This is a genomic window from Pseudomonas sp. Irchel s3h14 (genome assembly GCF_900187425.1).
Taxonomy (GTDB): Bacteria; Pseudomonadota; Gammaproteobacteria; order Pseudomonadales; family Pseudomonadaceae; genus Aquipseudomonas.
The window spans coordinates 114,492-345,177 of the sequence record NZ_FYDJ01000004.1 but is presented as its reverse complement, the minus strand read 5'-3'; the positions used below and the strand labels follow the sequence as shown (position 1 = coordinate 345,177).

The following is a 230,686-nucleotide window of genomic DNA, read 5'->3' as shown; positions in this document are numbered from 1 at the left end:
TAAGTTCCTCAATAACTTCGTAGGCGCGATCATTCCAGCGACCGGTGACGATGATCTCGGGTACATGCTCGCGAGGCAACCGGCGTATCACATCGTAGATCACCGGATCCGGCTCAGAGCCGGATCGATACAAGGTCAATACCGCTTGTTGCGCGGTTTCGTTGTGCTCGACGAGGTAGCGCTCACGAACGCCGTCGGTGTTGCTGATTTCTCGAACAAAGCGCCAGCCATCGATCAGGGTTTCCGTGACTGCTTCTGATTCGCCGCTGTCTGGCACGGAAGCGGAAGGTACCGATTGCGCGAGCTCGCCGCCACATTCGTGGCACATCAGGTCGCCTAGGTCCATCGGGTGACCATTTTCACAAAGCAAGGCCGTTGCGTTGTCCGGTGCTGGGCTCACTCTAGCGATGGTCTCCTGAGTCGTAATGGCCTGGGGGCGCCATCCTTCAGGGTGGATGGGTTCTCCAGCGAGATCCCAGCCACAGGCCATCTCGAAGATGGATCCCTCGCAGAACATCTCCTGAAGCGAGCGCTCGGTGTTGCAATTGGGGCAGAAACGAATCATGGGGTACTCCATTCAGCGGCGTCGCGATGCGTGAGCGCTGATCTGTAATTGATGGCCCTGGTCCTGCAGCAGGTCGCGCAAACGCAGCAAATCACCGCGCCGAGGAATACCGGCCATCCACACGCTGCCCGTCTCGTCGAACATTAGGTCGAGTGCCTTGTCGGTGGTCATCAGTAGGCGTTCAAAGTCGCCCAAGCGCGCCCGACCCAAGGGGGTAAGCAGGTTAAGGCGTTGGTTGTCACTTCCGCGCAGAGCCATAGTTTGGCTGAGGGCTTCGTCGTAGGGGTCGCTGATCAACGCATCGATCAGGCCGTTGGCCTGGCGCAGTTGGTCGTCGAGTTGTTCCAGGGAATAACCGCTGTAAACGAGAATATCGACCTGACTAAGACGACGCAGGCCTTGGAGCAGGCGGATCAAGGCATCAAACTGATCGAACGGTTCGCCGCCTGAAATCGTGATGCCGTCTGCAACGTCCAGCCAGGGCGTAATCTGATCCAGCAGTTGTGCCGTCGACAGTCGACGCTGCCCTGGCCCCCATGTATCGGCAGAAATACAGCCAGGACAGCGGATGCTGCAGCCTTGAAACCAGATGCCCAGGCGTCGGCCGGGGCCTAGGGTAGTGACCGGGAAATGCACGCGCGACAGGCTCAAGTCCATGCTCAATGACGTTCCATCATCAGTCCACTACTAGTCAACTCGGTGATCGTGAAATGTTCACCTGGCTGCGCATCCTGGTCGAACAACGCTCGCGACAATGGGTTGAGCAGGCGTGCTTCCAACTGGTTGCGGATACCCCGTCCACCGTTGGATAGGTCCTGCAAGCAAAGGCTGTGCAGGGTTTGGCGTGCCTCGGCTGTCAATTCGATAAACAGCTCCTGCCCCTGGAGGTCGCTAAAGGTAGCGTTGACCATCTGCTCGAAGATTTGTACGGCGACATCCTCGCGGATAAAGTCGAAGACGATGATGTTCTCGCCAATACGATTGAGAATTTCCGGTCGGTTAAGCACCAGCTTGAAATGCCGGTCGATCTCGCTATGCACCTTGCTCTGAACCTGCTCGAAGGCCTCGCCAGGCAGCACGTTAGCCACTCGTTCGCCGTTGTCGCCTTGACGGTAGATGCCCAGGTTGGAGGTGAACACAATCAGTGCTTCAGAGAAGTACACCCGATCTCCGCGGCCGGAGGTGAGTACACCGTCATCAAGGATCTGCAGGAATTTGTCGAGGATACGGGGGTGGGCTTTTTCAATTTCATCGAATAGCACCACGCTGAACGGTTTCTCCCTAATCGCATTGGTCAACTCGCCGCCGACGTCATAGCCAACGTAGCCGGGCGGTGCGCCGATCAAGCGCTGATCGGCATGTTCAGCACTAAATTCTGACATGTCGAAGCGTATATAGGCGCTTTCGTCGCCAAACAGCAGACTGGTGATGGTCTTGGCCAATTCAGTTTTGCCCACCCCGGTCGGGCCGGCGAGGAAGGCCACGCCCCTGGGCCGATTGCCCTTGCGGCTGGCGCCGACACCGGTCATCGCGCGCTTGACGATGTCGAGCATGTGAGTCACGGCATGCTCTTGGCCTTTGACCCGCTGGTGAACGATGGCGTCTGCCTGGCGAATTCGCTGACGATCGATTTTTAGCCAAGGGTCTTCGGTAACACCGATCTTATAGCGGCGCACGGCATCGGCGATCTTTTCCATAGGTACACTCTCTACCCGCGCCAACTGCGCGATGGCGCTGAGATCGAGCAACAACAGCCCCTCAGTGTTTTGTACAAACGCTTCAACAGCCTGGGTAGTGGTTTCTTCGCTGACGCCCTGACTACCTGTGAGCGCTTTGAGCAGAGCGGGCGCGAGTGCTCGGCGGACAACTTGATCAGGTTTGGACACCGGGATATGGCGAAGGCGTGGGTTGTCGACCAAAAACCAATCAGGTAGATCACCTTCCTTTTCCACTAGCCAGATCAGAGAGTTAAAGAACGGTTTACGCAACTCAGTCGCAGGACGGCTACGGGCTTGATGGGATTGCACCAGAGCTTGGGTGAACAGTTGGTGTTCAGCGGCGTTGAGTGAATCGTTGCGCATTACTAGGCGCGAAGCGAAGTCAACCAACAGCGCGACGGGCTCGCCGGTTCGGCCCACCAGGCGCGGTAAGGTGGCGCTTAACAGATCGATGCCTGCTGGCGCGACCCCGTCAATTAGGGTCAAACCAAGTTCCTGCATGAATGTCTGGCCAGTTGCAGGATCAGTACCGGGCTTACCAATGGACCGGAAACCGGATACCGGGTCCCAGACAAGCACGTGGGCATAGCCTGCATCGAGCAGGGCATTACAAAGGGTCTGATTGAAGCTCTGCGCGGTTACTGTCCCAGGTGTCACTTCGCTTGCTTGCAGATCGCGAATGTTGCCTGACAGTACGAATTGGCTCTTCAGCGGCAGGAAGCGCAACAGGTCGCGCAGCCAACGTGGGCTTTCAAATATCTTAGTCCCTGACATATTTCAGCTCGTAACGTTCGGCGGATACACGCAGGGTATTGCTCACTGCAGGTATTTTCCAGCCCAACTCAACCAAAGCTTTGGGAAATGATAGGGGTTCAACCAGATTGGTCGCCGTGTTCGTCCTCGGAGAATCGACGCTGGATAGAGGGGGCGATCAATATTCTTGCTTGAGCAAGATGGATTTTCGAAGGCGATCCCAAGTCAAAAAACCGCAATGGGAAGCGGGCTTGGGTTCTTACCGGTTTTCGACAAATCGAGGCAGTTCTGACGAGTAGAGCAAAGTTCAGGACGAGGACGACGTATTGTGCTTCGGTTTCAGGACTATCGCGCCATCTACCATCTCGATAGTCAACTCGTCCCCAAGGCCCAAACCTAATCTCGCAAGCAATTCTGGTGGCAGATCAACGATGACGTCGCCAGTTCCATCCGCGGTTGCCTGGCATTTGACTGTCCAGCGTTCGTTTTCGCTCATGATCGTTTGACTCTCATTCCATCGTACGGGACGTTTCATTATGCTCATGCTGAGCTCTACTCGGACGGATATTACCGGCCGGTCATGGACGGTCGCTGCCTGTCGCGAAAGGTGCACGGCAAATGCCGAACAAGAGGGTGCTCTATGTTTGCTGAAATTCTGCGTGAGAATGCCTATGGTGCCTACCGGGTACGGTTGGAAGCACTTCTCCAAATCCCCACGGACGCTTCAGATCGGGACATCCACGAACTGATCGAAGCTGGTTTCTCGGCTGGTAATGTCAAAGCCCTTTGCGACTTTGGCAGAATGAGTCCGCTAGAGCGCGACCAGATAATTTCGCCCAAAGCTCTCAAAACCAGGCTGGCGCGCGGCCAGCGATTGACGGTGGACGAGAGCGATCGCCTGTTTCGTGTTGCACACATCATCGCCATGGCCCAGACGCTCTTCGGGGACGACGAAAAGGCCAAGCACTGGCTCTCCAAGTCCAAGGATTGCTTTTCGGGTAAAAGCCCAATTGCGATGCTTTCAACCATCCAGGGCACCCGCCGGGTTGAGGAGATGCTGATTCAGTTAGCAGAAGGGTTGGCATTCTGATTCTATGGCGCATTAGCACTTTGCAGATATGACAGGCCGCGGGGAGAGGCTGGTCAACGGCAGGTGACATATCGCCGGAAAACCAGTCGCCTACCTGGCCGGCACGCCATCGGGGCCATGCTGGAGATTCTCGTATACCTTGAGATTGACTAGTGGGCTTCCCCGGAAACCTCAAGTTGCTCAAGGTCGATATACCTAACTCAGTACGAGACGCCAGACAACGCTCCGCAATAATTCGACATCACCGGCTCCGAGCTAAGAGTTTTGGTCCGTATTGATCTCACGCCGAATACGTTCAAACAGCGAGTCTAAATCTGTATCCGGATCGAGGAGCAAAAAACTCTCAAGGAGGAGGGTAAGCGGGTGCACCCCCATTCTGTCGGCAAGCTCCGATGCCTTTTCCAAGGTAACGTTCTTAAGGCCGCGCTCAAGCGTACTGAGATATGTCCTGCTACTGACGATTCCAAAATCTTCTTGGGTCAAGCCCCGGCGAAGCCGTGTGTTACGTAACGCAATGGCGAACGCTTCCTTCAGTTCCATTTTGCTTAATCCACAAAATGAACGATGAAGCCTTTTTGAACTCTATAGAGCTACAATCTATAGTGTTCATTTTGAGAGAGATTTATGCCCGCACTTCAGATTAGCGCCCGTCAGTTATCTGCGACGAGTAATGAGCACAGTCCTTCAACCATGCTTATGGTCGCGGTGGCGAACGTTGCTCAGCCGGAGCAGGGCATAGAGATAATCAAACGCTTCTCCGGCCAACAACTGATCGACCTGTTCAACGAAATGGATCGGCCTGATTCAGATAAGGCCATCGTTGGTGTCCTGCTGGCAATACCTCCAAAACTTAACGGCTCTTCGCGATGGATCGCTGAGAATGTCTTTGATTTTGGCCGAGTCGAGCTAAGGTTAGCGGATGACGCTTGCTTAGATACATACGCCTACCGGCTTGCTTCAAAAGCTGTATTCAGAGACAACGACAAGGTCGACCCAGCAGATATCCTGGGTTGGAGATCACTCTATAAAACGTCCAATGCGGATGGTGACGTTGATCCAGAGCTTGTCGCCCATCAAACCTGGTTGTCTATCGTCATCACTCGAATGGTCAACGCTGTAAATCTACCTGATGAGGAGGATGCCCCTGAGTAGTTGTCGGCTCTCCATTGGTACCGTAGCTCAATACCAAAGGAGACCTTTTTGCAGATCAAACCGGGGAGGAGGGTACGGATACTTCTGGCTTTCAAACTTATCGACCTCCGCGCTAATCATCGCTGCCAGCGATAGGCCACGACGAGCGCGACGACGAAGCCCCCTTACCCAACAGTGTTCACGAGAGACGGCCATGAAAGGAAGACGTAAAGTCAAAACGTCTAAGTGGTTTTTAAAGGCTCAATTTGAGGCCGAAGCTCAGCGCATGATGGCAAATAGATCTAATGAAGCTGCACGTAGATTTCTTGATGCGGCCTCGCAATTCGGAATAGAACATGAACCTACTGGGCGCCTTGCGGGTGGCTAGCATAACCCTAATCCTCAAGGTGACCGCGGCTCCACACGCCTATTTTCGACGCATTACATGTGGTCAGATAATGCCCCCTGGATGCATAGACAAATCTGAATTGCCTAGCTGACAGCCTAACCCTCATCAAGCGTCCCAGTATTTCTTCCGATATTGAGAGCCCCATGCACAAATCAGATCTTCCAATGCTACTCACTCAGACTATCGAGGTCGTTATCCGCGCGGGACAGCTACTTATTGAGGAATGGGCGAGGGTAAATGGACCACGAGGGAAGGGCGATAAGGCCATAGTAGACATAGAAATCGAACGCGTTCTACGCCAGCAACTTCTAGGACTTTTTTCTTGTGACTTCTGGGGCGAGGAAGCCGGACATAGCCTCACCGGACATTCCTGGTGTTGGGTCGTCGATCCTAACGACGGTACGAGTGATTTTCTCAAAGGTCTCAAAGGGTCTGCCATTTCTGTCGGTCTTCTGCATAAGCAAATTCCGGTATTGGGGGTGGTCTACGCACCAGTCACTGTTGAGGGCTCGCCTGATTGCATCGCCTGGTCCGAGGGACTACCCGATTTGTTACGCAACGGACAGCCAGTAACAAGTAAGCTTTCGGGACTGGCGTTGTCGAGCAGCTCCTACGTGATGGTGAGTGCCGCCGCGATCTTGAAGCCAGAGATCAATTGTGAGCTGTGCACCCCCAGCAGTTTTGTTGCGATGCCCTCAATTGCCTATAGGCTTGCAAAAGTCGCCGCAGGAGATGGAGTCTGCGGAGTTTCTCTGTACGCGGTTTCCGCACATGACGTCGTTGCAGGACACGCATTATTGCGAGGTGCAGGTGGCATTTTGCTCGATGAAAATGGCGAGTCAATTTTCTATGTAACTGAAGCAAGCATGCAGACGGTCTCAAAACGCTGCTTCGGGGGATCAGAAATCGCGTGTCGAACATTGTTGGCTCGAGATTGGAATCGTATTTTCACAGTGGTTGGGAGCCAAGCTTAAACCGCAATAATTAACTTCGGCGTTTATAATCAAGTCATAGCGATATTGGCGCCTGAAGTGTTAGGCACTTCGCCCGCTGCACACCAGCAACGCTTTGTGCAGCAGAAGCGTTGAAAGGTAACTAGGAAGCATCCCATGACAATTGATCCCGATAAAGATGTCAAAGCTACCGCGATCGAGGCATTCAGGCGGGTCGAGAGGGCAGCTCCTGCGGGTAAACCACTGAAGGAAGATGGAATGGAGGCGTGTCCTCGTCCAGGGGTGGCGGCTGCAGGAAGCGATGAGAAGCGTCGGACTATCGAAGAAAGAGAAAAGGAGATGGTTGCCCTTGCCAAAGCTCATATTCTGACGTGCGGTGACTTCCTTCTAGTTCAGGACTTGGCTAACCATCTGGGTATTCACGTTGAGCTCCTAAGCCCCGCGCTCAAGGAGTGGGAAGCGGACCATCGAATTTTCTCGATCGAACACGATGGCTGCAGGTCTTTTCCAGTTTACGCGTTCCCATCGCAAGGCGGCGCCAGCCCGATCCCCGGCCTTAGAGATGTATTGTCTGTTCTCTGTCCCATGAAAGATGGTTGGGGAGTTTCATTCTGGTTTATCTCAGCCAACGGATGGCTTGGAGGCAAGCGCCCACAGGACCTCCTTTCCACCGAGCCAAACCGCGTGGTTGCAGCTGCACATGAAGAAGCTAGTGGTGTCATGCATGGCTAGGCCCGTGAGGGCCTTGCCATAGGAAGTCACGAAGTCCGGTGGTATCCAGTTGCCGGAATCGCAGGAACTAAATTTCTTTGACGGTAAATTCTTCGCCGTTTCTAAATCCGTCACGGGTCCAAGGAACTACGGAAGTAAATTTCCGAAACGCGGAACAAATTCCCCGTTTCGCATGATTAGTTCCTCAGATTTCGAAGAATTACTTCGGGGTACTGTAGGCGAAGCTCGCTGAGAAAGTTCCACTCAGACACATCATTTAACATAATATACATTACACGTAACAAGGTGTTTCGAGATTAGCCCGGTTGCACGCAGATTTTGAAACGATCAAATCGACTCAACCACTCATTCTCCCATCAGCTTCTCAAACAGCTCCGTGTGTTCGGGAAATTGCTCGGTAAGCTGCTGCTGATTACCCAACTCCATATCTGCAAAATCAAACCCTGGTGTAACCGCTTCGCTGATCAGGCCGTATCCCGCCAGTCCATTTGTAAGCTGCGAAGCTTTCCAGATGCCACCCGGTACATGCAGCTGCAAACATTGTCCGGCGATTATATCGCTGCCCATCACAACCGTTTTTAATGTGCCGTCCGGAAAAATCAGGTTGTACTGAATCGCATCTCCCACATGGTAGTAATGCACGATGTCCGATTGGTTCAGATGAAAATGACCTATCGGCGAATCCTTGGTCAGCAAGTAGTAAATGGATGTCATCAGGTAGCGCCGGCCCCCAGCGGTCTCAACCATCGCGTGGTGATCGGTTTGAAAGGTCCTGCGGTAGAAACCGCCTTCCATGTGGGGTTCCAGGTTCAGTGCTGCGATCACAGCCTCAGTGCTGGGAATGTGTTTATCAAAGGTGCTGGTAGTCATGTCGATTGAGCCCTCCAGCTTTTGAAATAGCGCGCAATTAATACGCTCTATCTATTATAGATGTGTATGTGATTAATATTAACTATGCTAAATAGCTCTTTAGTAGAGCTAGCCATTAGAGCTTGAACGCACGAGTACTCACTACCCTCGCCCACTATTGTTGTTCACGCCGCACTTGTGTTTGCGACACGAGCGGTGCGTATAAACAAGGCACGCACTTTCTCCCAGAAATTCCCCCCCAATACGAAAAAGCTACCGATCAGCATGACGTCACCCAGCGCTTGAACCTGCCAGAGATTGGGTCTGAGCCCCGGCCAAATGCTGTCGACGTAGGGTTCAAGAAAGGAGGAAATCAGCGGCACAAAGAACATAACGATGCCAATTCTGTGACGCCATGGGCCCACTTCGACTTCCGTGCTGGGTGCAAGTGAGGACACATAACCGAACAGGCTGCGCTTTAACTGTTGGAATCCGGATTTGCCCATGATGGCAATGGCGAGAATCAGCAGGATTTTGTTGCTGATGAACAGCACACCAGTCAGTGCAGCGATTTTTGAACCCGCCACATCGGCTGCCGCGGCGAGAGGCACTAACAGCCAGGAGCCCAGCATCAAGCAGATAATGACTATGCCCAACTTAAAGCGCCAGCCAGCTGAATGGGCTTCAACGACACCCGGGGTGTTATTCATAATCGTCGTACCTTTCTAACGGATCACAGTAGATTTGATGGCGCTTAAAAAGCGTAGCAGCCGTGTGCCCATTTGGACGGCTATGCTCCAGTGATCTTTGTTGGTCGGGAAATGCGTAATGCATCCAGGTACAACCCTGCTGAATTGGCCAGGCCGGCTCGTGCTGCTTGGCGTACTAGGCCTCAATGGCTGCGTACGACTTGGGCCGGACTTCCAGCCGCCCGGCGAAGAATGGATCAAACACTGGACCACCCCTGCCCTCGAGCAATCCAGCCAGCGCAGCCTGACCCCGGACATTCGTCAGTGGTGGCAAGTCTTCGCCGATCCGGTCCTCAATCATTTGATTGCCGAGTCGGATGCACGCAACTCCAGCCTCAAAATCGCCGGCCTGCGCGTCATGGAAGCCCGAGCCCAACTCGGCATTGCTCAAAGCGGCCTTTACCCGCAATTGCAGCAAGCCAGTGTCGACAGTCTTTACTTTAACCGCAGGCAATCCGGCGGGACCAACCCGCAGGACAGCCATTTCTGGCAACACAGCGCGGGGTTCGATGTGGGTTGGGAGCTGGACTTCTGGGGCCGATTCAGTCGCGCCATCGAGTCGTCCGACGCCAGCTACTTCGCCGCCCAGGCCAACTATGAAGACGTGCTCGTACTGCTGCGCGCACAAGTGGCCGATACCTATTTCTCACTGCGCACCACCGAAGCCCGTTTACGCGTCGCCCAGGAAAACGCCAAACAGCAAAAGCGCAACTTCGAGATCACCGAAAAACTCTTCAATAGCGGCCAAACCGCCGAGCTAGACCTGCAACAAGCCAGGACCCAGTACCTGGGCACGTTGAGCACCATCCCCAATTTCGAAGACCAGTTGCAACGGACCCGCAATGCGCTGGCGGTATTGATTGGTCAGCCGCCTGGCGCACTGCCGCAACTGGTCGAGAACGTGGGATTGATCCCGCTGGTCGACCGTGCCGTGTTGCAAGATGTACCGGCCAACCTGCTGCTACGTCGGCCCGATGTGCGCGCCGCCGAGCTTAATGTCGCCGCCCAGTCAGCGCTGATCGGTGTGGCCGAGAGCGATTTCTATCCGTCGCTGACCTTGCTCGGCAGCATCGTCTGGTCAACCGACACGCTCAGTGGCACGCCTCGGAATCTGGATTTGATCGGCGGCCCCAGTCTGCGCTGGAATCTGTTCGATCACGGCCAGATCAGCAACAACGTGCGCGTGCAGGATGCGCGGTTGCAGCAGCTGATCGAGGCTTACCGCGACAAGGTTCGCCAGGCGGCACGCGAGGCGGACGATGCGGCCTATGGCCTGATCAAATCCCTGGAGCGCGAAGGCATCCTGCGTGAGGCCGAAGTGGCGGCCAAGCGCTCGCTGGTGCTGGCTAGCACGCAATATCGCGAAGGTTATTCGGACTTCCAGCGGGTGCTGGATGCGCAACGTGCCCTGCTCGAACAACAGGACAATTATCTGGTCGCCCGCAGCAATGCCGTGAGTAATCTCATTGCCTTGTACAAAGCCGTGGGCGGTGGCTGGTACAGCGCCCAGCCGAAAGTTGATCCAGCCACCCGCCAGCAAATGGAAAAACGCACCGACTGGGGCGATCTGCTGGAAGAGCCCGCCACTGCACAGCCTGCCATTCCAATGTCTTACAAGGTAAAAGATCAATGAGCGAAGCCGCCAAGCCCACGCCCGAGACACCTGTCACCCAGGCGCCAGAACCGGCTGCCGACCCGGTAAAAAAAGGCATCAAGTGGGTACTGTTACTGATCCTCCTGAGCCTGACCTGGTACCTGTTGGCGGATCGTTTCACACCCTATACGCAACAAGCCCGGGTGGGTGCCTTTGTGATTCCGGTCGCCTCGGAAGTGGCAGGCCGCGTGGTCCGGGTGAACGTGCGCAACAACCAGGACATCAAGGCCGGCGAGATTCTTTTCGAGGTGGACCCTCAGCCGTACCAGATTGCCGTCGACCGTGCGCGCGCCGACCTTGAATCGACCCGCAGACAGATCGGTGCGAGCACCGCCGGCATTGCCTCGGCGCAAGCCAATCTGCGAGCCGCCCAGGCCAATGAGCTCAAGGCGCGCCAGGACAATCAGCGCCTTGAAGGTTTATATCGCGAAGACCCCGGGACCATTTCCGTGCGACTGCTCGAAGTGTCTCGCGCCAACCGCGAACAGGCGGTCAGCCAGGTCGCCGCTGCCCGCGCCGAAGTACAGCGCGCGCGTGAGCAGGAAGGTGGCAGCGAAGAAGACAACGCCTTGCTGCGCAGTGCCGCCACGGCGTTGTCCAAAGCCGAACTGGATCTGTCCAACACGCAGATTCGCGCTCGCTCGGCCGGACTGATTACGGATTTGCGTACTGACGCTGGGCAATTCGCCGCGGCCGGTAGCCCGGTCATGACCCTGATCGCCATTCATGATGTATGGATCAGTGCGGACATGACCGAGAACAACCTCGGTCTGGTGAAACTCGACACGCCGGTTTCGATTGTTCTGGATGCTCTGCCGGGCGAGGTCTTCGAGGGGCGCGTGCGCAGTGTCGGTTACGGCGTCAGCGTGGGGCAAACAGCCCCGCCCGGAACCTTGCCCAGCGTGCAGAACAGCCGCGACTGGTTGCGTCCGGCCCAGCGCTTCCCGGTGATCATCGAGTTTTCCCAAGACTCAATGGACAAACTGCGTGACGGTCGCGCCATCCGTGCCGGTGGGCAGGCCGAAGTCATGGCCTTCCCCACCGAAGGTAATCCGCTGAACCCACTCGGCCACGTGTTTGTGGGGTTCATGAGCTGGCTGAGCTATGCCTATTAAAGGTATGTCGACTCGGCGCACGCCGCGGGATCAACGCGCACTGCGCCTGGCCACCGGTACAGCGTTGAGCCTCGCCGCCAGTTTCGGCCTCGGCTTGCCGATTCCTTTTATGGCGCCGGTGCTTTGCCTGCTGTTGCTGGCCTCGGTCAATCGCCCGCTGCCGTTCAAGGCCGGACTGGTTCTCGCACTGGCCGCCATGTTGACCACCGGCATCGGCCTGCTATTGATCCCGGTCCTGCGTTATTACCCCGTCAGCGGCGTGCTATTGATCAGCGTCGGTCTGTTCCTGGCCTTCCGCTATGGCCTGCGCGGCGGCAACACCTTGATCATGACCTTTCTGGTGATTGGCCTGACCATGATTTCCTCGGCCGGTATCGCCGAATTCGATCTGGCGGCGATGGTCATCGGCGCACTGGTCAAGGGTTTGCTGCTTGCCGTTGTCGTCGTGGCGTTCAGTCATGGGTTATTCCCGGATCCACCCAATGCCCCTTCCCCGCCGACTGCCCCACCCCTGCCGGCAGAAGAAGTCAGTCGGATTGCGCTGCGTGCCACCCTGATCGTTTTACCGGCATTCCTGCTGGCGCTGATCGACCCGGCCGGTTATCTGCCGATCATCCTGAAGGCCGTCGGCCTGGGTCAGCAAAGCTCCACGACAAACGCCCGCATCGCCGGTCGCGAACTGCTCGGCTCGACGTTACTCGCGGGCCTGTTGGCGATCCTGTTCTGGAGCGCCCTCAGCCTGTTTGTGCATCTGTGGATGTTCTTTCTGTGGATGCTGCTGTTCGGCCTGGTTCTGGCGCGCAAGCTGTATGCCCTGAGCCCGACGCGGTTTACCCCGGGGTTCTGGCTCAATACCCTGATCACGCTGATCATCCTGTTGGGTCAGTCGGTACAGGACAGCGCAGCAGGCAAGGACGTTTACACAGCGTTCGCCATCCGCATGGGCTTGTTCATCCTCGTGACGCTGTATGCCTGCCTGATGGTTCATCTGCTCGATCAACGGCAGGAAAGTGCTCAAGGATTAACCTGATACCCCTTACCCTGCAGGCAACTGGTATAGGCGGTAGAACTGGTCGCAGCACTGGTTTTATCTTGCGCCCGGCGTTCCTGACGCTGACGCGAGCCTCCGACGACCGCTCCTGCCACGGCGGTTTCTTTGGCGCGATCCTGGCGATAGTCCTGCTTGCGGTCATCATCGACCTGATCATAAAACTCGTCATGCTGACGTCCCCGCACCTGCGCCCCCGCAGCTCCTGCGGCAGCGCCCGCCGCGGCGCCCTTCAGCCTACCGCCGCTAGGAGGCGGTGCAGCCGAGGCGCTCTGACTGGCCGCGATGTTTTGGCAATCGGTCATGTCCGTTTGGGTTTGTTGAGAACTCTGCCCTTTCATCGGCACGACCGTTTCGGCCCATCCCTGGGTCCAGGAAACCGACAGTGCGATGCACAGGCTAATGGATGACAACCTTTTCATGATGACCTCCGACAGGGCCCGGCACTCTGCAAGCACACTGGGTCGGTAGACAGACCGCTCAATACGTCACACCTCGTGATCCTGAGCGCGGTACAGCATAAAAGATTGTAGATCACCCTTCTCAACCGCCCCCTTCCCTATTCGTGGTCAGCGTGCATAACTATTTTTCGCGCCTGCACACGCCATGACCTAACCTGAATGGCTAAAGCCGCTGGAGGCATGCCTATGCGTCCTGCATTGAAATTACTCATATTCGTTGTGTTCGCGCTGATGGGGGCGAACATCGGCGAGCTGTCGGCGGATGAACTACCCAACACTTCAAGCAACGGTGAGGCCAGCGCTACCGCTACGGTGTCAAAAAGCGATCTGGAAGCACTGCAACTAAGGCTGGACACCCTTAAGCAGAAGGTCTCACTGACCAGTAACTACACCCAGTTGGTGGGCTTTCAGGACAACGTTCAGTTGCTCTTCAGTGATGCGGACAAGTTGGCGGCCGCGTTACTTCCCGAGCAGGCGCAATTGCAAGCGCAACTCAGTGTGCTCGGGACGGCATCCGACACCAGCCTTGCCGCGGAAAAGTCCGATCTCGTGAAACAGAGGTCTTACCTCACTGCACAAAAAGACAAGGTGGATAGCGATCTCAAGATACTGCAGGCCATCAAAGAAGGCGCTACTAACCTCATCACTCAGATTGCCAGTATGCGGCGCACCCAACTGGAAACAGAACTGGCCCAGCGCACCGCCAGCTTCCTCAACCCCCGGTTCTGGTTACCGCTGTTTTCTCCACTGGAGGAGGATAAAAACCGTCTGAGGTTTTTGATCGACCAGTGCAACAGTGTCATTCAGTCCGTCTGGCAACCCGGCCGGCGTGCCGCGACCGTCACGTTGTTATTGCTGGCCCTGGCGTTCTGGACGCCGGGGCGAAGACTGGCTGAACGTGGTTTGACATGGGTCTGCATCCATCGAGTACCGGAAGGTCGCCTGCGCAGAAGTTCATTGGCGATAGCGACGGTAGTTGCCACGATGTTGAGCGCAGGTTGCGCAATACAGCTCATCTCCGCGGCGGCTACCCGGCTTGAACCATTGCCGCAGCCACTGCAAGGTTACTTCGACGATGTCGAGAAAATCGCTTACGCCTGCGCCCTGATTATCGGTTTGAGTCGGGCCCTGCTGTCTAAACGCAATCCCTCATGGCGGTTGCCTGGCATCGCCGATGAAGTAGCACTTGCAATAAGCCCTTTTCCGGCGCTGCTGGCCGGATCAATGCTGATACTCATCTCGCTGGTACAAGTCACCAATGCGACGGGTATGAGTACGCAGGTGGTTCTGTTCAGCCGGGGCGTCGTGTCATTAGTCGTCATCATGATTATCGGTGCGCTATTGCTACGCGTCAGTAGAACCCGCCGAGCGATGGTCATTGCCGGGGAACACCCTGAGTCAGGTACTACGCTGGCGGGGCTGATTTATACCGGCGTCAGCATCGCCGTGTTGATCTCGATTTTTGGCCTGCTGATCGGTTACATCTCCCTGGCCCGGTTCATCACTTACGAAATTGTCTGGCTCTATATCGTTATTGCCAGCTTCTATTTGCTGACGCAGTTGTTCAGGGACTTGTGTGATTACCTGTTTTCGCCAAAGCACCCCAGCGGCAAAACGATGAAACAGCTGCTGGGTATCGGCGATGTACGGCTTGAACAAATCGAGGTTGTTGTGTCGGGTATTGGCCGAGCGGCCTTACTCCTGATTGCCGCGATTACAACGATTGTGGGGGGGATTGGAGCGACCTTTGGCCAACTGACTGACAGGGTTTCAGCGATCCTCGGCGGCGATGGCCTGCGCAAGCTGAATATTATTCCGGGCAATCTGTTGAATGCGGTCCTCGCGCTGTTGATCGGTATTTACCTGATTCGATCGCTACGCAGATGGCTGGATAACGAGTTCCTGCCAAAAACCGATATGGACCCTGGCATGGGTGCGTCGCTGAGCACCCTGTTCAGTAATATCGGCTACGCACTGGTCATTCTGCTGGCGTTGTCTTCATTGGGCGTCCAATGGACGAATCTGGCCTGGATCGTCAGTGCGTTGTCGGTGGGGATCGGCTTCGGCTTGCAGGAGATCGTCAAGAACTTCGTATCCGGGTTGATCCTGCTCACCGAGCGTCCGGTCAAGGTCGGCGACCTGATCAGCATCAGCGGGGTCGAAGGTGATATCCGACGAATCAATGTCAGGGCCACCGAGATACAGCTCAGTGACCGCTCGATCGTGATCGTGCCCAACTCCCAGCTTATTTCCCAGAACCTGCGCAATGTGACCATGGGCGGCAGCGCCCAAGGGGTGGCTACCCTCGAGCTGGTGTTCCCTCTGGATATCGACCCCGAACAAGTCAAAACCCTGCTGTACACCACCTATTGCGAACATGAAACCATCCTAGACAAACCCTCCCCCGTTGTTCGATTCAGCAATCTGAGCCCTGAAGGCATCACATTGACCATCACCGGCTATGTCAGCAGCCCAAGGATTGTCAGCACGACCAAGAGCGATCTGCTCTTTGAGATCCTGAAGCGACTGAGTGCGGCCGGCATCGAATTGGCCAAGCCGGTCCCTCCCGCGTAATGCCCATCAATAGCCTGCCTGGCGCCTGAACATGCTCGTGATCACACGGGATCGCGGTGAATTTTTGCGCCACCGAATGATATGTTTATTTTCATTGCGTTGCATTATGAAATAAAACATGTCATTTATAGCCACACAAAATCATCAGGACTGATCCACCGTGCCAGATCGGATGGCCTGTACCACCCCAACGCCCCTCCAAGGAGTCAACAATATGAACAAGACAGAACTTCTAGGTGCTCTGGCACTGTGCGCCGCAAGCTTGCTGGCACACGCCGACGAAGACAGCCTGCGTATCGGTATCGAAGCCGCCTACCCACCCTTCTCTTTCAAGACGCCAGAGGGCAACGTCAGTGGTTTCGACTACGACATCGGCAACGCCCTGTGCGAAGAAATGAAGGTCAAATGCGAGTGGGTCATCCAGGAATTCGACGGCATGATCCCATCGCTGAAAGTGCGAAAGATCGATGCCGTTCTTTCGTCGATGTCGATCACTGAAGACCGTATGAAGTCGGTCGACTTCAGCAAAAAGTACTACCACACGCCCGGCAAGTTCGTGATGAAGGCCGGCAATGTGATCAACGACCCGCTGGTTGATCTCAAGGGCAAGAAGGTCGGGGTGCAACGCTCTTCGACCTACGACCGTTTTGCTACCGAGCAGCTTGAAAAAGCCGGGGTCGAAGTGGTGCGCTACGGCTCACAAAATGAAGCCTTCCTCGATCTGGCGTCGGGTCGACTGGACGCGACGCTCGCCGACATCGTCAACACCGACGAGAGCTTCATCAAAACACCGGCAGGCAAAGGCTTCGCGCTGGTGGGGCCGGACATCAGCGACCCGAAATATTTCGGCCGAGGCGCCGGGATCGCGGTGCGTAAAGGTGACAGCGTGAACGTTGCACGGCTGAGTGCAGCGATTGACGCCCTGCGCGCCAATGGCAAGTACCAGCAAGTGATGGCCAAGTACTTCGCGTTCGATATCTACGGCGAATAAACCTTACCTGAAACCCTGTGGCGCCGGCCTCTTGCGGGCGCTTTGGGCTCGTCTCGCGCGCCTTTTGGCGCTCGTTTGAGGAACTTCATCATGCTTCACGGCTACGGATCGAGCATTCTCGATGGCGCCTGGCTGACCATTAACCTGGCCCTGACCTCCATGAGCATGGCGATTGCTTTGGGTCTGATCGGCGCGGCCTTTCGGTTATCGCCGCTCAAATGGCTGGCAATGCTGGGCGAAGGGTACACCACCCTGATTCGCGGTATTCCTGACCTGGTGTTGATCCTGCTGATTTTCTACGGCGGCCAGGATCTGGTGAACCGCATCGCCCTGGCGCTCGGTTACACCCGCTACATCGACATCAATCCCTTTATCGCCGGCGTCTGCACCATGGGCTTCATTTTTGGTGCCTATCTCTCGGAAACTTTTCGCGGCGCCTTTATGGCCATCCCCAAAGGTCAGGGTGAGGCCGGCGTGGCTTATGGCATGAGTGGCAGCCAAGTGTTCTGGCGGATTCTGGTGCCGCAGATGATTCGTTTCGCCATCCCGGGGTTCACCAACAACTGGTTGGTGCTGACCAAATCCACCGCGCTGATCTCGGTGATCGGCTTGCAGGACATGATGTTCAAAGCCAAGAACGCAGCGGACGCCACCCATGAGCCGTTTACGTTTTTCCTCGCGGTGGCGGCGCTGTATCTGATGCTAACCAGCGTGTCATTGCTGGTGCTGCGCTATCTGGAAAAACACTACTCGGTCGGCATCAAAGCCGCCGAATTGTGATTGGGAGCAACCCATGATTCTCGACTACCACCTGATCTGGGAAAACCTGCCGCTGTATTTCAATGGCGCCTTGTTGACCCTCAAAGTCCTGCTGATTTCCCTGGCCTTCGGCCTGGTGCTGGCGATTCCGTTGGCTCTGATGCGGGTGTCCCGATCGCCCCTGATCAACTTCCCTGCGTGGCTCTACACCTACGTGATTCGCGGCACGCCGATGCTGGTGCAATTGTTCCTGATCTATTACGGCCTGGCGCAGTTCGCAGCGGTACGTGAAAGCGTGCTCTGGCCGTACCTGTCCAGTGCAACCTTTTGTGCCTGCCTGGCCTTTGCGATCAATACCAGTGCCTATAGCGCGGAACTGCTGGCCGGGAGTTTGAAGGCCACGGCACACGGCGAGATTGAAGCCGCCAAGGCCATGGGCATGTCGCGCTTTACCCTGTACCGCCGCATTCTGCTGCCGTCGGCCTTGCGCCGGGCGCTGCCGCAGTACAGCAACGAAGTACTGATGATGCTGCAAACCACCAGCCTGGCATCGATTGTCACCCTGGTGGATATAACCGGGGCCGCGCGTACGGTCAGTGCACGGTTCTATCTGCCGTTCGAGGCGTTCATCACTGCCGGCCTCATCTACCTGGCCCTGACCTTCATCCTGGTTCGTCTGTTCAAGCTGGCCGAGCGTCGCTGGCTGGCGTACTTGGCACCGCGCAAGCACTAAGGAGCTGTTATGGAGCACATTGAATACCTGTTGCCGTGGAGTGCTTCGGGCACTGAACGGCGCCTGTCGCTGTTTCGCTTTGGCAGCGGACCGCGTAAGGCTTACCTCCAGGCGTCCTTGCACGCTGATGAGCTGCCGGGGATGCGCGTGGCGGTTGAACTCAAACGACGTCTGCGGGTGCTGGAAGAACAAGGTCGCCTGACCGGAGTGATCGAATTAGTGCCGATGGCCAATCCGATTGGCATCGCCCAGATGTTCCAGGCCACCCATCAGGGGCGCTTTGAGTTCTCCAGCGGGAAGAATTTCAATCGGGATTTCCCGGAGCTGACCGAAGCCGTAGCGGCGCTGGTGAAAGACCACCTCGGCGACAATGCCGACGTCAACACCCCACTGATCCGCCAAGCCATGAAGGAAGTCCTCGCCGGCATGCCGCCAGCGACCTCGGAACTCGATGGCCTGCGCCGCCTGTTGCTGCAACATGCCTGTGACGCCGATGTGGTACTGGACCTGCACTGCGATTTCGAGTCGATCATGCTGCTTTACGCCATGCCGCAAAACTGGCCGCGATTGCGTTCGTTGGCCACTCGACTCGGTGCCGGCGCCGCGCTGCTGGCCGAGGGTGCGGGCGGCAGTGCCTTCGATGAAGCCTGTGCGATCCCTTGGTTGCGGTTGGCCGAGCTCTTTCCTGAAGCCGATATTCCGCTGGCCTGTGTGGCCACCACCATCGAGTTGCGCGGCATGGCCGACACCGAACGCGAGCAATGTGTCGATAGCGCCGAGGCCATTCTTGGCTATCTCGCCGAACAAGGCCTGATCAGCGGTGACTGGCCAGCAGCGCCAACGACCTGTTGTGAAGCGACGCCATTCGCCGGTGCGCAGTACGCCTATGCGCCGCATCCGGGGGTGGTGAGTTTTCTGCAACCGCTGGGTGCCCGGGTCAGGGTGGGCGATCCGCTGTTCGAAGTGCTGGATCCGCTGACCGATCGCCACAGTATCGTGCGCGCCAGCACCGACGGCATCCTCTATGCCCGAGAACGCCTGCGCTTTGCCCAGCCCGGTTTGTGGCTGGCCAAAGTCGCCGGCACCCGCCTTATCCGTCAGGGTCGCTTGCTCAGCGACTGATTCCAGAGAATAAAACCATGTACAAACTTGAAGTTCAGGATCTGCACAAAAGCTACGGCGCCCACCACGTGCTCAAGGGTGTGTCCCTGGAGGCGAAGGCCGGCGATGTGATCAGTCTCATCGGCTCCAGCGGCTCGGGCAAAAGCACTTTCCTGCGCTGCATCAACCTGCTGGAGCAGCCCAACGCCGGCAACATCGTGCTCAACGGCGAACAATTGAAACTGGTGACCAACAAACTCGGTGGGCTCAAGGCGGCCGAACCCAAGCAGTTACAACGCATGCGTTCGCGGCTGTCGATGGTGTTCCAACATTTCAACCTGTGGTCGCACATGAGCGCCCTTGAAAACGTCATGGAAGCCCCGGTGCATGTGCTTGGCATGGGCAAGAAAGAAGCCCGGGAAAAGGCCGAGCACTATCTGAACAAAGTCGGCGTGGCGCACCGGATGGACGCCTGGCCGGCCCATATGTCCGGCGGCGAGCAGCAGCGTGTGGCGATTGCCCGGGCGCTGGCCATGGAGCCGGAAGTGATGCTGTTCGATGAGCCGACCTCGGCACTCGACCCCGAACTGGTCGGCGAAGTGCTGAAAGTCATGCAGGACCTCGCCCTCGAAGGCCGCACCATGGTGGTCGTGACCCACGAAATGGGTTTTGCCCGCGAGGTTTCCAATCAACTGGTGTTCCTGCACAAGGGTCAGGTCGAAGAACGTGGCGACCCGCGCGAAGTGCTGGTCAACCCGCAGTCCGAACGCCTCCAGCAGTTCCTTGCTGGCAGCTTGAAATAGCCCGCCCGGCCTAGCGCATACTTTGTAGCAGCTGGCGAAGCCTGCGTTCGGCTGCGCAGCAGTCGTGAAATCAGGCAATGTGGTTCTTCAGGACTACCTCGCGGTCAGGTTTTACGACTGCTACGCAGCCGAACGCAGGCTTCGCCAGCTGCTACTGACTGCGTTACGGCTTAACTGACTGGCATTCCGCCCTTTGGCCAAGCGCGGCACACCAAGGTGTCGGCTTCGGATACACTCCCGCAAGCTTTATCAACCCTCAGGAAATGTTGAGCCGGATATGCCGACCCCATCGAAAAACACCACGGTCTATGCCGCACCGGTTATGCGCAAACTGGCGGAGATCGTTGGCGATTTGCAGCCGTCACTGCGCAAGGTGGCGGACTTTATCCTGCGTCACCCACTGAGGGCTGCGACGCTGACCATCGAGGAGATGGCCCACGAAACGTCCACCTCACCAGCTGCGGTCAACCGTTTGGCCAAGGCCTTGAACCTGGGTGGCTACACCGGCATGAAAGCCGAGCTGGTCGCGACGTTGCAGCAGATGGTGTCGCCGGTCGACAAATTGCGCAACGAACTGGCGCATCGTCCTGGCGGCGCGTTTGGCCTGCATGAGCAAATCCAGAGCGCCAGCAGCAACCTCGCCACGGCGGCGACCAACAACCATGCAGACACCTTTGAAGCGTTCGTGACCTGCCTGACCCAGGCTCGCAAAATCTACATCCTGGGCTTTGGCAACAGCGTCTATTTCGCCGGCCTCGCCGCCTCGACCCTGATGCCTTTCTGCGCGGATGCCACCGCCATCAGCATGGAAGGCGGCAACGAAAACGCCGCTTACCGTCTGGCCGCGATTACCGATCAGGATGTGTTGTTGGCGATCTCCCTGCCGCGCTATTCCCTCGACACCCTGCAACTCGCCCGTTTCGCCAATGAACGTGGCGCCACAGTGCTGGCAATCACCGATTCACCCGCCTCGCCGCTCACCAGCATTGCCGAACACGTGCTGTTTGCTCCCGCCGACCATCCGGTATTGACCAGTTCCAACATCGCGGTGCTCGCCTTGATCGAAGGCTTGGTGGCGGGCGTGATGGCGCGCAACAAGGAAGCCGTCAAGCTGGCGACCGAGCTGACCGAAAGCGTGATGGCTTACCTGCACATGCCGGGCAACAGCAAATCGGCGAAAGCCACAAAGCCGCGCTGACGTGTCCGGGCTTACCCGCGACCTGGTGCGCCACAGGGTTTGCGGGCGAGCGTCTGACTGGGAAGTTCGTTGAACAACGCCCGATAACTGCTGGAAAAACGCCCCAAATGCCAGAACGACCAGTGCATCGCCACTTCGGCAACGGTGGTGTCTATCGCTGTGCGGCTGAGCAATTCGCGGCGTGCGCTGTTGAGTCGGCGCAAGCGTAGCCAATGGGTCGGGGTCATCCCGGTATACGCCTTGAACGCATGCTGCAACTGTCGCAGTGAAACCCCGGCGACCTGCGAAAGCTCCAGCAGATTCAGGGTGTCTTCCGGGGCATCAGCCGCCCACTCACCAATGCGCTTCATCACTGCACGCTCTTCGGCGCGGCGCTGTAACCCTCCGCGATCAAGGCAAACACACGCGTTGTCGAGGATGTACAGGCAGTCTTCCAGCAACTGCTGGGTCAACGCCTCCTTGCTCGGCGGATCGAGCGTCTGCGCCAGTCGGGTCAATGTCCCGCTGAGCCAGCGACTGAACAACGCATTCTGCCCCGAGTTCAGTGGCGCCATGAACAGGCCTTCGAGCCTGGCCACGTTCAAACCGTGACGCTGCACGAACTCCGGACCGAACACCACGGCGATTTCCTGGTAGTTCTCCGGGGTGATCCAGATGTTGCGGCTTTCGCCATTCAACACGTACAGCGCGTTGTCGATGCGATCGAAACAGAACGCCAGCGAACCTTCGGGCGCGCTGAAATTCTGCTCGACCCGCGTGTTCATCTGTTCCTCGTAAATCTCCACGCCTTGCAGGTCCAGGTAACGCACGCGCCCGGCGAAATGCCCCGGTGACATTTGCTGGTAATGCTGCACCCAACCCGGTGTGGCGCGGATTTGCTCGGCTACATCGGCGGTGTTGAACGCTTGGACTTGCAGGGGGTTGCACGTTGTCATGGGTGACCTTACGCACTCGTTTGGTGCGTTTTGGTGCTGCTGAAAGTGGATAGATGGAACGTCAAGGCTCGCCCAAGATAGTCGTCAACGCGCCACAGGGGAAGTGTGTGGTGGATGAAACCAGCCTCCCCGGCGTTAATAAAACCAATAACGAGGTCTTTATGAATGTCCCTTTCGATCAGCTGCTCACGTGGCTGAAAGATCACAAGATTACCGAAGTCGAGTGTGTGGTCAGCGACTTGACCGGCATCGCACGCGGCAAAATTGCACCCACCAACAAGTTCCTGCATGAGCGAGGCATGCGCCTGCCGGAAAGTGTGCTTTTGCAAACGGTAACCGGGGACTTTGTCGACGACGACATCTACTACGACCTGCTCGACCCGGCCGACATCGACATGGTGTGCAAGCCTGTATCCGACGCGGTGTACGTGATCCCATGGGCCATCGAGCCCACCGCCATCGTGATTCACGACACCTTCGACAAGTTTGGCAACCCGATCGAGCTGTCACCGCGCAACGTGCTGAAAAAAGTCCTGCAGCTGTACACCGACAAAGGCTGGCGGCCGATTGTCGCGCCGGAAATGGAGTTCTACCTGACCCAGCGCTGCGAAGACCCGGACTTGCCGCTCAAGGCACCGCTGGGGCGTTCGGGCCGTGCGGAAAGTGGTCGTCAGTCGTTTTCCATCGATGCCGCCAACGAATTCGATCCGCTGTTTGAAGACGTGTACGACTGGTGTGAACTTCAGGGCCTGGACCTCGATACCTTGATCCACGAAGACGGCCCGGCGCAGATGGAAATCAACTTCCGTCATGGCGACGCACTGGATCTGGCCGACCAGATCACCGTGTTCAAGCGCACCCTGCGCGAAGCGGCGCTCAAGCACAACGTCACCGCGACCTTCATGGCCAAACCGATTGGCGATGAGCCCGGCAGCGCCATGCATATCCACCAGAGCGTCGTGGACATCGCCACCGGCCAGCCAATCTTTGCCAATGCCGACGGGCAGATGAGCGAGCTGTTCCTGCACCACATCGGCGGCCTGCAAAAGTACATCCCCAAAGTGCTGCCGATGTTTGCGCCGAACGTCAATTCGTTCCGCCGCTTCCTGCCGGACACTTCGGCGCCGGTGAACGTCGAATGGGGCGAAGAAAACCGTACCGTTGGCCTGCGTGTGCCGACTTCAACGCCGGACGCGATGCGCGTGGAAAACCGTTTGCCGGGGGCCGACGCCAACCCTTATCTGGCGATTGCAGCGAGCCTGTTGTGCGGGTATCTGGGAATGGTCGAGCGCGTCGAACCGAGCGCTGCAGTCCAGGGTCGTGCCTATGAGCGCCGCAATCTGCGCCTGCCGATCACCATCGAAGACGCTCTGACGCAGATGGAAGAATGCGAAACCATCGGGCGTTATCTGGGGAGCAAATTCGTCCGCGGTTATGTGGCGGTCAAACGCGCCGAACACGAGAACTTCAAGCGCGTGATCAGCTCGTGGGAGCGAGAGTTCCTGCTGCTCAGCGTCTAGCAAACAAGCTCTCACATGAGACCGCATTCCCCCTGTGGGAGCGGGCTTGCTCGCGAATAGGCCAGCACATCCAACATCACCGCTGACTGACAGACCGCTTTCGCGAGCAAGCCCGCTCCCACAGGGGAATGCTAACGCCTGATAAATCCAAAAATTAGAAGAGGTGTCGTATGCGTCTATTGAAATCCATGGTTCCGGTCGCGCTGGCGTTATTGTTCAGCGCCGTTGTGCAGGCTAAGCCAACGGTCAGCGTCTACAACTGGACCGATTACATCGGCGAGACCACCCTCGTCGACTTCCAGGCGAAAAGCGGGATCAAGGTGATCTACGACGTATTCGATTCCAACGAAACCCTGGAAGGCAAGTTGCTCGCTGGCCGCACCGGGTATGACGTGGTGGTGCCGTCCAACCACTTCCTCGCTCGCCAGGTGAAGGCCGGCGCGTTCCTGAAGCTCGATCGTTCGCAGCTGCCCAACTTCAAGAACCTCGACCCGAAACTGTTGGCGCTGCTGGAGAAAAACGATCCGGGCAACGAACACTCGGTCCCGTACCTGTGGGGCACCAACGGCATCGGCTACAACGTCGACAAGGTCAAGCAAGTGCTGGGCATTGACCGCATTGATTCCTGGGCCGTGTTTTTCGAACCGGAGAACCTGAAGAAACTCAGCCAGTGCGGCGTGTCGATGATGGATTCGGCCGATGAAGTGTTCCCGGCCGTTCTCAATTACATGGGCATGGACCCGCGCAGCGAAAAACCTGAAGACTTCAAAAAAGCTGAAGCGAAGCTGTTGACCATCCGCCCTTACATCACCTACTTCCACTCCTCGAAATACGTTTCAGATTTGGCCAACGGCGACATCTGCGTGGCTTTCGGTTACTCGGGTGACGTGTTCCAGGCTGCGAACCGGGCCAAGGAAGCCAAGAACGGCGTGAACATCGCCTACGCGATTCCCAAGGAAGGCAGTAACTTGTGGTTCGACCTGTTGGCGATTCCCGCAGACGCCAGCAACCAGAAAGAGGCGCATGCTTTCATCAATTACCTGCTCGATCCGCAAGTGATTGCCAAAGTCAGTGCGTCGGTCGGTTACGCCAACCCTAACCCGGCGTCCAAGCAAGACATGGACCCTGAGCTGGTCAACAACCCTGAGGTTTACCCACCCCAGGCAGTCCTCGACAAACTCTACATTTCCACCACCCCGCCCCAGGCGATCATGCGTTTGATGACCCGTTCCTGGAGCAAAGTGAAGTCCAATCAATGAATCAGTACAGCAACGAACATGCTCGCTCCTATTACGCGGCGTCAGCCAATGGAATGGCGCCCTACCCCACACTGGCCGAGGACCTTGAAGCCGATGTCTGTGTGATCGGCGGTGGCTTTACCGGCGTTAACACGGCGATCGAACTGGCGCAGCGCGGGCTCTCGGTGATTCTGCTGGAGGGCCGGCGAATCGGCTGGGGCGCCAGCGGACGTAACGGCGGGCAGCTGATCCGTGGCATCGGCCATGACGTCAGCGGCTTTGCCCGTCATGTCGGTGAAGAAGGCGTGCGTTACCTTGAGCGTGCGGGCGTCGAATCGGTTGCGCTTGTGGGCAACCGCATTCGTGAGCACGGGATTGATTGCGACCTGCGCTGGGGGTTCTGTGAACTGGCCAATACCAAAGCGCAGTTCGTGGCGTTCAAGGCTGAGCAACAAGACCTTGCCGAATCGGGTTACGCCCACGAAACCCGACTCGTCGGGCCGGAGCAGATCCGTCAGCAGGTGGTGAACTCAGGCGTGTATGCCGGTGGTCTCGTCGATATGGGCTCGGGTCACTTGCACCCGCTCAATCTGGTCCTTGGCGAAGCGCTATTGGCGCAATCCTTAGGGGTGAAGATCTTCGAGCAGAGCCCGGTGCTGGAGTTGATCCATGGCAACACGGTGCAGGTTCGCTGTGCCGGCGGCACGGTGCGCGCCGGCAGTCTGGTGCTGGCGTGCAACGCTCACCTGGAAGAGCTCGAACCGAAACTCAGCGGCAAGGTTCTCCCGGCGGGCAGCTACATCATCGCTACCGAGCCGTTGACGCCCGAACAGGCAGCGCAATTGATCCCGCATAACCTGGCGCTCTGCGATCAGAAAGTCGGTCTGGATTACTACCGGCTCTCGGCGGACCGACGCTTGCTGTTCGGCGGCGCCTGCCATTACTCCGGGCGCGATCCGGCGGACATCGAAGCTTACATGCGCCCGCACATGCTCAAGGTCTTCCCGCAACTGGCCAACGTGCGCATCGACTATCAATGGGGCGGCAAGATTGGCATCAGCGCCAATCGCTTCCCGCAGGTCGGGCGCTTGAGCCAGCACCCTAACGTGTTTTACGCCCAGGGTTACTCCGGTCATGGCCTGAACGTGACCCACTGGTGCGCAAAGCTGTTGGGCGAAGCGATCCACGTCGGACACAGTCAGGGCTTTGACGTGTTCAGCGCCGTGCCGCACATGACCTTTCCCGGCGGGCCGATGCTGCGCTCTCCGCTGCTGGCGCTCGGCATGTTCTGGTATCGCCTGCGCGAACTGCTTGGCTGACGATTACAACCACCCCTCCTCTCATGATCGTTCCCACGCTCCCACGCAGAGCGTGGGAATGATCAGACTTATCCTATTGAATAACCTTTTAATTTGCTCAATTGCGAGGTCCTTCTATATTGAGGGAGTGCTCTGACTTCCCTGCGTCCTGGCGAGTGCAGCCTATGGCTACGACTGACCCACTGATCATCTGCGAGCACTGCGACTGCGTGTATCAAAAAGTCACGCTCGCCAAACATCAAAAAACCCTGTGTACGCGCTGCGGCGGCGTGCTTCAGCGCTATAACGGCCTGACGGTGGAACAACGTCTGGCATTGACCTTCACCGCGTTGATGCTGTGGATTTTCGCCAACTTCTACCCCGTCATGAGCATCAGCCTCAAAGGCCTTAAAAACAGCGCAACACTCTGGGATTCGGTGCTGGCCTTGAGTCTGGGGCCGATCACTTTCATCGCCATGGTGGCGGCGATCGCGATGATCATCGCGCCGATTTTCCAGCTGTTGCTGCTTATCTGGGTCCTGAGCTTCGCCCTCGCCTCCCGTCGCTCGCCCGGTTTCAGGTTCTGCATGCGCTGGCTGGAGACCCTCAGGCCCTGGAGCATGCTGGAGGTCTGTCTGCTGGGGGCGATGGTCGCGGTCATCAAACTCGCCGGATTGCTGGATGTGCTGCCCGGCATCGGCCTGTTTGCCCTGGCCATTCTCAGTCTGATGATGATCCGCATCGCAGGACGCGACATCCGTGATCTATGGGACATCTTATGAACAGGCCCCCGGTGGCGAGTGAACTCAACCTGTGCTTGTGCCATAGCTGTGGCCTGGCCTGTGACATGACCGATGAACCTCACGAATGCACACGGTGCGGCGCGCCGCTGCATCGGCGCAAAACCAACTCACTGGCCCGGACCTGGGCCTACATGTTCACTGCCCTGGCGTTTTACGTCCCGGCTAATCTGCTGCCAGTGATGAACACCAAGATGGTCGGCAACGGCGCCGATAGCACGATCATGGGCGGTGTACTGGAGTTCTGGCAGCACGGCGCCTGGGACATTGCCCTGATTATTTTCATCGCCAGCATCGCGGTGCCGGGCATCAAGTTCGTCGCCCTGACGCTGTTACTGGTGACCGTTCAGCGCGACAGCCAATGGGCGAGTAAGCAGCGGTCAACGCTGTACCGTTTCGTCGAGCTAATCGGTTACTGGTCGATGCTTGATGTGATAGTGGTCGCCCTGGTGGCCTCACTGGTGAAGTTTCAAGCCCTGGCCGATATCGAACCGCGCCCGGGCATTCTGTTTTTTGGCCTGGTGGTGGTCTTCACCATGCTGTCGGCGATGAGTTTCGACCCACGCCTGATCTGGGATAAAGAAGAGCGGGACAACCCAAACGAGGAGGTCATGGATGAAGTCGCAAGCCACTGATGGGCCGCAAGCCCCTGGGCAGGCCCCTGTCAAGACCCGCCGCTTCAGCGTTTCGCTGGTATGGATCGTACCGATCGTCGCGGTGCTGGTGGGGCTTTCCCTGGTTGTGCACACCATAATGCAGGAAGGTCCGACCATTACCGTTACGTTCAAAACCGGTAGCGGCCTGACGGCCAACAAGACCGAGGTCAAATACCGCAACGTGGTGATCGGCCATGTCTCGGACGTTGAGCTGAGCAACGATCAGAAGAGCGTCAACGCCACCATCAAACTGTCCAAGCAGGCGGAAACTTTCACCCGCGAAGACTCGCAATTCTGGGTCGTGCGTCCGCGTATTGGCGCCGGCGGGGTGTCGGGTATCGATACCCTGCTGTCCGGGGATTACATTGGCGCCGACATCGGCCAGGCCAACGCTCGTGCAAAAAACTTTATCGGCCTGGAAAACCCGCCTCCGATTACCTATGGCGAGCCGGGCAAGCGCTTCACCCTGCACACTCAGGATCTCGGTTCGCTGGACATTGGCTCTCCGGTTTACTACCGCAAGATTCCGGTGGGGCAAGTGGTGGCTTATGCCCTGAACGCCGACGGCAAAGGGGTCAACATCGAAGTGTTCATCCACGCGCCCAACGATGCCTACGTCACTGAAAACACCCGGTTCTGGAACGCCAGCGGGATCGACGTGAATGTCGGCGCCAACGGCTTCTCGGTGAAAACCGAATCGCTGTCATCGATCCTGGTGGGCGGCATCGCCTTCCGCGCTCCGGAATACAGCCCTAACGATCAACCGGCCGCCGAGGACAAAGCCTACGACCTGTTCGAAGACCAGCTAACCGCCCTCGCCCCGCCCAGTGGCAAGGGGCAATTCTTGAGTTTGCGTTTCGATCAGGCCTTGCGCGGGCTCAGGGTTGGCGCACCGGTGGAATTCCTTGGCATCGAGTTCGGCAGAGTTGTGTCGATCAATCTCGATTTCGACGCGAAAAAGCGCAGTTTTCCGGTCAACGTCGGCATCGTGATCTACCCGCAACGCCTCGGCCAGGCACACATCAAAATGCTCGAGGTCTTGAAGCATGACCCCAACGACGAAGCCGCTGGTGTACGCCTGATCGGCAGCTTCATCGACAACGGTCTGCGGGCCCAGGCCCGGAGCGGCAATCTGTTGACCGGTCAGCTCTACATTGCGCTCGACTTCTACCCCAAAGCGGAGAAAGTCGTGTTCGATCCGACCGCCCGTCCAGTCTCTGTCCCGACCGTTCCTGGCAGCCTCGAACAATTGCAGGAAAAACTCGAGGGCATGGTCAACAAGATCAACCAGCTGCCAATCGAGCGCATCGCCAGCAACCTGGACAGCAACCTCGTCGAACTGCGTAAAGGACTGACGCAATTCAACGCCAAGACCCTGCCCGGCGTGCAGACCACCCTGGCGGATGTCAGCAAGACGCTGCAATCGGCCAGTTCGACCTTGGCCGAAGACTCGCCGCAACGCGAACAATTAGGTCAGACCCTCGACGAACTCGGGCGCATGTCGCGCTCCTTGCGTGAACTCTCGGATTACCTGGGACGGCATCCGGAATCGCTGATTCGCGGTCGCCCCGACAATGCCGCGCCGATGGACCTGCAGGGGCCGCCGCGCAAATGACCACAGGAGCATCACTCATGGTTTATCCGCTGAAAATCAGCTTGGTCACTGCATTGTTGCTACTCGCCGCTTGCCGCGGTGATCCGATTCAATTCCACACCCTGACCCCGGCGCAACCGAGCGGCATTTCAAGGACCAGTGCTGCGGATATCCAGATCGAGGGGCTCAGCGTCCCTCCTCAGGTCGACCGCCCGCAAATCGTGATTCGCCAGGGCAACAGCGGCCTGGCGATCCTCGAAACCGAGTGGTGGGGCGCGAGCCTGTCGGATGAATTGCGCAGTGCCCTGGTCGATCAACTGGTCAACAGCAATCCCCAGCGCAAAATGTCGGTGCGGCTGGACGTGCAGCGCTTCGACTCGATCCCCGGCCAATACGCGCTGATTGACGTCAAATGGCGCCTGCGCAATCTCGGTGAAAGCGAGAACGCGCTGATCACTTGCCGCAGCACGTTGCAGACACCTTCAGGGCCGTCCATCGAAGAACTGGTGATCGCTCAACAGAACAACGTCAAGCGTCTTGCCGCGCTGATTAACCAGGCCGCGAGCGGAATACAAAAAGGGTGTCCATCGGCTTAATTAAGCCATAACGCGATCCGTAGCAGCTGGCGAAGCCTGCGTTCGGCTGCGAAGCAGTCGTCAAACCTGAGCTCGCGGTTTAACTGAATGACCGCAGTGTCTGATTTCACGACTGCTTCGCAGCCGAACGCAGGCTTCGCCAGCTGCTACAAGTGATGCATTACTTCTGAAATTTTGACGCTTTTTTCTCATTTGGCACTTTACATTTGCCGCGCCTTAAACATGCAAATGATTCGTATTGATCTACACTGATCGACGACCCTTCCCCGTCGATTCTGCCGAGCCTGCGCGCACGATTATTAAAAAAACAGGAGCTGCCAACGCATGAGTCCCAACATCCCTTCTTTCCTGAAAACAGCACTGCTGGCCACCGCTTTGCTGAGTGCCGGTCACGTGTATGCAGATGCCGATGGCATCGTGGTCTACAACGCCCAGCACGAAAGCCTGACCAAATCCTGGATCGAGGGCTTCACCAAGGAAACCGGCATCAAGGTCACCGTGCGCAATGGCGACGACACCGAGATGGGCAATCAGATCGTGCAGGAAGGCGCCGCCTCCCCGGCCGATGTGTTCCTGACCGAAAACTCCCCGGCCATGGTGCTGGTCGACAACGCGGGGCTTTTTGCGCCGGTAGCGCCGGCCACCCTGGAACAGGTCGGCAATGCTTACCGGCCGGCCCATGGCAAATGGGTGGGGATCGCCGCGCGCTCCACGGTGTTTGTCTATAACCCGAGCAAACTGCCCGAAGCCGAGCTGCCCAAGTCGCTGATGGACCTCGCCGGCCCGAACTGGAAAGGTCGCTGGGGCGCTTCACCGGCCGGTGCCGACTTCCAGGCCATCGTCGCCGCCGTGCTGGAACTCAAGGGTGAAGCTGCCACCCTGGAGTGGCTGAAAGGGATGAAAACCAACTTTACCGCGTACCGGGGCAACAGCGCCGTACTCAAAGCGGTCAACGCCGGGCAGCTCGACAGCGGCGTGATCTACCACTATTACAGCTTCGGCGACCAGGCCAAGACCGGCGAAAACAGCAAGAACACCGCCCTGCACTACTTCAAGCACAAGGATCCGGGCGCGTTTGTCAGTGTCTCCGGTGGCGGCGTTCTGGCGTCCAGCAAACACAAGGAACAAGCCCAGGCGTTCCTCAAATGGATTACCGGCAAAGATGGCCAGGCCATCCTGAAAACCGGCAAATCGTTCGAATACGCCGTGGGCAAGAACGCTGAATCCAACCCAAAACTGGTGCCTTTGCAGCAACTCGACGCGCCGACAGTCGATGCTTCAAAACTCGACAGTAAAAAAGCCGTGGAGCTGATGACTCAGGCGGGACTGCTCTAATTGATGCCTGAAACCTTGCCAGCGGGTGTCGCGGAGGCGATACCCGCGAACTTGCGACGACGATCCCGCGGCCTCTTCGCGGGGCGTGGTGGCGCGTGGGTGATTGGCTTGTCGGTGCTGGTTTCGCTGCTGTCGCTTGTGCCGATTGCCTTCGTCATCGGCGTATCGTTTCAGACAGGCTGGGCGACCCTTGTGCCGCTGGTATTCCGGCCACGGGTCGCTGAATTATTGATCAACACCGTTTTACTGGTGGTGATCACGATTCCGTTGTGCGTTACGTTAGGCCTGACTCTGGCCTGGCTGACAGAGCGCACCAACCTGCCGGGGCGGCGCTGGTGGTCGCTGTTGGCGACCGCGCCGCTGGCGGTGCCGGCGTTCGTGCACAGTTATGCGTGGGTCAGTCTGGTCCCGCCCATTCACGGGCTGTTTGCCGGGGTTCTGGTCTCGGTCATCGCCTACTTTCCGTTCCTCTACCTGCCGATTGCAGCGACCCTGCGCAGGCTCGATCCGGCGATCGAAGACGTTGCCGAATCGCTGGGACTCAAGCCTTGGGCGATATTTTTCCGCGTGGTCCTGCCGCAACTGCGCCTGGCCATCTGCGGCGGCGCGTTGCTGGTGGGCCTGCACTTGCTGGCCGAATATGGCCTGTACGCGATGATCCGCTTCGACACCTTCACCACGGCCATCTTCGATCAGTTCAAATCCACCTTCAACGGCCCCGCCGCCCACATGCTGGCCAGCGTGCTCGCCCTGTGTTGCCTGGTGATGCTGACCGCAGAATCGGCCGCTCGCGGTACGGCGCGTTACGCCCGTGTCGGGCCGGGAAGCGCTCGCGAACAGCGGGTGGTGCGCCTGAAACCCGCAACCACCCTCCTCGCGTTGACCGTACAGATCGCGACCTGCGCGCTGGCGCTAGGCGTGCCACTGGTGACTTTAGGTAACTGGCTGATCGCCGGCGGTACGCAAGTCTGGCAGATGGACGAACTTCTGCCGGCGCTGGAACAAACGCTGCTGCTCGGCGTTGCGGGTGCCGCCCTCACCACCTGCGCCGCCATCCCTATTGCCTGGCTGTCGATTCGCTCTCCGGGCCGGTTGCAACGTGTACTGGAAAGCTGCAACTACATCACCAGTTCGTTGCCCGGGATCGTCGTGGCCCTGGCATTGGTGACCGTCACTATCCATTTCGCCCGGCCGATTTACCAGACGACCATCACGGTGCTGCTGGCGTACCTGCTGATGTTTTTGCCCCGCGCCCTGGTGAGTTTGCGCGCCGGGATCGCCCAGGCACCGGTGGAGCTGGAAAACATGGCCCGCAGCCTCGGCCGCTCGCCCGCCCGGGCATTGTGGCTGATCACCCTGCGTCTGGCCGCGCCCGGCGCTGCCGCTGGCGCCGCGCTGGTGTTTCTGGCGATCACCAATGAGTTGACCGCCACCCTGCTGCTCGCCCCCAACGGCACACGCACCCTGGCCACCGGATTCTGGGCCATGACCAGCGAAATCGACTACGCCGCCGCTGCGCCCTATGCCTTGCTGATGATTTTGCTGTCGCTTCCCTTGACCGGACTTCTTTATCACCAATCCAAACGAACGGCTGGCCGATGAACGCTCTTGAACTTCATTCCATTTCCAAGTCCTACGGCTCCCATCAAGCGCTGGAGAGCATCAACCTGTCGGTGCCAACGGGCAGCCGAACGGTCATCGTCGGCCCGTCCGGTTCTGGAAAAACCACGCTGCTGCGGATGATCGCCGGCTTCGAATTCCCGGACACGGGCCGTCTATCACTCAATGGTCAAACGCTCGTCGACAACACCCACGAAGTCCCGGCGCATCAGCGTTTGATTGGTTATGTTCCCCAGGACGGCGCCCTGTTCCCGCACATGACCGTGGCCGCCAACATCGGTTTCGGGCTTTCGATCAAGGGCGGTGCAAAACAGGAGCGCGTCGCAGAGTTGATGGACAGCGTGGCGCTGGATGCAAACATGGCCAACCGTTGGCCCCATGAACTCTCCGGCGGCCAGCAACAGCGCGTGGCGCTGGCGCGGGCGTTGGCGCAACAGCCGCGCTTGATGTTGCTGGACGAGCCGTTTTCGGCCCTCGACACCGGACTTCGAGGCGCCATGCGCAAAATGGTCGCACGGCTGCTGACCGACGCCGGCGTGACCACCATTCTGGTCACCCATGACCAGAGCGAAGCCTTGTCGTTTGCCGATCAGCTGGCGGTGATGCGCGATGGTCGGCTGGTGCAGTCAGGCCATCCGCTGGATCTTTACCGCTACCCCGAGGATGAACAAACCGCGCTGTTTCTGGGGGATGCCGTGGTCTTGCCCGCCAGAATCGAAGCCGGCTGGGCCCATTGCGAACTCGGTCGGATACCGGTGAACAACCACCGGAACAACAAATCGGCGCAGATCATGCTGCGTCCCGAACAACTGCAACTCGTCAGCATCCAGCCCAGCCCGACCAAGGCTGCCGGGTGTCGCGCCGTCGTGACCGAGCGGGATTTCAGCGGCAATACCTGCACGTTGACGGTGGAATTGGAGTCGTTGGTTGCCGGGCAACAGCCTGGTCGATCATTAATGGTGCGCAGTTCGGGCCTGTATGCGCCGCCCGCCGGCAGTGCGGTTCACGTCTCGACGATCGGCCATGCCCACGTACTGAGCGAATCTTGAACCCCATCGATCAAAGATCGAACCGGTCCACGGCCCGACGCCGTTCGTTGTCATCGCGCACATCGTAGTTGGCCGTGGTCTGGATGTTGCTGTGATGGGCGAGTTTCTGGGCGATCGACAAGTCATATTCCTCAATCACTCGGGTAATGAACGAACGTCGAAAATCATGCGGCATGATTTTCACCCCGACCTGCGCGCCCCGCTGTCGGGCGATGTAATAAATCGCATGTTTGGTGATGCGCTCGCGGGTGATGTGACTGCCGCGGCGGATGCGATTGAACAGGAACGAGTCGTCCACTTCACCTTCCTTCAGTAGCGAGCGCCGCAGTTCCAGCCAGTCATTGAGTTTGGCGAACGCCCAGGCCGGTGCGTACTTGATCAATTGCTTGTTGCCCTTGGCGGTCACACGAAGGCTGCGCTCGGCGAAATCGACCTGGTTCAGGTCCAGGTTCACCGATTCCGATTTGCGCATGCCCGAGCCATACAAAATTCCGATGATCGCCGCATCCCTCAACCCTTGTGGCCGTGGATCGGCAGCACAGACCGCCATCAATTCCTGGATCAGCGTGCGCCTGAGGTTGCGCCCCTGGGACAATCGCGTGCCGGCAATCCCTTTCACCGAACGCATTTTCAGCAAGTGTTCCTGACTGATCAGGCTCATGCGCCACGCTTCGTTCATTACCCCGCGCACTGCGTTGACGTACAGCGAAGAGGTGTTCGGCGCGTAGCCGTCGGTGCGCAAGGTGGCCACCAGCGCGATGACATCTTCCGGTTGCAGGTTGTGCCAGGGAATCTCCTCGACGTTCATGTCTTCGAAGCCCAACCGGTCAGCGGCGTCCTGCAACACGTAACGCATGGTCAGTTGGCTGGAGGGTGCCAGACGCGCCAGGTACAGGGTCAGCGGGTTGGTCTTTGAAGGGATTGAGTCGGTAGCGGGTAAGTCAATCAAACGAAACGGCCTTAATGTGGAAACAGTTCATTAAACAACTAAGGATTGAAACATCCTTCATATAAAGCGGGACACTTCTGTAGGACTTTCTACTAAAAAACTCGATGAACGGCAGAAGTCTGAACAGTGGCTGTATGACTTTCAGATAAACGATTCGCCGACCGGGTTTTCATGTTCCTTTGACAAAATCAGGCATAACCTTCAATCAATCCGGTGAGCCTCGATGGGCTCCCAACCTGCCGGCCACGGCTGTAAAAGTCAAACACAGCGTGTGCCTGGCAGTTAGCTAAATCATTGAAATCACGTTTCTTTCGGCATTTACGCTGAAGGACGGCTTACGCCCCGAGGTTCTCCATGAGTCAGGCTTTTCTCCCATTCTCCCGCCCCAGTATCGGCGATGAAGAAATGGCCGCCGTAGAGCAAGTATTGCGTTCCGGCTGGATCACTACCGGGCCGAAAAATCAGGAACTGGAAGAGCAATTCGCCAACTACGTGGGATGTCGCCATGCCGTGGCACTGTCCTCGGCCACCGGCGGTATGCACATCACGTTACTGGCATTGGGCATTGGTCCTGGCGACGAAGTCATAACGCCGTCCCAGACCTGGGTGTCCACTGCCAACATGATCTGCCTGCTGGGCGCGACACCGGTGTTCGTCGACGTTGATCGCGACACGTTGATGAGTGACCTGACCAGCATCGAAGCCGCGATCACGCCGCGCACCCGAGCCATTATTCCGGTGCATTACGCCGGTGCCGCGTTCGATCTCGATCCGCTTTATGCGTTGGCCGACAAATACGGCATCCCCGTCATCGAAGATGCCGCTCACGCCGCAGGCACCTTCTACAAAGGTCGGCATGTCGGCGCGAAAGGCACGGCGATCTTCTCCTTCCACGCGATCAAGAACATGACCTGCGCCGAGGGCGCCATGTTCGTCAGTGACGATGAAGTCCTGGCCAATCGTGTGCGCCTGCTCAAGTTTCACGGCCTTGGCGTCGACGCCTACGACCGCATGACCCACGGGCGCAAACCTCAGGCTCAGGTGATCGAGCCGGGCTTCAAATACAACCTGGCGGACATCAATGCCGCCATCGCCCTGGTGCAGCTGGAGCGCCTGGACCAGATCAATGCCAAGCGTACCGAACTGGCCCGCGCCTACCTGCAGCGCCTCGAAGGATCAAAGGTGCAGCCGTTGGCGATTCCGGCGTACCCACAGCGGCACGCTTGGCACCTGTTCATCCTGCGTATCGACACCGAGCGCTGCGGGTTGGACCGTGAAGCGTTCATGAAGGCCCTGCAAACGCAGAACATCGGCACCGGCATTCACTTCATCGCCACCCACCTGCACACCTACTACCGCCAGCGTTTTCCCAACATTTACCTGCCCAACACCGAATGGAACTCGGCACGGTTGTGCTCGATTCCGTTGTTTCCCGACATGACCCTCGATGACGTCGATCGTGTGGTCGGTGCCATTGAAAACGTTATGGACTCAAGCCTGTGAAACCTTACCCGATCCGCTGCGTGTCGATCGTCATCCCGGTCTACAACGAGCAAGACAGCCTGCCGGAATTGCTCCGGCGCACCGAAGCCGCGTGTCAGCAATTGCACCATGACTACGAGATTGTGTTGGTCGATGACGGTAGCCGCGATGACTCGGCGCAGATCCTCGAAGCCGCCGCCAATCGCGAGTGCAGCCCGGTGGTGGCGGTCATTCTCAACCGCAACTATGGCCAGCACGCGGCAATCATGGCTGGTTTTGAGCAGTGCAAAGGTGATGTGGTTATTACCCTCGACGCCGACCTGCAAAACCCACCCGAAGAGATTCCGCGATTAGTGGCTCAGGCCGAGTTGGGATATGACGTGGTCGCCACCGTGCGCAACAACCGTCAGGACTCGGCGCTGCGCCGCTGGCCCTCGAAGCTGATCAATCTGGCGGTGCAGCGCTCCACTGGCGTCGCCATGAGCGACTACGGCTGCATGCTCCGTGCTTACCGGCGAACCATCGTCGACGCCATGCTCGCCTGCCGCGAGCGCAGCACCTTCATCCCGATCCTCGCCAACAGCTTCGCCCGGCACACCACGGAAATTGTAGTGATGCATGCCGAGCGTGAACACGGGGAGTCCAGGTACAGCCCCATGCGCCTGGTCAACCTGATGTTCGACCTGATCACCTGCATGACCACCACGCCCCTGCGTTTGCTGAGCATTGTCGGTTTCGGCATGGCGGCGCTCGGCTTGATGTTTGCCACGGCGTTGATCGTGTTGCGCCTGGTTTTCGGCGCTGGATGGGCGGGCGACGGGACATTCGTGCTGTTCGCTGTGCTGTTCGTTTTCACCGGTGGCCAATTCATCGGCATGGGCCTGTTGGGCGAGTACCTGGGTCGCATGTACAGCGACGTGCGCGCCCGCCCCCGGTTCTTTATCGAAAAGGTCCTGCGTAGCCAGCCTGCTACCCCTGCTCCCGTGGTCACGGTTGACGGCCTCACTTCCACTTCTTCCGATCAGGTTCTCTCATGAGCGCAAACGCTGTTGTCTTCGCCTATCACGATATCGGCTGTGCCGGCATCGAAACCCTGCTCAACTCGGGCTTTGAAATTGCCGCCGTGTTTACCCACGCCGATGATCCGAAGGAAAACGCGTTTTACGGCTCGGTTGCGCAACTGTGTGCACGCAAGGGCATCCCGGTGCACGCCCCGGACGATGCCAACCACCCGCTGTGGATCGAGCGCATCAGCAAGCTCAACCCGGATTACCTGTTCTCGTTCTACTACCGTCACCTGCTGAGCGAACCGCTGTTGGCCACCGCCAGCAAAGGCGCCTTCAACCTGCACGGTTCGTTGTTGCCGCGTTACCGTGGACGCGCGCCAGCCAACTGGGTACTGATCAACGGTGAAACCGAAACCGGCGTGACCCTGCACCGCATGGTCAAACGGGCCGATGCCGGCGCAATCCTCGCCCAGAAAACGGTTGCGATTGAGCGCAGCGACACGGCGTTGAGCCTGCACGGTAAATTGCGCGTGGCCGCCACCGACCTGCTGCGCGACACGCTACCGGCGTTGCTTCAGGGCAAAATCAGCGAAACCCCACAGGACGAATCCCAAGCCACGGTGTTTGGCCGTCGAACCCCGGCCGACGGAAAACTGCTCTGGAACAAACCGGCGGAAGAACTGTTCAATCTGGTTCGCGCAGTGACTCAGCCTTATCCAGGTGCTTTCTGCGCCGTGGGCGAGCACAAGCTGATTGTCTGGAGCGCAGAAGTCGCCAAAGGCAACGACGGTCAAGCGCCTGGTCGCGTCATCAGCGTCGACCCACTGCGTATTGCCTGCGGCGAAGATTCCCTGGTGATCACCGCCGGCCAGCGCAACGACAACGGCCTGTACCTCAGTGGCCCGCAACTGGCTAGCGAACTGGGACTGGTGGACGGTTCCGTACTGCGTGGCGCCGAGTCCGGTCGCGCACCGCGTCGCACTCGCGTGCTGATCCTCGGCGTCAACGGCTTCATCGGCAATCACCTGTCCGAGCGCCTGCTGCGCGACGACAAGTACGAAGTGTATGGCCTGGACATCGGCTCGGATGCCATCGAGCGTCTGCGCAGTCACCCGAACTTCCACTTCGTCGAAGGCGACATCAGCATCCACTCCGAGTGGATCGAATACCACATCAAGAAGTGCGACGTGATCCTGCCACTGGTGGCGATCGCCACGCCGATCGAATACACCCGCAACCCGCTGCGGGTGTTCGAGCTGGACTTTGAAGAGAACCTGAAACTGGTTCGCTACTGCGTCAAATACAACAAACGCGTGATCTTCCCGTCGACTTCCGAAGTGTATGGCATGTGCCAGGACCAGAACTTCGACGAAGACACCTCCAACCTCATCGTCGGGCCGATCAACAAGCAGCGCTGGATCTACTCGACTTCCAAGCAACTGCTCGACCGGGTGATCTGGGCCTACGGCCAGAAAGGCCTGAACTTCACGCTGTTCCGTCCCTTCAACTGGATGGGCCCTCGCCTCGACCGCCTGGACTCGGCGCGTATCGGCAGTTCCCGCGCGATCACTCAGCTGATCCTCAACCTGGTGGAAGGCACACCGATTCGCCTGTTCGATGGCGGTGAGCAAAAACGCTGCTTCACCGACATTGCCGACGGCGTGGAAGCTTTGGCGCGGATAATCGACAACGACAACGATGCCTGCAACGGCCAGATCATCAACATCGGCAATCCGGACAACGAAGCCAGCATCCGCCAGTTGGGTGAAGAGCTGTTGCGTCAGTTCGAAGCGCACCCGTTGCGCGACAACTTCCCGCCGTTCGCCGGGTTCCGCGATGTCGAAAGCAAAGCGTTCTACGGCACCGGTTATCAGGACGTGTCGCACCGCAAACCGAGCATCGCCAACGCCAAGCGCCTGCTGGACTGGACGCCGACCGTGCAGATGAGTGAAACCATCGGCAATACTCTGGATTTCTTCCTGCGCGAGGCCATGCTCGAAATCGCGGAGCACTCTACAGAAGAAGCATGCTAATGCAGGCGGGCCTGCGGATTGATGTCGACACTTACCGAGGCACCCGCGAGGGGGTGCCGCGACTGCTGGAAATGCTTGAAGAAGCACAGGTCAAGGCGACGTTTTTCTTCAGTGTCGGGCCGGACAACATGGGGCGTCACTTATGGCGTCTGATCCGCCCGCAATTTCTCTGGAAAATGCTCCGCTCCAACGCGTCCGGCCTGTACGGCTGGGACATCTTGCTGGCCGGCACCGCGTGGCCCGGCAAACCGATCGGCCGTGATCTTGGGCATTTGATGCGTCAAACCGTGGCAGCCGGGCATGAAGTCGGCCTGCACGCCTGGGATCATCACGGCTGGCAGGCCAATGCCGGGCGCTGGAGCGACAAGCAGCTGATCGAGCACCTTCGTCGGGGCGTCGACACCCTCGCCGACATCCTCGGGCAAAACGTCGAATGCTCGGCGTCCGCCGGGTGGCGGGCAGACGAGCGTGTGATCGAGGCCAAGCAGGCATTCAGCTTTCGCTACAACAGCGATTGCCGGGGCCAGAGCCTGTTCCGACCGCGATTGGCCGATGGTGGCTTGGGAGCGCCGCAGATTCCGGTGGACCTGCCGACGTTCGATGAGGTGGTCGGTCCCAGCGTGGCGGCCAAGGACTTCAACGCCTTCATTCTTGAGCGCTTCAGCCCCGAAAAACTCAACGTCTACACGATCCACGCCGAAGTAGAAGGGATTCTGATGGCCAACGATTTCCGCAAACTGCTGGCCGATGCGCACCAGCGAGGCATCCATTTTCAACCCTTGGGCGATCTGCTGCCCGAAGCCCCCGACACCTTGCCGGTTGGCCGAGTGCTACGCGGCGCGCTTGAAGGGCGCGAAGGCTGGTTGGGAGTGCAAGGCGTATGAGCAAGCGCTGGGCATTGCCGTTGTTGCTGGCCATCTTCGCTCTGGCGTACCTGCTGCCACTGGGCAGCCATGGCTTATGGATTCCAGACGAAACCCGTTACGCCCAGATCAGCCAGGACATGCTCCTGAGCGGTAACTGGGTGTCGCCGCATTTCATGAGCCTGCGCTATTTCGAAAAACCGGTGGCCGGTTACTGGATGATCGCCATTGGCCAGGCGCTGTTTGGTGACAACCTGTTCGGTGTCCGTATCGCGTCGGCCATGAGCACCGGGCTTAGCGTGTTGCTGTGCTACCTGATTGCCCGCAGGCTCTGGAACGAGCCGCGCAAAAGCTTCGCCTGCGCGCTGCTCTACATGAGTTTCACGATCGTTGCCGGCCAGGCCGGTTACGCCAACCTCGATCCGCAATTCACCTTCTGGGTCAATCTGAGTCTGATTGCCTTGTGGTTTGCCCTGGACAGCGTCAGCCGTGGCCAGCGCCTGATCGGTTGGGCGGTGTTGGGCCTGGCCTGCGGCATGGGGTTCATGACCAAGGGTTTTCTTGCCTGGCTGCTGCCGGTGCTGATCGCCCTGCCCTGGATGATCTGGCAAAAACGCTGGCGTGAACTGCTGATCTACGGTCCGTTGGCGATTGTCGTGGCCATCGCCGTCAGCATGCCGTGGGCCTTGGCCGTGCACGCGCAGGAGCCCGATTACTGGCGGTTCTTCTTCTGGCACGAACACATTCGCCGCTTCGCCGGCGACGATGCCCAGCATGACGCGCCGTGGTGGTTCTATTTGCCGTTGCTGGTGGCGTTCAGTCTGCCGTGGGCGGCATTGCTGCCGTCGGCGCTGAAGCAAGCGTGGGACACACGACGCCAGGCCAACATCGCTTTTCTGCTGCTGTGGCTGCTGATGCCGCTGATTTTTTTCAGCCTGAGCAACGGCAAGCTGCCGACCTACATCCTGCCGTGCCTGTTGCCGTTGGCGTTGCTGCTGGGGCACGCACTGGCAGACCGTTTGAAGCTGGAGCAAGGCCGGGTACTGGGCCTCAATGGTCTGCTGAACCTGATGCTGGGCCTGACAACCCTGCTGGCCCTGGTCTACCTGCAACTGAAAAAACCGCTCTACAACCATGAACTGCACAACCTGGTGCTGGTGTTCATCGGCCTGACCGGCTGGATCATGGCCAACCTGCTGCAAGCCTTCAGACCCTTGCAATGCTGGGCGGCGCCGGCCTTCGGCAGTCTGCTGCTGATCGCCCTGTTGCCGGCCGGGCTGCCCGATTCGGTGGTCGCCAACAAGATGCCCGACCAATTCATCCTCGAGCATGCCCAGGAACTCGGCCAGACCGACCAGTTGCTGAGCAACGACCTGGGTGCTGCCGGGGCGTTGGCCTGGCGTCTGAAACGCCCGGACGTGGCGTTGTACAACACGATAGGCGAATTGAAATATGGCCTCGCCTATCCTGACGGCGCACAGCAGCAAGTCGACCCGAACCAGGTTCAAGCGTGGATGCGCAACGCCCGCCAGAGCGGCTCGGTCGGCGTGGTCATGCGCGTCAAAGGTGACGACGAATTGCGCGAAATCGAACGGCTGCCCAAGGATGGCAAGCGCTATGAACAAGGCAACATTGTGATTCTGATCTTTCCTCAGGAGGCGTCATGAGCCTGTTACTGCTCTTGGCCGCCTGCCTGCTGACCTGCCTGGGCCAGATCGCCCAGAAGTACGCCGTGGAAAGCTGGCGCGACAAGGCGTCGGACTGGACCGAGAAACTGCGCTCGCCGTGGCTGTGGCTGGCGCTCGCCGCGTTGGGATCGGGCTTGCTGGTGTGGTTGTTGGTGTTGCAGCGCCTCGAGGTCGGCATCGCCTACCCGATGCTGAGCCTCAATTTCGTGCTGATCACCCTGGTCGCCCGCTTCGTTTTCCACGAAACCATCGACCGTCGCCACTGGTTGGGTGTGGCGCTGGTGATCGGTGGCGTGGTGCTGTTGGGGCAACACACATGAACCTGCGTCGCGGAATCATCTTCGCGCTGGGCAGCGTGCTGCTGGTCAGTGCCGCGCAACTGGGCATGCGCTGGAGCATGAGTCGCCTGCCATCGCCCGAACACTGGCTCACCACCAGCATCGATCTGTCCGCTGTCGCCGTGGTGCTGGTCGCCATTCTCGCTTACGCCCTGTCGATGCTCTGCTGGCTCGCCGCCCTGCGGGATTTACCGCTGGGCCGGGCCTATTCGCTGCTGAGTATCAGCTATGCGCTGGTGTACCTGCTGGCCGCCAGCCTGCCGCTGTTCAACGAAGCGTTCAGCCTTTCAAAAAGTCTCGGGGTGGCCCTGGTCATCCTCGGCGTCATCACCATCAACTCTCGCCCTGCTCTCGCGTCCGAACTCAGGAGTGCCTCATGAAAATCAGTGTATTTGGTAGCGGTTACGTTGGCCTGGTGCAAGCGGCTGTCCTGGCTGAAGTCGGCCACGACGTGGTCTGCATGGACATTGACGAGAAGAAAGTCGAACTGCTGCAACAAGGCCACGTGAGTATTTTCGAACCTGGGCTGGCCAGCCTGGTGCGCGAAAGCCTGGAGGCCAATCGTCTACAATTCACCACTGACGAGAAGTTTGCGGTACAGCATGGTCAGGTGTTGTTTATCGCCGTCGGTACGCCATCCCGGGACGATGGTTCGGCGGATCTGCGGTATGTGTTGTCGGTGGGCGAAGCCGTGGCGCGTCACCGTGAACAACCGGTGATTCTGGTGGAGAAATCCACGGTACCGGTGGGCACGGGTGACACCTTGCGCGCGCATATCGACAAGTGCCTGATCAAGGTCGGCCGCTTGCTGAAATTCGATATCGTCTCCAACCCGGAGTTTTTGAAAGAAGGCTCTGCCGTGGCCGATTGCCGGCGCCCGGACCGGATCGTCATCGGCTGCGAACGCGATGAGGTGCGTGACGTGATGCGCGACCTCTACGCGCCCTTCAACCGCAATCATGACCGGATCATGTTCATGGACCTGCGCAGCGCCGAGCTGACCAAGTACGCCGCCAATTGCATGCTGGCGACCAAGATCAGCTTCATCAACCAGATCGCCGAACTGGCCGAACACCTGGGCGCCGACATCGAATCGGTGCGCCTGGGCATCGGCGCCGATTCGCGCATTGGCTACCACTTCATCTACCCCGGCTGCGGTTATGGCGGCTCGTGCTTTCCCAAGGACATGCGCGCGCTGATCCACAGCGCCGAAGAGGCGCATTGCTCCAGCGATCTGCTGCAAGCGGTGGAAGCGATCAACCAGCGTCAGAAGCACAAGCTGTTCGAGCGCATCAACGCGTTCTACAAGGGCGATTTGCGCGGCAAGACCTTTGCCGTGTGGGGGCTGGCGTTCAAACCGAACACCGACGACATGCGCGATGCTCCGAGCCGGGTGCTGCTGGAATCGCTGTGGGCTGCCGGGGCCAATGTCCGCGCGTTCGACCCGGAAGCCATGCAAGAAACCCAGCAGCTGTATCCCGATGAATCGAGGTTGATGCTGATGGGCACACCGGAGTCGGTATTGTCCGGCGCTGACGCGTTGATCATCTGCACCGAATGGCAGCAGTTCAAAGCCCCGGATTTCAGCCTGATCCAGCAGCGGCTCAACGCACCGGTGATCTTTGACGGACGTAACCTGTACGACGCTGACCGCCTGGCCCGCGCTGGCTTCATGTACTTCCCGATGGGTCGTGGTGAATCGCGCAACTTGCCGATTCCGCATCAGCAGTGGCCCGCTGCTTCGGTCGTCGCTTGAGTGCGATGTCACCCGCAATCCTCCGCCAGTCCCTGGGGGTGGCGCAAGGTCGGGTATTCGAGTGGTTGCGGGGGTTGATGCAAGGGGTGTGGTTGTTGATCACGGTTCTATTGGTCGTTGGATTGATGGTGGCTCACCGACGTTTTTCCGAGCAAATGCCGGCGCTGACTGCAATTCTGATTATTCTTGGCGTGCTGCAAGTCATTGCGCTGGCGGTGCTTTTTCGGCCCGGCTGGCGGGTTCAGACACTGCCTTTTGCGCGGTCCTGGCGTTGTGGTCAGTCTACATTCTGGTATTCGAACCGGTCGAACGCCGACTCTACGACACCCAAACCTTCAGCCGCGCGGCATTCTCGCTTGTCCAGAAAGACCCGGCGCCTCTGGTGCTGCATGCCATGGGTAAAGACGCCAAGGCGATCAAGTTCATGGTCAACATCGAGCAGGACTTGCAGCCGGTTTTCACCGAATCGGCCCAAGAATTGGAAAACCTTCAGGGGCCGCATTGGCTGATGATGGATGAAAGCGACTACCGCGCCCTGCAGGGCACGCCGTTGGGTGCATTGCCGCCCATTTTGAGCGGTCGTTTCGACAAAAACGATTACATCCTGCTGCACCTAAATCCCCTGTAGCAGCTGCCGAGCCTGCGAGGCTGCGTTCGGCGACGCAGTCGTCGCAAGACCTGCGCATGAGGTCTTCCTGAAACACCGCGTTGCCTGGGTTCACGACGACTGCGTCGTCGAACGCAGCCTCGCAAGCTCGACAGCTGCTACAGTCGCCCGCATGAATTTCATTATTCGCCGTGCCCGACTTTCCGACGCCTCCGACCTCCCCGCCATCGAGCGTTCGGCGGCTGAACTGTTTCGCTGCGACCCTTCGCTGGCCTGGCTTGCCGATGCGCAGGTGACCGATGCCGAACAACATCGCCGGGCAATCGAGACGGATGAGGTTTGGGTCGCGCAATCCCCTGATGGCGTACTTATGGGGTTTCTCAGCGCTGTTGAAGTCGACAACGAACTGCATATTCAGGAACTGTCCGTCAGACAACACTTTCAGGGCCGGGGCGCGGGTCGCAAGTTACTGTTAACCGCGGTTGAACATGCCCGGGATCGAGAACTCTACGGTCTGACGCTGACCACGTTCCGCGACTTGCCGTGGAATGAACCGTTTTATCAGGGCATGGGCTTTGAAACATTGAGCCCTGCACAATTGGGCCCGCGATTAGCGACTGTATTAAACGACGAAGTCGCCCACGGCTTATCCGGTGAACGGCGGTGTGCGATGCGTTTGCGCCTTAGAGCGGCGCCTTCAAATCAACCCCCAACGCCCGGGCAAACGCCTTGACCAACGGACTGCGCACGGTGTTGTGACGAAGGATCAGATTGAACGGCGTGACGATGTTGATGAGGTCCGGACGCACCGCCCGGAACTGCCCCTGCGCCACCAGCGACGCGGCGTAATGCTGGGGAAGAAAACCCACGAAACGCCCGGTCTTGATCAACAATGCCACCGCTTCGACCTGGCTGGCCGAGGCGGAAAAGCTGTCGTAGTGAGCAAAATTCAGTTTGTCCCGATGGATCGCATAGCGGTGGTTGATGCACTCGTAATCCTTGAGCACATGACTGCCGATTTCTTCGTCCGGCACCGTAAATAACGGATGACCGACCGCGCAATAAACTTCGGAACGTTCTTCATAAAGCGCGTAGTAATCAAACTCTTCGCGCTTCTGATACACCGGCACGATCCCCGCCACTAACCGTCCCTCTACCACGCCTCTTTCCACTTCATCCAGCTGAGAGGCTTGAAGTTGGAACCTGACTTTAGGCGATGTCTCATTAATTATTCTAAGCGCAGCAACTAACGGCGAATTAACATCGGAAATCGTATTATCAATAACCCCCACACCAAGGTCACCGATCAGTTCGTTTTGCGCTGAACTAAGCCGATCACGAAAGTTGTCGACCGAGGCAAATAAATCAATGGACGCCTGATACACCAGACGGCCTTCTTCGGTCAGGTGAAACCCCTCGCGGCCGCGGGTGCACAGGCGCATGCCGATGCGGATCTCCAGGTCGGAGATCTGTTTGCTGATGGCTGCCAGTCCCACATTCAGCTCGTTCTGGGCGGCACTGAAGCCGCCGGCCTCGACCACGGCCTTGAACACTTTGAGCAGTTTGAAGTCCAGACCGCTGAGGGTCAGCGGTGCCCGATGGCCCGTTTTCAACGGCGGGTTTCCGGAATTGGAAAGTGGGGTTTCCATAATGCCTATTTACCTCTGGCGCCCTATTCAACAACCTGTGTCCAACAACAAAAATAGTGCTGGTAAATAATAATGACCACAGAAAACCAGGCTTGGCAACCGCTAATAAATCCCGCACATCAGTGCCAACTCACTGATTTCGAACTATTAAAAGCTGACACTTCGATCAGCTCTCGCAACGATGCAACTGCGCTTTTCCCCTGCCCTTGAATAATGTTTAGGCCAAACCATGCCCAATTGATTTGTGGCGAGTGTTTCAGGCCCGGCACACTGATTTCAGTTCGCTTTACCGACGAGGAAAACAACAATGTCTCAAACCACCGACCGTCTCTGGGGTACTCGCTTCAAAAGCGGCCCGTCCGAAGCCCTGGCGGCCTTGTCCCGTTGCCCCGAACGCTACTTTCGCCTCACCCCGTATGACCTCGCCGGTTCCAAGGCGCATGCCCGTGAATTGCAGCGCGCCGGGCTGCTGAGCGAACAAGAAACCCAAACCATGCTCGACGCCCTCGAGCGTATCGGCGATGACTTTCGCGCCGGCAGCATCGCACCGACCCTGGACGACGAAGACGTCCACACCTTTATCGAACGCCTGCTGACCGAACGCCTCGGCGCCCTCGGCGGCAAGCTGCGCGCCGGCCGTTCACGCAACGACCAGACCGCCAACGACCTGCGCCTGTTCCTGCGTGATCACGTCCGCACCCTGGCCGTTGAAGTGCTGGCCCTGCAACAAGCGCTGGTGGATCAGGCCGAGCAACACATCGAAAGCATCTGCCCAGGGTTCACTCACTTGCAGCAGGCCCAGCCGATCGTCTTCGCTCACCACTTGCTGGCTCACGCCCAGTCGATGCTGCGTGACGTGCAACGCCTGGTGGACTGGGACGTGCGCACTTCGTTGTCGCCACTGGGTGCTGCGGCCATGGCCGGTTCCGCCATCGCTCGCCTGCCGCAGCAGTCGGCCAAGGAAATGGGTTACAGCGGCGTGTGTGAAAACTCCATCGACGCCGTGGCCAGTCGCGATCACGTTGCCGAGTTCCTGTTCATTGCCAGCATGCTCGGGATCAACATTTCCCGCCTCGCCGAGGAGTTCTGCCTGTGGTCGTCGCGGCAATTTCGCTGGGTCGCACTGGACGATGCCTACGCCACCGGCAGCTCAATCATGCCGCAGAAGAAAAACCCGGACATTGCTGAACTGGCACGCGGCAAGGCGGGTCGCCTGATCGGCAACCTGACCGGCCTGCTCTCCACCCTCAAATCCCTGCCGCTGTCGTACAACCGCGACTTGAGCGAAGACAAAAACGGCGTGCTCGACAGTGTCGACACCCTGTTGCTGGTGCTGCCAGCCATGGCCGGGATGGTCGCGACCATGAAGGTCAACGTCGAAGAGCTGCGTCGTCAGGCGCCACTGGGTTTCACCCTCGCCACCGAAGTCGCCGACTGGCTGGCCATGCGCGGCGTGCCGTTCAAGGAAGCCCACGAAATCACCGGTGCGCTGGTCCAGGCCTGCGAGAAACACGACATCGAATTGTGGGAAGCCTCGCCAGCGTTGTTGGCCGAGATTGACCCGCGCCTGACTGCTGAAGTGCGCGAGAGCCTGACCCTCGAAGCCGCCATCGCCGCCCGCAGTGGCTGGGGCGGCACCGCGCCGCAACAGGTGCGCGAGCAGATCGGCCGCTTGAAAACCGCCCTCGCCGCGCAGCAGCAATGGACCGAGAACTATCAAGGTTTCCGCCTCTGATAGACAACGCAAAACCTGTAGGAGCCGAGCTTGCTCGCGATGGCGGTGTGTCAGGAGACACAGATGCCAGCTGACCCGCCGCCATCGCGAGCAAGCTCAGCTCCTACAAGGATTGTGGTTGGCCTGAATTACCAAGTGTACGGAGAAACAACATGAGCCAGACTCAGGCAGAACGACTCCAGTCGGAGCGCAAACTGGCGGAAAACCAGTTCGATATCACCCAGTACCACCATGTGCCACGGCGCTACTACGGGCGGATTTTCTTCGCAACCGTCATCGTCATTGCGATTCTCGGGCTGGTGCGGGCCTTCGCCGAAGGCAAGATCGAGTGGTCCTACATCGGCCAGTTCCTCACGTCCCAGGCGATCATGTGGGGCTTGCTCAACACCATCGTCATGGCGGTGCTGGCGATGGCGCTGGGCATTGTCTTCGGGGTGATCACCGCGATCATGCGCATGTCGGCCAACCCGATCCTGCGCTACGTGGCGGTGACCTACACCTGGCTATTTCGCGGTACGCCACTGATTCTGCAACTGCTGTTGTGGTTCAACCTGGCGCTGATTTTCCCCACCATCGGCATCCCCGGCCTGTTCGAAATGGACACCGTGAGCCTGATGACGCCGTTCGTGGCCGCCCTGCTCGGTTTGAGCATCAACCAGGGCGCCTACACCGCCGAAGTGGTGCGTGCCGGCCTGCTGTCGGTGGACACCGGCCAGTACGAAGCCGCCAAATCGATCGGCATGCCGCGCCTGCAAGCGCTGCGCCGGATCATCCTGCCGCAAGCCATGCGGGTCATCATTCCGCCGGTCGGTAACGAGTTCATCGGCATGGTGAAAATGACCTCGCTGGCGAGCGTTATCCAGTACTCGGAACTGCTCTACAACGCCCAGAACATCTACTACGCCAACGCCCGGGTCATGGAGCTGCTGATCGTCGCCGGTATCTGGTACCTGGCCACCGTCACCGTCCTGTCCTTCGGTCAAAGTCGTCTGGAGCGTCGTTTCGCTCGCGGCGCCGGCAAGCGTTCTTGAGGAGTTCAACATGAGAAGCATCGTCAAGGCCGTGAGCCTGAACAAGTACTACGACCATTTCCACGCCCTCAAGGACGTCAACATCGAAGTCGAGCAAGGCGAAGTGCTGTGCATCATCGGCCCGTCCGGCTCCGGCAAAAGCACCTTGCTGCGGTGCATCAATCAGCTGGAAAAAATCGACAAGGGCGGCCTGTGGGTCGACGGCGAACTGGTGGGTTACCGGATCGTCGGCAACAAACTGCACGAACTCAACGAGTCGCAGATCGCCCGTCAACGCCTGTCCACCGGCATGGTGTTCCAGCGTTTCAACCTGTTCCCGCACATGACTGTGCTGCAAAACATCATCGAAGGGCCGTGCCAAGTGCTCAAGCGTTCGCCCAAAGAGGCGCACGAAGAAGCCGTGGAACTGCTCGCTCGCGTCGGCCTGGCCGACAAGCGCAACAGCTACCCGATCGAACTCTCGGGTGGTCAGCAACAACGCGTCGCCATTGCCCGTGCACTGGCCATGCGGCCCAAGCTGATGCTGTTCGATGAACCCACTTCGGCACTCGACCCGGAACTGGTCGGTGAGGTGCTGTCGGTGATGCGCGACCTCGCGCAGACCGGCATGACCATGATCGTCGTCACCCATGAACTGGGCTTCGCTCGCGAAGTCTCCAACCGCATGGTGTTCATGGACGAAGGACAGATCGTGGAGGCTGGAAGCCCCGAAGAAATACTAATAAGTCCGCAAAACCCGCGCACCCAAAGCTTCATTTCTGCCGTTCGAACCTAAGGGCCGTGCTTGGAAAACAAGAGCCGCCTCACAACACTCATAAGAGAACGACCATGAAGAACATAGTTATCCCAGCAGTACTCGCAGGCGTTATGGCATCCGGTTTCACCTGGGCCGCCGAACTACCGGCCAGCATCAAGGAAAAAGGCGAGGTCGTGGTAGCGATCATGCCGAACTACCCGCCGATGGACTTCAAGGACCCGGCCACCAACACCCTCACCGGTCTCGACGTTGACCTCGGCAACGCCCTGGCCGAACGTCTGGGCGTGAAGATCAAATGGCAGGAAACCGGCTTCGAGCAAATGATCAATGCGCTGACCACCGACCGCGTGGACATGGTGATGTCGGGCATGACCGACACCGCCGAACGTCAGGCCAGCGTGACCTTCGTTGACTACTTCACCAGCGGTCCGCAGTTCTACACCTTGCAGAAGAACAAGGATTTCAACGAGATCATCGACCTGTGCGGCAAGAAAGTCGGCACCAGCCGCCGCACCACCTTCCCGGCGGAAATCGCCGAGTGGAGCAAGGCCAATTGCGAAGCTGCCGGCAAGCCTGCGATCAACGTGATCGGCACCGAAGGCTCGGCCGATGCCCGCGCGCAACTGCGTCAGAGCCGTATCGACGCGGCCATGCAGGGCAGCGAGACCTTGTCCTACCTGAAGACTCAGGAAAAGGACATGTACAAAACCGTGGGCCTGCCAATCTCCGAGCAGTTCACCGGACTGGGCGTGAGCAAGAAAAAGCCTGAGCTGAGTGAGGCGGTGAAGGTCGCGTTGCAGAGCATGGTGGATGACGGCAGCTACCAGGCGATCCTGAAGAAGTGGGATCTGGAGTTGGGTGCGATCAAGACTGTGACCATTAACGCCGGCAAGTAATGCTTGTCCTGTAGGAGCAAGGCTTGCCCGCGATGGCGTCCTTGAGTGCGCCATCGCGGGCAAGCCATGCTCCTACAGGATTGGTTGCGTCAACACTATTTAAGTACGGAGCGCCACAATGCTCGGCTCACCCCAACCCACCTGGCCCAACCAGCACAAAGCCTGCCTCGCCCTGGCCTTCGACCTCGACGGCCCGACCGGCGATGCCATGCTCAACGGCTCGATCTGGCGCAAACCCGAGTACTTCGGTTTCGGTGGTTACGGTCCTTACCGCGCCCTGCCACGAATCCTCGATGTGCTCGACGAGTACCAAATCCCGACGACGTTCTTCGTCCCGGCCTGGGTCGTGGAGAACTGGCCGAAACAGTGCCAGGCGATTGTCGAGCGCGGGCATGAAGTGGCCTACCACGGCTACAAACACGAATCCTTTTACGCCCTGACGCTGGAACAGCAAAAGGACGTGATGAAGAAATCCCGCGAGGTGTTCTGGAAGCACTTGAGCATCCGCGCCGAAGGTTTCCGCACCCCGTCCGGCGACTGGCGCGCCGAAACCCCGGCGATGTTGGTGAACGCTGGTGTGACCTATTCCAGCAGCATGCGCGGCGATGACCGGCCGTACCTGGTGAAAGTGCCGGGCCACGACACACCGCTGGTGGAAATCCCCGGTCGTTGGGAAATGGACGACTACGCCTCCCTCGCCTACACCCGCGCGCCGGACTTTCCTTCCGGGCTCGACCGCACCGCCAGCTACGCGCTGACCCTCGATAACTGGTGCCGCGAGTACGACGGCGCCATGAACGAAGGGTTGTGCCTGACCACCCTGTTCCACCCCAAGATCACCGGCAAACCGGGACGCATCCTGCTGCTGGAAAAACTCTTCGAACACATGCGCCAGCGCGATGACGTGTGGTTCGCCACGTGCCGCGATGTCGCCCAGTGGTGGCTGAAGGAGCATCACCATGGCTGAGTCCACTGTCTGGCCCAAAGGCTACCGCTGTGCCGTGGTGTTGACCGTCGATTACAACGACATCCACGGCATTCTGACTCAAGCGCCTGAAGTCGCCGGGCGCGACAAGACGCTGTCGGTCTGGCGCTATGGCACCCAACGCGGTGTCGACCGTTTGCTCGGTTTATTCGAAGCACTGGGGGTTTCCAGCAGCTGGTTTGTTCCCGGTATCGTCGCCGAGGAAAACCCCGGGCACATTCGGGCAATCCAGGCTGGCGGGCATGAGATTGCCTGCGCCGGTTATCGCCATCAGAACTACGACACCCTGAGTCTCACCGAGCAAAGCGCCGAGATTGCCAAAGGCTGCGAGGCGTTGACCGCGCTGACGGGCCAGCGTCCGACGGGGTTTCGCATCCCGGCCGGCAACGGTGCGCCGGGTTTCATCGAGGCGTTGAAGGATCACGGCATTTGCTGGTCATCGTCGTGGCGCGGTGATGATTTACCGTTTGCTCACCCGACCGCGCCCGACGTCATCGAACTGCCGTTGCACTACGAACTGGAAGACGAACCCTACTTCGCCTTCAACCTCAGCCCGGCGGTGCCGCCGGCGCAATCGCGGATCGCTTCTTACAGCCACACCCTGGGCAACCTGCAAATGGACTTCGCCGGGTTTCACCGGTTCGGCTTGTGTTACGTGCTGCGGCTGCATCCGGAGATCATTGCTACGCCTGGGCGGATTGGCGTATTGCGCGAGTTGCTGGAGGGGATTCAACAGCACGATGACGTGTGGATCGCCACGGGTGCCGACGTCGCGCAATGGTGGGCTGAATCGGCTCGGACCGTGACCGAGGACCATCCGGCGGCCGTGTATGAGCGGCATTATCGGGATTACATCGTATGAGTGAGCGGATGCAGCGATTGGCGCAGTTTTGCGTCGACACCCGATTCGAAGACTTGCCGCCAGCGCTGGTGGCACAAGCCAAGCGGCACATACTCGACACCTTCGGCGCGACGTTGGCCGGGGCTGGCAGCGATGTCGCGAAACAGGCACGCCAGGTGTTCGACGGTGAAGTCGGAAGCACGCTGATCTGGGGCACCGATCAGCGCACCGGCGCGGCTCAGGCCGCGATGCTCAATGGTGTCGCCGCCCATGCCCTGGAACTGGACGACACCGGTGGCTGCGACCATTCCGGCGCGGTGGTGCTGCCGGCGGTCATGGCGGCGGTGTCGATGTCTGGAAAACCGGTGAATGGCCGGGAGTTGATCACGGCAGTGGTGATCGGCTACGAAATCGGCCGCCGGGTGCTCGAAGCCTGCGGCAGTTATTCGGCCCACAACGGCGCCGGCTGGCACTCCACCGCCACCTGCGGCGTGTTCGGCGCGGCGGCGGCCAGTGCGCGAATTCTCGGACTGGATACCGCGCAAACCGTTTCGGCGCTGGGCATTGCCGGCAGTTTCAGTGGGGGGTTGTGGGCATTCATCCACGACGGTTCGCAAAGTAAAAAACTTCACAGTGGTCGTGCCGCCGAGGGTGGATTGCTGGCGGCGCGATTTGCCCAACGAGGCATCACCGGGCCGACGAAGTTGTTCGATGATGTCTGGGGCGGGTTTCTCAAGACCCTGGCCGGTGAGACTGCACAACCTGAGGCGCTGGATGCCGATCTGGGCGTCGTATGGAAACTCGCTCGCTGTTCGATCAAACCTTATGCCGCGTGCCGAGGAACCCATTCGGCCATCGATGCGCTGGGACTGTTGCTGGATCAACTGCAGGTCAGCGCGGATCAGGTCGAGGATGTTCAAGTGTCGTTGTGCGGGTTTCTGCAGGACATGTGCGGCGGGCGCGACGTCGGCACACTGGCGGCTGCGCAGATGAGCCTGCCGTATGCCCTCGCGGCCCGGCTGGTGCAGGGTCATTGCCGGTTGGAGGCTTATGACGATGAACAACGGAGCGATCCGCGGATTGCTCACTGGATGTCGCGCATCCGTCTTGAAGTGGACCCGCAACTGTCAGAGGATGGCGAGCCCGTCGTCAGGGTGCGGACCGTGGACGGTCGGCAGGCGAGCCTGTGTGTCGACCCGCCGCTGGGTGCGCCGGGCAATCCGTTGAGTGATGCGGCGCTGGAGGAGAAGTTTTTCAGTCTGGCGGTGCGGGTGATGCCGCGGGGGCAGGCGGCAGAACTGCTTGAGCAGTTGTGGCGGGTTGAAGAGCTGGAATCTGTCGAGGCACTGATCGTTCCCACGCTCCGCGTGGGAATGCAGCCCGGGACGCTCCGCGTCCCAGAAGCGGACGCAGAGTGTCCATTGAGGCATTCCCACGCAGACGGTTCGACGCCTCGACGTGGGAACGATCAGTCAGAGTTCATTAAATAAGGATATTTGCACCACCGTGGCCACTTACTCACTCGTTATCCGCCGTTTGATGATCGTTTCGCTGACCATCGTCGTCAGCCGCGCCATCACCAGCCCGCTGCTGACGTTGTTCCTGAGCAACAAACTCGGCCTCAACCAACAGGACGTCGGCTTGCTGCTGGGCATCGCGGTGTTCATCGCCACCCTGCTCGCGCTCTACGGCGGTTACATCATCGACCGCCTCGAGAAGCGCCGGCTGCTGATCCTCGCGATGCTCTCCAGCGCCATCGGCTTCGTGCTGCTGACCTTCGCCGACAACCTCTACCTGACCACCGCCACCCTGGTGATCACCGAAACCGCCTCGGCGCTGTTCCTGATCGGCTCGAAGGCGATCCTCAGCGAAAACCTGCCCATCGGCCAGCGCGCCAAGGCGTTTTCCCTGCGCTACACCTTGACCAACATCGGCTACGCCACCGGCCCGATGCTCGGCGTGGTGATTGCCGGCGTGTACCCGATTGCACCGTTCCTGATCGCCGGCGGCATCGCGTTCTTCAGTATTTTCCTGATGATCGGGATACCGAAGGACTCGGCCCAGGCACCCACGATTGGCCAGCCCGCGAGTTTTCTCAAGACGCTGGTCACCCTGAAGAACGACCGCACGCTGATCATGTTCACCTGCGGCTGCCTGCTCAGTACCGTGGTCCACGGCCGTTTCACCCTGTACCTGTCGCAATACCTGCTGGTGACCCACGACTCCAAACGGGCACTGGAAACCATGGCCGCCCTGCTCGCCTGCAATGCGATCAGCGTGATCCTGCTGCAATACCAGATCGGCCGTTTCCTCAAACGCGAGCAATTGCGTTACTGGATCGCGGGCGGTACCAGTCTGTTCATCGTCGGGTTGATCGGTTTCAGCCTGGCCGACAGCCTTGTGAGCTGGTGCGTGGCAATGTTCATCTTCACCCTCGGTGAAATGATCATTTACCCCGCCGAATTCCTCTTCGTCGACACCCTGGCGCCGGAAGAGCTGCGCGGCAGCTATTACGGCGCGCAAAACCTCGCGGCCCTCGGCGGAGCCCTGAGCCCGGTGATCTGCGGATACCTGCTGATTCACACCCCCGCGCCAACGATGTTTTATGCCCTGAGCGCGCTGACTGCCATGGGCGGATTCCTGTGTTTCATGAGCGGTCGTCGGATGGCCTTACAGCAAAATTAATGCACTAAAACTGCATTAATATGAATTTGTCAGCATCAGGAATGAACGGCACACTGTGCCCGTTCCTCCCCCAATAGTTGGAACAACTTCAAGGGCTTTCTGGGTATCCCAGCTAAGCCTTTTTTTTGCCTCGAATTTTTTACGGATCGTCTGCCTCATGTTTGCTCGCTGGTTTCCCGCCGCCATCAACACCCGCCCCTCCGAATGGAGCCGCGCCGCGATCGGCATGTCCCTGGGCACGATGTTCAGTGTCTGGCTGTGCAGCCAGGTATTCGGCATGCAAGTGGCGCAGCACCTGATCGGTCCGCTGGGTGCATCGGCCGTGTTGCTGTTCGCAGTGTCCTCCGGCGCCCTTGCCCAGCCCTGGTCGATTCTTGGCGGCTACCTCAGCGCCGGGGTGGTTTCGCTGCTGGTCGCTCACGTGCTTGGACGAACCCTCGGCAGCGCTTGCCTGGCGGCCGGCATGGCGCTGATTCTGATGTGCTGGCTGCGTTGCCTGCATCCACCGGCCGGGGCCTTGGCGCTGCTGTTGGTATTGGCAGACCCTGCGACCATTGCCCTGGACTGGAAAGCCCTCGGCCCGGTGATGCTCAGCGGATCGGCCATGCTGCTCTGCGCCCTGGCCTACAACAACCTGACGCGCATTCGTTACCCAAAACGCGCCAGCGAAACGGTGTCCAGGGTGCCGGCCGATCGCCCGCCCACCGACAGCCAGGCGATCACCGCTCAGGACCTGAAACTGGCCCTGGCGGATATGGAGGCGTTCTTCGACGTCACCCCCGAAGACCTTGAACAGTTGATCCATGCGAGCGAGCTGCATGCCAAACGGCGCAGCATTGGTGAAGTCCTCAGCAGCAGAACCTGACAGCGCCCACGATCCTTGTAGCAGCTGCCGAGCCTGCGAGGTTGCGTTCGGTGCGGGCCGCGTTCGGACGGAGCCGTCGTAAACCCTGCATGCACGGTCTACCTGATACACCGCACCGCCTGATTTCACGACGGCTCCGTCCGAACGCGGCCCGCACCGAACGCAGCCTCGCAGGCTCGGCAGCTGCTACGGATCTCGTTATGGCAAAGGATTGATCAGGCCGCTGACAATTGCCGGGCTGGCACGGCCAGACTCACCGCACGCACCGATAATCCGGCACTCAACCCCAAACTCTTCGCAGTCTGCGCATCGACAATCAACGTACCGGCAGCCACCCGCGCCGGTGCCGCGGTAATCCGGCATTCGGCAAACTGGCGGTTATGAATCAGGTAAGTCGCCGCCTGCTCACCCGGTGTGCCGATGCTCAGTTGCAGCACCTGACTGTCACGCACCGCGCGGATGTCGCCGGTGGCGCATTCGATCAGCGGGCCGCCGTCGAAGATGTCGATGTAGTCGCGGTGTTCGAACCCTTCAGCCTTGAGCATCCCCAGCGCTGGTTCGGTGTTGGGGTGGACGCGACCGATGACCGTTCGCGCCGCTTCCGGCAACAGGCAGGTCGGCAGCGGAAACTTGGGCATCAATTCGGCGATGAACGTCTTGTTACCCAGCCCGGTCAGGTAGTCGGCATCGGCAAAATCCATCTTGAAGAAGTGCCGCCCCAGACCTTCCCAGAACGGTGAAACGCCCTCTGCGTCCGAGTAGCCGCGCATCTCGGCGATGACCTTCTCCCCGAAATGCTGACGAAATTCCGCCAGAAACAGGAACCGTGCCTTGGACAGCAAGCGCCCGTTCAGACCGCTGCGGTGATCGGCATGCAGGAACAGCGAACACAGTTCCGAATGGCCGGTCATGTCGTTACCGAGGAACAATGTCGGCAGCTGCTGATTGATCCCGAGGTTTTTCGAGGCCGCGACAAACAGGCCCAGTCGATAGTTGTACCAGGGCTCGCGCAGGCCAACGGCACCGGCCAGTGCGCAAATGCCGATGGCTTCATGCTGGTCATTCTCGAGCACAAACAGGTAATCGGCATCGGCGCGCTCGGCCTCGCCAGAGAAGGTTTTCGCCGCCCATTCCAGACGCTGACGCAGACGCCCCGCGTCGGCCGGCAAGGTGGTCAAACCGGTTCCGGCGCTATGGGCCAGGGCTAACAGTGCCGGCAGGTCTGCCGGTGTGGCTGGACGAACGATCATTGCAGTTGCTCCCGGGTAACCCGATGTTTGGGCAGAAAGACCTCGGCCAACATGCAGCGCGCGCTGCCGCCGCCGATGCGCTCGATGGTGTCGATATTGACGGGGAGTGGCGTGGTGTGGGCTTCGATCAAGCGACGCTGCGCCGCATCCAGCGATTGCCAGGCCGTGCGCGACATCACCAGCAAAGGTTCGCCCGCAGCGTTGTGGACCTCCAGCATGTTGCCGGCGAAGGATTCCAGCTGCTCCCAGCTCAGGGCGATGACCTTTTTGCCGCTGTCTTCCAGTCGCGAACGCAGGGCCAGGCGTTCGGCCGGTTGCGTGACCGACGCCAGGCAAGCCACGGCCAGGTGCGTGCCGACACTCATCATCACGTTGGTGTGGTAAATCGCGACGCCCTGGCGGTCCACTGCATTGAACGCGCACAGCTCGTAACCCAAATGACTGACCACCTGATCCAGGGCACGGGCATGGGTGCGGGTGGAATAACCGGCGTAGCAAATCCGTTGCTGACGATCCAGCACCATGCTGCCGGTGCCTTCGAGGAACACTTCCTGCTGTTCGAGGCTGGAAAGATCCAGCAACTGCTCGACCCGGTACTCGTCCCGCAACCAGTCGAGCACACCTTTGTCCCGCTCCAGACGCCGGTTGTGGCCCTGCATCGGGTACAGCACCAATGTGCCGTCGGGATGGCTGCTCCACCAATTGTTAGGGAAGATCGAATCCGGGGTATGCGGCGCTTCGCGGTCGTTGTGCACCATGACTTCGACCCCATGGCTGCGTAGCGCGGCAACGTAGCCATCGAACTCTTGCAGGGCCTTTTGCTGAACGTCTTCGCTGACGTCGGCCGGCTGCTGGAAACGGTTGTTCGCCGCCGTGTCCTGATTGAAGGAGAAACGTGTCGGGCGAATCATCAAAACGGTATTGGTGGTTTGCATGGGCACAGATTCAATGAGGGTTAAGAGGTACTCATTGTCTGTTTCGGCGCCGGGAAAACCCGGTTGATAAGGGGGGTGGTTGTGATGGAAACGGCTGAAGATTCTGAATCGCTCAGCCGATTCGGCGAACACCACAAATCCAATGTGGGAGCGGGCTTGCTCGCGAAGGCGTCGTGTCAGTCAACATTGATGCTGGATGACACACCGCTTTCGCGAGCAAGCCCGCTCCCACAGGTTGTACAGCGTTCGAAGCCTATTCCATCGTGGTCTTGACCATCGCCAATTCCGGATGGCTGACCAACTTGTCGATGTGCAAATCCGGATCATCGAACCAGACTTCGGTCAGCACCCGATAATGCTCCATGTCCCGGCAACGCATGCGCAAGCTGTAGTCGAACGCACCGCTGATCAACTGACATTCCAGCACCTGCGGGCAGGCGCGGACCTTGGCTTCGAACGCCTTTTGCGCCGCCCGCCCACTCTGGTTCGACAACGCAACCAGCACCAGCAACGACAAGCCTGGCGTCAGTTTCTTTTCATCGAGAATCGCGCCATACCCACGAATGACCCCGAGCTGTTCGAGTTTGCGCACCCGTTCCAGGCACGGCCTGGGCGTGAGGTGCACACGCTCGGAAAGCTTTTGATAAGTGATGCGCCCTTCGTGGCGCAGCACTTCGATGATTGCCTGATCGATACGATCAAGCACGATCGACAGATCGCGGATATCCGCCATGTACGTCTTGCCTCACTTCAAACGACCCGATAGAAATTGCTGCAAACGTTCACTTTTTGGCTGGTCGAGGATCGTAGCGTCACCCTGCTCCTCGACCTTGCCCTGATGCAAGAACAACACCTGGCTGGAAACCTGCCGGGCAAACCCCATTTCGTGGGTCACCATCAACATGGTACGGCCTTCTTCGGCCAGTGCCTGAATTACCTTCAATACCTCACCCACCAATTCCGGATCGAGTGCCGAAGTCGGCTCGTCGAACAACAGAATCTCCGGCTCTACTGCCAGGGCACGCGCGATTGCCACCCGTTGTTGCTGCCCTCCGGACAGAAACGCCGGGTATTGATCGGCCACTCGTTGCGGCAGACCGACCTTGTCCAGATAGGCCCGCGCACTTTCTTCGGCGGCCTTGCGGCTGATCCCCAGTACCCGACACGGCGCGAGCACGATGTTCTCCAGCACCGTCAGATGGCTCCACAAATTGAAATGCTGGAACACCATCGCCAGGCGCGTGCGCAAACGCTGCAATTGCGCCGGATGAGCGACGCGCATGCCACCGGCACCTGGGCGCGTGATGACGCGCTCGCCGTCCAGTTCAATGGCGCCTTCGTCCGCGCGCTCCAGAAAATTGATGCAGCGCAGCATCGTGCTTTTACCCGAACCGCTGGCGCCGATCATGCTGACCACATCGCCTGCCCGTGCATTCAACGAGACGCCCTTGAGCACTTCGTTGTCACCAAAACGTTTATACAGATTTTCAACCGTGAGTTTGTACATGTCAGCACTCCTGGAGCGGCGCGCCTGGCGGCACCGCTCTGGATAGAAAATGGGATTCAGTGAGTCGGACCGAGAAAACTCAGCCAGCGCTTCTCCGCCAACCGGAAGGCGCCGACCAGGCCGAACGACAGCGCGAGGTACAGCAGGCCGGCAATGCCGAAAGCCTGGAAAGTCATGAAGGTCGCGGCATTGGCGTCCCGAGCGACTTTGAGGATGTCCGGAATGGTGGCGGTGAACGCCACTGAAGTCGCGTGCAACATCAGGATCACTTCGTTGCTGTAATACGGCAGTGCCCGGCGCAATGCCGAAGGCAGAATCAGCCGCAGGTACAGGCGCCAACCACTCAAGCCATACGCATGGGCGGCCTCTATTTCACCGTAGGGAATGCTGCGAATCGCCCCGGCGAAGATTTCCACGGTGTAGGCGCAAGTGTTGAGCGTGAACGCGAGCAAGGTGCAATTCATCGCATCGCGGAAAAATGCTTCAAGCAGCGGTTGCGAGCGCACCACGGCGATGCCGTAGATCCCGCTGTAGCAAATCAGCAACTGGATATACAGCGGCGTACCGCGAAACACATAGGTGAACAGCTGAACCGGCCAACGCAGCAGGCCCCAGCGCGAGGTGCGCATGATCGCCAACGGCAACGACAGGAAGAACCCCATCACAATGCTCGCCACCAGCAGCCACAAGGTCATCGCCAACCCGGTGAGGCTGTAGCCATCGCTGAACAGAAAGGGTTTCCAGTATTCGGCAATCAACTCGATCATCGTGCCATCCCCCGCACACCCTGGTTATAGCGCCGTTCCAGCACGCGCAAAACGTAGTTGGAAGCGCTGGTGATCAGCAAATAAAGCGCCGCTGCCAGCAGCAGGAAATCGAGCATGTTGAAGGTGCTTTTGCCGGCTTCCTGCGCAACCTTGACCAGGTCCGACAAACCGATAATCGACACCAGCGCCGTGGCCTTGAGCAGTACCAACCAGTTATTGCCCAGGCTCGGCAAGGCGAAACGCATCATTTGCGGGAACACCACAAAGCGAAATCGCTGCCAGCGGTTCAGACCAAAGCACGCGGCGGCTTCCTGTTGGCCGCGCGGCACACTCAGAATCGCCCCGCGAAAGGTCTCGGTGAAATACGCGCCGTAGATAAAACCGAGGGTGATGACGCCGGCCACGAACGGGTCGATTTCCATGTAGGGCCAGTCCATGGCCTCGGTCAGGCTGCTCAGCCAGCCTTGCAGGCTGTAGAAAATCAGCAGCATCAGCACCAGGTCCGGCACACCGCGAATCAGCGTCGTGTAGAAGGTCGCCGGCAGGTTCAACAGCTTCAGCGGCGACAGTTTCGCCGCCGCGCCGAGCAGGCCCAGCGCCATGCTCACCAGCAGCGAGAGCGCTGACAATTTCAGCGTGACCCAGGTGCCGTGCAGCAACAAAGGGCCATAGCCTTGCAGGGCCGAGAGATCGACCCCGATCAGATTCAGGAAGGAGTTCACGTCAGTCACCTGTCTTGAGGCGCCCGCGCGCAAGCGCTGCGCCTGTTACCAGGACGCAGCCTTCGGGGCGCGAGGATCAGTAGTTGTAGAGGTCCAGATCGCCGAAGTGTTTCTGCTGGATCTGCGCGTAGATACCCTTGTCATGCAGGGCCTTGATGGCGGCATTGAGCATGCCTTTGAGTTCTTCGTTGTCCTTGCGCACGCCGATGGCGATGTCGGATGGGACCAACGGGTCGCTGATGCCTTCACTGTTCTTGAAATCAGCGCCTTGAGGTGAAGTCAAAAAGCTCATTTGCGCCTGCATCTTGTCCTGGATCGAGGCGTCGAGACGGCCAAATACCAGGTCGGCGTAGACCTGATCCTGATTCTGATAGGCCCGCAGTTTCACGCCGCCGGGTGCCAGTTTGGCCTTGGCGTAGGTTTCCTGAATCGTGCCCTGCATGTAACCGATGGTCTTGCCCTGCAGCGACTCGGCGGTGGGCAACAGCCCGGAATCCTTGCGAGTGACGATGGCGGTCGGCCCGGCATACAGGCGATCGGTGAAGTCGATCTGTTTTTTGCGCGCATCGGTCACCGTCATCGACGATTCGATGGCATCGAACTTGCCCGCCTTGAGCGCCGGAATCAGCCCGTCGAAGTCATTGCTGACCCACACGCATTTCAACTTCAATTCGGCGCAGATCGCGTTGCCCAAATCCACGCCAAAGCCCTGCACGCCGCCGTCGGCGGTGGTGGACTCAAAAGGCGGGTAGCTCGGGTTGACGCCGAATCGCAGCTCTTTCCATTCCTTGGCACTGGCGCCGGTGGTGCAGCACAGCAACGCGATTGCCGGCAAAGTCAGCCATTTGATGTTGATCATCTTCTTGAGTCCCGGATTATTTGGATTTATCGCGGTCTGGCGCCTGCGCCTAACCACACTTTTTGACAGGGGCAGAGAGTCGATGCGGTATTTACCGCAGCCGTATTTGTTGTTGTTTTCGACCGGCCCGAGCCAGTCGTCGGAGTGCAGTCCGTTCCAGGCGCATCGTCGCAAGCGCTTGAAATGGACCGTCAGAATGCCAATTACCAGGCCGATGCAGGTGTCGAAAGTCCCCGTCCAGACAGCTCAACTGCGCTGAACGAGGGGCTTTCACAGCCGATTCTGTCGTCGGCTATCCGCTGGAGCTGCTTTAAGGCAAAAACGCAAACAAACCCTGCACATATGCCGGTTGTACATCACAAATTTGCACTGATACGATCCAGCATCGCTCGCGCGCGAGCTTCTCTATAAAGAACAATAAAAGCAGGGAGTTAGTGATGACTGCTCAGGTTTCTTCTCCGGGGACTTCGTCCATGGATGCCACGCAAAACGAAGTGCTGGCCGAGGTTCGCAATCACATCGGTCACCTGACCCTCAATCGCCCCGCCGGCCTTAACGCCATCACCCTGGACATGGTGCGCAACCTGCAGCGTCAGCTCGACGCCTGGGCACTGGACCCGCATGTACACGCAGTGGTGTTGCGCGGTGCTGGCGAGAAGGCGTTCTGTGCCGGCGGCGATATTCGCTCGCTGTATGACAGCTTCAAAAACGGCGACACGCTTCACGAAGATTTCTTCGTCGAGGAATACGCCCTCGACCTCGCGATTCACCACTACCGCAAACCGGTGCTCGCCTTGATGGACGGCTTTGTCCTGGGCGGCGGTATGGGCCTGGTTCAAGGCGCCGACCTGCGGGTGGTCACCGAGAAAAGCCGTCTGGCGATGCCGGAAGTGGCGATCGGTTATTTCCCGGATGTCGGTGGCAGCCATTTCCTGCCGCGCGTTCCCGGTGAACTGGGGATTTACCTCGGTGTCAGCGGCGTGCAGATCCGTGCAGCCGATGCGCTCTATTGCGGCCTGGCCGACTGGTACCTGGAAAGCGACAGGCTGGGCACCCTGGACGAGCAACTCGATCAACTCGAATGGCACGAAACACCGTTGAAGGACCTTCAAGGTCTGCTGACGAAACTCGCCGTGCAACAGCTGCCCGACGCGCCATTGAGCGCGTTGCGCCCGGCCATCGATCACTTCTTCGCCCTGCCCGATGTGCCGAGTATTGTTGAGCAACTGCGTGAAGTAACGGTCGCCGACAGCCACGAGTGGGCCACGACCACCGCCGACCTGCTGGAAAGCCGTTCACCGCTGGCCATGGGTGTGACCCTGGAAATGCTTCGTCGTGGTCGGCACTTGAGTCTGGAAGACTGCTTCGCCCTTGAGCTGCACCTGGACCGGCAATGGTTCGAGCGTGGCGACCTGATCGAAGGCGTGCGCGCCTTGCTGATCGACAAAGACAAGAAACCGCGCTGGAACCCGCCGACCTTGCAGGCGCTGGACGCCGAGCACGTCGCGAGTTTCTTCACGGGTTTTGACCAAAGCGGGAGCTGAGCCATGCACGATATCGAATTGAGCGAAGAGCAAGTCATGATCCGCGACATGGCCCGGGACTTTGCCCGCGGCGAAATCGCGCCCCACGCACAAGCCTGGGAAAAGGCCGGCTGGATCGATGACGGTCTGGTGGCGAAGATGGGCGAACTGGGTCTGCTGGGCATGGTGGTGCCCGAGGAATGGGGCGGCACCTATGTCGACTACGTCGCCTACGCCTTGGCCGTGGAAGAAATTTCGGCCGGCGACGGCGCCACTGGCGCGCTAATGAGCATTCACAACTCCGTAGGTTGCGGTCCGGTCCTCAACTACGGAACTGAAGAACAGAAACAGACCTGGCTGCCGGATCTCGCCAGCGGTCAGGCCATCGGCTGCTTCTGCCTGACCGAACCCCAGGCCGGTTCCGAAGCCCACAACCTGCGCACCCGCGCCGAACTGCGCGACGGCCAGTGGGTGATCAACGGCGCCAAGCAATTCGTCAGCAACGGCAAACGGGCGAAACTGGCCATTGTGTTCGCGGTGACCGATCCGGACTTGGGCAAGCGCGGCATCTCGGCGTTCCTGGTGCCGACCGATACCGCGGGTTTCATCGTTGATCGCTCCGAACACAAGATGGGTATTCGCGCGTCCGATACCTGCGCGGTGACCCTGAGCAACTGCACGATTCCCGAGGCCAACCTGTTGGGTGAACGCGGCAAAGGACTGGCGATTGCCCTGTCGAACCTCGAAGGCGGCCGCATCGGCATCGCCGCGCAGGCGCTGGGCATTGCCCGCGCGGCGTTTGAAGCGGCGCTGGCCTACTCGCGGGATCGGGTGCAGTTCAACAAGCCGATCATCGAGCACCAGAGCATCGCCAACATGCTGGCCGACATGCACACCCGGTTGAATGCTGCACGACTGTTGATCCTGCATGCCGCGCGGTTGCGCAGTGCCGGCAAGCCGTGTCTGTCGGAGGCTTCACAGGCGAAGCTGTTTGCATCCGAGATGGCCGAGAAAGTGTGTTCATCGGCGATGCAGATTCATGGCGGGTATGGGTATCTGGAGGATTACCCGGTGGAGCGTTACTACCGGGATGCGCGGATTACGCAGATTTATGAAGGGTCGAGCGAGATACAGCGGATGGTGATTGCCCGGGAGCTGAAGCACTACCTGGTCTAGAGAGTCGCCGCAGACATGATCGTTCCCACGCAGAGCGTGGGAACGATCAGTGTGTGGGGGGTTACTTACCGACGAACTCCGCTTCACGCTTGGCAATAAACGCCGCCATCCCTTCCTTCTGATCCTGCGTCGCAAACGCCGCATGGAACACCCGACGCTCAAAGCGCACACCTTCCGACAGGCTCACTTCAAACGCGCGATTGACGCTTTCCTTGATCATCATTGCAATAGGCAACGACTTCTTGGCAATCAGCGCCGCGACTTTCAACGCTTCTTCCAGCAACTCATCGGCCGGAACAATCCGCGCCACAATCCCGCAACGCTCCGCTTCCACCGCATCGATCAAACGGCCGCTGAGGCACATCTCCATGGCCTTGGCCTTGCCCACGGCGCGGGTCAGGCGCTGAGTGCCGCCCATGCCCGGCAGTACGCCGAGGTTGATTTCCGGCTGACCGAACTTGGCATTGTCGCCGGCCAGGATGAAGTCGCACATCAGCGCCAGCTCACAACCACCGCCCAAGGCGAAACCGTTGACGGCGGCAATGATCGGCTTGCGGCGGTTAGCCACGCGATCGCTGTCGCTGAACAGGTCGTCAAGGTAGATCTGCGGATAGGTCAGCTCGGCCATTTCCTTGATGTCGGCGCCGGCCGCGAAGGCTTTTTTCGAGCCCGTCAGCACGATGCAACCGATGTTCGAATCGGCTTCCAGGCCATCGAGGGCGTGGTTCAGCTCGCTGACAATTTGCGCGTTCAACGCATTCAGCGCTTGCGGACGGTTCAGGGTAATCAGGCCAACGCGACCATGGGTTTCCAACAAAATCGTTTCGTAGTTCACAAGTAGCTTCCTTCTCAAAGATTGCGCGAAATAACCATGCGCTGAATATCGCTGGTGCCTTCGTAGATCTGGCAGACCCGCACGTCGCGGTAGATCCGCTCCAGCGGAAAATCGTTCAAGTAACCGTAACCGCCGAGGGTTTGCAAGGCTGCGGAGCACACCTTCTCAGCCATTTCAGAGGCGAACAGCTTGGCCATGGACGCTTCGACCAAGGCTGGTTTACCGCTGTCACGCAGCGCCGCCGCGTAATGCACCATCTGCCGGGCGACGGCGATTTGGGTTGCCATATCCGCCAAACGGAACGCTACCGCTTGATGCTCGATGATCGGTTTGCCAAAGCTTTCTCGCTCGCGGGCATAGTCGCGGGCTGCTTCGAACGCAGCGCGGGCCATGCCCACCGATTGCGAAGCGATGCCGACACGGCCGCCTTCGAGGTTGGCCAGGGCGATTCGGTAGCCTTCGCCCTCCTCGCCCAAGCGGTTGGCGACTGGCACCTTCACGTCTTCGAACAGGATCTGGCAGGTGTCGGACGCGTGCTGGCCGAGCTTGTCTTCGACCCGTGCAACTTTGTAGCCTGGCGAATCGGTCGGCACGATCAGCGCCGTGATGCCACGCTTGCCGGCACTTGGGTCGGTCACGGCGAACACGATCACCACCCCGGCGTTCTGCCCGGATGTGATGAACTGTTTGCAGCCGTTCAACACGTAGTGATCGCCTTCCAGACGGGCACGGGTTTTCAGGCCGCTGGCGTCGGAGCCGGCCTGCGGTTCGGTGAGGGCAAAAGCCCCCAGCATCGAGCCGCTGGCCAACGGTTTGAGGAAGCGTTCTTTCTGGTCATCGTTGCCGTACTTGAGGATCGGTACGCAACCCACCGAGTTGTGCACGCTCATGATGGTCGAGCAGGCGCCGTCGCCGGCCGCGATTTCTTCCAGGGCCATGGCGTAGGCCAGGTAACCGGTGTCGCAACCGCCCCACTCTTCCGGCACCAACATGCCGAAGAAGCCCAGCTCCGCCATCTCGCCGATGGCCTCCCTGGGGAAGCGATGCTCGCGGTCCCACTCGGCGGCGAACGGTTTCAGCCGTTCCTGGGCAAACTGCCGGGCCGCTTCGCTGATCTGAAGTTGTTCGTCATTGGGAATCATGCCAAATCCTTAAAAATTGAGCCTTTCGCACAAAATGCCTGGTTGAAATGCTGGACCTGTGGGAGCGGGCTTGCTCGCGAAAGCGGTGTGTCATTCAACCTTGATGTCGACTGACACGGCCTCTTCGCGAGCAAGCCCGCTCCCACAGGGATTTGCGTCAGCCCTTAATACAGGCATTCAACGGCCATGGCCGTAGCTTCGCCGCCGCCGATGCAGATCGCTGCAACGCCGCGTTTCAGGCCTTTCTGGCGCAGGGCCGAAAGCAAGGTCACGAGGATCCGCGCGCCAGACGCACCGATCGGGTGGCCGAGGGCGCAAGCGCCGCCGTGAACGTTGATCTTCTCGTGGGGGATTTCCAGCTTGGTCATCGTCACCAGACTGACCACGGCGAAGGCTTCGTTGACTTCGACCAGATCGACTTCGTCCAGAGACCAGCCGGTTTTCTTCATCAGCTTCTCGATCGCGCCCACCGGTGCCACCGGGAACAGGCCCGGGGTGTCGGCAAACGCGGCGTGGCCGTGAATCACTGCCAGCGGTTTCAGGCCGCGCTTTTCAGCTTCGGAACGGCGCATCAACACCAGTGCCGCGGCGCCATCGGAGATCGAGCTGGAGTTCGCCGCCGTCACCGTGCCGCCTTCGCGGAACGCCGGTTTCAAGGAGGCGATCTTGTCCAGTTTGGCTTTCGGTGGCTGTTCGTCGTTGCTGATCAGCACCTGTTCTTTACCGACGGTCACGGTGAGCGGCACGATCTCGTCTTTGAAGCTGCCGTCCTTGATCGCCTGCTGCGCGCGGGTGGTCGAGGCGATGGCAAAGGCGTCCTGAGCTTCACGGGTGAAACCGTTGGTTTCGGCACAATCCTCGGCGTAGGTGCCCATCAAGCGGCCCTTGTCGTAGGCGTCTTCCAGGCCGTCGAGGAACATATGGTCGAGTACGCGACCGTGACCCATGCGGTAACCGCTGCGGGCGCGGTCCTGCAGATACGGCGCGTTGGACATGCTTTCCATGCCGCCGGCGACAACCACATCGGCACTGCCGGCCACCAGCATGTCGTGGGCCAGAATGGCCGCTTCCATGCCCGAACCGCACATTTTGTTCAGGGTGGTGCAGCGGGTCGATTTATCCAGCCCGGCGCCCAATGCGGCTTGGCGCGCCGGCGCCTGGCCGAGGCCGGCGGACAGGACGCAACCGAACAGCACTTCTTCAACCGAGTCTGGCGCCACACCGGCGCGTTCGACGGCGGCGCGAATCGCCGCAGCACCGAGTTGCGGCGCGGTCAGGCTTTTCAATTCGCCCTGGAAACCGCCCATCGGGGTGCGGACGGCGCTAACGATAACAATGGGATCGTTGGAAATTGTCATGACAAATCCTCCTTACTTGGCGGCCATGCGCAAGGCGCCGTCGAGACGGATCACCTCGCCATTGAGCATGCTGTTTTCAATGATATGCCTGACCAGCCCGGCATACTCGCCTGGTTTGCCAAGACGCGGCGGAAACGGCACGCCAGCCGCCAGGGAGGCGCGGACTTCCGGGGTCATGCCGGCCATCATCGGGGTTTCGAAAATGCCCGGGGCGATGGTCATCACGCGGATGCCGAAGCGCGCCAGTTCACGGGCGGCGGGCAAGGTCAGGCTGACGATCGCGCCTTTGGAGGCGGCATACGCGGCCTGGCCGATCTGGCCGTCATAGGCTGCAGCCGAGGCGGTGTTGATGATCACGCCGCGTTCGCCGTCAGCATCCGCTTCGGTTTCGGCAATCGCCGCAGCGGCCAGGCGCAGCATGTTGAAACTGCCGATCAGGTTGACGTTGATCACCTGGCTGAAATTGGCCAACACGTGGGGCCCGTTCTTGCCGAGGATCTTCTCACCGCGCACGATGCCGGCGCAGTTGACCAGACCATTCAGGCCGCCGAAGGCTTTGACCGTCGCCTGCACAGCGGCTTCCGCCGCGGCTTCGTTGCTGATATCCGCCACCACGCTTTGCGCGCCGAGACGTTCAGCCTGGGCCGCAACGGCTTCGGCGTTCATGTCCACCAGCATGACTTTGGCGCCCGCCGCGACCAGCATTTCAGCCGTGGCCGCACCGAGGCCGGATGCACCGCCGGTGACGAGAAAAACCTTGTTTTCGATCTGCATCATTGTTTCCTTGGATTCAAGCTGAAGCGTTCTTCGCGGCGGCCTCTTGAGCCTTGGCGATTTCCTGGTTGCGCAAGATAAAGCGCTGCAATTTGCCGCTAGGGGTTTTCGGCAATTCGCTGACAAATTCGATTTCACGGGGGTACGAGTGCGCGGCCAGTCGTTTGCGCACGTGTTGGCGCAGTTCTTCGGCCAGTTCCGGCGCAGCGCGGTATTGCGCGCTGAGCACGACAAAGGCTTTGACCAGTTCGGTGCGCTCCGGATCGGGCTTGCCGACCACTGCCGCTTCGACCACTGCAGGGTGTTCGATCAACGCACTTTCCACATCGAACGGACCGACCCGGTAGCCGGAGGTGGTGATCACGTCGTCGCTGCGACCGACGAAGCTGATGCTGCCGTCCGGGTTCCACTCGACGGTGTCGCCGCTCAGGTAATAGTTGCCGACGAAGGCCTTGGTCGGTGCGCCTTCGTAACCGGCGAACCAGCACATCGGCGACTGGGTGCGATCGATGGCCAGAATGCCCGGCTGACCGACGCCGAGTTCTTTGTACTCGTCATCCAGCACCACGATGCGGTGGCCCGGCGAGGCGAAACCGGCGGCGCCCATGTGGATCGGATGCTCGAGGCCATGGTGATTGCACAGCACCATGCCGAGTTCGGTCTGGCCATAATGGTCGTGAATGACCACGCCGAGGTTGTCGGCGAACCAGCGAATCACTTCCGGGTTCAGCGGCTCGCCGGCACTGCTGACGATGCGCAGCTTGCCCTTGATCGAGCGGGCGAACTCGTCGCCACCCGCGATCAACAGGCGATAGGCCGTCGGCGAACCGGTGAGGTTGGTGATCCCGTATTTGTTGATCACCCGGCAGGTGCTTTCGAGGCTGAACGGGCCATCGTAAAAGGTGATCGGATGCCCCATGGCCATGGGACCTGTGACACCGAAATAGATGCCATAGGCCCAGCCCGGATCGGCGACGTTCCAGAAGGCGTCTTCGGGGCGCAAGTCCACGGCGTCACGGGTGTAGCTCTGGAAGGCGACGATGGCCTTGAGCGGAACGGAGAGCGCTTTCGACGGACCGGTGGTGCCCGACGTGAACATCAGCAGGAACGGGTCTTCGCCCGTCAGCAGGACCGGTTCGCACTCAGGAGAATAATTGGCCAGCTCGGCCCAGAAGCTGTAATCGCCGCGGACGATGCCTTGGCCTTTGGGACCGGCGACGGTGACGATGGTCGGGCAGTCGGCGACTTCAGAGAGTTTGGAGCGATTGCCCGCGTCGGTGACTACTACTTTGGCACCAGAGGAGCTGAGGCGGTGTTCGATGGCTTTCGGGCCGAATGCCGTGAACAGCGGCTGGTAGACCGCGCCGATGCGCCAGGTGGCGAAGACAGTGATCAGCAATTCAATGTTACGTGGCAGGAGACCGGCAACCTTGTCGCCTTTTTTCACGCCTTGGGCCAGCAGGAAATTGGCGAACCGCGCGGCTTTGTCCTGCAAGTCGCTGAAGGTGTAGGTCGCGCTGGCGCCATCGCGGCCTTCCCAGAACAGCGCGATGCGCCCCGGCAAGGCATGCCGGTCGCAACACTCGACACAGGCATTGAGGGCAGTCAAATCGCCCGCGAGTGCGGCGTCGACGGTGTGCTGATAATTGAACTGTGATGTAGCAGACAAGTAATCGCGCATTGCCAGAATCCCTTTGTATTTTTATTAGGCTGGGGGAACCTCGATTAACAGGGAAATACTCGCTCTGCGCGGGGCGCGGGACAATGGTCAAAGCTATCAAGTTGCGTGACTGGTTTGGCCAAGGTGGCAAAAGATCGTTCCCACGCTCCGCGTGGGAATGCAGCCCGGGACGCTCTGCGTCCCATCAAAAGCCGAACGCGGAGCGTCCGTTGAGGCATTCCCACGCAGAGCGTGGGAACGATCGGTGTCTAGCTCGCCTCGTTAAGGATCAGGCTGCGGTAATGCCCGGGATTTGACCCCGACCACTTGCGAAACGCCTTGTAGAACGAACTGGTATCGGCAAACCCCAGCCGCGTGGCGATCTCTGCGAAGCTGATGGCAGGCTCGGCCAGCCAGACAATCGCCAGCTCCTTGCGCACGCTGTCCTTGAGCCCTTGGTAAGTCTGGCCCTCTTCGGCCAAGCGTCGACGCAGGGTGGAAGCCGACATGCACAGCTGTTGCGCCAGAGGTTCGGTTTCCGGCCAGTGTTCGGCGGGCAGTTGCCGCAAATCGTGCTTGATCCGGCTGGCCAGGCTCTCGGGATCACGGTACTTGACCAGAATATTGGCCGGCGCATGGGCCAGGAAACGCTTGAGCTCTTCCGGGCTGCGCTTGATTGGCAAGTCCAGGCACTCGGCGGAGAAAATCATCCGCGTGCGCGGCCGGTCGAAACGCAGGTTCTCGGAGAACATCACCTGGTAGTCATCGCAGAAGTCCGGTGCCGGACAGCGCAATTCGATGGCCAGGATCGGAATCCGCCGCCCCGCCAGCCAGCAGGCGACACCGTGAACGATCATCCAATAGGTGAAATAGGTAAAGGCGCGGCGCGGGTCCTGGTCGTCTTCGAGCAAGACGATTTCCGCCAGGCTTTGCTGATGAACCAACTGCGCGGGCAGGTGTTCGAGCATCAACGACAAAAAGCTCAAACCCGAAGTCAGGCCGGCGGCCAGGCTCGGCTGCACCATGGAGCAGCGACAGAGAAACTCCAGGCTGCCGGACTTGAGTTTGCGCGGGTCCATGCCAAAAAATTCATCGTCCCGGCGCCGGGCCAACAAGCGCCACAGCCTTGCGTAAGCGGTGGCCGGCACGCGGGCAGTGGTGGTTTCCAGCAGCGCCGGATCAATGCCGACCTTGTTCAACACCTCATCGGTGGTCGCTCCGGGGGCGCAACTTTGCAGCAGTGCTTCACGCACCAGTTGAATGGAGATGGTGTCTTTTTCCGACATTGACCGAGGCAAGCCTTGTTCTTGTTTGAGTGGTGGGCATATTAGCTGAAACGGCGCTCGTTCCCATGCTCTGCGTGGGAATGCCTCAATGGACGCTCTGCGTCCGCTCTTGGGACGCGGAGCGTCCCGGACTGCATTCCCACGCGGAGCGTGGGAACGATCAACGGAAGAGATCTTGTTCAGGTTAGGTTCAGGTAAATGTCAATGATTGCCATTTGGGAATGAGTGTCATTATGTTACAAATTAGCACCCTATCTAATGACGCCCCGGTGCTGAATGCTCGTTCCTTTTCTGATCATGTTGCGCGAAGGCATTGAAGCCGCGCTGATCGTTGGCATCATCGCCAGCTACCTCAAGCAGACCGGCCGCGGCCAGTGGATGCCAGCGGTGTGGATTGGCGTTTTCCTCGCCGCGGCCCTGGCTCTGCTGGTGGGCGGAGGCCTGGAACTGGTCAGTGCCGAGTTCCCGCAAAAGCAACAGGAACTGTTTGAAGGAGTGGTCGGCCTGGTCGCCGTGGGCATTCTCAGTTCCATGGTGTTCTGGATGCGCAAAGTCGCGCGTTCTATCAAACATTCGCTGCACGCTTCACTCGATCAGGCGCTGACCGGTTCCAGACACCAGGTCACGGCGCTGATCGCCATGGTGTTTTTCGCCGTGGCGCGGGAAGGTCTGGAAACGGTGTTCTTCCTGCTCGCGGTGTTCCAGCAGAGCGAAGGCCCGGCAGCACCGATTGGCGCCCTGCTCGGCCTGATCCTGGCGATCATCGTCGGTTTCCTGATCTACACCGGCAGCATGCGCCTGAACCTCGGCGCGTTCTTCCGCTGGACCGGGTTGTTCATTCTGGTGGTCGCCGCCGGGATCCTCGCCAACTCGGTGCAAGCGCTGCATGAAGCCGGGGTTTGGAATCACCTGCAAACCGTGCTCTTCGACTTCAGCGCAACGCTGCCGATGGATGGCCCGCTAGGCGCGGTGCTGGCCGGCATGTTCGGTTACCAGGACGCGCCGACCGTCAGCACCCTCGGGGCGTATCTGATTTATCTGATGGTGGCGCTGGTTATGTTTTTTTACCCGGCTCCCGCTCCCGCTCCGGCACCCGCCAAGCAATCTTCCGTTTCCAGCCAGTAAGGGCACCCATGCCAAATCAAGCCTCTCCTCAGGCCTCCCCTCCCCGTGCCTTGCGCTGGGCGGTGGCCGGTTCGGTGATCGTGATGATCGCCGCCGGTGGCCTGTTCTACTACGCCTCGAAAATGGCCGCCGCCAAGCGTCAGGCCAACCATGACGAAGTGCTGGTGACTATCCACCCGCACAGCTGCGAGCCGAATGCACTGAGCGTCCCCGCCGGTCGCGCCAGTTTCCGCATCGTCAATCGCTCGGACCGAGCCGTTGAATGGGAAATTCTCGACGGTGTGCTGGTGGTCGAAGAGCGGGAAAACATCGCCCCCGGCCTGAGTCAGGTGATCAATGCCAACCTGTTGCCCGGTGACTATGCGATCACGTGCGGCCTGCTGAGCAATCCGCGCGGCACCTTACACGTCAGCCCGACGGCCGCTTCAGACGCGGCGGCCAAGGCAAAACCTTCGATGGTGGCCTTTGTTGGCCCACTGTCGGAATTCCGCGTTTATCTGAGCACTCAGAGCAGCGCGCTGATCAAAGCCGTCACCGCCCTTGAACACGCCATCGAAGCCGACGACCTCAGCAAGGCGCAAGCCTTGTATGTGCCGGCCCGTGCCGCGTATCAACGGATCGCCCCGGCCGCACAACGTCTGGCCGAGCTGGACAACACGATCAACGCCCGCGCCGATTACTTCGAGAAACGCGAGCAGGATCCGGGCTTCACCGGTTTCCACCGGATCGAATACGCACTGTTCCAGCAACGCACGCTCGACGGCCTGATGCCTGTCGCCCAGCGTCTGATCGCCGACGTCACCACGCTCAAACAACAACTGCTGGCCCAGTCGCTGCCGCCTGAGCAACTGGTGAGCCTTTTGGTGCGCAATCTCAACAGCTTGGCCGACGTCCGCGCCAGCAGCGGTGAAGAAGAACGCTACAGCCACACCGACCTGAACGGTTTTGCCGCCAACATCTTTGCTGCCCGCAAAGTCGTCGACCTGTTGCGTCCGTTACTGAGCAAATCCGCCGCCGAACTGCTGCCGAAGATCGACAGCGCAGTCACTGCCCTCGACGCCGAGCTCAATGGTTTCAAGATCAAGGAAGGCTATGCGAGCTACGACAGCGTCAGTGCCGAGCAGCGCAAACAGATCGCCGACAAGGCCAAGGTTCTGGCCGATGCACTCGATGGAATCGATCCCGCCCTTGGCCTTTCCGGCCTGTAAACAGAAGAACAAACCGATGAACGATTCAGAGCAATTCAACCTCCAGCGTCGCCGGGTATTGATGGGCATGGGCGCCGCCGGAGTGGCATTGGCCGGCACCGCGCTCAGTTGCCCGGCCCTAGCCGCCAGCCCGGCGCAAGTGACCGAAGCGCCGAGCAGTGACAAGACCGAAGACCGCCACGCCTTCCACGGCAAACACCAGACCGGCATCGTCACCCCGCGCCCGGCCTGCGGCATGCTGGTGTCGTTTGATGTCTTGGCCAGCGACCGCGAAGACCTGGAGCGTTTGTTTCGCACCCTCAACGAGCGCATCGCCTTCCTGATGAAGGGCGGTGCGGTCACGCAGGTCGATCCAAAACTGCCGCCGGTGGATTCGGGGATTCTCGGCCCGGTGGTGACGCCGGACAACCTGACCATCACCGTGTCGGTGGGCGAGTCACTGTTCGATGAACGCTTCGGCCTGGCCGCCGCCAAACCCAAGCGTCTGATCCGCATGGTCGGTTTTCCCAACGATGCGCTGGAAGCCGATTGCTGCCACGGCGACCTCAGCTTGCAGTTCTGCTCCAACACCACCGACACCAACATCCACGCCCTGCGCGACATCGTGAAAAACCTGCCGGACTTGCTCCTGGTGAGCTGGAAACAGGAAGGCAGCGTACCGCCCCAGGCCCCGGTCAAACCCGGCGTACCAGCGCAAAGTGCACGCAACTTTCTCGGTTTTCGTGACGGCTCAGCCAACCCGAATTCCAACGATGCCAAGGTCATGGACAGCATCGTCTGGGTCCAGTCCGGCGGTGACGAACCGGCCTGGGCGGCCAATGGCAGTTATCAAGCGGTGCGGATCATCCGCAACTTCGTCGAGCGCTGGGACCGCACGCCGCTGCAAGAACAGGAAAGCATTCTTGGCCGGGTCAAGAGCACCGGCGCGCCGATGGGCGGCGAACATGAAACCCAAGTCCCGGACTATGCCAAGGACCCGGAAGGCAAGCTGACCAAGCTCGATGCGCACATCCGCCTGGCCAACCCTCGCACCGCCGCGACCCAGGCCAACCTGATCCTGCGCCGGCCGTTCAACTACTCCAACGGCGTGAACAAGAACGGTCAGCTGGACATGGGTCTGCTGTTCATCTGCTATCAGGCGGATCTACAAAAAGGCTTCATCACCGTGCAAACCCGACTCAACGGCGAGCCGCTCGAGGAATACCTCAAACCGGTCGGCGGCGGGTATTTCTTCACCCTGCCCGGCGTGACGGGCGACAAGGATTTCATCGGTCGTTCGCTGCTTGACGCCACGCAACCAGCTCCTCAACCAAAAGCCACCGCATAACCCACTCCCCACCACGGAACCGCCCATGAAAAAGTCGCCCCTCGCGTTACTGCTGACCCTTGGCTTGCTCAACACCCCGCTTTCGGCTTTCGCGGCGACGGCACCGCTGGAGTTGGTGGGGCCGATTTCGGACTACAAGATTTATGTGACGGAACAGCTCGATGAGCTGGCCAGCCACACCCAACAGTTCACCGATGCCGTGAAAAAAGGTGACCTGGCCACCGCCAAAAAGCTCTACGCCCCGACCCGCGTCTACTACGAGTCGATCGAGCCGATTGCCGAATTGTTCAGTGACCTGGACGCGTCCATCGACTCCCGTGTCGATGACCACGAAAAAGGCGTGGGCGCCTCCGACTTCACCGGTTTCCACCGCATCGAATACTCGCTGTTTTCGGAAAACAGCACCCAGGGTCTTGGCGAACTGGCCGATGGCTTGAACAAAGACGTGAAAGACCTGCAAGCCCGCGTCGCCGGCCTGACCTTCCCGCCGGAAAAAGTGGTGGGCGGTGCTGCGGCGCTGCTTGAAGAAGTCGCTGCGACCAAGATCTCCGGTGAAGAAGATCGTTATAGCCACACCGACCTTTATGACTTCCAGGGCAACATCGACGGCGCGAAGAAAATCGTCGATTTGTTCCGTCCGCAGATCGAAAAGCAGGACGCGGCTTTCATTGCCAAAGTCGACAAGAACTTCGCGACGGTGAACAAGACGCTGGCCAAGTACAAAACCCAAGACGGTGGTTTCGAGACGTATGACAAGGTGAAGGAAAACGACCGCAAGGCGCTGGTCGGGCCGGTGAATACACTGGCAGAGGATTTGTCGACGTTGCGTGGGAAGTTGGGGTTGAACTGAGATTTGTAGTGTTTGAACGGGCCCTTTCGCGAGCAAGCCTCGCTCCCACATTGGATTTGTGAACGACACAAAACTAATGTGGGAGCGGGCTTGCTCGCGAAGGCGTTTTGAAGGGCAGCACATTTGCCCCGCCGTGCTACAGAATCCGGTACAACAACCGCTCGATCCGCACACGACTCACGCGCTTGAGAAACTTGGCCACCCCCGCCGGGTATTCCAGCAGCGTTTCCAGTTCCTGATAACGCTCGATCCGGCGGGTGTTCTCGAAAATCTCCGCCAGCTCTTTACGACGCGGCTCCAGCAGTTCGCCTTTCGGATCATCAATCAGCAAGGCGTTTTCCAGGTCGAGTCGGAACGCTCGCGGGTTGAGGTTGTTGCCGGTCAGCAAGGTGTAGCGCTGATCGATCCACATGCCCTTGAGGTGGTAGGTGTTGTCGCCGTCACGCCACAGATGCAGGTTCAGCTGGCCGCTGTCGACGCTGCGATGATGACGCTTGGCGAAACGCCGCAGGCTGATCTCGTAAAGGTACGGCAGTGCCGAAATCACCTTGAACGGTTCGCTCGGCGGGATGTAGAAGTCGTTGGCCGTCTTGTCGCCGACGATGATGTCGATCTTCACGCCCCGCGCCAGTGCCCGGTTGATTTCACGGGTCACGGGCAGCGGCAGGTTGAAGTACGGCGTGCAGATGGTCAGTTGATGCTGAGCGCTGGCGATCAATTCGCAAATCACTCGACTCAACGGGTTGTTCTTGCCGACACCGAGCAACGGGCTGACCGACAAACCACCCTTTTCCGTGGTGCCTGTGGTGGTGTCGTACGCCGCGTGCTTGAGGCGGCTGCGCAGGTCGCCAATGTCGTTGCGCAGGCTGCGGGTGGTCGGCAGGTTCGGCAAATCGAGACGATGCACGGCTTTGGAGGCGATCAGACCGTGCTGAATCAGGTGCTGCATCGAATCGGCCAGGGCGCTGTTCTGCAGCACGTGATAACGGTCGTAGCGGTATTTATCGAACTTGTGCAGATAGACGTTGTTCAGACTCGCGCCGCTGTAGATCACACTGTCATCGATCACGAAGCCTTTCAAATGCAGCACACCGAACAGCTCTCGGGTCTGCACGGGGACGCCATACACCGGCACAACGCTTTCATGAGTGCGGGTGGTTTCCTGATACCAGGCCGAGTTGCCCGGCTGCTTGCCGGCGCCGATCAAGCCACGCTGGGCGCGCAGCCAGTCAACCACCACCACCACGTCCAGTTCCGGACGCGCCAGTTTGGCCGCGTGCAAGGCATCGAGAATTTCCTGGCCGGCTTCATCCTGTTGCAGATAGAGCGCGACGATATAGATGCGTCGGGTGGCGCTGGCGATCTTTTCCAGCAGGCACCGACGAAACTCGGCAGCGCCAGAAAGAATGGTGACGGCATCGGCGGTCAGCGGAAAACTGCGCAGTTTGGGCAGCAGAGAGCGTTTGAAAAGCGACGGCATAGGGCTCGCAAAAAGGTCGAATCCGAAGAACCCGAGAGCTTACACCATGGATCCGCTTGGGTCTTGTTAGTGTCTGTAAAGGCCCCTTCGCGAGCAAGCCCGCTCCCACAAGGGAACGCATTTCAAATGTGGGAGCGGGCTTGCTCGCGAAGGCGATTTTTCAGACGACAAAAATATCCTCTTGACCAAGGAGAACGATCGTTCTACTGTTCGCCACATGAACAAAATAACCAGCAACGACACACGCGACATCATTCTGGATGTCACCGAAAAGTTGATCTACAAAAGTGGCATCGCGGCCACCGGGATGGATCTTCTGGTGAAAACCGCCGGCGTCTCCAGAAAGAGTATTTACCGCTACTTCGCCAACAAGGAGGAGCTCACCGTCGCGGCCCTGCAACGCCGTGATGTGCGCTGGATGCATTGGTACAGAAGCGAAGTCGACCAGGCTGAAACACCGGCCGACCGGCTACTCAACCTGTTTACCGTGCTCAAGGCCTGGTTCGCCTCCGAAGGCTTCCGTGGCTGCGCATTCATCAATACCAGCGGCGAAACCGGCGACCCGCAAGACCCGGTTCGCCTGGTCGCCAAAGACCACAAACAGAAGCTGCTCGACTACGTGTGCGAGCTCTGCACCGAACATGGCGCCACAGACCCGGAGACGCTGGCCAAACAGCTGCTGATCCTGATCGACGGTGCCATTACCGTGGCGCTTGTCATGGGTGATCACAATGCCGCCGATAATGCGCAATGCATGGCGCGAAAGTTATTGGACCTGTAACACTTAAACCAAGCCCGACAACTTGCTAGAACTTTACTTTGATAGGGAGACTATTAATGTCTAATGCCGAAGTTCGTCCGCCATTGCCGCCATTCACCCGTGAATCGGCCATCGAAAAAATACGCCTGGCCGAAGACGGCTGGAACTCCCGCGACGCGGAACGCGTGTCGCTGGCCTACACCCTGGACACCAAATGGCGTAACCGCGCCGAGTTTGCCTACAACCGCGAAGAAGCCAAAGGTTTCTTGACGCGCAAATGGGCCAAGGAACTGGATTACCGACTGATCAAAGAACTTTGGGCCTTTACCGGCAACCGCATCGCCGTGCGTTATGCCTACGAATGGCACGACGACTCGGGCAACTGGTTCCGTTCCTACGGCAACGAAAACTGGGAGTTCGACGAGAACGGTTTGATGGCCAATCGGTTTGCCTGCATCAACGACATGCCGATCAAGGAAAGCGACCGCAAGTTCCACTGGCCGCTGGGCCGTCGTCCTGACGACCATCCAGGTCTGTCCGACCTGAGCCTGTAACTTCACCAAGATCCAATGTGGGAGCGGGCTTGCTCGCGAAGGCGGTGTGTCAGTCGACATCAATAGTGAATGTCAGTCCGTCTTCGCGAGCAAGCCCGCTCCCACAGGAGTTGTGGTGTTCAGGCTACCGCGGCCTGCTGCTTGGACGCTGCTTTTGCTTCTAGCTCACGCACCAACGGCAATACCCGCTTGCCGAAATACTCCACTTCTTCCTGAAAGTGCAGAAACCCCGCCAACACCAGATCCACGCCCACCGCTTTCAGCGCGACGATCCGCTCGGCAATCTGCTGCGGCGTACCGATCAGGTTGGTCTTGAAACCGTCGTTGTACTGCACCAGATCCTCGAAGGTCGACTTGGCCCAGTTGCCCTCGCCCTCAGGTGACGCCCTGCCCGCCTGCTTCGCGGCATCGCCAAACGCATTCACCGCCTCCGGGTCAGCCTGGTCGATGATCTGAGCCAGCACGGCTCGCGCTTCTTCTTCGGTGTCGCGGGCAATGACAAACGCGTTCACGCCGACTTTCACCGAATGATTGTTGGCCGCCGCCTTGGTGCGAATATCATCGACCTGGGCCTTGATGCCTTCCGGGGTGTTGCCGTTGGTGAAGTACCAGTCCGACACCCGCGCTGCCATGTCCCGAGCCGCGCGGGAACTGCCACCCTGGAAGATTTCCGGCTGACCCAGCGGTTTGGGTTTGAGGCTGTAGTTGTCGAAGCGATAGAAGTCTCCGCGAAAGGTAAAGTTGTCCTGGCTCCAGATACCCTTCAGCGAGCGAATGAACTCTTCGGAGCGGCGATAACGCTCGTCGTGTTCCAGCCAGTGTTCGCCAATCGCCTGGAACTCCCCCTTGAACCAGCCACTGACAATGTTCACCGCCACCCGGCCGTTAGTCAGCTGGTCGATGGTTGCCAATTGCTTGGCCGCCAACGCCGGTTGCCAAGGGCCAGGCAGGATCGCGGCGATCACTTTCAGTTGGGTGGTGGCTGCCAGCAGCGCGTGGCTGAAGGCGACGGATTCATGCTGGTACTCGGCACCGTAACCGGCGGTGAAGCGGATCTGGGTCAGGGCGTATTCAAACCCCGCCTCTTCGGCCAGTTGCGCCAGTTTGCGGTTGTAGTCGATGCCCCAGTGGGTGCGTTGCTCGATCTTGCTGACCACCAGCCCGCCGCTGACGTTCGGCACCCAGTAGGCAAATTTGACGGCTTGCTGACTCATTGGCATGTCCTCGGGACTTTAGGGAAGTCCTTGGGTCAGAGCAGCAACCGTGCCAGCGCTGAAACATGGCTTGTGGCGCGACTGTCATGAGCCGAGCGAGATCCTTGTGGGAGCGGGCTTGCTCGCGAAAGCGGTGTGTCAGCTAACGAAGATGTTGAATGGCACACCGCTTTCGCGAGCAAGCCCGCTCCCACAGGGATGTGGGTGTGTCTGAGGCAATTTGCTGCTGCGCTGTTGACAGGGCAACAGTTGCAGACGAAGTAAGCCCAGACCAGCCCGCAATAACTGGCATCTGGGTTTCGGCATGGACCATGCAATTGCCCCTGGCAGACGCAACACTTTCTACTGCCGATCCAAGGAGCCGTCCCATGACCGAACACCAGGTAATCAATCCGCTGTCCACTGGCACTGACTATGAAGCGCTGGCCGCAAGATTCCGGCCAATTTTCCAACGCATCGCCGCCGGTGCCGTTGAGCGCGAACAGTCCCGCAGCCTTCCATACGAACCGATTCAGTGGCTAAAGGATGCCGGTTTCGGCGCCGTACGGATTCCGGTTGAATACGGCGGTGGCGGCGCCTCCCTGCCACAACTGTTTGAGCTGCTGATCGAATTGGCCGAAGCCGATTCCAACGTGCCTCAGGCCTTGCGTGGGCACTTCGCCTTTGCCGAGGATCGCTTGAACTCGGCGCCCGGGCCGGCTCGGGATCTGTGGTTCAAGCGCTTCGTCGAGGGTGACATCGCCGGCAATGCCTGGACCGAAATCGGCAGCGTGGCGATTGGCGACGTCATCACCAAAGTCTCGCCTCATGGCGATCAGTGGAGGCTCAACGGCGAGAAGTTCTACAGCACCGGCAGCCTGTTTTCCGACTGGATCGATGTGTATGCGCAACGCAGCGATACCGGTGGCGACGTGATTGCCGCCGTCCGAACCCGCCAACCCGGCATCGTGCAGAGCGACGACTGGGACGGTTTCGGCCAGCGCACCACAGGCAGTGGCACCTCACGGTTTATCGATGCCGACGTGGAGGCCGAGAACATCATCGACTTCGCCACCCGCTTCAAATACCAGACTGCGTTTTATCAGCTGGTGTTGCTGGCGACCCTGGCGGGGATTGGTCGTGCGGCGTTGCGCGATGTGGCTCACCAAGTACGTGAACGAAAACGCATCTACAGCCATGGCAATGCGCAGCACGTCAGCCAGGATTCGCAAGTGCAGCAAGTGGTCGGTGAGATTGCGGCACTGGTGTATGCGGCCGAGGCCAGCGCCTTGAAGGCTGCGCAACCGGCGCAGCGGGCTTATCTGGCACGGTTTTCGGGAGATGAAGTACTTGAACGGGAGGCGAATGTCGCGGCGGAAATCGAATCGGCCAAGGCTCAGGTGGTGGTGTCGGAGCTGATACAGCGAGCGACCACAGAGCTGTTCAATGCACTGGGGGCTTCGGATACTCGGGTGGGTAAATCGCTGGACCGGCACTGGCGCAATGCGCGGACGGTGTCGTCGCACAATCCGGTGATCTACAAGGCACGAATTGTCGGGGACTGGGCGATCAACGGGACCGAGCCGCCGTTTGTGTGGCAGATCGGGAATGGGCCACAGCAAAAATAACCACCAGCGCGCTGATCGTTCCCACGCTCTGCGTGGGAATGCCGCCATGGACGCTCTGCGTCCGCCGTTAACGCTGGGACGCGGAGCGTCCCGGGATGCATTCCCACGCAGAGCGTGGGAACGATCAGCACGGTCGCCGCAGAAGTTGGATATAGGTAAGATATCGGCCCTTCCCCGCAGCCCTGTCCTGCACCCCGCCGAATAAGCCGATTCCATGCCTTTCGAACTCAGTGTTGACCTCACCACCCTGGCCATTCTGGCCCTCGTCGCTTTCATTGCCGGTTTCATCGACGCCATTGCCGGCGGCGGTGGTTTGTTAACCACCCCGGCGCTGCTGACCGCAGGCCTGCCGCCGCATTTGGTGCTGGGCACCAACAAACTCAGTTCGACGTTCGGCTCGGCCACCGCCAGTTTCACCTTCTACCGACGCAAGCTGTTCCATCCAAGGCAGTGGATGCACGCCATTGTCGGCACGCTGGTGGGCGCGTTGACCGGTGCTGTGGTCGCTCACTACCTGCCCGCGGAATGGCTGAACAAGATGCTCCCGGTGATCGTTTTCGCCTGCGGCGTCTATCTATTGTTTGGCGGCACGCCGAAAGCGCCGCTGGACAGCGACGCACCGATCAAGAAAAAGTGGCAATCGACCCAAGGCTTCAGCCTCGGTTTCTACGACGGTGTTGCCGGCCCCGGAACCGGTGCGTTCTGGACCGTCAGCACGATGCTGATGTACCCCATCGATCTGGTGAAGGCCAGCGGCGTGGCGCGCAGCATGAACTTCGTCAGCAACATTGCGGCACTGTCGGTGTTCGTGTTTTCCGGGCAGGTGGACTGGATCATCGGCCTGAGCATGGGCCTGTCGGTGATGGTCGGGGCGTTCTTCGGGGCTCGCACCGCCATCAGCGGCGGTGCGAAGTTCATCCGCCCGGTGTTCATCACCGTGGTGCTGGGCTTGACCGCGCGGTTAGCCTGGCAACACTGGTTCAGCGTGGCCTAAGCGCCGCGCTACATAGACGTCGATCAGGTAACGGGCAATCGAGCGTGACGCCGGCAACGGCGGCAGCTCATGAACGTTGAACCACTGGGCGTCTTCGATCTCGTCTTCCTGACACACGATCTCGCCGCCGGCGTATTCGGCATGGAAACCCAGCATCATCGAATGCGGGAACGGCCAGCACTGGCTGCCCATGTACTGGATGTTCTTGACCTCGATCTGCACTTCTTCGCGGACTTCGCGAATCAGGCAGTCTTCGGCCGATTCGCCCGGTTCGGCAAACCCCGCCAACGTGCTGTAGACCCCGGTGACAAAGCGCGGCGAACGCGCCAGCAGGACTTCATCGCCCCGGGTCACCAGCACGATCATGCTCGGCGAAATGCGCGGGTAGCTGCGTATATCACACGGTTCGCAATACATCGCCCGTTCCCGAGTCACCTGGATCATCGCCTGTCCGCAGTTACCGCAAAAGCGGTGTTCGCGGGCCCAGGTACCGATTTGCGCGGCATAACCGAGCACCTTGTAAACCGTATGGTCGCCTTCGAGCATGAACGCCCGCAGGCCTTTCCAGTTGCAGCCCGGCACGTCGCTGTGACTGCGCAGCTCCAGTAAATAAACCGGTTCGCCGTCCAGGTGACCGATGCCATGTTCGGCAAGGATCGACAGGTCCTGGCGCTTGAGCCATTCACGGGGGAACAGCGCGCCATTGTCATCGAACAGAAAGCCTTCGGGGCTGCGCGCTACGGCCCAGCCGCCGGGTTGGTCGGTGTCCAGTACTGCAGTGGTCCAGCGTGAAGTCATTTTTAATCAGTCCAGAAATTCGGGTTTCTGTTTGCTCATATGGGCGGCCATGGCCACGCGCAGATCGGTGGATTGCAGCATGGCGGCGTTCCAGGTGGCGACGTATTCGAGGCCGTCGTCGATGCGATGGTCGCGCATGTAGCTGATCATCTCTTTGGTGCCGGTGATCGCAATCGGCGACTTGCTGGCGATCTCGCGGGCAATGCCCATGACACCGTCGAGCAGGCTGGCGGTGTCGCTGTAAACACGATTGACCAGGCCCATGCCACGCGCTTCTTCGGCACCGAACGTGCGACCAGTGTAAGCCAGTTCACGCAGCATGCCGTCACCAATGATCCGCGGCAAGCGTTGCAAAGTGCCAACGTCGGCCGCCATGCCGATGTCGATTTCCTTGATCGAGAATTGTGCGTCTTCGGCGGCGTAACGCATGTCGCAGGCGGCAATAAGATCGATGGCGCCACCGAGACAATAACCCTGAACCGCCGCCAGTACCGGCTTGCGGCAATTGTCGACGGCATTGAAAGACGCTTGCAGGGTGAGGATCTTGCGGCGCAGCAGGCGCGCGTTGCGCCCCACGTCCTTGCCCAGTTCATTGGCCACGCCAGCCAGCATCATCAGGTCGATGCCAGAAGAAAAATGCTTGCCCGCACCACTGAGCACCACCACCCGGACTTCGTCGGTGTCGTCGACCCACTGGAAAATTTCGATGATCTCGCTCCAGAACGCGGCATTCATCGAATTGATCTTTTCCGGCCGGTTGATCTGCACATGGGCGATTTTATCGGCCAGTTCGACGGTGAACGCAGTGTACTGAGACATGGCAGTGATCCTTTTACCGGGCAGAAAATGAGGCCCGGACTATAACAAGGCATCAAGGCGGACCGTAAGGCAGCGGTTCGGCCAAAGACGGGACTTAGCCTGCGCACCACAACGGTGCGCGAGCATTGCCGCGCATCGCACATTCATGTGACATCTCGACTTTTTTTTGAGGCAAAAAGGTAAAAAAACATGCCCTTCGTCGGTGCGTTTCTCCCTCCAAGCGGTACGTCCGTACCTCTTTAAACCGATTGTCGAACAATTTTGCCATCTGGTCTCACACGCTCTAAGTTCTGGCCTAGACTCAGTTCCGCGGGGCGAAACCGGTCGGTCATAAAGCGGAAAGAAAGTCGAAACTTTTGCCGGTCGTGACGGGTCAGCTTAAAAGGAGGTGCGTTGCGACTGGTGCAATCCTTGCAACGATCTCTACAGCCATTCTGCTTCATCGTATTGGCAGCGCTTGCTCACCGATGCGCAGCGCGTTTGCGCCCGGCCACAGGAATTGGCCACGAAACACCGTTTGTGCCAGACCTAAGAATTAGATCAACAACACGGGAGATTCATATGATCAGTGCGGCTTTAGATATTCAGGGAGAACGTGCTCATCAGCAGGTCGGCGAAACGAGCGCCGTGAGCGCCCCAAGCCACCAATCGATCAGCGTCCCCGGCACCAAGACGCTGGCACCGGTGGCCAGTCAGAATCCCAACAAGAAGAAAGTCCTGTTCGTCACCTCGGAGATTGCCGATCTGGTGAAAACCGGTGGTCTGGGCGACGTTTCCGCAGCGCTGCCGCGAGCCATGGCTCACTTGCACGATGTGCGCGTGTTGATCCCCGGTTACCCGCAAGTGCTGCACAGCGAAAACCCGATTCATATCATTGGTGAGCTCGGTGGTCACGCCGCGTTGCCCCCCTGCAAGATCGGGCGCATGGACATGCCCGACGGTCTGGTCATTTACGTGTTGATCTGCCCCGAGCTCTACGAGCGCGAGGGTTCGCCTTACGGTGCCAACAACGGCCGCGACTGGCCGGACAACCACATTCGTTTCGCCCGTCTGGGCCTGGCCGCCGCCGATATCGCCGCCAACCTCGCACAAATCCACTGGTGCCCGGACCTGGTGCACGCCCATGACTGGCCTGCCGGTCTGGCGCCTGCTTATATGCACTGGCGTGGACAGCGCACCCCGACGCTGTTCACCATTCATAACCTCGCCTACCAGGGCGTGACCAGTCTTGGGTCGTGCCCAGAACTGGGTATTCCCATGCATGCCTTGCAACAGGAAGGCATGGAGTTCTACGGCAAGATGTCGTTCCTCAAGGCCGGCATGGCTTATTCGAGCCACATCACCACCGTCAGCGCCACCTATGCCCAGGAAATCACCACCCCGGCCTTCGGCTGCGGTCTCGACGGTTTTCTTGCCGCCAAGACCCAGCAAGGTCTGCTCAGTGGTATTCCCAACGGCATCGATGAAAGCTGGGACGCGGCCACCGACCCGCACCTGTTCCGCCCCTTCAAAATTGGCGATTGGGAAGGCAAAGCGGTAAACGCCGCCCACGTGCGCAAGCTGTTTGGCCTGGACGATAGCGAAGGTCCGCTGTTCGCCGTGGTTTCGCGACTGGTCTATCAGAAAGGCCTGGACCTGACCGAAGCCGTCTCCGAGTACATAGTCAAATCTGGCGGGCAAATCGCGATCATCGGTCGTGGCGAGCCGGAAGAAGAACAAGCCATGCGTGAACTGGCCCTGCGCTTTCCAGGCCAGATCGGCGTGCGCATCGGTTTCAACGAGACCGACGCCCGTCGCATGTTCGCCGGCAGCGATTTCCTGCTGATGCCTTCGCGTTACGAGCCTTGCGGCCTGAGCCAGATGTACGCCCAGCGCTTCGGTTCGTTGCCGGTGGCACGCAACACCGGTGGTTTGGCCGATACCATTGAAAACGGCGTGACCGGTTTCCTGTTCGACGAATCCACGGCCGAGAGTTATGAGGAGGCCCTGAGCCGGGCCTTCAAGGTTTTTGCCTTCCCCGACCTGCTCCATGCCATGCGCTGCCGGGCCATGGCCGCGCCTTTCAACTGGTGCAAGGCGGTCGAACCGTACGCCGAACTCTACGAAAAACTGGTGACCAAAGCGCTGGGTAAATCGGGCAAACATTAAGAGGTTTTCATAGATGCCGTTACGGACCCTTGAGACCTGGCCCCACGGCGCAATCATGCTGGACGCAGAGCACACGCGTTTTGCCTTGTGGGCGCCAGATGCGTTTTACGTCAGTGTCGAACTGGAAGATGGACAGTCCTTGCCACTCCTGCCCCAGGCAGATGGCTGGTTCGTGATCAACACCCGCTGCCCCGCCGGCACGCGTTACCGCTACAACATCGACGGCGAGCTGGAGGTGCCCGACCCGGCCTCCCGCGCGCAGGCCGGTGATATCGACCGCCACAGCGTGGTGGTCGATCCACTTGCGTATCAATGGCAACACAGCGCCTGGCTCGGGCGGCCGTGGAATGAGGCGGTGATCTACGAATTGCACGTCGGTGCGCTCGGCGGCTTTAGCGAAGTCGAGCAGCACCTGGCGCGCCTCGTAGAGCTGGGCATCAGTGCGATCGAATTGATGCCGCTGGCGCAGTTCCCCGGCGATCGCAATTGGGGCTACGACGGGGTCCTGCCCTACGCGCCCCAAGCCTCCTACGGCACTCCCGAACAACTCAAACACCTGATCGACACCGCCCACGGCCATGGCTTGGCGGTGATTCTCGACGTGGTCTACAACCACTTCGGCCCGGACGGCAACTACCTGCATCGCTACGCCAAGGCCTTCTTCCGCGAAGACAAGCACACCCCGTGGGGTGCGGCCATCGACTTCCGGCGGCGCGAGGTGCGGGACTTCTTCATCGACAATGCGTTGATGTGGTTGCTGGAGTACCGCTTCGATGGCTTGCGCCTGGACGCGGTACACGCCATCGAAGACCCTGACTTTCTTCAGGAACTGGCGCAAAAGGTTCGCCTGCAAACCGATCCGGCCAGGCATGTGTGGCTGACCGTTGAAAACGAACACAACCAGGCCAGCCTGCTCGAAGAAGGCTTCGACGCGCAGTGGAACGACGACGGCCACAATGCCTTGCACGTGCTGCTGACTGGCGAAACCGACGCCTATTACGCCGACTATGCACAAAACCCCACTGAACAACTGGCCCGCTGCCTGAGCCAGGGTTTTGTGTTTCAGGGCCACGTGACCCGTCACGGTACAACCCGTGGCGAGCCCAGCGGTCACTTGCCGCCCAGTGCTTTTGTGCTGTTTCTGCAAAACCACGACCAGATCGGTAACCGCGCCTTGGGCGAACGATTGCATCAACTGGCCAACCCCGATGCGCTCAAGGCAGCCACCGCATTGCTGCTGTTGTCACCGATGATCCCGCTGATGTTCATGGGCGACGAGTTCGCCGCCGAGCAACCGTTCCTGTTCTTCACCAGCCATCACGGTGAACTGGCGGAACTGGTCCGCGAGGGACGACGTAACGAGTTTGCCGCCTTCAGCGCGTTTGCTGATCCGCACAAGCGCGAGCAGATTCCCGACCCCAACGCACGCCAGACCTTTGAGGCTTCACGGCCCGAGCTGACATCAACCCGACAATCCGCCATGCACGACCTGTATCGCCAACTGTTGCAGATCCGTCATCAGCAGATCATTCCCCGCCTGCCCGGTGCGCAAGCACTGGGCGCCGAGGTGCTGGGCGCAGGTGCGGTAACGGCGCGCTGGCGACTGGGCGATGGCAGTCAGTTGTGCATTGACCTGAACCTCAGCGACACGCCGGTGGTCCACTCCCCACAGGCCGACGCTTCGTTGTTGTTCGAATTCCCGCCACAGTCAGCCGGTCTGTTGGATGAGGGCACCCTTGCCCCGTATTGCGCGCTAGTCAGCCTCACGGCCGCAGCCCCTTTGCTACCCCCGGATGGAGAGCGCCCATGAGCGATGCGCAACTGGAAATACTGGCCAGCCGAGCAGGCCTGGCCGTCGACTGGATCGACGCCAACGGCCGCCCACAGAAAGTCGCTCCATCGGTGTTGCGTAACGTCCTCACCGGACTCGGCCACCCTGCCGGCAGCGCCCAGGAAATCGACGCCAGCCTGCTGGAACTGCAACAGGTGCAACAGACCCGACACCTGCCGCCGCTGCTGACCGCCGACTTCGGTGTCGGCCTCAGCCTGGCGCATTACTTTGGGCCCGAAACACCGTGCGAGATCCACCTTGAAGATGGCTCGCGACTTCATTTAAAACTGGATGCCGAGGCGATACTGCCCGGCCTGATCCCGGTCGGTTATCAGCACGTCAGCATCGACGGGCAGTCATTCACGTTAGCCGTGGCACCGACGCGCTGCTACAGCGTCGGCGATGCCGTCGACAGTCCGATCCCGCGCGCCTGGGGCCTGAGCGTGCAGTTGTACTCGCTGCGTCGTCCGGGCGATGGCGGTTTCGGCGATACCCAGGCACTCGAAGACCTGGCCCGAGTGGCCGGCGAACGCGGTGCCGAAGCATTGGCGATCAGTCCACTGCATGCGATGTTCGGCAGCGACACCCAACGTTACAGTCCTTATTCGCCGTCCAGCCGCTTGTTTCTCAACAGCCTGTACGCCGCACCGGGTGCCATCCTCGGTGATCGAGCGATGCGGACCGCGATTGATGCAACCGGCCTGGCGGCGGAACTCAAGCACCTTGAAGCCTTGCCGTTGATTGATTGGCCGGTGGCGGCCGAAGCCAAACATCGTCTGTTGCAGGCGTTGTACGAAGGCTTTGTCCAGGGCGAACACCCGTTGCATGCCGACTTCAGCAGCTTCCGTCACGCCGCTGGCGAAGCCCTGGAAAACCACTGCCGCTTTGAAGCCATTCAAGAAGTCCGTGCTGCCAAGGGTGAAAGCCTCGACTGGCGCCAGTGGCCCGAGCAATGGCAAAACCCGCGCAGCGCGGCCCTGGCCGAATTCGCCGAAGAGAACGCCGGGCGCATCGGCTTCTTTGCCTTCTGCCAATGGCTGATCACCCGCTGCCTGGAACGCGCACAAACCGCCGCCCGCAGCGCCGGCATGAGCATTGGACTGATCGCCGATCTGGCGGTGGGTGCCGATGGCGGTGGCAGTCAGGCCTGGAGTCGTCAGGACGAATTGCTCGCCTCGCTGACCGTGGGTGCACCACCGGACATTCTCAACCGCACCGGCCAGGGCTGGGGGATTTCCGCGTTCTCGCCCGAAGGTCTGGTGCGCAACGGCTTTCGTGCCTTCATCGAAATGCTCCGCGCCAATTTTGCCCACGCCGGTGGCCTGCGCATCGATCACGTCATGGGCCTGCAACGGCTGTGGGTGATCCCCAATGGCGCATCACCCGCCGACGGCGCCTACCTCTATTACCCGGTAGATGACCTGCTGCGTTTGCTGACCCTCGAGTCCCATCGCCACCAGACCATCGTCCTCGGTGAAGACCTCGGCACTGTGGCTGACGGTCTGCGAGAAAAGCTCATCGCCCGTTCGATCCTCGGCATGCGCGTGCTGCTGTTCGAACAGGACAACGCGCACTTCAAACCGATTCTCGACTGGCCGGACAATGCCCTCGCGACCACCAGCACCCACGACCTGCCGACGCTCAATGGCTGGTGGCATGGCCGTGATATCGACTGGAACGCCCGACTGGGCCTGGTCGACGCCCCGGGTGAAATCGAATGGCGTCATCACCGCGAACGCGAGCGCGAAGGCCTGCGCCGGGTGTTGAGCGAGGACCCGCAGAACTTTCGCGAAGAGTCCCATGAAACCGATCAGGTGCTCGACGCTGCGATACGTTTCCTCGGCCATACCCGTGCGCCGTTGGTGTTGCTGCCGCTGGAAGATGCCTTGGGCATCGAACAGCAAGCCAACTTGCCCGGCACCATCGACACGCACCCCAACTGGTCCCGACGCCTGCCCGGCGACAGCGAAGCTTTGCTCGATGACCCGGACGCCGCCCGCCGCCTGGAACTGCTCGCCTGTGCGCGGCTTCAGGCGGCCGAGCGTGACCAATGAAGCAAACGCTTACCCAACCGCTGCGGGCGACCCTGCGGCTGCAGTTCCATAAAGACTTCACGCTGGACGATGCGGTGCCGCTGGTGCCGTACTTCGCCAGCCTCGGCATCAGCCATGTCTATGCATCCCCCCTGCTGAGCGCCCGCGCCGGTTCCATGCATGGCTACGACGTCGTGGACCCGACCACGGTCAACCCGGAGCTGGGCGGCGAAGCGGCGCTGCGGCGTTTGGTCAGTGCATTGCGCGAGCTGAACATGGGGCTGATCCTCGACATCGTCTCCAACCACATGGCGGTCGGCGGTGGCGATAATCCCTGGTGGCAGGATTTGCTGGAATGGGGACGCCTGAGTCCTTACGGCGAGTTCTTCGATATCCAGTGGCATTCACCCGACCCGTTGATGGAAGGCCAGTTGCTGCTGCCCTTCCTCGGCAGCGACTACGGCATCGCCTTGCAGGACGGCACCCTGCCCCTGCGCTTTGATGCGCAAAAGGGCGCGTTTTATGTCGAGCACTATGAGCATCACTTCCCGATCTGCCCGACGAATTACGGCGAACTGCTCAGGACCGATGACCCACTGAGCGCCGAATCGCTCAAATCGCTGGCAGACCGATTCAGCACCTTGAGCTACCAAACCGACGCCCACAGTCTGGCGATACCGCTGAAAACAGAGCTGCGTGAACTGGCCAGTGATCCGGCGATTCTGCAGGCCATCCAGCACAACCTCAGCGCTTACGACTCGCTCACGCCCGAAGGTTTCCAGCGCCTGCACCTGTTGCTTGAACAGCAAAGCTATCGCCTGGCCAGTTGGCGCACGGCGGCAGACGACATCAACTGGCGGCGTTTTTTCGATATCAACGAACTGGGCGGCCTGCGGGTCGAACGCCCGGCCGTGTTCGAAGCCACCCACGCAAAAATCTTCGAACTGGTGGCTGAAGGCCTGGTTGACGGTCTGCGCATCGACCATATCGACGGCCTCGCCGACCCTCGGGGTTACTGCCGCAAATTGCGGCGGCGGGTCGACAGCCTGTCGCCGGATCGGCACCTGCCGATTTACGTCGAGAAGATCCTCGGCGAAGGTGAAACCCTGCACCGTGATTGGTCGGTGGATGGCACCACGGGTTACGAGTTCATGAACCAGCTGTCGCTGCTGCAACACGCTCCGGAAGGCGCCAACACTTTGGCCGAACTGTGGAATCGTTACAGCGAACGGCCCGCCGATTTCCGTCAGGAAGCGCAACTGGCCCGCCAGCAGATCCTCAACGGTTCCCTCGCCGGAGACTTCGAAAGCGTCGCCCAGGCCCTGTTGCAAGTGGCCCGGGATGACCTGATGACCCGCGACCTGACCCTCGGTGCGATCCGTCGGGCGTTGCAGGAACTGATCGTGCATTTCCCGGTGTACCGCACCTATATCAGCCCCCGTGGGCGTTCGGCTGAAGACGATGTGTTTTTCCAGCAAGCCATGGACGGTGCCAGACTTACCCTCGGCGAGGCCGACTGGCCGGTACTCGATTGCCTGGCCCGCTGGCTGGGCGGTGAACCCTGGCGCAAACGCTCGTTGGGCCGGACGCGCAAGGTGCTCAAGCATGCCTGTGTGCGTTTTCAGCAACTGACATCACCGGCGGCGGCGAAGGCTGTGGAGGACACCGCGTTCTATCGCTCGGCGACATTGTTGTCGCGCAATGACGTGGGCTTCAGTACCGAGCAGTTCAGCGCGCCGGTGGCCGATTTCCATGCGGCTTGCATCAGCCGTCTCGAAGCCTTCCCCGACAATTTGTTGGCCACCGCGACCCACGACCACAAACGCGGCGAAGACACCCGCGCGCGCCTGGCGGTGCTGAGCGAGCGCAGTGCCTGGTACGCCGAGCAAGTCCCGCTCTGGCGGACCCTCGCCCGCCCCCTGGGTGATGACGACCAGATGCCGACTGCGGGCGATGAGTTGATCCTCTATCAAGCAATCCTCGGCAGCTGGCCGCTCGATATGCGCAGTGACGATCAAGCAGCCTTGGAGAACTACACTCAACGCCTGTGGCAGTGGCAACAGAAAGCCTTGCGCGAAGCCAAGTTGCAAAGCAGCTGGAGCGCGCCAAACGAGGCTTATGAACAAGCGGTTCAGCAATTCCTGCAACGTCTGCTTCTGAGCCCCGAAGGTGAACTGTTACGCGCTGCCCTCGGCAAAGCAGCCAAGAGCATCGCCGTCCCCGGCGCACTCAACGGATTGGCGCAAACCTTGCTGCGCATGACCGTGCCGGGGGTACCGGACCTGTATCAGGGCAACGAGTACTGGGACTTCTCGCTGGTCGATCCGGACAACCGCCGGCCGGTGGATTACACCAGCCGACAGCAGTCGATGCAGACGCCATTGGAACTGCCCGAATTGTTGGCTAAGTGGCGCGATGGGCGCATTAAACAAGCGCTGATCGCACAAGTATTGAACCTGCGGCTCGAGCACACCGAACTGTTTCGACGAGGGACGTATCAAGCCCTTGAAGTCGTCGGCAGCCAGGCTCACCGGGTGCTCGCATTTGCTCGCGCGCTGGAAGGAAAACACGCCATCGTGATCGTACCGATACGCTGCGCCGAACTGCTGAAAAACAGTGCCGAACCCCGGATTGAAGCGCCGCTGTGGGGCGATACACGGGTCAAATTATCGTTCACCGCCCCTGATGAAAATTTGAAGGGACTTTTTTCAAGCACAACAGTCACACACCAAAGGGAGTTGAACATCAGCGACGCGCTAGTGGATTTTCCGATCAATCTTTTTATCCAAACTACCCACACTTGAGTTCAGTTCAGGAGCATTGCGATGAGCACAAACGATAAACGCATCCGCGAATTCGCCTATCAAATCTGGGAATCGGAAGGAAAACCCGAGGGCCAGGACGCTCGCCACTGGGAGATGGCCCGCAAACTGGCTGAAGCCGAAGCCCTGGCACCGAGCAAATCGCCAAAAGCCGCTGGAAGCAAAGCCGCCGCCAAGGCCCCTGCCAGCAAAGCCAATGGCAAGGCGGCGGAGCCAAAAACCAAAGCCAAGCCCGCCGCTGCCTCCAAGGTCATCCCGCCGGGCGAAAAAGCCAACGAGAAAAAGCCTCGAGCAGCGCGTAAACCGCCCGCTGTCTGACGCCTCTCACCTGTGTCCTGATTGACCTCGTGGCGGGCCTTCTCGCCACCGAGGGCTCGCTCGCCCTCAAAAAAAACCAGAGCCAAGAACTGTCCCCCCTTTGCAGGAGCACCTATGACCAGTCCGAAGAAAGCCGCGCCAGAACCTCAGGTCGAGGCCTCGCGAATCCGTGAAGGCTTGCCCTTCCCGCTGGGCGCGACCTGGGATGGCCTGGGGGTCAACTTCGCCTTGTTTTCCGCCAATGCCACCAAGGTCGAGCTGTGCATCTTCGATGATGCCGGCGAGGTCGAACTGGAACGCATCGAACTGCCGGAATACACCGACGAGATCTACCACGGCTACCTGCCCGACGCGCATCCGGGGATGATCTACGGCTACCGTGTCTACGGCCCGTACGACCCGGCGAACGGTCATCGCTTCAACCCCAACAAGTTGCTGATCGACCCCTACGCCAAACAACTGGTCGGCCAGTTGAAATGGTCCGAAGCGCTGTTCGGCTACACCATCGGCCACCCCGACGCCGACCTCAGTTTCGATGAGCGCGACAGTGCCCCGTTCGTACCCAAGTGCAAGGTGATCGACCCCGCCCACACCTGGGGTCACGACCATCGGGTCAGCGTGCCGTGGGACAAGACCATCATTTATGAGACGCACGTGCGCGGTTTCAGCATGCGTCACCCCTCCGTCCCCGAGAATGTGCGCGGCACCTTCGCCGGGTTGATGGTCGATGACGTGCTGGAACACATCCGCAAGCTCGGCGTGTCGACCGTGGAACTGCTACCGATTCATGCCTTCGTCAACGACCAGCATCTGTTGCACAAGGGCATGACTAATTACTGGGGCTACAACAGCATCGCGTTCTTCGCCCCCGACCCGCGTTACCTGGCCAGCGGGAAGATCGCCGAGTTCAAGGAGATGGTTGCGCACCTGCACGAAGCCAATCTTGAAGTGATCCTCGACGTGGTCTACAACCACACCGCCGAGGGCAACGAACAAGGTCCGACCCTGTCCATGCGCGGCATCGACAACGCCTCCTACTACCGTTTGATGCCCGACGACAAGCGCTTCTACATCAACGATTCCGGTACCGGCAACACCCTCGACCTGAGTCACCCGTGCGTGCTGCAAATGGTCACCGACTCCCTGCGCTACTGGGCTTCGGAAATGCACGTCGACGGTTTCCGCTTCGACCTGGCGACCATTCTCGGGCGCTACCACGATGGCTTCGACGAACGTCACAGCTTCCTGGTGGCCTGCCGGCAGGACCCGGTGCTGCGCCAGGTGAAGATGATTGCAGAAGCCTGGGATTGCGGCCCCGGTGGCTATCAGGTGGGTAACTTTCCGCCGGGTTGGGTCGAGTGGAATGACAAATTCCGCGACACCGTGCGTGCGTTCTGGAAAGGCGACGATGGCCAACTGGCGGACTTCGCCAGTCGCATGACCGCCTCCGGCGAGATGTTCAATCAGCGTGGCCGGCGGCCGTATGCCTCGGTGAACTTCGTCACCGCCCACGATGGTTTCACCCTGAACGACCTGGTGTCGTACAACGACAAACACAACGAAGCCAACGACGAGAACAATCAGGACGGCAGCAACAACAACCTGTCCTGGAACCACGGCGTCGAAGGCCCGACCGACGATCCCGAGATCAATGAGCTGCGTCAGCGGCAAATGCGCAATTTCTTTGCCACGCTGCTGCTGTCCCAAGGCACGCCGATGCTGGTGGCCGGTGACGAATTCGCCCGCACCCAGGAAGGCAACAACAACGCCTATTGCCAGGACAGCGAGATCGGTTGGGTCAATTGGGACCTGAGCGAAGACGGCAAGGCCCTGCTCAAGTTCGTTAAACGCCTGATCAAGTTACGCCTGGCCTACCCGATCCTGCGTCGCGGCCGCTTCCTGGTGGGCAATTACAACGAGGACATCGGCGTCAAGGACGTCACCTGGCTCGCGCCGGACGGCAGCGAAATGTCCATCGAACAATGGGAGGAAGGCCATGGCCGCTGCCTCGGCATGCTGATGGATGGCCGCGCCCAGGAAACCGGTATCCGCCGCAAGGGCGCCGACGCCACCCTGCTGTTGGTGGTCAACGCGCATCACGACATCGTCAATTTCCTGCTTCCGGAAGTGCCGGACGGCGGTTTCTGGACCTGCATGATCGACACCAACCAACCGTCGATTCGGGGTCAGGAACGCTTCGAGTTCGGTCACGAATATTCGGTCACTGGCCGTTCGCTGCTGCTGTTCGAATTGCAGCATGAGGAAGAAGAGTGAAATGGACCTTCAGGGATAGCTCGGATAAAAAAACGTACTGAATGGAACATCGAGGCGACGAATAGCGTGACATGAGCAATACTCTGCTCGCGGCAATCCAGGGTTTGGAGCGCCGCACATTGCTAACAACGAGAACAAGGACGTAGCCATGAAAACGGTCTCCATCAGCGAAAGCATCCCACCAGTACAAATCTGGAACAGCGCCCCGCAACTGGACAACATTCCTGTCATCAGCACTCAGACCCTGGTTCCTGCCGGCGCACGCGCCGTGTTGATTGCCCCACACCCTGGCGATGAAGTCGTGACCTGTGGCGGCCTGCTGCAGCTGCTCAGCACCCTGGGTCATCCCCTGCAATTGATCTCGATCACCGACGGCAGCGCCAGCCATCCGGGCTCGCAACAGTGGTCGGAGAAACGCTTGAGCGTGTTCCGCCCCCAGGAAAGCCTCGAAGCCTTGCGCCGGCTCGGGCTGCCGATGCACAGCCTGAAATGGATTCGTGGCGGCTTCACCGACAACGCCCTGGCCGAACGCGAGTTTCAGATGACTCAATTCATCGCCCGTTATTTACGCCCCGGGGATGTAGTGTTCAGCACCTGGCGCGAAGATGGCATTGTCGACCATGACGCCGTCGGCCGGGCCAGCGCCAAGGCTGCAGCAATGGTCGGCGCGACGTTCAACGAAGTACCGGTCTGGGCCTGGCACTGGCCAACGCGTGATCGAGGGCTTATCCCGTGGCATCGCGCGCGCAAGGTGCGCCTGGACACCTGGACCGTCGCGCGCAAAAGCCACGCCACCCACGCCTATGCCAGCCAGCTCGACGGCGAGCCGGCAATCGGCCTCGCCCCGCTGCTACCCCCGGTGCTTCTGGAACGGATACGGTTGCCTTATGAAATTGTCTTCGTCTGACGTAGCACTGGTAGCACTGGTAGCACTGGTAGCAGCCTGTAGCAGCTGTCGAGCCTGCGAGGCTGCGTTCGGCTGCGTAGCAGTCGTAAGACCCGGCAACGCGGTGTGTCAGGCAAACTTCATGTTCTGGATGACGACTGCTTCGTCCGAATGCGGCCCAAACCGAACGCAGCCTCGCAGGCTCGACAGCTGCTACATTTTGGTGTCAAGGCTGCTTGCGACGAATCGCTCTGAACTGCCCGCTGCTGCATCAGTCGCATACATAACCAGTCCTGATTCAGAGGAGTGAACGTGACCAGTGATTCCAAGTGGCAGGCCGTCAAATCATCTCCATTGAACACGCCCCTGGCGATTCATCGACTGAGAGTGCTGACGGTCAACACCCACAAGGGTTTTACCGCACTCAACCGACGCTTCGTTCTCCCGGAACTGCGTGAAGCGGTACGCAGTACATCGGCGGACCTGGTGTTCCTGCAGGAAGTCGTCGGCGAACACGACCGTCATGCCACTCGCTACAACGATTGGCCGCAGACCTCACAATACGAGTTCCTGGCCGACAGCATGTGGAGCGACTTCGCCTACGGTCGCAACGCGGTCTACCCCAACGGTCACCACGGCAACGCCCTGTTATCGAAATACCCGATCCGCGAACACCGCAACCTCGACGTCTCGATCACCGGCCCCGAGCGTCGCGGCCTGCTGCATTGCGTGCTGGATGTGCCGGGGCACACTGAAGTGCATGCGATCTGCGTTCACTTGAGCCTGCTGGAAAGCCATCGCCAGTTGCAGCTCCAACTACTCTGCCAACTGCTCGAATCCTTGCCCGACGATGCGCCGGTGATCATCGCCGGTGACTTCAACGACTGGCAGCTGCAAGGCAACACGGCCCTCGCCCGACGCGACTACCTGCATGAAGCCTTCGAACGCCACCACGGTCGCCCGGCGAAAACCTATCCGGCGCGCTTCCCGCTGCTGCGTCTGGACCGGATTTATCTGCGCAATGCCAGCAGTCATGAGCCGCGAATACTGGGGCACAAGCCCTGGACGCATTTGTCGGATCATTTGCCGTTGGCGGTGGAAGTGCACCTGTAGCGGTTCAACTGCGAGCCGCAACGAATGAGCGTTTTCAGCCACATTATTGACAGTAATAAACAGCGAGAATCCGTCAGCAACTGGCTGGATCAAGGCAGCTCGAAGACCGACCGTCGGCTGACGAACGCCTCTGATTCGCGGGTTTCGCGATGATTTTTCGTACAAACAAGAACTTAGATAAACGCCGAAAAACAATTAGTTGCATAGGCCAAATTAGCCATACCGCTCATCGTTCATTTTCTTGACGCAGTGGCATCGGTCTTCTTAGCTACACGTTACTACCCCCGGAAATACACCAGGGGCAAACCCCAAGACACCCGCAAAATCGGGCGGCCAAAGGCTTGCCCCACTACATTCGGTCGCCCCTCATTCGGGGTAGGAGAGAGACGCCAGAGCGAGATACGGCATGCGATTGCAAGGTAGACCGCCATGAAAACTTCATTCACCCCACAAGAGATCAAAGTCACTTTTTGCACTGTCTCGAGTTCACTCCTTCTGTGCTCGTCCCTGGAAATACAGGCAGGGCCGGCAGAGGATGCAACCACGCCTTGGTACCGTCAGGATGTTCCGGTCATGACCTTACCCGCCGTCACTTTCACCACCCCCTACTCCGGCCGCTTCAGCGCCGCCTCCGATACACGTAGTTCACGCCTGACCATCGAGGACGCTTCGCCTTCGGCCTGGGATCAGGTGTATGGGCAGGCTTCGCGGCAGGCGCAAACCGATGTGCTGGCTCAGGGGTTTGCGATCCCTGGCAGTAGCGAATTCAAAGGGCCGGCGATCCTGACGCTGCAAAGCGGTAGCGGTCATACCCAGCGGGTCGGACTGGTCAGCGGCATGACTCAGTTACAAGGCAACAGCAACGGGCTGCTGACCGGTCGCGCCCTTGCTGATCCCAGCCACGACACCCTCAACCTCGAAGGCCAGAGCCTCGGCGCCTACTGGAGCCTGACCGGGCCCCAGGGCTGGCACGTGGACTTGACGGCCAGCGGCGGTCGGGTCAACGGCTATACCCGCAATGACCAGGGCGCCCGACTGGCGACCGAGGGCAGCGCGGTGACACTGTCGGTGGAAGGTGGTTTTCCCATTGGTCTGGGCGATAACTGGGTAGTTGAACCCCAGGCACAGTTGATCAATCAACGCATTACCCTGGACACCCCGTATGCAGGCTCAGGCAATGCCTCGTCCAGTGATCTGACGTCCTGGAGCGGCCGGGTCGGTGCACGGTTGAAAGGTAGTTACGACATCAACGGGCTGGGGGTCGAACCCTATGTGCGAACCAACGTGTGGCACACGGTGTACACCGGCAATACCGTGAACCTCGATCAGGTCGAGAAGATCAGCAGCAGCCGCTATTCATCGACCGTCGAAGTAGGTTTGGGCCTGGTGGCCAGAGTGACGCCCGCCGTAAGTTTCTACGTCAGCGCCGACTACAGCAGTGACGTGGATGACAATGATTTGAATGGGTTGATTGGGAGTTTGGGTGTGCGGATGCGGTGGTGAGCGTCTGACCTCAAGAGGCGTTTTGTTTCGGCTGACGCCTTCGCGAGCAAGCCCGCTCCCACATTTGGTTTTGTGTACGACATAAATCCAATGTGGGAGCGAGCTTGCTCGCGATGGGAGCGACTCGGTGTTAGATCAACCCTCCGGACGCAGCATCAACACCGCCAGCGGCGGCAGATTCAATACCAATGAGAGTGCCTGGCCATGGCTCGGCTCCTCCTCGGTAAACGCCCCGCCGCTGTTGCCATAGTTCGAACCGGCGTAAGTGGCCGCATCGCTGTTGATCACCTCGGTCCAACGCCCTTCAAACGGTACGCCGATGCGATACCCCTCACGCGGCACCGGTGTGAAGTTAGCCACCACTAACACCGGCCGTCCCTCCCTGCTCCAGCGCATGAAGGCGTAGACGCTGTTGATTGCATCATCACCGATCAACCACTGGAAGCCTTGTGGCGCGTCGTCCTGATCATGCAGCGCCGGCTCTTCGCGATACAGCCGATTGAGATCGCCGACGAGTTTCTGCACACCTTTGTGTTCCGAGTACTGCAGCAAGTACCAGTCGAGTTGCTGGTCGTGATTCCACTCACGCCACTGACCAAACTCGCAGCCCATGAACAACAGCTTCTTGCCCGGATGCGCCCACATGAAACTGAGGTAGGCGCGCAGGTTGGCGAATTTCTGCCAGCGGTCGCCGGGCATCTTGTCGATCAGCGAGTGCTTGCCGTGTACCACCTCGTCGTGGGAGATCGGCAGGATAAAGCGCTCGGACCAGGCATACACCAGGCCGAAGCTCAGTTCGTTGTGATGATGAGCGCGGTACACCGGGTCCTGCTGGATGTAGTGCAGCGAATCGTGCATCCAGCCCATGTTCCACTTGTAGTCGAAGCCCAGTCCGCCCTGTTGCGTGCCCTGGCTGACACCCGGCCATGCGGTGGACTCTTCGGCGATCACCAGCGCGCCAGGGGCTTCGAGGTCGATCACGTCATTGAGATGGCGCAGGAAGTCGATGGCTTCGAGGTTTTCCCGACCGCCATGACGGTTCGGCACCCATTCGCCGGCCTTGCGCGAATAATCGCGATACAGCATCGAAGCCACGGCATCGACCCGCAGGCCGTCGACGTGGAAATGTTTCAGCCAGTGCAGCGCCGAGGCCAGCATGTAGCCGTGCACTTCGGTGCGACCCAGGTTGTAGATCAGCGTGTCCCAGTCCTGATGGAAGCCTTCCTGCGGGTTGCCGTATTCGTACAGCGCGGTGCCGTCGAACTGCGCCAGGCCGTGGGTATCGGTCGGAAAATGCGCTGGCACCCAATCGAGGATCACGCCGATATCGGCCTGGTGGCAGGCATTGACGAACGCGGCGAAGTCATCCGGCGACCCGTAGCGAGCGCTCGGGGCGAATTGCGACAGCAGCTGATAACCCCAGGATCCGCCGAACGGGTGTTCCATGATCGGCATCAGTTCGATGTGGGTAAAACCCAGATCCTTCACGTAAGGAATCAGCCGCTCGGCCAACTCATGCCAGGTGTACAGGCGCGCAACTTCGCCCAGATCATCCAACTCACATTGCCAGGACCCGGCATGCAATTCGTAGATCGACAGCGGCGCACTCACCCGATGACGGTCGCCGCGGGATTGCATCCACTCCTGGTCCTGCCAATCGATGTTCAGCGGCGAAGCGACTTTTGACGCGGTGTCCGGTGGCAGCGAGGTGGCCAGCGCCATCGGGTCGGCCTTGAGCGGCAGAATGCCGTGGGTACCGAGGATTTCGTATTTGTACGTTTCCCCCGCTTGCATGCGCGGGACGAAGATTTCCCAAACGCCGGTCGGATGACGCAGGCGCATCGGGTGCCGGCGACCGTCCCAGTTGTTGAAGTCACCCACCACCGACACCCTTTTGGCGTTCGGTGCCCACACGGCGAACCGCACGCCATCGACACCGTCGACCGTTTTCAGCTGCGCGCCCAGGCAAGCGCTGAGATCGCGGTGATTGCCTTCGGCGAACAGGTACAAGTCCATCTCGCCGAGCAATGGGCCAAAGCTGTAAGGGTCTTCGGTAACCTGTTCGCCGCCGGCCCAGCGGGTTCGCAGCAGATACGCCTGCGCCCGATCGAAGTGCCCGACGAACAGGCCCGGCGTCTGGGTGGCCTCAAGGTTGCCGAGTTCCTCCCCGGAGTCCTTGGCCAGTACCTGCACGCTCAAGGCGTCCGGCAAATAGGCCCGAATGAATTGCCCGCCATGACCATCGCCGTGGGGGCCAAGAATTGCAAAGGGGTCGTGATGTTCGGCGCGTACCAGCGCGTCGATGTCCCGCGATCTGGGCAGCAACGCTTCTTTAGCGTGACCCTGTTCCTTGTTCGAGAAACTCATGACTACTCTCCACCAAGATCGGAAAAGGGTTTAAGCCCACTCAATAACCCATACAAACCGTGCAACGGCACGGGCAACCATGTGGGGCGATTTTCTGCCTCATAGGCCACTTCATACGCTGCCTTCTCCAGGCCGAACAACGCCAACGCGGCGTCCTCGCCTTCCGGATCTTGCCATGCATGAGCAAGACTAGCTGCCGCCAGCCGATAAGCGTCGACAAATGCTTGTCTTGCTTCATTTAAATAGCGATCAGCGACACGTTGACGAGCGGCTTGGGCATCGGCCGTGTTGTCGACGTTGTGCACGTTGATCGCCATCGCCGCAGCGTAGTCAAAGGAGCGCAATACGCCACTGACGTCTTTGTACGGGCTGTGTTTGCCCCGTCGTTCGTGCAGCGGCCGCGCCGGCTCGCCTTCGAAGTCGATCAGGTAAGCGTCGCCCTTGATCACCAGTACCTGGCCCAGATGCAAGTCGCCGTGGACGCGAATGCGCAGACCACCAACGGCTTTTTTGCCCAGCTCCTGAACATGGCTGAGGATGGCTTTTTTGTTGTCCAGTAAACGAGTGACCAAGGCTTTGTCTGCCGGGTTCAATTCGCTTTGATGCTGTTTGAGCAACTTCAGCGCGTACTCCAATTGCGCCGCCACGTCCTTGGCGCAGGCCAGGGCATCTTTCTGGGTGGTGACCTTCGGAGTGAAGTCCGGGTTGTCGCTGGGCGCCGCCAGTACCTGATGCATTTCACCCAGACGCTGACCGAGCATACCGGCGAAATCTCTCAGTTCGCCCAAGGCGTTGTAGTGTTGCTCCTGCTCGGACATGGCGTCGGCCAGTTCATCACGCAGCGCCCGTTCGAGGTTGTTCTGGGTCCACTCCCAGGCGTCGCCCTGATTGCTCAAATAGCCTTGGGCAATCATCAGTAGACTTTCCTCACCCGCCGGATCACGGCGAACCACCGAACCCAGCAGCGGTGAGATATTGCGGAAACCGGCGTGAGTCAGAAACGCGCTCATTTCCAGTTCCGGGTGCACGCCAGACGCGACCTTGCGGATCAGTTTCAGCACCAGGCTGTTGCCGATCACCACCGAACTGTTGGACTGTTCGGCGGACAGGTAACGCACTTCCGATTCCCCGGTCAGACCGAGTTTCGCCAGTTCCCACGTCGGCTCAAAGCAGATATCGCCAGCACTGGATGGCAATACGGTATTACTTTGCATGCCCAGCAATACCGCATGCACAAAGGTGTCGAGGCTGAAGGCGTCGGTGATCAAGCCGACCTGACGCACGCGCCGGACCCGAGACAAGGCCAGTTGCTGAGGCAACGCGGCACCCACCTGATCTTCGGAGATAAAACCGAACGGCAACTGATAGCGGCTGGTCTGGCCGCCGCTGGTGACGTCGATTTCACTCAACAGCACGGGGTGCAGCGGATCGCCAAAGCGCACGCCATAGGCAATGTTGACCTGCTCGATGCCCCCGTCCTTGCCGGCAAACCAGCGGCGATTCTGCAGCCAGCTTGGCAAGATGCCCTGCTCCAGCGTGCCGCGGGAAGGCGCTTCGAGCAGTTCTTCCATGCGTTTTTTCAGCACCAGCGTGGTGAAGTCCGGCAGGCTTTGCGCCGGTTCCACGTGCCAGCTCGGCATCTGGTTTTCCGCCGCCAATACGAACCAATAGAAGCCGTAAGGCGCCAGGGTCAGCAGGAAATTCAACTGGCCGATCGGCGGGAAGGCGTTACCGCCGAGCATCTCCACAGGCACCATGCCGACGTAGGCCGACAGGTCCAGTTCCGCTGCTTGCGCGCTACGGGACACGTTGGCCACGCACAAGATGATTTCGTGCTTGCCGTCCGGTCCGGTGAATTCCCGGGTGTAGGCCAGAATCCGTCGGTTAGTCGGCGAGAGCATTTTCAGCGTGCCTCGACCGAAGGCCTTGGACTGCTTGCGCACGGCGAGCATGCGCCGGGTCCAGTTCAGCAGCGAATGCGGGTCGCCGGCCTGGGTTTCAACGTTGACCGACAGGTAACCGTATTGCGGGTCCATGATCGGCGGCAGCACCAGACTCGCCGGATCGGCGCGGGAGAAACCGCCGTTACGGTCAATCGACCACTGCATCGGCGTGCGCACACCGTCACGGTCGCCGAGGTAGATGTTGTCACCCATGCCGATCTCGTCGCCGTAATACAGCGTCGGCGTGCCGGGCATCGACAGCAGCAAACTGTTGAGCAGTTCCACGCGACGACGATCGCGCTCCATCAACGGCGCCAAGCGGCGGCGAATCCCCAGGTTGATCCGCGCCCGACGGTCGGCCGCGTAGTAATTCCACAGGTAATCGCGCTCCTTGTCGGTGACCATTTCCAGGGTCAGCTCATCGTGGTTACGCAGGAAAATCGCCCACTGACAGTTGGCCGGGATCTCCGGGGTCTGACGCAGAATGTCGGTGATCGGGAAGCGGTCTTCCTGGGCCAGCGCCATGTACATGCGCGGCATTAGCGGGAAGTGGAACGCCATGTGGCATTCGTCGCCGTTCAAGCCTTTGGCGTCGGTGTCGCCGAAGTACAGTTGCGTGTCTTCCGGCCATTGGTTGGCTTCGGCCAGCAGCATGCGGTCCGGGTAATTGGCGTCGATTTCGGCACGGATCTGCTTGAGGACGTCGTGGGTCTCGGGCAGGTTTTCGTTGTTGGTGCCGTCGCGTTCGATCAGGTACGGAATCGCGTCCAGGCGTAGACCGTCGATGCCCATGTCCAGCCAGTAGCGCATCACCGACAGTACGGCTTTCATGACTTGCGGGTTGTCGAAATTCAGGTCTGGCTGGTGAGAATAGAAGCGATGCCAGAAGTACTGACCGGCCACCGCGTCCCAGGTCCAGTTGGATTTTTCGGTGTCGAGAAAGATGATGCGGGTGCCGTCGTACTTTTGATCGTCATCGGACCAGACATAGAAGTCCCGTGCCGCCGAGCCTTTCTTGGCCTTGCGCGCACGCTGAAACCAGGCGTGCTGGTCAGAGGTGTGGTTGATGACCAGTTCGGTAATCACCCGCAGGCCACGTTTATGGGCTTCAGAGATGAACCGCTTGGCGTCGGCCATGGTGCCGTAGTCGGAATGCACGCCACGGTATTCGGCAATGTCGTAGCCGTCATCGCGTCGTGGCGAGGGATAGAACGGCAACAGCCAAATGGTATTGACGCCCAGATCGGCAATGTAATCGAGTTTGGCGATAAGACCGGGAAAGTCGCCGATCCCGTCATTGTTGGAGTCGAAAAAAGACTTAACGTGAACCTGGTAGATCACCGCATCCTTGTACCAGAGCGGGTCCTTGATAAAGGTGGCTGCCTTGGGTTTCTTCGCCATTTGAAACTCCTGTTGAAAACTGGAAAGCGCCCCGGACAAGATCGTTCCCACGCTCTGCGTGGGAATGCATCCAGTGACGCTCTGCGTCACAGCGGCGGACGCAGAGCGTCCGAGGCGGCATTCCCACGCGGACGGTTCGACGCCTCGACGTGGGAACGATCAGTGCTAATCAGTGTTAAACGGTGATCCGCCAGATCCCGAACGGTTGATGCGCTGGGTCGATTCGCATGAACTGGTACTTGCCGTGCCAGGTCCAGCGATGACCGCTCATCAAGTCTTCGCCCTGGGTACTGGCGTCGTCGGGCAAGCCCATTTCCCACAGCGGCAATTCGAAATTCGCTTCCTGGACGTTATGCGGATCAAGGCTCACCGCCACCAGAACGAAATTGCTGCCATCCGCGCTGCGTTTGCCGAAATACAGAATGTTGTCGTTCCAGGCGTTGTAGACCTTCAAGCCCAGATGCGTCTGCAAGGCCGGGTTCTGCCGGCGGATACGGTTGAGCTGGGCGATCTCGGCAATGATGTTGCCTGGCGCGTTGAAGTCCCGTGGGCGGATTTCGTACTTCTCGGAATTGAGGTATTCCTCCTTGCCCGGCACCGGTGCCGCTTCGCACAGTTCAAAGCCTGAATACATGCCCCACAGACCGGAGCCCATGGTCGCCAGCGCGGCGCGGATCAGAAATCCGGCGCGCCCCGACTCATGCAAAAACGCCGGGTTGATGTCCGGTGTATTAACGAAGAAGTTCGGCCGGAAGCATTCGCGCCACGGTGACTCATTGAGTTCAGTGAAATAGGTGGCCAGCTCGGACTTGTTGTTGCGCCAGGTGAAGTAGGTGTAGCTCTGGGAGTAACCGACCTTGCCCAACCGCGCCATCATTGCCGGGGTGGTGAAGGCTTCGGCCAGGAAGATCACCTCGGGGTACAGCGCTCGCACATCAGCAATCAGCCACTGCCAGAACGGCAGCGGTTTGGTGTGAGGGTTGTCGACGCGAAACAGCTTCACGCCCTCCTCGACCCAACCCACCACGACGTCGCGTAACTCGACCCACAGACTAGGAATCGCATCGGTGGCATAGAAATCGACGTTGACGATGTCCTGGTATTTCTTCGGCGGGTTCTCGGCGTATTTGATCGTGCCGTCGGGACGCCAGTTGAACCAGCCCGGATGCTGTTGCAGCCATGGATGATCCTGGGAACACTGAATCGCGAAGTCGAGGGCGATTTCCAGCCCATGGTCAGCGGCTGCCGCGACAAGACGCCGGAAGTCTTCGCGCGTGCCCAGCTCCGAATGAATCGCCTCATGACCGCCCTCTTCGCTGCCGATGGCATACGGACTGCCCGGATCGTCCGGCCCAGCGGTCAGGGAGTTGTTCGGGCCCTTGCGGTAACTGCGGCCGATCGGGTGGATCGGCGGGAAGTACAGCACATCGAAGCCCATGTCCTGGATCATCGGCAGCCGCGAATGCACATCGTTGAAGGTGCCATGACGGGCCGGATCGTCAGTGATTGAACGTGGAAACAATTCATACCAACTGGCGAACTGCGCCAGGTCCCGTTCGACGTCGAGCGGGTACTCAGGGCTGACGCTCAAATAGGCACGATGATCGGCCAACGTCATCAGCTCGGCGCTACGCTGGTGCAGAAACAGCTCGACCTGCTCGATTTCGAGCAGACCCGACAATTCATGGTGCAGCGCTGCCAGTTGCTCGCTCAGCTGTCCTTCCGTGCGTTCGGCGGCTTGCTGGACTTGAGTCCGCCCTTCCTGCAGTTCCAGGCTGATCGGCACTCTGGCGGCGTGTTTTTTCTCCAGGTCATAACAGAAGCTGGCGAACTGATCGATCCAGGCTTCGATGCAAAACACATAACGGCCCTGGCGCGCGACCCGGAACTGGCCCTGCCAACCATTATTGCCCAGGTCGGCCATGACATCGCTTTGCCAGGTCTCCTCACCCTCGGCGTGCCAGCGCACTCGCACGGCCAATTTGTCATGACCGTCGGCGAACACTTTGCTGGTCACCACCACGTCATGACCCACCACGGCTTTGACGGCGAACTGCCCGCCATCGAGGATCGGCATGGTGTTTTCGATGGCGATGCGCGGTAGCAGTAAAGCCTGCGACAGCGGCATATGAGGGTTGTAGTTCAGCTCTGTGGGTTTTTCAGCAGTCATCGAGCATCTCTCCTTTACGCCCCATGGACGCTCTTGTGTCTGTGGCTTGTAACAGGATAGCCATCCCGCAGGATCGTCCGCCCCGGAATGAACTCACTTAGGTTCCGAGCGACAGGCGCCGGTAAAAGTTCACGAGAATTGCCTGGGCCTTCGGAGGAATCAATTCCTTTGCACGGTGGTCAACACACTTAAGCACGACTTACGCCATGTGCCACTGGAGGCTGAATTTATGAGCATTCCGATCCCTGCCGAAACGCCTGATCCAAACATCGACAGCCCGACCATTCCGCCGACCGAGCCTGAACCTGTACCTGAGCAAGAGCCGCCCGGCACTACCCCGCCTCCGCGCGAAGACCCTCCGCAGACCACGCCGACGGTGATCGCTACCCCTTAAATGATCGTTCCCACGCTCCGCGTGGGAATGCAGCCCGGGACGCTCCGCGTCCCTGCCGAAGCGAACGCGGAGCGTCCATTGAGGCATTCCCACGCAGAGCGTGGGAACGATCTTTACGGGTTTTGATCCTTGTCCTTGTCGATCATTTGCACAACAAAGGGCATCACACTGAAGATCGCCAATGCCAGCAACGTACTGAGCACCGCCGTCGCCTCGCGCCCCAAACCGGCGGAAACACCGATGGCGGCGGTCATCCACAACCCCGCGGCGGTGGTCAGGCCTTTGACATGGCCCTCGTCGTCCGCGGTGTTTTTCAGGATGGTGCCGGCGCCGAGAAAGCCGATCCCGGAAATCACACCCTGCACCACCCGGCTCAAGGCGTCGGCCTGGGCGCCGGACATTTGCGGCACCAGCACAAACAGCGCCGCCCCCAGCGCCACCAGCATGTGGGTGCGAACCCCGGCGGCCTTGCCCTTGTGCTCGCGTTCGAAGCCGAGAATCCCGCCCAACACTGCGGCCATCAGCAAGCGCACGGTAATGCGCGTCAGTTGTGAAGCGTCGCCAATGTCGGCGAACTCCGCTTGCAGGGTCACCCAAACCTCATGCCACCAGGCGTTCATGGTGTTGTCCTTGTGATGACTGAACAGAAAGTTGCTCTATTCAGGATGGACCGCGCCGACCATTAATCAGTTGCACAGAACGATGATCCTCGGCTGTGCCCTAACACTTTAGAACCCGCAGAAAAAAGGACACCTCCATGACTGTGCGCATCGAAAGCCAGACCTGCTTCTTCATTACCGAGAACGGCGAAGAAATTCGTTTGTGTCCCGACGTCACCATCATTACCGACTCGGAAAAAGCCATGTCGGCGGTGGAGCTCGATGGCCAGCGCTTCTACATTACCGAAGCAGAAGCCGACGCATTGACCGTAGCAGGCGCAGTCGACGGGCGTAAGCATCTGAAGGCCACCGACAGTGATTCGGTGATTTGACTGACCCGGATCAATAACACCCGCAGACGCTTGATATAGGTGTCTGCGTCCCGCTGCAGCGGGTGCATCAACTTGTCGCAGGCAGCCGATCAACGCCCATCTGATCCGCTTTTTATTGCAATAGGTGAGTCTGTTATGCAAACAGATCGCCGCTCATAGTGCTCAGGCCTGATGGAGGCTGATGAGCGAAAGACCATGAGCGATAGAATCCCCGTCCGAACCGTAGAAACCGCCCCTTTAATACACAACCCTTCAGTGCAGAGCTATGAGCCTTCGCGTCCAAAGATGAAGGCCAAGTCCAGCGACAACCTGATCCACACCCGCAGCTTCACCGGTTTATTCCGCACCCTGCGCATGAGCGGCGCGGGGTTTCTGTTTTTGCTGTTCTTCGGCACGGTGTGGTTGAACTGGGGCGGCCGCCAAGCTGTGCTCTGGGACCTTTCCGAAAGCAAATTCCACATCTTCGGCGCAACCTTCTGGCCGCAGGATTTCATCCTGCTGTCGGCGCTGCTGATCATTGCTGCGTTCGGCCTGTTCGCGATCACCGTGTTCGCCGGGCGAGTCTGGTGCGGTTACACCTGCCCACAGAGTTCCTGGACCTGGATCTTCATGTGGTGCGAGAAACTCACCGAAGGCGAACGCAACCAGCGAATCAAGCTGCAAGCCGCACCCTGGGGCCTGAACAAACTGATCCGCCGCTCGGCCAAGCACACCTTGTGGCTGGCCATCAGCCTGTTGACCGGCCTGACCTTTGTCGGCTACTTCACCCCGATCCGGCCGCTGGCCGAAGAACTGCTGACCTTGCAGATGGGCGGCGTCAGCCTGTTCTGGGTGCTGTTCTTTACCGGCGCGACATACATCAACGCCGGTTGGCTGCGTGAAGCGGTGTGCATGCACATGTGCCCGTATGCGCGGTTCCAGAGCGTGATGTTCGACAAAGACACCCTGACCATCTCCTACGACGTGGCCCGTGGCGAAAACCGTGGCCCGCGCAAACGTGACGTGGCACCGGCTGAAGTCGGCCTCGGTGATTGCATCGACTGCCAGGTGTGCGTGCAGGTCTGCCCGACCGGCATCGACATCCGCGACGGCTTGCAGATGGAATGCATCGGCTGCGCCGCGTGTATCGACGCCTGTGATTCGATCATGGACAAAATGGGCTACGCCCGCGGGCTGATCAGCTACACCTCGGAGCATCAATTGCAGGGCGGCAAGACTCATTTGTTGCGGCCGCGTTTGATCGGCTACACCGTTGTCCTGCTGGTGATGATCGGTGCGCTTGCCCTGGCGCTGGTGGAGCGACCGATGGTCTCGCTGGACGTGAGCAAGGACCGTGGCCTGTTCCGCGAGAACAGTCAGGGGCAGATCGAAAACATCTACAGCCTGAAAGTCATCAACAAGACCCAGCAACGCCAGGATTACCTTCTGACCCTGGTCGATGGCGAAGGCTTCCTGCTGCAAGGCAAGACCGACCTGAGCCTGGCACCGGGCGAGATAGTGGATGTGCCGGTGTCGGTGGCGATGACCACGGAACGGCCGAGCAGCAGTTCGCAGACGATCAGCTTCAAGATTGTCGACAGTGATGAGCCGGACATTTATAGCGTGGCGAAGAGCCGGTTTGTTGCGCCGATGAACCGTTGATCCCTTAGACTGCGGTGCTGCCGTTCGCGAGCAAGCTTCGCTCCTACAGCCAACACCACACTGTAGGAGCGAGGCTTGCCCGCGAAGAAGTCACCTCGATTTTTCTGCATTACACCAATCCAGGCACTCGATGAAACGCTACGAAAAATTCGCCGACGACATCGCTGAACTGATCCGCTCCGGTGTCCTCGGCCCCGGCCAGCGCGTGCCGTCGGTACGCTACGCCAGCCAGACTTACGGGGTCAGCCCGTCCACGGTGTTCCAGGCCTACTACCTGCTCGAACGCCGCGGCTTGATCCGCGCTCGCCCGCGTTCCGGCTACTTCGTCAACGCACACGCGCCGAGCCCGTTCTCGGAGCCGGTGATCAGCAGCCAAGTCAACGAGTCCACCGAAGTCGACGTCAGCGAACTGGTGTTCTCGGTACTCGACTCGATCAAGGACCCGAACACCGTGCCCTTCGGCTCGGCCTTCCCCAGCCCGACCCTGTTCCCGCTGCAACGCCTGTCCCGCTCCCTGGCCAGCGCCGCCCGCGAGATGGACCCGCGCATGGTCGTCACCGACATGTCGCCGGGCAACCCGCAACTGCGTCGACAAATCGCCCTGCGCTACATGGTCGGCGGGCTGATGCTGCCCATGGAAGAACTGCTGATCACCAACGGCGCGCTGGAAGCGCTTAACCTGTGCCTGCAAGCGGTCACCGAGCCCGGCGATCTGGTGGCCATCGAAGCCCCGGCGTTCTACGCGTGCCTGCAAATCCTGGAACGGCTGAAGCTCAAAGCCGTGGAAATCCCTGTGCATCCGCGCGATGGCATCGACCTTGGCGTACTCGCGCAAACCCTGGCACGGCACCCGATCAAGGCTGTCTGGTGCATGACCAGTTTCCAGAACCCGATGGGCGCGACAATGCCCGAGGCGAAGAAACAGGAACTGGTTGAGCTATTGCGCAGCCATCAAGTGCCGCTGATCGAAGACGATGTCTACGCAGAGCTGTATTATGGCCAACAGGCGCCGAAACCGGCCAAGTCCTTTGATACCGAAGGGCTGGTGATGCACTGCGGTTCGTTCGCCAAAAGCCTGGCCCCCGGCTACCGCATCGGTTGGGTCGCCGCCGGACGTTATGCGCAGAAGATTGAACGGCTGAAACTCATGACGTCGCTGTGCGCGTCGATGCCGGCCCAGGCGGCCATTGCCGATTACCTGCAACACGGCGGCTACGACCGGCACTTGCGAAAACTGCGCTACGCCCTGGAAGAACAGCAAAGCGCCATGCTCGCCGCTATCGCACGCTACTTCCCGGCGCAAACCCGCGTCAGCCAACCGGCCGGCGGTTACTTCCTGTGGCTGGAATTGCCACCGCAGATGGATTCGCTGAAGTTGTTTCAGATGGCGTTGGCGCAAGGGATCAGCATTGCGCCCGGGCCGATCTTTTCACCGACCCAGCGCTTCAGGAATTGCATTCGGCTGAATTACGGCAGCCCTTGGGATGAGACTGCCGAGAAGGCGATGGAGACGTTGGGCCGGATTGTGCGGTCGTTCTGAATGATCGTTCCCACGCTCTGCGTGGGAATGCAGCCCGGGACGCTCCGCGTCCCTTTCGAAAGCTGGAACGCGGAGCGTCCCTTGAGGCATTCCCACGCAGAGCGTGGGAACGATCAGTGTTAACGCCCGCCGCCGAGATCAACGAATGTCCCGGTCGCATAGGAAGCCTTGTCCGACAGCAACCACACGATCGCCTCAGCCACTTCATCCGGTCGTCCGCCCCGAGCCATCGGAATCGCCGACTCCAACTTGCTGACCCGATCCGGGTCGCCGCTCAATGCGTGGAAATCGGTGTAGATGTAACCAGGGCGCACCGCGTTGACGCGGATGCCTTCGCCGGCCACTTCCTTGGACAGGCCGATGGTGAACGTATCCAGCGCACCTTTCGACGCTGCGTAGTCGACGTATTCACCGGGCGCGCCCAAGCGTGAGGCCACCGAGGACACGTTAACGATGCTGCCGCCCTGCCCGCCATGCTTGGGCGACATGCGCAGGATCGCGTGTTTGGCGCAGAGGATCGGCGCCAGGACGTTGGTTCTGAGGATTTTGAGAATACGGAATTCGGACATTTCATCGATCCGCGACTTATGCCCGACGGTGCCGGCATTGTTCACCAGTGCAGTGACCCGGCCCAACTCAGTGTCCACGCGGTGGAACAGCGCGATCACTTCATCTTCGATGCTGACGTCAGCACGCACCGCGATGGCTTGGGCGCCGAGGGCGCGGACTTGTTCCAGCACAGTTTGCGCAGCGGATTCGTCGGCCAGGTAGTTGATGCAGATCCGATAGCCTTGTTCGGCGGCCAACAGGGCTGTGGCGGCGCCGATACCGCGGCTGCCGCCGGTGATGACGATGACTTTGTCCATGCGAAATTTCCCCCATTCCAAGCGTTAGCAGTCGGGGCCAAGAATAACCGCCATCGCTGGCTTTTGCATGGGCTCACATCAATCACATTGTTCTCAACTCACCGCCAATTGCTCTGCACGCAGAATATCCACCATGAAGCGTTCGGCCGGCAGCGGGTGCCCGAGCAGATAGCCCTGCAGCGAATCACAACCGAGTTGCGTCAGGAAGTCTTGCTGTGAGTCGGTCTCCACCCCTTCGGCGACAATCCGCAACCCCAGTGCCTGGCCGAGGGCGACGATGGCAGAAACGATGGCGGCGTCATCGCTGTCACGCTCCAGATCGCGGACAAAACCCCGGTCGATCTTCAGTTCGTTGGCCGGCAGGCGCTTGAGGTACATCAAGCTCGAATAGCCGGTGCCAAAGTCATCGATCGACAGGTCGACCCCCATTGTCGACAGCTCCTGAAGCACCGTCATGCTCGCATCGGCATCGCTCATGGCGGTGGTTTCAGTGATCTCGAGGGTCAGGCTGTTGGCCGGCAAATGGTGAGTGGCCAAGGCTTTGGCGACGCTCTGGACCAGACCCGCGTTGCAGAACTGCAAGGCTGAAAGGTTCACCGCGATGCGCCAGTCGGTGTACCCGAGCACGTACCACTCGCGCATCTGACGGCAGGCTTCGTTGAGCACCCATTCGCCAATCGGAATGATCAGCCCGGTTTTTTCCGCCAGTTCGATGAACTTGTCCGGCAGCAGCATGCCCTGGGTCGGATGCACCCAGCGCAGCAACGCCTCGGCGCCGACCGGCCGGCCATTGTTGGCATCGAACTTGGGTTGGTAATAGAGACTGAATTGCTGCTGATCAATGGCGATACGCAAGTCCTGCAATAACTGCAGCTGTTTGCGCGCGTTGTTGTTCATCGAGGCATCGAAGAAGCTGTAGCCGTTTTTCCCGGCGCCCTTGGCGTGATACATCGCCGCGTCAGCGTTCATCAGCAATTCCTCGGCGGTTTCACCGTTGCCCGGATATATCGCGATGCCGACACTGGCGGAAATCTGCAAGTCATGTTCGCCGACCCGGAACGAACGCCCGATCAGCCCGACCTGACGGGCCGCCAGGTTCAATGCGTCATTCTGTTCGCCGAGCTGCACCAATAAAACGAATTCATCACCGCCGATCCGCGCCAGGGTGTCATGGCTGCGCAAATCCTCACGCAGGCGCAAGCCGACCTCTCGCAACAACAGATCGCCCATATGGTGCCCAAAGGCATCGTTGACCGGTTTGAAACCGTCCAGATCGATGAACATCAACGCGAAACAACCGCCCTGCTCCTGCACCATGGACATTGCCTGATCGATGCGGTCAGCCAGCAACACGCGATTCGGCAGGCCGGTCAGGGTGTCATGCAGGGCCAGTTGAGTCAGTTCGCGGTTGGCCTCGGTCAATGAGTGAGCAAGGCCTGCGGTGCGGGCCTCAAGGCGCGCATCGAGGATCGAGGTCAGCAAGGCAAGGCTCAACACTGCCAGGGTGGTGATCAGCACCAGATTGTCCAGGCCTTTGCCGTTCAGGCCGCTGACGGCCGCGCCACAGAAACTGCCATCCGGGAAACGCGCCGCCGCCATGCCGGTGTAGTGCATGCCGACAATCGCGAAACCCATGATCACCGCCGCACCGCCACGGATCAGGCCGACATAAGGTGTGTGCTGGCGCAGGCGGAACGCGATCCATAACGCAGCGCCCGAGGCGACTACGGCGATCAGCAGCGAGGCGCCGAACAGGGTCGGATCGTAATCGATACCCGGCTGCATGCGCATGGCGGCCATGCCGGTGTAGTGCATCGCGCTGATCCCGGAACCCATGACCAGCGCGCCGAACGCCAATTGCCAGGCTGGCAATTTTGGCTGGCTGACCAGCCACAGGGCAAAGCCGCAGGAGAGGATGCCAGTCAGTAGTGACAGCAACGTGATGCCGACGTCGTAACCGAGGTCGATGGGCAATTTGAATGCGAGCATGCCGATGAAATGCATCGACCACACGCCAACCCCCATGGCAAAGGCGCCGCCCGCCGTCCATAGATGCACGGCCCGGCCCTTGGCCGTGGCGATGCGTTCAGTCAGGTCGAGCGCGGTATAGGAGGCGAGAATCGCCACAAAAAGCGAGATGACAACCAGCGTGGGGGAATAGCTACCGATAAGCATGAGACTACTCGCGACAGCCCTCCGTTCTCGGGGGGCAAATCGGGCGATTGTACTGATTGCGCAAAAGAACGCACTGACAAAATAAGCAAAGGGCCATCAAGCCGATGAAACGCTTGTTTTAAGGTTTCACATTAACTGACATCCCCCGCTGATCGTTCCCATGCTCCGCGTGGGAATGCCTCTAGGGACGCTCTGCGTTCCAGCTCTCGAAAGGGACGCGGAGCGTCCCGGGCTGCATTCCCACGCAGAGCATGGGAACGATCAGTTGGGTTGCGCCTACTCTTTTTCGGTCACTTGTAACGCCCCATCCCAGCCACCGCCCAGCGCCGCGATCAACTGCACGCTGGCAATCAATCGGCTCTGCAACAGGCTCAGCACGCTGCGTTCGTTGTTCAACGCTGTGGCCTGAACGACCACCACGCCCAGATAAGCGATCACACCGGCCTTGTACTGGTTCTGGGTCAGGCGCAAGGACTCTCGCGCCGCGTCCAGTGCTTCCTGGCGCACGCCCGCTTCGTCTTCCAGGACCTTGAGCTGCACCAGATAGTTTTCCACTTCACGGAAGCCATCGAGCACGGTCTGGCGATACTTGGCCACGGTCTCGTCGTAGGCCGCTTCGCTGCGGTCAACTTCCGCGGAGCGCTGGCCGCCGTCGAACAACGTCATGGCCAATTGCGGTCCGACCGACCAGAAGCGGTTCGGCACGCTGATCCAGTTGGAAGAAGTGCTGCTGCTGTAACCACCGTTCAGACTCAGGGTGAAATCCGGATAATAGGCCGCCTTGGCCACGCCGATGTTGGCATTGGCGGCCATCACCGAACGTTCGGCGGAAGCGATGTCCGGGCGGCGCTCGAGCAATTGCGAAGGCAGGCTCAGCGGTATCTCGGGCAACGCAGGAATGTCTTTGCTTTCAGCCAGGCTGAACTCGGCCGGCGGTAGCCCGATCAGTACGGCAATGGCGTTCTCGAACTGGGCGCGCTGCCAGATCAGATCAACCATGTCAGCCTCGGTGCTTTTGAGCTGAGTCTGAGCCTGTGCCACCGCATCCTTGCCGGAGACGCCGGCGCGGTACTGGTTTTCGGTCATTGTCAGCGAGCGCTGATAGGCCTCGACCGTCGCCTCCAACAGGCGTTTCTGCTCGTCGATCACCCGCAATTGCAGATAGTTCTGCACCAGTTCCGACTGCTGGCTCAAGCGCATCGCCGCCAGATCGGCATAACTCGCCTCGGCGTTGGCGGTGTCGGCTTCCAGTCCTCGGCGCAGCTTGCCCCAAACATCGGCCTCCCAACTGACCCCGGCCTGTGCGGTGTAAGTGTCGCGAATCCCGCTGGAAGAACTGGTCAGGCTCGAACTGCTGCTGCCGGTGCCCTGGCTGGAGCGGTTTTTCCCGACGGTCAGGTCCACAGTGGGGAAAAACGCGCCACGGGCACTGCGCACCAAGGCCTGGGCCTGACGGTACTGGGCTTCGGACTGCGCGACGGTCTGGTTGGCACTGTTGAGTTTTTCGATCAGGCCATTGAGTTGCTGATCGCCATACAACTCCCACCAGGCGCCACGGGCCAGGGAATCGCTGGGATTGGCCTGACGCCAGCCTGCCGCTTCCTTGTATTGCGCCGGCGCAGCCGCTTGCGGGCGCTGGTAATCCGGGCCGATGGCGCAGGCGCTGAGCATCGCCACGCACAGCGCCAGGCTCAACAAACGCGAGCCTCGGGCCGTTACCAGCGGTGCAGCCAGAGTGATAAGCGAACGGTCAGTCATAGCGGAGTTTCCAGAGCAACATCGGTACGCACCCCACGCCAGTGGTTGAAGCGATGGCGCAGTTTGTCGAGATAGAGGTAAACCACCGGGGTGGTGTAAAGGGTCAGCACCTGGCTGAAGATCAATCCGCCGATAATGGTCAGGCCCAACGGTTGACGCATTTCCGCACCTTCGGCGCGGCTCAGCAGTAACGGCAATGCGCCGAGGATCGCCGCCAGGGTGGTCATCAGAATCGGCCGCAGACGCTGCAGGCAAGCGCTGCGAATCGACTCCAGCGGCGCCATGCCCTGATGCCGTTCCAGCTGCAAGGCCAGGTCGATCATCAGAATGGCGTTTTTCTTCACCACGCCGATCAGCAGGAACAACCCGAGCAACGAGATCAGGCTGAACTCACCGCCCAGCGCATAGATCGACAGCAACGCGCCGACCCCGGCCGATGGCAAGGTCGAGAGAATGGTCAGCGGATGGATGTAGCTTTCATACAGCACACCGAGCACCAGATACACGGCCACCAGTGCCCCAAGAATCATCCACGGTTGGCTCTTCTGGGTCGCGGCGAAAGCGTCGGCAGTGCCGGCCATTTTCACGATCACGTCTTCCGGCATACCCAATTTGGCGATGGCCCGCTCGATGGCCGCCGAGCCCTGCTCCACCGTCACGCCTTCGGCCATGTCGAAGGAAATGCTCTCGGAGGCGAACTGGCCTTCGTGGCTGACGCGGTCGTCTTCCAGGCTGTTTTCGTAATGAGCGATGGTCGAGAGCGGAATCCGCGCGCCGTCGGCGGTGATCACCTGAACCTGTTTGAGGGTGATCGGGTCCTGGGCATATTTCGGATTGACCTCCATCACCACTTGATACTGGTTAAGGCTGTCGTAAATCGTCGAAATCTGCCGCTGGCTGTAGGCGTTGTTCAGCACCGCGGTGACCATGTCCATGTCGACGCCCAGGCGTTTGGCCTGATCACGGTCGACGATCAGGGTCACCTGTTGGGCGCCGCGCCCTTCACGGGCGTCAATCGCCGTCAATTCCGGCAAAGCCTTGAGCGCAGTCACGACTTTCGGATACCACTCGCGCAACTCGCCAAGGTCGGCGCTTTGCAGGATGTAGGAATACTGCGACGTGGACTGTTCACGACCGCCACCAAACTGCAGGTCCTGATCGGCCATCAGCATCAGCTGCGCACCGGCAACCTTGGGCATTTCCTTGCGCAGGCGTTCGATGACCTTTTGCGCAGAAATGTTGCGTTCCTTGATCGGTTTCAGCCGCACCAGCATGAAGGCGTTGTTGGTGCCGTTGGTGCCGCCGATGAAGCCGGCGACGCTTTGCACCGCGTCATCCTTGAGCACGGCGCGGCGGAAGGTTTCCATTTTTGGCTGCATCACGCTGAACGACAACCCATCGTCGCCGCGCACGAAACCGATCAGCTGACCAGTGTCCTGCTGAGGCATAAATGTTTTAGGTACAACGACATACAACGCAATGTTAACGCCGACTGTCACTATCAGACTAAGCAAGGTCAACCGGCGATGACGCAGCACCCAGTCGAGGCTTGTGGCGTATTTGCCGACCATCCACTCGTTGGCGCGCTGACTCCAGCGTTGCAAACGGTTTTCCTCACCCGGCGTATGCGGCTTGAGCCAGCGGGCGCAGAGCATCGGTGTCAGCGTCAGCGAGACCAACAGCGACACCACAATGGACGCCGCCAACGTGATGGAAAACTCGCGAAACAGGCTTTCGACAATCCCGCCCATGAACAGGATCGACAGGAACACCGCCACCAGCGAGACGTTCATCGACAGCAAGGTGAAGCCGACTTCCTGCGCCCCCAGGTACGCGGCCTTCATCGGCGGCACGCCTTTGTCGATGTGCCGGGAAATGTTCTCCAGCACCACAATGGCATCGTCCACCACCAGCCCGGTGGCCAGAATCAGCGCCATCAGCGACAGGTTGTTCAGGGAGAATCCGTAGAGGTACATCACCGCAAAGGTGCCGACCAGCGACACAGGCACCGCAAGGGTAGGAATCAACGAGGCGCGGAAGTTACCGAGGAACAGGAACACCACCAGAATCACCAGCGCCACGGCAATCAGCAGGGTCATTTCCGCTTCGTGCAGGGTCGCCTTGATCACCGGCGACCGGTCCATCGCCACGTTCAGTTTGACGCTGGCCGGCAACACGGCCTGCAACGCCGGCAGTTGAGCCTTGATTTCGTTGACCGTCTCGATGATGTTGGCGCCGGCCTGGCGGTTGATCACCAGCAGTACCGCCGCGTCGTTGTTGAAGAAACCGCTGTTGTAGCGGTCTTCGACGCCGTCGCTGACCTTGGCCACGTCCTTCAGGCGCAGGGCCGCGCCGTCCGCGTAGTGAATGATCAGCGACTCGTAATCCTTGGCTTTTTCCAGTTGATCGTTGGCCTGAACCTGCCACAGCCGCTGGCCGTCTTCGACGGAGCCCTTGGGGCGGCGCACGTTGGCGTTGGCGATGGTGTTGCGCACATCGTCCAGCGCCACGCCGTATTGGTTGAGCGCCTGCGGTTCGAGCTCGATGCGCACCGCCGGCAAGGAACTGCCGCCGATCTGCACTTCGCCGACACCCTGCACCTGAGACACGCTCTGGGACAGAATCGTCGAGGCCAAATCGTAGAGCTGGCCTTTTTCCAGTACGTCGGAGGTCAGCGACAGCACCATGACCGGCGCCTGGGACGGGTTGACCTTCTTGTAGGTCGGCATGCTGCGCATCCCGCTCGGCAGCAAATTGCGCGAAGCGTTGATCGCCGCCTGCACTTCCCGCGCCGCGCCGTTGATGTCGCGGTCGAGGTCGAACTGCAAAATCACCCGGGTCGAGCCCTGGCTGGAGCGGCTGCTCATGGTGTTGACCCCGGCGATGGCGCCGAAGGAGCGCTCCAGCGGCGTGGCCACGGTCGAGGCCATGACCTCAGGGCTTGCACCGGGCAGACTCGCCTGAACCACGATCACCGGAAAATCCATCTGCGGCAACGGCGCCACCGGCAACAGGCCGAAGCTCACGCCGCCCAGCAGCAGGATCGCCAGGCTCAGCAACATCGTCGCGACCGGGCGCTTGATGAAAGGTCCGGACAGGTTCATGGCTGTTCTACCGCTTCCACGGCTTCAGGCTTGCGACCCCAGCGCCGACCGAGGCGGTCGAAATACAAGTAGATGACCGGCGTGGTAAACAGCGTCAGCACCTGACTCACCAACAAGCCACCCACCATCACCAGACCCAACGGTTGACGCAGTTCCGCGCCGGAACCGGTCGCCAGCATCAGCGGCACCGCGCCGAACAACGCCGCCAGTGTGGTCATCAGAATAGGCCGGAAACGCAGCAACGCCGCCTGATAGATCGCCGTTTCCGGGTCCATGCCCTGATTGCGTTCAGCGTCGAGGGCAAAGTCGATCATCATGATCGCGTTCTTTTTCACGATACCGATCAACAAAATGATGCCGATGATCGCGATCATGCCCAGGTCATTGCCACTCAACAGCAACGCCAGCAAGGCGCCGACCGCCGCCGAGGGCAAGGTCGAGAGAATGGTGATCGGGTGGATGTAGCTCTCGTAAAGCACACCGAGCACGATGTACATGGTCACCACTGCCGCGAGAATCAGCAGCAAGGTACTCGATAGCGAGGCCTGGAAAGCCTCGGCCGCGCCCTGGAACTGGGTCTGCACGCCAATCGGCATGCCGATGTCTTTCTGCACCTGGTCGATGATTTCCACCGCATGCCCCAGCGCCACGCCGGGTGCGAGGTTGAAGGACATCATCACTGCCGGGAACTGACCGATGTGGGTGATCGCCAGTTGTGCCTGACGCTCCTCGATGTGCGCCAGACTGGACAGGCGCACTTGCCCGCCGTCGGTGGTTTTCACGTGAATCTGGTTCAGCGCCTCCGGGCCGATCTTCTCGCCGGACTGCGATTGCAGCACCACGCGGTATTGGCTGGCCTGGGTGTAGATGGTGGAAATCTGCCGCTGACCGAAGGCGTCGTACAGCGCATCGGTGATGTTCGACACCGACACACCGACCCGCGACGCCGCATCGCGGTCAATCACCAGATAGACCTGCAGGCCTTTGTCCTGCAAATCGCTGGCGACGTCGGTCAGCTCCGGCCGTTGGGCCAAGGCTTCCACCAGGCGACTGCTCCACAGACTCAGCAGCTCGGAATCCGGCGACGACATGCTGAACTGGTATTGAGTCCGGCTGACGCGGTCTTCGATGGTCAGGTCCTGCACCGGTTGCATGAACAGGCGAATACCGATGAGCTTGTCCAGTTCCGGTTGCAGGCGTGCGATCACCTCGGTGGCGCTGAGGTCGCGATTACTGTGGGATTTGAGGTTGATCAGCAGACGACCGCTGTTCAGCGTCGAGTTGTCACCGTCAACGCCGATGTAGGACGACAGGCTCTCCACCGCCGGATCCGCCAGGATCACTTTGGCCAGCTCCTGCTGCCGCTCGCTCATGGCCGCAAAGGAAATCGACTGCGGCGCTTCGGAAATACCCTGGATCACCCCGGTGTCCTGCACCGGGAAGAAGCCCTTGGGCACCACCATGTAAAGGAACACGGTCAACGCCAGCGTGCCGATGGCCACCATCAGGGTCAGCGGTTGATGCTTGAGAACCCACTTTAACTTGCGCCCGTAAGCCGCGATCATCCAATCAATTGCGGCGCCGCTGGTTCGGTAAAAACGGCCTTGATCTTTTTCCTTGGGCTCACGCTTGAGCAACCGTGCGCACATCATCGGCGTCAGGGTCAGAGAGACGACAAGGGAGATCAGGATCGCCACCGCCAGGGTGATGGCAAATTCGCGGAACAACCGCCCTACCACGTCGGCCATGAACAGCAGCGGAATCAGTACGGCGATCAGCGACAGGGTCAGAGAGATCAGCGTGAAGCCAATCTGCTTGGCGCCCTTGAGCGCCGCATTCAGGGGGCTATCGCCCTCTTCGATAAATCGGGAAATGTTCTCCAGCATGACGATCGCATCGTCCACCACGAAACCGGTGGCGATGGTCAGTGCCATCAGGGTCAGGTTGTTGACCGAGAAACCCGCGAGGTACATCACGCCGAAGGTGCCGATCAGCGACAGTGGGACCGCGACCGACGGAATGATCGTGGCGCTGGCCCGACGCAGGAACAGGAAGGTCACCATCACGACCAGCGCAATGGCGATCAACAACTCATGCTGCACGTCGGTGACCGAGGCGCGAATAGTCTGGGTGCGGTCGGTCAGCACAGTGACTTCGAGACCGGCCGGCAGGTTGTCGGTGATGCTTGGCAGCAGGGCTTTGATCCGGTCAACCACTTCGATGACGTTGGCACCGGGCTGACGCTGGATGTTCAGCAACACCGCCTGACTTTCGTTGGCCCACGCCGCCAGACGTTCGTTTTCCGCGCCATCGACGATCTCTGCCACGTCCTTGAGCCGCAACGGCGCGCCGTTGGCGTAGGCGAGAATCAGGTTGGCGTAATCCTTGGGCGAGGTCAGTTGATCGTTTGCATCGAGCATCGACACCCGGGTCGGGCCGTCGAAGTTGCCCTTGGGCTGGTTGACGTTGGACGCGCCGATCAAAGTGCGTACGTCCGACAGGTTCAAGCCATTGGCCGCCAGCGCCTCGGGGTTGACCTTGATCCGCACGGCCTGACGCTGGCCGCCGGCAATGCTGACCATGCCGACGCCGCTGATCTGGGCAATTTTCTGCGCCATGCGCGTGTCGACCAAATCGTTGAGCTTGGGTAGCAGCATGGTCTTGGAGGTGATGGCCAGGGTCAGCACCGGGGTGTCCGCCGGGTTGACCTTGTTGTACACCGGCGGCGCCGGTAGGTCCTTGGGCAGCAAATTGGTCGCGGCGTTGATCGCCGCCTGCACCTGCTGCTCGGCGACGTCCATGTTGATGTCGAGGCTGAAACGCAGGGTCAGCACTGAAGCGCCGCCGGAACTGGTCGACGCCATCTGGGTCAGGCCGGGCATCTGCCCGAATTGACGCTCAAGGGGCGCGGTCACGGCGCTGGTCATGACATCCGGGCTCGCGCCGGGGTACAGCGTCATGACGCGGATGGTCGGGTAATCGACCTGAGGCAATGCCGATACCGGCAGCAGCCGATAGGCGATCACGCCGGCCAGGATGATGGCCAGCATACTCAGGGTGGTGGCTACCGGACGAAGGATGAACAGTCGCGAGATGTTCATGCGCCGCCCTTTTTCGCCTTGTCGGTGGTTGTCGCGTCAGGCGCCGTGACGGCCGATTTTCCTTGCAGGTGCCCGGTCGGGGTGGTCGGTACATCCTTGGTGTCGTTGACCACTTCCACTTCGCTGCCTTCCTTCAAGCGGTCGGTGCCTTCAAGGACCACGCGATCCCCAGGGGCCAGGCCTTCAGTAATCACGGTGTTTTCACCGTCACTGGCGCCGACTTTCAACTGACGAATCGCGACTTTCTTGTCGCCGTCCAGGGCGTAGACAAACGTGCCGTTGGTGCCGAACTGAATCGCTGCCGAAGGTGCGAGCACCACGTCTTTGAGAGTGTCGGCCAGCAGGTGGACGTTGACGAACTGATTCGGGAACAGCGCCTGATCGCGGTTCTCATAACGAGCCTTGAATTTCAGGGTCCCGGTGGTGACGTCGATCTGGTTGTCCAGGCTCTGCAAGACGCCGGTGGCCTGCAACTTGGTGTCGCCACGGTCCCAGGCTTCAGCGGGCAGTTTGGCGCCGGTGCGATAACGGGCCAGCACGGTGTCCAGGCTGTTTTCCGGCAAGGTGAAGGCCACACTGATCGGTTGGGTCTGGGTGATGATCACCAGCGCGGTGGTGTCGTTGGCTGCCACCAGGTTGCCGACATCCAGCTGACGCAAGCCCACACGTCCGGCAATCGGGGCGCGGATCTTGGTGAATTCCAGGTTGAGCTTGGCGTCGTTGACTGCCGCCTGATTGGTTTTGACCGTGCCTTGATACTGGCCCACCAGTGCTTCGGCGGTGTCCAGGGTCTGCTTGGCGATACTGTCTTCGCGATACAGGCCGCGATAGCGTTCCACATCGACCTGGGCGTTTTTCAGTTGTGCCTGGTTCTGCAACAACGTGCCTTCGGCCTGAAGCAAGGCGTTCTGGTACGGACGCGGGTCGATTTCAGCCAGCAGATCGCCCGCCTTGACCATCTGCCCTTCCTCGAAGGAGATCTTCATCAGCTCACCGCCGACGCGGCTGCGCACATTAATGGTGTTCAGCGCCGTCACGGTGCCCAGCGCCTTGTAGTACAGCGGGAAGTCACCCTTGACCGCTGGCGCGACACGCACCGGAACCGGCCCGGTTGCGCCGCCGAAACCGGGACGCATCCCCCCCGACCTGCCGGTATGCCCAGCAACGGCTTTTTGCCCTGCGCCCTCTTTTTGGGCAGTGCCGGCGGGCCAGAATTTCCAGCACAGGCCAGCGATGACCAACAGGACAAGCAGGCCAAACAGCCAGCGACGGGGACTACGGGAAACGGAGGATTGCATGGAATGATCAACCATTGGGCGCGTGGGCTTCTTCTACAGGAGGCTGAACGATAAGCACTGGCGGGCATTAAGCAAAGCGGCTTTACCGGCAATTTACCTTCGGCTTACGTAACAGGAGATTTATCTAAGACACTGAAGCACAAATGAAAACGGCCTGGACAGGGCCAGGCCGTTAACAATTGTAAAAGCGCGCTTACTTCAGAACAGCAAGTGCCGCTTCGTAGTTCGGTTCTTCAGCGATTTCCTTGACCAGTTCGCTGTGCAGAACGTTGTCGTTTTCGTCCAGAACCACGACGGCACGGGCCGTCAGGCCTTTGAGCGGGCCGTCAGCGATGGCAACGCCGTAGTTCTCGATGAACTCGGCACCGCGCAGGGTCGACAGGTTTTGTACGTTTTCCAGGCCTTCGGCGCCGCAGAAGCGCGCTTGAGCGAACGGCAGGTCAGCGGAGATGCACAGCACGACAGTGTTGGCGACATCACTGGCCTGGGCGTTGAACTTGCGAACCGAAGTCGCGCAGGTCGGGGTGTCAACGCTTGGGAAGATGTTCAGCACTTTGCGCTTGCCGGCGAAGCTCGCCAGGGTCACGTCGGACAGATTGCCGGCAACCAGGGAAAAGGCTGGCGCCTTGGAACCGGCTTGTGGCAGTTGGCCGTTGACTTGAACCGGGGAGCCTTTAAGAGTGACTTGAGCCATGAACGGAGTCCTTCTGAACGTTGTTGTAGAGAATTTTGAAGAGGCCGAAGTTAACCACGAAATGGCCCGACGACCTATGCCCAGATACAAATTGTGATGTCTCGCCCCCTAAATTGGATACAACTCTGACAATCAACACAAAACCTGTGGGAGCGAGCAAGCTCGCTCCCACAGGGGTCGGTGTACAGCGTACCGCCGTCACCGGCCGCAACCCGGTGTTCATGACGAAAGGCAGCCATCGGCTAGTGGGTGTCGCAGACCGGCGAGATTAATGCCGAAAACAAATCTGCTCAATCGATGGTCTTCCGTTAACGGCGTTGTCGATTTAAGCGACGCCCATTCGACTAGCCAGTGAATCACTCACATCCAGCGGAGATAAGACCATGCGATTCATGATCATTGTGAAAGCCAGCCAGGATTCCGAGGCCGGTGTGATGCCCAGCGAGGAACTGATGACCGCGATGGGCAACTACAACGAGGAGCTGGTCAAAGCCGGCATCCTCATCGAGTGCGATGGCCTGCAACCCAGCAGTAAAGGCGCCCGCGTGCGTTTCTCGGGTGACCAGCGCACGGTGATCGATGGCCCGTTCGCCGAAACCAAGGAGCTGATCGCCGGCTACTGGATATGGCAGGTGAAGTCGAAACAGGAAGCGATCGAGTGGGTCAAGCGCTGCCCCAACCCGATGCCAGGCACCGACGCCGAGATCGAGATTCGCCAGGTGTACGAGGCCGAAGATTTCGGGGCCGAGTTCACACCGGAACTGCGGGAGCAGGAAGAACGGCTGCGGGAGCAGGTGAAAAAGCGCTGAATAGCGACATAGAAGCGCGATCACGTCCTGGATTTTTTCTTGTCATCGACGGACGTGATCGGGTGCTTGGCGCTCACCCGCTAAACCGGGTACTCACGTCGATCCCTGAACATGACGTAAAGCGGGTCCAGTCCTGAATCTTTCGGGAAGACTACGACATAGTCATCGAACTGAATCGCTTCAATGTTGTTGATCACCTCTAGCAAAGGCACAGGTAACGACACGAGAAGTCCCAACTTGCTCTCGGGGGCTGGTGCCAACTCAGAAATGGTTTCAAGTACGTTCGGCGAAACCCAGCTAACGGTAACCGGTACTTTTGCGTCAGTAGTGAAGCAGAAAGCTTTTAGACGCTCATCCCAAACGGCCTCGCGCACTCGCACCTTCGTTCCATTGGTCGGTGTAATGGCTATCTGTAGCAGCGTCTGTCTCTGTTTCAATCCTCGAGACAGGTTGCTAGGTGGAACGGAGTAGCTACCGCTGTTCATTCTGAAGCGCATGTCGACCTCAGCTTGAGACTTCGCCAGACCATGCCAGTCTTGCCCCTCTATAGGGTGAAGTTCGGCAAGGGGCACACTTAACCCATACATCTCGGTTTCGGCACGACTGACAAACTCAAATCGCAGGACCGATGCGTACTGACCTGTATGAGCGTCGGTTTCAGTAGTGAGCTGCCAGGTGAACTCTGCCATAGCTGAACGTATGGATTTTTGCAGAGCCACCCAATGAGTCTCCAGTGGCTGCGACAAGACACCGCTGAGCAAAATACTGGGGCGCACCTTGGCAAAGGCGAGGTATGCGACAAGCAGACCGGGCACCTGAGTAGGGCCAACCCCCTCTTTATGGCGCTGACGGACAAGTTGAGCCTGTGCGAGGACCAGCAATGCTTCAGCCTGAACTTGCAAGCGCAGCAGACGCTGGTTGATGGCGATCAAGTTCCTTGCGTACCGTTCATGGGTGGCGCTGATCTGTTGCGCGATACTTTGCCACATTGCCTGCTCTGACCGAGCGTCGGCCTTATCGCGCAGAGCGACGCTCTTGGTGAACTCGACGCCCGATTTCCAGTATCCATACTGGTTCGCAGCCTTACGCGCCTCGTACTCGGCCACTTCCAGTGCTCGAAGACTCGCCTCGCGCTCGATGATATTCACTTCATCGGACTGTTGGTCATGCAGGTGCTTGATTCGTTGTTCGAGAAGGCCAAGAGACACTTCAATCGCTTGCTCGGATGCCGCCACTCCCGCGACGATTCTTTGAACACCTTCCCGGCTCAAGGTCGCGTGTTGCTGCGCCATTTGCGCGGGACTCAGTGGCACATGCTGCATTGGCGCTCTCACAGCTGCACTCTGGCCCTTGAACGCGGCCAAGCCGTGCCCTTGCCACCACTCGTTGACATAACCGACGGCCAATTCGGGGGAATTCATGTTGTACTCGTCTTTTGAGTAAAACAGCAGGTCAGCACCATCAGGATGGCCGACGATACGGTCGAAATGATTGATCAATTGATCATGATTCTGCTTAGGTAAATCAACCGCCCAAATCCTGTTTACCAACGCCTGGAATTCCGGCTCGGTGTAATCCTTGAGTGTTGCTTTAAGTTCCATCTTTGGTTCTTCCTTTTGTCTTTTTGGCAAACTTCCGAAGACAATGGCACCTGCTCATTTCCTGATGAGCAGGTGCCAGTTAGTCATAGATGGCAAGTCACTCGGGTTTGAAACCAGGTTTGTTATTGGCTGCCCGCCACTTTTTGACTTCTTTCAGAATCCCTTCGGGACTGTCCTCCTGACCGTCCTTGGGATAGAAGATGACGTCTGATCGGTCTGGGTGTTCGGTAATTAACTCAAAATGGACCAACAGGCTATCCAGATAAGCCTCCAGCTCTTCTCCTTCCAATTCATCCGGATAATTAATAAACCCTTGTAAAAAGGTCAAAAATTCCGCTTCTGTATAGTCTTCCAACTTCTTTTTAAAGATCATTTTCTTTTTTCCCTCCGTGCAATTGGATGTGCCGCTTGGGTGTCATCACTAAGATGTTATCCATCCCATACACCTCCCCACCGTCTGCAATTCCAATTTCGTGGTGAAGCTCAAACGTTTTGCGCCCACCAACCTGATCAGTACCCAAAGGGTATGGAGAAAGGCCTGATTGCATTCTTTTTAAATTGTGAACACTAAACTGTTTGCTCAATGCCACATCCTCTGCAATAGCCTTCCAAAACGCCCGCCTAAACCCATGGAAATTCCTGAACTCCTGCCATCGCAACTGATCCGCAATATGCGAAGGAATAGGTGCGCCCATACCCCTTGCGTCATCCCCGAGCCAAACTTCCGAAGTATCAGCCCCCCAACCTGTAGCGGTACCCGGATCATCCCGCCGATCAAGAAACAGAACATCCGGAGAAGGCAACTCCATATCCCCCGGATACCCAGGAATACTGGCACCAATCTGCCCTTCGTCAACAGCCGGAAACGTCTCGTTTTGCGGTAGGACCGGGATGGCCGGTGCGCCCGGATAAACCGCTGGAATCGAGGGCGTGATCGGCGAGGTCGTTGGCCCGAGATGTTCGATGCCTGGTGGAACCAAAGGGGACCAGGTACCGCCTCCCACGTGACGAATCGGCCAGGGTAGAACCGCTGGAGTGATGCCCAGCCTCCCCTGGGTGCTTTGCGGTGTGGTGATGCTTATTTTGTCGAGGTTGAAGGGGTTCGCGCCGAGTTCTGCCCGCTCCTGATAACGCAGTTCGAATTCACGCCGTTCACCGACCCAGGTACTTTTTGGCGCGTAGGGCGCGAAGCCTTGTGCGATGCGCTTTTTGTTCACCTCATCGAATTCGGTGATAAGCGCCGGGTGTTCGCGAACCGTGCGCCACAGCGCTTCATCGAAGGCGCTGAACGACTGAATTTCCCGGCCGCGGAATTGGTCGCCGATCTGCACAGGAATGGCTGCACCCTGGGCTCGGCTTGCGGCTTTCCACCAATCATTCGCAGCGGGTTGACCGGTCCCGGTGACGATGCCTGAGCCCATGGGTGGCAGGTTGAAGGACAAGTACATCGGCGACAGGCCCGGCACGCAAACGATGCAATCCTGAATGCGCAAGTCGACACCTGCCGGGATGTCCTGGATCTGCGGCGTCATTACCGCCAGGCTGGCCTGGCCGGAAGTGGCGACTTGAGGCGTGGACTCGGGTGTGAACTGCAGTAGTCGTGGCGGTGAACCCGGGACCTCGGCGCTGTAGACACCGGTCAGCGGGTCAAGTACGGCGTTGATGACCGGTACACGAGCGCCTACCTCACCACCGGTGCCTGTGACGATAATCGCCGTACCTTCCGGCACAGCTTCGGGTTTGAGGCGGTACGCCACTTCCATCGAACCGCCCGCATCTGCGATTGATTGCAGCGCCCGACTGTCAGTAAGGCCCAGAGCTTGTACCGGAACGCCAATGCCCTGGAACAAGCGCCGGCGTTGTTCCGTGGTCAATTCGCCATTGCCAAGAGTTGGCGAATAAAACATTGCAGTAACGAATACTGGCCCTGTCCTGGCTACGATGCGCCCGGCATCGATGAGGGTGTCAATGGCAGCCTGGACAGCCCTTTCAAGTGCAGCGGCGACGTCTTGCGCAACCAACACACTTTCTCGAGTCAAAAACATTCCGCCGCCAGCGGCCACCGAAGTTGCCGGCGCCGTCAGCGTGTTGGCCTGCCTGACCCGTTCAACCCGCGCATCTTCATCGACTTGCTGCTTGAACCGAACTCGCGCCTCACGCTGCTCGGCGTACTGCCGGTTACGCTCCCAGACGGCCTCCCGCTCACGCCAGACTATGGTCTGCTCGGCGTGATGCCTGGCCAGTGCATTGGATTTACCCGTAAGAGCGTTTATCTGTGCCGATAGCAGTCGAGCTTCATGGGCAGCGTTGTAGGCGTTTTCCCAGGTCTGGTGGCCGTGAACAAGCGCCTCGCCGAATTGCTCCAGTCGGGCCAGGTAATCGTTCGCCGTGCGGGTGAGCGGATCGTGCCCATCGAATGAGCGGGCAACCGCGTTCTTTGCATTGAGCTCTGCAGTTTTGCGGGCGATGAGCCCATCGATTCCGTTTTTTTCTTTGGTGATGGTGTGAAGCTGCAAGCGCTCGGTAGAGTGGCTATCGGGCGGTCGTCGCACCGCCAGAACTTCCTGTTCCAGGGTCGGCGCGAGTTGTGCGGACCGGGCAGCAAAACGTTGGTCTACCTCAACTCTTACAGCGGTATGACGCTGCGCCAGCCCCGCGAGTTGTTGATGCCGGGCCTGCACGCGAGCCTGTTCCTGCGCTTGTGCAGCGGCGGCCTGCGCTTGTGTCGCCTCGGCTTGCGCTTGAGCGGCTGCTTGCGCGCTCGCTTGTTCCTTTGCCTTACGATCAGCTTCTATGGCTCGCTTTCGGGCTTTTCGCTTTCCCTTGCTGGTTTTACCAAAGCCGCCTGAAACCCCACCGCCGCCACCGAAACCGCCGCCCGAACCACCACTCGAAGCGGGCGGTCCCGACCTGATGACAACGTTCCCTGATGATCCATCGTTGAATGTGTTTTGTGCCATACAGTCACTCCTTGTCTGTAGGGCACAGCATGTCGATGGGGCGGTGGTCAGGTGCGGTACATAGTTATATGGGGTGGATTTATATCGAGCGGCTTCGCCCTCACCACATCAACAGTTCATCGATCTCCCCCCTGTTTCGAATTAACTTTTTAGTACACACAAATTCACGCAAACGTGTACAAAAAAACCAAAGATTCCCCCCTTCGACTGGCGAACCCCGAGTTAGCTGCTAGCGTCAACAGACGTGTCCTACAGGCTTGATAGGAAAGAGATTTCGCAGTAACGGCCGTCAAGTGCCGAGTCGTCCAATGAGCCACGAAGGAACGGGGGATTCATGTCGAAGAATGCGGGAGCACACGCCTTTCTATTGGCGGCTTCAATGGCGTCTGCCGTTTATGCCCACGCGGATAACGCCGAGACGGCCAACAAAAGTAACAACCCGCTGAACCTGGCGCCCGGCGCCAACCTTCAGGATTACTACACACCCAAGCTTTACGACACCAATGCCCACACCAACGACATCCTGATGCGCGGCACGTTGCCCATCGCACCCAACGATTTCATTGGTGTCCCGCAATTGCTGCGCGCCACCGTGCCGATCAGTCTCGTTTACATCCCCATCGGGTTCGGCGGCGGCAAGGTCTGGAAATCCGGGACAAATATTCTCAACGTATTCGTCGAACCTCAGTGGACCGTGGAACGCAAAGGCGATGGCCTGCCGCAGTTCACGCTGTACGCCGGGATCAACGTCACGTTCGGCAAATAAGGACTTTCGTATGCACGGTGCAATTCGCGCAGCCGGTTTCAGCCTGATGACCATGTTCGTCAGTTGCGGGGTCGGCGCTCAGGAGCTGGATACGCGGATCGGCAAGATCGCGATGGAAGGCGAACTGCCGGCCCATGAATCGATTGCCAAACTCTACGCCGAGCTGGATTTCCAACAGGCGACCCAGAGTTACCTGTGGGCCTTGCCGCTGGTGTCCTACGCGCAGTGGCAGGAAGAGTTTCGCGACAAACTCGGCGCCCACAGCGGCGACCTGATGGTGCTCAACAGTTACGAAGACAAACTGGGCGTGATCACCGCCAACGCCACCACGCCGTACATCCTCGGTTTCGTCGACCTGAATGAAACCGGCCCGCTGGTGATCGAACTGCCGCCCGGCCCGACCGCGGGCGGTGTGGGTGATTTCTGGCAACGCGCAATCATCGACATGGGCCAGACCGGCCCGGACAAAGGCAAGGGGGGCAAGTATCTGGTGCTGCCACCGGGTGCCGAGCCACCGGCCGACGCCGGCAAGTATTACCTCGCCAAGTCGGAAACGATGAACGTGCTGGTGGGCTTTCGCGTCCTCGATCCGGACCCGGCCAAGGGCAAGGCACTGGTCGAACAATTCAAGATGTACCCGTACGCCAAACGCGCCGAACCGGGCAAGACCCAGCTGCTCTCCCCCGGCGGCAAGGCCTGGTCCGGCACCCAGCCACGTGGCCTGGCGTATTGGCAGCGCTTGCACCAGATCATCCAGAAAGAGCCAGTCAACGAACGTGACCGTTTCTACATGGCCATGCTGGCCAGCCTGGGCATCGAAAAAGACAAACCCTTCAACCCCAACGACAACCAACGCAAGGCGCTGGAACAAGGTGCGCAAGTCGGCGAGCTGATCGCCAAGGCCAACACCTTCGCCAAGCGTTTTCCAGACGCCCAGTACTGGAAAGACCGGCAATGGGACACCGTGCTGAACATCGCCGAGCCGTCGCAGCGCGTGGCTTATTACGACCAGTTGTGGGAACGCAGTGCCTGGTTCTACGAAGCGGTGACCAACACCAAGGGCATGGTTTCCAAGACACCGGGCCTTGGCCAGACCTACCTCGGCGCCTACACCGACGCCAAGGGCAACTGGCTCGACGGTGGCAAAAGTTATCGCCTGCACGTCGGCGCCAACCCGCCGGCCAAGCAGTTCTGGTCGATGACCGTCTATGACATCGACAGCCGCTGCCTGATCGACAACCCGCAGCGCAAGGCCGATCTGTCGTCCCGTCAGGATCTGAAAAAGAACGCCGACGGCTCGGTGGACCTGTACTTCGGCCCGACCGCGCCCAAAGATTTCGAGAACAACTGGGTGCAAACCGTGCCGGGCAAACACTGGTTCAGCTATTTCCGCCTGTACGCGCCCACCGAAGCCTATTTCGACAAAAGCTGGAAACTCGACGACATCACGGCCGTGGAATGACGCCCAAGCGTTTTATAAGGAAGTTTTATGAATAACCGCATGCTGCTCACCGCACTCTCGCTCACCCTGAGCACCAGCGCCTGGGCCGACTTCACCGCCACCCCGGAAGAAGCCCGGGGCATCGCCAAGGAAGCCTACTTGTACGGCTTCCCGGTGGTAGAGATGTACAAGACCCTCTACACCCAGGCCGTGGACAAGAAGAGCCCGAACTTCAAGGCGCCGTTCAACCAGATCGGCAACACTGCCAAGGCGTTTACCGCCAAAGACACCGCCTTCGTCACCCCGAATGCCGACACGCCTTATTCGTTTATCTGGATGGACCTGCGCGCCGAACCGGTGGTGCTGACCTTGCCGGCCATCGACGAGCACCGTTACTACTCGGTGCAGTTGATCGACGCCTACACGCAGAACTTTGCCTACCTGGGCACACGTAGCACGGGCAACAACGGCGGGCATTTCATGATTGCCGGGCCGAACTGGCAAGGCCAGCAACCGGTGGAAATCGATCGGCTGCTGCGCAGTGAAAGCAACATCGCCTACGCGCTGTATCGCACGCAGTTGTTCGATGAAAAGGACTTGGGCAAGGTCAAGGAGATCCAGAAGGGTTACAAGGTCGAGACACTCAGCCACTACGTCAAACAAAAAGCCCCGCCCGCTGCGCCGAAAATCGACTGGCCGAAACCCACGCCGACCATGAGCGATACGCCCGACCTGTTCCGCTACCTGAACTTCATGCTGTCGTTTGCCCCGGCGCAGGACGTGGAAAAAGACCTGCTCGCACGCTTTGCGAAAATCGGTATTGAAGCCGGCAAGCCTTTCAAACTGGACGCGCTCACGCCTGAGCAGCGCAAGGCGCTGGAGGACGGTATCAGCGATGCCAAAGCCGAGTTCGCCCAGTTCAAAAAAGACAAAGTCGACACCCACCAGGTCACCAGCGGTGACTTCTTCGGCACTCGCGATCACCTGAACGGCAACTACCTGTACCGCTACGCCGGCGCCAACATGGGGATCTTTGGCAACTCCGCCGAAGAGGCGAATTACATCGGCTACTTCGTCGACAAGGACGGCCAGCCGGTCGACACCTCGAAACACGATTACACCCTGCATTTCGACAAGGGCGCCCTGCCCCCGGCCGATGCGTTCTGGTCGCTGACGATGTACGACGGCAAGAACAAATTGCTGGTGGCCAACCCGTTGAACCGTTACCTGATCAACTCGCGGATGTTGCCGGATCTCAAGCTCGACGCCGACGGTGGCCTGACTCTTTACGTGCAGCACGAGGCACCGGCCAAGGACCTGCAAAGCAACTGGCTTCCAGCGCCAAAAGGCCCGTTCTACGGGATCTTGCGCTTGTACCTGCCGAAACCGGAAGTCACCAGTGGCGAATGGAAAATGCCGCTGCTGACCCCCGTCAATCAACCAAAACAATAAACGGAGTCCGACATGGTCAGGCCTTATGTTGTGCGTCCTTTAGTGGCCCTGTGCGTACTCGGTGCAAGCCCGTTGGCCCTCGCGGCCGAGGGCGGTGTCGGCCGGCCGATCACCGGGCAACAGGTATTTTCCAATGCCGGGATCGTGCCGCCGGAACCCGGCTGGGTCATGTCGCTGACCAGCATTTGGTACGACGGTGACCTCAAGGGCGGCAAGGGTGTGCCGATTTCCGGTGAGATCGGCGCGGATCTGGACATGAAAGTCTCCTACACCATGGCCAACTTCACCCATATCTGGGACACCGGCAAGGGTCGGTGGAACTACGCCTCGGCCATCGGCGTGCCGGTGCAGTACACCGACGTCAGCATCAGCATTACCGGCCCGCGCGGCCGGACACTGGGCGACGAAGACACCGGCACACAGTTCGCCGACATGCTGATCACGCCGATCGCCGCCGGCTACCACTTCGACGAGGTCAACCACCTCTCGCTTTCCCTGCCGATCTACGTGCCGACCGGTGCCTATAACGACGATCGTCTGGCCAACCCCGGCCAGAACACTTACACCTTCATGCCCACCGTGGCCTTCACCCACCTGGACGGCAAGGGCGGCGAGTTCACTCTGTCGAGCGGCCTCGAGTTCTACACCGAGAACGACGCCACGGATTATCGCAACGGTAACATTTTCACCCTCGATGCGCTGTGGACCCACGGTTTCGGCAATGGCTGGAGCGCCGGCGTTGTCGGCGGTTACATACAGCAGATCACCGATGACAAGGGCCAAACCGCCGATTCACTCAACGGCTTTCGCGGCCGCTCGGTGGGCGCCGGCCCGGTGGTGGGCTGGGCCGGTAAATTTGCCGATGCCCAGGCCAGCGTCAGCGCACGTTGGGTGCCGGAGTTCGACACCAAGAACCGTCCTGAAGGCAATGGCTTCAGCGTCAACCTGACATTGGCGTTTTTCTAGGAGTGGAACATCCCATGACTGCGTTCCAAGACCTCAACGCCCTGCAAGCCAGCATCGCCGAAGCCGTGCTCGGCCAGGATCAGGTGATCCGCCAGATTATCCTTGGCCTGTTGGCCAACGGGCACTTGTTGCTCGAAAGCCTGCCCGGCCTGGCCAAGACCCGCACGGTCAAAGCGCTGGCCAAACACCTGGACGCGAAGATGAGCCGCATCCAGTTCACCCCCGACCTGCTGCCCTCGGACATCACCGGCGCCGAGGTGCTGCACCAGATCGATGGCAAGAACGAGATCCAGTTCCAGCCCGGCCCGCTGTTCGGCAACCTGATCCTGGCCGACGAAATCAACCGCGCCCCGGCCAAGGTTCAGGCTGCACTGCTGGAAGCCATGGAAGAACGGCAAATCACCGTGGCCGGCAACAGTCATGTACTGCCGGAGCTTTTCATTGTGGTGGCGACCCAGAACCCGATTGAACAGGAAGGCACCTACCCGCTGCCGGAAGCACAGATGGACCGGTTCCTGATGAAGGTTCTGCTGGATTACCCGAGCGCGGAGAACGAAAGCCAGGTGCTGCGCCTGTTACGTGACGAAGAGTTTGCGCTGGGCGCGAAAACGGCTGCGGTGCAAGGCTTCGCGCTGTCCCAGGAGGTGATCTTCGCTGCGCGTCGAGAAGTCAGCGCCGTTCACGTGTCCCCGGCCATCGATCGCTACCTGATCGACCTGATCAATGCCACCCGCCACCCGGCCGATTACGATGCCGACCTCGGTCGCTGGATCGCCATCGGCGCCAGCCCTCGCGGCGGTATCGGCCTGGATCGTTGCGCCCGGGCCGATGCCTGGTTGCAGGGGCAGGATTTTGTCTCGCCGGATAACGTTCGCGCCGTGGTGCATCCGGTGCTGCGTCATCGTCTGCAACTGAGCTATGACGCGGTCGCTGACGGCGTCACTGCTGATCAGGTGCTTGATCGCCTGCTCGACAAGGTCGCGATTCCGGCCTGAGGTTGAAAATGAACAGTGCGGACGGTCTGGTCTATGTCTCTCTGGCGCAGTTAATGGCCCTGGAGTTCAAGGCGCGTGACCTGAGTTTCCTCGCGCGTCAGCCGCAAGGCAGCATTCTCGCCGGCAACCATGCCTCGCGCCTGCGGGGCCGTGGGTTGAACTTCGATGAGCTGCGCCGCTATCAGCCGGGGGACGACTTGCGTCATCTGGATTGGCGGGCGTCGCTGCGCACCGGCAAACCGGTGGTTCGTACCTTCACCGAAGAACGCGACCGCCCGGCGTTGATTCTGGTCGACCAGCGCATGTCGATGTTCTTCGGTTCCCAACGCAGTTTCAAATCCGCCATTGCCGCCGAACTTGCCGCGTTGGCCGCGTGGATGGTGTTCCACGCGGGAGATCGGGTCGGCGGCCTGGTGTTCAACGATTTACGCATCGAGGCCATTGCCCCGCTGCGCAGCCGTAAGCGTGTCGAAGCGCTGTGCAGTCGCATCGCTGAGCAGAATCAGCAACTGAACGCGGCCAATCCGGACGCCGAAGGCGAGGACCAACTCGACAAGGTGTTACAGCATTGCCTGGCGGTGGCCGGTCACGATCACCTGATTTGCATCGTCAGCGACTTTGCCGGTGCCGGTGAGCGCACCTTGCAGTTGATGCGCCAATTGGCGGCTCACAACGATGTGATTGCCATGCAGGTCTACGACCCATTGGCGCTGAACCTGCCGAAGAACGGCCGTTTACTGATCACTCAAGGCCAGTTACAGGTGGAACTGGCCGTCGAGCAACGCAGCGTTCATCAGCCACTGGGGGACTTTCTCAGTGGTCGGCTCAAGGACGTCGCCACGTTGCTGCGCCGCAGTCAGGTGCCGCTGATGATGTTCAGCACCGCCACCGAGGCGCAGGAACAATTGCGCGCCGAACTGGGCAAGCTTGGCAGAGGTCGGCGATGAACCCGAACATCCCGAGCATCGAGCAACTCAAGGAGATCGCCCTGCCTGCGCCGGTCAGTTATGCGCCGCAGACGTGGGGTTGGTGGGTGTTGCTCTGCCTGTTGGTGATTGCGGTTTTGCTGGTCAGCGCACGGAGGTATTGGCAGTGGCGGCGGGATCGGTATCGGCGCGAGGCGCTGGTGCGGCTGGCCGAACTGCAAAACAGCGACGATCAACTCAATGCCCTGCGCGAACTCCCGGAACTGCTGAAACGCGTGGCCCTTTCCATGCCCACCGATTGGAATACAACCCCTGTGGGAGCGGCGGTGCGGCGATCCGACTTGCTCGCGAAGGCGTCTGGTCAGGCGACATCAATGTTGAATGGAAGTCCGTCTTCGCGAGCAAGCCCGCTCCCACAGGATCCCGCCGCGCTTGGCGGTGAGGATTGGCAGGCATTTTTGGTGCGGCACAGTGCGCAGCCGCTACCGGCGGATTTTAGCCAACAACTGGCGCAATTGGCCTATGCACCTGATGCCGCATTGTTGGCGCTTAAGACCGAACAACGCGTTCAACTGTTCGCCACCTGCAAACACTGGGTGGAGCATCACCATGTGGCAGCTTGATTACCCTTGGCTGCTAATCCTTTTGCCGTTGCCGTGGTTCGGCTACCGCTACCTGCCCGATTACCGCGAAGCCCGCAGCGCCGTGCGCGTACCGTTTTTCGCTGCCATGAGCCGAGCCGTCGGCCAGGCACCCAGCCAGGCCGGCACCCGCAGCAATCGCTGGCAGTTGCTGCTGAACCTGCTGGTCTGGGCACTGTTGCTACTGGCGGCCGCTCGCCCGGTGTTCGTCGAAAAACCAATCGAGCGCCAGCAACCGGTGCGTGACCTGATGCTGGCCATCGACATTTCACAGTCCATGGAAACCACCGATTTCACCGACGCCAACCGCCAGAAGATCAACCGTCTGGCGGCGGTCAAGGGCGTGGTTCATGGCTTTATCGACAAGCGCAAAGATGATCGGCTGGGCCTGATCGTGTTCGGCAGTGGTGCTTACCCGCAGGCGCCGCTGACCCTCGATCACGCCAGTCTGTCGCTGTTACTGGACGACATCGGCATCGGGATGGCCGGTCCCAACACCGCCATCGGTGACGCCATCGGTCTAAGCCTGAAACTGCTCGACCAAGCCCACGAACAGGAAAAAGTCCTGATCCTGCTCACCGACGGCAACGACACCAGCAGCGCCATTACCCCGGATCACGCGGCGTCCATGGCGGCCGCCAAAGGCGTGGTCATCCACACCATCGGCATTGGTGACCCTGACGCCTCGGGCGAAGCCAAGGTCAACCTTCAGGGTTTGCAACAAATCGCCGAGGCCACGGGCGGCAAGTTCTTCCGTGCTGAAGATCGCAATGCGCTGGATCAGGTGTACGGCACCCTCGACAAGCTCACGCCGCATCAAGTGAAAACCCTCAGTCATCAGCCGAAAAAGGACCTGTTCTGGTGGCCGATGGGGGCCGCGATCGGTTTGCTCGCGCTCTATCATTTGGGCGCCCTGCTCCTTCCGCACCTGACATTCGCGCGTCAGCGGCAGGAGGCTTGAGATGGAGATTAATCTCAGTGACTTCCATTTTCTGCGTCCACTGTGGCTGTTGCTGGTGCCGTTCGGCGCCCTGTTGCCCTGGCTCTGGCGCCGCAGCCGCGACGTGCAACGGCGTTTGCGCAGCAACATTGCCGAGCACTTGTTGCCGCATTTGCTGATTACGCCGCAGGATCAACAGCGCTTTCGGCCCGTGCATCTGGCGTGCGCGTTGTTGATGCTGGGCGCCGTCGCCGCTGCCGGGCCGACATGGGAACAGGACCGTCCGGACTTTCTGGAAAACCGTGCGCCACTGATCATCGCCATCGACCTGTCGCCGTCCATGGACGCCACCGACGTACCGCCAAGTCGTCTGGAAGCGGCCAAACACAAGCTGCATGACCTGATCCAGCGTCGCGCTGGTGCTCGCAGCGGGTTGATCGCCTACGCGGGCAGCGCGCATCTGGTACTGCCGCCGACCGACGATCCGGCCCTGCTCGACACTTTCATTCAGGCCCTTAGCACCGACCTGATCAGCAAGCCGGGGAAAAATGTCGGCGCGGTGATCGAGCAAGCCAAACGCCTGCTGATCGCCGAGGAGTCGCCGGGAACCCTGCTGCTGATCACCGATGGCGCCGATACCTCACAACTCAGCAGTCTGGCCACGCAACTAAACGACAGCGCGCTGCAAGTGCTAATTCTGGCCGTCGGCAGCGAGGACGGCGGGATCATCCACGACGCCAACGGCCAGCCACGTACCGACAGCAATGGTCGTCCGGCACTCGGCAGTTTTGATCAGGCCGCACTCAAACAGCTTGGATCAACGTTGGATGCGCCGTTGGGCAGCCTGACGCTCAATGACGACGACCTGGACTGGATCGAGCTGCACGCCCAGCAGCATTTCCAGACTGCCAGCGATGAACAGCGCGAACTGCACTGGAAGGACGCCGGTTACTGGCTGTGCTGGCCGTTGCTGCTGATCGCCTTCTTCAGCGTGCGCAAGGGCTGGAGCCTGAACTGGATGGGCGGGTGGTTACTGGCGCTGTGCATTGGCTTGCAACCGGCACCGGCCGAAGCCAACGCATTGACCGATGCCTTTTTCACCCCGGACCAGCAAGGCCGCTGGGCCTTCGAGCACGAGCATTTCCCGCAGGCTGCGGCGCATTTCGTCGATCCTTACTGGAAAGGCATTGCCGCCTACAACGCCGCCGATTACGACCTGGCACTGGCCAGTTTCGCGCGACTGGACACACCGCAAGCGTATTTCTACCTGGGCAATATTTACGTGCGTCGCTTCAAATTTGATCAGGCCATCGCCGCGTATACCCAGGCGTTGAAGGTGCAACCGCAATTCCCTGAAGCCACCGCCAACCTGGCCTTGGCCATCGCCTTGCAGAAAGACACCGACAGCGCCGAACAGAACGCGCCGGAGGTCAAGCCCGACGACATCAAAATGGACAAGACGCCGGGAAAGGGCCAGAGCAAAGCGGTTCAGACCGAGCAAGCGGCGTCGGATGCGCTGTGGTTGCAGAACCTCAGTACGTCGCCGGCGAAATTCCTGAAGCAGAAATTCAGTTTGCAGGATCAGGCGGGAGGCAAACCATGATCCGTCTGATAGACCGAATCGCACCCATCGCGAGCAAGCCCGCTCCCACAGGGGATTTGCGTTGCATACAGATCAAATGTGGGAGCGGGCTTGCTCGCGAAAGCGCCAGGTCATTCACCACTAAATTTGGCACTTTGTTGATCCTCTCCCTGATCAGCATCAACGCCTTGGCCGCTGAACCGGAGCTGCGAATCCAGACCCGCCTGCAACCCGCCGACTCGGTCATGGTCGGCGGCATTCTGGAACTGCATCTCGATGTCCTCACCGACAGCTGGTTCACCGAAGCGCCCACCCTGCCCGACCTGAAGCTTCCCGGCGCACTGGTGATGCCGCCCGACGGCCATGCCGAACACCTGAACCAGACGCTCGACGGCAAGTCGTTCAACGGCATGCGCTACAGCTACCGGATCACCCCGAATCTGGCCCAGGGTTTTGACATCCCGGCATTGACGGTGCGTGCCACGCCCGGTCAGGCCAGCGCGCCGTTGACCGCCCAAAGCCAGCCACTGCACTTCATTGCCACACAACCGCCGGGGTTCAAACCCGGCGAACCGGTGCTCGTGGCCCAAGGACTGCGCTTCACGCAAACGGTCGTCAACTCGGCAACACCCCTGAAGGTCGGCGACAGCCTCACCCGGCAACTCACGCTGCAAGCTGACGACGCCCTGGCCATGTCGCTGCCCGCGCCGTCACTGGAGGATGTCGCCGGCCTCAGCCGTTATCCGAAAGCCCCGCAAATCAGTAACCTCGACGACGGTCGCGGCCATTTCAACGGTGGCCAGCGCATCGACACCGTGACCTATCGGATCGACACCGAAGGCCGCCACAATCTGCCGGCGATCCAGCTGAAATGGTGGGACGCCAGCACCCGACAGACCCGCACGGCCCAAGTCCCGGCCGTAACCTTCGATGCCGTGGCCAACAGCGCTTATCGGCCGGTGTTTTCGATCACCGAAGACCTGAAAAAACTGGGTCAGCAAGGTCGCGTGCATCTCTCCGGGCATGGGCTGGTGCTTTTAGCGCTGCTGGTGGCCGTGACGTTGCTCGGCTGGTTTGCCCGTCCGTTCGTCCATCGTACGTACCTTCAATGGCAGGCCCGACGCCGCGTCCGACGCGCCGCCTGGCTGGAATCCGCCGACTACGCCTGGCGGCAAATTCCGGCGCAAATCGACGCCAGACCCGCACAGTTGAGCGCCCTGTACCTGTGGGCCAGACGCAGCCGCATGGGCCTGAAGCTGACGAATCTTGGTCCGCGCCTGCAAGACCTGTTGCGCGCCTGTTACAGCCGTCAACCCACCGAAGAACAGGCGCTGCGCCAACTAAAGCAATCCTTGGCTACGCTGCATAGTCAGGCCAAACGCAACACAGGGTCAGCCGCACCTGCACTGCGTCCACTCAATCTCGCTTACGAGAAGGATTTCCCATGACGAACCCGATATCGCTGCGCTACCGCTACGGGTTGACGCTGCTATTAACCCTTGCGCTGAGCCTGCCGACGCTGGCCCAGCCCCGCGAACCCCTGCCCTCTTGGAACGACGGCCCGGCGAAAAAGAACATCATCGAGTTCGTCCAGGCCGTGACCGATCAAAGCAGCAAGGACTTCGTCAAACCCGCCGATCGTATCGCCGTGTTCGACAACGACGGCACGCTTTGGAGCGAGCAGCCGATGTACTTCGAATTGCTGTTTGCCCTGGAAGAGGTCAAGCGCACTGCACCGCAGCACCCGGAATGGAAAACCACCCAGCCCTTCAAGGCAGTGCTGGAAAATGATCACAAAGCCCTGGGCGAGTCAGGCATGGACGGCATCCTGAAAATCTTCGGTGCCACCCACACCGGCATGACCACCGAAGCCTTCGATGACTACGCCAAAACCTGGCTGACCCAGGCGCGCCATCCGAAAACCGGCAAGCCCTACACCGAGATGATCTTCCAGCCGATGCTGGAAATGCTCGACTACCTGCGCAGCCAGGACTTCAAGACTTACATCGTCTCCGGCGGCGACACCGCGTTCATGCGCGCCTTTGCCGAGAAGGTCTACGGCATCCCGCCGGAACAAGTCATCGGCACCACGTTTGTCACCGCCTACCAGCTCAAGGACGGCCAACCGTCGATCCTGCGCACCGCCAAACTGGCCCACAACGATGACGGCCCGGGCAAACCGGAAAGCATCGACGCGGTCATCGGCCGGCGCCCGATCCTCGCGTTCGGCAACTCCGACGGCGACCTGCAAATGTTGCAGTGGACCGCCGCCGGGCCGGGCAAACGTTTCATGGGGCTGGTGCATCACACCGACGCCAAACGCGAATGGGCCTACGACCGTCAATCGCGGATCGGTCGTCTGGACAAGGCCCTGGACGAAGCAAAATCACGTGGCTGGACTATCGTGGATATGGCCGCCGAATGGCGCCGGATCTATCCCTTCGAGGCCGCCGCCCCCGAGCACGTGCAGTAAAAAAAGCGTTACGCAGGACTGCAAAAAACGTTTGTCGCGCTTGAGCGACGCAAGTGAGCAAAGGAGCAAGTCAGATGACTCGCATACACAAATGGCTACCGAAATTCGCCCTGGTGGCAGCCTCGGTGATGGCGATTTCGGCAACAGCCGGAGCCGCTGAAAAACCCAACATCCTGGTGATCTTCGGCGATGACATCGGCCAGACCAACATCAGCGCCTATTCCATGGGCGTGGTCGGGTACAAGACACCGAACATCGACCGGATCGCCAAAGAAGGCATGATGTTCACCGACTATTACGCGGAGAACAGTTGCACCGCTGGACGTTCGTCGTTCATTACCGGGCAGACACCGTTGCGCACCGGTCTTTCGAAAGTCGGTATACCAGGTGCCCCGGTGGGCCTGCAAAAACGCGACATCACCATCGCCCAGGCACTCAAGTCGCAGGGCTACGCCACCGGCCAGTTCGGCAAGAACCACTTGGGCGACCGGGATGAGTACCTGCCAACCAATCACGGCTTCGACGAGTTTTTCGGCAACCTATACCACCTCAATGCCGAGGAAGAGCCCGAGCGTCCGTACTGGCCCAAGGACGACCCTGAATTCGTCAAGGCCAACTCTCCGCGTGGCGTGATTCACAGCTTTGCCGACGGCAAGATCGAAGACACCGGCGCCTTGAACACCAAGCGCATGGAAACCATCGACGACGAAACCACTGCGGCTGCGCAAGCGTTCATCGAGAAACAGGCCAAGGCGGACAAACCGTTCTTCGTCTGGATGAACACCACCCGCATGCACCTGTTCACCCACGTGCGTGAGTCGATGAAGGGCCAGAGCGGCATGCCCGGCAACGAGTATGCGGACGGCATGCTGGAGCACGACGGTGACGTCGGCAAACTGCTGAAAACCCTCGACGACCTGAAAATCGCCGACAACACCATTGTCGTCTACACCACCGACAACGGCCCGAACCAGTTCTCCTGGCCGGACGCGGCAACCACGCCGTTCCGCAACGAGAAGAACTCCAACTGGGAAGGCGCGTTCCGGGTACCGGCGATCGTGCGCTGGCCAGGCAAGATCAAGGCCGGTGAGGTGTCCAACGAGATGTTCTCGGGCCTGGACTGGTTCCCGACCCTGCTGGCTGCTGCCGGCGACACCGGTGTGAAGGACAAACTCCTTAAAGGCTGGGCACCCACCTCGGGCGGCACCAACTTCAAAGTGCATCTGGATGGTTACAACCAACTGCCGTACCTGACCGGCCAACAGCCTAAAGGCGAGCGCAAGGAGTTCTACTACTTCAACGATGACGGCATGCTGGTTTCCATGCGTTTCGATAACTGGAAAACAGTGTTCTGCGAACAACGCGCGCCAGGCGGCTTCAAAGTGTGGAGCGAACCGTTCGTGTGTCTGCGTGTACCGAAGGTCTTCAACCTGCGCATGGACCCGTATGAACGTGCCGACATAGTGTCCGATCAGTACTACGACTGGACCACCAAGAACGTCTACCTGTTCGAGATCGCCACCATGAAAGCGGCGAAGTTCCTCCAGACCTTCGTCGACTATCCACCCAGCCAGAGACCGGCCAGCTTCAGCATCGATCAGATCCGTGCTGCGGTAGATGCCAAAATCGCTGAAAAAATGAAAGCTGCACAGTAAGACCGCTTGACCGCCGCTCGCCTTCACCGGCGAGCGGCCCTATTTTCAGCGAGGCACCCTTATCGTTCCCACGCTCTGCGTGGGAACGATCACGTGGTGCCTCAAATGCACAAGGCAATCCGCAATGTCCTCACGTGTCGCCAGCAAGTCGTCGGCCCTACCTGCCACTCAGACCAAAGCCCCGGCGTTGCTGATTCCCGCCCTGCTGCTGTTCGTCTCCGGTGCCGCAGCGCTGGTGTATCAGGTGCTGTGGATCAAGCAATTGTCGCTGGTGGTCGGCGTCGAGGTGTACGCCATCACCACCGGGATCAGCGCCTTTTTTGCCGGATTGGCGTTAGGCGGTTTGTGGTTTGGCCGATGGGCCGATCGCTTGCAACAGCCGGTGCTGCTTTATGCAGGGCTGGAAGTGCTGGTGGCCGTACTCGGTGTCGGTGCGACCTTCGCCATGAGCCTCGCGGCCAGCCCGTTTGCCTGGCTGGAACAGCAAGTCGGCCTGCTGGCCTGGGTGTTGCCGTTTACACTGGTGGGCATTCCGGCGTTGCTGATGGGCGGTACCCTGCCGGTGCTGGTTCGTTCGTTGGCAGCAAACCCGCAACAACTGGGCAAGGCCGGCGGCCAACTCTATGCGGCGAACACCGCCGGGGCCATCGCCGGCACCCTGCTCGCCGCGTTTGTATTGATTGCGACCCTCGGTGTACGCGGCAGTGCCTTGGCCGCGGCCATGCTGAACCTGCTGGCCGCCGTCGGTGCCTTGTGGCTCCAACGCCACCACTCGCTGCCGAATGAGGCGCCGGTCAAGCACCACGCCGACAAAGCACCCGATCGCGTTGCCTTGTGGCTTTACTCAATTGCCGGTGGCGTGGCCCTCGGTTACGAAGTGGTCTGGTCGCAATCCATCGTGCAGTTCATGAGCACCCGTACTTATGCATTTGCGGTGGTGCTGGCGACGTACCTCTCCGGGCTGTTTCTCGGCAGCATCCTGTTGGCCCGTCGGGTTGATCGCATTCGCGATCCCTGGGGTGTGTTCGGTTTGCTGATCGCCGGTGCAGGGCTCGTCGCGTTGCTGGAAATCGCCCTGCTCGGACGCTGGCTGGTGGTCGCCCAAAGCCTGGCCGAAACCTGGGTGTTGTCGTTGGGTGCGAGTGACCTGTTGGGCATGATCGCGCGGTTTGCGGTGGCGGCAGTGAGCATCGTGTTTGTACCGACCCTGCTGCTCGGCGCCGCATTTCCGCTGGCCCTGCGTTTGAGCGTCGGCCGCGAGCGGGTCGGTCAGGCTGTCGGCGCGGTGGTGGCGTTCAATACGCTGGGCGGGATTGTCGGGGTGATGCTCTGCGGGTTTGTACTGATCCCGTTGCTGGGGCTGGTCCGAACCCTGGGCCTGCTGGCGATTGTCGCCGCCGGGATCGGGTACTTCGCGGTGCGCAAGGGTCATAGGGTCAAGAAAGGCCGACGCCAGGCTGTGGTCGCTATTGGCCTGTTGTCGATTGCGGTGGCCGTTTTTACGCCGGTGAACAAACTCGCCAGCCTGCTCCCCGGTGCACGCAACGGCACTCTGGCTTTTTACCAAGAAGGACGCGGTGGGACCGTCGCCGTGGTCACTCAGGGCAAAGGACAAAAAGCGTTCCAGCGCTTGTACATCCAGGGCGTGTCCAACACCGGCGACGCCATGCCGTCCCTGCGCTACATGCGTATTCAGGCGCTGCTGCCGCTGCTGATCCACAACGGTGAACCGCGCTCGGCGCTGGTGATCGGTTTTGGCACCGGCATCACCGCGGGCGCCCTGACGCGCTATCCGGGGCTGGAGCACCGTGTCGTGGCCGAGTTGCTGCCATCGGTGGTCAAAGCCGCGCCATTGTTCAAAGGCAACTTCAATGCGGCCGCTGACCCCAGCGTTGACGTACGCCTGCACGATGGCCGGCAGGAACTGCTGCGCAACCCACAGCGCTACGACTTGATCACCCTCGAACCACCACCGCCCTCCGCGGCGGGCGTGGTGAATCTGTATTCCCGGGACTTCTATCAGTTGGCCGCCAGCCGCCTGGAGAAACAAGGCCTGGTCGCGCAATGGCTGCCGCTGCCCACCCAGAACATCGACGATTCGCGCTCACTGGTGCGCAGCTTTCTCGACGTGTTCCCCTACGCCACCCTGTGGACCAGCGAGTTCCACGAAATGCTGCTGGTGGGCTCGCTGGAACCGATCGAACTGGACGCGACGAAAATCAGCCAACGCTTCCAACAGGACACCGTGCGCAGCACCTTACAGGACGTGGGCATTGGCTCCGCTGCAGCGTTGCTCTCGACCTGGGTCACCGATCGTGCAGGCCTGGAGCGTTTCGCCGCCGACGCCCAACCCGTGACCGACGATCAGCCGCGTATCGAATATGCGCCGTGGGTGCGGGCCAAGGAGATCAGCCGCGTACTGCCGGCCCTGTTGGACCTGCGTATAGCGCCACCGCTGGTGAATGCCGATGCGGGTTTCAACGAGCGGATGAATGCGCACCAGCAACGCCTGATGCAGTTCTATCGGGCGAGTCTGCATGCTTATGACGGTGACCGCGACGCATGGGCCAGGGATATTCGCGAGGTGATGCGCGGGGATGGGGGGAATCCGTATTTCCGGTGGTTTGTCGGGGAGTAATGCAACGCCTGACAGACCACCTTCGTCGGAGCGCCGCCCGGAGACAAGCCCGCTCCCACAATTGACCTCCGTCGTGTACGTGCTCTGTGTTCACTGGAGATCCAATGTGGGAGCGGGCTTGCTCGCGAAGAGGCCCTCAGCCTCAATGCATCATTTGACAGACGCCGGCCATCCGGCAAAGCTGCGTCGAGCTTGAACGCGCGCCTGACGGCAAACGCACCCGGACTATGGAAGTCGCAATGCCGAAACATAAAAATAAAGCGGTACAGCCAAACCCTGATTCGCCACCGACCTTGATTAACCGTTACCTGTTTCCCGTCACCCTCGGCGTCTTGCTGTTGGCCATAGCGGGCATCGGCTGGTTTCTGTTCAGCAGCAAACCGGCCCCCGCGACTTATGTGCCTGTCAGCACGCCGGTCGCTCAGCCGGTCAAACCGCAACCGGTCGCCGTGGCGCCGGCAACGATGGTCGATGAGCAACAATGCCAAGGCTGCCACAGCGAGCAGGTCAAGGACTGGCAAGGCTCCCATCACCAATTGGCAATGCAGGAAGCCAATGCCGAAACGATGCTGGGCGACTTCAATAACGTCACCTTCAAAGCGGAAAACGAAACCACCCGTTTCTCGCGCAAGGGCGACGGGTTCTGGGTCAACACCCCTGGCATAGACGGAAAGAATGCCGACTTCAAGGTCGCCTACACCTTCGGCATCGCGCCGTTGCAGCAGTACCTGATCGAGGTCGGCGAAGGTCGGTTGCAAGCCCTCGGCGTGGCCTGGGATACCGAGAAGCACCGCTGGTTTCACCTCTATCCGGGCCAGGGTGTGAACTTCAAAGACCCGTTGCACTGGAGCAAGCCGAGCCAGAACGCCAACTTCATGTGCGTCGAGTGCCACACTACCGGTTACAAGCGCAATTTCGAGGCCGCGAAAAACACCTTCGACAGCCATTGGAACAGCCTCGGTGTCGGCTGTCAGGCTTGCCACGGCCCGGCTTCCAATCACCTGGAATGGACAGCAAAAAAAGCTGACCTGATCCATGCCGGTTTTGCCGTCGACCTGAAGGACAAGAACGCCACTGTCGAAATCGAAACCTGTGCCCGCTGCCACTCGCGCCGCGCGCCACTGGGCGACGGCTTCACCACTGGCAGGCGCCTGATGGATGACTACCTGCCAAGCCCCCTGACCCGCGAGTTGTACGCGCTGGACGGCAAGATCAAGGACGAAGTGTTCGAACACGGCTCCTTCGCCCAGAGCAAAATGTTCGACAAGGGCGTGCGCTGCAGCAACTGCCACAACCCGCACAGCACCGAGCTCAAGGCACCGGGCAACGGTGTCTGCCTGCAATGTCACAACAGCGCCGGCAAGACCTCGGCGGACGGCGTTGATGGCAAAGGGCTGCAAGCGAAGAATTACGATTCCATCGAACACACCCGCCACACCATGGGCCAACCGGGTTCACAGTGCGTGGATTGCCACATGCCCGGCAAGTTCTACATGGGCAATGACTTCAGGCATGACCACAGTTTCAGTATTCCCAACCCTGAGCGAGCGAAAAAACTCGGCACGCCCGACGCTTGCCTGACCTGTCACCAGGGCAAGGCTGGCGATAAGGTCACCGAGCAATTCAAGCTCTGGAACACCGCCACCGCGCAGGCACCGCGTTACGACGAAAGCCTGTGGCTGATTCGCAACGGTCAGCCCGGCGCGGCACAAGCCTTGTACGAGCAGCTCCAACGCAGCAATTTGCCAGCGATTCAGCGCGCGACCCTGCTCGCCGAGTTGCCGCTGTATCCAAGCGAACAGGCGTTGAAACTGGCCACCAAGGACTTGAACCACCCGGCCCCGCAAGTGCGTGAAAGCGCCGTCCGGGCGATCAGTGCGTTCTTGCCGCCACCGGAGCGCGCGTCGCTGCTGACGCCGTTGCTGCATGATCCGGTGAAGGCTGTGCGGATTGTCGCGGCTCGGGATCTGCTGAGCGTGGCCCGTAATGGATTGGGCAGCGCCCAAGACAACTGGATTGCAGCCATCGCTGAATACGAGGAAGTCCAGAAAAGCCTGGCCGAACGCGCTGAAGCCAACCTCAACCTCGCCATGCTCTATCAGGCCAGCGGTCGTAGCGGTGAAGTCGAAGCGCTGCTGCGCACCGCCCTCAAGCGCGATCCGGATTTCTATCCGGCGCTGGTGACGCTGGTGCAATGGCTGGAGGCGAACGGACGCAGTCAGGAAGCCCAGACGCTGCTGGAGCAGAGCCTGAAAGAACATCCGGATGCCGCCCTGCTGCAACACACTCAAGGCCTGTCGCTGGTGCGCGCGGGCAAATCAGCTCAGGCCATGCCGGCCCTGCGCAAAGCGGCGCAACTGGAGCCCCAGAACGCCCAGTACGGTTACGTGTTGGCGGTGGCGTTGCACGACAGCGGCAAGGTCGATGAGGCCTGCCAAGAGCTGGAGCGATTGTTGAAAGTGCAACCGGCCAATCGCAATGCCCGGTTGTCGTTGATCCAGTACTACCTGGATAACGGACAGGAACCGAAGGCACAGGTGTTGCTGCAGGGCTGGAAGAAAATGAACATGGGGGATCCGGCGTTGAAGTGATCTTGAACGCGTCCGGTCTGTAACTTGTAGCAGCTGCCGAGCAGCGCGAGGCTGCGTTCGACGACGAAGTCGTCGTGAAATCAGGCGATACGGTTTACAGGAAAACCGCGTTTGCAGGGTTGACGACGACTTCGTCGCCGAACGCAGCCTCGCGCTGCTCGGCAGCTGCTACATAGACGGTGGTATCACCAGGACGAACCACTCTTCGCCGCCAACTCCCGCCGACTGTTCGCCCGCATCGCCTTGATCAACGACACCGTCCCCACCAGCAAAATCGCCGCGCCAAACAGGAAGTCGATGTTGTACAGCTGAAAGTCCTGCAACGGCCCCACCAGAAACACCCGGATCGCCCCGATACTCACCAGCGTGGCGAGAAAATCGATGCCCGGTTCGTCGCGATAAAACACGTGCATCAGCGGCAGGCAAATCACCAGCAGCAACAGCAATACAATCACCTTGAACGAGCCCTTGCGCTCGACGCTGAACGCACATTCGTTGGCGGCGTAAGGCTTATAATCCTCGTCGCGCACCAACGAGTTTTTCTCATTGATGTACTCGACCCGGTTGTACTTCTGAATGGGCGTAAAGGTGTTCGACATCTCCATCAGCGTGGTGATGTGGCGAAAGCGCAAGTCGATGCGCTCATTGCCCTTGAGGTAATACAGCACCGGTTTGTAGCCGTAGCGGTAGGTGTCGAAGGGAAACTCGGTGGCGCGCCCCTGCACGCCAATCGGTCGCGGCTCGAGCTCCGCGTAGGCGCTTTTGTTGTCAGAGGCGAGGTTACGGCTCAGGGGTTTAATCCTGACCTGTTCGAGGAAAATCGGCGTGGCGCCGTAGGACCATTGCAGTGGTTCCAGGCGCAGGCGCAGCTCGTTTCGGCCCAGGTCATAGCGATTAAAGGTGCGTTCGGAAACTATCACCGCGCCGCTGAGCATGAACTCGCCACGCAGGTTGTTGGTGATGCGCAGGGTCAACTGATCCTTGCCCAGCGACAGCGCATCGGCGGCCGGTGGCGTGCCGCACCAGGCGTAACTGTCGAGCGCACCACCCAACTGACCGCCGCGGTTTTCCTGGAACACATAAAAGTAACCGCCCCACAGGGTCAACATCAGCAGAAACGCGGTTAGCCCTAAAATCTTCTTGCCCACACTCAAACCAGACTCCTTTCGGTACGACTTCCTTATGAGGCGCGGACTCTACCAAAATGCCATCATCGACCCAAGCGAAACCCTCAACGTCGCCTGAACAACGGTCGCGGCTCAATCACCGAGCGCCCATACAACACACTCATCCCGGCTAGCCCCTTGAGCGCATCTTCAGCCGATTTATCTTCACGCACCGCGAAGCTGTCGAACCCGCATTGACGCATGTGGCTGAGTTGATCGCGTAGTACATCGCCGACGGCGCGCAACTCGCCCGTCCAGCCCAATCGAGTGCGCAGCAAGTACGCCTGGCTGTAACCGCGACCATCACGGAAACTCGGAAAGTCCAAGGCGATCAGCGGCAACGAGTTGAACCACGGCTTGAGGCATTCGACTTCGTCATCCGGCCCCAGCCAAACCGCCTGCTGTGCCGGATCCTGAAGCCAACGGGTCAACGGTAAAATCAGCGACCCGTCGGGTAACTCGCCGTCGAGTTCCCTGACCAGTGCCCAGGGATCATCAACGACAATCCGCGCCACACCCTCCTCCAGCCGCAGCACATTGTTCATGCCGACACCTCCAGCAGCTTCGGGTAGACCTGCTCTTTGAACGGTTCCAGACCGATGCGCTGCAAGGTGTCGACGAACACTTCCTCGCTCTCGCGGTAATTGACGAACGTGGCGATGATCTGCTCGATCACCTCGGGCACTTCGGCGGCGCTGAAGGACGGGCCGATGACTTTGCCCAATGCGCTGTTCTTGCCCTGGGCGCCGCCGAGGGTGATCTGGTACCACTCGCTGCCGTTCTTATCGACCCCCAGAATGCCGATGTTGCCGATGTGGTGGTGGCCGCAGGCGTTCATGCAGCCGGAAATGTTCAGGCTGATGTCGCCCAGATCATGTAGATAGTCGAGGTCTTCGAAGCGTGCCTGAATGGCCTGCGCGATGGGGATCGACTTGGCATTGGCCAGCGCGCAGAAGTCGTCGCCGGGACAGGCGATGATGTCGGTCAGCAAACCGATATTGGCGCAGCCCAGGCCCTGCTCGCAGGCGCGGTTCCAGAGCGTGTAGAGATCAGCCTTGGGCACGTCGGGCAACACAATGTTCTGTTCATGGGCGATGCGAATTTCGCCAAAACCGAACTGCTCGGACCAGTCGGCAACGGTCTCCATTTGCTCGGCGGTGACATCACCCGGCGGCGAAGCAACGCCCGGTTTGGTCGATAGCACCACGCTGGCGTAGCCCGGCACTTTGTGCGGCTGGACGTTGCGCGACACCCAACGGGCGAAGGCCGGGTTTTCGGACAGGTATGTGCCGAAATCGAGGTCGGTGTCCGCCAGAGTACGGTAGTCCGGCGGCACAAACGCACTGGCCACGCGCTCATACTCGACGCCGGTCAACTGCGCCGGGCCGTCCTTGAGGTACTGCCACTCCTCCTCCACTTCCCGGGCAAAGGCTTCGATGCCCAGCGCCTTGACCAGAATCTTGATCCGCGCCTTGTACTTGTTGTCGCGCCGACCGTGGCGGTTATAGACGCGCAGCACCGCCTCGACGTAGGACAGCAGGTGCTGCCACGGCAACCCCTCTCGGATCTGCAAACCAAGGATCGGCGTGCGCCCCAACCCTCCGCCGACGATAACCCGCAGCAGCATTTGCCCGTCGGTGCCGGGGTAAAGATAGAGGCCGATGTCATGCATCATGATCGCCGCCCGGTCCTGTTCCGCCGAGCAGATCGCGATCTTGAACTTGCGCGGCAGGAACAGGAATTCCGGGTTGATGGTCGACCACTGCCGCAGGATTTCTGCCAGCGGCCGCGGGTCGATCATTTCATCCGCCGCCACGCCGGCAAAGGCTTCGGTGGTGATGTTGCGCACGCAGTTGCCGGAGGTCTGGATCGCGTGCATTTCCACGTGTGCCAGGCGCTCGAGAATGTCTGGCACCTGAGCCAGTTCGATCCAGTTGAACTGCATGTTCTGCCGGGTGGTGAAGTGGCCGTAGCCGCGATCGTAATCCCGGGCGATGCTTGCCAGCGTGCGCATTTGCGGCGCGCTTAACGTGCCGTATGGAATCGCCACGCGCAGCATGTAGGCGTGTTTTTGCATGTACAGGCCGTTTTGCAAACGCAGCGGCAGAAATTCTTCTTCGCTCAACTCATCCGCCATGAAGCGTTCGACCTGATCGCGAAACTGCGCGACGCGCTCAAAGACCAGGGCCCGGTCATAGTCATCGTACTGATACATGTGGCTACCTCATCAGGATTGATCGCACGCTCTGCCCCGTAGCAGCTGTCGAGCACCGCGAGGCTGCGTTCGGCTCGGGTCGCGTTCGGACGCAGCAGTCGTAAACCCTGTGTACCCGGTTTACCTGACCCACCGAGTCGCTTGATTTCACGACTGCTACGCAGCCGAACGCTGCCTCGCGGTGCTCGACAGCTGCTACGGGTTTGGCGGTGCTTGTGGTAGCGACTATGGACCTGCGGCGCAGCACGTTACAGATTCACCTGAACGCTAAAAAACCGTATCAGATTGTGGCAGATGGCCGCAGGCTCCCCTCAAATCTGATCCGCATAAACTCGGTTTTTCTGAGTCTGTTTTGTTTCTGGCAGGGTTTCTACAGTGGGCGACATGCCAGTCCGGGTGGCCTGGCAAGACTTTGCAACCGTGGAAGCATTGACCATGAGCACAGCAACAATCGGACAGGCCTATAACTACAAGGTCGTCCGCCAATTCGTCGTGGCAACCGTGGTTTGGGGTGTCGTGGGGATGGCGATGGGGGTGTGGATCGCCTCGCAACTGGTATGGCCGCAGATGAACCTCGACCTGCCATGGACCACCTTCGGCCGTTTGCGCCCGCTGCACACCAGCCTGGTAATATTCGGCTTTGCCGGCAGCGCGCAATTCGCCGCCAGTTACTACGCGGTGCAACGCACCTGCCAGGTGCGGCTGTTTTCGGACAAGCTCGCGGCATTCACCTTTTGGGGCTGGCAATCGGTGATCGTGGTGATGCTGATCACCCTGCCGCTGGGCTACACCACCACCAAGGAATACGCCGAGATCGAGTTCTCCGGCGCGGTGTGGATGACGGTGGTCTGGGTGGCTTACGCCATCGTGTTTTTCGCCACCGTGGTGCAACGCAAGACCAAACACATCTACGTCGGCAACTGGTTCTTCGGCGCGTTCATCGTGGTGATCGCGATGCTGCACGTGGTCAATCACCTGGCGATTCCGGTGGACTGGTTCAAGTCCTATCCGGTGTATTCCGGGGCGACCGACGCCATGGTGCAGTGGTGGTACGGGCACAACGCCGTGGGCTTTTTCCTGACCACCGGGTTCCTCGGGATGATGTATTACTTCGTGCCAAAACAGGTCGGGCGGCCGGTGTATTCCTATCGGTTATCCATCGTGCACTTCTGGGCGTTGATCACCCTGTACATCTGGGCCGGCCCGCACCATTTGCATTACACCGCGCTACCGGACTGGGCGCAGTCGCTGGGCATGGCGATGTCGTTGATCCTGCTGGCGCCGAGTTGGGGCGGAATGATCAACGGCATGATGACGCTGTCAGGTGCCTGGCATAAATTGCGCACCGACCCGATCCTGCGCTTTTTGGTGTTGTCCCTGGCCTTCTACGGCATGTCGACCTTCGAAGGGCCGATGATGGCGATCAAGACGGTCAACGCCCTCTCCCACTACACCGACTGGACCATCGGCCACGTACACGCAGGCGCCCTCGGTTGGGTGGCGATGATCACCTTCGGCGCCATCTACCACATGGTCCCGAAAGTCTTTGGCCGCGAGCAGATGCACAGCACGCCGCTGATCAACCTGCACTTCTGGCTGGCGACGATCGGCACCGTGCTGTACATCGCGTCCATGTGGGTCAACGGCATCACCCAAGGCTTGATGTGGCGTGCGATCAACGATGACGGCACGCTGACCTACTCCTTCGTCGAAGCCTTGCAGGCCAGCCATCCAGGGTTCGTGGTGCGCTTCGCCGGCGGGGTGTTCTTCCTCAGCGGCATGTTGCTGATGGCTTACAACGTCTGGCGCACGGTGCGGGTTTCGGACGTCGAAATGGCCCACCGCGAAGCGCAGATTGCCTGAGGCAAGAGGCTTGAGATGATTGAGGTCGTGTTGAATGTATTGGGCGTGGCGGGGCTTTGGCTGGCGGTTGAATACTGCCTGAAACACCAGACGACCGAGAGTCTGGATGAAGCCAGTCTGATTCCGTTTGCCGATGACCCGGAGGTGGCGCGGCGGGTAGAGTTGGCGACGGGCAAGACCGTGAAGGCGGTGGCGCCTGAAGAGGCGAAACCTGGCTGGGGCAACCTCGAAATCTGAAGCCACACTGATCGTTCCCACGCGGAGCGTGGGAACGATCATGAAGCTCAGCTACGCTCGCGTGGGATCAGGCTCTGCAACTGCTGCGCCAAAAAGTTCGCATCGAACGCAAAGGTATCCGGGTCTTTCAAGCCATTGGTCTTGCGCCATTGCCAGCTGCTGGACGGCGGCAGGCACACCAGCGAAATGCTGCCGTAGCGCGCGGCCGTCAGGCCCATCACGGCCAGTGAAATCTGACCACCGGCACCCATCACATCCGGCACAAATTCAACCGGTTTACCGGCGATCACAATGGACAGCTTCTCGGTCTTGAAGGTCGACGTTTCGACCGGAACGCTCGGCCCCGAGGCGACATAGGCCTCGCGGCTCACCTCCAGCAGATTCGGCGCCTGGACCGGTTCCAGCCATTGCTGGATCTGATCGAACAGTTCACCAATGCGCGTCGCCCACACGGCCGATTGCGACTCGAACAGTTGCTTCTTGTGTGCTTCGCTTTCTGCGTAATGGCGAAGCATCTCACCCAGTTGCTGTACATCGTCCATTGCGGTGTTCCTTTGTTGAAACGGTGCTGCGGACTTTGAGCATGGCAGATGCGCGCTGCCGGCGTACGACTAAAAGCGTGAACGGTATTGGCTGGGGGTCATGGCCAGGTATTTGCGAAAGGCACTGCCCATGTGGGACTGATGGGCGAAGCCGGCGTCCAGGGCGATGTCGGCCAGGGACAAGTCGGTGTGTTCGATCATCCAGCGTGCCGCCTGAAGCCGCACTTCAACAAGGTAAGCGTGGGGTGTCAGGCCGATCGCTCGGGTGAAGTCGCGCAGAAAGCGCAACTCGTTTTGCCCGTAGGTGGCGGCCAATTGTTCCAGGGTCAGGGGTTCGTGGAACTGCTCGGTGATCTGGTCCAGCACTCGGGTGAAAACCCTGGGCGTGGCACGTTGCGCGATATCTGCCTTTGAACTCACCAAACCAACAAATTCCACCGCCCTTTGCTCAAGCGCCAGCCTGTCCAGTTGCGGAGCGAGCAACAGACGTCGCAGTTCCCGGCCCAGCATCAGCGCACGGCGATTGCCTGAAGACTGAATACGGTGGTTAACCGAGGGTAAATGCTGATGGGCCAACGGCTCGTGCAGACGCATCAGCAGGTATTCGCCACCGCTGGCCGATTCGGAAAACACTTCCACGCCGACCGGGGTGTAAGCCAGTACGCCAGGCAAGGTGTCGAAATCCACCCGGTGATCCGAATCGATGGCGTGCACGCCGTGTTGCCGTTCCAGCGTCACCCCAAGGGTTTGCCACTGCACAGGGTCACGCGCGCTGTAAGCCGCACGGGGTAAAAGCTGCAGGCAAAGTCTGCCGCCCAGCAGGTCGTGGCTCAGCACCGCTGGCATGTGAAATTTCCTGATAGATCGCGATGAAGAGCCACGGGTACTCTCAAACAATGGCATGCTCAAAAACATAGGGTTGCCATCAACAGGAGCACGACATGCGCACCATCGGCCTAATCGGCGGCATGAGCTGGGAGTCCAGCGCCGAATATTACCGTCTCATCAACCAACAGGTACGCGACCGGCTCGGGCCGTTGCGTTCGGCGAAATTGCTAATGTACAGCGTCGACTTTGGCCCTGTCGAACAGGCCCAGCATGCCGGGCGCTGGGACGATGCGGCGGCGATTCTGGTGGATGCGGCGCAGCGGCTGCAGGCGGGTGGCGCCGATTGCGTGGTGTTGTGCACCAACACCATGCACAAGGTGGCCGGGCAGATTCAGGCAGCGATCGACATTCCATTCCTGCACATCGCCGATCCGGTCGGTCAGGCTGCCGTCGAGGCGGGCGCGCTGAAGATTGGATTGCTCGGCACAGCGTTCACCATGGAGCAGGATTTCCTCAAGGAACGCCTGACTTCAATGGGGCTGACCGTACTGGTGCCGGAGGCCGATGAACGTCAGGCCGTCCACCGCATCATCTATGACGAGTTGTGTGTCGGGGTGATCAGCGAGGCGTCACGCAAGGTGTATCAGCAGGTCATTGAATCGCTGACCCGACGCGGCGCCCAGGCCATCATCCTCGGTTGCACGGAAATCGGCCTGCTGATCAAACCCGAACACAGCGCCCTGCCCTTGCTCGACACCACCGAACTGCATGCGCAGGCGGCGGTGGCGTTCGCCTTGGACGAGTGACTCAACCAGCCTTGGGTGTGCGACGCAGGCGCGCCATGCTCAAGGCATCCACCAGCACGCCGTCACGCACGGCGTAGTCGCGAAACAGCCCTTCGGTGTCGAAGCCGAACTTGCGATACAGCCCGATGGCGGCTTCGTTGTCGGCGTACACCGAAAGTTCGAGCCGTTGCAGGTTCATCCAGTTGTCGGCGATGTCCAGCGCCGCCGCCAACAGCTTCGAGCCGACGCCCTTGCCTTGCCAGGCCACCGCGACGCCCATCCCAAGATTGCCAGCATGGCTGCGGCGGATCCGCGAAAACTGCTCCAGGCCAATATTGCCGATGACCATCCCTTGATGCAGCGCCACCAGCTGCACCACACGCTCGTTGTCCGGCGCCAGGCGCTTGCGCCAGACTTCGGTGGACTGAAACGGCATTTGCAGCACCTGACGGGTAATGGCCGGGTCGTTGTAGAGCGCGGTAATGCCGTCGATGTGGGATTCGTTGAAACGTTCGAGGGAGATGACAGCGTCAGTGGCGGGCATGGGTGATTCATCCTTGATACAGACATGGCCGCCCACTCTATACCGCTGAAGGTTGTTCGAACCACTCCCGCCGTTCATTGAAGGTGTTCTGGATCAGCTCAACGATCATTTGCACCTGCGATTGCCCCTCGGACTCGGCATTGACCGCCATCCACACCTGACGCCGCATCGGTTGACTGAACAGCCCCGGCAATTCAATCAGGCCGCGGTCGAAGCGGCTGATGTATCCGGGTAGCAGGCCAATGCAGGCGCTGCAACGGATCATCTCCAGCATCAGCTCATAGGAATGCAACTGCACCACCCCGGCCAGACGTTGATCTACGAGGGTATTCCACGGCCGAAAGCTGTCGACCTGACGGTCATGCTGCCATTGCACCAGCAGGAAATCCGTCAGGTCGTCGAGGCTGCCTGGCCGCGACGCGACCCGTGAATAACGTTTGGCGATGTGGGGCAAGTAGTCGAGCCGTGCCAGACAGCGGGGCTCGCTGACCGCAAAACTCGGGCCTGGCAGCGGTGAATCGGTGCCGGCCAGCCACAGCACCACATCGGCACTGACCGCTTGCAGGGAGAGTTCGCTGTCCAGGGTGATGATGTCCAGGCGCACGCTGGCGTTGCGCCGCAACAAGGCAACCAGATCGCGACCGAGAATGTCATGCAGGATCGATTCGGCGACGGCCAGGCGAATCAACGGCTGTTCGGTCACCGGCAAATCGCGCTCGTGGGCCAGAGCAATCAACTGCGATTGCAGCTGCAACCCGTAACGACTGAGGGCAACGCCATTCTCTGAGTGGCTGAATAGCGAACACTGCAGGTGCGCTTCAAGCTGCGCCAATTGTTTGCGCAGCTGGGTGCCCTTGATGTTGAGACTGCGGGCTGCCTGCATGAAACAGCCGCAACGGGCACTGACCCGAAAAGACTGCGCCAGCACCGGATCGATCCCTGCCGCCAGTGCGCGCCAGGATGAGGTTTTTTCTACGGGCGAGCGGTACTCGGCAACTTGCTGACGACCTGTGGTTTCCATGAATCGCATCGCTGACTCCCTGTCGATCTGTCCTTGAAAGCCTCATCCTGCGCAGCGTTTATGAACCTGACATGACACTCGCGGCGGAAAATCGATTCAGCCGCCGGGGGTTTGCCGAAAACTCACCGCCAGGCGATTCCAGCTGTTGATGGTGGTGACGGCGATGGTCAGGTCGACCATCTCGCCTTCGTTGAACTGCTCCCGGGCCTGCGCGTAGACCTCGTCCGGCACATGGCTTTCAGAGAGCAAGGTGACGGCTTCGGTCCAGCCCAGCGCCGCGCGTTCACGCGCATCGAAGAAGCCGCTGTCGCGCCAGACCACGATTGAATACAAACGACGGTCGGTCTCGCCGAGTCGCCGGGCATCCACCGAGTGCATGTCGGTGCAGAAAGCGCAGCCATTGAGTTGCGAGGCACGGATCTTGATCAAGTGCAGCAAGGCCGGCTCGATGCTGAGGTTGCTGGTCAAGGCCTCCATGGCAATCATCGCTTTCATCGCTTTGGGCGATGCGCTGTAGTAATCCAGGCGGGCGTTCATGGAGTGTCCTCGTGGATCGAATGTGTACCCCTCAAGGTAGGCGTTGATACGCTGGCGTTACAGATCCAATTCTACGAAATACCCGTGGACCATTCAGGCACCAGACCAATCGGAGGTTTTTCGCCCACGCAACTTTTGCGCAGGCGCTCATGCGGGTAATCTGGCCCGACGCACACGCGCATCAATCGCCCCAGGAGCCTCGCCGGTATGGAACTTCACGTTGTCATCAACGGCCGCAAGGACCTGGCAGGCCAGTTGTACAACCAACTGCGCAGTGCCATCGAATCCGGTCGTCTGGCAGCCGGGACGCAGCTGCCGCCCAGTCGTTTGCTGGCAGAACAATTGGGGATTTCGCGCAAGACCATTTCCGACACCTACACGCAACTGACCTACGAAAACTTCCTCACCGGGGTCATCGGCAAAGGCACGTACGTCAACGCCCGACCGGCGAAAATCACCCGTAAACAGAGCCATTCGGAATTGGCCAGCGCCGAGGTCATCGAGTCCTGGCGTAACTTGCCGGTGTTCCTGCGCCATCCGACGCTGGAAGGCTCGTTGCGCTACGACTTCATCGGCGGCGCCACCAGCAAGGGCCAGTTCCCCCAGGATGACTGGCGGCGCTGCACCGCTCACGCCTTGCGCCAGATCGCCGCGTCCAAGGGTCTCTATAGCCTGCCCGAAGGCTTGCCGGCGCTGCGTAATGCGATCGCCCGGCACATCGCGTTTTCCCGCGGGGTCAATTGCCAGGACGAAGACGTGGTGGTGTGCAACGGCGCGCAACAGGCGCTGGACTTGATCTCCCGGGTACTCACGCGCCCCGGTAGCCTTGTCGCCATGGAAGACCCCGGCTATCCGCCCGCACGCCTGTTGTTCGGTACCCACGGCGCCACGGTGATCGGCGTCCCGGTGGATGCGGAAGGCATTCAGGTGGACAAAATCCCCCTTGGTACCCGGCTGATCTACGTCACGCCGTCCCATCAATTCCCGCTCGGCATGCCGATGAGCCAGGCGCGCCGGGTGGCGCTGCTGGAGCGTGCCCATGAGTTGGGCGCGATCATCATCGAGGACGATTACGACAGCGAATTTCGCTACGAAGGCCGGCCCACAGACTCGCTGCAAAGCATGGACGAACGCGGCATCGTCGCCTACGTCGGGACCTTTTCGAAAACCCTGCTGCCGGAGCTGCGCCTGGGTTATGCGATCCTGCCGCCGGCGATTCTCGAAGCGGTCATTCGCGCCAAGCAGCTCACCGACCTGCACACCTCCACCCTGCCCCAATGGGCGCTGGCCAAGTTCATCGCCGAAGGCTGTCTGCTCAAGCACATTCGGCGCTGCCATACGATCTATGCCGGGCGTCGTGAGCGGATCCTCGAGCGCATGGCCGGCGATCTTTCACCGTGGCTCGAGGCGGTCCCGACCACCGCCGGGTTCCACATGGTGGTTATGTGCAAAGTGTCTATCGATATTCCATTGGTGATCGAACTGGCAAAAAAGGTCGAAGTCGGGGTGTATCCCATCGACAGCTTTTTCTACCAGCAAGCGCCCCAGGCCGGATTTTTTCTGGGTTTTGGCGCCATTGAAACCCTGGACATCGACATCGCCCTGGACCGCCTGCGGGACATTTTGCAGCAGGTTGCCTGACGGATTGGTCTGCGTTTTTATCCCGCGATTGGCTATTGGTGGTCCGGGGATGCAGGCCTATCCTGCATAAGCGTTATCCCTCAATGAGCAGGATTCGTCCGGCCTGATTCAGGAGTCTGAGCAATGTCCAACGAAGTGATCAATACCGTTAAGGTGCAGGCCGCCGCCGGCCGCTCGGACGAACTGGGCAAGCAACTGCAAAAGATTGTCGACACCCTGCGCGAACTACCGGGCTGTGATTCCTATATGGTCGACCGCTGCCCCGAGGACGACAACCGCTGGACTGTCAGCGCCCGCTGGCAATCGGAAGCGGCCATGCAAATGCATTTCAACTGCCCTGAAGTACAAGGCTTTATCGGCCTGATCGACAGCCGCCTGGCCAACGCCGTCGATTTCAACAGTTTTCCTATCGTTTAAAAATTAGGTCGCCGCCTTCGGCCACTCCTACAGGGTTATGGGTACCCCTGCAGGAGTGGCTGGAGGCGGCGATCTTGTTTTTAAAACGCGCATGATTGGTCCCCTCGCCTTCACGAAAATTGGCTGTTTGATTGGCCTTGGCCGAGACTTACTGTGGTCCCTGACAACTAACCAAGCAGGTGATACCCATGAAAGCCTTCCGCTACTGTGCTGCGCCCTTCGCCGCCCTCGCCCTGACCTTTTCCGCCGCGGCATTCGCTCATGAAGCCGCTCCTTCGGAAAAGGTCACCGTGCTGCAGGACCAGATGTTGAAAAACGTGCCCAATAAAAAGGCGCTGATGATCGAGGTCGACTATCTGCCCGGCCAATCGTCCATCGCCCACAAGCACGAGGGCACGGCCATGGCTTACGTCATTTCGGGAGAAATCATTTCCCAGGTCAAAGGCGAAAAGGCTATCAGTTACAAGGCTGGTGAATACTGGTACGAACCGGCCGGTTCGGAGCATTTGGTCTCGAAAAATGCCAGCGCCACCAAACCCGCCAAACTGTTGGTATTTATGGTGTTAGCGCCAGAAGAAAAAATATTGATCCCTTTGGAAAACTGATAGCTGTTGCGCCAGCCATAAATAAACAGGCCCGAATTAACAATTCGGGCCTGTTTATTTCCCGGCGCAATTAACCGGGGCCTTTTAAACCAAACAAAACTAGTAGTCACCTGACAAGTGCGCTGATTGGCCATTTCATTCAGTGACGACAGGTTTAGTCTGGAATCTCCGCCGACTGTGTCCGGCCTATTAACTTTCCAACTCAAGTTGTTTCACGGGAGAAACACCATGAAACTTGCACTTGTCAGCACCATGACGATGACGATTCTTTTAACGGGCTGCTCAATACCCACTGCACCGAAGGCTGTTTCTTCGCTCGACGGCGTCTTCACCGAGCCGGTCGGCCGCAGCAGTGCCACGCATGTCACCAATGGCAGCAACGTGTCCCTGGGCATCGTCTACAGCCGCAACACTCAGACCAACCGCGCCTACCTTCAGGATTACCAGGCCAACGCCGGCACCGGTTTCGGCCAGAGCCTGCTGGTGCAGTCGATTCACGACGCCTACGTCGCCACCTCCAAACCCGACCTGGCCGTGGACTGGGTGAAGGCGTCCTTGCAACGTCAGTTTGGCTCGGTGACGGTGTATCCGGACATGCAAAGTCTCAGGGCCGCTAAACCGGATGTGGTCGCCGTTGTCGATACCCGCAGTCAATTGATGACGTCTCGCAGTTCGGACATCAGCGCAAATGTCAGCGCAGCGTTCTACGATACCAACTTCAACTACATCGGCACTGCACAAGGGCATGACGCTAAAGAACTGAGTCCGGTATGGGCGGACTATAAACGCAGCGAAGAGATAGTTGCCGACATTAACGAACAACAGAACGTGCAAGTTCGGGCCTTGCAGAAGTTTGACCAGTCGCTCAGTAATTTATTGACCAGGCCGACAGATAAAGTGTCGATGATCGATAACACAACAGGTCAGAAATTGTATTAAGGCGAATGGCATCATCGCGAGCAAGCTCGGCTCCCACAGGTTTTTGTGTCGTGTGCAAGTTATGTGTCCACCACCTCCCCTGTAGGAGCCGAGCTTGCTCGCGATGAGGCCCGACCAGACGGTACAAACCCTTCAGGCAAAAAAAAGCCCCGCCTCTTTCGAGACGGGGCTTCTTCATTCAGCGCCTGATCAGGCCGCCGGTTCCAACTCAGCGCTGGCAGTGCTAGTGGCAGTGACTGGCACTACCGCTTGACCGCTCAACGCCAGATCCAGCAACTCACGGTTGGCCACCGCATACATGGCGTAATCAGTGCCGCTGGCGGCACGGATTTCTACCAGCATGGCGCGCCAGCGTTCGATCATGCCTTCGTGCTCTTCCATCCACAGCTCCAGACGGGTTTCCACGTCCTGGGTGCCGTCGCCCTGTTGCAGGACGGAGATGGTGATCGCACGTTGTTGCCAGTCGACGTCATCGCGGAACGCTTCACGGGCCAGGGCCTGCCAGTTGTTTTCAACCGGCAGAGCGCTGATCTGTTGCAGGTACCAGGTGATGTCCAGCGCGCTACCCACAGCGAAGTAAGCCTTCGCCACGTCCGCTGCGTTCTGACCGGTTACGTCCGCCGCTTCGATGATCGGCAGCAAGGTGTACAGGTGAGTAGTGCCTGCAACCATGCGCGCCAGCAACTCAGGAACGCCAGCCGCAACGTACGCCTGATAACGGGTCTGCCAGCCTTCGCGGGTCGGGCCTTCCAGCAATTCGTCGAGCTTGAGGCCCAACGCTGCCAGATGTGGACCGAAGTGCGCGACGTCACGGGCAGCATTCTGCTCGTTGCGACGGCTGCGCAGGAACCAGCGCGTAGCGCGACGGCCCAGACGCATCAGCTCGTCCATCAGCTCCAGTTGCACGTCAGCGGAAACCTGGTAGTCCAGGGCCTCTATCTGCCGGAACCAGTGCGGGAGATGGAAGATATCCCGAACTATTACATACGCACCCGCAACATTCGCCGGGCTCATGCCGGTCGACTCTTTCAGTCGTTGAACGAAGGTGATGCCCATGTGGTTGACCAGATCGTTGGCGATCTGGGTGCTGACGATCTCACGCTTCAGACGGTGACGGCGCATGGCGTCGGAGAACTTGCTCACCAGGGTCGGCGGGAAAGCGGTTTCCATATCGCGCGTCAGGTAGTCGTCGTCCGGTACCTGGGAGTTGAGCAGCGCTTCCTTGAGGTCGATCTTGCTGTAGGAGATCAGCACCGACAGCTCGGCACGGGTCAGGCCATGGCCTTCCGCGAGTCGCTCGTTGATCGCTTCTTCAGCCGGCAGGAACTCGATGGCGCGATCCAGCTTGCCGCGGCCTTCCAGATCGTTCATCAGGCGCTTGTATTCGGCAATCCGCACGAAGGCACGGCGTGCCGCCAGAGACAGTGCCTGAGTCTGCTTGTAGTTGTTGCCCAGCACCAGGTTTCCGACTTCGTCGGTCATGCTCGCCAGCAACTGGTTACGTTGCTTGTCGGTCATGTCACCGGCATGAACCACTTCGTTCAGCAGGATCTTGATGTTTACTTCGTGGTCGGAGCAGTCCACACCACCGGCGTTGTCGATGAAGTCGGTGTTGGAACCGCCGCCATTGAGGCCGAATTCGACACGACCCAGCTGGGTCATACCGAGGTTACCGCCCTCGCCCACGACTTTGCAGCGCAGTTCGTTGCCGTTCACGCGCAGTGCATCGTTGGCCTTGTCGCCGACATCCGCGTGGCTTTCGCTGCTGGCTTTGACGTACGTACCGATACCGCCGTTCCACAACAGATCCACCGGTGCCTTGAGCAAGGCGTTCAGCAGTTCGGTCGGGGTCAGCTTGTCAGCCTGAATGTCGAAGCGCTCTTTCATCTGCGGGGAAATCGCGATGCTTTTCGCGCTACGGGAGAAGATCCCGCCGCCTTCGGACATGATGCTGGTGTCGTAGTCCGACCAGGCCGAACGCGGCAGGTCGAACAGGCGCTGACGCTCGGCGAAGCTGTTGGCCGGCTCCGGGTTCGGGTCGATGAAGATGTGCAGGTGGTTGAACGCTGCGACCAGTTGCAGCTTGTCGGACATCAACAAGCCGTTACCGAACACGTCACCGGCCATGTCGCCGACGCCGACCACCGTGATGTTGTCTTCCTGAACATTGATGCCGCGTTCGCGGAAGTGACGTTGAACGCCAACCCACGCGCCCTTCGCGGTGATGCCCATTTTCTTGTGGTCGTAACCGGCCGAGCCGCCCGATGCGAATGCATCGCCGAGCCAGAAGCCGTAGTCGATAGCGATACCGTTGGCGATGTCGGAGAAGGTTGCAGTGCCCTTGTCCGCAGCGACCACCAGGTACGGGTCATCGTCGTCATGACGCACGACGTTGGCCGGCGGTACCAGCGCGCCGTCTTTCAGGTTGTCGGTGATGTCCAACAGGCCCGAAATGAAGATGCGGTAGCAGGCGATGCCCTCGGCCGCGATCTCGTCACGGCTGCCGCCCAGTGGCAAGCGACGCGGCAGGAAGCCGCCCTTGGCACCCACCGGCACGATGACCGAGTTCTTCACTTGCTGGGCTTTTACCAGGCCCAGGACTTCGGTGCGGAAGTCTTCTTCACGATCAGACCAGCGCAGACCACCGCGAGCAACGTTGCCGAAGCGCAGGTGCACGCCTTCGACGCGAGGCGAATACACGAAGATTTCGAACTTCGGTACTGGCTTCGGCAGCTCTGGAATCTGGTGCGGGTTGAACTTGAAGCTGAAGTAGGACTTGTTCTGACCGTGCGCGTCGGTCTGGTAGAAGTTGGTCCGCAGGGTGGCTTTGATCAGGTCCAGGTAGCGACGCAGGATACGGTCTTCGTTCAACACCTGGACGTCGTCCAGTGCGCTGAGAATCGCGTGTTCCAGGCGTTGCTGCTTGTCTTCCAGATCGTCAGTGCCGAGCTTGCGAGCCAGGTAGAAACGGGTTTTGAACAACCGGGTCAACTCGCGAGCGATATCGGTGTGGTTGTTCAGGGTGCTGGCGATGTAACCCAGGTCGAAGCCCAGGCGAATCTGCTTCATGTAACGAGCGTAGGCACGCAGCAGCGCGACATCGCGCCATGGCAGGCCGGCAGTCAGTACCAGACGGTTGAACGCATCGTTCTCGGCATCGCCACGCACGATGTGAACGAAAGCGTCCTGCAAGGTGTCGTTGAGTTGCTGGATGTCGAGTTCCAGGCCTTCAGCGGCGGTGAACGCGAAATCGTGAATCCAGAACTCGCGGCCACTGTTGTGACGCAGGCGATACGGGAATTCACCCAGCACGCGCAGACCGAGGTTTTCCAGGATCGGCAACACGTCGGACAACGCCAGCGGGGTATCAGCGTGATACAGCTTGCAGTGCAGCTCGCGCTGGCCGGACACCTGACCCAGTGGCTGATAGAAACTCATCACCAGTGGATTTTTTTCGCTCAGGCTCAGCAAGTGCTGCATGTCGACCACAGCCGAGTGGGCGGCGAAACGCTCGCGGTAACCGGCCGGGAAGCCTTTCGGGAAGTCGGCCAGCACGTTGGTGCCGCTGGCCTCACCGAAACTTTCAACCGTCAGGCTCGCATAGTCGTCCTGCCAGCTGCGGCAGGCTTGCACCACTTCTTTTTCCAGCAGAACCGGGTCGATGTCCAGACGGTTCTTCGGATCGACGCGCAGAATCAGCTGCACGCGGGCCAGCACGGACTCGGAGAAGAAAGTCCAGAACTCGCAGTCCGAGGCTTTCAGGCGATCCATCAGCACTTGCTGGATCTTCTGGCGCACTTCGGTGGAGTAGATGTCGCGCGGCACGTAGGCCAGGCAGTAGCAGAAACGGCCGTACGGGTCTTTACGCAGGAATACGCGAATCTTGTTGCGTTCCTGGATCTGCACGATCGACATCACGGTGCTGAACAGCTCATCCACCGGGGTCTGGAACAGATCGTCGCGCGGCAGCACTTCAACTACCTGCGCCAGTTCCTTGCCCAAGTGAGCCTTGGCCTGGAAGCCGGAACGGCGTTCGATTTCTTCGACCTTGCGGCGGATGTACGGGATGACCCGCACGCTCTCGCCATACACCGAGGAGGTGTACAGGCCCATGAAACGGCATTCCTTGATGACGTTGCCTTCGGCGTCGATTTCACGGATCGACACGTAATCCGGGTAAGCCGGACGGTGGACACGGCTTGGGTGCGCAGCCTTGGCGAACGACAGCAGAGTCGGTTCGCGCAGGTAGTTCACGGCGTAGTCTTCGATGCGCAGGTCATCGTAGGTCAGGCCGGTGCGCAGCAGCTTGGTCAGGCCGAGGAAGGAATCCTGGTCGTAGACGATGTGGCCGCCATCGGCTTCATCGCGAACCACGAACTCTTCATAGCCGAGGAAGGTGAAGTGGTTGCCCACCAGCCATTCCAGGAAGCTTTTGATTTCGGCTTTTTCTTCAGGATCGACAGCGAACTGGCTGTTGTCCAGGCCGGTGAGAATTTCCTGGACCTTGGTTTTCATCGGTTCGAAATCGGCGACCGCGACGCGGACTTCACCGAGAACCTGTTCCAGTTCCTTGCTCAGGACATTCAGTTCGGCCGAGTTGGCGCAACGGTCGATTTCCAGGTACATCAACGACTCTTGCAGCACGTCGTCGCCCTGGGTGCCTTTCGGCAGGATTTCCAGCAGCTCGCCCTTGCTGCCGCGACGCACGCTCAGCACAGTGGTTTGCAGGGTGTGGATGCTGTAGCCGCGACGGTTCAGCTCGGTGCGTACCGAGTCCACCAGAAATGGCAGGTCGTGGTGCAGCACTTCGACCGCAGTGTGGGTCGACTGCCAGCCGTGGCGTTCGTAATCGGGGTTGTAGACGCGCACTTGCGGTTGCGCGTGATCGAAGCGCTCAAGCAGGCGCCACGCAGAAAGGGTGCAGCCGGCGAGGTCGGACAACCGACGCTGGGTCAGCTCGTCCAGGGAAATGATGCCGAAAAATTGTTCCGCGAACAGCGCCACTTGTGGCAGTGCCTGTTCACTGATGTGCTGGGCCAGTGCCGCTTGCAGTTGGTGCTGGAAGTCGGCTTTGCTGGCTGCGGTGAAGAACGCCATCTGTGGTACTCCGCTTGGGCTTGTTATTGATGGAAGCGTCGCGTGCAAACCCCTTTCGGGGCAATCCGTCACCCTGTTCCTGATTCTCGGGCAGAGGAAACAGGATGACAGGTGGGTGAAGCTGGACGAGACACTCAGGTCACATTCACCTTCCATGAATGGGCATCTGCAAAAACGACTGGGCAAGGTGCAGCGCAATGCCTTTACAGGTGCTCATCCGTTGCGCAGCTTAACCAGTGCGGCAAGGCCCGTGCTTGCAGCGCTGCGACATATTCGGTCATCGGTACGCAGCTTGCGCCTCGTGCATCGAACAACACTAGCAGCCGCACGGCAAAACGGGGGGTTTAAGCCCGGTTTTGCGGCACATCCGTACCAGAAATGACCAGCAACACCCCAGATGCTCACGACACATCCTCTGACAACCAAGCGAGCAGAAATTCCCGTCTGCTGGCAGAATCGCCCTTTGTTCGTCTTCACAATGCTCGTCGAGCCAGGAATTCCCCATGCAAATGACCACCGCCCTCTTGATCGTCAACCCGTGCGATGACGAAGAAGACAACATGGCCATGCTCTGCTGCCACAGCGATCAGGGCGATATGTTCCTGATGACCCGCTACCCGGACGAGGACGCGCTGGACATCAGCCTCGGCGACGAGCCTTCGACCCTGGACGGCGTAAAAGTCACTCTCAGCCCTACCCGCCTGTTGATCGAAATCGCCGCCGCTGACGCCGATGCGCTGAATGGCGATGATTCGCTGGAAATCATTCACAGCACTGATGCGGCGGATTTGGCCGAAGTGGAAGAAACACTGCAAAACATCCTCAAGGGCACTGGCACCTACATAAGCCAACTGAACTGACTCCTCCCTTCCGGACACTGATCGTTCCCACGCTCCGCGTGGGAATGCATCACTGGACGCTCTGCGTCCCGCTTTAAAGTCGTGACGCAGAGCGTCACAGGCTGCATTCCCACGCGGAGCGTGGGAACGATCTGTCGTAAGGCGTGGAAACAAACGTTAATCCGCACTTTGCACAAAATGCCGTTAGTCGCCGCCCCCCGCGATAGATTAAAGTAACGCCCCCAGCCCTGGCGTTATTCGAACGTCTTCGGTCACCCTTTCCAGGAACAGTCATCGATGGAACATCGTGAAGCGCTGCTAGCGCTGCGAACCTTTCTTTCAACGCAGATTCTCGGCCAGGAAAAACTCATCGAGCGCTTGCTCATCGCCTTGCTTGCCGACGGCCACATGCTGGTCGAGGGCGCTCCGGGCCTGGCCAAGACCAAGGCCATCAAAGAACTCGCCGAAGGCATCGAAGCACAGTTCCATCGCATCCAGTTCACCCCCGACCTGTTGCCCGCCGACATCACCGGTACGGAAATCTATCGCCCGGAAACCGGCAGTTTCGTGTTCCAGCAAGGCCCGATCTTCCACAACCTGGTGCTGGCGGACGAAATCAACCGCGCCCCGGCCAAGGTTCAGTCCGCCCTGCTCGAAGCCATGGGCGAGCGCCAGGTCAGCGTCGGGCGCAGCACATACGAGCTGTCACCGCTGTTTTTGGTGATGGCCACGCAAAACCCGATCGAGCAGGAAGGCACCTATCCACTGCCCGAAGCGCAGCTCGACCGGTTCCTGATGCACGTGAAAATCGGCTTCCCGGACGCCGCCGTCGAACGTCGGATCCTGCAGCAGGCCCGCGGCGAAGCGCTGAACGGCGAAACCAAGCCCGAGCGCCGGGTCAGCCAGCAGGCGATTTTTGCCGCGCGCAAGGAAATCCTCGGCTTGTACATGGCCGACGCCGTGGAGGAATACCTGGTGCAACTGGTCATGGCCACGCGCACCCCGGCCAAGTTCGACCCGGAGATGGCCGAGTGGATCGCTTATGGCGCCAGCCCGCGCGGCTCGATCGCCCTCGACCGTTGCGCCCGGGCCCACGCCTGGCTGGCCGGTCGCGACTTCGTCAGCCCGGAAGACATTCAAGCCGTGCTGTTCGATGTGCTGCGTCATCGCATCATTCTTTCCTTTGAAGCCGAAGCCGCGGGCATCGACCAGGACCGGGTGGTCCAGCGGATTCTCGACGTCGTAGCCGTCGCTTGACCCCGATGAACGTCATCCTGCCGCCCGAGCCGGGCATCCGTGTCAGCCTCGCCGAGCTGATCGAGATGCGCCATCGTGTGCGTGAAGTGCAACTGTTTTCCACACCGAGCCAGCGCAGCCCGCTGATCGGCCTGCACCACTCCAAACTGCGCGGGCGCGGGGTGGACTTCGATCAGGTGCGGGTCTATCAGGCCGGCGATGACGTGCGAAGCATCGACTGGCGCGTCACCGCCCGCACCCAGGAACCCCACACCAAGCTGTTCCATGAAGAGCGCGAGCGGCCGATTTTCATCATGGTCGAGCAAAGTCGCCGGCTGTTTTTCGGCTCGGGGCTGATGTTCAAATCGGTGCTCGCCGCCCAGGCCGCGAGCCTGATCGGCTGGGCCGCACTGGGTCATAACGATCGGGTCGGCGGACTGGTGTTCGGCAACAATGAACACTATGAAATCAAGCCACGACGCAGCAAACAGAGCCTGCTGCAGTTGCTCAACCGTCTGGTGCGGGTCAATCAGTCGCTGCACACAGAAAACGAGCCGGACCGGGACGCCTTCAACATTGCCCTGCGTCGTGCCCGGGAAGTCCTGCGCCCCGGCAGCCTGGTGATCATAATCTGCGACGAACGCACCCTGACCGAGGGCGCCGAACAACAGCTGAGCCTGTTGTCGCGGCATTGCGATCTATTGCTGCTGCCGGTATCTGACCCTCTCGATCACGCCCTGCCCGCCGCCGGGCTTTTACGCTTCGCCGAACGCGGTGCGCAACTGGAACTCGACACCCTGAATTTCGAGCTGCGCCAGACCTATCGCGCCCAGGCCGAAGCACGCATCGCTCGCTGGGAATTGCTGGCGCAGAAGCTGCGGGTATTGCTAATGCCCCTGAGCACCCAGAGCGAGATGGTTGAACAATTGCGCGAGTACCTGAACCCGCAGAAACCGGGGAAAGGCCGATGAGCAGCCTCGATCAACTGCAACCTCTGATCTCCCCGCCACCGATTGAATTCTGGCCACCGGCACCGGGCTGGTGGCTGTTGCTGGTGTTACTGCCGCTCATCGGTTTCGGTCTGTGGAAGGCAAGGCGCTTCCTTCCGAGCAAGCGTCCGATCGTGCGCGCCGAACAACCGCTGGACCCGGTGCGCCTCGCCGCGCTGGCCGAACTGGCGCGGATGCCCAAACCCTACGACGGCGCGCCGGCCGGCGCCTGGTTGCAGCAACTCAACGGTTTGCTCAAACGCCTGTGCCGCAACCACTACCCCTACAGCCAGAGCCATACCCTCAATGGGCGCAAATGGCTGGCATTCCTCGACAATCGCTGCCCGGCCGCCGGCCTGACCCGCTGGATGGTGCTGGTCGAAGGCGCCTACAAACCCGAATGCAAACTCGACGACAAGGCCATCGCCGGCCTGACTCAAGCGGTCGACACCTGGATTCGTAAACATGTTTGAGTTCGCCTGGCCGTGGATCTTTGCCCTGTTGCCGCTACCCTGGCTGATGCGCATCGTGCTGCCTGTCGCCGACAGTGGCGAGCCGGCGCTCAAAGTCAGCTTCCTCGGTGACCTCGAAGGTCTGGTCCGTCGCCGCGCCCGGGCCAACCTGCCGGCCTGGCGCCAACAGGCACCGTTCATTCTGCTGTGGCTGTTGTTACTGATCGCCGCGGCGCGCCCGCAATGGCTTGGCGAACCGCTGCCCATCGCCGCCAGCGGTCGTGATCTGCTGGTCGCGGTCGACGTGTCCGGCTCGATGGATTACCCCGACATGCAGTGGCAGGACGAAGAAGTCAGTCGACTCACATTGGTTCAGCACTTGCTCGGTGACTTCCTTGAAAGTCGCGATGGCGATCGCGTCGGCCTGATCCTGTTCGGCAGCCAGGCGTATCTGCAAGCACCGCTGACGTTCGACCGGCACACGGTGCGCGTGTGGCTTGACGAAGCGCGGATCGGCATCGCCGGCAAGAACACCGCCATTGGCGATGCCATCGGCCTGGCCCTCAAACGCCTGCGCCAACGCCCGGCACAAAGTCGCGTACTGATTCTGGTCACTGACGGCGCCAACAACGGTGGCCAAATCGATCCGCTCACGGCTGCGCGGCTGGCAGCCAGCGAAGGCGTCAAAATCTACCCGATCGGTATCGGCGCCGATCCGGAGCAAAGCGGCACTTTGGGTTTCCTTGGGGTCAACCCGAGTCTCGACCTCGATGAACCCTCCTTGATGGCGATCGCCGAAGCCACCGGCGGCCAGTATTTCCGCGCCCATGATGACAAGGAGCTGCAAGCGATCAAGGACACCCTCGATAAGCTGGAACCGGTGACCCAGCAACCGACTCAGGCCCGCCCGGCGCAGGCGTTGTACCACTGGCCTTTGGCGATAGCGTTGCTGTTGAGCATGCTGCTGGTGGTTCGCGAGCGCTGGCCGGACAACCCGTTGCGGCGACTGTTCACCAAGGATCTTCTGCAAAATCAACTGCCCGACTGGCGCCAGCGGCTTAAACGCCTGCGTCTGCGGAGGCGCCGATGAGTGCACTCTGGCCGTACTTGTTCCGCCCCTGGTGGTTGCTGTTGTTGCCATTGCTCGGCTGGTTGCTCTGGCAACTCTGGCATCGGCAGAAACGCGCCGGGCGCTGGCAGATGATTCTGCCACCGGCCTTCCATGCGGCATTGCTCAGTGGTGGCAACGGTCGCGACAGCAAATTGCCGTGGGTCATCCTTGGATGTGCCTGGGGGCTGACCGTTCTGGCGCTGCTCGGCCCGAGCTGGGAACGTGTCGAGCAAGCCAGTCAGAAACCCGCCGACCCGCTGGTCGTGGTCCTTGAGCTGACCCCGGAAATGCTCGCCACCGACGTACCACCCAACCGGCTGGAACAGGCCCGGCGCAAACTGTTCGACCTGCTGGAGAACCGCAGTGATGCCCAGACCGCGATCGTTGTCTACGCCGGCAGCGCTCACACGCTGGTGCCGCTGTCGGATGACCTGTCGACCAGCCGCAATCTATTGGATGCCCTCAAGCCTTCGCTGATGCCCCAGGCAGGACATCGCGCCGATCTGGCGGTGACCAAGGCCCTTGCCTTGCTGGAACAGGGCGCCCTCGGTGACGGGCGGATCCTGCTGATCGGTTCAACCTTGACCGAACAGGAACGCCAAGGGATTCAGCAGGCGCTGGACGGCAAGTCGACACAATTTCTGATGCTCGGTATCGGCACTGCCGAAGGGGCGCCGATCACCCAGGAGGACGGCAGCTTTCTGAAGGACGACCAGGGCGCGATTCTGGTGCCACATCTGGACGAACCAAGCCTGAAAGCCTTTGCCAGCGATCTGGACGGACTTTATCGCCACGCGCGCCTGGACGATGCCGACTTGCGCGCACTCGGCTTGCTCGAGGGACCACGCGCGCTGCGCAACGACGGCCAGACCCTACGCCTCGATACGTGGGCCGATCAGGGTTACTGGCTGTTGTTGCCGTTGCTGCTGCTGGCGGCGTGCGCCGGTCGTCGCGGTTGGTTGTTCTGCTTGCCACTGCTGTTTTTGCTGCCACAACCGAGTTATGCCTTCGACTTCAACGATTTGTGGCTGCGCCCCGACCAACAGGGTTTGCACTTGCTCAAGCAGAAACGCCCGGCCGAGGCTGCGCAGCATTTCGAAGATCGACAATGGCAAGGTGTGGCGCTCTACGAGGCAGGCGACTACAGCGGCGCCGCCCAGCGGTTCGCCGAAAGCAGCGACGCCCACGCCCACTACAATCGTGGCAACGCCCTGGCCAAAAGCGGTGAGCTGGAAGCCGCGCTGGATGCCTACGAACAGGCGCTGGAGCGTCAACCGGATTTGCGCCCGGCCCTGACCAACAAGGCGCTGGTGGAAAGTCTGCTCAAGCAGAAAAACACTCCGCCGCCCGTTGCGCCGGACAAAAACGCTGGTAACGAGACTGAGCCCCCCACGCAAGAACCGCCGCCGGGCGCGGCCACGCAACCGTCGGATAAGGGCGAACCGAAAACCGACGGCGAACAAGGCACAAAGGACTCCGAGCAACCGCGCACAACGCCGCCGAAAACCGGCACCAATGAAGTCCCGGGCAGCGAGCTGGGGAATGAAGACAGCACCCGACCACCGATGCGCCCGGCCAGCGACAGCATCGACGGTGAACAGCGCCAGGCGCTGGAGCAATGGCTGCGCAAGATCCCGGATGACCCGGGTGAATTGCTCAGACGCAAATTCTGGTACGAACAGCAACAACATCAGGATCAGGAAAAAACTCGATGACCCGCTTCACCACTTTCTTGCTCGCATTGCTGCTTTGCACTGTTCAGGCTCAGGCTGCGGGGCTGGTCGCCAGTGTGGATCGCAGTCGCCTGAACAGCGGCGAAACGATTGAACTGACCCTGGAAACCAACGACGTGACGCAGTTCGGCAAGCCTGATCTGACACCGCTGGAGCCGCTGTTCGACGTGCGTGGCAGCCGTCAGGTCAACCAGTTGACCACCCTGAATGGCGACAACCGCGCGACCACCCGCTGGATCATCACCCTGCTGCCTCGGCAGAACGGCAGCGTGGTGATTCCGTCGCTGCAACTGGGTGACGTGCAGAGCCAGCCGATCACCGTGCAAGTGGTCGAGACCGAAACCCAAGACAGCCCGACCCAACGGGACCCGGTGTTCATCGACGCCAGCCTCGATCAAAACAGCGTGTACGTACAAGCCCAGGCGATCCTGACCTTGCGCATCTACCATTCGGTGTCGCTGTACGACGACAGCAGCCTGCCCCCTTTGCAAATCCCCGATGTGCGCATCGAGCAACTGGGCGAGGCGCGCACCTACGAGAAAGACATCAATGGCCTGCGCCACGGCGTGATCGAGATGCGCTACGCAATCTACCCGCAACACAGCGGTGAGTTGATCATTCCGCCGCAGATATTCAATGCCGCACTCGTGGACGCACAGCCCGCCAAGGACTCCGCCGCCCAGGCACCGAAATCCGGCAAATTGATGCGGGTCAGCTCCGCCGAGATTCTGCTGACGGTCAAGGCCAAACCCATCACCTACCCGGCCGACGTGCCATGGCTGCCGGCCCGTAGCCTCAGCCTGAGCGAAAGCTGGAACCCGGAACCGGATCATGCGCAGGTGGGTGATTCGTTGACCCGCAGCCTGACGGTAAAGGCTGAAGGCCTGGACAGTTCGCAATTGCCGCCGCTGCCCGCCACCGACGTCAACGGTTTGCGGCGCTACCCGGATCAACCGGTGCTGGGCAACCAGAACAGCGAGCGCGGGCTGATCGGCAGTCGCGAAGACCGTGAAGCGCTGGTACCCACGCGTAGCGGCGCAATCGAGTTGCCAGCGGTCGAAGTGATCTGGTGGAACACCTTCGAGGACCACCTCGACCACAGCAGCCTGCCGGCCCGAACCCTGCCAGTGGTGAATAATCCGAGCCTGATGGTCGACACCCCGGCCGGCCTGCCTCAAGTCTTTTCCGCGGCCGACAACGAAGCCCTCTGGTGGTGGAAACTCAGCAGCCTGATCCTGGCCTGCACCACCCTGCTGGGCTTCGGTCTCTGGTGGCGCGCCCGCTGGCAACCGGCGATCCTGCGCGCGGCGCAGACCGGCCCGAGCCCGCGCACCGTGCTCGACGATCTCAAGCGCGCCTGTCAGGCCAACGACTCCCACGCCACCCGCCAGGCCCTCGACGCCTGGGCCCGGCAACAACCGGAAACCCTGGCCGACATGGCGGCGCGGTTTGTGCCGTTGTCCGACGCCCTCGATGGCTTGAACGGCGCGCTCTACAGCGAAACCGGCCAGCATTGGCAAGGTGACGATCTGTGGCGGGCGATCAAGGCGATTCCGATTGCCGAGCGGGTTCAGGATCCAGTGGGCGACAGTGGCCTGCCGCCGCTTTACCCCAAATAACCCCTGCCACCGCATTCCCTGTAGCAGCTGGCGAAGCCTGCGTCCGGCTGCGCAGCAGTCGTAAAATCGGCATATGCGGTGTGTCAGGAAGACCGTGCAGCAGAATTCACGACTGCTGCGCAGCCGGACGCAGGCTTCGCCAGCTGCTACAGGTTGTGGCGTTGGCCACATCTAGCGTGTTTGCCAGTAAACTCTCCCTCCTTTAGCCGCCATCATTTTCCTCGCGGCCATCACCTTATTTCCTACGGAGTTCACCTTGCGTCTGTTTCACACCTCCGACTGGCACCTCGGGCAGAACCTGCACGGCCAGGAACGCGATTTCGAACACGCCTGCTTTCTCGAATGGCTGCTGCGCCAGCTGAAGCTGGACCAGCCAGACGTGCTGCTGATCGCCGGCGATATCTTCGACACGGTCAACCCACCAGTCAAAGCCCAGGAGCGTCTCTACGATTTCATCGTCAGCGCCCATGAACAACAACCGAAGCTGACCATCGTGATGATCGCCGGCAACCACGATTCCGGCTCGCGCATTGAACTGCCCGCGCCGTTGATGCGGCGTTTGCGCACGCATGCGCTGGGCCGTGTGCTGTGGCTGGATGACGGTCAACTCGACGCCGAACGCCTGTTGCTGCCATTACCGGATGCCAAGGGCAAAACCGTCGCCTGGTGCCTGGCGCTGCCGTTCCTGCGACCCGCCGAAGTGACCGGTGCGCATTTGGGTGACAACTACCTGCGCGGTATCGGTCAGGTTCACGAATGGCTGATCGAAGCGGCCAATACCAAGCGCAAACCAGGTCAGGCGCTGATCGCTATCAGCCACGCGCACATGGCCGGCGGTTCGGTCTCGGAAGACTCCGAGCGCAGCCTGATCATCGGCAACGCCGAAGCGCTGCCCGCCAGCCTGTTCGGGCCGAGCATCAGTTACGTCGCCCTCGGCCACTTGCACAAGCCGCAGAAGGTCAATGGTGAAGAGCGCATCCGCTACAGCGGCTCGCCGATTCCGTTGTCGTTCTCCGAGATTGGCTATCAGCACCAGATTCTCGACATCACACTCAAGGGCGAGACCCTGGTCAGCGTCGAACCCAAACTGATCCCCAGGGCGGTGAATCTGCAACGCATCGGTCCGGCGCCATTGGCGGAAATCCTGCTGCAACTGGCCGACTTGCCGAACATTGACCTGCTGGCCGATATCCAGCGCCAGCCGTGGCTGGAAGTTCGAGTCCGTCTCGATGAGCCGCAACCCGACTTGCGTTATCAAGTGGAAACCGCCCTGCAAGGCAAAGCCGTGCGTCTGGTGCGGATCGCCGCTGAATATGCCGGCAGTGGCAGCCGCGATGGCGTCGATGACGGCACGACCTTGATCGAACTCGACCAGCTCACGCCTCAGGAACTGTTCAGCCGCGCCTGGCAGGACAACTACGGCAGCGAGGTCGATGAGCAAACCCTCAAGGACTTCGCCGAGCTGTTGCAAGACGTGCAGATGGAGAGCGAACAAGCATGAAGATCCTCGCGATCCGCCTGAAAAACCTCGCCTCACTGGCCGGGCCTTTTGAAATCGACTTTACCGCTGAGCCGTTGGCCAGCGCCGGTCTGTTCGCGATCACCGGGCCGACCGGCGCCGGCAAAAGCACTTTGCTCGACGCCTTGTGCCTGGCGCTGTTCGGTGCTGTGCCTCGGCTGAGCAATGCTCAGGTGTCTGCCAAAGCGCCAGACGCCGACGGCGAGATCAGCACTGGCGACCCTCGCACACTGCTGCGTCGCGGCACGGGTGAAGGTTATGCCGAAGTAGATTTCGTTGGCATCGATGGCCGTCGCTACCGCGCTCGCTGGGAGGCTAATCGCGCCCGCGAGAAGGCCGGCGGCAAGCTGCAAGCCAGCCGTCAGAGTTTGCGCGACATCGATCTGGATCAACTGCTGGCCAGTCAGAAAGTTGAATTCAAAACTCAGCTCGAGTCCGTACTGGGCTTGAACTTTGAGCAATTCACTCGCGCGGTGCTGCTGGCCCAGAGCGAATTCAGTGCTTTTCTCAAGGCTAACGACAACGAACGTAGCGAACTGCTGGAAAAACTCACCGACACCGCGCTCTATACGCGCCTCGGTCGCCGGGCGTTCGACAAAACCAAAGAGGCTCGCGAAGCCCACAAGCTGCTGCAGGACCAGGCCACTGGCGTGACGCCATTGTCACCAGAAGCCCGGGCGGAACTCGATGAACGCTTCAACGAGGCTCAGCAACAACTCAAGACCCAGCAAGCGCAACTCAAGCAATTGGAACTGCAACACACCTGGCTCAAGGATTTGCGCCAGTTGCAGGACGAGCAGCAGAGCGCCACCGAACAGCTGCAATCGGCCCGGCAGCACTGGGAAGGTCTGGCCGGCGAACGTTTGAAGCTGACTCGCCTGGAGCAACTGGCCCCGCAACGGCACCAGTTCGCCCGCAAAACAGAACTCACTGCCCAGCTCACACCGCTGGCCGCGCAGATTCAGCAGCACACCCGACAGCAAACCGAACTGAATGAGCGCCAGGCGCAACTCGAACACAGCCTGAGTGCTGCACAGACCGCGCTGGTCGAGGCCCAAAGCCAACACACCTCATGCGCTCCACTGCTGCGTCAGGCCTTCGAAGCGCAAAGCACCCTCGCCCGTCTGGTCAAGGATGCAAGCCTCAGTGCCGACCTCAAGCAGCAGGCGGAACTGGCCTGCACTCAGGGCCAAAACACGATCCAAGGTTTGCTCGACCAACAGAAACAGGTCGCCGAACGTTTGCAGCGGATTGCTGGGGAGCTTGAGCAAAGCACCCCACTGGCGCCGTTGAGCGATGCCTGGAACGCCTACCGTGATCGCCTGCAACAGCTGATGCTGATCGGCAATCGCCTGAACAAGGGCCAGGCCGAACTGGCCGCCCTGGAACAGAGCGCCGCTCGCGCTGCCGAGGACCTGTCCACTCAGCGCCAGAGCCTTGAAGTGCTGTACAAGGAGGCCGGCGCCGAACCGGAAGCGGTGGCCGAGCAGATCCGGATTCTCGGCAGTCTGTTGCAAGACAACCGCAAACAGCAGCGGGCCTTTGAAGAACTGACGCGCCTGTGGGCCAGTCAGCAGGAACTGGACAAGCGCGCGTCCGAACTCCAGCAGCGCCAGCTGAGCGCTCAGCAAGAACGAGAACGTCTGACCCAGGACGGCGTGAAAGCCAAGAACGAATTGGTCGTTGCCGAACAGACCCTGACCGTCACCCGCGAACTGCTGGAACGCCAGCGTCTGGCCCGCAGCGCCAGCGTCGAAGAACTGCGCGAGCAGTTGCAGGACGATCAGCCGTGCCCGGTCTGTGGCAGCCCCGACCATCCCTATCATCAGCCCGAAGCCCTGCTGCAGAGCCTTGGCCGGCATGATGAAAGCGAACAGGCCAACGCCCAGAAAGCCGTCGACCTGTTGAAAGAAAAGCTCACTGAACTGCGCGCTGAAGTGGGCGGCGTGATTGCGCAGCAAAAGGAGTTGCTGCAACAGCAAGAACACCTCGCGACCCAGCAGCAGAGCCTGGCACCGAGCCTTGAAGCACATCCGTTATCTGCGCAGCTGTTGACGCAGGATGCGGCTAAACGCGATGCCTGGCTGGTGCAGCAAAACAACCAGCTGAACCAAAGCATCACTCAGGACGAACAACGGCAAACCGCCCTGCTCACCCTGCAACAGGACGCCGCGCGCCTTCAACAGCAACTGCGTAGCGCTGAAACGGCGAGCCAGCAAGCTGCCCAGCACCTGGCCAACCAGCAACGTGAGTTGAGCAGTGATCGCCAGCGTCTGGATGAAGAGTTGACAGCGTTCAGCACCCTGCTCCCGGCCGATACGCTGCAAGCCTTGCGCAACGAACCGGCTGCGACCTTCATGCAACTGGACCGGCAGATCGCCCAGCGTCTGGAACAACTCGATCAGCAACGCGATGAACTCGGCGAACAGCAACAACGGCAGCAGACGCTGGAGAAAGAACAGGACCGCCAACTCACTCGCCTCCAGCAATTGGAAACGGCCCAAAAACAGTTCGCCACCCTCGCCGACCAGCAACAGGACTGCCAGCAAAAACTCACGCAATTGCTCGGCGAACACAGCAGCGCCGAGCAGTGGCAGCAGCAACTGGATCAAGCCGTCGAACAGGCGCGCAATGCTGAAGCGACGGCCAATCAGGAACTGCAAACCGTGCGTACGCGGCTGGTGCAACTGGGCGCCGAACTCAAGGCCCAGCAGGAACGTTCGCAGGCACTGGAAACCGAAGATCGCGAGCTGAGCAGCAAGATTGCCGACTGGCGCGCATTGCATCCGGAACTGGATGATGGTGGTCTGGAGGATCTGCTGAGTGTCGACGACCAGCAGGTCAGCGAACTGCGTCAGCAATTGCAGCAAAGCGAAAAAGCCATCGAACAGACCAAGGTTCTGTTGCAGGAACGCGATCAGCGTCTGCTCAATCACCAGGCACAGCACAACGGTAATCTCGACGCCGAACAACTGGCGACAGCGCTTGCCGAGCTGCAAAACCTGTTCACCGCCAGCGAACACCGTTGCGCTGAACTGCGCGCCGAACAGGCTGAGGATCAGCGCCGGCAAAACGCCAATCAGGCCCTTGCGCAGCAGATTGCCGACGCCTACACCGAATACCAGCGCTGGGCACGTTTAAATGCGCTGATCGGTTCGGCCACGGGCGACACCTTCCGCAAGATCGCCCAGGCTTACAACCTCGACCTGCTTGTGCATCACGCCAACGTTCAGTTGCGCCAACTGGTGCGGCGCTATCGCCTCAAACGTGGCGGCAGCATGCTCGGTTTGTTGGTGATGGACACCGAAATGGGCGATGAACTGCGTTCGGTGCATTCGTTGTCCGGCGGCGAGACGTTCCTGGTGTCGCTGGCTCTGGCGCTCGGTTTGGCGTCCATGGCATCGAGCACGCTGAAAATCGAATCGCTGTTCATCGATGAAGGCTTCGGTAGCCTTGATCCGGAATCCCTGCAACTGGCCATGGATGCTCTCGACGGCTTGCAAGCGCAGGGACGAAAAGTCGCGGTGATTTCACACGTGCAGGAAATGCATGAACGGATTCCGGTGCAGATTCAGGTCCGCCGTCAGGGCAACGGCCTGAGTACGCTGGAGGTGAAATGAATACGCTGTATTCCTTCCGCCGCTGCCCCTACGCGATGCGGGCGCGCATGGCCCTGCGCTACTCCGGCGTGGCGGTGAACATTGTCGAGGTCAGCCTGAAGGCCAAACCTGCCGAAATGCTGGCGCTGTCGAGTAAAGGCACGGTGCCAGTGCTGAGCGTCGACGGTCAGGTGATTGAGGAAAGCCTGGCGATCATGCACTGGGCCCTGGCGCAGAACGATCCGCAGGATTGGTTGCTCAAGGATGACCCTGTCGGGCAGCAACTCATCGCCGACCTGATCGAAGAAAACGATCAGGTGTTCAAGGTGCACTTGAATCGCTACAAGTACGCCGAACGATATCCCGAGCAGCCGATAACGTTTTATCGCGCCGAGGGCGAGGTGTTTTTGCGCAGGCTCGATGAGTTGCTGGAGGGACGCGACTACTTGCTGGCCGAGCATCCGAGCCTTGCGGATGTGGCGCTGATGCCGTTCGTGCGGCAGTTCGCCCATGTGGATCGCGAGTGGTTCGGGCAGACGCCCTATCACCGTTTGCAGGCTTGGTTGCAGCGGTTTCTGGAGTCGGAACTATTTACTGGCGTGATGGGCAAGTAGCCGCGCCGATCCCTGTAGCAGCTGGCGAAGCCTGCGTTCGGCTGCGCAGCAGTCGTGAAACCAGAACATGCGGTCTTCCAGGTAGATCTGACATACAGGATTTACGACTGCTTCGCAGCCGAACGCAGGCTTCGCCAGCTGCTACAGGGGGCGCGTCTAGGCGACTCAGGCGAACACTTCACACATCTGCAACACCGAGCAATCCACGTGGAACGGCCCGAAGAAATCGTCCTGGCGTTCGATTGGCGGATTGCCGGCCAACAGCCCCAGGGCCTTCGCGGTTTCAATGTTGCGAGCCAGGTTGTGATTCGCTTCGATAGTCCGTGCCACCGACCCCGCCGAGCCCTGTCCGATACCCAGCAAGGAAGATCCATTGGTCATGAACGCCAGGAAGGCGATGACCCAAAGTCTGTGCCCTTTCATTCCCCGGCGACTCCTGCGAGTTCAGCCTGATCGACCATCGCGGTTTGCGAACGGTGTTCAAACTGGATGCCGGGATAAGCGACTTGAATCGGCGCATCGAGGGTCTGTTGCGATTGAGGCGAGAGGCTGACAACCAGCACCATGGCCACGTAAAGAGCGATAGCCAGGTAGGCGCCGTGTTTGGCAGAAGTGATGATTGCGCTGGCCATGATGTTCTCCGCAGGCATGTTTCGATGCCCACAGAATCGATCAAAAAAGCGGTGATAACCACTCAGGGTTATCCATAGTGACCATCAGCTTCGTTGATCATTAAGCCAGACTATTTCAGTCTTCAATAAAACTCATCATGCGCTCGCGGGCCGCATCCGGCTCGTCTGGAACGGGCTGGGCAGCCGAAAGAATGGGGGTGGAATAGAGAAACAGAAGAACCACGGCCAGACGCATTGCCATGCTGTCGATCCTTATCATGAGAAGGAGTCAAAAAATCAGCGTCAAATTTAAACTTATGGCCATGTGATATCAAGCAATACATTGATAGCAATATGATGCTGTCGTAAACGCGTTATGCAGGAGCGACATCACTCAGGTTTCTCGAAGCGTTTCAGCTCGATCGGCGCAAGTGACTTCGCTCCTGCATAAAGGGTGCAGGGGTCAAATTTCAGGCTTGGGTCTTGTGATCCAGAGCCGCGTAAAAGTTGGCACTCTGTTGCAGGTATTTCTGGGTGTAGCTTTGGGCGTGGGATTTTTTGTCGCTGATTTCAACGTTGGCGCTGGCTGGCAGAGCAACGGTGGCGGAGATTGCAGAAGCAGCGATTACGGAGAAGAGATTGAAGTTCATGGCGGTGTTCCTCAGATTCAGTTGGCTTGCTTGCCCGGTGGGGCCGTGAAGCAAACTTAACCTTCGAGGTTGGCGCCTTGAAATCTTTTGTAGCATTAGCAGATATCAGCGTCATTAATAGAAGGATGCAGGCCCCATCAACCGGGGCCTGCGGCCTATTGACGCACCATGAACTTGAGGTCGCTCGGGGCGTCCATCGGCAGTTTTTGCACGGTTTTACCCAGCAGGCCTGTCTTTGAATCGCGTTCGACGACGACAATCTGGTTGCTTTTCTGATTGGCGATCAACAAGAACTTGCCACTCGGATCGAGGCTGAACTCACGCGGGTGATCACCTTCAACGGAACGGCGCTGCAGCTCCTTGAGGTGCCCGCTCGCAGGATCGATGGAAAACACCAGCAGCTGATTGGCGGTGCCACGGTTGCTGACGTAGAGGAACTTGCCATCGCGCGACGCGTGAAGCGCAGCGGCTGCCTTGTCCGAAACGGGCTGACCCGTCGCCAACTCGACCATTTGCGTTTGCTTGAGTTGGCCGTCCTTGTAATCGAACACCGCAACCTGCGCACTCATTTCCATGGTCAGCCACGCGTGCTTGCCATCGGCGCTGAACAGCAGATGACGCGGCCCGCTGCCGGGTGGCAACTGGACAGACGCCGGTGTAGCGGCGATCAAGGGCAGTTCCGGGTTGGCCTTGGGGTCGAAGCGGTAGGCAAAGATCTTGTCGGCGCCCAGGTCATTGGAGAACACATACTTACCGTCCGGCGACGAAACCGTGGAATGCACGTGCGCCGACATCTGCCGCTCGGGATTGACCCGGCTCGATGGATGGCTGCTCATCTGCACCACGGGTTTGAGTTTGCCGTCGGCGTCCACCGGCAATACCGCCAGGGTGCCGCCCGGATCTTCAGACACCGAATAGTTGCTGACAAACAGGTGACTGGCTTCAACGCCGAGGCTCGAATGAGTCGGCTCGTTGCCCAGGCTTTGCACCTGATTGATCAGGCTCAGTTCATGAGTTTTGGGATCAATCGCATAACTGCTGACGCACCCTACCGGATCGGTCTGTCCCGGGCCGTTTTCGTTGACCACGAACAGGTGACGCTGATCCTTGGACAGAGTCAGCCAGGATGGGTTTTCGCTCTTGACCACTTGCAGCGGCTTGGCATCGATCTGCCCGGTAACGCTGTCGAAGTTCAGGCGATAAATCCCCTGGCTCTGACCGGCTGTGTAGGAGCCGACCAGCAACTGATAGTCGTCGGCCGACGCAACCTGAAAGCCCATCGCGCCGAAGCTGCCGGCCATCAACAGTGGCCAGAGCTTACGCATCCTCATTCACTTCCTCGTCGTCATCACCGCGGAACGCGGTCATGCACACCAACCGGTGCTCGCCGGAACTGCCGGTGATCAGCCAGCTTTGCAGGGTTGGATCGAAGGTCGCGGCCTCGACTTCGGCCGGGGTGAACTCCCAGTGCTTGGACACACGACCGTCCAGGCATTCGATGTGCAGGTTATCGTCTTCATCGAGGGAGAATTCGAAGGCGTGTAGCCCGTCGATTTCCACCATATCGCAGTGTTCGAGGATGGCGAGCAAGGTGTCGGTTGGGGCAGTCATGGCAGTCAATCTTTGAATGGGAAAGACGCAATGATAGCTCATCACACCGCAATGATCGTTCCCACGCTCTGCGTGGGAATGCCTCTTCGGACGCTCTGCGTTCGGCTTTGAAGGGACGCGGAGCGTCCCGGGCTGCATTCCCACGCAGAGCGTGGGAACGATCAGTCACAGGATTACAACGCTTCGCGGGACGGTTGGCCGTCCACCAGGCGTTGAATGCGCAATGGGTTAGCATTCTTCAACGCATCCGGCAGCAGGCTGTCGGGGTAGTTCTGGAAGCATACCGGACGCAGGAAACGGTCGATGGCCAGCGTGCCCACCGACGTGCCGCGCGCATCGGAAGTTGCCGGATACGGCCCGCCATGGACCATCGAATCGCAGACTTCCACGCCGGTCGGATAACCGTTGAGCAGGATCCGCCCGACCTTCTGTTCCAACAACGGCGTCAGCTCAGCGAACTGTTCGAAATCCGCCGGTTCGCCAATGATCGTCGCCGTCAGCTGCCCATGCAGACCATTCAACGCGGCGCTGAGTTGCGCCTGATCGGCGACTTCGACGAACACCGTGGTCGGGCCAAACACTTCTTCCTGCAGCACTTCATCGCCATTGATCAACAGGCTTACATCGGCCTTGAACAGCTGCGGCTGAGCCAGATTGCCCTGCTGTGGCTGGCCGACCAGATGCTCGATGCCCGGATGCGCGAGGAGTTTTTGCAGGCCTTTGCCATAGCTGCTCAGGGTCCCGGCATTGAGCATGGTTTGCGCCGGCTGATCGCCGACCAGGCCCGCCACCTGTTGCACGAACGCGCTGAACTGCGGAGAGCGAATACCGATCACCAAACCGGGATTGGTGCAGAACTGACCACAGCCCTGAACCACCGAAGCGGTCAGGTCACGGGCGACCGATTCGGCGCGAACTTGCAGTGCCTGCGGCAAAACGATCACCGGGTTGATACTCGACATCTCGGCGAACACCGGAATCGGCTGCGCACGTGCGGCAGCCATGTCACACAACGCACGGCCGCCCTTGAGCGAACCAGTAAAGCCTACCGCCTGAATCGCCGGATGCTTGACCAGCGCTTCGCCGACCCCACCGCCGTAGATCATGTTGAACACGCCGGCCGGCATGCCGGTTTTTTCTGCGGCGTGGATGATCGCGTCGGCCACCCGTTCAGCGGTGGCCATGTGACCGCTGTGCGCCTTGAACACCACCGGGCAACCGGCGGCCAACGCTGACGCGGTGTCGCCGCCCGCGGTGGAGAACGCCAACGGAAAGTTGCTCGCACCAAACACCGCGACTGGCCCAAGGCCGATGCGGTATTGGCGCAGGTCCGGACGCGGCAGCGGTTGGCGCTCCGGCAGTGCCTGATCAATCCGCGCGCCGTAGAAATCACCGCGACGCAGCACCTTGGCGAACAGGCGCATCTGGCCGCTGGTGCGGCCGCGTTCGCCTTGAATGCGTGCCGCTGGCAGCGCGGTTTCGCGGCAGACCAGTGCTACAAAGTCATCACCCAGCGCGTCCAGTTCATCGGCAATCGCGTCGAGGAACTCGGCACGTTTGGCGGCACTCAGGCTGCGGTAGACCGGATAGGCGCCGGCGGCAGCTTTGGCGGCACAGTCGACCTCTTCAAAAGTGGCCTGGTGGAAACTGTAAGGCAGCTGATCGCCCGTGCTGGCATCAACGCTGTTGACGATGATGGTGCCAGCCGCGGCGCGCTGGCCGCCGATGAAGTTGTGCCCAAGAATCTGGGTCATAGGAGTCTCCTTAAAGGGTGCCGACGGTGCCGGGCTCGAACGCCGCTTCAACCGGTGCAATCCCGTTGATCAACGGTGCACCGAACTCGGCCTGACTGATCTCGAACACGTCACCCGGCTGAATGCGAATGCCGTCGGCAAAGGACAGGGTCGCAGTGCCGAAGAAGTGAATGTGCACATCGCCCGGACGCAGGAACTGGCTGTACTTGAAATGGTGGTACTCGAGGTTTTCCAGGCTGTGGCACATGTTGGCCTCGCCGCTGAGAAACTCGTTCTGCCACAGCACTTCACCGTCACGCAGGATGCGGCTGGTGCCTGCCAGATGCTCCGGCAGTTCACCGACCCGAAGTTCCGGGCCATAACTGCAACTGCGCAATTTGGAGTGCGCCAGGTACAGGTAATTTTTGCGTTCCATCACGTGATCGGAGAACTCGTTGCCCACGGCAAAACCGAGGCGATACGGTTTGCCGTCGTGGCCGATGACATAAAGACCGCTGAGTTCCGGCTCCTCCCCCGCGTCTTCGGCAAACGGTGGCAGCGGGAACGGATGGCCCGGACGCACGACGATGCTGCCGTCGCCCTTGTAGAACCATTCCGGTTGTACGCCGGCCTGCCCCGCCGTCGGTTTGCCGCCCTCCACGCCCCATTTGAAGATGCGCATGGTGTCGGTCATCGCCGCTTCGTCGCCGACTTGCTGATGCATCTTGTCCCGAGCCGACGCACTGCCCAGATGGGTCAGGCCCGTGCCGCTGACCAGCATGTGCGCCGGGTCCGGGTGATCCAGCGGTGGCAGGATGCGCAACGTGGCCAACAGTTCTGCATAGTCATGGCTGATGCTCAGGCCCTGGGTTTTCACCTGTTGCTCAAGATTGACGCCCGCCTCGATCGCGGCCAACGCCAGGTCGCGAACCGTGCGCGCGTCTTGAACTTCGCGCACCTGACTGTCTTCGATCACGCCCACCCGGCGCTCGCCGTTACTCAATTCGAACTGAACTAAACGCATGGATTTTCTCCTGTAAACAATTCTTCAAAACACCACAAGGCTAATGTGGGAGCGGGCTTGCTCGCGAAGGCGCAGTGTCAGTCGCCATTGATGTTGAATGTGACGGCCTCTTCGCGAGCAAGCCCGCTCCCACAGTTGATTGGTGTTAATCCTCAGATTCAGGTGCGGGTCGCTCCACGGGCGCTGGCAGCGAACTGGTCGGCCGGCAGCACGTGCTTGCGTTCCAGCAGGCGATAAACCACGCCGGTCAACACCAACCCGAACACCATCACACCGGACAAGAAGTACAGGCCCGAAGCCAGGTTGCCGGTGTATTCCTTGAGCGCGCCGATCACGAACGGACCGATGTAGCCGCCGAGGTTGCCCACCGAGTTGATCAAGGCGATTCCGGCCGCCGCACTGGCGCCGGCAAAGAAGCGGCCCGGCAAGGTCCAGAACACCGCGGTGCAGGAAAACAGCGCGAAGGCCACCAGGCACAACGCCGCCAGTTGCAGCACCGGCACCGTTAGCCACGCGCTGAGGAACAGGCCGATGGCACCCAACACGTAAAGCACCGCCAAGTGGCCGTAGCGATCATTCAAGCGGTCGGAACTGCGCGGAATGATCAGCAACCCGATGATCCCGAAGATGTACGGCACCGACGACACGAAGCCAGTCACCAAATCCGTGCCACCGAACTGCTTGATCAGGGTCGGCAGCCACAAGCCCAGGCCGTAGATGCTCAGGGTCACCGGCAGATAGAACAACGCCAGCAGCAAGACACGTTTGTCCTTGAGGGCGTGCAACGGATTGCCGTGGCGGGTCTGGCCGTATTCCTCAAGATCCTTTTTCAGTTCGCCGGTCAGCCAGTCCTTTTCGGCCTGGTCCATCCACTTCACCTGTTTCGGACCATCCGGCAGCCAACGCAGCACCGGCCAGGTCAATAGGATCGCCGGGGCGCCGATGACGATGAACAGCCACTGCCAGCCATGCAGGCCAAGAATGCCGTCCATGCCGAGCAGACCGCCGGACACCGGGCCGGTGATCAACATGGCGATGGGTTGGGAAAGGATGAATAACCCGAGGATCTTGCCGCGATGGCGCACCGGGAACCACTGGGTGATGTAGTAGAGAACACCCGGAAAGAACCCGGCTTCCGCCGCGCCGAGCAGAAAGCGCATCACATAGAAACTGTGCGGCCCCTGGACGAAGGCCATACCGATGGTGATGGCGCCCCAGGTGACCATGATCCGCGCGAACCAGCGCCGCGCGCCAAAGCGTTCGAGCATCAGGTTGCTGGGGATTTCCAGCAGGAAATAGCCAATGAAAAACAGCCCGGCACCCAAGCCGTAAGCCGCGTCACCGATGCCGAGGTCGGCGCCCATGTGCAATTTGGCGAAGCCTACGGCGGAGCGATCCACATAGGCGATCAGGTACAGCAGGATCAGGAAGGGAATCAGTTTCAGCGTAATGCGACGAATAAGCCGCAGTTCCTGGCTCATGAGATCGGTCTCCGATTGTTGTTGTTATAGAACCTCGGGGGACGCCTCTCGCGGAAAACCGCCAGGGCAATCCCTCCGTTGAAACGGACTATATAGTAATACTATTTACGCAACAACACTTCCAAACAGCCGAATTTGCGCTTATGTTACGCCTCATCTCGAACAATATAGTCATACAATAAGAGAACCGATCATGTCTGATAAGAAACCCACCCTGCGCTCCGCCCAATGGTTTGGCACTGCCGACAAGAACGGCTTCATGTACCGCAGCTGGATGAAGAATCAGGGCATCGCCGACCACCAGTTCCACGGCAAGCCGATCATCGGCATCTGCAACACCTGGTCGGAACTGACCCCGTGCAACGCGCATTTCCGCCAGATTGCGGAGCACGTCAAACGTGGGGTGATCGAGGCTGGGGGCTTTCCCGTGGAATTCCCGGTGTTCTCCAACGGCGAGTCGAACCTGCGTCCGACCGCCATGCTCACCCGCAACCTGGCGAGCATGGACGTCGAAGAAGCGATTCGCGGCAACCCGATTGACGGTGTTGTGCTGCTGACCGGTTGCGACAAGACCACCCCGGCGTTGTTGATGGGCGCGGCCAGTTGCGACGTGCCGGCGATCGTCGTCACCGGCGGGCCGATGCTCAACGGCAAGCACAAGGGTCAGGACATTGGCTCGGGCACCGTGGTCTGGCAGCTCAGCGAACAGGTCAAGGCTGGCACCATCACCATTGACGATTTCCTTGCGGCCGAGGGTGGCATGTCCCGCTCGGCCGGTACGTGTAACACCATGGGCACCGCGTCGACCATGGCCTGCATGGCTGAAGCACTGGGCACTTCCCTGCCCCACAACGCGGCGATTCCTGCCGTCGATGCGCGTCGTTATGTGCTGGCGCACATGTCCGGCATGCGCGCGGTGGAGATGGTTCGCGAAGACTTGAAGCTGTCGAAAATCCTCACCAAAGAAGCCTTCGAAAACGCCATTCGGGTGAACGCCGCTATCGGTGGCTCAACCAACGCCGTGATCCATTTGAAAGCCATTGCCGGGCGCATCGGTGTGGAGCTGGACCTGGATGACTGGACCCGCATCGGTCGCGGCATGCCGACCATCGTCGACCTGCAACCGTCCGGACGTTTCCTGATGGAAGAGTTCTACTACGCCGGCGGCCTGCCAGCGGTGCTGCGTCGTCTGGGTGAAGCTAACCTGATTCCGAATCCGAATGCCCTGACCGTCAACGGCAAGACCCTCGGCGAGAACACCAAGGACGCACCGATCTATGGCCAGGACGAAGTGATCCGCACCCTCGACAACCCGATTCGCGCCGACGGCGGCATCTGTGTGCTGCGCGGCAACCTTGCTCCACTGGGTGCGGTGCTTAAGCCTTCAGCCGCCAGCGCCGAACTGATGCAACATCGCGGGCGTGCGGTGGTGTTCGAGAACTTCGACATGTACAAGGCGCGGATCAACGATCCGGAGCTGGATGTGGATGCCAACTCGATTCTGGTGATGAAAAACTGCGGTCCGAAGGGTTATCCGGGCATGGCCGAAGTCGGCAACATGGGCTTGCCGGCCAAACTGCTGGCCCAAGGCGTGACGGACATGGTGCGCATTTCCGATGCGCGCATGAGCGGCACGGCGTACGGCACTGTCGTTCTGCACGTGGCCCCGGAAGCGGCCGCTGGCGGACCTTTGGCGACGGTGAAGGAAGGTGACTGGATTGAGCTCGATTGCGCCAACGGTCGTCTGCACCTGGACATTCCCGACGCCGAACTGGCGGTGCGCATGGCTGATCTGCAGCCACCGCAGCAGTTGATCGTGGGTGGCTATCGTCAGCTGTACATTGATCATGTGTTGCAGGCGGATCAGGGTTGCGATTTCGACTTCCTGGTCGGCTGCCGTGGTTCTGAAGTTCCCCGCCACTCTCACTAATCCCCCCACCGATCGTTCCCACGCTCTGCGTGGGAATGCAGCCCGTGACGCTCCGCGTCACTTCCCGCGCGGGGACGCGGAGCGTCCCTTGAGGCATTCCCACGCAGAGCGTGGGAATGATCATCAAAGGGCTGGATCGCCCACCGCTCGCGCCTGTTATCATGCGCGGCACCCCATCCCACAGGATCGCGCAGCTCCCCATGGATTACCGCAAACCCTCCGACCGCAAAAGCATGCACTCGCGCATCGTCCAGGAACTGGGCATGCAGATCGTTTCCGGACGCTTCAAGCCCTGTGACAAACTGCCCGCCGAAGCCCTGTTGTGCGAGGAGTACGCGGTCAGCCGGCCGGTCCTGCGCGAAGCCACCCGGGTTTTGGTCGCCAAGGGTCTGGTGTATTCCCGTCCGCGGGTGGGCACGGTGGTCAAGCAGCGCAAGGAATGGCACATGCTCGATCCCGATGTGCTGCACTGGCTGATGCAAAGCAGCCCGCAAAATGAATTCTTCGATTTGCTGACCAGCGTGCGCAGCATCATTGAACCTGCTGCGGCCGCCCTCGCCGCGCAGTTCGCCACGGACGCTGACATCGCCTCCATCGGTGAAGCCTACCAACGTATGGAAGCCGCACCGACCCCCGAAGCGCTCTTGCAACCGGACCTGGATTTCCATAGCCGGATTGCCGATGCGACCCATAACGACTTGCTGGCCAACCTGTGCAACATGCTGTCGGTGGCGATTGCCGAAGCTTTGAAGCATTCCAACCAGCGACCGAATCTGCATGAACTGGCATTGCCCCGGCACAAGGCGATTCTGACGGCGATCGAGAATCGTGATGCACTGGGTGCGCGGCATGCGACGTTGGTGCAGCTGGATGATGCGCGTAGTGCGTTGAATGCGGTGTTGGGTACTGATCCCTCATAATCATTACAAATCCAATGTGGGAGCGGGCTTGCTCGCGAAGGCGGCGTGTCAGTCAGCACAGGTGTTGAATGGTAGACCGCCTTCGCGAGCAAGCCCGCTCCCACATTGGGTTCGGAGTGAAATTCGAGATGTAAAAAAGCCGCAACCATGGTTGCGGCTTTTCTATTTCAGCCTGGGATCAGTGAGCAAACAGCGAATTGCCCTTCTGCCCCGCCAGTTTCTCCGGTTTGATCAGGAACCGCGCCAATGCCGGCAACAGCCACAGTGCGCCAAACATGTTCCAGAGCAACATGAAGGTCAGCATCAGGCCCATGTCGGCCTGGAACTTGATGGCCGAGAAGATCCAGGTGCACACGCCGATCGCCAGGCACAGACCGGTGAACAACACGGCTTTACCGGTGGATTTCAGCGTCTGGTAATAGGCTTCCTGCAACGGAAGACCAGCACGCAGGAAGCTTTCCAGACGGCTGTAGATGTAGATCCCGTAATCCACGCCAATCCCCACCCCGAGTGCCACAACCGGCAGGGTCGCGACTTTCACGCCAATGCCCATGAAGGCCATCAGGGCGTTACCGAGTACCGAGGTCAGGACCAGCGGCAGCACGATGCACAGCGTCGCCGCCCAGGAACGGAAGGTGATCATGCACATGGTCGCCACGCAGATGTACACCAGGATCAGGATGGTCAGCTCGGATTCCTTGATCACCTCGTTGGTGGCGGCCTCGATCCCGGCGTTACCGGCGGCGAGGATGAATTCCAGGCCTTCCTTGTTGTTCTCCTTGGCGAAGTCTTGCACCGCATGCACGGCGCGATCCAGCGTGGCGGCCTTGTGATCGTTGAGGAACACCAGCACCGGCGCCAGGGAACAACTGTTGTTGTACAGGCCATCAGCCCGGGCGATCGAGTTGTTCAGCACGTCCGGGTTACGCGACAGGGTTTCCCATTTCAGGTTGCCCTCGTTCATGCCCTTGATCATCTGCTTGGACACGGTCACCAGCGAGATCGCCGACTGCACGCCCTCGGTGTTCTGCATCTTCCACATCAGCTCGTCGATCGGCGCCATGGCTTCGTGGCGCGAGCAGCCTTCAGACTTGGTCTTGACCATCACCACCAACACGTCGGAACTGGTGGAATAGTTGCTGATGATGAAGTTGTTGTCCTTGTTGTAGCGCGAGTCCGGGCGCAGCTCCGGAGCACCCTGATCGAGGTCACCGATTTTCAGGTTCTGGCTGTACCAGAGGCCGCCGCCGAAGGCGATCAGTGCCAGAGCAATGGAGACCGGGGCGACTTTCGGGCTGGCAAAGTTCGACAGCAGGCGCCAGAACGGATGCTCGCGGTGCGCGTCTTTCTTGCTGCGCTCAACGGCGCGCTTGCTGATGCCAACGTAGGAAATCGCCACTGGCAGCAAGATCAGGTTGGTGAACACGATCACTGCCACGCCGATGGACGCGCCGATGGCCAGCTCACGAATCACGCCGATATCGATGATCAGCAGCGTGATGAAACCCACCGCATCCGCGAGGATCGCAATCATCCCCGGCAGGAACAGCTGACGGAACGTGCGTCGCGCGGCAGTCAAGGCGTTGTCTGCCTCACTGGACTGCAAGGCGATACCGTTGATCTTTTGCACGCCGTGGGAAATACCAATGGCGAAAATCAGGAACGGCACCAGCATCGAGTAGGGATCGAGCCCGAAGCCAAAGAAGTGCATCAAGCCCAGCTGCCAGACCACCGCAACCAGCGTCGTACTCAACACCGCCACGGTGCTGCGCATGCAGTTGGTGAACCAGTAGAGCAGGATCAACGTGATGATGAAGGCGACTCCGAAGAACATCACCACCATGACCAGGCCATCGATCAGGTCGCCGACTTTCTTGGCGAAACCGACGATGTGGATCTGCACGTTGGGGTTCTGGGCTTCGAATTTGTTGCGGATCTTGTCTTCGAGTTCGTGAGAGAACTTGCGATAGTCCAGCGCCAGCAACTTGCCTTGGTCCTGCGGGTCCGGGTAGGACTCCAGCAGCGGGATATCGACAATGCTCGACTTGAAGTCGTTGGCCACCAGACGCCCGACCTGACCTGACTTGAGTACGTTGTTGCGCAACAGGTCGAGGCTTTGCTGGGAGCCGTTGTAGCTCTGCGGGATTACTTCACCACCGGCGAAGCCCTCCTCTGTCACTTCGGTCCAGCGTACGCTCGGGCTCCACAGCGACTTGAGACCGGAACGGTCAACACCGGAAATGTAGAACACCTCGTCGTTGATCTGACGCAGCGTCTCCATGTACTCCTTGGAGAAAATGTCGCCGTCAGTGGCTTCGACGGAAATCCGCACCGTGTTACCCAGGTTCGCCAGATCGTTGCGGTGCTCCATCATCTTTTGAATGAACGGATGCTCGAGCGGGATCATTTTTTCGAAACTGGTGGACGGCCGGATCAGGGTCGCCTGCCAGAACAGGAAAATACTCACCAGCAGGCAGATGGTGATCACTGCCGGGCGGTTGTTGAAAATCAGGCGTTCAAGAAACGTCGCCTTGTCTTGATGATGACTGCTCAAGGATGTCATAGACCCGCCTTCTTATTATTTGCCCGGCTCATTTGGACGACCCGTTTTTTCCATTTTCTGCACCGGCGCCGGTTGGCGAGGTGACGCGAACGCCGCCCTGTCCTGCCAGAATCAGATTGCCGTTGCCCGCTGCGGTGACTGCCGAAACGGAAATGCGATCCGGACGGTTGAACACGCTGAAGGTTTCGCCGTTGTCGTCGCTGCGGATCACCGAGCCACCGTTGCCGACGATCACGATGGAACCGTTGTCGAGCAGCGTCGCGCCGGACAGACCGAACTCCAGTGCACCGCGAGCGGCCTTGAGTTCAACCGGCTCCCAGGTCGTGCCGAAATCGGTGGAGCGAAACAGATTGCCGCGCAGCCCGTAGGCCAGCAGCGTGTTGGCTTGAGCGGTGCCGATCACGCCGAACAGTGAACCTTCGTATGGACCTTCAAGCTTCTCCCAGGTCTGGCCCCAGTCGGCGGAGCGGAACATGCTGCCCTGCTCGCCGACGATGAACAGACCGGAATCCTTGACCGCGGCGATGGCGTTGAGGTGGTACTGGTCTTCGTTGTCGAGGCGATCGCTGACATCTTCCCAGTTCTTGCCGCCATCGGTGGTTGCCAGCAACGCGCCGTAAGCGCCCACGGCAAAGCCGCTATTGACGTCCTGGAACCAGACGTCGAGCAGCGGCGATTCGCGTTTCAGATCTTCGAATTGCTTGGTCCAGGTGACACCGCCGTCCTCGCTCGCGAGGATCTGCGCATCATGGCCGACGGCCCAACCGTGTTTATCATCGACGAAAAACACCGACGTCAGCAGTTGCCGGGTCGGCACCTTGGCTTGGGTCCAGGTCGCGCCCTGGTCATCGGAATACAAAATGTGCCCGCGATCCCCGACCGCCACCAGACGCTTGCCGGCGTGCACGACGTCGAGCATCAGGCTCTTGCTGGCTTTGGCAGATTCAACGGAATAAACAATGTCGGATGCTGGCGCAGCAGCGGCCAGCACAGGTGCCGACAGCACGGCACAGCCCAACAGCGAGAGCGCTGTAGCCAGCAACGCGAATTTGCGTAATGCCAGCGGGCGGCAGATACCCACACCCATGACAGGCTCACTCATAGACCTTCCCCCATTATTATTGTTAGGCCGTTCAACCTTTCTGGGCGCCATAAGGGTGCTCTTTGCGATTGCCTTTTCTGGAGCATAGTCCTGAAATACGCAATCTAGAGCCCCTTCGGAAGCTGGCTTATCCTATCGGGGTTTGGAAAGGTCTGACAATCGACGCCACGTTATGTTTTGTTAACCTGGGCGATATGCGGGTTGGCTGAATGTTTGGGTATCAGGTGCGGTGATTGGTTGGTGTGTATATCCGTTGCTGCGGTAACGGCGGCTTATGGTTTCGCTCTTACAGCGAGTCCCTTTTTCAAACGCCAAAAAGGAACCAAAAGGCTTCGCCCCGGCGTACGGCGCCTCGCTAAAGCTCCGCGTTCCCTCGCTACGGTGCCCATCAGGGGGCATCGCCTCCGGTCTGCTTCGCGACGACCTCCTCTCGATGTGTGCGGCTTCGCCACACGGCGCTACGCGCCTAACCCCCTGATGAACACCTACGCTCGGCCTGCCGAAGGGGCGAAAGATCAAAAGCAGGATCAACATCTAAAGCCACAGCCACAGCCAGATCAAAAGATCGCAGCCTCGTTTCACTCGACAGCTCCTACAGGGAATGGGTGTACACCCGCCCTTCACCACTCAACAGGCCGAGCGTTAGCTCGCCAGCAGCTTTTGATTTTGATCTTGCTTTGCCCGCCCCATCGGGAGGCTGAGTGGAGGTGTTCATCTGGGGGGTAGGCGCGCAGCGCCGTTCGACGCAGTCGAACACATCGAGAGGAGGTCGAAGCGAAGCCGACCGGAGGCGATGCCCCCAGATGAATGCCGGAGCGAAGGAACGCCGAGCCTAAGCGAGGAGCCGGACGCTCGGGGCGAGCCTTTTTTTGCTTACTTTTTTTTGGCGTTTGAAAAAAAAGTGAGTCGCCGTAAGGGCGAAACCCTAAGTGGCCGTTACCGCAGCAATGGATATGTACACCATCAAAAATCCCGTTCGGATCTAAGGCCGCCATCGCGAGCAAGCTCAGCTCCTACAGGGTTCAGGTGAACCACTGCAGGAGCGAACCCAGAGTCAGGCCAGGCTTTTGCTGACTACCTCGAACACATCGCTGGACAACTGACCCGAAGCGCGAATCCGCTCCAGCTCACCTTTCATCAACCCCTGACGCGCATCGTCATACTTGCGCCAGCGAGTCAGCGGCGCCAACTGCCGAGAAGCGATCTGCGGATTAAACCCGTTCAGCTCGATCACCAAATCCGCGAGGAACCGATAACCCGAACCATCAGCCGCATGGAAATTGATCAGGTTCTGCCCGGCAAACGCCCCCACCAGCGCCCGCACCTTGTTCGGGTTCTTGATATTAAATGCCGGATGCTGCATCAACGCCTTGACCCGCTCCAGACCACCAGGCAACACGCTGCCCGCCTGGACGCTGAACCACTGATCCATGACCAGCGGGTTGTCCTTGAAGTGCTCGGCAAAACTCGCCAGTGCCGTGGCCTTCTCTTCTTCGAACGACGAATTGACCAGCACCGCCAACGCCGTCAGACGCTCGGTCATGTTGTCGCTGGTCTCGAACTGCTCAAGCGTCGCCGCCACCACTTCCGGTTTACCGATGAGCATCAGGTACGACAGCGCAATGTTCTGCAATGCGCGACGAGCGAAGTGCTCGGCCTCGGCTACATACGGGGTTTTCTTCGAGAGATCGCGATTGGCCTGATAACGCAGCCACAACGCTTCGAACAAACCTTCTGCCAATTGTTTACGAGCAAACTCGCGAGCGATGTGAATGGCGTCAACGTCAGCCACTTCGCTGATCTCGGTCAGATACGCCTCGCCCGGCAGCGAAAGCATTTCCGCGACCATCGCCTGATCCAGCGTCTCGTCAGACAGCACGGTGCGCAAGGCAGAAACCAGACGCTGATCCAGCACCAGTTTCTCGCCTTTCTGCTGCTGGACAATCAGCTCTTGCAGCACCTGAACCGACAATTGCTGACCCGCATCCCAGCGGTTGAAGCCGTCGCTGTCGTGCTGCATCAGGAACATCAGCTGATCGCGGTTGTACGGGAAGCTCAGTTTCACCGGCGCAGAGAAGCCACGCAGCAACGAAGGCAATGGATGTTCCGCGATGTCGATGAAGGTGAATGTCTGCTCGGCTTCGGTCACCGAAATGACCCGAGAGGTGCCCTGAGCGCTGGCTTCACCGGAAAGACGCAACGCAATGACCGCACCTTTGGCGTCCAGCAGGCCCAACTCGACCGGAATCACGAACGGCAGTTTCTCGACCTTGTCCGGGGTTGCCGGGCAGCTTTGACGGAACGTCAGGCTGTAGGTTTTCGCCGCCGCGTCGTAAGACTCGCTGACCGCCAAACGCGGTGTGCCAGCCTGGCTGTACCAGCGTTTGAACTGGGTCAGGTCGACACCGTTGGCGTCTTCCATGGCCTTGATGAAGTCGTCGCAAGTCACGGCCTGGCCGTCATGGCGTTCGAAGTACAGGTCGCTGCCTTTGCGGAAGCCTTCGGCGCCGAGCAAGGTGTGGATCATGCCGACCACTTCCGAACCCTTTTCGTACACGGTCAGGGTGTAGAAGTTGGAAATCTCGATGAAGCTGTCCGGGCGCACGGCGTGAGCCATGGGACCAGCATCTTCGGCGAACTGGTGGGTGCGCAGGTAGGCCACGTCCTGGATGCGCTTGACCGTGGCCGAGTTCATGTCGGCGGAGAAGCCCGAATCGCGGAACACGGTGAAGCCTTCCTTCAGCGACAACTGAAACCAGTCGCGGCAGGTCACGCGGTTGCCCGACCAGTTGTGGAAGTACTCGTGGGCGACGATCGCTTCGACCCGCTGGTGCGCGGCGTCGGTCGCGGTTTCAGCGCGGGCCAGTACGGCGCTGGAGTTGAAGATGTTGAGGCCCTTGTTCTCCATGGCGCCCATGTTGAAGTCGTTGACCGCGACGATCATGAAGATGTCCAGGTCGTACTCGCGACCGTACACCTCTTCGTCCCAGCGCATGGATTTCTTCAGGCTGTTCATGGCGTGCTGGCACTTGTCGATGTTTTCCGGCTCGACATAAATGCGCAGCGCCACGGAGCGATCGGTCATGGTGGTGAAGGTGTCTTCGACGCACCACAAATCGCCGGCCACCAACGCGAACAGGTAGGCCGGTTTCTTGAACGGATCTTCCCAGGTCGCCCAGTGCCGGCCGTCTTCGCCCGGACCGCTGGCAATCGGGTTGCCGTTGGACAGCAGCACTGGATAGCTGTGCTGTTCAGCGACGACCGTGGTGGTGAACGTGCTCATCACGTCCGGACGGTCGAGGTAATAGGTGATCTTGCGGAAGCCTTCGGCCTCGCACTGGGTGCAGAACATCGTGCCGGATTTGTATAGGCCTTCCAGCGCAGTGTTGGTTTCCGGGTGGATCTTGACGCTGGTGTCGACCGTGAAGGTGGTGCTGGTCGGGTGCAGGGTCAGGTGATTTTCGGTCAGTTGGTAGTCCGCTTCGGCCAACTCGCGATCAGCCAGGGACACAGACAGCAATTCAAGCTGCTGACCATCCAGCACCAGCGGCGGCAAACCCGGGCCACGTTCAGGATTGCGGCGCATCACCAGTTGCGCATGGACCAGGCTGTGGTCCTCGTACAACTCGAAGGTCAGGTGCGTCTCGTCGATCAGGTACTCGGGCGCCTGATAGTCCTTCAGGTAGATCATCTTCGGTTGTTCGGTGCGCATGCTGGAGTCCTTACTGATGCACGGCGAGCTGGTAGGCCGTGTATTTACGAATATTGATTACGCCAGTGTCGAAAATCAGGTACTGGCCCTTGATTCCCAACAGCGTGCCTTCGGCGATCGGATTCTTGTCCAGGTTAAAGCTGACGATTTTGGCCGGGTATTGCTCGACCGGATAGCAGATTTCGAGCGTTTCTACATCGGCAATAGTCTGGATCGCCTGTAGGCCGAATCGTTCCTGCAAACTTTGCAATCCTTCGGCGCAACTGTCGAACAGCTGATCACGAACCTGCGCCAGGTCGACCGACACCGCATCGCCCTTGAGTAAAGCACGCCAGTTGGTCTTGTCCGCTACCTGACTGCGGAACAGGTCTTCGACGAAGCCCGACTGCTGACGGGTCGAGACACGCATGATTGGCAAGGCCTGACGGGCACCCTGATCGATCCAACGGGTCGGCAGCTGAGTGGCGCGGGTAATCCCGACCTTCACCCCCGAAGAATTGGACAGATACACAATGTGATCCGTCATGCAGAACTTCTCGCCCCACTCCGGCTCACGGCAGGTGCCAGCGTCGTAGTGGCAACGCTCCGGGCTCATGATGCAGATGTCGCACTGGGCCAGTTTGGTCATGCACGGGTAGCAGTAACCCTGACTGAAACTGGTTTTGGTCTTGCGTCCACAATGGGTGCAGTGAATAGCGCCCAGGTATTCCAGACGCACCGTGGTCCCGATCAAGGGATTGACCGGCACCTCGACGTCGTCCAGGCGAAACGCGTACTGCACGTTCGGCCCGTCAAGGCGCGCCGACATTTTGCTGATTGCACCACGGCCAAGCTCGATCAATGGACGGCATCCGATTTGAACAGGATGTTCGGCACTTCGATCGACTTGGAGCCGCACTCCTGCACGCCCATGTAACCGGTGCGCTGGTCTTCGGGCAGGTTCTGGATTTCCCAGGCGATCATCGCTTGCAGCGACAGTTCGCGTTGTTCGGCGGTGAGTTTGCCACCGTCGGACCATTTACCGATTTCCACCGCCAGTTTCAGGCTCTGGTAGATATCGGGGGTGATGTTGTTGATCATTTCGTTAAAAGAGGACATCAAGGGCTCCGCGCTCTTTATTGACATAACTAGTTAGACGGCCAGTTTACGGCGGTTGTACAAACCACCCAACAAACCGGTCAAGCATCCGACGAGCAACCCGCCGACGTGGGCCGCATTGGCAATTTCACCGAAGCCGATCATCGAGACCAGCCCGGACAGGCACAGCAGCAGCCACACCAGCATCATCACCAGCACGCCGCGCGGCAGACGATAAGCCGGGTTTGGCGACAACAGCTGAAAGATCCAGCAATGCCCGAGCAGGCCGTACAGCACGCCGGACAAGCCGCCAAACAGCGTCGGACCACTGAAAACAAACTGGGCGTAATTCGAGACCAGGCCGAACAGCAATGTCAGGCCGATCAGGTTGATACTGCCCTGGCGCGACTCGATGCGCCGCCCCAGCTCCCAGTACCACATGCCGTTCATGGCCAGGTGCAGGATGCCGAAGTGGATCAGCATCGGCGTCACCAGACGCCACCACTGCCCCGCTGCCAGACTGTCGGCCAATGGCACGAAGTGGATGTACTCGCCGACAACTCGGAAATCGAGGAAGGTCAGCCAGCGCATCGTGTCGAGGTTTTCGCCCAGCAGCGTCACCGCGCCGACAAACAGGCTCAGCAGCAAAACGAACGCTGTCGCCTTGGCGTGGCGCAGTTGCTCGACGAAACTTGGGCGCTTTATGGTTTGCGCCACCGGAATGTCCAGCTGTTGATCGGGATCACCGGCCGGGAAGCGTTCGTACAACGTGCGCACGTCTTCGCTGATGTTGGCCGGCACCCACAGCACCTGCTCACCCGCCTCTTCGCTGACCCGATGCGGCACCTGCATGCGCTGCAACAGTTTGACGAACCCGCTCAAGTCCACCGCCAGCGGCAGCCGTAAAACAGCAACGGCACTCATCGCAGCACCTCCGGCCGCTCGACATCGACCCAGACAAATTTATGCGGGTCGAGACGGGTTTCCTGGTCCAGGCGGTAGGCGACCAGTTTGCCGTAGAGCACCGCGCTGTAATCCAGGCAGGCCAGGTTCGGCCGGATCGGCACCGGTTTGCCGCTGCGCCAGTAATGGCCCACGAACAACAGCGGCTCATCAACGCCATAGCGCAGCAGAGTGTTCTTTTCAGTGGACGACAGCGGCGTCCGGGCCACGGGTTCGGGCAAGGCGTCGGGCTGGAACACGATGTCTCCGTAGGTTTGCGGGTCGTCTTCCCAGAACTTGGTGCGGAAGAACGAACGCGTCAGGCCATCGCCGCTGGTCATGGTCAGACCATGAGGCAAGCGCATGTCAGTGCCGCGCAGCAGGCGGTCGAACACGGTGCAGGCGAAACTGCCCGGTACGGCCGAGGCCTGAAGGAAATGTTCATCGACGCAGCCGTTGGGGAACAGGGCTCGCAGTGGTTCGATCAACCCCGCGTCCCAGCAGGCATGCACCACGCGGAAACGCCCGGCATCGACGAACAATGGCATCTCATAGAACCATTGCAGGAAGTCATGCCAGTCAGCCGGATGGTCTTCGAACTGGGTCAGGGTTTCGTTCAGCAAACGGGCGTGGCGCGGGGTGTGTTCACGCACGAACTGCTTGCCGCTGCCCGGAGGCGCCGGCGTGCTCCAGCCGAGGGCGTTGAATTCGTGGTTACCCATGATGCACAGCGCCTGACCCGCTTCGACCATGTCGTGAACGATGTGCAGCGCTTCGCGAATCCGCGGACCGCGGTCGATGATGTCGCCGACGAACACCGCCATACGCGACGTATGCCGCCAGACGCCAGCGTGTTTTTGATAACCGAGCCGGTCGAGCAAGTGCTCAAGGGTCAGAGCGCAACCGTGCACGTCACCGATCAGGTCGTAGCTACGCGCGGGATCGAGCATCAGTCGCCTCCACCACCCAACTTGCTGCCCCAGCCGAGTTTGGTCCGGCAGACTTCATAGTAGTTGTGGTCGAGCGGGTGAATCAGCCGCAGCTTCTGGGCCTTCTTGCTGATGGTGATGGTGTCACCCGGCGCGCAGGTGAAATGATTCTGCCCGTCACAGGAGACTTGCGGGTAAATCTGCATATCTTTGGACACGACGATTTTCAGCTCACTGTTGCCATCGACCACAATCGGCCTGCCCGACAAGGTATGGGGGTACATCGGCACAATCACAATAGCGTCGAGTTTGGGATGCATGATCGGTCCGCCCGCCGACAGCGCGTAGGCAGTCGAACCGGTCGGCGTGGCGACGATCAGGCCGTCGGCCTTCTGGCTGCAGACGAACTGGCCATCGATGTACAACTCGAACTCGATCATCCGCGTCGATTTGCCGGGGTGCAGCACCACATCGTTCAGCGCATCGCCCTGACCAATGGCCTCGGCGTGGCGGCGGACTTCGGCTTGCAACAGGAAGCGGTTCTCGACCAGATAGTGGCCGTCGAGCACTTCGGCAACTTTGACTTCCAGCTCATCGGGGCGAATATCGGTCAGGAAGCCCAGGCTGCCACGGTTGATGCCGAGCACCGGAATATTGTGTCGGGCCAGTGCGCGGGCGGCGCCGAGCAGGCTGCCGTCACCACCGACCACAATCACCATGTCACATACTTCGCCGAGCATCTTGCGCGACGAGGTTTGCAAGCCATGACCCGGCAAGACTTCGGCGATGGTGTCTTCGAGGATCACGTGCAGGTGACGATCGAGCAGAAACCGTTTCAGTCGGCGGACGGTATCCAGCACCTGAGAACTGCCCAGGCGACCGATGATGCCGATATTACGAAATTGCTCCATGAGGTTCCTGCGCGGCGGCGAAAAACACGATTATGGGCGAAAGCGCGGGATAGACAAAATCCTTTCAGCCACAACGGTGTACTCACGATTGAGGCTATGCTCGCAAGATGATCCTATTTCCCGATTTGCTGCAGTTACCCCACCAGTTGCGCCACCCCGAAGTGCGCGACCTGGCCTGGGTCATCCTCGCGCCGCCGATGCTTGGCGTCACGACGTGGCCGCAGCGTCACCCGCTGACAGGAAGTGACTGGGTACAAGCGCCGGAGCGGCTGGAACGGTGGCTGCGGCAACTCGATCACGACAGTTATGACTTGCTGCACTGGCTGGCGCAGGCCCGGACCCGGCGATTGGGCTTGTACTACGAACGCCTCTGGCAATACGCCGTGCGGCACGCGCCGGGTATCGACCTGATTGCCGCCAACATGCCGATCCGCCGCGAAGGCCACACGTTGGGCGAGCTGGACATGCTGCTGCGCGATCGTGACGGCGTGCACCATCTGGAACTGGCGATCAAACTTTACCTTGGCCCGCAAAATGGCGACGGACACGACACGGCGCAGTGGCTCGGCCCCGGTTGCCACGATCGGCTGGACCGCAAACTGGCCCATCTGACTCAGCATCAATTGCCGATTTCGGCGCGCCCGGAGAGCCGCGAAGTATTGGCAGCGCTGGATATCCAGCAGTTCAGTGCTCATTTGTGGCTGGGCGGCTATTTGTTGTATCCGTGGCCGGGACCGGCCGAGCCACCGACTGGCGCACATCCCCAGCATTTACGCGGTAGCTGGCTGCATCAGAAGGACTGGGCAGACTTTGTCGTGCAGCGTCCGTTCGGTCGCTGGCAACCCCTGCCCCGTCATGCCTGGCTGGCACCGGCGCACTATCCGATGGAGCAGACCTGGAGCACTGAGCAGCTGAATGCCTGGCTCAGCGATCTGGAGCCACTGGCCCCGGCGCAGTTGCTGGTGCGACTCACAGAAAACGCCCAGGGCGATTGGGAAGAAGCCGAGCGGCTGTTTCTGGTGGCGGATCTTTGGCCTAACGTTCCTGGCAGTGGCTGAGTTTTGTAGCGTCTGGGCTGGCCCTATCGCGAGCAAGCTCGCGAAGGAGCCGACGCGGTCTATACCGATAACCGCAATGCCAACGCCGCCAACGTCACCAACAACACCGGCACCGTCAGCACAATCCCGACCTTGAAGTAATACCCCCAGCCGATCACACGAGCGGAGTAAAGCCCAAACTTGCTGCCTCCCCTAAACACACCGGGGTCGATGTAGCAGTTGCCGAGCCTGCGAGGCTGCGTTCGGCGACGCAGTCGTCGTAAACCCTGCGAACGCGGTATTCCTGGGACACCGCAGTGCCTGACTTCACGACGACTGCGTCGCCGAACGCAGCCTCGCGGGCTCGGCAGCTGCTACCACAGATCGGTGTGCTATAGCCGAATCACATGCCCCTCGATCGGTGCGATCTGGCCGTGGAACAGCCGGGCAATCACGCTCTGCGCAGCTTCATAGCCTTTGTCCTCGACCACTTCCAGCAACGGTTTATCAGTCGCGGTCAACTGCCGGTAGAAACGCTGCAAACCCTCACCAATATGCTGACTGACCCCTTCCGGCCCCCACTCGGTATTGCGCTTGCGGATCTGGATCGGCGCAAAAAAGAACACCGGCTGCGGCCCTTCAATGGCCGTCAATCTAGCCTCATCGGTGCTTTGCGCAGAACCGGCGAAGCAGCTGTAAACCAACTGCCCGGCAAAATGCTGGTGCACCTGATCCCGTAAATCCAGGTCGCCGGAAAAATCCACATACAACGTAGGGCGGTCATTGGCCAGGCTCGCCAGTTCTGCGTAGGCCACCGTTCGCTCGTAACAACCGAGCTTCTCGACAAACGCCTTGTTGCCGATCGAGGTCAACGCCACCCGCTCCAGGTCAGGGTGATTTTCCAGGCAGACCGCCGTGCCATACGCGGTTTTGCTCGAAGCGCTGGAGAACACCAGCCGGGTCGCGCCAAAGAACTGCTTGTCCTGAAGGAAATCCGCCAGCATTGACGAGGTCAGGAACAGCGGCTTGAGCAAAATCTGCAGGTTTTCGGTTTCTGGGCTGTAGTACGAATCCCAGCTGCAACGGGTGTATTGATTGTAGGCCGACGTCAGTGCCTGCCGATGCTCGGCGGCGTCATAGAAACCACGCTCGGTGACCCGTTCCGGGCGCATCCACAGATGGCTGGCAATCGGAAAATACCCGTAGAAGCGCTCCCCGACTTTGATACCTGCCACATCAGACGCAATGACATCAGCAAAGCCCCACGCCGGGACGTGTCCCCATTCCGCCAACCCTGTAGGAAAGAACTCCCAGTAGCTCATCGAATTGCCATAGGCCGCGTAGGTAATGTTGTTGGTGGTCAACGCGCACCGGTCGATCTTGAAAATCACCTCGCCGGCAGCCGGAATCAGGCTACGTTGCTCCTGCTCGATTCGGCTTTGGTCAAGGGCGTTTTTGCGGGTGATCAGCCGTGTTACCGTGCTCGGACTTTGCATCTTTCAGACTCCTGCTGCGAGTGAATGGCGGGTAGCACCAGAGTAGTGGCAGCCGATGAAGAGCGGGTTCGGAAACAACAAGGGCATCGCGCCCACCCTCAATCCCCGCGCAAAGCCGCTGAAACGGCCGAGCCAGGCCCGGGCGATTTTCACCGTAGAGGCAATTTACGAAGCATTTGTTCGGATTTGGCAACGCGACGGCTGGTCGGGGTTGACCACGCGCGCGGTGGCGCTGGAGGCAGGAGTTGCCATAGGCACGCTGTACGACTATTTCCCGAGCAAGGAAGCCTTGTTGTCAGGTTACGTCCGACATTGCCTGGAGCACCTGTTGCAGCAGGTGGATGAACAGGTCGTACAGCCCACGGATCTGGATTGGCAGACCCGGACCAACCGTCTGATACGCCTGACCTGTGACCCGCTCGAGGCCAGGCAACCGTTGTTCGACTATGAACTGATGACCCTCGAACACCAGATCGCCGAACCCAAACACCACCGGCGAGCGTTCCAGGAGCTGTCGCAGAAGTGGCGCGAAGCCTTCGCAGCCTGTACCGATTTGCCCGTATGCCCTTCAGAAACAACCATTGATGCCTGGCTAATCACGGCTTGGGGCGGTCGCCGTTATTGCATCACCGCACAACCTGCGGCGGCGCAAACCGCCGCATGGCTGCTGGAGATCGAATCGATGATCTGTGGCCGGCTCCGTGGCTAAATGAGCGTCATTGCTTTTTATGCTGCTCAACCCACTGTCCATAAGCATTGATGAATTTTTGCAAAAACGGTTTGAGCGACTCGGACAGGTTACCCGCCTCGTCGAACGCTGAACCGGCGCCGCTCAAGTAGGCTTCCGGTTGCTGCATGCAATGCACATCCAGAAACACCATGGACTGGCGCAGGTGATGGTTGGCGCCAAAACCACCGATAGCGCCCGGCGAAGCGCTGATCACCGCTCCGGGCTTGCCGCTCCAGGCACTCTTGCCATAGGGACGCGAACCCACATCGATCGCGTTCTTCATCGGCGCAGGCACCGAACGGTTGTATTCGGGGGTGACGAACAGCACCGCGTCGGATGAGCTCACTTGTTGCCGGAAAGTGCTGTAGGCTGCCGGCGGTGAAGCACCATCGATGTCCTCGTTGTAGAGCGGCAGATCGCCGATTTCGACGATAACCAGTTTGAGATTGGCAGGCGCCAGGTCGGCCAGGGCCAGCGCCACCTTGCGATTGATCGATTCCTTTCTCAAGCTGCCGACCAGTACAGCGATCGTATAGACGTTGCTCATGGAAGATTCTCGACTGTCCGATGGAAAGAGCTTGTAGTTATAGATGACGATTCAAGCAGTGGGCGACTGAAAAACGCCGCCCCTGACTATTTTTTTCCTGTAGGAAAACTTACCTCGCCCAACCACGGTCTACAGAGCCGCAAATTGAGTGATTTATCCCCAGAGGTTCTAAGCAGATGGCAGCAGTACTCGTCGGTCAGTTCCATGCAAGAGACGCGGAAGGCCGTGTTTATTCCGTGCATGAGTTCCAGGAATCCACCCCGTCGGCAGACGGCCTCACTGGCTCGGTGCCTGTCACCACTTATAAGCTGGCCATTGGCGACCGCGTACGGAAACTCGATGACAACCAGTTTTTGCTGGTGCAGTCGGACGTGACCATCGTGCGCGAACCCGACACCTATGTCGGCAGCCTGCCGGAAACCAACGTCGCTTCATAACCCCGTGTTATGAGCAGAAGTCATATGCGCGCACTTGAGTTAGGATTCAGCCACTGACTCCCTCACCTGCTGAACATGGACTTCACGCATGCGTTTACGTCATATCGAAGTGATCCAGGCGCTCCTGCAGACCGGTCACCTGGGCACCGCCGCCGAATGGCTGCAGTTGCCTGTGGCTGAAGTCGAAGGGACTCTGCGCGACGCCGAGGATCAGTTGGGTTTCATGCTGTTTTCCAGCGTGCGTGGACGCTTGCAGGCTACGCGCGAGGCGCGGGAGTTGCAGGTCCAGATCGCCCACGTCTATGAAGCGCTCGAGCCGGTCCAGCGCCTGGCCAACAGCCTCAAGCAATATCAGGCTCCGCCCTTGCGGATCGTCTGCACGCCGCCCCTGTCACAGCAGCTATTGCCACAGAGCATTGCCGCCCTGCGCCGACGTCTCCCTGACGCGCCTTGCACCCTTCTGAGCCAACCTACCCGCGAGATCGTCAGAAACCTGCTGCTGCGCGAAAGCGATCTGGGTCTGAGCCTGCATGACCCCGATCACGCCGACATTCATTGCCAGGTGATCGCCCAGGGGAAACTTCAGCTGCTGGCACCCCACGGCTGGTTGCAACCCAAACAAAAGTACATCTCGCTACAGGACCTGGCCGGCCAATCGATGGTGGGCCTGGAAGGTCATGATCCGCTGAGCCCGGCGCTGGAAAACAAGCTGCATGCCCTGCGCCCTGCCCCGGTCATTCAAACCCGGGTACAGACTCACCAGATGATGCGCAGCATGGTCGAGGCCGGTGAAGGTCTGGCCATCGTCGACCCTTTCACCGCCCTCGGGGCTAAATCGGCCGGGCTGGATGCCTGCCCGCTGGCGCCGGCCGTGCCGATCAGCCTATATGCCTTGACCCTCAAGAACGGCGAGCCATCGCCAGCGGTTCAGGCATTGCTGGGCATCATCACGGAACAAGCCGTGGCGATGTTGGCGAACTAAGCGGCGCTTCCAGCGGGTTATCGAACAATCGATACCAGAACAGCGCCACTTCGGCGGTGTTCGGATCGATCCCGCGATAACGCAGATGATCGATTCCGCCCAAGACGTAACCGCGGCGCTCATAGAGCCGGCAGGCCCCCAGGTTGTTGTTCTGGGTTTCAAGCATGATACCCGGCAGTTTCTTTTTGCGGCTCCAGAACTGCGCCACATCCAGCAGCGCCTTGGCCACGCCATGACGGCGCGCCGGCGAATGCACCGCCAACTCGTCGATATGGGCAAAGCCGTTCCAGTTGGTGCTGACCACGAGGTGACCCACGGGCTCATCATCGAGATAAGCCATAAAAATCGCGTTGTCAGCGGCATCGCGGAAACTGCTGAACTCTTCGGGATCGATGCCGTAGCACTTTCGATAAGGCGTGATCGGCGTCACCGGCCACTGCTCCACCGGTTTACCGATTTCGGCTGCGCCGTAGGTCGCGACTTCAAAACTGAAATCGCTGCCCCAGATATAGGCCGCAAAACCTTCGTCGGCAACGCGCACCGACAGCCCTGGGTATTTCGGATTCATGATCGGTTGCATACTGGGAAAGGTCCTCATTCCTTGATGCAATCAACGGTGTAATGCCGTCCATTGCCCTCGTCTTCGTGTTGCAATCCGTGCACATCAGCGACGAACCCCGGGAAGCTGCTATCGAACGTGCGCGCAAATGCCAGGTAATCGATGATCGAGCGCGTCGACTCGGTAAAACGCTCGCCGGGCATGATCAACGGAATCCCCGGCGGGTACGGCACCAGCATCACCGCGGCGATCCGCCCTTCCAGAGCATCGATCGACACCGCTTCAACTTCGCCACGCACCAACTGATCATAGGCGTCAGACGGCTTCATGGCGATTTCCGGCAGCACCGTGTACATGCGCTTGAGGTGTTTGGCCGTGGCATTGCTGCGATAGCAGGCGTGCAGCTCATCGCACAGATCGCGCAAACCCATACCCTGATAGCGCGCGACATTCTCTTGCGCCACGCACGGCAGGCAAGTCGCGAGGCTGACATTGGCATCGTAGCTGCGCTTGAACTCCAGCAACTCGGTCAGCAGCGTGCTCCATTTGCCCTTGGTGATGCCCATGGAGAACAAGACCAGGAATGAATACAGCCCAGTCTTTTCAACGACCAACCCCCGCTCCCAAAGGAATTTGCTGACCACCGCCGCCGGAATCCCGCGCTCGCTGAGGGCGCCGCCTGCCGTCAGGCCCGGCATCACCAACGTGACCTTGATCGGATCAAGCAGCACGTAGTCGTCGGTCACGCCGCCAAAGCCGTGCCAGTCGGCGTCGGGTTGCAGCAGCCAGTCATCGGTGACCACACGATTGATGCCTTCCACCGACGGCGGCTGCCAGATGGAAAACCACCAATCGTCAGCGGCGATGTGCTGGCGCAAATTGGCAAGGGCCCGGCGAAAACTCAGCGCCTCGTCGAACATTTCCTGCAACAGCGAACGCCCGGCGGGGCCTTCCATCATGGCCGACGCCACATCCAGCGAAGCGATGATGCTGTACTGCGGCGAGGTGGAGATGTGCATCATGAACGCTTCATTGAAGCGATCCCGATCCAGTTGCCGCGCGCCACCGTCCTGGACGTGAATCATCGACGCCTGGCTGAACGCCGCCAGCAGTTTGTGGGTGGAATGGGTGGTGAACACCAGCGGGCCGCCTTCGCTGCGGGACGTGCCCATGCCGTAACGTCCGGCGAAGAACTCGTGAAACGCCGCGTAGGCGTACCAGGCCTCATCGAAGTGCAAGACCTCGACGCTGTTGCCCAGTTGCTGCTTGATCAGTTCAGCGTTGTAGCAGAGGCCGTCGTACGTCGAATTGGTCACCACCGCCAACTTGACCTTGGGCGCCCGGCCCTTGGTCAGCGGGCTGGCGTCGATCTTGGCCTGAATCGATTCGCGGCTGAATTCGCTCAATGGAATCGGGCCGATGATCCCCAGCTCATTGCGCTCCGGGCACAGGTACAGCGGAATGGCGCCGGTCATGATGATCGAGTGCAATATCGACTTATGGCAGTTGCGATCCACCAACACCAAGTCATCGCGAGCGACCATCGAATGCCAGACGATTTTGTTGGCGGTCGAGGTGCCATTGATCACAAAGAAAGTGTGATCGGCGCCGAAATTGCGGGCAGCACGGGCCTCGGCTTCTGCCAGCGGACCGGTGTGATCGAGCAAAGAACCGAGTTCCGGCACCGACACCGACAAATCGGAACGCAGGGTATTTTCCCCGAAGAACTGGTGAAACGCTTGGCCCACCGGGCTCTTGTGGTACGCCACGCCGCCGCCATGGCCGGGTGTGTGCCAGGAATAATTGGAGTCGGCCGTGTGCTGCACCAGCGCTTTGAAAAACGGCGGCAGCAGACCATCCAGATATTTGCGTGCCGCTCGAGCGACCTGCCTGGCCAGAAAAGGCACGGTATCTTCGAACAGATAAAGAATCCCGCGCAGCTGATTGAGTTCAGCCATGGCGTCGGCCGGAGCGTTCTCCAGGGTCACCTGCTCACCCAGCGCGAAGATCGGCAAGTCGGGCGCACGCACCCGCGCCAGGCCAATCAGTTCGGCCATGTTGTGTAATAGATGAGAGTGAGTACTGGCGTCTTCGGCCGCAATCAACATGCAGGAAAGACCGTGATGGGTCGAGGCGACCAGACGTCCTTCGGTGTAATCCACCGCCGAGACAATGCTGAAGCCTTCCTGCTCCAGCTCCCGGGCGATGCCACGCACGCGATCACCGGCGACGGTGTCGGCCTTGATGTCGCGATGGACGATCAGGACCGGGAATTTCAAATCTTTATACATGAGGCTCAGTGTCCTGAGGCGGCAGACCGTGGTCCGCCAATCACCTCAGGGTAGAGGGTTCGAGCGCATGTGGCGAGTGTGATGCCCTGAATGAGGTCAACGGGCGCACCATTGTGTGGCGAAAAATCAGGCTTGAGCCTTGGCCTCGGCCAGTTGCTGCCAGAGCGATGGGGCGCCGGCGGATTTGGCGATGGTTTCCAGGCGTGCCACGTGTTGAGCCAGGTCATCTTCGCTGGCACGGATGATACGCGTCGGTTGGCGATCGGCCGGCAGACGGCGGATCTCGGTGGCGGAATTGTCCGCACCTTCCCCGGAACCGTTGCCGTCGGAAGCATTACCAGCCAGGGACAGGCTGGTCTGGCCGCCCGTCATGGTCAGGTAAACGTCGGCGAGGATCTCGGAGTCGAGCAAAGCGCCGTGCAGTTCACGACCGGAGTTGTCGACACCATAGCGTTTGCACAAGGCGTCGAGGCTGTTGCGCTGCCCCGGGTGACGTTCCCGGGCCATCATCAGGGTGTCGAGAATCGAGCAGTGCTGCGTGATGTCCGCACGATCGTGCTGACCCATCAGGGCGAATTCGTTGTTGATGAAGCCAACGTCGAACGCCGCGTTATGGATAATCAGCTGCGCACCCTTGATGAATTCAAAGAATTCATCGGCCACTTCAGTGAAACGCGGCTTGCCGACCAAAAATTCATTGGTGATGCCGTGGACGCCAATGGCGCCTTCATCACTCTCGCGGTCCGGTTGCAGGTAAACGTGGAAATGCCGGCCCGTCAGGCGCCGACCGATCAACTCGACACAACCGATTTCGATAATCCGGTGGCCGTCGGTCACCGGCATGCCGGTGGTTTCGGTATCGAGTACAACGGATCTGGTGGCCATCAGTGCTCAGCTCTCAACGGGTCATTCGTGCAAAAGCGGCGATGTTAACACGCCCGCGGGATCCAGCGCGCCACGCCAAATGACCTGCGCTCATGCAGTTTTTAACAATCATTAGCAAAGTTCATAAAGTCTGACGGCAGGTGGCTTGTTAGCGTGCGTGGCTTATTTGCGATGGAATTGAGTTCGTCATGAAGACCGTACGTTTTCTTTTACTAAGTGCCTGCCTGCTGGGTACCGGGGCCGCCCAGGCCACCAGTTTCGTGATCAGTACTGACGTAACGGTGAGTCTCACACTGAGCTCCACCAAGGGTACCAGTGGGTCGTTCAGCGATGACAAGATCGTGCTGGCGGCCAAGGATGATGCGGCGGCGTTTGTGGCGAGTGAGGGGGAGATTCGCGGGGCGCGGATTGAGGCGGCGTTCAAGCGGATTCGTGGGGAGATAACGGATCAGTATTCAGACCAACAACTGGCCACCGCTATTCTGATGCTGTGAACCCGTTACCTGATCACTCCCACGCTCTGCGTGGGAACGATCAGTGTGAGGCTTAAGCTTGTTTGTAACCGCGCACTTCATCCACGCCACGGTTGGCCAATTGGTCAGCCCGCTCGTTGCCATGGTGACCGATGTGGCCACGCACCCATTTCCAGGTAACGTTGTGGCGATTGACCTGCTCATCCAGCAGCTTCCACAGATCAGCGTTTTTCACCGGTTCTTTCGCGGCGGTTTTCCAGCCGCGCTTCTTCCAGTTGTCCATCCACTCGTTGATGCCTTTCATCACGTACTGCGAGTCGGTGACCAGCAGCACGTCGCAGGAGCGCTTGAGTTCTTCAAGGCCACGGATCGCGCCCATCAGCTCCATGCGGTTGTTGGTGGTGTTGGCTTCGCCGCCCCACAGTTCTTTTTCAATGCCCTTGCACACCAGCAACGCGCCCCAGCCGCCAGGACCAGGATTGCCTTTACAGGCGCCGTCGGTGAAGAGTTCTACACTATCGCTCATGCCAATCTATCCAGAAAATGCGGTGGCTCGCCGATCGGTGATCGACGATGCCCGAGGCCGGGGCAAACCCGGCCGGGAAAATAAAAAGTGTATTACGGATCGATGCGGCGACGATTGACCTTGGCCATCGGCAATGGAATCAGCTTGCCCATCGGTTCACGCCGCTCCTGACGGACAGGCCGCAGGCCCACCACGATCTTGCGCGCAACCAATAAATAGAAGCCGCCACCCGAGAGTTGCCAGTCACCGGCCTTGCGCTCCCAACCGGCCAGACGAGCCTGCCAGGCGGGTGACGCAAGCGGCGGACGATAGCATCCGAAGCGGCGTTTCTCCAGCGCGAAACCCAGCAGGTTCAGCCAGTCACCGACCCGCGACGGGGAGATGCAGCGAGCCTTGCGCAAGGCGTCGTGAGCGAAAACGTGACGCAAACCCCAAGTGCTCCAGGGGTTGATCCCGACAATCAGCAGATGCCCGCCGGGCCGCACGCTGCTCGCCGCTTCACGCAGCAGACCGTGGGGCGACAGGCAGAAATCCAGCCCATGCTGCAACACCACCACATCGGCGGCATGCTCGCTCAACGGCCACGCCTGCTCTTCGCAGACGATCTCGACACCCGGCAACGGCGCGCCGAGCCGCACATTGCGCTGGACTTGCGGCGCCGACGGCGGCGTCTGGGCCGACGGGCCGTAATGCACCAGGTAGCCACCGAAGAACCGTCCCAACTCGTCTTCGAGCATGCGACGTTCTTCGTCCAGCAGAAATTGCCCGATGGGGCCGGACAGCCATTCACGGGCCGCGCTGATCAATGTCAGCCATTCAGGATCAGCCTGAGCGAACGCTTTATCGGTCATTGCATTCTCCAACGCGCCAGGAAGTTCTAAGATGCGCCATTGTTTTCCGCTTGGCGAATCCGACGATGATACAGATCAGTGCCCTTCCCGCCTTCACCGACAACTACATCTGGTTGTTACAAGACCACCGCACCCAGCGCTGCGCAGTGGTCGATCCGGGCGATGCCGCGCCAGTGCAGGCCTGGCTCGCAGCACATCCGGGTTGGGTGTTGAGTGATATTTTGATCACTCATCATCATCATGACCACGTCGGCGGCGTCGAGCAGCTCAAAAAAGCGACAGACGCGACAGTCTACGGTCCAGCCAGCGAAACCATCCCGCTGCGGGACGTGGCCCTCAAGGACAACGACCGCGTCAGCGTGCTGGGCTGGGACTTCGATGTCTTTGCCGTCCCCGGCCACACCCTGGGGCATATCGCCTATTACCATCACGGCTTGCTGTTCTGCGGTGACACCCTGTTTGCCGCCGGTTGCGGACGCTTGTTCGAAGGCACGCCGGAGCAAATGCATACCTCGCTGACGCGCCTGGCCGCGCTGCCTGAGGATACGCTGGTCTACTGCACTCACGAATACACCCTGAGCAACCTGAAGTTTGCCGCAGCGGTTGAACCGGGCAATCCGGACACCGCCGCACGTCTGGAAAAAGTCACCGCACAACGTGAAGCCGGAATCATGACGCTGCCCTCTACTCTGGCGCTTGAAAAGCTTACCAACCCGTTTTTGCGTGTCGACGAAACATCCGTTAAAGAAAAAGTGGACGAACGGAATGGACCCCAAAACCGGGCTCCGAGTGCGGTCTTTGCTGCTCTACGTGCTTGGAAAGATAAGTTCTAAGTAGCCATCACGTTGGTACAAAAATTCTGAATGGTTGACCGCAGGGGGTACGCTTTCTAGAATCGCCCGACATTTTTGCCCGGAACTTACTTCCAGCCAATGTCGTCATCTATTCGTAAAGCCATCAATTCAGACGCATTGACCCGCTTGGCTCAAGCCATCGCGGTGGCTGTGTCCGCCACTTTGGCGGGCTGCTCAAGCCATGTGCCGCAGACCGACGCGACACACACTCCGAACATCGCCGCCCGGGCCAAGCAGAAACCTATCTGGCTCAGCGAAAAACCGACTCCACAAATTCCACAAGATGTCTGGGAACGCATGCGCCAGGGCTTCCAGTTGCAGGACAACGTGGGTGTCAACCCGCGCATCGAGCAACAGCGCCTGTGGTTCGCCAGCAACCCGTCCTTCCTCGAAAACGCCGGCGAACGCGGCAGCCTCTACATTCACTACATCGTCGAACGCCTTGAAGAACGCAACATGCCGCTGGAACTGGCGCTGCTGCCGGTGATTGAAAGCGCCTACAACCCAATGGCCTATTCCCGGGCCAACGCGGTTGGCTTGTGGCAATTCATCCCTTCCACCGGGCGTTACTTCAACCTGCGTCAAACCCGTTTCTATGATGGCCGTCGCGATATCACCGCCTCGACCACCGCGGCCATGGATTACCTGACCCGCCTGCACGACATGTTCAACGGCGACTGGCTGCTGGCCCTGGCGGCCTATAACGCTGGCGAAGGCACGGTCAGCCGGGCCATCGAGCGTAACGAAAAGCTCGGCTTGCCGACCGATTACTGGAACCTGCCGCTGCCGGCCGAAACCCAGGCCTACGTGCCGAAGCTGCTGGCCTTGTCGCAAGTGGTGCTGGCACCTGAAGCCTACGGCGTGAACCTGAACCCGATCGCCAACGAACCGTACTTCCAGGTCGTCGAAATCAACCAGCGCATGGACCTGTCCAAGGTCGCCGCGGTGGCAAACATCGACGAAGACGAACTGTTCCAGCTCAACCCGGCCTTCAAGCAGCGCACCACCATCGATGGCCCCCAGCATTTGCTGGTGCCAACGTCCAAGGCGCAGTTGTTGACCGCCAGTCTCTCGACCATGCGTCCTGAAGAGTTGATCAGCAAGAAGCCGCTCAAGCCGGTATTCGAAGGCTCGGACGACTCCGAACTCGCCAGTCTCAAACGCGCTTACCGTGTTAAACGCGGCGACAACCTCGGCACCATCGCCAAGGCCAACAAGGTCGACATCAAGGACCTGCAGCGCTGGAACAAGCTGACCGGCAAAAACCTCAAGGTTGGCCAGACACTGGTCATGCAGGACACTGCCAAGCGCTCTTCCGGACGCGTCAACACTGTCGTAGCCGCGAACAGCAAAGCTGACAAACAGAAGCCGCAGACCCAATACAAGGTAAAGCAAGGCGATTCGCTGTACATGGTAGCCAAGCGTTTCAACGTTGAAATGCAGCACCTCAAGCGCTGGAACCCACGTGTTGGCCAGGCGCTGAAGCCTGGCCAGATGCTGACGGTGGCTTCCCCACGCTAAAATAAGCCCCTGATTTCAGGGGCTTTTTTTGGCCCAAGGGTCCACCCAACCCTTGTAGCAGCTGGCGAAGCCTGCGTTCGGCTGCGCAGCAGTCGCAAAACCTGAGTTCGCGGTAGCCCTGAAACACCGCACCGTCTGAATTAACGACTGCTTCGCCCGAGCGCGGACCGAGCCGAACGCAGGCTTCGCCAGCTGCTACAGGGAGTCCATTGGCACAATTAACGGCGCGTTAAACCGCTGGCTTTTTCCTGTCGATACAAGCTGTTACTGTACGGGCCACAAAGCCCAAGCCGCCTGGATCGGATTCCTGACTTGAAGCGTCCCCTCCTTCTGCTCCTGATCAGCCTGGCCTTGAGCTCCCCCGCAAGCGCGACGATCAGCGAAAGCCATGGTTATGCGCAGTTCGGCACGCTCAAGTACCCGGCCAGATTTACCCACTTCGACTGGGTCAACCCGCAAGCGCCCAAGGGCGGTACGTTGCGGGTGATGGCGTTTGGCACCTTCGATACGCTCAACCCCTACACGTTCAAGGGTTCAAGCCCGGTTTCCACGCCGAATTTTCTGCAATACGGCATCAACGAGCTCAATGAACCGTTGATGATCGGCACCGGCCAGTACGCGCCGTCCGGCGATGAACCGACCTCCAGCTATGGTCTGATCGCCCAATCGGTGGAGTACAGCGAGGACCGCAGCTGGGTGGTGTTCAATCTGCGCCCGGAAGCGCGTTTCCACGATGGCACGCCGATTACCGCCTATGACGTGGCGTTCTCCTACCGTTTATTGCTCAAGGAAGGCCATCCGCAATACCGCACCAACCTTCAAGAAGTGTCGCGGGTCGACATCCTCAATCCGCAGCGCATTCGTTTCGTCTTCAAGCGCGCCGGCAATCCGTTGCTGATCCTGCGCCTGGGCGAATTGCCGGTGCTGCCCCAGCATTACTGGAAAGGTCGTGACTTCAAGGCCACCACCTTCGAACCGCCACTGGGCAGCGGGCCGTATCGCATCACGTCGGTCGAGCCTGGACGGCAGATCGTTTTCGAACGGGTCAAGGACTACTGGGGCAAGGACCTGCCGGTCAATCGCGGCAAGTACAACTTCGACCGCATGGAAGTCGAGTTCTATCGCGACAGCGACGTGGCCTTCGAAGCGTTCAAGGCCGGTGAGTTCGACATCTACATCGAGCACCAGGCAAAGAACTGGGCCAACGGATACAACTTCCCGGCCGTGCGCCGTGGCGATGTGATCAAGTCACAAATCGCGCACCAGATCCCGACTCAGAGCCAGGGCCTGTTCATGAACACCCGGCGGCCAACCTTCACCGAGGCCAAGGTCCGCGAAGCGCTGGGGCTGATGTTCGACTTCGAGTGGACCAACCGCACGCTGTTCAGCGGCGCCTACAAGCGCGCCATGAGTTATTACCCCAACAGCGAGTTCTCCGCCACCGGGCTACCGGTCGGTCACGAATGGCTGTTGCTCAAGCCCTATCGCGATCAGTTGCCCGCCAAGCTGCTCACCGAGCCGTTCAGCCTGCCGCAGACCGAAGGCCGCGGCATTCCGCGGGAAACCATGCGCAAGGCCCTGGAGCTACTCGCCGAGGCCGGCTGGAAGCTCAACGGTCAACGGCTACAGAACACCATCGGCCAACCGTTGCGCCTGGAGATCCTGCTGGTCAACCCGAATCTGGAGCGCATCCTTCAGCCTTACGTCGAGAACCTCGCCAGCATCGGCATCGATGCGCGGCTACGCACGGTCGATCGCGCCCAGTACAAGCAACGCCTCGATCAGTTCGATTTCGACATGATCCTGATGACCCTCAACCAGACGCTCAGTCCGGGCCTGGAACAATGGCAGTACTTCCATTCCAGCCAGGTCGGGGTCAAGGGCAGCAAAAACTACGCCGGTATTGCCAATCCGGTGGTCGACCATTTACTCGAACAATTGCTCGCCGCCCAGACCCGCGATGAACAGGTCGCCGCCGGCAAGGCCCTGGACCGGGTGTTGCTGTGGCAGCACTACATCATTCCCAACTGGTACCTCAATTATCACCGCCTGGCCTACCGCAACCGGTTTGCCTTCGTCACCACGCCGCCCTACACGTTGGGCCTGAGCGCATGGTGGCTGAAATCTTCGGAGAAAGATCGATGAAACCCGTACGCACCCTGCTCTTGCAGGCCAGCGGTCTGTTGTTCGCCGGGCTGGCCTGCGCCGCCCCGCAACATGCCCTGACCCTGTACAACGAGCCGCCGAAATACCCGGCCGATTTCAAACATTTCGATTACGTGAACCCGGACGCACCCAAGGGTGGGATCTTCCGTCAGGCCGGTTTCGGCGGCTTTGACAGCCTCAATCCCTTCATCAACAAGGGTGTCGCGGCCGACGACATCAGCATGATCTACGACACCCTGGCCAAACAGGGCCTGGATGAACCGTTCACCGAGTACGGCCTGGTCGCCGGCAAGATCGAAAAAGCCCCGGACAACAGCTGGGTGCGTTTCTACCTGCGCCCCGAAGCGCGCTTCCACGACGGGCATCCGATGCGCGCCGAGGATGTGGTGTTCAGTTTCCAGACCCTGATCAAGGACGGCGCGCCGCTGTTCCGCGGTTACTACAGCGATGTCGAGGAAGTGGTCGCTGAAAATCCACTGACGGTGCTGTTCAAGTTCAAACACAACAACAACCGTGAGCTGCCGCTGATCCTCGGCCAGTTGCCGGTGTTGCCCAAGCATTGGTGGGCGACGCGCGATTTCACCAAGGGCAACCTGGAGATACCGTTGGGCAGCGGCCCGTACAAGGTCAGCGAAGTCAAGGCCGGGCGTTCGGTGCGTTATGAGCGGGTCAAGGATTACTGGGCCAAGGACCTGCCGGCGAACCGCGGGTTCTACAACTTCGACGTGATGACCACCGACTACTACCGCGACAACACCGTGGCCCTGGAAGCACTCAAGGCCGGGCAGTTCGATTACTGGCTCGAAATGGCAGCCAAGAACTGGGCCAACGCCTACAACATTCCGGCCGTCACCGAGGGCCGGTTGATCAAGGAACAGATCCCCAACGGCAACCCCACCGGCATGCAAGGCTTTGTATTCAACCTGCGCCGCCCGGTGTTCCAGGACGTGCGCGTGCGCCAGGCCCTGACCCTGTTGCTGGACTTTGAGTGGACCAACAAGCAACTGTTCAACGGTGCCTACGCGCGCACCCGCAGTTATTTCGAAAATTCGGAAATGGCGGCCAGCGGCCTGCCGGACGCCGATCAACTGGCGATCCTCGACCCGTTCCGCGGCAAGATTCCCGAGCAGGTGTTCAGCGAGGCGTTCCAGAACCCGGTGACTGACGCCAGCGGCATGATCCGCGCCCAGCAGCGCAAAGCTTATCAACTGCTGCAAGAGGCGGGCTGGCGGATCGTCGATGACAAGATGGTCGACACCAATGGCAAACCGGTGACCATCGAATTTCTATTGGCCCAGACCGAATTCGAGCGGGTGCTGCTGCCGTTCAAGCGCAACATGAGTGACCTGGGAATCGACTTGGTGATCCGTCGGGTCGACGTCTCGCAGTACATCAACCGCGTGCGCTCACGGGACTTCGACATGATCGTCGGCAGCTTCCCGCAGTCCAACTCTCCGGGCAATGAACAGCGTGAATTCTGGATGTCTGACGCCGCCGACAAACCCGGCAGCCGCAATTCCATGGGCCTGAAAGACCCGGTGGTGGACCAGTTGGTCGAGCAACTGATCAACGCCGATTCGCGCAAAAGCCTGGTGGCCCACGCCCGCGCACTGGACCGCGTGCTGCAATGGGGTTATTACGTGATCCCCAACTGGCACATCAAAACCTGGCGCGTGGCTTACTGGAACCACATCGGTCATCCGAAAGTTTCACCCAAGTACGACATCGGCATTAACACCTGGTGGGTCAAGCCAGACGCTACCCCGGCGATAGAAGTCGAAACCAAACTGCAAGCCGACCCTGCGGGCACGGAGTAATCAGATGCTGGCGTATATTTTTCGGCGACTGCTGCTGATCATCCCGACGTTGCTCGGCATTCTGCTGATCAACTTTGTGATCATCCAGGCCGCCCCCGGCGGGCCGGTAGAGCAGATGATCGCCAAGCTCGAAGGCTTCGAAGGCGCCACCAGCCGCATTGCCGGCGGCGGTGCCGAAGTCTCGGTGGCCGGCTCCGCCTATCGCGGCGCCCAGGGCCTGGACCCGATGCTGGTCAAGGAAATCGAGCACATGTACGGCTTCGATAAATCGGCGCCGGAACGCTTGTGGATCATGATCAAGAACTACGCCACGCTGGATTTCGGCGACAGCTTCTTCCGTGACGCCAAGGTCATCGACCTGATCAAGGAAAAGATGCCGGTGTCGATCTCCCTCGGGCTGTGGAGCACGCTGATCATGTACCTGGTGTCGATCCCGCTGGGGATTGCCAAGGCGACGCGACACGGCAGCCACTTCGACGTCTGGACCAGTTCGGCAATCATCGTCGGCTATGCGATCCCGGCGTTCCTGTTCGCCATCCTGCTGATCGTGGTCTTTGCCGGTGGCAGCTATTTCGACTGGTTCCCGCTGAGAGGACTGACCTCCAACAACTTCGACGAGTTGAGCATGGGCGGCAAAATTCTCGATTACTTCTGGCACCTGGCACTGCCGGTGACGGCGCTGGTGATCGGCAACTTCGCGACCATGACCCTGCTAACCAAGAACAGCTTCCTCGACGAAATCAACAAGCAGTACGTGGTCACCGCCAAGGCCAAGGGCCTGACCAATCACCGCGTGCTCTACGGCCATGTGTTCCGCAACGCCATGCTGCTGGTGATCGCCGGGTTCCCGTCGGCGTTTATCGGCATCTTCTTCACTGGCTCGTTGCTGGTGGAGGTGATCTTCTCCCTCGACGGCCTCGGGCTGATGAGTTTTGAGGCCGCGATCAACCGTGATTACCCAGTGGTCTTTGGCACGCTGTTCATCTTCACCCTGTTGGGATTGGTGGTGAAACTCATCGGCGACCTCACCTACACCTTTGTCGATCCGCGTATCGACTTCGAAAGCCGGGAGCATTGAGATGAACCTGTCCCCTCTCAATCGCCGACGTTTCGAACTGTTCAAGGCCAACAAGCGTGGCTGGTGGTCGCTGTGGCTATTTCTACTGCTGTTCGGGCTGAGCCTCGGCGCCGAGCTGATTGCCAACGACAAACCGCTGGTGGTGCACTACGACAACGGCTGGTACTTCCCGGCGCTCAAGCGTTACCCGGAAACCACCTTCGGCGGCGAATTCCCGCTGGAAGCCAACTACAAGAGCCCGTACATCCGCGAACTGCTCAAGGAAAAAGACGCCTGGGTCCTGTGGGCGCCGATTCCCTACAGCTATCAAAGCATCAACTACGACCTGAAAGTCCCGGCACCTGCGCCACCCTCGACAGACAATCTGCTGGGCACTGACGATCAGGGGCGCGATGTGTTGGCCCGGGTGATTTATGGCTTCCGGATTTCGGTGCTGTTTGCCCTGACGCTGACCATTCTCAGCTCGATCATCGGCGTGATTGCCGGGGCCTTGCAGGGTTTCTACGGCGGCTGGGTGGATTTGGCCGGGCAGCGCTTTCTGGAGATCTGGTCCGGGCTGCCGGTGTTGTATCTGCTGATCATTCTCGCCAGTTTCGTGCAGCCGAACTTCTGGTGGTTGCTGGGGATCATGCTGTTGTTTTCGTGGATGAGCCTGGTGGACGTGGTCCGCGCCGAATTCCTGCGAGGGCGTAATCTGGAATACGTGCGCGCCGCGCGGGCGTTGGGGATGCAAAACGGGGCGATCATGTTCCGCCACATTTTGCCCAACGCTATGGTCTCGACCATGACCTTCATGCCATTCATCCTGACCGGCGCCATCGGCACCCTGACCGCCCTGGATTTCCTCGGCTTCGGTTTGCCGCCTGGTGCGCCGTCGCTGGGTGAACTGGTGGCCCAGGGCAAATCCAACCTGCAAGCGCCGTGGCTCGGCATGAGCGCGTTTGCCGTGCTGGCGTTGATGTTGAGTTTGCTGGTGTTCATCGGCGAGTCTGCTCGCGATGCCTTCGACCCGAGGAAGTGAAATGAATCAGGACAATCTGATCGAAGTGCGCGACCTGGCCGTCGAATTTGTCGTCGGCGAGCGCGTTCAGCGGGTGGTCGAAGGCGTGAGCTTCGATATCAAGCGCGGCGAAACCCTGGCGCTGGTGGGCGAAAGTGGCTCCGGTAAATCGGTGACGGCGCACTCGATCCTGCGGCTGCTGCCCTACCCGCTCGCCCGGCATCCGTCCGGCACTATCGAATACTCCGGGCAAAACCTGCTGAGCCTGAAAGAGAAAACCATCCGCCACATCCGCGGCAACCGGATCGCGATGATCTTCCAGGAGCCGATGACCTCGCTCAATCCGCTGCACTCGATCGAGAAGCAGATCAACGAGGTGTTGGGCGTTCACAAAGGCCTGATCGGCAAAGTCGCGACCAAGCGCACCCTGGAGCTGCTGGAAATGGTCGGCATCCCGGAGCCCGAGAAACGCCTCAAGGCGCTACCCCATGAATTGTCTGGCGGCCAGCGGCAGCGGGTGATGATTGCCATGGCCCTGGCCAACGAGCCGGAACTGCTGATCGCCGACGAACCGACCACCGCGCTGGACGTGACCGTCCAGCTGAAAATCCTCGAATTGCTCAAGGAATTACAGGCCCGGTTGGGCATGGCGCTGCTACTGATCAGTCACGATTTGAACCTTGTGCGAAGAATTGCGCATCGCGTATGTGTCATGCAGCGCGGTTGCATCGTCGAACAGGCATCGTGCGAAGAGTTGTTCCGCGCACCGCAGCATCCGTACACTCGGGAACTGCTGGCAGCGGAGCCCAGCGGCAAGCCGGCAACCAATGTAATTGGCCCGCCGCTGCTGCAAGTCGAGGACCTGAAAGTCTGGTTCCCGATCAAGAAAGGCTTTCTGAAAAAGACCGTCGACCACATCAAAGCGGTCGACGGAATCAATTTCAGCCTGCCTCAGGGCCAGACCCTGGGGATTGTGGGAGAAAGCGGTTCGGGCAAGTCGACACTGGGTTTGGCGATTTTGCGGCTGATCGGCAGCAAAGGCGCCATCCGTTTTGAAGGCAAGCAGCTAGACTGCCTGACGCAGCAACAGGTTCGACCGTTGCGCCGGCAGATGCAGGTGGTGTTTCAGGACCCGTTTGGCAGCCTGAGCCCACGGATGTGCGTGAGCCAGATCGTCGGCGAAGGCCTGCGGATCCACAAGATGGGCACCGAGGCGGAACAGGAACTGGCGATTATTGCGGCACTCAAGGAGGTAGGTCTGGACCCGGAAACCCGGCACCGCTACCCCCACGAATTTTCCGGTGGGCAGCGGCAGAGAATCGCCATTGCCCGGGCTTTAGTGCTAAAACCGGCGTTGATTCTGCTGGACGAGCCGACATCGGCCCTCGACCGGACAGTGCAACGCCAAGTGGTGGAGCTTTTGCGTTCACTGCAAACCAAGTACAACCTGACGTATCTGTTTATCAGCCATGACCTGGCTGTCGTCAAAGCGCTGAGCCACCAGTTGATGGTGGTCAAGCAAGGCCAAGTGGTCGAACAGGGAGACGCGCAAAGTATTTTTGCGTCCCCCAAACATCCGTATACACAGCAGTTGCTGGAAGCCGCTTTCCTGGCCCCAGCCACTGCGCAATAACCTGAAAGAGAGGAGCAACACATGGGTTTTCTCGCCGGTAAGCGCGTACTGATCGTCGGTGTCGCCAGCAAGCTGTCCATCGCATCCGGCATCGCTGCCGCCATGCATCGCGAGGGCGCTGAGCTTGCCTTCACTTATCAGAACGACAAACTCAAGGGTCGTGTCGAAGAGTTCGCACAAAGCTGGGGTTCCAACCCTGACCTGTGCTTCCCGTGCGACGTGGCCAGCGATGAAGAAATCGCCAAGGTTTTCGTTGAGCTGGGCAAGAAGTGGGACGGCCTGGACTGCATCGTGCACTCCGTCGGCTTCGCCCCGGGCGACCAACTGGATGGCGACTTCACCGAAGCCACCACCCGTGAAGGTTTCCGCATCGCTCACGACATCAGCGCCTACAGCTTCGTGGCCCTGGCCAAAGCCGGCCGCGAAATGATGAAAGGCCGCAATGGCAGCCTGCTGACCCTGTCGTACCTGGGTGCAGAGCGCACCATGCCGAACTACAACGTGATGGGCATGGCCAAGGCTTCCCTGGAAGCTGGCGTTCGTTACCTGGCCGGCTCCCTGGGCCCGGACGGCACCCGCGTCAACTGCGTATCGGCTGGCCCGATCCGCACCCTCGCCGCTTCCGGCATCAAGAACTTCCGCAAGATGCTGGCCGCCAACGAAGCGCAAACCCCGCTGCGTCGTAACGTCACCATCGACGAAGTCGGCAACGCCGGCGCCTTCCTGTGCTCGGACCTGGCGTCCGGCATCAGCGGCGAAATCATGTATGTGGACGGTGGCTTCAACACCACGGCCATGGGCAGCCTGGAAGAGTAATCTTCGGTCAGCCCACTAAAAAACCCGCCTCTTGAGGCGGGTTTTTTTGTGCCTGTTATGTAGGAGCCGAGCTTGCTCGCGATGACGGTCGAATAGCCAATAATGATGTCGCCTGACACACCGTCATCGCGAGCAAGCTCGGCTCCTACAGAGGACCGTGGTTTAAGTCAGGCATCGCGCAAACAGCTGCTGGATCGGCTGCGTGCGCTGGCTATAGCGCTGCAACAGGACGATCTCCCGGTAAAACGTCAATTCCCCCAACGGAATGATCCGGACCTTCGCCCCATGCTCAAGCCAGAGCCCCGCCTCGGGAAGCAGCGACACACCTAACCCGCATTCAACCATCTTCACGATGGCTTCCAGCTCATCCAGCTCCAAAGCCACCTGCACATCAATCTGTTGCTCACGCAAAAACCGCGTCACCAATCTTCCGCCAAACGAATTGCGGTCGTAGCGCACATGCGGATGGCTCGCGAGGATCTGCAACGGCTCATCGTCTTCCAGGTCCGCTGGCACGATCAATACAAACGGTTCCTTGCGGATGACCTGCGCTGACAGTTCTTTGGGCAACTCGAACGGCGGCTTGATCAGGATCGCCAGATCCACCTCACCGGTGTCCACCTGACTCAACAGGTTCAGCGACACGCCGGGCACCAGTTTCGGCTCCAGCAACGGCGCCTGTTGCCTCAGTCGCAGCAACGCCTGGGGCAGCAGGCCGGTCTGGGCCGTGGCCACCGCGCCTATTTTCAACTCGCCGCGATACTCACTGACATCATCGCTGACCGCCATCCGGCTGAAGGTCTCCAGCATTTCCCTGGCCATCGGCAACGCCCGCTGGCCTGCCGCATTGAGCAAGGCCTGACGTCCGGTGCGGTCAAACAAACGAATGCCCAGGGCCTGTTCCAGATTGCGAATCTGCGCGCTGACAGCCGACTGGGTCAGGCCGATGTGCATCCCGGCCGCGGCAAAAGTGCCGTAGCGCGTCACCGCAATAAAGGTTTTCAGTTCGCGCAGCATGGCGTTCTCGATTGATCGAAATAATTTGAGCTCGATGCAAAAATTATCGTCTTTTAATCAAAAAGCACAGAGCTAAACTCAATCTGAACCCACACAGCCGAGGCACATCCGATGCAACTCTCCCCTTTTCACCTGGCCATCCCGGTCTACGACCTGACGGCCGCGCGCAATTTTTATGGCCAAGTGTTCGGCCTGGAAGAAGGTCGCTCAAGCGATCATTGGGTCGATTTCAATTTTTTCGGCCATCAACTGGTCATTCACCTGGCGCCGAAAAACGCCTCTCAAGAAGCCGCGCACACCAATGCTGTCGACGGTCATGACGTGCCGGTGCCGCATTTCGGCGTGGTGTTGGGAATGGCGGAATGGGAGGCTCTGGCCGAGCGATTGAAAGCCCTCGACACCCGATTCGTGATCGAACCGGGCATTCGCTTTCAGGGCCTGGTAGGTGAGCAAGCGACAATGTTTCTCTTCGACCCTTGCGGCAACGCGCTTGAGTTCAAGGCATTCAAGGATGTGGCTCAGTTGTTTGCCAAGTGAACGCATCGGCCTGTGCCATCAGCTCCTCGATCGAGCCGGGAAGCTGAGGATTGCATTCGAGTTGTCCGATGCTGAAGTGGATGTCATAACCGCGATGCACCGTGGCATTGCGCTCTTCGAGTATTTCTTCGAGTCGCGCCCTGATCGCGGGAATCTCCACAATGCTTGAGCCGGTCAGCAACGCAACGAATTTGTCGCTGCCCAGCCGGCCGATCACATCGCTCTCGCGAAAGGCTATTCGCAGCACATCAGCGAAGGTTTTCAGGGCGTTGTCGCCCTCGGCACGTCCATAGAGATAGTTGATGTGCTTGAAGTCATCAATATTGAAGAGCAGCAGCGTCGCTGGCTTTTTCAGCTGGTGGCAGACATCCAGCCCTTGTTGGGCCAGCGCTGTAAAACCGTGTCGGTTGGAGAGCAGCGTCAACTCGTCCATGCTCGCCATCTGCACGCCCATCAGCTCCTCCTCGGCCTTGCGGGCCAGGTCACGCAGCAGCTCGCGCTCCTGCAATGGCGTGCGCAACGGGTCGGCGCATGCGCCTGGTTTTACCGGTTTGCCTGGGATCAGCATTACTCACTCCATTGGCGGGTATATTTCTTAGAGTCGTCCATACCCGGTTTGACTCCCTGTTAACGGACCGCCGGTCAACTACCCACGACCGGACATGGCCCTCCCGCGTCTGCCCAGCGTTTGAACTGGGTGACGAAAATATCGTGCGGCACCGGGACCGGCGCCCTTCCCTGACCCGGATTCCAGCCCCAAAGCACCAGTTTGTCGTCGCTGACATGCTTGATCAGCGCGGCGAAGTCGCGGTCACCGTTGCTGGAACGGTCCTTGATCATTGCGCACAACTGGTCGGCCGGCAGCCCGATCCAGGCCATTTTGTGCGCAGCGGGCGGCAGGCTCCAGTGCGGCGCCCCCGGCGGTGCGTGAGCGCCGTAACTGGCCGGCGGATTACGCTCGGCGTGGCAGGTAGCGCAGGGCAAACCCGCCGCACCCTTGCCGTCCATGCCCCGCACGACGTTCATCGCGTGGGGAATCCCGGCGTCGAACTGCAACGGCGAATCGCCCGGGATATGACAGTTCTGGCAGCGCGGGCTCTGAAAGACCTTTTGCACGGTATCGAACGCTTTGATGGCCTCCTTATCGTCAGCGAACAGGTGCTCGGCGTAGGCGATCAGGCCGATCAACACCACCGCGCCAAGAATCAGATGTCGTCTCATCTCACCCCCCCGACAGTTGCAGCGGCAGCTCCCGCAAGCGCTGGCCGGTCAGGGCGAACACCGCGTTGGCCACTGCCGGCGCCGTGGGCGGCACACCGGCCTCGCCGATGCCGCCGGGTTTGTCGCTGCTGGGCACGATATGCACTTCCACCACCGGCATTTCGTTGAGCCGCAGCACTTGATAGTCGTGGTAATTGGACTGCACCACCTGCCCGTTCTTGAAGGTCAGTTTGCTGTGCAAGGTAAACCCGAGGCCGAAGGTGATGGCCGATTCCAATTGCGCCGCGATGCTCATCGGGTTGACCGCAATGCCGCAATCCACCGCACACACCACCCGGTGTACGCGGATCGCCAGGTTGTCCTGGGACACCTCGGCCACCTGGGCGACGTAGCTGCCGAAAGACTCATGCACCGCGACACCCAACGCATGGCCGTCCGGCAGTGGCGCCTTCCAGTTGGCTTTCTCGACGGCCAGGTTCAGCACGCCGAGATGCCGTGGATGATCCTTGAGCAAGGTTCGTCGGTACTCGACCGGATCCTTGCCGGCCGCCTCTGCCAGTTCGTCGATCAGCGACTCCATCACGAACGCGGTGTGGGTGTGCCCTACCGAACGCAGCCAGAGCACGCGGATGCCGGTTTGCGGCGAATGCAGATCAACCTGGTGATTCGCCAACCCCTCAAGGTACGGACTGTCGGCAACCCCTTCGACAGAGGTCTTGTCGATGCCATTCTTGACCATGCTCGCCTCGAATGACGTGCCCGCCATGATCGACTGCCCGACCATCACATGCTTCCAGGCGATCGGCAGGCCGTCGGCATCGAGGCCGATGCGGGCCTGATGGAGGAACGCCGAGCGGTAGTAGCCACCGCGAATGTCGTCCTCCCGGGACCAGACGGTTTTCACCGGCGCGCGCGCTGCCTTGGCGACTTCCACGGCTTCTGCGACAAAGTCCGAGGTCGGATTGGCGCGGCGGCCGAAACCACCGCCCAGAAACTCGGTATGTATTTCCACTTGCTCGGGTTTGAGCCCGGTGATTTTACCGGCGACCATTTGATCCAGCGTCTGAAACTGGGTACCGGTCCAGATTTCGCATTTGTCTTTGCTGATTTTCACTGTGCAGTTGAGCGGCTCCATCGGCGCATGGGCCAGGTACGGCACGCTGTACTCGACATCGATGGTCTTCAACGCTTTACCCAGACCCGCCGCGACATCACCGGCCTGACTGGCCGAAGCGCCAGGGGTGGCGGCGAGTTTGCGGAAGCTTTCCAGCAGTGTCTGACTGTCGAGCCCGGTGTTTGGCCCCAGATCCCAGTCGACCTTCAACGCATCGCGCCCCAGCTTCGCCGCCCAGTAATGATCGGCAATCACCGCCACCCCGGTGGGCACCTGCACCACTTTGTGCACGCCCGGGATCGCCAGTGCTTCGGCGCCTTCGAAGGATTTGACGCTGCCACCGAACACTGGTGAACGCGCGACCATGGCGGTCATCAGGCCGTCGAACTGCACGTCCATGCCGAACTTGGCGCGGCCGGTGATTTTCTCCGGCGTGTCCAGGCGCTTGGTCGGCTTGCCGATGATTTTCCAGTCCTTGGACTCCTTGAGCTTGATCGACGCCGGATCCGGCACCGGCAGCTTGCCGGCGTCATCGGCCAGTTCGCCGTAGGTGGCGCGTTGGTCGCCGGCAATCACCACACCCGATTCGGTGCGAATCCCGGACGGAGCGACGTTGAAGCGTTTGGCCGCCGCGTCGATCAACATCAATCGCGCCGCTGCACCGGCCTGCCGGTAACGGTCGAACTCCATCCAGGTCGAAGTCGAACCACCGGTAATTTGCATCCCGCCAAATCCGGCCAGGCCATACTCGGCGGCCGAAGCCGGTGCATGTTCGACACGGATCTTCGACCAATCGGCGTCCAGTTCTTCGGCGATCAACATGGTCAGGCCGGTCCAGATGCCCTGGCCCATTTCCGAATGGCCGAGCAGTATGGTGACGCTGTTGTCATTGCCGATCCGTAAAAACGCATTGGGCGCAAAAACATTGCCTTGATTCTCGGCGCCGATCGCAAAGCGATGGCCACCGGGGATGACAAACGCCACCACCAGACCACCGCCCAGCACCGCGCTGCCCTTGAGGAAACTGCGACGTGACAGAGGATTGAGGCTGTTCATTGTTCGGACTCCCGTCAACGTGGCATCAACCGATCTCGGCGGCGCGTTTGACCGCTGCGCGGATCCGTGGATAGGTGCCGCAGCGGCAGATATTGCCGGACAGCGCCTGGTCGATGTCGCTGTCGGTGGGCTTGGGAATTTTCGCCAGCAACGCGGCGGCCGACATGATCTGCCCGGACTGGCAGTAACCGCACTGGACCACATCGAGTTCGGCCCAGGCTTGCTGCACCGGGTGCGAACCGTCGGTGGACAGGCCTTCGATGGTGAGGATTTTTTGCCCATGGGCCACGGCTGTGGCGGGGGTGACACAGGAGCGCATCGGCGCGCCGTCGACATGCACGGTGCAGGCGCCGCACTGGGCCATGCCACAACCGAATTTGGTGCCGGTCAGGTGCGCGACATCGCGCAGGACCCACAGGAGCGGCATGTCTGCGGGGACATCCAGCGCCTGGTCCTTGCCATTGATGTTGAGGGTCAGCATTGCGAATGTCCTCAGACTCACGGTGTTCTGAAGGGGCTCTCGTTAGGCCCCGCGATGAACGATAACGCGGTGTGTCAGACCTGACGCCATCGCGAGCAAGCTCGGCTCCTACAGGGTCGGCGTTATCCTTTCAGCTAAGCGCAAATTGCCGGGCGAGACGGGTTCATCGACCACCGGTCACACAAAGAAAACTGGAGTAACCCGCTCTGTGTAGCAGCTGCCGAGCCTGCGAGGCTGCGTTCGGCGACGAAGTCGTCGTGAAGTCAGGCTCTGCGGTGTGCCAGGAAAACTGCATGCGCAAGGTTTACGACGACTTCGTCGCCGAACGCAGCCTCGCAGGCTCGGCAGCTGCTACACGGAGCGGTTGGGGGTTTAGAAGTCGGTGGACACCGACAGCTCACGCCACGCCTGCAACTCCTCAGCGACGAAGGCGTTCTTGGCTTCGATCGCTGCGACACAGTCACTGCCCAGCGGTAAGCGCAGAGGGGCTTTTTGCGCTTGAACCAGGGTGATCATGGCTTGGGCGAGCTTGTCCGGATCGCCAGGCTGATTCAGGGTCACGGCCTTGGCAATTTTGCGCACCTCACCCGCCGTGCTGTCGTAGTCGGCAATCGAAGCCGGGGATTCGACCAGCGAATTACCTTCGAGGAATTCGGTACGGAAATAGCCTGGCTCGACAATGGTCA

194 protein-coding genes and 2 pseudogenes (2 of these 196 only partly in view) are annotated in these 230,686 nt (G+C 59.8%); 114 read left to right on the top strand and 82 right to left on the bottom strand.

All coding sequences use genetic code 11. The features are described 5' to 3' along the window. From CKW16_RS10790 to CKW16_RS32510, 4 genes are all read right to left on the bottom strand, one after another. On the bottom strand, positions 1–565 hold the 5' end (the start) of the coding sequence (locus CKW16_RS10790) for an AAA domain-containing protein (protein ID WP_095128404.1). The gene continues 5,744 nt to the left of window position 1, outside the view; 565 of the gene's 6,309 nt are visible here — the first part of the coding sequence; the start codon lies at positions 563–565; the stop codon falls past the left edge of the window. Between the two features lie 12 nt (positions 566–577). Further along, positions 578–1,222 carry a 4Fe-4S single cluster domain-containing protein gene (locus CKW16_RS10785; protein WP_095128403.1) on the bottom strand — a complete coding sequence of 215 codons (645 nt, stop codon included), beginning with the start codon at positions 1,220–1,222 and terminating at the stop codon, positions 578–580. A 2-nt stretch (positions 1,223–1,224) separates the two neighbouring features. Next, positions 1,225–3,057, bottom strand: a complete 1,833-nt coding sequence (locus CKW16_RS10780) for an AAA family ATPase (protein ID WP_095128402.1) — start codon at positions 3,055–3,057, stop codon at positions 1,225–1,227. Between the two features lie 286 nt (positions 3,058–3,343). Then, positions 3,344–3,532 (bottom strand): AbrB/MazE/SpoVT family DNA-binding domain-containing protein, encoded by a 189-nt coding sequence (locus CKW16_RS32510; RefSeq protein WP_095128401.1) that lies wholly within the window; start codon positions 3,530–3,532, stop codon positions 3,344–3,346. A gap of 144 nt (positions 3,533–3,676) precedes the next feature. Between CKW16_RS32510 and CKW16_RS10770 the strand changes: the two genes are divergently transcribed. After that, positions 3,677–4,126, top strand: a complete 450-nt coding sequence (locus CKW16_RS10770; protein WP_095128400.1) for an antitoxin Xre/MbcA/ParS toxin-binding domain-containing protein — start codon at positions 3,677–3,679, stop codon at positions 4,124–4,126. Positions 4,127–4,381: 255 nt separating this feature from the next. On the opposite strand, the gene CKW16_RS10765 is transcribed toward CKW16_RS10770, so the two are convergent. Beyond that, positions 4,382–4,666: a helix-turn-helix domain-containing protein gene (locus CKW16_RS10765; protein ID WP_095128399.1), complete on the bottom strand. Its 285-nt coding sequence runs from the start codon at positions 4,664–4,666 to the stop codon at positions 4,382–4,384. 84 nt (positions 4,667–4,750) lie between these two features. Between CKW16_RS10765 and CKW16_RS10760 the strand changes: the two genes are divergently transcribed. The 3 genes from CKW16_RS10760 to CKW16_RS10750 all read left to right on the top strand — a co-directional run bounded on the left by CKW16_RS10760 (position 4,751) and on the right by CKW16_RS10750 (position 7,351). After that, entirely contained in the window at positions 4,751–5,278 is a 528-nt protein-coding gene (locus CKW16_RS10760; RefSeq protein WP_256580467.1) for a hypothetical protein, read from the top strand. A gap of 531 nt (positions 5,279–5,809) precedes the next feature. Next, positions 5,810–6,640, top strand: a complete 831-nt coding sequence (locus CKW16_RS10755; RefSeq protein ID WP_095128397.1) for an inositol monophosphatase family protein — start codon at positions 5,810–5,812, stop codon at positions 6,638–6,640. 135 nt (positions 6,641–6,775) lie between these two features. Continuing rightward, positions 6,776–7,351, top strand: coding sequence for a hypothetical protein (locus CKW16_RS10750; protein ID WP_095128396.1), 576 nt, complete (start codon positions 6,776–6,778; stop codon positions 7,349–7,351). 345 nt (positions 7,352–7,696) lie between these two features. Here the strand turns inward: CKW16_RS10750 and CKW16_RS10745 are convergent, their stop codons facing one another. Together CKW16_RS10745 and CKW16_RS10740 are read right to left on the bottom strand one after the other, a co-directional pair. Next, entirely contained in the window at positions 7,697–8,221 is a 525-nt protein-coding gene (locus tag CKW16_RS10745) for a cupin domain-containing protein (protein ID WP_095128395.1), read from the bottom strand. Between the two features lie 164 nt (positions 8,222–8,385). Beyond that, positions 8,386–8,910 (bottom strand): transporter suffix domain-containing protein, encoded by a 525-nt coding sequence (locus CKW16_RS10740; protein ID WP_095128394.1) that lies wholly within the window; start codon positions 8,908–8,910, stop codon positions 8,386–8,388. Positions 8,911–9,028: 118 nt separating this feature from the next. Here CKW16_RS10740 and CKW16_RS10735 point away from each other — a divergent pair, with 118 nt between their 5' ends. From CKW16_RS10735 to CKW16_RS10725, 3 genes are read left to right on the top strand one after another with little or no spacing between them, the layout of a single operon-like run. Next, complete coding sequence (locus tag CKW16_RS10735) at positions 9,029–10,582, top strand: efflux transporter outer membrane subunit (RefSeq protein WP_095128393.1); 1,554 nt, start codon at positions 9,029–9,031, stop codon at positions 10,580–10,582. Next, a complete protein-coding gene (locus tag CKW16_RS10730; RefSeq protein ID WP_095128392.1) occupies positions 10,579–11,718 on the top strand; it encodes an HlyD family secretion protein in 1,140 nt (379 codons plus the stop codon). Before CKW16_RS10735 ends, CKW16_RS10730 begins: the two co-directional genes overlap by 4 nt. Positions 11,719–11,722: 4 nt before the next feature. Next, positions 11,723–12,748 carry a DUF2955 domain-containing protein gene (locus CKW16_RS10725; RefSeq protein WP_095128391.1) on the top strand — a complete coding sequence of 342 codons (1,026 nt, stop codon included), beginning with the start codon at positions 11,723–11,725 and terminating at the stop codon, positions 12,746–12,748. On the opposite strand, the gene CKW16_RS10720 is transcribed toward CKW16_RS10725, so the two are convergent. Continuing rightward, complete coding sequence (locus CKW16_RS10720) at positions 12,733–13,188, bottom strand: YMGG-like glycine zipper-containing protein (RefSeq protein WP_095128390.1); 456 nt, start codon at positions 13,186–13,188, stop codon at positions 12,733–12,735. The two genes, CKW16_RS10725 and CKW16_RS10720, sit on opposite strands and share 16 nt — an antisense overlap. 225 nt (positions 13,189–13,413) lie before the next feature. On the opposite strand from CKW16_RS10720, the gene CKW16_RS10715 reads away from it, so the two are divergent. The 7 genes from CKW16_RS10715 to CKW16_RS10685 all read left to right on the top strand — a co-directional run bounded on the left by CKW16_RS10715 (position 13,414) and on the right by CKW16_RS10685 (position 21,386). Next, the gene (locus tag CKW16_RS10715) at positions 13,414–15,801 is read left to right on the top strand and encodes a DUF3772 domain-containing protein (RefSeq protein WP_095128389.1); all 2,388 of its coding nucleotides are present in this window, start codon (positions 13,414–13,416) and stop codon (positions 15,799–15,801) included. 214 nt (positions 15,802–16,015) lie between these two features. Beyond that, positions 16,016–16,792, top strand: a complete 777-nt coding sequence (locus CKW16_RS10710) for an ABC transporter substrate-binding protein (protein ID WP_095128388.1) — start codon at positions 16,016–16,018, stop codon at positions 16,790–16,792. A gap of 90 nt (positions 16,793–16,882) precedes the next feature. Beyond that, positions 16,883–17,572 (top strand): ABC transporter permease, encoded by a 690-nt coding sequence (locus CKW16_RS10705; protein WP_095128387.1) that lies wholly within the window; start codon positions 16,883–16,885, stop codon positions 17,570–17,572. A gap of 13 nt (positions 17,573–17,585) precedes the next feature. Further along, a complete protein-coding gene (locus tag CKW16_RS10700; RefSeq protein WP_095128386.1) occupies positions 17,586–18,284 on the top strand; it encodes an ABC transporter permease in 699 nt (232 codons plus the stop codon). 9 nt (positions 18,285–18,293) lie between these two features. Beyond that, on the top strand, positions 18,294–19,406 hold the full coding sequence (locus CKW16_RS10695; RefSeq protein ID WP_095128385.1) for a succinylglutamate desuccinylase/aspartoacylase family protein: 1,113 nt from the start codon (positions 18,294–18,296) through the stop codon (positions 19,404–19,406). Positions 19,407–19,423: 17 nt separating this feature from the next. Beyond that, positions 19,424–20,188 (top strand): ABC transporter ATP-binding protein, encoded by a 765-nt coding sequence (locus CKW16_RS10690; protein ID WP_095128384.1) that lies wholly within the window; start codon positions 19,424–19,426, stop codon positions 20,186–20,188. A gap of 277 nt (positions 20,189–20,465) precedes the next feature. Continuing rightward, positions 20,466–21,386: a MurR/RpiR family transcriptional regulator gene (locus tag CKW16_RS10685; protein WP_095128383.1), complete on the top strand. Its 921-nt coding sequence runs from the start codon at positions 20,466–20,468 to the stop codon at positions 21,384–21,386. Positions 21,387–21,397: 11 nt separating this feature from the next. On the opposite strand, the gene CKW16_RS10680 is transcribed toward CKW16_RS10685, so the two are convergent. Beyond that, on the bottom strand, positions 21,398–22,321 hold the full coding sequence (locus tag CKW16_RS10680; protein ID WP_095128382.1) for a helix-turn-helix domain-containing protein: 924 nt from the start codon (positions 22,319–22,321) through the stop codon (positions 21,398–21,400). Between the two features lie 161 nt (positions 22,322–22,482). Between CKW16_RS10680 and CKW16_RS10675 the strand changes: the two genes are divergently transcribed. The 10 genes from CKW16_RS10675 to CKW16_RS10630 all read left to right on the top strand — a co-directional run bounded on the left by CKW16_RS10675 (position 22,483) and on the right by CKW16_RS10630 (position 34,027). Next, positions 22,483–23,841, top strand: coding sequence for a glutamine synthetase family protein (locus tag CKW16_RS10675; RefSeq protein ID WP_095128381.1), 1,359 nt, complete (start codon positions 22,483–22,485; stop codon positions 23,839–23,841). A gap of 170 nt (positions 23,842–24,011) precedes the next feature. Continuing rightward, the gene (locus CKW16_RS10670) at positions 24,012–25,100 is read left to right on the top strand and encodes a polyamine ABC transporter substrate-binding protein (protein ID WP_095128380.1); all 1,089 of its coding nucleotides are present in this window, start codon (positions 24,012–24,014) and stop codon (positions 25,098–25,100) included. Then, on the top strand, positions 25,097–26,398 hold the full coding sequence (locus CKW16_RS10665; RefSeq protein WP_095128379.1) for an FAD-binding oxidoreductase: 1,302 nt from the start codon (positions 25,097–25,099) through the stop codon (positions 26,396–26,398). Before CKW16_RS10670 ends, CKW16_RS10665 begins: the two co-directional genes overlap by 4 nt. A 164-nt stretch (positions 26,399–26,562) precedes the next feature. Continuing rightward, the gene (locus tag CKW16_RS10660) at positions 26,563–27,159 is read left to right on the top strand and encodes a paraquat-inducible protein A (protein ID WP_095128378.1); all 597 of its coding nucleotides are present in this window, start codon (positions 26,563–26,565) and stop codon (positions 27,157–27,159) included. Further along, positions 27,156–27,812 (top strand): paraquat-inducible protein A, encoded by a 657-nt coding sequence (locus tag CKW16_RS10655; RefSeq protein WP_095128377.1) that lies wholly within the window; start codon positions 27,156–27,158, stop codon positions 27,810–27,812. Before CKW16_RS10660 ends, CKW16_RS10655 begins: the two co-directional genes overlap by 4 nt. Continuing rightward, positions 27,793–29,448: an intermembrane transport protein PqiB gene (locus CKW16_RS10650; protein WP_095128376.1), complete on the top strand. Its 1,656-nt coding sequence runs from the start codon at positions 27,793–27,795 to the stop codon at positions 29,446–29,448. The genes CKW16_RS10655 and CKW16_RS10650 overlap by 20 nt, the downstream gene beginning before the upstream one ends. Positions 29,449–29,465: 17 nt before the next feature. Next, positions 29,466–30,023: a membrane integrity-associated transporter subunit PqiC gene (locus tag CKW16_RS10645; protein WP_095128375.1), complete on the top strand. Its 558-nt coding sequence runs from the start codon at positions 29,466–29,468 to the stop codon at positions 30,021–30,023. Between the two features lie 324 nt (positions 30,024–30,347). Beyond that, on the top strand, positions 30,348–31,358 hold the full coding sequence (locus CKW16_RS10640; protein WP_095128374.1) for an iron ABC transporter substrate-binding protein: 1,011 nt from the start codon (positions 30,348–30,350) through the stop codon (positions 31,356–31,358). 3 nt (positions 31,359–31,361) lie between these two features. After that, positions 31,362–32,960: an iron ABC transporter permease gene (locus tag CKW16_RS10635; protein ID WP_095128373.1), complete on the top strand. Its 1,599-nt coding sequence runs from the start codon at positions 31,362–31,364 to the stop codon at positions 32,958–32,960. Then, on the top strand, positions 32,957–34,027 hold the full coding sequence (locus CKW16_RS10630; RefSeq protein WP_095128372.1) for an ABC transporter ATP-binding protein: 1,071 nt from the start codon (positions 32,957–32,959) through the stop codon (positions 34,025–34,027). The genes CKW16_RS10635 and CKW16_RS10630 overlap by 4 nt, the downstream gene beginning before the upstream one ends. A gap of 10 nt (positions 34,028–34,037) precedes the next feature. Here CKW16_RS10630 and xerC read toward each other — a convergent pair whose 3' ends face one another. Then, positions 34,038–34,976, bottom strand: coding sequence for a tyrosine recombinase XerC (gene xerC / locus CKW16_RS10625; RefSeq protein ID WP_371918015.1), 939 nt, complete (start codon positions 34,974–34,976; stop codon positions 34,038–34,040). A gap of 354 nt (positions 34,977–35,330) precedes the next feature. On the opposite strand from xerC, the gene arnB reads away from it, so the two are divergent. From arnB to CKW16_RS10575, 10 genes and pseudogenes are all read left to right on the top strand, one after another. After that, positions 35,331–36,479, top strand: a complete 1,149-nt coding sequence (gene arnB / locus CKW16_RS10620) for a UDP-4-amino-4-deoxy-L-arabinose aminotransferase (RefSeq protein WP_095128371.1) — start codon at positions 35,331–35,333, stop codon at positions 36,477–36,479. Beyond that, positions 36,476–37,495, top strand: coding sequence for an undecaprenyl-phosphate 4-deoxy-4-formamido-L-arabinose transferase (gene arnC / locus CKW16_RS10615; RefSeq protein ID WP_095128370.1), 1,020 nt, complete (start codon positions 36,476–36,478; stop codon positions 37,493–37,495). The genes arnB and arnC overlap by 4 nt, the downstream gene beginning before the upstream one ends. Further along, positions 37,492–39,498 carry a bifunctional UDP-4-amino-4-deoxy-L-arabinose formyltransferase/UDP-glucuronic acid oxidase ArnA gene (gene arnA, locus CKW16_RS10610; protein WP_095128369.1) on the top strand — a complete coding sequence of 669 codons (2,007 nt, stop codon included), beginning with the start codon at positions 37,492–37,494 and terminating at the stop codon, positions 39,496–39,498. The genes arnC and arnA overlap by 4 nt, the downstream gene beginning before the upstream one ends. After that, complete coding sequence (arnD, locus tag CKW16_RS10605; RefSeq protein ID WP_095128368.1) at positions 39,498–40,382, top strand: 4-deoxy-4-formamido-L-arabinose-phosphoundecaprenol deformylase; 885 nt, start codon at positions 39,498–39,500, stop codon at positions 40,380–40,382. The genes arnA and arnD overlap by 1 nt, the downstream gene beginning before the upstream one ends. Continuing rightward, positions 40,379–42,028: a lipid IV(A) 4-amino-4-deoxy-L-arabinosyltransferase gene (arnT, locus tag CKW16_RS10600; protein ID WP_095128367.1), complete on the top strand. Its 1,650-nt coding sequence runs from the start codon at positions 40,379–40,381 to the stop codon at positions 42,026–42,028. The genes arnD and arnT overlap by 4 nt, the downstream gene beginning before the upstream one ends. Further along, positions 42,025–42,369 (top strand): 4-amino-4-deoxy-L-arabinose-phosphoundecaprenol flippase subunit ArnE, encoded by a 345-nt coding sequence (arnE, locus tag CKW16_RS10595; RefSeq protein WP_095128366.1) that lies wholly within the window; start codon positions 42,025–42,027, stop codon positions 42,367–42,369. The genes arnT and arnE overlap by 4 nt, the downstream gene beginning before the upstream one ends. Continuing rightward, a complete protein-coding gene (gene arnF, locus CKW16_RS10590; protein ID WP_095128365.1) occupies positions 42,366–42,767 on the top strand; it encodes a 4-amino-4-deoxy-L-arabinose-phosphoundecaprenol flippase subunit ArnF in 402 nt (133 codons plus the stop codon). Before arnE ends, arnF begins: the two co-directional genes overlap by 4 nt. Next, positions 42,764–44,143, top strand: coding sequence for a UDP-glucose/GDP-mannose dehydrogenase family protein (locus CKW16_RS10585; RefSeq protein ID WP_095128364.1), 1,380 nt, complete (start codon positions 42,764–42,766; stop codon positions 44,141–44,143). Before arnF ends, CKW16_RS10585 begins: the two co-directional genes overlap by 4 nt. A 5-nt stretch (positions 44,144–44,148) precedes the next feature. Continuing rightward, a pseudogene (locus CKW16_RS10580) lies at positions 44,149–44,771 on the top strand (glycosyltransferase); the annotation flags it as partial. A 151-nt stretch (positions 44,772–44,922) separates the two neighbouring features. Continuing rightward, positions 44,923–45,483: a GNAT family N-acetyltransferase gene (locus CKW16_RS10575; RefSeq protein WP_095128363.1), complete on the top strand. Its 561-nt coding sequence runs from the start codon at positions 44,923–44,925 to the stop codon at positions 45,481–45,483. Here the strand turns inward: CKW16_RS10575 and CKW16_RS10570 are convergent. Next, on the bottom strand, positions 45,434–46,399 hold the full coding sequence (locus CKW16_RS10570) for a LysR family transcriptional regulator (protein WP_095128362.1): 966 nt from the start codon (positions 46,397–46,399) through the stop codon (positions 45,434–45,436). The two genes, CKW16_RS10575 and CKW16_RS10570, sit on opposite strands and share 50 nt — an antisense overlap. A 307-nt stretch (positions 46,400–46,706) precedes the next feature. Here CKW16_RS10570 and argH point away from each other — a divergent pair, with 307 nt between their 5' ends. From argH to CKW16_RS10525, 9 genes are all read left to right on the top strand, one after another. Continuing rightward, complete coding sequence (argH, locus tag CKW16_RS10565; RefSeq protein ID WP_095128361.1) at positions 46,707–48,134, top strand: argininosuccinate lyase; 1,428 nt, start codon at positions 46,707–46,709, stop codon at positions 48,132–48,134. A 152-nt stretch (positions 48,135–48,286) separates the two neighbouring features. Beyond that, a complete protein-coding gene (locus CKW16_RS10560) occupies positions 48,287–49,165 on the top strand; it encodes an amino acid ABC transporter permease (protein WP_056745976.1) in 879 nt (292 codons plus the stop codon). 10 nt (positions 49,166–49,175) lie between these two features. Next, positions 49,176–49,940, top strand: a complete 765-nt coding sequence (locus tag CKW16_RS10555) for an amino acid ABC transporter ATP-binding protein (protein ID WP_095128360.1) — start codon at positions 49,176–49,178, stop codon at positions 49,938–49,940. A 53-nt stretch (positions 49,941–49,993) separates the two neighbouring features. Next, positions 49,994–50,818 carry an ABC transporter substrate-binding protein gene (locus tag CKW16_RS10550; RefSeq protein ID WP_095128359.1) on the top strand — a complete coding sequence of 275 codons (825 nt, stop codon included), beginning with the start codon at positions 49,994–49,996 and terminating at the stop codon, positions 50,816–50,818. A gap of 118 nt (positions 50,819–50,936) precedes the next feature. Then, positions 50,937–51,785, top strand: coding sequence for a polysaccharide deacetylase (locus CKW16_RS10545; RefSeq protein WP_095128358.1), 849 nt, complete (start codon positions 50,937–50,939; stop codon positions 51,783–51,785). Next, positions 51,778–52,665 (top strand): polysaccharide deacetylase, encoded by an 888-nt coding sequence (locus CKW16_RS10540; protein WP_095128357.1) that lies wholly within the window; start codon positions 51,778–51,780, stop codon positions 52,663–52,665. The genes CKW16_RS10545 and CKW16_RS10540 overlap by 8 nt, the downstream gene beginning before the upstream one ends. Continuing rightward, entirely contained in the window at positions 52,662–54,134 is a 1,473-nt protein-coding gene (locus CKW16_RS10535; RefSeq protein WP_256580465.1) for an MmgE/PrpD family protein, read from the top strand. The genes CKW16_RS10540 and CKW16_RS10535 overlap by 4 nt, the downstream gene beginning before the upstream one ends. A 16-nt stretch (positions 54,135–54,150) precedes the next feature. Further along, positions 54,151–55,329: an MFS transporter gene (locus CKW16_RS10530; protein WP_095128356.1), complete on the top strand. Its 1,179-nt coding sequence runs from the start codon at positions 54,151–54,153 to the stop codon at positions 55,327–55,329. Between the two features lie 157 nt (positions 55,330–55,486). Continuing rightward, positions 55,487–56,194, top strand: a complete 708-nt coding sequence (locus CKW16_RS10525) for an HPP family protein (RefSeq protein ID WP_095128355.1) — start codon at positions 55,487–55,489, stop codon at positions 56,192–56,194. A gap of 215 nt (positions 56,195–56,409) precedes the next feature. On the opposite strand, the gene astA is transcribed toward CKW16_RS10525, so the two are convergent. From astA to CKW16_RS10485, 7 genes are all read right to left on the bottom strand, one after another. Next, on the bottom strand, positions 56,410–57,444 hold the full coding sequence (gene astA, locus CKW16_RS10520) for an arginine N-succinyltransferase (RefSeq protein WP_095128354.1): 1,035 nt from the start codon (positions 57,442–57,444) through the stop codon (positions 56,410–56,412). Beyond that, positions 57,441–58,379, bottom strand: coding sequence for a citrulline utilization hydrolase CtlX (gene ctlX / locus CKW16_RS10515; protein ID WP_095128353.1), 939 nt, complete (start codon positions 58,377–58,379; stop codon positions 57,441–57,443). The genes astA and ctlX overlap by 4 nt, the downstream gene beginning before the upstream one ends. A gap of 253 nt (positions 58,380–58,632) precedes the next feature. Further along, positions 58,633–59,112 (bottom strand): Lrp/AsnC family transcriptional regulator, encoded by a 480-nt coding sequence (locus tag CKW16_RS10505; protein ID WP_095128351.1) that lies wholly within the window; start codon positions 59,110–59,112, stop codon positions 58,633–58,635. Positions 59,113–59,124: 12 nt separating this feature from the next. After that, positions 59,125–59,886, bottom strand: a complete 762-nt coding sequence (locus CKW16_RS10500; protein ID WP_008155281.1) for an ABC transporter ATP-binding protein — start codon at positions 59,884–59,886, stop codon at positions 59,125–59,127. A 56-nt stretch (positions 59,887–59,942) separates the two neighbouring features. Beyond that, positions 59,943–60,653 carry an ABC transporter permease gene (locus tag CKW16_RS10495; protein ID WP_095128350.1) on the bottom strand — a complete coding sequence of 237 codons (711 nt, stop codon included), beginning with the start codon at positions 60,651–60,653 and terminating at the stop codon, positions 59,943–59,945. After that, on the bottom strand, positions 60,650–61,375 hold the full coding sequence (locus tag CKW16_RS10490; protein ID WP_033054762.1) for an ABC transporter permease: 726 nt from the start codon (positions 61,373–61,375) through the stop codon (positions 60,650–60,652). Before CKW16_RS10490 ends, CKW16_RS10495 begins: the two co-directional genes overlap by 4 nt. A 76-nt stretch (positions 61,376–61,451) precedes the next feature. Further along, positions 61,452–62,234 carry a transporter substrate-binding domain-containing protein gene (locus CKW16_RS10485; protein ID WP_046053556.1) on the bottom strand — a complete coding sequence of 261 codons (783 nt, stop codon included), beginning with the start codon at positions 62,232–62,234 and terminating at the stop codon, positions 61,452–61,454. 437 nt (positions 62,235–62,671) lie between these two features. On the opposite strand from CKW16_RS10485, the gene CKW16_RS10480 reads away from it, so the two are divergent. Together CKW16_RS10480 and CKW16_RS10475 are read left to right on the top strand one after the other, a co-directional pair. Continuing rightward, entirely contained in the window at positions 62,672–63,778 is a 1,107-nt protein-coding gene (locus tag CKW16_RS10480) for an enoyl-CoA hydratase/isomerase family protein (protein ID WP_095128349.1), read from the top strand. Positions 63,779–63,781: 3 nt separating this feature from the next. Beyond that, positions 63,782–64,933, top strand: a complete 1,152-nt coding sequence (locus CKW16_RS10475) for an acyl-CoA dehydrogenase family protein (protein ID WP_095128348.1) — start codon at positions 63,782–63,784, stop codon at positions 64,931–64,933. Between the two features lie 61 nt (positions 64,934–64,994). Here the strand turns inward: CKW16_RS10475 and CKW16_RS10470 are convergent, their stop codons facing one another. From CKW16_RS10470 to CKW16_RS10445, 6 genes are all read right to left on the bottom strand, one after another. Then, positions 64,995–65,768, bottom strand: coding sequence for an enoyl-CoA hydratase (locus CKW16_RS10470; protein ID WP_052966350.1), 774 nt, complete (start codon positions 65,766–65,768; stop codon positions 64,995–64,997). A gap of 14 nt (positions 65,769–65,782) precedes the next feature. After that, positions 65,783–66,910: an acyl-CoA dehydrogenase gene (locus CKW16_RS10465; RefSeq protein ID WP_095128347.1), complete on the bottom strand. Its 1,128-nt coding sequence runs from the start codon at positions 66,908–66,910 to the stop codon at positions 65,783–65,785. 164 nt (positions 66,911–67,074) lie between these two features. Further along, positions 67,075–68,268, bottom strand: a complete 1,194-nt coding sequence (locus tag CKW16_RS10460) for an acetyl-CoA C-acyltransferase (RefSeq protein ID WP_095128346.1) — start codon at positions 68,266–68,268, stop codon at positions 67,075–67,077. A 12-nt stretch (positions 68,269–68,280) separates the two neighbouring features. Further along, on the bottom strand, positions 68,281–69,042 hold the full coding sequence (locus tag CKW16_RS10455) for an SDR family NAD(P)-dependent oxidoreductase (RefSeq protein WP_033054749.1): 762 nt from the start codon (positions 69,040–69,042) through the stop codon (positions 68,281–68,283). A gap of 16 nt (positions 69,043–69,058) precedes the next feature. Beyond that, on the bottom strand, positions 69,059–70,723 hold the full coding sequence (locus CKW16_RS10450) for an AMP-binding protein (protein WP_095128345.1): 1,665 nt from the start codon (positions 70,721–70,723) through the stop codon (positions 69,059–69,061). Positions 70,724–70,971: 248 nt separating this feature from the next. Continuing rightward, positions 70,972–71,988, bottom strand: a complete 1,017-nt coding sequence (locus CKW16_RS10445) for an AraC family transcriptional regulator (protein WP_095128344.1) — start codon at positions 71,986–71,988, stop codon at positions 70,972–70,974. Between the two features lie 276 nt (positions 71,989–72,264). Between CKW16_RS10445 and efeU the strand changes: the two genes are divergently transcribed. From efeU to efeO (CKW16_RS10425), 4 genes are read left to right on the top strand one after another with little or no spacing between them, the layout of a single operon-like run. Further along, complete coding sequence (gene efeU / locus CKW16_RS10440) at positions 72,265–73,113, top strand: iron uptake transporter permease EfeU (protein WP_095128343.1); 849 nt, start codon at positions 72,265–72,267, stop codon at positions 73,111–73,113. 8 nt (positions 73,114–73,121) lie between these two features. Further along, positions 73,122–74,321 (top strand): iron uptake system protein EfeO, encoded by a 1,200-nt coding sequence (efeO, locus tag CKW16_RS10435; protein WP_095128342.1) that lies wholly within the window; start codon positions 73,122–73,124, stop codon positions 74,319–74,321. A gap of 16 nt (positions 74,322–74,337) precedes the next feature. After that, positions 74,338–75,648 carry an iron uptake transporter deferrochelatase/peroxidase subunit gene (efeB, locus tag CKW16_RS10430; protein WP_095128505.1) on the top strand — a complete coding sequence of 437 codons (1,311 nt, stop codon included), beginning with the start codon at positions 74,338–74,340 and terminating at the stop codon, positions 75,646–75,648. Positions 75,649–75,673: 25 nt separating this feature from the next. Further along, positions 75,674–76,498, top strand: coding sequence for an iron uptake system protein EfeO (efeO, locus tag CKW16_RS10425; RefSeq protein WP_095128341.1), 825 nt, complete (start codon positions 75,674–75,676; stop codon positions 76,496–76,498). 136 nt (positions 76,499–76,634) lie between these two features. On the opposite strand, the gene pssA is transcribed toward efeO (CKW16_RS10425), so the two are convergent. Continuing rightward, positions 76,635–77,978 (bottom strand): CDP-diacylglycerol--serine O-phosphatidyltransferase, encoded by a 1,344-nt coding sequence (pssA, locus tag CKW16_RS10420; protein WP_095128340.1) that lies wholly within the window; start codon positions 77,976–77,978, stop codon positions 76,635–76,637. A gap of 217 nt (positions 77,979–78,195) precedes the next feature. Between pssA and CKW16_RS10415 the strand changes: the two genes are divergently transcribed. Together CKW16_RS10415 and CKW16_RS10410 are read left to right on the top strand one after the other, a co-directional pair. After that, entirely contained in the window at positions 78,196–78,759 is a 564-nt protein-coding gene (locus tag CKW16_RS10415; RefSeq protein ID WP_095128339.1) for a TetR/AcrR family transcriptional regulator, read from the top strand. A 56-nt stretch (positions 78,760–78,815) separates the two neighbouring features. Next, positions 78,816–79,292 (top strand): nuclear transport factor 2 family protein, encoded by a 477-nt coding sequence (locus CKW16_RS10410; protein WP_095128338.1) that lies wholly within the window; start codon positions 78,816–78,818, stop codon positions 79,290–79,292. A 119-nt stretch (positions 79,293–79,411) separates the two neighbouring features. Here the strand turns inward: CKW16_RS10410 and sfnG are convergent, their stop codons facing one another. After that, complete coding sequence (gene sfnG, locus CKW16_RS10405) at positions 79,412–80,506, bottom strand: dimethylsulfone monooxygenase SfnG (RefSeq protein ID WP_095128337.1); 1,095 nt, start codon at positions 80,504–80,506, stop codon at positions 79,412–79,414. Between the two features lie 368 nt (positions 80,507–80,874). Between sfnG and CKW16_RS10400 the strand changes: the two genes are divergently transcribed. Both CKW16_RS10400 and CKW16_RS10390 read left to right on the top strand, forming a co-directional pair. Beyond that, positions 80,875–82,113, top strand: a complete 1,239-nt coding sequence (locus tag CKW16_RS10400) for an acyl-CoA dehydrogenase family protein (protein WP_095128336.1) — start codon at positions 80,875–80,877, stop codon at positions 82,111–82,113. 214 nt (positions 82,114–82,327) lie between these two features. After that, entirely contained in the window at positions 82,328–83,107 is a 780-nt protein-coding gene (locus CKW16_RS10390; protein ID WP_095128334.1) for a TSUP family transporter, read from the top strand. Here CKW16_RS10390 and nudC read toward each other — a convergent pair. Both nudC and CKW16_RS10380 read right to left on the bottom strand, forming a co-directional pair. Further along, the gene (gene nudC, locus CKW16_RS10385) at positions 83,075–83,905 is read right to left on the bottom strand and encodes an NAD(+) diphosphatase (RefSeq protein ID WP_095128333.1); all 831 of its coding nucleotides are present in this window, start codon (positions 83,903–83,905) and stop codon (positions 83,075–83,077) included. The two genes, CKW16_RS10390 and nudC, sit on opposite strands and share 33 nt — an antisense overlap. Before the next feature lie 6 nt (positions 83,906–83,911). Then, positions 83,912–84,724 (bottom strand): crotonase/enoyl-CoA hydratase family protein, encoded by an 813-nt coding sequence (locus tag CKW16_RS10380; protein WP_095128332.1) that lies wholly within the window; start codon positions 84,722–84,724, stop codon positions 83,912–83,914. Between the two features lie 561 nt (positions 84,725–85,285). Here CKW16_RS10380 and glgA point away from each other — a divergent pair. The 9 genes from glgA (at position 85,286) to CKW16_RS10335 (ending at position 99,652) form a co-directional block, all read left to right on the top strand. Further along, the gene (gene glgA, locus CKW16_RS10375; RefSeq protein WP_095128331.1) at positions 85,286–86,872 is read left to right on the top strand and encodes a glycogen synthase GlgA; all 1,587 of its coding nucleotides are present in this window, start codon (positions 85,286–85,288) and stop codon (positions 86,870–86,872) included. A 13-nt stretch (positions 86,873–86,885) separates the two neighbouring features. After that, the gene (gene treZ / locus CKW16_RS10370) at positions 86,886–88,682 is read left to right on the top strand and encodes a malto-oligosyltrehalose trehalohydrolase (RefSeq protein WP_095128330.1); all 1,797 of its coding nucleotides are present in this window, start codon (positions 86,886–86,888) and stop codon (positions 88,680–88,682) included. Then, positions 88,679–90,757 carry a 4-alpha-glucanotransferase gene (gene malQ, locus CKW16_RS10365; protein WP_095128329.1) on the top strand — a complete coding sequence of 693 codons (2,079 nt, stop codon included), beginning with the start codon at positions 88,679–88,681 and terminating at the stop codon, positions 90,755–90,757. The genes treZ and malQ overlap by 4 nt, the downstream gene beginning before the upstream one ends. Then, complete coding sequence (locus CKW16_RS10360) at positions 90,754–93,540, top strand: malto-oligosyltrehalose synthase (RefSeq protein WP_095128328.1); 2,787 nt, start codon at positions 90,754–90,756, stop codon at positions 93,538–93,540. The genes malQ and CKW16_RS10360 overlap by 4 nt, the downstream gene beginning before the upstream one ends. Positions 93,541–93,561: 21 nt before the next feature. After that, a complete protein-coding gene (locus CKW16_RS10355; protein ID WP_095128327.1) occupies positions 93,562–93,876 on the top strand; it encodes a DUF2934 domain-containing protein in 315 nt (104 codons plus the stop codon). A 114-nt stretch (positions 93,877–93,990) separates the two neighbouring features. After that, positions 93,991–96,150, top strand: coding sequence for a glycogen debranching protein GlgX (gene glgX, locus CKW16_RS10350; protein ID WP_095128326.1), 2,160 nt, complete (start codon positions 93,991–93,993; stop codon positions 96,148–96,150). 148 nt (positions 96,151–96,298) lie between these two features. Continuing rightward, positions 96,299–97,057, top strand: a complete 759-nt coding sequence (locus CKW16_RS10345) for a PIG-L deacetylase family protein (RefSeq protein ID WP_095128325.1) — start codon at positions 96,299–96,301, stop codon at positions 97,055–97,057. Between the two features lie 291 nt (positions 97,058–97,348). Continuing rightward, positions 97,349–98,149 (top strand): endonuclease/exonuclease/phosphatase family protein, encoded by an 801-nt coding sequence (locus tag CKW16_RS10340; RefSeq protein ID WP_095128324.1) that lies wholly within the window; start codon positions 97,349–97,351, stop codon positions 98,147–98,149. A gap of 429 nt (positions 98,150–98,578) precedes the next feature. Then, positions 98,579–99,652 (top strand): autotransporter outer membrane beta-barrel domain-containing protein, encoded by a 1,074-nt coding sequence (locus tag CKW16_RS10335; protein WP_095128323.1) that lies wholly within the window; start codon positions 98,579–98,581, stop codon positions 99,650–99,652. Between the two features lie 135 nt (positions 99,653–99,787). Here CKW16_RS10335 and glgB read toward each other — a convergent pair whose 3' ends face one another. The 3 genes from glgB to CKW16_RS10320 all read right to left on the bottom strand — a co-directional run bounded on the left by glgB (position 99,788) and on the right by CKW16_RS10320 (position 107,533). Continuing rightward, positions 99,788–102,019 carry a 1,4-alpha-glucan branching protein GlgB gene (glgB, locus tag CKW16_RS10330; RefSeq protein ID WP_095128322.1) on the bottom strand — a complete coding sequence of 744 codons (2,232 nt, stop codon included), beginning with the start codon at positions 102,017–102,019 and terminating at the stop codon, positions 99,788–99,790. A gap of 2 nt (positions 102,020–102,021) precedes the next feature. Next, positions 102,022–105,363 carry a maltose alpha-D-glucosyltransferase gene (gene treS / locus CKW16_RS10325; protein ID WP_095128321.1) on the bottom strand — a complete coding sequence of 1,114 codons (3,342 nt, stop codon included), beginning with the start codon at positions 105,361–105,363 and terminating at the stop codon, positions 102,022–102,024. 175 nt (positions 105,364–105,538) lie between these two features. Then, positions 105,539–107,533 (bottom strand): alpha-1,4-glucan--maltose-1-phosphate maltosyltransferase, encoded by a 1,995-nt coding sequence (locus tag CKW16_RS10320; RefSeq protein WP_095128320.1) that lies wholly within the window; start codon positions 107,531–107,533, stop codon positions 105,539–105,541. 229 nt (positions 107,534–107,762) lie between these two features. Here CKW16_RS10320 and CKW16_RS32280 point away from each other — a divergent pair, with 229 nt between their 5' ends. Next, complete coding sequence (locus CKW16_RS32280) at positions 107,763–107,927, top strand: hypothetical protein (RefSeq protein ID WP_176471537.1); 165 nt, start codon at positions 107,763–107,765, stop codon at positions 107,925–107,927. Positions 107,928–108,040: 113 nt separating this feature from the next. On the opposite strand, the gene CKW16_RS10310 is transcribed toward CKW16_RS32280, so the two are convergent. Then, positions 108,041–108,547 carry an MgtC/SapB family protein gene (locus tag CKW16_RS10310; protein ID WP_095128319.1) on the bottom strand — a complete coding sequence of 169 codons (507 nt, stop codon included), beginning with the start codon at positions 108,545–108,547 and terminating at the stop codon, positions 108,041–108,043. Between the two features lie 137 nt (positions 108,548–108,684). Between CKW16_RS10310 and CKW16_RS10305 the strand changes: the two genes are divergently transcribed. The 3 genes from CKW16_RS10305 to mapR all read left to right on the top strand — a co-directional run bounded on the left by CKW16_RS10305 (position 108,685) and on the right by mapR (position 112,099). Beyond that, positions 108,685–108,918 carry a DUF3203 family protein gene (locus CKW16_RS10305; protein WP_095128318.1) on the top strand — a complete coding sequence of 78 codons (234 nt, stop codon included), beginning with the start codon at positions 108,685–108,687 and terminating at the stop codon, positions 108,916–108,918. Positions 108,919–109,113: 195 nt separating this feature from the next. Beyond that, on the top strand, positions 109,114–110,559 hold the full coding sequence (gene ccoG / locus CKW16_RS10300) for a cytochrome c oxidase accessory protein CcoG (protein WP_095128317.1): 1,446 nt from the start codon (positions 109,114–109,116) through the stop codon (positions 110,557–110,559). 130 nt (positions 110,560–110,689) lie between these two features. Beyond that, positions 110,690–112,099, top strand: a complete 1,410-nt coding sequence (gene mapR / locus CKW16_RS10295; RefSeq protein ID WP_033054711.1) for a GntR family transcriptional regulator MpaR — start codon at positions 110,690–110,692, stop codon at positions 112,097–112,099. 119 nt (positions 112,100–112,218) lie between these two features. Here the strand turns inward: mapR and CKW16_RS10290 are convergent, their stop codons facing one another. The 7 genes from CKW16_RS10290 to tpx form a co-directional block, all read right to left on the bottom strand. After that, positions 112,219–112,965 (bottom strand): SDR family oxidoreductase, encoded by a 747-nt coding sequence (locus CKW16_RS10290; protein ID WP_095128316.1) that lies wholly within the window; start codon positions 112,963–112,965, stop codon positions 112,219–112,221. 93 nt (positions 112,966–113,058) lie between these two features. Further along, complete coding sequence (locus CKW16_RS10285) at positions 113,059–115,140, bottom strand: bifunctional diguanylate cyclase/phosphodiesterase (protein ID WP_095128315.1); 2,082 nt, start codon at positions 115,138–115,140, stop codon at positions 113,059–113,061. A 276-nt stretch (positions 115,141–115,416) separates the two neighbouring features. Then, positions 115,417–116,898 carry an efflux transporter outer membrane subunit gene (locus tag CKW16_RS10280; protein WP_095128314.1) on the bottom strand — a complete coding sequence of 494 codons (1,482 nt, stop codon included), beginning with the start codon at positions 116,896–116,898 and terminating at the stop codon, positions 115,417–115,419. Then, positions 116,895–120,002 carry an efflux RND transporter permease subunit gene (locus tag CKW16_RS10275; RefSeq protein WP_095128313.1) on the bottom strand — a complete coding sequence of 1,036 codons (3,108 nt, stop codon included), beginning with the start codon at positions 120,000–120,002 and terminating at the stop codon, positions 116,895–116,897. Before CKW16_RS10275 ends, CKW16_RS10280 begins: the two co-directional genes overlap by 4 nt. Further along, positions 119,999–123,103, bottom strand: coding sequence for an MdtB/MuxB family multidrug efflux RND transporter permease subunit (locus CKW16_RS10270; protein ID WP_095128312.1), 3,105 nt, complete (start codon positions 123,101–123,103; stop codon positions 119,999–120,001). Before CKW16_RS10270 ends, CKW16_RS10275 begins: the two co-directional genes overlap by 4 nt. Beyond that, positions 123,100–124,416 (bottom strand): MdtA/MuxA family multidrug efflux RND transporter periplasmic adaptor subunit, encoded by a 1,317-nt coding sequence (locus tag CKW16_RS10265; RefSeq protein ID WP_095128311.1) that lies wholly within the window; start codon positions 124,414–124,416, stop codon positions 123,100–123,102. The genes CKW16_RS10270 and CKW16_RS10265 overlap by 4 nt, the downstream gene beginning before the upstream one ends. 178 nt (positions 124,417–124,594) lie before the next feature. Beyond that, positions 124,595–125,095: a thiol peroxidase gene (gene tpx / locus CKW16_RS10260; protein WP_008150862.1), complete on the bottom strand. Its 501-nt coding sequence runs from the start codon at positions 125,093–125,095 to the stop codon at positions 124,595–124,597. A 383-nt stretch (positions 125,096–125,478) separates the two neighbouring features. On the opposite strand from tpx, the gene CKW16_RS10255 reads away from it, so the two are divergent. Next, the gene (locus tag CKW16_RS10255) at positions 125,479–125,904 is read left to right on the top strand and encodes a YciI family protein (protein WP_095128310.1); all 426 of its coding nucleotides are present in this window, start codon (positions 125,479–125,481) and stop codon (positions 125,902–125,904) included. 80 nt (positions 125,905–125,984) lie between these two features. Here CKW16_RS10255 and CKW16_RS10250 read toward each other — a convergent pair whose 3' ends face one another. The 3 genes from CKW16_RS10250 to CKW16_RS10240 all read right to left on the bottom strand — a co-directional run bounded on the left by CKW16_RS10250 (position 125,985) and on the right by CKW16_RS10240 (position 130,465). Next, positions 125,985–127,505, bottom strand: coding sequence for a bacteriocin immunity protein (locus CKW16_RS10250; protein ID WP_095128309.1), 1,521 nt, complete (start codon positions 127,503–127,505; stop codon positions 125,985–125,987). Positions 127,506–127,602: 97 nt separating this feature from the next. Continuing rightward, on the bottom strand, positions 127,603–127,878 hold the full coding sequence (locus CKW16_RS10245) for a bacteriocin immunity protein (protein WP_095128308.1): 276 nt from the start codon (positions 127,876–127,878) through the stop codon (positions 127,603–127,605). After that, positions 127,868–130,465: an S-type pyocin domain-containing protein gene (locus tag CKW16_RS10240; protein WP_095128307.1), complete on the bottom strand. Its 2,598-nt coding sequence runs from the start codon at positions 130,463–130,465 to the stop codon at positions 127,868–127,870. The genes CKW16_RS10245 and CKW16_RS10240 overlap by 11 nt, the downstream gene beginning before the upstream one ends. 334 nt (positions 130,466–130,799) lie before the next feature. Between CKW16_RS10240 and CKW16_RS10235 the strand changes: the two genes are divergently transcribed. The 14 genes from CKW16_RS10235 to CKW16_RS10170 all read left to right on the top strand — a co-directional run bounded on the left by CKW16_RS10235 (position 130,800) and on the right by CKW16_RS10170 (position 149,531). Beyond that, positions 130,800–131,231, top strand: a complete 432-nt coding sequence (locus CKW16_RS10235) for a hypothetical protein (RefSeq protein WP_095128306.1) — start codon at positions 130,800–130,802, stop codon at positions 131,229–131,231. Between the two features lie 10 nt (positions 131,232–131,241). Beyond that, positions 131,242–132,693 carry a DUF1254 domain-containing protein gene (locus tag CKW16_RS10230; RefSeq protein WP_080932580.1) on the top strand — a complete coding sequence of 484 codons (1,452 nt, stop codon included), beginning with the start codon at positions 131,242–131,244 and terminating at the stop codon, positions 132,691–132,693. A gap of 27 nt (positions 132,694–132,720) precedes the next feature. After that, positions 132,721–134,124, top strand: a complete 1,404-nt coding sequence (locus CKW16_RS10225; RefSeq protein ID WP_095128305.1) for a DUF1254 domain-containing protein — start codon at positions 132,721–132,723, stop codon at positions 134,122–134,124. Positions 134,125–134,136: 12 nt separating this feature from the next. Continuing rightward, on the top strand, positions 134,137–135,090 hold the full coding sequence (locus CKW16_RS10220) for a transporter (RefSeq protein WP_095128304.1): 954 nt from the start codon (positions 134,137–134,139) through the stop codon (positions 135,088–135,090). A gap of 14 nt (positions 135,091–135,104) precedes the next feature. Continuing rightward, positions 135,105–136,085, top strand: a complete 981-nt coding sequence (locus CKW16_RS10215) for a MoxR family ATPase (protein WP_095128303.1) — start codon at positions 135,105–135,107, stop codon at positions 136,083–136,085. A gap of 8 nt (positions 136,086–136,093) precedes the next feature. After that, positions 136,094–137,032, top strand: coding sequence for a DUF58 domain-containing protein (locus CKW16_RS10210; RefSeq protein WP_095128302.1), 939 nt, complete (start codon positions 136,094–136,096; stop codon positions 137,030–137,032). After that, positions 137,029–137,634 carry a DUF4381 domain-containing protein gene (locus tag CKW16_RS10205; RefSeq protein WP_095128301.1) on the top strand — a complete coding sequence of 202 codons (606 nt, stop codon included), beginning with the start codon at positions 137,029–137,031 and terminating at the stop codon, positions 137,632–137,634. The genes CKW16_RS10210 and CKW16_RS10205 overlap by 4 nt, the downstream gene beginning before the upstream one ends. After that, positions 137,621–138,613, top strand: coding sequence for a VWA domain-containing protein (locus CKW16_RS10200; protein WP_095128300.1), 993 nt, complete (start codon positions 137,621–137,623; stop codon positions 138,611–138,613). Before CKW16_RS10205 ends, CKW16_RS10200 begins: the two co-directional genes overlap by 14 nt. A gap of 1 nt (position 138,614) precedes the next feature. Then, positions 138,615–140,195, top strand: coding sequence for a VWA domain-containing protein (locus CKW16_RS10195; RefSeq protein ID WP_095128299.1), 1,581 nt, complete (start codon positions 138,615–138,617; stop codon positions 140,193–140,195). Further along, a complete protein-coding gene (locus CKW16_RS10190; protein WP_095128298.1) occupies positions 140,192–141,622 on the top strand; it encodes a BatD family protein in 1,431 nt (476 codons plus the stop codon). The genes CKW16_RS10195 and CKW16_RS10190 overlap by 4 nt, the downstream gene beginning before the upstream one ends. Next, complete coding sequence (locus CKW16_RS10185; RefSeq protein ID WP_095128297.1) at positions 141,619–142,647, top strand: HAD family phosphatase; 1,029 nt, start codon at positions 141,619–141,621, stop codon at positions 142,645–142,647. The genes CKW16_RS10190 and CKW16_RS10185 overlap by 4 nt, the downstream gene beginning before the upstream one ends. Positions 142,648–142,721: 74 nt before the next feature. Then, positions 142,722–144,302 carry an arylsulfatase gene (locus CKW16_RS10180; protein WP_095128296.1) on the top strand — a complete coding sequence of 527 codons (1,581 nt, stop codon included), beginning with the start codon at positions 142,722–142,724 and terminating at the stop codon, positions 144,300–144,302. Between the two features lie 124 nt (positions 144,303–144,426). Beyond that, positions 144,427–146,940: a fused MFS/spermidine synthase gene (locus CKW16_RS10175; protein WP_095128295.1), complete on the top strand. Its 2,514-nt coding sequence runs from the start codon at positions 144,427–144,429 to the stop codon at positions 146,938–146,940. Between the two features lie 239 nt (positions 146,941–147,179). Next, on the top strand, positions 147,180–149,531 hold the full coding sequence (locus CKW16_RS10170) for a tetratricopeptide repeat protein (RefSeq protein WP_095128294.1): 2,352 nt from the start codon (positions 147,180–147,182) through the stop codon (positions 149,529–149,531). 185 nt (positions 149,532–149,716) lie between these two features. Here CKW16_RS10170 and CKW16_RS10165 read toward each other — a convergent pair whose 3' ends face one another. The 3 genes from CKW16_RS10165 to CKW16_RS10155 all read right to left on the bottom strand — a co-directional run bounded on the left by CKW16_RS10165 (position 149,717) and on the right by CKW16_RS10155 (position 152,912). Next, positions 149,717–150,685, bottom strand: a complete 969-nt coding sequence (locus CKW16_RS10165; RefSeq protein ID WP_095128293.1) for a hypothetical protein — start codon at positions 150,683–150,685, stop codon at positions 149,717–149,719. Positions 150,686–150,762: 77 nt separating this feature from the next. Continuing rightward, the gene (locus CKW16_RS10160; RefSeq protein ID WP_095128292.1) at positions 150,763–151,242 is read right to left on the bottom strand and encodes a DUF934 domain-containing protein; all 480 of its coding nucleotides are present in this window, start codon (positions 151,240–151,242) and stop codon (positions 150,763–150,765) included. Further along, the gene (locus tag CKW16_RS10155) at positions 151,239–152,912 is read right to left on the bottom strand and encodes a nitrite/sulfite reductase (RefSeq protein WP_095128291.1); all 1,674 of its coding nucleotides are present in this window, start codon (positions 152,910–152,912) and stop codon (positions 151,239–151,241) included. Before CKW16_RS10155 ends, CKW16_RS10160 begins: the two co-directional genes overlap by 4 nt. 435 nt (positions 152,913–153,347) lie before the next feature. Between CKW16_RS10155 and ccoN the strand changes: the two genes are divergently transcribed. Further along, positions 153,348–154,775: a cytochrome-c oxidase, cbb3-type subunit I gene (gene ccoN / locus CKW16_RS10145; protein ID WP_095128289.1), complete on the top strand. Its 1,428-nt coding sequence runs from the start codon at positions 153,348–153,350 to the stop codon at positions 154,773–154,775. A gap of 15 nt (positions 154,776–154,790) precedes the next feature. Then, positions 154,791–155,012, top strand: a complete 222-nt coding sequence (locus tag CKW16_RS10140; RefSeq protein WP_095128288.1) for a CcoQ/FixQ family Cbb3-type cytochrome c oxidase assembly chaperone — start codon at positions 154,791–154,793, stop codon at positions 155,010–155,012. 47 nt (positions 155,013–155,059) lie between these two features. Here the strand turns inward: CKW16_RS10140 and CKW16_RS10135 are convergent, their stop codons facing one another. Then, complete coding sequence (locus CKW16_RS10135; protein ID WP_046046933.1) at positions 155,060–155,554, bottom strand: hypothetical protein; 495 nt, start codon at positions 155,552–155,554, stop codon at positions 155,060–155,062. Positions 155,555–155,623: 69 nt separating this feature from the next. Further along, positions 155,624–156,400, bottom strand: a complete 777-nt coding sequence (locus CKW16_RS10130) for an AraC family transcriptional regulator (protein WP_095128287.1) — start codon at positions 156,398–156,400, stop codon at positions 155,624–155,626. Positions 156,401–156,495: 95 nt separating this feature from the next. Here CKW16_RS10130 and CKW16_RS10125 point away from each other — a divergent pair, with 95 nt between their 5' ends. Beyond that, positions 156,496–157,188, top strand: a complete 693-nt coding sequence (locus CKW16_RS10125; RefSeq protein ID WP_095128286.1) for an aspartate/glutamate racemase family protein — start codon at positions 156,496–156,498, stop codon at positions 157,186–157,188. A gap of 1 nt (position 157,189) precedes the next feature. Here CKW16_RS10125 and CKW16_RS10120 read toward each other — a convergent pair whose 3' ends face one another. The 3 genes from CKW16_RS10120 to CKW16_RS10110 all read right to left on the bottom strand — a co-directional run bounded on the left by CKW16_RS10120 (position 157,190) and on the right by CKW16_RS10110 (position 159,269). Beyond that, on the bottom strand, positions 157,190–157,711 hold the full coding sequence (locus CKW16_RS10120) for a GNAT family N-acetyltransferase (protein ID WP_095128285.1): 522 nt from the start codon (positions 157,709–157,711) through the stop codon (positions 157,190–157,192). A gap of 37 nt (positions 157,712–157,748) precedes the next feature. Next, positions 157,749–158,741: a LysR family transcriptional regulator gene (locus tag CKW16_RS10115; protein ID WP_095128284.1), complete on the bottom strand. Its 993-nt coding sequence runs from the start codon at positions 158,739–158,741 to the stop codon at positions 157,749–157,751. An 87-nt stretch (positions 158,742–158,828) separates the two neighbouring features. Beyond that, positions 158,829–159,269: a carboxymuconolactone decarboxylase family protein gene (locus tag CKW16_RS10110; protein WP_095128283.1), complete on the bottom strand. Its 441-nt coding sequence runs from the start codon at positions 159,267–159,269 to the stop codon at positions 158,829–158,831. Between the two features lie 207 nt (positions 159,270–159,476). Between CKW16_RS10110 and CKW16_RS10105 the strand changes: the two genes are divergently transcribed. From CKW16_RS10105 to CKW16_RS10090, 4 genes are all read left to right on the top strand, one after another. After that, positions 159,477–160,910 carry a PLP-dependent aminotransferase family protein gene (locus tag CKW16_RS10105; protein ID WP_095128282.1) on the top strand — a complete coding sequence of 478 codons (1,434 nt, stop codon included), beginning with the start codon at positions 159,477–159,479 and terminating at the stop codon, positions 160,908–160,910. A gap of 123 nt (positions 160,911–161,033) precedes the next feature. Beyond that, complete coding sequence (locus tag CKW16_RS10100) at positions 161,034–161,327, top strand: putative quinol monooxygenase (protein WP_095128281.1); 294 nt, start codon at positions 161,034–161,036, stop codon at positions 161,325–161,327. 188 nt (positions 161,328–161,515) lie between these two features. Then, positions 161,516–161,932, top strand: a complete 417-nt coding sequence (locus CKW16_RS10095; protein ID WP_095128280.1) for a cupin domain-containing protein — start codon at positions 161,516–161,518, stop codon at positions 161,930–161,932. Between the two features lie 228 nt (positions 161,933–162,160). Continuing rightward, positions 162,161–162,871, top strand: coding sequence for an ATPase (locus tag CKW16_RS10090; protein ID WP_095128279.1), 711 nt, complete (start codon positions 162,161–162,163; stop codon positions 162,869–162,871). A 189-nt stretch (positions 162,872–163,060) separates the two neighbouring features. Here the strand turns inward: CKW16_RS10090 and CKW16_RS10085 are convergent, their stop codons facing one another. Next, positions 163,061–167,968 carry an NAD-glutamate dehydrogenase gene (locus tag CKW16_RS10085; RefSeq protein WP_095128278.1) on the bottom strand — a complete coding sequence of 1,636 codons (4,908 nt, stop codon included), beginning with the start codon at positions 167,966–167,968 and terminating at the stop codon, positions 163,061–163,063. A gap of 503 nt (positions 167,969–168,471) precedes the next feature. Here CKW16_RS10085 and CKW16_RS10080 point away from each other — a divergent pair. The 10 genes from CKW16_RS10080 to CKW16_RS10030 all read left to right on the top strand — a co-directional run bounded on the left by CKW16_RS10080 (position 168,472) and on the right by CKW16_RS10030 (position 181,679). Further along, positions 168,472–168,828 carry a hypothetical protein gene (locus tag CKW16_RS10080; protein ID WP_095128277.1) on the top strand — a complete coding sequence of 119 codons (357 nt, stop codon included), beginning with the start codon at positions 168,472–168,474 and terminating at the stop codon, positions 168,826–168,828. A 276-nt stretch (positions 168,829–169,104) separates the two neighbouring features. Next, positions 169,105–170,064: a MoxR family ATPase gene (locus tag CKW16_RS10070; protein ID WP_008150800.1), complete on the top strand. Its 960-nt coding sequence runs from the start codon at positions 169,105–169,107 to the stop codon at positions 170,062–170,064. A 5-nt stretch (positions 170,065–170,069) separates the two neighbouring features. After that, positions 170,070–171,014 (top strand): DUF58 domain-containing protein, encoded by a 945-nt coding sequence (locus tag CKW16_RS10065; RefSeq protein WP_095128275.1) that lies wholly within the window; start codon positions 170,070–170,072, stop codon positions 171,012–171,014. Then, positions 171,011–171,505, top strand: coding sequence for a DUF4381 domain-containing protein (locus tag CKW16_RS10060; RefSeq protein ID WP_095128274.1), 495 nt, complete (start codon positions 171,011–171,013; stop codon positions 171,503–171,505). Before CKW16_RS10065 ends, CKW16_RS10060 begins: the two co-directional genes overlap by 4 nt. Then, the gene (locus tag CKW16_RS10055; protein WP_095128273.1) at positions 171,498–172,574 is read left to right on the top strand and encodes a VWA domain-containing protein; all 1,077 of its coding nucleotides are present in this window, start codon (positions 171,498–171,500) and stop codon (positions 172,572–172,574) included. Before CKW16_RS10060 ends, CKW16_RS10055 begins: the two co-directional genes overlap by 8 nt. Further along, positions 172,571–174,310, top strand: coding sequence for a tetratricopeptide repeat protein (locus CKW16_RS10050; RefSeq protein WP_095128272.1), 1,740 nt, complete (start codon positions 172,571–172,573; stop codon positions 174,308–174,310). The genes CKW16_RS10055 and CKW16_RS10050 overlap by 4 nt, the downstream gene beginning before the upstream one ends. Then, entirely contained in the window at positions 174,307–175,947 is a 1,641-nt protein-coding gene (locus CKW16_RS10045) for a BatD family protein (protein ID WP_095128271.1), read from the top strand. Before CKW16_RS10050 ends, CKW16_RS10045 begins: the two co-directional genes overlap by 4 nt. Positions 175,948–176,203: 256 nt before the next feature. Then, the gene (locus CKW16_RS10040; RefSeq protein WP_095128270.1) at positions 176,204–177,448 is read left to right on the top strand and encodes an exonuclease SbcCD subunit D C-terminal domain-containing protein; all 1,245 of its coding nucleotides are present in this window, start codon (positions 176,204–176,206) and stop codon (positions 177,446–177,448) included. Then, the gene (locus CKW16_RS10035; RefSeq protein ID WP_095128269.1) at positions 177,445–181,086 is read left to right on the top strand and encodes an AAA family ATPase; all 3,642 of its coding nucleotides are present in this window, start codon (positions 177,445–177,447) and stop codon (positions 181,084–181,086) included. Before CKW16_RS10040 ends, CKW16_RS10035 begins: the two co-directional genes overlap by 4 nt. Then, positions 181,083–181,679, top strand: a complete 597-nt coding sequence (locus tag CKW16_RS10030) for a glutathione S-transferase (RefSeq protein ID WP_095128268.1) — start codon at positions 181,083–181,085, stop codon at positions 181,677–181,679. The genes CKW16_RS10035 and CKW16_RS10030 overlap by 4 nt, the downstream gene beginning before the upstream one ends. 165 nt (positions 181,680–181,844) lie before the next feature. Here the strand turns inward: CKW16_RS10030 and CKW16_RS10025 are convergent, their stop codons facing one another. The 9 genes from CKW16_RS10025 to CKW16_RS09990 form a co-directional block, all read right to left on the bottom strand. Then, on the bottom strand, positions 181,845–182,102 hold the full coding sequence (locus tag CKW16_RS10025) for a hypothetical protein (protein ID WP_095128267.1): 258 nt from the start codon (positions 182,100–182,102) through the stop codon (positions 181,845–181,847). Continuing rightward, entirely contained in the window at positions 182,099–182,311 is a 213-nt protein-coding gene (locus tag CKW16_RS10020) for a hypothetical protein (protein ID WP_095128266.1), read from the bottom strand. The genes CKW16_RS10025 and CKW16_RS10020 overlap by 4 nt, the downstream gene beginning before the upstream one ends. 115 nt (positions 182,312–182,426) lie before the next feature. Beyond that, positions 182,427–182,552 (bottom strand): hypothetical protein, encoded by a 126-nt coding sequence (locus CKW16_RS32495; protein WP_256580464.1) that lies wholly within the window; start codon positions 182,550–182,552, stop codon positions 182,427–182,429. Positions 182,553–182,760: 208 nt separating this feature from the next. Then, positions 182,761–182,940, bottom strand: coding sequence for a hypothetical protein (locus CKW16_RS10015; RefSeq protein WP_008030101.1), 180 nt, complete (start codon positions 182,938–182,940; stop codon positions 182,761–182,763). A gap of 155 nt (positions 182,941–183,095) precedes the next feature. Beyond that, positions 183,096–184,265, bottom strand: coding sequence for a lactonase family protein (locus CKW16_RS10010; RefSeq protein WP_095128265.1), 1,170 nt, complete (start codon positions 184,263–184,265; stop codon positions 183,096–183,098). After that, entirely contained in the window at positions 184,258–184,551 is a 294-nt protein-coding gene (locus tag CKW16_RS10005) for a DUF5629 family protein (RefSeq protein ID WP_095128264.1), read from the bottom strand. The genes CKW16_RS10010 and CKW16_RS10005 overlap by 8 nt, the downstream gene beginning before the upstream one ends. A gap of 173 nt (positions 184,552–184,724) precedes the next feature. Beyond that, the gene (locus CKW16_RS10000; protein WP_095128263.1) at positions 184,725–186,305 is read right to left on the bottom strand and encodes an aldehyde dehydrogenase (NADP(+)); all 1,581 of its coding nucleotides are present in this window, start codon (positions 186,303–186,305) and stop codon (positions 184,725–184,727) included. A gap of 10 nt (positions 186,306–186,315) precedes the next feature. Next, on the bottom strand, positions 186,316–187,308 hold the full coding sequence (gene araD1, locus CKW16_RS09995) for an AraD1 family protein (protein ID WP_095128262.1): 993 nt from the start codon (positions 187,306–187,308) through the stop codon (positions 186,316–186,318). A gap of 158 nt (positions 187,309–187,466) precedes the next feature. Then, complete coding sequence (locus tag CKW16_RS09990; protein WP_076030998.1) at positions 187,467–188,789, bottom strand: MFS transporter; 1,323 nt, start codon at positions 188,787–188,789, stop codon at positions 187,467–187,469. A gap of 193 nt (positions 188,790–188,982) precedes the next feature. On the opposite strand from CKW16_RS09990, the gene CKW16_RS09985 reads away from it, so the two are divergent. Together CKW16_RS09985 and CKW16_RS09975 are read left to right on the top strand one after the other, a co-directional pair. Next, entirely contained in the window at positions 188,983–190,719 is a 1,737-nt protein-coding gene (locus CKW16_RS09985; protein ID WP_095128261.1) for an IlvD/Edd family dehydratase, read from the top strand. Positions 190,720–190,919: 200 nt separating this feature from the next. After that, on the top strand, positions 190,920–191,639 hold the full coding sequence (locus CKW16_RS09975) for a FadR/GntR family transcriptional regulator (protein WP_176471536.1): 720 nt from the start codon (positions 190,920–190,922) through the stop codon (positions 191,637–191,639). Between the two features lie 178 nt (positions 191,640–191,817). Here the strand turns inward: CKW16_RS09975 and CKW16_RS09970 are convergent, their stop codons facing one another. From CKW16_RS09970 to CKW16_RS09925, 8 genes are all read right to left on the bottom strand, one after another. Continuing rightward, positions 191,818–194,202, bottom strand: coding sequence for an RND family transporter (locus CKW16_RS09970; RefSeq protein ID WP_095128260.1), 2,385 nt, complete (start codon positions 194,200–194,202; stop codon positions 191,818–191,820). Between the two features lie 28 nt (positions 194,203–194,230). Next, entirely contained in the window at positions 194,231–195,304 is a 1,074-nt protein-coding gene (locus CKW16_RS09965; protein ID WP_095128259.1) for a YCF48-related protein, read from the bottom strand. A gap of 1,054 nt (positions 195,305–196,358) precedes the next feature. Continuing rightward, positions 196,359–199,016, bottom strand: a complete 2,658-nt coding sequence (gene pepN / locus CKW16_RS09950; RefSeq protein WP_095128258.1) for an aminopeptidase N — start codon at positions 199,014–199,016, stop codon at positions 196,359–196,361. A 10-nt stretch (positions 199,017–199,026) separates the two neighbouring features. After that, on the bottom strand, positions 199,027–199,857 hold the full coding sequence (locus CKW16_RS09945) for a DUF2797 domain-containing protein (protein ID WP_095128257.1): 831 nt from the start codon (positions 199,855–199,857) through the stop codon (positions 199,027–199,029). Continuing rightward, positions 199,854–200,114 carry a YeaC family protein gene (locus CKW16_RS09940; RefSeq protein ID WP_008152127.1) on the bottom strand — a complete coding sequence of 87 codons (261 nt, stop codon included), beginning with the start codon at positions 200,112–200,114 and terminating at the stop codon, positions 199,854–199,856. Before CKW16_RS09940 ends, CKW16_RS09945 begins: the two co-directional genes overlap by 4 nt. A 33-nt stretch (positions 200,115–200,147) precedes the next feature. Beyond that, complete coding sequence (locus CKW16_RS09935) at positions 200,148–201,017, bottom strand: rhomboid family intramembrane serine protease (RefSeq protein WP_095128256.1); 870 nt, start codon at positions 201,015–201,017, stop codon at positions 200,148–200,150. Beyond that, positions 201,014–201,985, bottom strand: a complete 972-nt coding sequence (locus CKW16_RS09930; protein WP_095128255.1) for a metallophosphoesterase — start codon at positions 201,983–201,985, stop codon at positions 201,014–201,016. Before CKW16_RS09930 ends, CKW16_RS09935 begins: the two co-directional genes overlap by 4 nt. Continuing rightward, positions 201,985–202,875, bottom strand: a complete 891-nt coding sequence (locus CKW16_RS09925; protein WP_007906781.1) for an NAD(+) kinase — start codon at positions 202,873–202,875, stop codon at positions 201,985–201,987. The genes CKW16_RS09930 and CKW16_RS09925 overlap by 1 nt, the downstream gene beginning before the upstream one ends. Before the next feature lie 107 nt (positions 202,876–202,982). Between CKW16_RS09925 and CKW16_RS09920 the strand changes: the two genes are divergently transcribed. Next, on the top strand, positions 202,983–203,933 hold the full coding sequence (locus CKW16_RS09920) for a DUF1853 family protein (RefSeq protein ID WP_095128254.1): 951 nt from the start codon (positions 202,983–202,985) through the stop codon (positions 203,931–203,933). A gap of 59 nt (positions 203,934–203,992) precedes the next feature. Here CKW16_RS09920 and CKW16_RS31755 read toward each other — a convergent pair. Further along, positions 203,993–204,088 (bottom strand): annotated as a pseudogene (locus CKW16_RS31755) (ArsB/NhaD family transporter); the annotation flags it as partial. A 216-nt stretch (positions 204,089–204,304) separates the two neighbouring features. Beyond that, positions 204,305–205,408, bottom strand: coding sequence for a DUF2855 family protein (locus CKW16_RS09915; RefSeq protein ID WP_095128253.1), 1,104 nt, complete (start codon positions 205,406–205,408; stop codon positions 204,305–204,307). A 55-nt stretch (positions 205,409–205,463) separates the two neighbouring features. Between CKW16_RS09915 and CKW16_RS09910 the strand changes: the two genes are divergently transcribed. Beyond that, a complete protein-coding gene (locus tag CKW16_RS09910) occupies positions 205,464–206,117 on the top strand; it encodes a TetR/AcrR family transcriptional regulator (RefSeq protein ID WP_095128252.1) in 654 nt (217 codons plus the stop codon). Positions 206,118–206,124: 7 nt separating this feature from the next. On the opposite strand, the gene CKW16_RS09905 is transcribed toward CKW16_RS09910, so the two are convergent. Next, positions 206,125–206,685 carry an NADPH-dependent FMN reductase gene (locus CKW16_RS09905; protein ID WP_095128251.1) on the bottom strand — a complete coding sequence of 187 codons (561 nt, stop codon included), beginning with the start codon at positions 206,683–206,685 and terminating at the stop codon, positions 206,125–206,127. A gap of 176 nt (positions 206,686–206,861) precedes the next feature. Here CKW16_RS09905 and CKW16_RS09900 point away from each other — a divergent pair, with 176 nt between their 5' ends. Both CKW16_RS09900 and CKW16_RS09895 read left to right on the top strand, forming a co-directional pair. Beyond that, positions 206,862–207,122, top strand: coding sequence for a hypothetical protein (locus CKW16_RS09900; RefSeq protein ID WP_095128250.1), 261 nt, complete (start codon positions 206,862–206,864; stop codon positions 207,120–207,122). An 88-nt stretch (positions 207,123–207,210) separates the two neighbouring features. Then, complete coding sequence (locus CKW16_RS09895) at positions 207,211–208,104, top strand: LysR family transcriptional regulator (protein ID WP_095128249.1); 894 nt, start codon at positions 207,211–207,213, stop codon at positions 208,102–208,104. Here CKW16_RS09895 and CKW16_RS09890 read toward each other — a convergent pair. The 3 genes from CKW16_RS09890 to dnaQ all read right to left on the bottom strand — a co-directional run bounded on the left by CKW16_RS09890 (position 208,070) and on the right by dnaQ (position 211,839). Then, the gene (locus CKW16_RS09890) at positions 208,070–208,684 is read right to left on the bottom strand and encodes a GNAT family N-acetyltransferase (protein ID WP_095128248.1); all 615 of its coding nucleotides are present in this window, start codon (positions 208,682–208,684) and stop codon (positions 208,070–208,072) included. The two genes, CKW16_RS09895 and CKW16_RS09890, sit on opposite strands and share 35 nt — an antisense overlap. Positions 208,685–208,698: 14 nt before the next feature. After that, a complete protein-coding gene (locus tag CKW16_RS09885) occupies positions 208,699–210,954 on the bottom strand; it encodes an Orn/Lys/Arg decarboxylase N-terminal domain-containing protein (protein WP_095128247.1) in 2,256 nt (751 codons plus the stop codon). Positions 210,955–211,080: 126 nt separating this feature from the next. Continuing rightward, entirely contained in the window at positions 211,081–211,839 is a 759-nt protein-coding gene (dnaQ, locus tag CKW16_RS09880; protein ID WP_033054619.1) for a DNA polymerase III subunit epsilon, read from the bottom strand. 188 nt (positions 211,840–212,027) lie between these two features. Between dnaQ and CKW16_RS09875 the strand changes: the two genes are divergently transcribed. Continuing rightward, on the top strand, positions 212,028–212,333 hold the full coding sequence (locus CKW16_RS09875; protein ID WP_095128246.1) for a DUF2388 domain-containing protein: 306 nt from the start codon (positions 212,028–212,030) through the stop codon (positions 212,331–212,333). 52 nt (positions 212,334–212,385) lie between these two features. On the opposite strand, the gene rnhA is transcribed toward CKW16_RS09875, so the two are convergent. Next, a complete protein-coding gene (gene rnhA / locus CKW16_RS09870) occupies positions 212,386–212,838 on the bottom strand; it encodes a ribonuclease HI (RefSeq protein WP_008152099.1) in 453 nt (150 codons plus the stop codon). Positions 212,839–212,930: 92 nt separating this feature from the next. Further along, positions 212,931–213,689 carry a methyltransferase domain-containing protein gene (locus tag CKW16_RS09865; RefSeq protein ID WP_008152097.1) on the bottom strand — a complete coding sequence of 253 codons (759 nt, stop codon included), beginning with the start codon at positions 213,687–213,689 and terminating at the stop codon, positions 212,931–212,933. Positions 213,690–213,754: 65 nt separating this feature from the next. Between CKW16_RS09865 and gloB the strand changes: the two genes are divergently transcribed. The 8 genes from gloB to fabI all read left to right on the top strand — a co-directional run bounded on the left by gloB (position 213,755) and on the right by fabI (position 224,574). Then, complete coding sequence (gene gloB / locus CKW16_RS09860) at positions 213,755–214,522, top strand: hydroxyacylglutathione hydrolase (protein ID WP_095128245.1); 768 nt, start codon at positions 213,755–213,757, stop codon at positions 214,520–214,522. 99 nt (positions 214,523–214,621) lie between these two features. Continuing rightward, a complete protein-coding gene (locus tag CKW16_RS09855) occupies positions 214,622–216,064 on the top strand; it encodes a transglycosylase SLT domain-containing protein (RefSeq protein WP_095128244.1) in 1,443 nt (480 codons plus the stop codon). 312 nt (positions 216,065–216,376) lie between these two features. Then, a complete protein-coding gene (locus CKW16_RS09850; protein ID WP_095128243.1) occupies positions 216,377–218,209 on the top strand; it encodes an extracellular solute-binding protein in 1,833 nt (610 codons plus the stop codon). Further along, positions 218,206–220,047, top strand: coding sequence for an extracellular solute-binding protein (locus tag CKW16_RS09845; protein WP_095128242.1), 1,842 nt, complete (start codon positions 218,206–218,208; stop codon positions 220,045–220,047). The genes CKW16_RS09850 and CKW16_RS09845 overlap by 4 nt, the downstream gene beginning before the upstream one ends. 4 nt (positions 220,048–220,051) lie before the next feature. Beyond that, on the top strand, positions 220,052–221,125 hold the full coding sequence (locus tag CKW16_RS09840) for a microcin C ABC transporter permease YejB (protein WP_095128241.1): 1,074 nt from the start codon (positions 220,052–220,054) through the stop codon (positions 221,123–221,125). A 1-nt stretch (position 221,126) separates the two neighbouring features. Then, a complete protein-coding gene (locus CKW16_RS09835) occupies positions 221,127–222,146 on the top strand; it encodes an ABC transporter permease (protein WP_095128240.1) in 1,020 nt (339 codons plus the stop codon). A 1-nt stretch (position 222,147) separates the two neighbouring features. Beyond that, entirely contained in the window at positions 222,148–223,758 is a 1,611-nt protein-coding gene (locus CKW16_RS09830; RefSeq protein WP_095128239.1) for an ABC transporter ATP-binding protein, read from the top strand. A gap of 21 nt (positions 223,759–223,779) precedes the next feature. Further along, positions 223,780–224,574, top strand: coding sequence for an enoyl-ACP reductase FabI (fabI, locus tag CKW16_RS09825; protein WP_008152082.1), 795 nt, complete (start codon positions 223,780–223,782; stop codon positions 224,572–224,574). A 162-nt stretch (positions 224,575–224,736) separates the two neighbouring features. Here the strand turns inward: fabI and CKW16_RS09820 are convergent, their stop codons facing one another. After that, on the bottom strand, positions 224,737–225,591 hold the full coding sequence (locus tag CKW16_RS09820; RefSeq protein ID WP_095128238.1) for a LysR family transcriptional regulator: 855 nt from the start codon (positions 225,589–225,591) through the stop codon (positions 224,737–224,739). Positions 225,592–225,702: 111 nt separating this feature from the next. On the opposite strand from CKW16_RS09820, the gene CKW16_RS09815 reads away from it, so the two are divergent. Beyond that, a complete protein-coding gene (locus CKW16_RS09815) occupies positions 225,703–226,128 on the top strand; it encodes a VOC family protein (RefSeq protein WP_046048850.1) in 426 nt (141 codons plus the stop codon). On the opposite strand, the gene CKW16_RS09810 is transcribed toward CKW16_RS09815, so the two are convergent. The 5 genes from CKW16_RS09810 to CKW16_RS09790 all read right to left on the bottom strand — a co-directional run. Continuing rightward, on the bottom strand, positions 226,097–226,696 hold the full coding sequence (locus tag CKW16_RS09810; RefSeq protein WP_095128237.1) for a GGDEF domain-containing protein: 600 nt from the start codon (positions 226,694–226,696) through the stop codon (positions 226,097–226,099). The genes CKW16_RS09815 and CKW16_RS09810 overlap by 32 nt on opposite strands. Positions 226,697–226,770: 74 nt before the next feature. Next, positions 226,771–227,349: a hypothetical protein gene (locus CKW16_RS09805; protein WP_095128236.1), complete on the bottom strand. Its 579-nt coding sequence runs from the start codon at positions 227,347–227,349 to the stop codon at positions 226,771–226,773. 1 nt (position 227,350) lies between these two features. Then, positions 227,351–229,519, bottom strand: a complete 2,169-nt coding sequence (locus tag CKW16_RS09800) for a xanthine dehydrogenase family protein molybdopterin-binding subunit (protein WP_095128235.1) — start codon at positions 229,517–229,519, stop codon at positions 227,351–227,353. Between the two features lie 25 nt (positions 229,520–229,544). Beyond that, on the bottom strand, positions 229,545–230,000 hold the full coding sequence (locus CKW16_RS09795; protein ID WP_095128234.1) for a (2Fe-2S)-binding protein: 456 nt from the start codon (positions 229,998–230,000) through the stop codon (positions 229,545–229,547). Positions 230,001–230,372: 372 nt separating this feature from the next. After that, positions 230,373–230,686, bottom strand: the end of a protein-coding gene (locus tag CKW16_RS09790; RefSeq protein WP_095128233.1) for an oxidoreductase. Its footprint extends 532 nt past the window's final position; only the last 314 of its 846 coding nucleotides appear in the window; its start codon lies off the right edge, out of view; its stop codon occupies positions 230,373–230,375.

Excerpts from the sequence above, each read along its gene's own strand:
- CKW16_RS10035 (WP_095128269.1), top strand. The coding sequence starts at position 177,445 with ATGAAGATCCTCGCGATCCGCCTGAAAAACCTCGCCTCACTGGCCGGG.
- CKW16_RS09895 (WP_095128249.1), top strand. The coding sequence starts at position 207,211 with ATGCGTTTACGTCATATCGAAGTGATCCAGGCGCTCCTGCAGACCGGT.
- CKW16_RS10220 (WP_095128304.1), top strand. The coding sequence starts at position 134,137 with ATGGTCAGGCCTTATGTTGTGCGTCCTTTAGTGGCCCTGTGCGTACTC.
- CKW16_RS10020 (WP_095128266.1), bottom strand. The coding sequence starts at position 182,311 with ATGGCCAGCGCAATCATCACTTCTGCCAAACACGGCGCCTACCTGGCT.
- CKW16_RS10225 (WP_095128305.1), top strand. The coding sequence starts at position 132,721 with ATGAATAACCGCATGCTGCTCACCGCACTCTCGCTCACCCTGAGCACC.
- CKW16_RS09795 (WP_095128234.1), bottom strand. The coding sequence starts at position 230,000 with ATGCTGACCCTCAACATCAATGGCAAGGACCAGGCGCTGGATGTCCCC.
- CKW16_RS09970 (WP_095128260.1), bottom strand. The coding sequence starts at position 194,202 with ATGACATCCTTGAGCAGTCATCATCAAGACAAGGCGACGTTTCTTGAA.
- CKW16_RS10540 (WP_095128357.1), top strand. The coding sequence starts at position 51,778 with ATGGCTGAGTCCACTGTCTGGCCCAAAGGCTACCGCTGTGCCGTGGTG.
- CKW16_RS10290 (WP_095128316.1), bottom strand. The coding sequence starts at position 112,965 with ATGGACAAAGTCATCGTCATCACCGGCGGCAGCCGCGGTATCGGCGCC.
- CKW16_RS10190 (WP_095128298.1), top strand. The coding sequence starts at position 140,192 with ATGATCCGTCTGATAGACCGAATCGCACCCATCGCGAGCAAGCCCGCT.
- CKW16_RS10135 (WP_046046933.1), bottom strand. The coding sequence starts at position 155,554 with ATGGACGATGTACAGCAACTGGGTGAGATGCTTCGCCATTACGCAGAA.
- ctlX (WP_095128353.1), bottom strand. The coding sequence starts at position 58,379 with ATGCAAACCACCAATACCGTTTTGATGATTCGCCCGACACGTTTCTCC.
- treZ (WP_095128330.1), top strand. The coding sequence starts at position 86,886 with ATGCCGTTACGGACCCTTGAGACCTGGCCCCACGGCGCAATCATGCTG.
- CKW16_RS10090 (WP_095128279.1), top strand. The coding sequence starts at position 162,161 with ATGAAACTTGCACTTGTCAGCACCATGACGATGACGATTCTTTTAACG.
- CKW16_RS10245 (WP_095128308.1), bottom strand. The coding sequence starts at position 127,878 with ATGATCTTTAAAAAGAAGTTGGAAGACTATACAGAAGCGGAATTTTTG.
- CKW16_RS10060 (WP_095128274.1), top strand. The coding sequence starts at position 171,011 with ATGAGCAGCCTCGATCAACTGCAACCTCTGATCTCCCCGCCACCGATT.
- CKW16_RS10735 (WP_095128393.1), top strand. The coding sequence starts at position 9,029 with ATGCATCCAGGTACAACCCTGCTGAATTGGCCAGGCCGGCTCGTGCTG.
- CKW16_RS10185 (WP_095128297.1), top strand. The coding sequence starts at position 141,619 with ATGACGAACCCGATATCGCTGCGCTACCGCTACGGGTTGACGCTGCTA.
- CKW16_RS09910 (WP_095128252.1), top strand. The coding sequence starts at position 205,464 with ATGAAGAGCGGGTTCGGAAACAACAAGGGCATCGCGCCCACCCTCAAT.
- araD1 (WP_095128262.1), bottom strand. The coding sequence starts at position 187,308 with ATGCGTTTAGTTCAGTTCGAATTGAGTAACGGCGAGCGCCGGGTGGGC.
- CKW16_RS10230 (WP_080932580.1), top strand. The coding sequence starts at position 131,242 with ATGCACGGTGCAATTCGCGCAGCCGGTTTCAGCCTGATGACCATGTTC.
- CKW16_RS10725 (WP_095128391.1), top strand. The coding sequence starts at position 11,723 with ATGTCGACTCGGCGCACGCCGCGGGATCAACGCGCACTGCGCCTGGCC.
- efeU (WP_095128343.1), top strand. The coding sequence starts at position 72,265 with ATGCTCGTTCCTTTTCTGATCATGTTGCGCGAAGGCATTGAAGCCGCG.
- CKW16_RS10575 (WP_095128363.1), top strand. The coding sequence starts at position 44,923 with ATGAATTTCATTATTCGCCGTGCCCGACTTTCCGACGCCTCCGACCTC.
- CKW16_RS10770 (WP_095128400.1), top strand. The coding sequence starts at position 3,677 with ATGTTTGCTGAAATTCTGCGTGAGAATGCCTATGGTGCCTACCGGGTA.
- CKW16_RS10265 (WP_095128311.1), bottom strand. The coding sequence starts at position 124,416 with ATGGTTGATCATTCCATGCAATCCTCCGTTTCCCGTAGTCCCCGTCGC.
- CKW16_RS10555 (WP_095128360.1), top strand. The coding sequence starts at position 49,176 with ATGAGAAGCATCGTCAAGGCCGTGAGCCTGAACAAGTACTACGACCAT.
- CKW16_RS10670 (WP_095128380.1), top strand. The coding sequence starts at position 24,012 with ATGCGTCTATTGAAATCCATGGTTCCGGTCGCGCTGGCGTTATTGTTC.
- CKW16_RS10280 (WP_095128314.1), bottom strand. The coding sequence starts at position 116,898 with ATGACTGACCGTTCGCTTATCACTCTGGCTGCACCGCTGGTAACGGCC.
- CKW16_RS10335 (WP_095128323.1), top strand. The coding sequence starts at position 98,579 with ATGAAAACTTCATTCACCCCACAAGAGATCAAAGTCACTTTTTGCACT.
- CKW16_RS10525 (WP_095128355.1), top strand. The coding sequence starts at position 55,487 with ATGTTTGCTCGCTGGTTTCCCGCCGCCATCAACACCCGCCCCTCCGAA.
- CKW16_RS10130 (WP_095128287.1), bottom strand. The coding sequence starts at position 156,400 with ATGCCAGCGGTGCTGAGCCACGACCTGCTGGGCGGCAGACTTTGCCTG.
- astA (WP_095128354.1), bottom strand. The coding sequence starts at position 57,444 with ATGATCGTTCGTCCAGCCACACCGGCAGACCTGCCGGCACTGTTAGCC.
- CKW16_RS10380 (WP_095128332.1), bottom strand. The coding sequence starts at position 84,724 with ATGTCTCAGTACACTGCGTTCACCGTCGAACTGGCCGATAAAATCGCC.
- CKW16_RS10235 (WP_095128306.1), top strand. The coding sequence starts at position 130,800 with ATGTCGAAGAATGCGGGAGCACACGCCTTTCTATTGGCGGCTTCAATG.
- CKW16_RS10560 (WP_056745976.1), top strand. The coding sequence starts at position 48,287 with ATGAGCCAGACTCAGGCAGAACGACTCCAGTCGGAGCGCAAACTGGCG.
- CKW16_RS10480 (WP_095128349.1), top strand. The coding sequence starts at position 62,672 with ATGACTGCTCAGGTTTCTTCTCCGGGGACTTCGTCCATGGATGCCACG.
- CKW16_RS10345 (WP_095128325.1), top strand. The coding sequence starts at position 96,299 with ATGAAAACGGTCTCCATCAGCGAAAGCATCCCACCAGTACAAATCTGG.
- CKW16_RS10675 (WP_095128381.1), top strand. The coding sequence starts at position 22,483 with ATGAATGTCCCTTTCGATCAGCTGCTCACGTGGCTGAAAGATCACAAG.
- CKW16_RS32495 (WP_256580464.1), bottom strand. The coding sequence starts at position 182,552 with ATGGCAATGCGTCTGGCCGTGGTTCTTCTGTTTCTCTATTCCACCCCC.
- CKW16_RS10570 (WP_095128362.1), bottom strand. The coding sequence starts at position 46,399 with ATGGAAACCCCACTTTCCAATTCCGGAAACCCGCCGTTGAAAACGGGC.
- pssA (WP_095128340.1), bottom strand. The coding sequence starts at position 77,978 with ATGCCGTCGCTTTTCAAACGCTCTCTGCTGCCCAAACTGCGCAGTTTT.
- CKW16_RS10695 (WP_095128385.1), top strand. The coding sequence starts at position 18,294 with ATGGAGCACATTGAATACCTGTTGCCGTGGAGTGCTTCGGGCACTGAA.
- CKW16_RS10180 (WP_095128296.1), top strand. The coding sequence starts at position 142,722 with ATGACTCGCATACACAAATGGCTACCGAAATTCGCCCTGGTGGCAGCC.
- CKW16_RS10210 (WP_095128302.1), top strand. The coding sequence starts at position 136,094 with ATGAACAGTGCGGACGGTCTGGTCTATGTCTCTCTGGCGCAGTTAATG.
- CKW16_RS10740 (WP_095128394.1), bottom strand. The coding sequence starts at position 8,910 with ATGAATAACACCCCGGGTGTCGTTGAAGCCCATTCAGCTGGCTGGCGC.
- CKW16_RS09985 (WP_095128261.1), top strand. The coding sequence starts at position 188,983 with ATGTCTGATAAGAAACCCACCCTGCGCTCCGCCCAATGGTTTGGCACT.
- CKW16_RS10445 (WP_095128344.1), bottom strand. The coding sequence starts at position 71,988 with ATGTCGGAAAAAGACACCATCTCCATTCAACTGGTGCGTGAAGCACTG.
- CKW16_RS10665 (WP_095128379.1), top strand. The coding sequence starts at position 25,097 with ATGAATCAGTACAGCAACGAACATGCTCGCTCCTATTACGCGGCGTCA.
- CKW16_RS32280 (WP_176471537.1), top strand. The coding sequence starts at position 107,763 with ATGAGCATTCCGATCCCTGCCGAAACGCCTGATCCAAACATCGACAGC.
- CKW16_RS10415 (WP_095128339.1), top strand. The coding sequence starts at position 78,196 with ATGAACAAAATAACCAGCAACGACACACGCGACATCATTCTGGATGTC.
- pepN (WP_095128258.1), bottom strand. The coding sequence starts at position 199,016 with ATGCGCACCGAACAACCGAAGATGATCTACCTGAAGGACTATCAGGCG.
- CKW16_RS10095 (WP_095128280.1), top strand. The coding sequence starts at position 161,516 with ATGAAAGCCTTCCGCTACTGTGCTGCGCCCTTCGCCGCCCTCGCCCTG.
- CKW16_RS10475 (WP_095128348.1), top strand. The coding sequence starts at position 63,782 with ATGCACGATATCGAATTGAGCGAAGAGCAAGTCATGATCCGCGACATG.
- CKW16_RS09815 (WP_046048850.1), top strand. The coding sequence starts at position 225,703 with ATGCAACTCTCCCCTTTTCACCTGGCCATCCCGGTCTACGACCTGACG.
- gloB (WP_095128245.1), top strand. The coding sequence starts at position 213,755 with ATGATACAGATCAGTGCCCTTCCCGCCTTCACCGACAACTACATCTGG.
- CKW16_RS10650 (WP_095128376.1), top strand. The coding sequence starts at position 27,793 with ATGAAGTCGCAAGCCACTGATGGGCCGCAAGCCCCTGGGCAGGCCCCT.
- CKW16_RS09900 (WP_095128250.1), top strand. The coding sequence starts at position 206,862 with ATGGCAGCAGTACTCGTCGGTCAGTTCCATGCAAGAGACGCGGAAGGC.
- CKW16_RS10170 (WP_095128294.1), top strand. The coding sequence starts at position 147,180 with ATGCCGAAACATAAAAATAAAGCGGTACAGCCAAACCCTGATTCGCCA.
- CKW16_RS10495 (WP_095128350.1), bottom strand. The coding sequence starts at position 60,653 with ATGATCGAGTTGATTGCCGAATACTGGAAACCCTTTCTGTTCAGCGAT.
- efeO (WP_095128342.1), top strand. The coding sequence starts at position 73,122 with ATGCCAAATCAAGCCTCTCCTCAGGCCTCCCCTCCCCGTGCCTTGCGC.
- CKW16_RS10140 (WP_095128288.1), top strand. The coding sequence starts at position 154,791 with ATGATTGAGGTCGTGTTGAATGTATTGGGCGTGGCGGGGCTTTGGCTG.
- CKW16_RS10125 (WP_095128286.1), top strand. The coding sequence starts at position 156,496 with ATGCGCACCATCGGCCTAATCGGCGGCATGAGCTGGGAGTCCAGCGCC.
- CKW16_RS10640 (WP_095128374.1), top strand. The coding sequence starts at position 30,348 with ATGAGTCCCAACATCCCTTCTTTCCTGAAAACAGCACTGCTGGCCACC.
- CKW16_RS10160 (WP_095128292.1), bottom strand. The coding sequence starts at position 151,242 with ATGAACAATGTGCTGCGGCTGGAGGAGGGTGTGGCGCGGATTGTCGTT.
- argH (WP_095128361.1), top strand. The coding sequence starts at position 46,707 with ATGTCTCAAACCACCGACCGTCTCTGGGGTACTCGCTTCAAAAGCGGC.
- CKW16_RS10505 (WP_095128351.1), bottom strand. The coding sequence starts at position 59,112 with ATGGCGGATATCCGCGATCTGTCGATCGTGCTTGATCGTATCGATCAG.
- CKW16_RS10240 (WP_095128307.1), bottom strand. The coding sequence starts at position 130,465 with ATGGCACAAAACACATTCAACGATGGATCATCAGGGAACGTTGTCATC.
- CKW16_RS10585 (WP_095128364.1), top strand. The coding sequence starts at position 42,764 with ATGAAAATCAGTGTATTTGGTAGCGGTTACGTTGGCCTGGTGCAAGCG.
- CKW16_RS10005 (WP_095128264.1), bottom strand. The coding sequence starts at position 184,551 with ATGACTGCCCCAACCGACACCTTGCTCGCCATCCTCGAACACTGCGAT.
- CKW16_RS10500 (WP_008155281.1), bottom strand. The coding sequence starts at position 59,886 with ATGTACAAACTCACGGTTGAAAATCTGTATAAACGTTTTGGTGACAAC.
- glgB (WP_095128322.1), bottom strand. The coding sequence starts at position 102,019 with ATGAGTTTCTCGAACAAGGAACAGGGTCACGCTAAAGAAGCGTTGCTG.
- CKW16_RS10110 (WP_095128283.1), bottom strand. The coding sequence starts at position 159,269 with ATGAACGCCCGCCTGGATTACTACAGCGCATCGCCCAAAGCGATGAAA.
- CKW16_RS10465 (WP_095128347.1), bottom strand. The coding sequence starts at position 66,910 with ATGATTCCCAATGACGAACAACTTCAGATCAGCGAAGCGGCCCGGCAG.
- CKW16_RS10175 (WP_095128295.1), top strand. The coding sequence starts at position 144,427 with ATGTCCTCACGTGTCGCCAGCAAGTCGTCGGCCCTACCTGCCACTCAG.
- CKW16_RS10460 (WP_095128346.1), bottom strand. The coding sequence starts at position 68,268 with ATGACAATTTCCAACGATCCCATTGTTATCGTTAGCGCCGTCCGCACC.
- CKW16_RS10785 (WP_095128403.1), bottom strand. The coding sequence starts at position 1,222 with ATGGACTTGAGCCTGTCGCGCGTGCATTTCCCGGTCACTACCCTAGGC.
- malQ (WP_095128329.1), top strand. The coding sequence starts at position 88,679 with ATGAGCGATGCGCAACTGGAAATACTGGCCAGCCGAGCAGGCCTGGCC.
- ccoN (WP_095128289.1), top strand. The coding sequence starts at position 153,348 with ATGAGCACAGCAACAATCGGACAGGCCTATAACTACAAGGTCGTCCGC.
- CKW16_RS10455 (WP_033054749.1), bottom strand. The coding sequence starts at position 69,042 with ATGCAGATCGAAAACAAGGTTTTTCTCGTCACCGGCGGTGCATCCGGC.
- CKW16_RS10765 (WP_095128399.1), bottom strand. The coding sequence starts at position 4,666 with ATGGAACTGAAGGAAGCGTTCGCCATTGCGTTACGTAACACACGGCTT.
- CKW16_RS10010 (WP_095128265.1), bottom strand. The coding sequence starts at position 184,265 with ATGCGTAAGCTCTGGCCACTGTTGATGGCCGGCAGCTTCGGCGCGATG.
- CKW16_RS10155 (WP_095128291.1), bottom strand. The coding sequence starts at position 152,912 with ATGTATCAGTACGATGACTATGACCGGGCCCTGGTCTTTGAGCGCGTC.
- CKW16_RS10100 (WP_095128281.1), top strand. The coding sequence starts at position 161,034 with ATGTCCAACGAAGTGATCAATACCGTTAAGGTGCAGGCCGCCGCCGGC.
- CKW16_RS10045 (WP_095128271.1), top strand. The coding sequence starts at position 174,307 with ATGACCCGCTTCACCACTTTCTTGCTCGCATTGCTGCTTTGCACTGTT.
- CKW16_RS10270 (WP_095128312.1), bottom strand. The coding sequence starts at position 123,103 with ATGAACATCTCGCGACTGTTCATCCTTCGTCCGGTAGCCACCACCCTG.
- CKW16_RS09840 (WP_095128241.1), top strand. The coding sequence starts at position 220,052 with ATGCTGGCGTATATTTTTCGGCGACTGCTGCTGATCATCCCGACGTTG.
- CKW16_RS10105 (WP_095128282.1), top strand. The coding sequence starts at position 159,477 with ATGGAACTTCACGTTGTCATCAACGGCCGCAAGGACCTGGCAGGCCAG.
- CKW16_RS10120 (WP_095128285.1), bottom strand. The coding sequence starts at position 157,711 with ATGCCCGCCACTGACGCTGTCATCTCCCTCGAACGTTTCAACGAATCC.
- CKW16_RS10745 (WP_095128395.1), bottom strand. The coding sequence starts at position 8,221 with ATGACTACCAGCACCTTTGATAAACACATTCCCAGCACTGAGGCTGTG.
- CKW16_RS09935 (WP_095128256.1), bottom strand. The coding sequence starts at position 201,017 with ATGAGTGCCGTTGCTGTTTTACGGCTGCCGCTGGCGGTGGACTTGAGC.
- CKW16_RS10700 (WP_095128386.1), top strand. The coding sequence starts at position 17,586 with ATGATTCTCGACTACCACCTGATCTGGGAAAACCTGCCGCTGTATTTC.
- CKW16_RS10080 (WP_095128277.1), top strand. The coding sequence starts at position 168,472 with ATGCAAATGACCACCGCCCTCTTGATCGTCAACCCGTGCGATGACGAA.
- arnT (WP_095128367.1), top strand. The coding sequence starts at position 40,379 with ATGAGCAAGCGCTGGGCATTGCCGTTGTTGCTGGCCATCTTCGCTCTG.
- CKW16_RS10680 (WP_095128382.1), bottom strand. The coding sequence starts at position 22,321 with ATGACAACGTGCAACCCCCTGCAAGTCCAAGCGTTCAACACCGCCGAT.
- arnF (WP_095128365.1), top strand. The coding sequence starts at position 42,366 with ATGAACCTGCGTCGCGGAATCATCTTCGCGCTGGGCAGCGTGCTGCTG.
- CKW16_RS10410 (WP_095128338.1), top strand. The coding sequence starts at position 78,816 with ATGTCTAATGCCGAAGTTCGTCCGCCATTGCCGCCATTCACCCGTGAA.
- CKW16_RS09845 (WP_095128242.1), top strand. The coding sequence starts at position 218,206 with ATGAAACCCGTACGCACCCTGCTCTTGCAGGCCAGCGGTCTGTTGTTC.
- CKW16_RS10720 (WP_095128390.1), bottom strand. The coding sequence starts at position 13,188 with ATGAAAAGGTTGTCATCCATTAGCCTGTGCATCGCACTGTCGGTTTCC.
- CKW16_RS09915 (WP_095128253.1), bottom strand. The coding sequence starts at position 205,408 with ATGCAAAGTCCGAGCACGGTAACACGGCTGATCACCCGCAAAAACGCC.
- CKW16_RS10070 (WP_008150800.1), top strand. The coding sequence starts at position 169,105 with ATGGAACATCGTGAAGCGCTGCTAGCGCTGCGAACCTTTCTTTCAACG.
- arnA (WP_095128369.1), top strand. The coding sequence starts at position 37,492 with ATGAGCGCAAACGCTGTTGTCTTCGCCTATCACGATATCGGCTGTGCC.
- CKW16_RS09925 (WP_007906781.1), bottom strand. The coding sequence starts at position 202,875 with ATGGAGCAATTTCGTAATATCGGCATCATCGGTCGCCTGGGCAGTTCT.
- CKW16_RS09830 (WP_095128239.1), top strand. The coding sequence starts at position 222,148 with ATGAATCAGGACAATCTGATCGAAGTGCGCGACCTGGCCGTCGAATTT.
- CKW16_RS10730 (WP_095128392.1), top strand. The coding sequence starts at position 10,579 with ATGAGCGAAGCCGCCAAGCCCACGCCCGAGACACCTGTCACCCAGGCG.
- CKW16_RS10310 (WP_095128319.1), bottom strand. The coding sequence starts at position 108,547 with ATGAACGCCTGGTGGCATGAGGTTTGGGTGACCCTGCAAGCGGAGTTC.
- CKW16_RS09820 (WP_095128238.1), bottom strand. The coding sequence starts at position 225,591 with ATGCTGCGCGAACTGAAAACCTTTATTGCGGTGACGCGCTACGGCACT.
- CKW16_RS10685 (WP_095128383.1), top strand. The coding sequence starts at position 20,466 with ATGCCGACCCCATCGAAAAACACCACGGTCTATGCCGCACCGGTTATG.
- CKW16_RS09930 (WP_095128255.1), bottom strand. The coding sequence starts at position 201,985 with ATGCTCGATCCCGCGCGTAGCTACGACCTGATCGGTGACGTGCACGGT.
- CKW16_RS10360 (WP_095128328.1), top strand. The coding sequence starts at position 90,754 with ATGAAGCAAACGCTTACCCAACCGCTGCGGGCGACCCTGCGGCTGCAG.
- CKW16_RS10205 (WP_095128301.1), top strand. The coding sequence starts at position 137,029 with ATGAACCCGAACATCCCGAGCATCGAGCAACTCAAGGAGATCGCCCTG.
- CKW16_RS10545 (WP_095128358.1), top strand. The coding sequence starts at position 50,937 with ATGCTCGGCTCACCCCAACCCACCTGGCCCAACCAGCACAAAGCCTGC.
- CKW16_RS09890 (WP_095128248.1), bottom strand. The coding sequence starts at position 208,684 with ATGCAACCGATCATGAATCCGAAATACCCAGGGCTGTCGGTGCGCGTT.
- tpx (WP_008150862.1), bottom strand. The coding sequence starts at position 125,095 with ATGGCTCAAGTCACTCTTAAAGGCTCCCCGGTTCAAGTCAACGGCCAA.
- CKW16_RS09855 (WP_095128244.1), top strand. The coding sequence starts at position 214,622 with ATGTCGTCATCTATTCGTAAAGCCATCAATTCAGACGCATTGACCCGC.
- arnE (WP_095128366.1), top strand. The coding sequence starts at position 42,025 with ATGAGCCTGTTACTGCTCTTGGCCGCCTGCCTGCTGACCTGCCTGGGC.
- CKW16_RS10195 (WP_095128299.1), top strand. The coding sequence starts at position 138,615 with ATGGAGATTAATCTCAGTGACTTCCATTTTCTGCGTCCACTGTGGCTG.
- CKW16_RS10115 (WP_095128284.1), bottom strand. The coding sequence starts at position 158,741 with ATGCGATTCATGGAAACCACAGGTCGTCAGCAAGTTGCCGAGTACCGC.
- CKW16_RS10780 (WP_095128402.1), bottom strand. The coding sequence starts at position 3,057 with ATGTCAGGGACTAAGATATTTGAAAGCCCACGTTGGCTGCGCGACCTG.
- CKW16_RS10055 (WP_095128273.1), top strand. The coding sequence starts at position 171,498 with ATGTTTGAGTTCGCCTGGCCGTGGATCTTTGCCCTGTTGCCGCTACCC.
- CKW16_RS09940 (WP_008152127.1), bottom strand. The coding sequence starts at position 200,114 with ATGTCCTCTTTTAACGAAATGATCAACAACATCACCCCCGATATCTAC.
- CKW16_RS09990 (WP_076030998.1), bottom strand. The coding sequence starts at position 188,789 with ATGAGCCAGGAACTGCGGCTTATTCGTCGCATTACGCTGAAACTGATT.
- CKW16_RS10750 (WP_095128396.1), top strand. The coding sequence starts at position 6,776 with ATGACAATTGATCCCGATAAAGATGTCAAAGCTACCGCGATCGAGGCA.
- CKW16_RS10485 (WP_046053556.1), bottom strand. The coding sequence starts at position 62,234 with ATGATCAACATCAAATGGCTGACTTTGCCGGCAATCGCGTTGCTGTGC.
- CKW16_RS10250 (WP_095128309.1), bottom strand. The coding sequence starts at position 127,505 with ATGGAACTTAAAGCAACACTCAAGGATTACACCGAGCCGGAATTCCAG.
- CKW16_RS09800 (WP_095128235.1), bottom strand. The coding sequence starts at position 229,519 with ATGAACAGCCTCAATCCTCTGTCACGTCGCAGTTTCCTCAAGGGCAGC.
- CKW16_RS10050 (WP_095128272.1), top strand. The coding sequence starts at position 172,571 with ATGAGTGCACTCTGGCCGTACTTGTTCCGCCCCTGGTGGTTGCTGTTG.
- CKW16_RS09920 (WP_095128254.1), top strand. The coding sequence starts at position 202,983 with ATGATCCTATTTCCCGATTTGCTGCAGTTACCCCACCAGTTGCGCCAC.
- CKW16_RS10535 (WP_256580465.1), top strand. The coding sequence starts at position 52,662 with ATGAGTGAGCGGATGCAGCGATTGGCGCAGTTTTGCGTCGACACCCGA.
- CKW16_RS10400 (WP_095128336.1), top strand. The coding sequence starts at position 80,875 with ATGACCGAACACCAGGTAATCAATCCGCTGTCCACTGGCACTGACTAT.
- CKW16_RS10000 (WP_095128263.1), bottom strand. The coding sequence starts at position 186,305 with ATGACCCAGATTCTTGGGCACAACTTCATCGGCGGCCAGCGCGCCGCG.
- nudC (WP_095128333.1), bottom strand. The coding sequence starts at position 83,905 with ATGACTTCACGCTGGACCACTGCAGTACTGGACACCGACCAACCCGGC.
- CKW16_RS09835 (WP_095128240.1), top strand. The coding sequence starts at position 221,127 with ATGAACCTGTCCCCTCTCAATCGCCGACGTTTCGAACTGTTCAAGGCC.
- CKW16_RS10285 (WP_095128315.1), bottom strand. The coding sequence starts at position 115,140 with ATGCTTATCGGTAGCTATTCCCCCACGCTGGTTGTCATCTCGCTTTTT.
- CKW16_RS10015 (WP_008030101.1), bottom strand. The coding sequence starts at position 182,940 with ATGAACTTCAATCTCTTCTCCGTAATCGCTGCTTCTGCAATCTCCGCC.
- CKW16_RS10645 (WP_095128375.1), top strand. The coding sequence starts at position 29,466 with ATGGTTTATCCGCTGAAAATCAGCTTGGTCACTGCATTGTTGCTACTC.
- CKW16_RS10450 (WP_095128345.1), bottom strand. The coding sequence starts at position 70,723 with ATGCGCGATTACTTGTCTGCTACATCACAGTTCAATTATCAGCACACC.
- CKW16_RS10630 (WP_095128372.1), top strand. The coding sequence starts at position 32,957 with ATGAACGCTCTTGAACTTCATTCCATTTCCAAGTCCTACGGCTCCCAT.
- CKW16_RS09965 (WP_095128259.1), bottom strand. The coding sequence starts at position 195,304 with ATGAGTGAGCCTGTCATGGGTGTGGGTATCTGCCGCCCGCTGGCATTA.
- CKW16_RS09905 (WP_095128251.1), bottom strand. The coding sequence starts at position 206,685 with ATGAGCAACGTCTATACGATCGCTGTACTGGTCGGCAGCTTGAGAAAG.
- arnB (WP_095128371.1), top strand. The coding sequence starts at position 35,331 with ATGAGTCAGGCTTTTCTCCCATTCTCCCGCCCCAGTATCGGCGATGAA.
- ccoG (WP_095128317.1), top strand. The coding sequence starts at position 109,114 with ATGAGCGATAGAATCCCCGTCCGAACCGTAGAAACCGCCCCTTTAATA.
- CKW16_RS09865 (WP_008152097.1), bottom strand. The coding sequence starts at position 213,689 with ATGACCGATAAAGCGTTCGCTCAGGCTGATCCTGAATGGCTGACATTG.
- glgA (WP_095128331.1), top strand. The coding sequence starts at position 85,286 with ATGATCAGTGCGGCTTTAGATATTCAGGGAGAACGTGCTCATCAGCAG.
- rnhA (WP_008152099.1), bottom strand. The coding sequence starts at position 212,838 with ATGAGCGATAGTGTAGAACTCTTCACCGACGGCGCCTGTAAAGGCAAT.
- CKW16_RS10320 (WP_095128320.1), bottom strand. The coding sequence starts at position 107,533 with ATGACTGCTGAAAAACCCACAGAGCTGAACTACAACCCTCATATGCCG.
- treS (WP_095128321.1), bottom strand. The coding sequence starts at position 105,363 with ATGGCGAAGAAACCCAAGGCAGCCACCTTTATCAAGGACCCGCTCTGG.
- CKW16_RS09875 (WP_095128246.1), top strand. The coding sequence starts at position 212,028 with ATGAAGACCGTACGTTTTCTTTTACTAAGTGCCTGCCTGCTGGGTACC.
- CKW16_RS10390 (WP_095128334.1), top strand. The coding sequence starts at position 82,328 with ATGCCTTTCGAACTCAGTGTTGACCTCACCACCCTGGCCATTCTGGCC.
- mapR (WP_033054711.1), top strand. The coding sequence starts at position 110,690 with ATGAAACGCTACGAAAAATTCGCCGACGACATCGCTGAACTGATCCGC.
- CKW16_RS09805 (WP_095128236.1), bottom strand. The coding sequence starts at position 227,349 with ATGAGACGACATCTGATTCTTGGCGCGGTGGTGTTGATCGGCCTGATC.
- CKW16_RS10065 (WP_095128275.1), top strand. The coding sequence starts at position 170,070 with ATGAACGTCATCCTGCCGCCCGAGCCGGGCATCCGTGTCAGCCTCGCC.
- CKW16_RS09810 (WP_095128237.1), bottom strand. The coding sequence starts at position 226,696 with ATGCTGATCCCAGGCAAACCGGTAAAACCAGGCGCATGCGCCGACCCG.
- CKW16_RS09975 (WP_176471536.1), top strand. The coding sequence starts at position 190,920 with ATGGATTACCGCAAACCCTCCGACCGCAAAAGCATGCACTCGCGCATC.
- CKW16_RS10355 (WP_095128327.1), top strand. The coding sequence starts at position 93,562 with ATGAGCACAAACGATAAACGCATCCGCGAATTCGCCTATCAAATCTGG.
- CKW16_RS32510 (WP_095128401.1), bottom strand. The coding sequence starts at position 3,532 with ATGAGCGAAAACGAACGCTGGACAGTCAAATGCCAGGCAACCGCGGAT.
- CKW16_RS10550 (WP_095128359.1), top strand. The coding sequence starts at position 49,994 with ATGAAGAACATAGTTATCCCAGCAGTACTCGCAGGCGTTATGGCATCC.
- CKW16_RS10025 (WP_095128267.1), bottom strand. The coding sequence starts at position 182,102 with ATGAAAGGGCACAGACTTTGGGTCATCGCCTTCCTGGCGTTCATGACC.
- dnaQ (WP_033054619.1), bottom strand. The coding sequence starts at position 211,839 with ATGGCCACCAGATCCGTTGTACTCGATACCGAAACCACCGGCATGCCG.
- efeO (WP_095128341.1), top strand. The coding sequence starts at position 75,674 with ATGAAAAAGTCGCCCCTCGCGTTACTGCTGACCCTTGGCTTGCTCAAC.
- CKW16_RS10760 (WP_256580467.1), top strand. The coding sequence starts at position 4,751 with ATGCCCGCACTTCAGATTAGCGCCCGTCAGTTATCTGCGACGAGTAAT.
- CKW16_RS10305 (WP_095128318.1), top strand. The coding sequence starts at position 108,685 with ATGACTGTGCGCATCGAAAGCCAGACCTGCTTCTTCATTACCGAGAAC.
- CKW16_RS10755 (WP_095128397.1), top strand. The coding sequence starts at position 5,810 with ATGCACAAATCAGATCTTCCAATGCTACTCACTCAGACTATCGAGGTC.
- efeB (WP_095128505.1), top strand. The coding sequence starts at position 74,338 with ATGAACGATTCAGAGCAATTCAACCTCCAGCGTCGCCGGGTATTGATG.
- arnD (WP_095128368.1), top strand. The coding sequence starts at position 39,498 with ATGCAGGCGGGCCTGCGGATTGATGTCGACACTTACCGAGGCACCCGC.
- CKW16_RS10660 (WP_095128378.1), top strand. The coding sequence starts at position 26,563 with ATGGCTACGACTGACCCACTGATCATCTGCGAGCACTGCGACTGCGTG.
- CKW16_RS10710 (WP_095128388.1), top strand. The coding sequence starts at position 16,016 with ATGAACAAGACAGAACTTCTAGGTGCTCTGGCACTGTGCGCCGCAAGC.
- CKW16_RS10255 (WP_095128310.1), top strand. The coding sequence starts at position 125,479 with ATGCGATTCATGATCATTGTGAAAGCCAGCCAGGATTCCGAGGCCGGT.
- CKW16_RS10200 (WP_095128300.1), top strand. The coding sequence starts at position 137,621 with ATGTGGCAGCTTGATTACCCTTGGCTGCTAATCCTTTTGCCGTTGCCG.
- CKW16_RS10705 (WP_095128387.1), top strand. The coding sequence starts at position 16,883 with ATGCTTCACGGCTACGGATCGAGCATTCTCGATGGCGCCTGGCTGACC.
- CKW16_RS10690 (WP_095128384.1), top strand. The coding sequence starts at position 19,424 with ATGTACAAACTTGAAGTTCAGGATCTGCACAAAAGCTACGGCGCCCAC.
- glgX (WP_095128326.1), top strand. The coding sequence starts at position 93,991 with ATGACCAGTCCGAAGAAAGCCGCGCCAGAACCTCAGGTCGAGGCCTCG.
- CKW16_RS10275 (WP_095128313.1), bottom strand. The coding sequence starts at position 120,002 with ATGAACCTGTCCGGACCTTTCATCAAGCGCCCGGTCGCGACGATGTTG.
- sfnG (WP_095128337.1), bottom strand. The coding sequence starts at position 80,506 with ATGAGTCAGCAAGCCGTCAAATTTGCCTACTGGGTGCCGAACGTCAGC.
- CKW16_RS10635 (WP_095128373.1), top strand. The coding sequence starts at position 31,362 with ATGCCTGAAACCTTGCCAGCGGGTGTCGCGGAGGCGATACCCGCGAAC.
- CKW16_RS10215 (WP_095128303.1), top strand. The coding sequence starts at position 135,105 with ATGACTGCGTTCCAAGACCTCAACGCCCTGCAAGCCAGCATCGCCGAA.
- CKW16_RS10030 (WP_095128268.1), top strand. The coding sequence starts at position 181,083 with ATGAATACGCTGTATTCCTTCCGCCGCTGCCCCTACGCGATGCGGGCG.
- CKW16_RS10085 (WP_095128278.1), bottom strand. The coding sequence starts at position 167,968 with ATGGCGTTCTTCACCGCAGCCAGCAAAGCCGACTTCCAGCACCAACTG.
- CKW16_RS09885 (WP_095128247.1), bottom strand. The coding sequence starts at position 210,954 with ATGTATAAAGATTTGAAATTCCCGGTCCTGATCGTCCATCGCGACATC.
- fabI (WP_008152082.1), top strand. The coding sequence starts at position 223,780 with ATGGGTTTTCTCGCCGGTAAGCGCGTACTGATCGTCGGTGTCGCCAGC.
- CKW16_RS10655 (WP_095128377.1), top strand. The coding sequence starts at position 27,156 with ATGAACAGGCCCCCGGTGGCGAGTGAACTCAACCTGTGCTTGTGCCAT.
- CKW16_RS10715 (WP_095128389.1), top strand. The coding sequence starts at position 13,414 with ATGCGTCCTGCATTGAAATTACTCATATTCGTTGTGTTCGCGCTGATG.